Origin of the sequence: Amycolatopsis acididurans, assembly GCF_012328925.1 — a bacterium.
In the GTDB taxonomy this organism is placed as follows: domain Bacteria; phylum Actinomycetota; class Actinomycetes; order Mycobacteriales; family Pseudonocardiaceae; genus Amycolatopsis_E; species Amycolatopsis_E acididurans.
This window is the reverse complement of record NZ_JAAXLS010000002.1, coordinates 224,542-452,680: the sequence shown is the minus strand read 5'-3', so window position 1 is coordinate 452,680 and position 228,139 is coordinate 224,542. Positions and strand designations below refer to the sequence as shown.

At 69.5% G+C, this 228,139-nt stretch carries 217 protein-coding genes and 4 pseudogenes (2 of these 221 running past the window's edge); 135 read left to right on the top strand and 86 right to left on the bottom strand.

Translation table 11 applies throughout. The annotated features are described in order from the left end of the window. Positions 1-1,256 carry the 5' portion of an MFS transporter gene (locus HFP15_RS05600; RefSeq protein WP_210716731.1) on the bottom strand. 172 nt of this gene lie to the left of the window's left edge, so only the first 1,256 of its 1,428 coding nucleotides appear in the window; it begins with the start codon at positions 1,254-1,256; its stop codon lies beyond the left edge, outside the window. Positions 1,257-1,417: 161 nt separating this feature from the next. Beyond that, the gene (locus HFP15_RS05595; protein WP_168512117.1) at positions 1,418-2,053 is read right to left on the bottom strand and encodes a GntR family transcriptional regulator; all 636 of its coding nucleotides are present in this window, start codon (positions 2,051-2,053) and stop codon (positions 1,418-1,420) included. A 295-nt stretch (positions 2,054-2,348) separates the two neighbouring features. On the opposite strand from HFP15_RS05595, the gene HFP15_RS05590 reads away from it, so the two are divergent. Continuing rightward, complete coding sequence (locus tag HFP15_RS05590; protein ID WP_168512115.1) at positions 2,349-3,398, top strand: lysylphosphatidylglycerol synthase transmembrane domain-containing protein; 1,050 nt, start codon at positions 2,349-2,351, stop codon at positions 3,396-3,398. A 77-nt stretch (positions 3,399-3,475) separates the two neighbouring features. Here HFP15_RS05590 and HFP15_RS05585 read toward each other — a convergent pair whose 3' ends face one another. Then, on the bottom strand, positions 3,476-4,996 hold the full coding sequence (locus HFP15_RS05585; RefSeq protein ID WP_168512113.1) for a CYTH and CHAD domain-containing protein: 1,521 nt from the start codon (positions 4,994-4,996) through the stop codon (positions 3,476-3,478). 171 nt (positions 4,997-5,167) lie between these two features. On the opposite strand from HFP15_RS05585, the gene HFP15_RS05580 reads away from it, so the two are divergent. From HFP15_RS05580 to HFP15_RS05550, 7 genes and pseudogenes are all read left to right on the top strand, one after another. Then, a complete protein-coding gene (locus HFP15_RS05580; protein WP_312871475.1) occupies positions 5,168-6,052 on the top strand; it encodes a three-helix bundle dimerization domain-containing protein in 885 nt (294 codons plus the stop codon). A 120-nt stretch (positions 6,053-6,172) separates the two neighbouring features. Beyond that, positions 6,173-7,933 (top strand): SulP family inorganic anion transporter, encoded by a 1,761-nt coding sequence (locus HFP15_RS05575; RefSeq protein ID WP_168512111.1) that lies wholly within the window; start codon positions 6,173-6,175, stop codon positions 7,931-7,933. A gap of 30 nt (positions 7,934-7,963) precedes the next feature. Further along, positions 7,964-8,650, top strand: a complete 687-nt coding sequence (locus tag HFP15_RS05570; protein WP_246271387.1) for a DUF6325 family protein — start codon at positions 7,964-7,966, stop codon at positions 8,648-8,650. Then, positions 8,647-8,742: an SHOCT domain-containing protein gene (locus HFP15_RS42550; protein WP_246271445.1), complete on the top strand. Its 96-nt coding sequence runs from the start codon at positions 8,647-8,649 to the stop codon at positions 8,740-8,742. Before HFP15_RS05570 ends, HFP15_RS42550 begins: the two co-directional genes overlap by 4 nt. Positions 8,743-8,763: 21 nt before the next feature. Next, complete coding sequence (locus HFP15_RS05560) at positions 8,764-9,663, top strand: polyphosphate kinase 2 family protein (RefSeq protein WP_168512107.1); 900 nt, start codon at positions 8,764-8,766, stop codon at positions 9,661-9,663. Positions 9,664-9,679: 16 nt separating this feature from the next. Beyond that, entirely contained in the window at positions 9,680-12,400 is a 2,721-nt protein-coding gene (locus tag HFP15_RS05555) for a cation-translocating P-type ATPase (RefSeq protein WP_168512105.1), read from the top strand. A gap of 168 nt (positions 12,401-12,568) precedes the next feature. Then, positions 12,569-12,680: pseudogene (locus tag HFP15_RS05550) on the top strand (IS630 family transposase); the annotation flags it as partial. Between the two features lie 72 nt (positions 12,681-12,752). On the opposite strand, the gene HFP15_RS05545 reads toward HFP15_RS05550, so the two are convergent. The 4 genes from HFP15_RS05545 to HFP15_RS05530 form a co-directional block, all read right to left on the bottom strand. Further along, a complete protein-coding gene (locus HFP15_RS05545) occupies positions 12,753-13,664 on the bottom strand; it encodes a ThiF family adenylyltransferase (protein ID WP_168512103.1) in 912 nt (303 codons plus the stop codon). Continuing rightward, positions 13,661-13,837 (bottom strand): hypothetical protein, encoded by a 177-nt coding sequence (locus HFP15_RS05540; RefSeq protein WP_168512101.1) that lies wholly within the window; start codon positions 13,835-13,837, stop codon positions 13,661-13,663. The genes HFP15_RS05545 and HFP15_RS05540 overlap by 4 nt, the downstream gene beginning before the upstream one ends. A gap of 35 nt (positions 13,838-13,872) precedes the next feature. Beyond that, entirely contained in the window at positions 13,873-14,325 is a 453-nt protein-coding gene (locus tag HFP15_RS05535; RefSeq protein WP_168512099.1) for a DUF7144 family membrane protein, read from the bottom strand. 90 nt (positions 14,326-14,415) lie between these two features. Further along, on the bottom strand, positions 14,416-14,820 hold the full coding sequence (locus tag HFP15_RS05530; protein WP_246271386.1) for a DUF7144 family membrane protein: 405 nt from the start codon (positions 14,818-14,820) through the stop codon (positions 14,416-14,418). Positions 14,821-15,006: 186 nt separating this feature from the next. Between HFP15_RS05530 and HFP15_RS05525 the strand changes: the two genes are divergently transcribed. After that, complete coding sequence (locus tag HFP15_RS05525; protein ID WP_168512095.1) at positions 15,007-15,513, top strand: DUF1269 domain-containing protein; 507 nt, start codon at positions 15,007-15,009, stop codon at positions 15,511-15,513. Here the strand turns inward: HFP15_RS05525 and HFP15_RS05520 are convergent. Beyond that, positions 15,510-16,850 (bottom strand): diacylglycerol/lipid kinase family protein, encoded by a 1,341-nt coding sequence (locus HFP15_RS05520; RefSeq protein WP_168512093.1) that lies wholly within the window; start codon positions 16,848-16,850, stop codon positions 15,510-15,512. The genes HFP15_RS05525 and HFP15_RS05520 overlap by 4 nt on opposite strands. Before the next feature lie 111 nt (positions 16,851-16,961). On the opposite strand from HFP15_RS05520, the gene HFP15_RS05515 reads away from it, so the two are divergent. Genes HFP15_RS05515 through HFP15_RS05500 form a run of 4 tightly spaced genes read left to right on the top strand, consistent with a single transcriptional unit; the run spans position 16,962 to position 19,884 of the window. Continuing rightward, positions 16,962-18,392 (top strand): DUF2252 domain-containing protein, encoded by a 1,431-nt coding sequence (locus HFP15_RS05515; protein WP_168512091.1) that lies wholly within the window; start codon positions 16,962-16,964, stop codon positions 18,390-18,392. Next, positions 18,389-18,832 carry a hypothetical protein gene (locus tag HFP15_RS05510; protein WP_168512089.1) on the top strand — a complete coding sequence of 148 codons (444 nt, stop codon included), beginning with the start codon at positions 18,389-18,391 and terminating at the stop codon, positions 18,830-18,832. Before HFP15_RS05515 ends, HFP15_RS05510 begins: the two co-directional genes overlap by 4 nt. A gap of 38 nt (positions 18,833-18,870) precedes the next feature. Next, positions 18,871-19,395: an RDD family protein gene (locus HFP15_RS05505; protein ID WP_168512088.1), complete on the top strand. Its 525-nt coding sequence runs from the start codon at positions 18,871-18,873 to the stop codon at positions 19,393-19,395. Between the two features lie 6 nt (positions 19,396-19,401). Next, positions 19,402-19,884 (top strand): hypothetical protein, encoded by a 483-nt coding sequence (locus tag HFP15_RS05500; protein ID WP_312871474.1) that lies wholly within the window; start codon positions 19,402-19,404, stop codon positions 19,882-19,884. Positions 19,885-19,890: 6 nt separating this feature from the next. Here HFP15_RS05500 and HFP15_RS05495 read toward each other — a convergent pair whose 3' ends face one another. Both HFP15_RS05495 and HFP15_RS05490 read right to left on the bottom strand, forming a co-directional pair. Next, positions 19,891-21,189 carry a hypothetical protein gene (locus HFP15_RS05495; protein ID WP_246271385.1) on the bottom strand — a complete coding sequence of 433 codons (1,299 nt, stop codon included), beginning with the start codon at positions 21,187-21,189 and terminating at the stop codon, positions 19,891-19,893. 9 nt (positions 21,190-21,198) lie between these two features. Continuing rightward, the gene (locus tag HFP15_RS05490) at positions 21,199-21,432 is read right to left on the bottom strand and encodes a DUF8691 family protein (RefSeq protein ID WP_168512084.1); all 234 of its coding nucleotides are present in this window, start codon (positions 21,430-21,432) and stop codon (positions 21,199-21,201) included. 193 nt (positions 21,433-21,625) lie between these two features. On the opposite strand from HFP15_RS05490, the gene HFP15_RS05485 reads away from it, so the two are divergent. Beyond that, positions 21,626-24,247, top strand: a complete 2,622-nt coding sequence (locus HFP15_RS05485) for a winged helix-turn-helix domain-containing protein (protein WP_312871473.1) — start codon at positions 21,626-21,628, stop codon at positions 24,245-24,247. A gap of 61 nt (positions 24,248-24,308) precedes the next feature. After that, entirely contained in the window at positions 24,309-26,927 is a 2,619-nt protein-coding gene (locus tag HFP15_RS05480) for a helix-turn-helix transcriptional regulator (RefSeq protein WP_246271384.1), read from the top strand. 3 nt (positions 26,928-26,930) lie between these two features. On the opposite strand, the gene HFP15_RS05475 is transcribed toward HFP15_RS05480, so the two are convergent. Further along, positions 26,931-27,551: an HdeD family acid-resistance protein gene (locus HFP15_RS05475; protein ID WP_168512080.1), complete on the bottom strand. Its 621-nt coding sequence runs from the start codon at positions 27,549-27,551 to the stop codon at positions 26,931-26,933. Positions 27,552-27,667: 116 nt separating this feature from the next. Between HFP15_RS05475 and HFP15_RS05470 the strand changes: the two genes are divergently transcribed. Genes HFP15_RS05470 through HFP15_RS05460 form a run of 3 tightly spaced genes read left to right on the top strand, consistent with a single transcriptional unit; the run spans position 27,668 to position 29,099 of the window. Beyond that, entirely contained in the window at positions 27,668-28,120 is a 453-nt protein-coding gene (locus tag HFP15_RS05470; RefSeq protein ID WP_210716729.1) for an archease, read from the top strand. Positions 28,121-28,144: 24 nt separating this feature from the next. Then, on the top strand, positions 28,145-28,555 hold the full coding sequence (locus tag HFP15_RS05465) for an SHOCT domain-containing protein (protein WP_168512076.1): 411 nt from the start codon (positions 28,145-28,147) through the stop codon (positions 28,553-28,555). Between the two features lie 4 nt (positions 28,556-28,559). Next, positions 28,560-29,099, top strand: a complete 540-nt coding sequence (locus HFP15_RS05460) for a potassium channel family protein (RefSeq protein ID WP_168512074.1) — start codon at positions 28,560-28,562, stop codon at positions 29,097-29,099. 7 nt (positions 29,100-29,106) lie between these two features. On the opposite strand, the gene HFP15_RS05455 is transcribed toward HFP15_RS05460, so the two are convergent. Together HFP15_RS05455 and HFP15_RS05450 are read right to left on the bottom strand one after the other, a co-directional pair. Further along, entirely contained in the window at positions 29,107-29,568 is a 462-nt protein-coding gene (locus HFP15_RS05455; RefSeq protein ID WP_168512071.1) for a hypothetical protein, read from the bottom strand. Continuing rightward, positions 29,565-29,987 (bottom strand): DUF7144 family membrane protein, encoded by a 423-nt coding sequence (locus tag HFP15_RS05450; RefSeq protein WP_168512069.1) that lies wholly within the window; start codon positions 29,985-29,987, stop codon positions 29,565-29,567. Before HFP15_RS05450 ends, HFP15_RS05455 begins: the two co-directional genes overlap by 4 nt. 149 nt (positions 29,988-30,136) lie before the next feature. Between HFP15_RS05450 and HFP15_RS05445 the strand changes: the two genes are divergently transcribed. From HFP15_RS05445 to HFP15_RS05420, 6 genes are all read left to right on the top strand, one after another. Continuing rightward, positions 30,137-31,753, top strand: coding sequence for an MFS transporter (locus HFP15_RS05445; RefSeq protein WP_168512067.1), 1,617 nt, complete (start codon positions 30,137-30,139; stop codon positions 31,751-31,753). A 35-nt stretch (positions 31,754-31,788) separates the two neighbouring features. Next, entirely contained in the window at positions 31,789-32,910 is a 1,122-nt protein-coding gene (locus HFP15_RS05440) for an AI-2E family transporter (RefSeq protein WP_376768851.1), read from the top strand. A gap of 181 nt (positions 32,911-33,091) precedes the next feature. Further along, entirely contained in the window at positions 33,092-33,265 is a 174-nt protein-coding gene (locus HFP15_RS05435) for a lipopolysaccharide assembly protein LapA domain-containing protein (protein ID WP_168512065.1), read from the top strand. A gap of 145 nt (positions 33,266-33,410) precedes the next feature. Next, entirely contained in the window at positions 33,411-33,728 is a 318-nt protein-coding gene (locus tag HFP15_RS05430) for a carboxymuconolactone decarboxylase family protein (RefSeq protein WP_168512063.1), read from the top strand. A 214-nt stretch (positions 33,729-33,942) separates the two neighbouring features. Continuing rightward, positions 33,943-34,950, top strand: coding sequence for a hypothetical protein (locus HFP15_RS05425; RefSeq protein WP_168512061.1), 1,008 nt, complete (start codon positions 33,943-33,945; stop codon positions 34,948-34,950). Beyond that, positions 34,944-37,913 (top strand): FtsW/RodA/SpoVE family cell cycle protein, encoded by a 2,970-nt coding sequence (locus tag HFP15_RS05420; RefSeq protein ID WP_210716728.1) that lies wholly within the window; start codon positions 34,944-34,946, stop codon positions 37,911-37,913. The genes HFP15_RS05425 and HFP15_RS05420 overlap by 7 nt, the downstream gene beginning before the upstream one ends. Before the next feature lie 9 nt (positions 37,914-37,922). On the opposite strand, the gene HFP15_RS05415 is transcribed toward HFP15_RS05420, so the two are convergent. The 3 genes from HFP15_RS05415 to xsc form a co-directional block, all read right to left on the bottom strand. Continuing rightward, positions 37,923-38,918, bottom strand: coding sequence for a rod shape-determining protein (locus tag HFP15_RS05415; protein WP_168512059.1), 996 nt, complete (start codon positions 38,916-38,918; stop codon positions 37,923-37,925). A 259-nt stretch (positions 38,919-39,177) separates the two neighbouring features. Next, entirely contained in the window at positions 39,178-40,170 is a 993-nt protein-coding gene (locus HFP15_RS05410; RefSeq protein ID WP_168512057.1) for a phosphotransacetylase, read from the bottom strand. Then, a complete protein-coding gene (gene xsc, locus HFP15_RS05405) occupies positions 40,167-41,900 on the bottom strand; it encodes a sulfoacetaldehyde acetyltransferase (RefSeq protein WP_210716727.1) in 1,734 nt (577 codons plus the stop codon). Before xsc ends, HFP15_RS05410 begins: the two co-directional genes overlap by 4 nt. A gap of 121 nt (positions 41,901-42,021) precedes the next feature. Between xsc and HFP15_RS05400 the strand changes: the two genes are divergently transcribed. Continuing rightward, a complete protein-coding gene (locus HFP15_RS05400) occupies positions 42,022-42,825 on the top strand; it encodes an IclR family transcriptional regulator (protein WP_168512055.1) in 804 nt (267 codons plus the stop codon). 24 nt (positions 42,826-42,849) lie between these two features. Here the strand turns inward: HFP15_RS05400 and HFP15_RS05395 are convergent, their stop codons facing one another. Next, positions 42,850-44,241: an MFS transporter gene (locus HFP15_RS05395; RefSeq protein WP_168512053.1), complete on the bottom strand. Its 1,392-nt coding sequence runs from the start codon at positions 44,239-44,241 to the stop codon at positions 42,850-42,852. A 281-nt stretch (positions 44,242-44,522) separates the two neighbouring features. On the opposite strand from HFP15_RS05395, the gene sauS reads away from it, so the two are divergent. The 12 genes from sauS (at position 44,523) to HFP15_RS05335 (ending at position 60,739) form a co-directional block, all read left to right on the top strand. Further along, positions 44,523-45,935: an acylating sulfoacetaldehyde dehydrogenase gene (gene sauS / locus HFP15_RS05390; RefSeq protein WP_168512051.1), complete on the top strand. Its 1,413-nt coding sequence runs from the start codon at positions 44,523-44,525 to the stop codon at positions 45,933-45,935. Positions 45,936-45,940: 5 nt separating this feature from the next. Beyond that, positions 45,941-47,107 carry a succinate--CoA ligase subunit beta gene (locus HFP15_RS05385; protein WP_168512049.1) on the top strand — a complete coding sequence of 389 codons (1,167 nt, stop codon included), beginning with the start codon at positions 45,941-45,943 and terminating at the stop codon, positions 47,105-47,107. Beyond that, the gene (locus HFP15_RS05380) at positions 47,107-47,991 is read left to right on the top strand and encodes a succinate--CoA ligase subunit alpha (RefSeq protein WP_168512047.1); all 885 of its coding nucleotides are present in this window, start codon (positions 47,107-47,109) and stop codon (positions 47,989-47,991) included. Before HFP15_RS05385 ends, HFP15_RS05380 begins: the two co-directional genes overlap by 1 nt. Positions 47,992-48,099: 108 nt before the next feature. Then, positions 48,100-49,599, top strand: a complete 1,500-nt coding sequence (locus tag HFP15_RS05375; protein ID WP_168512045.1) for an MFS transporter — start codon at positions 48,100-48,102, stop codon at positions 49,597-49,599. After that, complete coding sequence (locus HFP15_RS05370; RefSeq protein WP_168512043.1) at positions 49,592-50,074, top strand: acetyl-CoA carboxylase biotin carboxyl carrier protein; 483 nt, start codon at positions 49,592-49,594, stop codon at positions 50,072-50,074. Before HFP15_RS05375 ends, HFP15_RS05370 begins: the two co-directional genes overlap by 8 nt. Then, the gene (locus tag HFP15_RS05365) at positions 50,071-51,564 is read left to right on the top strand and encodes a pyruvate carboxylase subunit B (protein WP_168512041.1); all 1,494 of its coding nucleotides are present in this window, start codon (positions 50,071-50,073) and stop codon (positions 51,562-51,564) included. The genes HFP15_RS05370 and HFP15_RS05365 overlap by 4 nt, the downstream gene beginning before the upstream one ends. Then, positions 51,561-52,895 carry an acetyl-CoA carboxylase biotin carboxylase subunit gene (locus HFP15_RS05360; protein ID WP_312871472.1) on the top strand — a complete coding sequence of 445 codons (1,335 nt, stop codon included), beginning with the start codon at positions 51,561-51,563 and terminating at the stop codon, positions 52,893-52,895. The genes HFP15_RS05365 and HFP15_RS05360 overlap by 4 nt, the downstream gene beginning before the upstream one ends. Then, positions 52,892-53,734 carry a 3-oxoadipate:acetyl-CoA acetyltransferase gene (locus HFP15_RS05355; protein WP_168512039.1) on the top strand — a complete coding sequence of 281 codons (843 nt, stop codon included), beginning with the start codon at positions 52,892-52,894 and terminating at the stop codon, positions 53,732-53,734. The genes HFP15_RS05360 and HFP15_RS05355 overlap by 4 nt, the downstream gene beginning before the upstream one ends. Continuing rightward, on the top strand, positions 53,731-55,350 hold the full coding sequence (locus tag HFP15_RS05350; protein ID WP_168512037.1) for an amidase: 1,620 nt from the start codon (positions 53,731-53,733) through the stop codon (positions 55,348-55,350). The genes HFP15_RS05355 and HFP15_RS05350 overlap by 4 nt, the downstream gene beginning before the upstream one ends. Further along, on the top strand, positions 55,350-56,915 hold the full coding sequence (locus HFP15_RS05345) for a 4Fe-4S dicluster domain-containing protein (protein ID WP_210716726.1): 1,566 nt from the start codon (positions 55,350-55,352) through the stop codon (positions 56,913-56,915). Before HFP15_RS05350 ends, HFP15_RS05345 begins: the two co-directional genes overlap by 1 nt. Before the next feature lie 18 nt (positions 56,916-56,933). Beyond that, on the top strand, positions 56,934-59,849 hold the full coding sequence (locus HFP15_RS05340; protein WP_168512035.1) for a molybdopterin-dependent oxidoreductase: 2,916 nt from the start codon (positions 56,934-56,936) through the stop codon (positions 59,847-59,849). Continuing rightward, positions 59,846-60,739 carry a TorD/DmsD family molecular chaperone gene (locus HFP15_RS05335; RefSeq protein ID WP_168512033.1) on the top strand — a complete coding sequence of 298 codons (894 nt, stop codon included), beginning with the start codon at positions 59,846-59,848 and terminating at the stop codon, positions 60,737-60,739. The genes HFP15_RS05340 and HFP15_RS05335 overlap by 4 nt, the downstream gene beginning before the upstream one ends. On the opposite strand, the gene HFP15_RS05330 is transcribed toward HFP15_RS05335, so the two are convergent. Beyond that, positions 60,736-62,106, bottom strand: a complete 1,371-nt coding sequence (locus tag HFP15_RS05330) for an MFS transporter (RefSeq protein WP_168512031.1) — start codon at positions 62,104-62,106, stop codon at positions 60,736-60,738. The two genes, HFP15_RS05335 and HFP15_RS05330, sit on opposite strands and share 4 nt — an antisense overlap. Before the next feature lie 106 nt (positions 62,107-62,212). Further along, on the bottom strand, positions 62,213-63,106 hold the full coding sequence (locus HFP15_RS05325; RefSeq protein ID WP_312871471.1) for an SDR family NAD(P)-dependent oxidoreductase: 894 nt from the start codon (positions 63,104-63,106) through the stop codon (positions 62,213-62,215). On the opposite strand from HFP15_RS05325, the gene HFP15_RS05320 reads away from it, so the two are divergent. Both HFP15_RS05320 and HFP15_RS05315 read left to right on the top strand, forming a co-directional pair. Beyond that, on the top strand, positions 63,012-64,277 hold the full coding sequence (locus HFP15_RS05320; RefSeq protein WP_168512027.1) for a hydroxyacid-oxoacid transhydrogenase: 1,266 nt from the start codon (positions 63,012-63,014) through the stop codon (positions 64,275-64,277). The two genes, HFP15_RS05325 and HFP15_RS05320, sit on opposite strands and share 95 nt — an antisense overlap. Positions 64,278-64,400: 123 nt before the next feature. After that, the gene (locus HFP15_RS05315) at positions 64,401-64,751 is read left to right on the top strand and encodes a YidH family protein (protein ID WP_168512025.1); all 351 of its coding nucleotides are present in this window, start codon (positions 64,401-64,403) and stop codon (positions 64,749-64,751) included. 49 nt (positions 64,752-64,800) lie between these two features. On the opposite strand, the gene HFP15_RS05310 is transcribed toward HFP15_RS05315, so the two are convergent. The 3 genes from HFP15_RS05310 to HFP15_RS05300 all read right to left on the bottom strand — a co-directional run bounded on the left by HFP15_RS05310 (position 64,801) and on the right by HFP15_RS05300 (position 70,192). Next, positions 64,801-65,961: a hypothetical protein gene (locus HFP15_RS05310; protein WP_168512023.1), complete on the bottom strand. Its 1,161-nt coding sequence runs from the start codon at positions 65,959-65,961 to the stop codon at positions 64,801-64,803. 30 nt (positions 65,962-65,991) lie between these two features. Continuing rightward, complete coding sequence (locus HFP15_RS05305) at positions 65,992-68,265, bottom strand: hypothetical protein (RefSeq protein WP_168512021.1); 2,274 nt, start codon at positions 68,263-68,265, stop codon at positions 65,992-65,994. 409 nt (positions 68,266-68,674) lie between these two features. Next, on the bottom strand, positions 68,675-70,192 hold the full coding sequence (locus HFP15_RS05300; RefSeq protein ID WP_168512019.1) for an MDR family MFS transporter: 1,518 nt from the start codon (positions 70,190-70,192) through the stop codon (positions 68,675-68,677). A 740-nt stretch (positions 70,193-70,932) separates the two neighbouring features. On the opposite strand from HFP15_RS05300, the gene HFP15_RS05295 reads away from it, so the two are divergent. The 3 genes from HFP15_RS05295 to HFP15_RS05285 all read left to right on the top strand — a co-directional run bounded on the left by HFP15_RS05295 (position 70,933) and on the right by HFP15_RS05285 (position 73,958). After that, positions 70,933-71,280: a DoxX family protein gene (locus HFP15_RS05295; protein ID WP_246271437.1), complete on the top strand. Its 348-nt coding sequence runs from the start codon at positions 70,933-70,935 to the stop codon at positions 71,278-71,280. A gap of 645 nt (positions 71,281-71,925) precedes the next feature. Beyond that, positions 71,926-73,167, top strand: a complete 1,242-nt coding sequence (locus HFP15_RS05290) for an amidohydrolase (RefSeq protein WP_168512498.1) — start codon at positions 71,926-71,928, stop codon at positions 73,165-73,167. Positions 73,168-73,373: 206 nt separating this feature from the next. Next, positions 73,374-73,958, top strand: coding sequence for a flavin reductase family protein (locus tag HFP15_RS05285; RefSeq protein WP_168512015.1), 585 nt, complete (start codon positions 73,374-73,376; stop codon positions 73,956-73,958). Between the two features lie 8 nt (positions 73,959-73,966). On the opposite strand, the gene HFP15_RS43795 is transcribed toward HFP15_RS05285, so the two are convergent. The 4 genes from HFP15_RS43795 to HFP15_RS05265 all read right to left on the bottom strand — a co-directional run bounded on the left by HFP15_RS43795 (position 73,967) and on the right by HFP15_RS05265 (position 80,345). Next, the gene (locus HFP15_RS43795) at positions 73,967-76,966 is read right to left on the bottom strand and encodes an AfsR/SARP family transcriptional regulator (RefSeq protein ID WP_210716725.1); all 3,000 of its coding nucleotides are present in this window, start codon (positions 76,964-76,966) and stop codon (positions 73,967-73,969) included. A 154-nt stretch (positions 76,967-77,120) separates the two neighbouring features. Then, the gene (locus HFP15_RS05275; RefSeq protein WP_168512011.1) at positions 77,121-77,804 is read right to left on the bottom strand and encodes an NADPH-dependent F420 reductase; all 684 of its coding nucleotides are present in this window, start codon (positions 77,802-77,804) and stop codon (positions 77,121-77,123) included. 47 nt (positions 77,805-77,851) lie between these two features. Further along, positions 77,852-79,441, bottom strand: coding sequence for a 4-hydroxyphenylacetate 3-hydroxylase family protein (locus HFP15_RS05270; protein WP_168512009.1), 1,590 nt, complete (start codon positions 79,439-79,441; stop codon positions 77,852-77,854). A gap of 130 nt (positions 79,442-79,571) precedes the next feature. Further along, positions 79,572-80,345, bottom strand: a complete 774-nt coding sequence (locus tag HFP15_RS05265; protein ID WP_312871470.1) for an IclR family transcriptional regulator domain-containing protein — start codon at positions 80,343-80,345, stop codon at positions 79,572-79,574. Positions 80,346-80,504: 159 nt separating this feature from the next. Between HFP15_RS05265 and HFP15_RS05260 the strand changes: the two genes are divergently transcribed. The 6 genes and pseudogenes from HFP15_RS05260 to HFP15_RS05235 form a co-directional block, all read left to right on the top strand. Next, on the top strand, positions 80,505-81,059 hold the full coding sequence (locus tag HFP15_RS05260; RefSeq protein WP_168512005.1) for a flavin reductase family protein: 555 nt from the start codon (positions 80,505-80,507) through the stop codon (positions 81,057-81,059). A 56-nt stretch (positions 81,060-81,115) separates the two neighbouring features. After that, positions 81,116-82,690: a 4-hydroxyphenylacetate 3-hydroxylase family protein gene (locus HFP15_RS05255; protein WP_168512003.1), complete on the top strand. Its 1,575-nt coding sequence runs from the start codon at positions 81,116-81,118 to the stop codon at positions 82,688-82,690. 19 nt (positions 82,691-82,709) lie between these two features. Continuing rightward, positions 82,710-83,561: a catechol 1,2-dioxygenase gene (gene catA / locus HFP15_RS05250; RefSeq protein WP_168512001.1), complete on the top strand. Its 852-nt coding sequence runs from the start codon at positions 82,710-82,712 to the stop codon at positions 83,559-83,561. Positions 83,562-83,662: 101 nt separating this feature from the next. Then, a complete protein-coding gene (locus tag HFP15_RS05245; protein WP_168511999.1) occupies positions 83,663-84,784 on the top strand; it encodes a muconate/chloromuconate family cycloisomerase in 1,122 nt (373 codons plus the stop codon). A gap of 3 nt (positions 84,785-84,787) precedes the next feature. Further along, on the top strand, positions 84,788-85,624 hold the full coding sequence (locus HFP15_RS05240; protein WP_168511997.1) for an adenylyltransferase/cytidyltransferase family protein: 837 nt from the start codon (positions 84,788-84,790) through the stop codon (positions 85,622-85,624). Between the two features lie 61 nt (positions 85,625-85,685). Next, positions 85,686-85,817: pseudogene (locus HFP15_RS05235) on the top strand (acyl-CoA dehydrogenase family protein); the annotation flags it as partial. Positions 85,818-86,181: 364 nt separating this feature from the next. On the opposite strand, the gene HFP15_RS05230 reads toward HFP15_RS05235, so the two are convergent. From HFP15_RS05230 to HFP15_RS05215, 4 genes are all read right to left on the bottom strand, one after another. Further along, positions 86,182-86,688 (bottom strand): flavin reductase family protein, encoded by a 507-nt coding sequence (locus tag HFP15_RS05230; protein WP_168511995.1) that lies wholly within the window; start codon positions 86,686-86,688, stop codon positions 86,182-86,184. After that, complete coding sequence (locus tag HFP15_RS05225; protein ID WP_168511994.1) at positions 86,685-86,954, bottom strand: hypothetical protein; 270 nt, start codon at positions 86,952-86,954, stop codon at positions 86,685-86,687. The genes HFP15_RS05230 and HFP15_RS05225 overlap by 4 nt, the downstream gene beginning before the upstream one ends. Positions 86,955-87,086: 132 nt before the next feature. Next, a complete protein-coding gene (locus HFP15_RS05220) occupies positions 87,087-87,725 on the bottom strand; it encodes an MBL fold metallo-hydrolase (RefSeq protein WP_168511992.1) in 639 nt (212 codons plus the stop codon). Positions 87,726-87,735: 10 nt separating this feature from the next. Beyond that, the gene (locus tag HFP15_RS05215) at positions 87,736-88,512 is read right to left on the bottom strand and encodes a cyclase family protein (protein ID WP_168511990.1); all 777 of its coding nucleotides are present in this window, start codon (positions 88,510-88,512) and stop codon (positions 87,736-87,738) included. Between the two features lie 167 nt (positions 88,513-88,679). Here HFP15_RS05215 and HFP15_RS05210 point away from each other — a divergent pair, with 167 nt between their 5' ends. From HFP15_RS05210 to HFP15_RS05195, 4 genes are read left to right on the top strand one after another with little or no spacing between them, the layout of a single operon-like run. Then, on the top strand, positions 88,680-89,327 hold the full coding sequence (locus HFP15_RS05210; protein ID WP_168511988.1) for a TetR/AcrR family transcriptional regulator: 648 nt from the start codon (positions 88,680-88,682) through the stop codon (positions 89,325-89,327). Between the two features lie 57 nt (positions 89,328-89,384). Continuing rightward, positions 89,385-90,206: a beta-keto acid cleavage family enzyme gene (locus tag HFP15_RS05205; RefSeq protein ID WP_168511986.1), complete on the top strand. Its 822-nt coding sequence runs from the start codon at positions 89,385-89,387 to the stop codon at positions 90,204-90,206. Positions 90,207-90,218: 12 nt separating this feature from the next. Further along, on the top strand, positions 90,219-90,902 hold the full coding sequence (locus tag HFP15_RS05200; protein ID WP_168511984.1) for a cysteine hydrolase family protein: 684 nt from the start codon (positions 90,219-90,221) through the stop codon (positions 90,900-90,902). Continuing rightward, positions 90,887-92,095, top strand: a complete 1,209-nt coding sequence (locus HFP15_RS05195; protein WP_168511982.1) for a M24 family metallopeptidase — start codon at positions 90,887-90,889, stop codon at positions 92,093-92,095. The genes HFP15_RS05200 and HFP15_RS05195 overlap by 16 nt, the downstream gene beginning before the upstream one ends. Before the next feature lie 76 nt (positions 92,096-92,171). Here the strand turns inward: HFP15_RS05195 and HFP15_RS44305 are convergent. The 3 genes and pseudogenes from HFP15_RS44305 to HFP15_RS05180 form a co-directional block, all read right to left on the bottom strand. Then, positions 92,172-94,307 (bottom strand): annotated as a pseudogene (locus HFP15_RS44305) (xanthine dehydrogenase family protein molybdopterin-binding subunit); the annotation flags it as partial. A 175-nt stretch (positions 94,308-94,482) separates the two neighbouring features. Beyond that, on the bottom strand, positions 94,483-95,469 hold the full coding sequence (locus tag HFP15_RS05185; RefSeq protein WP_168511980.1) for an FAD binding domain-containing protein: 987 nt from the start codon (positions 95,467-95,469) through the stop codon (positions 94,483-94,485). Beyond that, positions 95,466-95,972, bottom strand: a complete 507-nt coding sequence (locus tag HFP15_RS05180; protein WP_168511978.1) for a 2Fe-2S iron-sulfur cluster-binding protein — start codon at positions 95,970-95,972, stop codon at positions 95,466-95,468. The genes HFP15_RS05185 and HFP15_RS05180 overlap by 4 nt, the downstream gene beginning before the upstream one ends. A 226-nt stretch (positions 95,973-96,198) precedes the next feature. On the opposite strand from HFP15_RS05180, the gene HFP15_RS05175 reads away from it, so the two are divergent. Continuing rightward, positions 96,199-96,756: a TetR/AcrR family transcriptional regulator gene (locus HFP15_RS05175; protein ID WP_168511976.1), complete on the top strand. Its 558-nt coding sequence runs from the start codon at positions 96,199-96,201 to the stop codon at positions 96,754-96,756. Here HFP15_RS05175 and HFP15_RS05170 read toward each other — a convergent pair. From HFP15_RS05170 to HFP15_RS05160, 3 genes are all read right to left on the bottom strand, one after another. Then, complete coding sequence (locus HFP15_RS05170) at positions 96,751-97,866, bottom strand: LLM class flavin-dependent oxidoreductase (RefSeq protein WP_168511974.1); 1,116 nt, start codon at positions 97,864-97,866, stop codon at positions 96,751-96,753. The genes HFP15_RS05175 and HFP15_RS05170 overlap by 6 nt on opposite strands. Positions 97,867-98,233: 367 nt before the next feature. After that, the gene (locus tag HFP15_RS05165; RefSeq protein ID WP_168511972.1) at positions 98,234-99,043 is read right to left on the bottom strand and encodes a MarR family winged helix-turn-helix transcriptional regulator; all 810 of its coding nucleotides are present in this window, start codon (positions 99,041-99,043) and stop codon (positions 98,234-98,236) included. A gap of 196 nt (positions 99,044-99,239) precedes the next feature. Continuing rightward, complete coding sequence (locus HFP15_RS05160; protein WP_168511970.1) at positions 99,240-99,962, bottom strand: class II aldolase/adducin family protein; 723 nt, start codon at positions 99,960-99,962, stop codon at positions 99,240-99,242. Between the two features lie 262 nt (positions 99,963-100,224). On the opposite strand from HFP15_RS05160, the gene HFP15_RS05155 reads away from it, so the two are divergent. Genes HFP15_RS05155 through HFP15_RS05120 form a run of 8 tightly spaced genes read left to right on the top strand, consistent with a single transcriptional unit; the run spans position 100,225 to position 108,854 of the window. Continuing rightward, positions 100,225-101,595, top strand: coding sequence for an aminomethyltransferase family protein (locus tag HFP15_RS05155; protein ID WP_210716722.1), 1,371 nt, complete (start codon positions 100,225-100,227; stop codon positions 101,593-101,595). Between the two features lie 14 nt (positions 101,596-101,609). Further along, positions 101,610-102,521, top strand: coding sequence for a formyltetrahydrofolate deformylase (purU, locus tag HFP15_RS05150; protein ID WP_168511968.1), 912 nt, complete (start codon positions 101,610-101,612; stop codon positions 102,519-102,521). Beyond that, positions 102,518-103,390: a bifunctional 5,10-methylenetetrahydrofolate dehydrogenase/5,10-methenyltetrahydrofolate cyclohydrolase gene (locus HFP15_RS05145; protein WP_168511966.1), complete on the top strand. Its 873-nt coding sequence runs from the start codon at positions 102,518-102,520 to the stop codon at positions 103,388-103,390. The genes purU and HFP15_RS05145 overlap by 4 nt, the downstream gene beginning before the upstream one ends. Before the next feature lie 6 nt (positions 103,391-103,396). After that, entirely contained in the window at positions 103,397-104,251 is an 855-nt protein-coding gene (locus HFP15_RS05140; protein WP_312871468.1) for a methylenetetrahydrofolate reductase, read from the top strand. Between the two features lie 28 nt (positions 104,252-104,279). After that, the gene (locus tag HFP15_RS05135) at positions 104,280-105,353 is read left to right on the top strand and encodes a cupin domain-containing protein (RefSeq protein WP_168511964.1); all 1,074 of its coding nucleotides are present in this window, start codon (positions 104,280-104,282) and stop codon (positions 105,351-105,353) included. Continuing rightward, positions 105,350-106,588 carry an FAD-dependent monooxygenase gene (locus HFP15_RS05130; RefSeq protein ID WP_168511962.1) on the top strand — a complete coding sequence of 413 codons (1,239 nt, stop codon included), beginning with the start codon at positions 105,350-105,352 and terminating at the stop codon, positions 106,586-106,588. The genes HFP15_RS05135 and HFP15_RS05130 overlap by 4 nt, the downstream gene beginning before the upstream one ends. Positions 106,589-106,610: 22 nt before the next feature. After that, complete coding sequence (locus HFP15_RS05125) at positions 106,611-107,525, top strand: fumarylacetoacetate hydrolase family protein (protein WP_312871467.1); 915 nt, start codon at positions 106,611-106,613, stop codon at positions 107,523-107,525. A 33-nt stretch (positions 107,526-107,558) separates the two neighbouring features. Continuing rightward, on the top strand, positions 107,559-108,854 hold the full coding sequence (locus tag HFP15_RS05120; protein WP_168511960.1) for an MFS transporter: 1,296 nt from the start codon (positions 107,559-107,561) through the stop codon (positions 108,852-108,854). Between the two features lie 31 nt (positions 108,855-108,885). Here the strand turns inward: HFP15_RS05120 and HFP15_RS05115 are convergent, their stop codons facing one another. From HFP15_RS05115 to HFP15_RS05105, 3 genes are read right to left on the bottom strand one after another with little or no spacing between them, the layout of a single operon-like run. Continuing rightward, positions 108,886-109,488 carry a response regulator transcription factor gene (locus HFP15_RS05115; RefSeq protein ID WP_168511959.1) on the bottom strand — a complete coding sequence of 201 codons (603 nt, stop codon included), beginning with the start codon at positions 109,486-109,488 and terminating at the stop codon, positions 108,886-108,888. Further along, positions 109,482-110,579 carry a GAF domain-containing sensor histidine kinase gene (locus HFP15_RS05110; protein ID WP_246271382.1) on the bottom strand — a complete coding sequence of 366 codons (1,098 nt, stop codon included), beginning with the start codon at positions 110,577-110,579 and terminating at the stop codon, positions 109,482-109,484. Before HFP15_RS05110 ends, HFP15_RS05115 begins: the two co-directional genes overlap by 7 nt. Positions 110,580-110,597: 18 nt before the next feature. Beyond that, positions 110,598-112,115 carry a class I adenylate-forming enzyme family protein gene (locus tag HFP15_RS05105; RefSeq protein WP_168511955.1) on the bottom strand — a complete coding sequence of 506 codons (1,518 nt, stop codon included), beginning with the start codon at positions 112,113-112,115 and terminating at the stop codon, positions 110,598-110,600. A 235-nt stretch (positions 112,116-112,350) separates the two neighbouring features. Between HFP15_RS05105 and HFP15_RS05100 the strand changes: the two genes are divergently transcribed. The 4 genes from HFP15_RS05100 (at position 112,351) to HFP15_RS05085 (ending at position 117,434) form a co-directional block, all read left to right on the top strand. Then, on the top strand, positions 112,351-112,767 hold the full coding sequence (locus tag HFP15_RS05100; RefSeq protein ID WP_168511953.1) for a PEP-utilizing enzyme: 417 nt from the start codon (positions 112,351-112,353) through the stop codon (positions 112,765-112,767). Positions 112,768-112,812: 45 nt separating this feature from the next. Next, positions 112,813-114,243: a hypothetical protein gene (locus HFP15_RS05095; protein WP_168511951.1), complete on the top strand. Its 1,431-nt coding sequence runs from the start codon at positions 112,813-112,815 to the stop codon at positions 114,241-114,243. Positions 114,244-114,315: 72 nt separating this feature from the next. Next, positions 114,316-114,936 carry a hypothetical protein gene (locus tag HFP15_RS05090; RefSeq protein ID WP_168511949.1) on the top strand — a complete coding sequence of 207 codons (621 nt, stop codon included), beginning with the start codon at positions 114,316-114,318 and terminating at the stop codon, positions 114,934-114,936. Then, positions 114,933-117,434 (top strand): pyruvate, phosphate dikinase, encoded by a 2,502-nt coding sequence (locus HFP15_RS05085; RefSeq protein ID WP_168511947.1) that lies wholly within the window; start codon positions 114,933-114,935, stop codon positions 117,432-117,434. Before HFP15_RS05090 ends, HFP15_RS05085 begins: the two co-directional genes overlap by 4 nt. A gap of 232 nt (positions 117,435-117,666) precedes the next feature. Here the strand turns inward: HFP15_RS05085 and HFP15_RS05080 are convergent, their stop codons facing one another. Continuing rightward, entirely contained in the window at positions 117,667-118,614 is a 948-nt protein-coding gene (locus HFP15_RS05080; RefSeq protein ID WP_168511945.1) for an HAD family hydrolase, read from the bottom strand. A 2-nt stretch (positions 118,615-118,616) separates the two neighbouring features. Beyond that, positions 118,617-119,603 (bottom strand): DUF7064 domain-containing protein, encoded by a 987-nt coding sequence (locus HFP15_RS05075; RefSeq protein ID WP_168511943.1) that lies wholly within the window; start codon positions 119,601-119,603, stop codon positions 118,617-118,619. A gap of 221 nt (positions 119,604-119,824) precedes the next feature. On the opposite strand from HFP15_RS05075, the gene HFP15_RS05070 reads away from it, so the two are divergent. From HFP15_RS05070 to HFP15_RS05035, 8 genes are read left to right on the top strand one after another with little or no spacing between them, the layout of a single operon-like run. Next, positions 119,825-120,118, top strand: coding sequence for a EutN/CcmL family microcompartment protein (locus tag HFP15_RS05070; RefSeq protein WP_168511941.1), 294 nt, complete (start codon positions 119,825-119,827; stop codon positions 120,116-120,118). A 32-nt stretch (positions 120,119-120,150) separates the two neighbouring features. Then, positions 120,151-120,477, top strand: coding sequence for a BMC domain-containing protein (locus tag HFP15_RS05065; RefSeq protein WP_168511939.1), 327 nt, complete (start codon positions 120,151-120,153; stop codon positions 120,475-120,477). A gap of 8 nt (positions 120,478-120,485) precedes the next feature. Further along, a complete protein-coding gene (locus HFP15_RS05060) occupies positions 120,486-121,874 on the top strand; it encodes an aldehyde dehydrogenase family protein (RefSeq protein ID WP_168511937.1) in 1,389 nt (462 codons plus the stop codon). After that, a complete protein-coding gene (eutJ, locus tag HFP15_RS05055) occupies positions 121,874-122,692 on the top strand; it encodes an ethanolamine utilization protein EutJ (RefSeq protein ID WP_246271381.1) in 819 nt (272 codons plus the stop codon). The genes HFP15_RS05060 and eutJ overlap by 1 nt, the downstream gene beginning before the upstream one ends. Further along, a complete protein-coding gene (locus tag HFP15_RS05050) occupies positions 122,689-123,318 on the top strand; it encodes a BMC domain-containing protein (protein WP_168511933.1) in 630 nt (209 codons plus the stop codon). The genes eutJ and HFP15_RS05050 overlap by 4 nt, the downstream gene beginning before the upstream one ends. Next, the gene (locus HFP15_RS05045) at positions 123,315-124,586 is read left to right on the top strand and encodes a malate dehydrogenase (RefSeq protein ID WP_168511931.1); all 1,272 of its coding nucleotides are present in this window, start codon (positions 123,315-123,317) and stop codon (positions 124,584-124,586) included. Before HFP15_RS05050 ends, HFP15_RS05045 begins: the two co-directional genes overlap by 4 nt. Then, a complete protein-coding gene (locus tag HFP15_RS05040; protein ID WP_168511929.1) occupies positions 124,586-125,617 on the top strand; it encodes an alcohol dehydrogenase catalytic domain-containing protein in 1,032 nt (343 codons plus the stop codon). Before HFP15_RS05045 ends, HFP15_RS05040 begins: the two co-directional genes overlap by 1 nt. Before the next feature lie 17 nt (positions 125,618-125,634). Then, a complete protein-coding gene (locus tag HFP15_RS05035) occupies positions 125,635-127,800 on the top strand; it encodes a helix-turn-helix domain-containing protein (protein WP_168511927.1) in 2,166 nt (721 codons plus the stop codon). On the opposite strand, the gene HFP15_RS05030 is transcribed toward HFP15_RS05035, so the two are convergent. Both HFP15_RS05030 and HFP15_RS05025 read right to left on the bottom strand, forming a co-directional pair. Beyond that, positions 127,797-128,102, bottom strand: a complete 306-nt coding sequence (locus HFP15_RS05030; RefSeq protein WP_168511925.1) for a BMC domain-containing protein — start codon at positions 128,100-128,102, stop codon at positions 127,797-127,799. The genes HFP15_RS05035 and HFP15_RS05030 overlap by 4 nt on opposite strands. Positions 128,103-128,290: 188 nt before the next feature. After that, the gene (locus tag HFP15_RS05025; protein WP_168511923.1) at positions 128,291-129,472 is read right to left on the bottom strand and encodes a hypothetical protein; all 1,182 of its coding nucleotides are present in this window, start codon (positions 129,470-129,472) and stop codon (positions 128,291-128,293) included. 557 nt (positions 129,473-130,029) lie between these two features. On the opposite strand from HFP15_RS05025, the gene HFP15_RS05020 reads away from it, so the two are divergent. The 11 genes from HFP15_RS05020 (at position 130,030) to fgd (ending at position 141,519) form a co-directional block, all read left to right on the top strand. Beyond that, a complete protein-coding gene (locus HFP15_RS05020) occupies positions 130,030-132,777 on the top strand; it encodes a DEAD/DEAH box helicase (protein WP_168511921.1) in 2,748 nt (915 codons plus the stop codon). A 67-nt stretch (positions 132,778-132,844) separates the two neighbouring features. After that, positions 132,845-133,495 carry a DUF4333 domain-containing protein gene (locus HFP15_RS05015; RefSeq protein ID WP_168511919.1) on the top strand — a complete coding sequence of 217 codons (651 nt, stop codon included), beginning with the start codon at positions 132,845-132,847 and terminating at the stop codon, positions 133,493-133,495. Between the two features lie 134 nt (positions 133,496-133,629). Beyond that, positions 133,630-134,829: a GNAT family N-acetyltransferase gene (locus HFP15_RS05010; RefSeq protein WP_168511917.1), complete on the top strand. Its 1,200-nt coding sequence runs from the start codon at positions 133,630-133,632 to the stop codon at positions 134,827-134,829. Between the two features lie 33 nt (positions 134,830-134,862). Then, entirely contained in the window at positions 134,863-135,231 is a 369-nt protein-coding gene (locus HFP15_RS05005; protein ID WP_168511915.1) for a DUF4333 domain-containing protein, read from the top strand. 125 nt (positions 135,232-135,356) lie between these two features. Next, complete coding sequence (locus tag HFP15_RS05000) at positions 135,357-136,154, top strand: SDR family oxidoreductase (RefSeq protein WP_168511913.1); 798 nt, start codon at positions 135,357-135,359, stop codon at positions 136,152-136,154. Between the two features lie 76 nt (positions 136,155-136,230). Beyond that, positions 136,231-137,139: an SDR family oxidoreductase gene (locus HFP15_RS04995; protein WP_168511911.1), complete on the top strand. Its 909-nt coding sequence runs from the start codon at positions 136,231-136,233 to the stop codon at positions 137,137-137,139. After that, positions 137,139-137,882 (top strand): enoyl-CoA hydratase family protein, encoded by a 744-nt coding sequence (locus HFP15_RS04990; protein WP_168511909.1) that lies wholly within the window; start codon positions 137,139-137,141, stop codon positions 137,880-137,882. The genes HFP15_RS04995 and HFP15_RS04990 overlap by 1 nt, the downstream gene beginning before the upstream one ends. Further along, positions 137,872-138,735, top strand: coding sequence for a CoA transferase subunit A (locus HFP15_RS04985; RefSeq protein ID WP_168511907.1), 864 nt, complete (start codon positions 137,872-137,874; stop codon positions 138,733-138,735). Before HFP15_RS04990 ends, HFP15_RS04985 begins: the two co-directional genes overlap by 11 nt. After that, the gene (locus HFP15_RS04980; RefSeq protein WP_168511905.1) at positions 138,732-139,454 is read left to right on the top strand and encodes a CoA-transferase subunit beta; all 723 of its coding nucleotides are present in this window, start codon (positions 138,732-138,734) and stop codon (positions 139,452-139,454) included. The genes HFP15_RS04985 and HFP15_RS04980 overlap by 4 nt, the downstream gene beginning before the upstream one ends. Before the next feature lie 2 nt (positions 139,455-139,456). Then, on the top strand, positions 139,457-140,497 hold the full coding sequence (locus HFP15_RS04975) for an NAD(P)H-dependent flavin oxidoreductase (protein WP_168512490.1): 1,041 nt from the start codon (positions 139,457-139,459) through the stop codon (positions 140,495-140,497). Between the two features lie 17 nt (positions 140,498-140,514). After that, on the top strand, positions 140,515-141,519 hold the full coding sequence (gene fgd, locus HFP15_RS04970; RefSeq protein ID WP_168511903.1) for a glucose-6-phosphate dehydrogenase (coenzyme-F420): 1,005 nt from the start codon (positions 140,515-140,517) through the stop codon (positions 141,517-141,519). A 2-nt stretch (positions 141,520-141,521) separates the two neighbouring features. Here the strand turns inward: fgd and HFP15_RS04965 are convergent, their stop codons facing one another. The 4 genes from HFP15_RS04965 to HFP15_RS04950 form a co-directional block, all read right to left on the bottom strand. After that, the gene (locus HFP15_RS04965; RefSeq protein ID WP_168511901.1) at positions 141,522-142,346 is read right to left on the bottom strand and encodes a class I SAM-dependent methyltransferase; all 825 of its coding nucleotides are present in this window, start codon (positions 142,344-142,346) and stop codon (positions 141,522-141,524) included. Between the two features lie 94 nt (positions 142,347-142,440). Beyond that, positions 142,441-143,592, bottom strand: a complete 1,152-nt coding sequence (locus HFP15_RS04960) for an acetyl-CoA C-acetyltransferase (RefSeq protein WP_168511899.1) — start codon at positions 143,590-143,592, stop codon at positions 142,441-142,443. Between the two features lie 8 nt (positions 143,593-143,600). Further along, complete coding sequence (locus tag HFP15_RS04955) at positions 143,601-144,374, bottom strand: SDR family oxidoreductase (protein ID WP_168511897.1); 774 nt, start codon at positions 144,372-144,374, stop codon at positions 143,601-143,603. After that, positions 144,371-145,516, bottom strand: a complete 1,146-nt coding sequence (locus HFP15_RS04950) for an acyl-CoA dehydrogenase family protein (RefSeq protein ID WP_168511895.1) — start codon at positions 145,514-145,516, stop codon at positions 144,371-144,373. The genes HFP15_RS04955 and HFP15_RS04950 overlap by 4 nt, the downstream gene beginning before the upstream one ends. An 87-nt stretch (positions 145,517-145,603) precedes the next feature. Here HFP15_RS04950 and HFP15_RS04945 point away from each other — a divergent pair, with 87 nt between their 5' ends. From HFP15_RS04945 to HFP15_RS04915, 7 genes are all read left to right on the top strand, one after another. Continuing rightward, positions 145,604-147,148, top strand: coding sequence for a FadD3 family acyl-CoA ligase (locus HFP15_RS04945; RefSeq protein WP_168511893.1), 1,545 nt, complete (start codon positions 145,604-145,606; stop codon positions 147,146-147,148). Then, positions 147,145-147,978: an enoyl-CoA hydratase gene (locus HFP15_RS04940; RefSeq protein WP_168511891.1), complete on the top strand. Its 834-nt coding sequence runs from the start codon at positions 147,145-147,147 to the stop codon at positions 147,976-147,978. The genes HFP15_RS04945 and HFP15_RS04940 overlap by 4 nt, the downstream gene beginning before the upstream one ends. Then, a complete protein-coding gene (locus HFP15_RS04935; protein ID WP_168511889.1) occupies positions 147,978-149,108 on the top strand; it encodes an acyl-CoA dehydrogenase family protein in 1,131 nt (376 codons plus the stop codon). Before HFP15_RS04940 ends, HFP15_RS04935 begins: the two co-directional genes overlap by 1 nt. After that, positions 149,105-150,061, top strand: a complete 957-nt coding sequence (locus tag HFP15_RS04930; RefSeq protein ID WP_168511887.1) for an acyl-CoA dehydrogenase family protein — start codon at positions 149,105-149,107, stop codon at positions 150,059-150,061. Before HFP15_RS04935 ends, HFP15_RS04930 begins: the two co-directional genes overlap by 4 nt. Continuing rightward, the gene (locus tag HFP15_RS04925) at positions 150,058-151,113 is read left to right on the top strand and encodes an acyl-CoA dehydrogenase family protein (protein ID WP_312871466.1); all 1,056 of its coding nucleotides are present in this window, start codon (positions 150,058-150,060) and stop codon (positions 151,111-151,113) included. Before HFP15_RS04930 ends, HFP15_RS04925 begins: the two co-directional genes overlap by 4 nt. 59 nt (positions 151,114-151,172) lie before the next feature. Continuing rightward, positions 151,173-151,799 carry a VOC family protein gene (locus tag HFP15_RS04920; protein WP_168511883.1) on the top strand — a complete coding sequence of 209 codons (627 nt, stop codon included), beginning with the start codon at positions 151,173-151,175 and terminating at the stop codon, positions 151,797-151,799. A 190-nt stretch (positions 151,800-151,989) separates the two neighbouring features. Next, positions 151,990-153,342 (top strand): aminotransferase class I/II-fold pyridoxal phosphate-dependent enzyme, encoded by a 1,353-nt coding sequence (locus HFP15_RS04915; RefSeq protein ID WP_168511881.1) that lies wholly within the window; start codon positions 151,990-151,992, stop codon positions 153,340-153,342. Positions 153,343-153,348: 6 nt separating this feature from the next. Here HFP15_RS04915 and HFP15_RS04910 read toward each other — a convergent pair whose 3' ends face one another. Then, entirely contained in the window at positions 153,349-154,140 is a 792-nt protein-coding gene (locus HFP15_RS04910; protein WP_168511879.1) for a DUF5131 family protein, read from the bottom strand. Between the two features lie 140 nt (positions 154,141-154,280). On the opposite strand from HFP15_RS04910, the gene HFP15_RS04905 reads away from it, so the two are divergent. Both HFP15_RS04905 and HFP15_RS04900 read left to right on the top strand, forming a co-directional pair. Further along, positions 154,281-155,720 carry an MDR family MFS transporter gene (locus tag HFP15_RS04905; protein ID WP_168511877.1) on the top strand — a complete coding sequence of 480 codons (1,440 nt, stop codon included), beginning with the start codon at positions 154,281-154,283 and terminating at the stop codon, positions 155,718-155,720. Positions 155,721-155,725: 5 nt separating this feature from the next. Next, positions 155,726-156,277: an isochorismatase family protein gene (locus tag HFP15_RS04900; RefSeq protein ID WP_168511874.1), complete on the top strand. Its 552-nt coding sequence runs from the start codon at positions 155,726-155,728 to the stop codon at positions 156,275-156,277. Here the strand turns inward: HFP15_RS04900 and HFP15_RS04895 are convergent. Together HFP15_RS04895 and HFP15_RS04890 are read right to left on the bottom strand one after the other, a co-directional pair. After that, a complete protein-coding gene (locus HFP15_RS04895; protein WP_168511872.1) occupies positions 156,270-157,124 on the bottom strand; it encodes an LLM class flavin-dependent oxidoreductase in 855 nt (284 codons plus the stop codon). The two genes, HFP15_RS04900 and HFP15_RS04895, sit on opposite strands and share 8 nt — an antisense overlap. 128 nt (positions 157,125-157,252) lie before the next feature. Continuing rightward, positions 157,253-157,852, bottom strand: a complete 600-nt coding sequence (locus tag HFP15_RS04890; RefSeq protein ID WP_168511870.1) for a TetR/AcrR family transcriptional regulator — start codon at positions 157,850-157,852, stop codon at positions 157,253-157,255. Between the two features lie 127 nt (positions 157,853-157,979). Between HFP15_RS04890 and HFP15_RS04885 the strand changes: the two genes are divergently transcribed. After that, complete coding sequence (locus HFP15_RS04885) at positions 157,980-158,738, top strand: class I SAM-dependent methyltransferase (protein ID WP_210716782.1); 759 nt, start codon at positions 157,980-157,982, stop codon at positions 158,736-158,738. Between the two features lie 170 nt (positions 158,739-158,908). Here HFP15_RS04885 and HFP15_RS04880 read toward each other — a convergent pair. Then, a pseudogene (locus HFP15_RS04880) lies at positions 158,909-159,544 on the bottom strand (aldo/keto reductase); the annotation flags it as partial. Between the two features lie 145 nt (positions 159,545-159,689). Here HFP15_RS04880 and HFP15_RS04875 point away from each other — a divergent pair. Further along, a complete protein-coding gene (locus HFP15_RS04875) occupies positions 159,690-160,247 on the top strand; it encodes a TetR/AcrR family transcriptional regulator (protein WP_168511866.1) in 558 nt (185 codons plus the stop codon). Positions 160,248-160,319: 72 nt separating this feature from the next. On the opposite strand, the gene HFP15_RS04870 is transcribed toward HFP15_RS04875, so the two are convergent. Continuing rightward, positions 160,320-160,595 (bottom strand): hypothetical protein, encoded by a 276-nt coding sequence (locus tag HFP15_RS04870; RefSeq protein ID WP_168511864.1) that lies wholly within the window; start codon positions 160,593-160,595, stop codon positions 160,320-160,322. Positions 160,596-160,951: 356 nt separating this feature from the next. On the opposite strand from HFP15_RS04870, the gene HFP15_RS04865 reads away from it, so the two are divergent. Next, positions 160,952-161,653, top strand: a complete 702-nt coding sequence (locus tag HFP15_RS04865) for an SDR family oxidoreductase (RefSeq protein WP_168511862.1) — start codon at positions 160,952-160,954, stop codon at positions 161,651-161,653. A 9-nt stretch (positions 161,654-161,662) separates the two neighbouring features. Here the strand turns inward: HFP15_RS04865 and HFP15_RS04860 are convergent, their stop codons facing one another. Together HFP15_RS04860 and HFP15_RS04855 are read right to left on the bottom strand one after the other, a co-directional pair. After that, positions 161,663-162,874, bottom strand: a complete 1,212-nt coding sequence (locus HFP15_RS04860) for an RNA polymerase sigma factor (RefSeq protein WP_168511860.1) — start codon at positions 162,872-162,874, stop codon at positions 161,663-161,665. Continuing rightward, positions 162,874-163,239 (bottom strand): YciI family protein, encoded by a 366-nt coding sequence (locus HFP15_RS04855; RefSeq protein ID WP_168511858.1) that lies wholly within the window; start codon positions 163,237-163,239, stop codon positions 162,874-162,876. The genes HFP15_RS04860 and HFP15_RS04855 overlap by 1 nt, the downstream gene beginning before the upstream one ends. Before the next feature lie 201 nt (positions 163,240-163,440). Here HFP15_RS04855 and helR point away from each other — a divergent pair, with 201 nt between their 5' ends. Next, positions 163,441-165,618 (top strand): RNA polymerase recycling motor ATPase HelR, encoded by a 2,178-nt coding sequence (gene helR / locus HFP15_RS04850; RefSeq protein ID WP_312871465.1) that lies wholly within the window; start codon positions 163,441-163,443, stop codon positions 165,616-165,618. Positions 165,619-165,663: 45 nt separating this feature from the next. Here the strand turns inward: helR and HFP15_RS04845 are convergent, their stop codons facing one another. Together HFP15_RS04845 and HFP15_RS04840 are read right to left on the bottom strand one after the other, a co-directional pair. Further along, complete coding sequence (locus HFP15_RS04845) at positions 165,664-167,178, bottom strand: FAD-dependent monooxygenase (protein ID WP_168511856.1); 1,515 nt, start codon at positions 167,176-167,178, stop codon at positions 165,664-165,666. Between the two features lie 161 nt (positions 167,179-167,339). Beyond that, the gene (locus HFP15_RS04840; RefSeq protein WP_168511854.1) at positions 167,340-168,140 is read right to left on the bottom strand and encodes a crotonase/enoyl-CoA hydratase family protein; all 801 of its coding nucleotides are present in this window, start codon (positions 168,138-168,140) and stop codon (positions 167,340-167,342) included. A 71-nt stretch (positions 168,141-168,211) separates the two neighbouring features. On the opposite strand from HFP15_RS04840, the gene HFP15_RS04835 reads away from it, so the two are divergent. The 8 genes from HFP15_RS04835 to HFP15_RS04800 all read left to right on the top strand — a co-directional run bounded on the left by HFP15_RS04835 (position 168,212) and on the right by HFP15_RS04800 (position 176,252). Then, positions 168,212-169,468 carry an acyl-CoA dehydrogenase family protein gene (locus tag HFP15_RS04835; protein ID WP_168511852.1) on the top strand — a complete coding sequence of 419 codons (1,257 nt, stop codon included), beginning with the start codon at positions 168,212-168,214 and terminating at the stop codon, positions 169,466-169,468. After that, positions 169,465-170,391: a cyclase family protein gene (locus HFP15_RS04830; protein ID WP_168511850.1), complete on the top strand. Its 927-nt coding sequence runs from the start codon at positions 169,465-169,467 to the stop codon at positions 170,389-170,391. Before HFP15_RS04835 ends, HFP15_RS04830 begins: the two co-directional genes overlap by 4 nt. Positions 170,392-170,455: 64 nt before the next feature. Continuing rightward, a complete protein-coding gene (locus HFP15_RS04825) occupies positions 170,456-171,067 on the top strand; it encodes a TetR/AcrR family transcriptional regulator (RefSeq protein ID WP_168511848.1) in 612 nt (203 codons plus the stop codon). Positions 171,068-171,077: 10 nt separating this feature from the next. Further along, positions 171,078-172,760 carry a class I adenylate-forming enzyme family protein gene (locus HFP15_RS04820; RefSeq protein WP_168511846.1) on the top strand — a complete coding sequence of 561 codons (1,683 nt, stop codon included), beginning with the start codon at positions 171,078-171,080 and terminating at the stop codon, positions 172,758-172,760. After that, entirely contained in the window at positions 172,757-173,065 is a 309-nt protein-coding gene (locus tag HFP15_RS04815; protein WP_168511827.1) for a Clp protease/crotonase-like domain-containing protein, read from the top strand. The genes HFP15_RS04820 and HFP15_RS04815 overlap by 4 nt, the downstream gene beginning before the upstream one ends. Next, a complete protein-coding gene (locus HFP15_RS04810) occupies positions 173,052-174,074 on the top strand; it encodes a phosphotransferase family protein (RefSeq protein ID WP_168511825.1) in 1,023 nt (340 codons plus the stop codon). Before HFP15_RS04815 ends, HFP15_RS04810 begins: the two co-directional genes overlap by 14 nt. Further along, on the top strand, positions 174,067-174,840 hold the full coding sequence (locus HFP15_RS04805) for an SDR family NAD(P)-dependent oxidoreductase (RefSeq protein WP_168511823.1): 774 nt from the start codon (positions 174,067-174,069) through the stop codon (positions 174,838-174,840). Before HFP15_RS04810 ends, HFP15_RS04805 begins: the two co-directional genes overlap by 8 nt. Beyond that, complete coding sequence (locus tag HFP15_RS04800; protein ID WP_168511821.1) at positions 174,840-176,252, top strand: class I adenylate-forming enzyme family protein; 1,413 nt, start codon at positions 174,840-174,842, stop codon at positions 176,250-176,252. Before HFP15_RS04805 ends, HFP15_RS04800 begins: the two co-directional genes overlap by 1 nt. Here HFP15_RS04800 and rraA read toward each other — a convergent pair. Next, positions 176,213-176,689, bottom strand: a complete 477-nt coding sequence (rraA, locus tag HFP15_RS04795) for a ribonuclease E activity regulator RraA (RefSeq protein WP_312871463.1) — start codon at positions 176,687-176,689, stop codon at positions 176,213-176,215. The genes HFP15_RS04800 and rraA overlap by 40 nt on opposite strands. A 187-nt stretch (positions 176,690-176,876) precedes the next feature. Here rraA and HFP15_RS04790 point away from each other — a divergent pair, with 187 nt between their 5' ends. Further along, on the top strand, positions 176,877-178,007 hold the full coding sequence (locus tag HFP15_RS04790; RefSeq protein ID WP_168511817.1) for a hypothetical protein: 1,131 nt from the start codon (positions 176,877-176,879) through the stop codon (positions 178,005-178,007). A gap of 81 nt (positions 178,008-178,088) precedes the next feature. Beyond that, on the top strand, positions 178,089-179,279 hold the full coding sequence (locus tag HFP15_RS04785; RefSeq protein WP_168511815.1) for a GNAT family N-acetyltransferase: 1,191 nt from the start codon (positions 178,089-178,091) through the stop codon (positions 179,277-179,279). Here HFP15_RS04785 and HFP15_RS04780 read toward each other — a convergent pair. Continuing rightward, positions 179,276-180,457 carry an ABC transporter permease gene (locus HFP15_RS04780; protein ID WP_168511813.1) on the bottom strand — a complete coding sequence of 394 codons (1,182 nt, stop codon included), beginning with the start codon at positions 180,455-180,457 and terminating at the stop codon, positions 179,276-179,278. The genes HFP15_RS04785 and HFP15_RS04780 overlap by 4 nt on opposite strands. After that, positions 180,454-181,365 (bottom strand): ABC transporter ATP-binding protein, encoded by a 912-nt coding sequence (locus HFP15_RS04775; RefSeq protein ID WP_168511811.1) that lies wholly within the window; start codon positions 181,363-181,365, stop codon positions 180,454-180,456. The genes HFP15_RS04780 and HFP15_RS04775 overlap by 4 nt, the downstream gene beginning before the upstream one ends. Positions 181,366-181,458: 93 nt before the next feature. Here HFP15_RS04775 and HFP15_RS04770 point away from each other — a divergent pair, with 93 nt between their 5' ends. From HFP15_RS04770 to HFP15_RS04760, 3 genes are read left to right on the top strand one after another with little or no spacing between them, the layout of a single operon-like run. Then, positions 181,459-182,361 (top strand): SPFH domain-containing protein, encoded by a 903-nt coding sequence (locus HFP15_RS04770; RefSeq protein ID WP_168511809.1) that lies wholly within the window; start codon positions 181,459-181,461, stop codon positions 182,359-182,361. Between the two features lie 3 nt (positions 182,362-182,364). Beyond that, entirely contained in the window at positions 182,365-182,589 is a 225-nt protein-coding gene (locus HFP15_RS04765) for a type II toxin-antitoxin system antitoxin (protein WP_168511807.1), read from the top strand. Then, a complete protein-coding gene (locus HFP15_RS04760) occupies positions 182,576-183,214 on the top strand; it encodes a GOLPH3/VPS74 family protein (protein ID WP_168511805.1) in 639 nt (212 codons plus the stop codon). The genes HFP15_RS04765 and HFP15_RS04760 overlap by 14 nt, the downstream gene beginning before the upstream one ends. On the opposite strand, the gene HFP15_RS04755 is transcribed toward HFP15_RS04760, so the two are convergent. Next, positions 183,211-184,137, bottom strand: a complete 927-nt coding sequence (locus tag HFP15_RS04755; RefSeq protein ID WP_168511804.1) for a 5'-3' exonuclease — start codon at positions 184,135-184,137, stop codon at positions 183,211-183,213. The two genes, HFP15_RS04760 and HFP15_RS04755, sit on opposite strands and share 4 nt — an antisense overlap. A 63-nt stretch (positions 184,138-184,200) precedes the next feature. Between HFP15_RS04755 and HFP15_RS04750 the strand changes: the two genes are divergently transcribed. The 6 genes from HFP15_RS04750 to HFP15_RS42525 all read left to right on the top strand — a co-directional run bounded on the left by HFP15_RS04750 (position 184,201) and on the right by HFP15_RS42525 (position 186,958). Beyond that, the gene (locus tag HFP15_RS04750) at positions 184,201-185,346 is read left to right on the top strand and encodes a M24 family metallopeptidase (protein ID WP_168511802.1); all 1,146 of its coding nucleotides are present in this window, start codon (positions 184,201-184,203) and stop codon (positions 185,344-185,346) included. Continuing rightward, the gene (locus HFP15_RS04745; protein ID WP_168511800.1) at positions 185,343-185,801 is read left to right on the top strand and encodes an Lrp/AsnC family transcriptional regulator; all 459 of its coding nucleotides are present in this window, start codon (positions 185,343-185,345) and stop codon (positions 185,799-185,801) included. Before HFP15_RS04750 ends, HFP15_RS04745 begins: the two co-directional genes overlap by 4 nt. A 19-nt stretch (positions 185,802-185,820) precedes the next feature. After that, complete coding sequence (locus tag HFP15_RS04740) at positions 185,821-186,045, top strand: hypothetical protein (protein ID WP_168511798.1); 225 nt, start codon at positions 185,821-185,823, stop codon at positions 186,043-186,045. Then, on the top strand, positions 186,032-186,331 hold the full coding sequence (locus HFP15_RS04735; protein ID WP_168511796.1) for a hypothetical protein: 300 nt from the start codon (positions 186,032-186,034) through the stop codon (positions 186,329-186,331). The genes HFP15_RS04740 and HFP15_RS04735 overlap by 14 nt, the downstream gene beginning before the upstream one ends. A gap of 88 nt (positions 186,332-186,419) precedes the next feature. Continuing rightward, on the top strand, positions 186,420-186,641 hold the full coding sequence (locus HFP15_RS42530; RefSeq protein WP_246271380.1) for a dihydrofolate reductase family protein: 222 nt from the start codon (positions 186,420-186,422) through the stop codon (positions 186,639-186,641). After that, positions 186,632-186,958 (top strand): dihydrofolate reductase family protein, encoded by a 327-nt coding sequence (locus HFP15_RS42525; RefSeq protein WP_312871488.1) that lies wholly within the window; start codon positions 186,632-186,634, stop codon positions 186,956-186,958. Before HFP15_RS42530 ends, HFP15_RS42525 begins: the two co-directional genes overlap by 10 nt. Positions 186,959-186,984: 26 nt before the next feature. On the opposite strand, the gene HFP15_RS04725 is transcribed toward HFP15_RS42525, so the two are convergent. The 3 genes from HFP15_RS04725 to HFP15_RS04715 form a co-directional block, all read right to left on the bottom strand. After that, the gene (locus tag HFP15_RS04725) at positions 186,985-188,064 is read right to left on the bottom strand and encodes a GDSL-type esterase/lipase family protein (RefSeq protein ID WP_210716720.1); all 1,080 of its coding nucleotides are present in this window, start codon (positions 188,062-188,064) and stop codon (positions 186,985-186,987) included. An 11-nt stretch (positions 188,065-188,075) separates the two neighbouring features. Further along, positions 188,076-188,297, bottom strand: a complete 222-nt coding sequence (locus tag HFP15_RS44120) for a hypothetical protein (protein ID WP_376768850.1) — start codon at positions 188,295-188,297, stop codon at positions 188,076-188,078. A gap of 121 nt (positions 188,298-188,418) precedes the next feature. Next, complete coding sequence (locus tag HFP15_RS04715; protein WP_376768849.1) at positions 188,419-188,736, bottom strand: ATP-binding cassette domain-containing protein; 318 nt, start codon at positions 188,734-188,736, stop codon at positions 188,419-188,421. A 148-nt stretch (positions 188,737-188,884) separates the two neighbouring features. Here HFP15_RS04715 and HFP15_RS04710 point away from each other — a divergent pair, with 148 nt between their 5' ends. The 3 genes from HFP15_RS04710 to HFP15_RS04700 all read left to right on the top strand — a co-directional run bounded on the left by HFP15_RS04710 (position 188,885) and on the right by HFP15_RS04700 (position 191,385). Next, positions 188,885-189,253, top strand: coding sequence for a hypothetical protein (locus tag HFP15_RS04710; protein WP_246271379.1), 369 nt, complete (start codon positions 188,885-188,887; stop codon positions 189,251-189,253). 75 nt (positions 189,254-189,328) lie between these two features. Further along, positions 189,329-190,258, top strand: coding sequence for a DMT family transporter (locus tag HFP15_RS04705; RefSeq protein WP_168511794.1), 930 nt, complete (start codon positions 189,329-189,331; stop codon positions 190,256-190,258). Beyond that, positions 190,255-191,385 (top strand): glycosyltransferase, encoded by a 1,131-nt coding sequence (locus tag HFP15_RS04700; RefSeq protein WP_168511792.1) that lies wholly within the window; start codon positions 190,255-190,257, stop codon positions 191,383-191,385. Before HFP15_RS04705 ends, HFP15_RS04700 begins: the two co-directional genes overlap by 4 nt. Here the strand turns inward: HFP15_RS04700 and HFP15_RS04695 are convergent. After that, the gene (locus HFP15_RS04695) at positions 191,348-192,802 is read right to left on the bottom strand and encodes an aldehyde dehydrogenase family protein (protein WP_168511790.1); all 1,455 of its coding nucleotides are present in this window, start codon (positions 192,800-192,802) and stop codon (positions 191,348-191,350) included. The two genes, HFP15_RS04700 and HFP15_RS04695, sit on opposite strands and share 38 nt — an antisense overlap. A 51-nt stretch (positions 192,803-192,853) precedes the next feature. On the opposite strand from HFP15_RS04695, the gene HFP15_RS04690 reads away from it, so the two are divergent. Next, positions 192,854-193,468 (top strand): endonuclease, encoded by a 615-nt coding sequence (locus HFP15_RS04690; RefSeq protein WP_168511788.1) that lies wholly within the window; start codon positions 192,854-192,856, stop codon positions 193,466-193,468. Between the two features lie 33 nt (positions 193,469-193,501). Continuing rightward, positions 193,502-195,226 (top strand): DNA polymerase/3'-5' exonuclease PolX, encoded by a 1,725-nt coding sequence (gene polX, locus HFP15_RS04685; protein WP_168511786.1) that lies wholly within the window; start codon positions 193,502-193,504, stop codon positions 195,224-195,226. Here the strand turns inward: polX and HFP15_RS04680 are convergent. Together HFP15_RS04680 and HFP15_RS04675 are read right to left on the bottom strand one after the other, a co-directional pair. Continuing rightward, complete coding sequence (locus tag HFP15_RS04680; RefSeq protein WP_210716719.1) at positions 195,171-196,307, bottom strand: FAD-dependent oxidoreductase; 1,137 nt, start codon at positions 196,305-196,307, stop codon at positions 195,171-195,173. The two genes, polX and HFP15_RS04680, sit on opposite strands and share 56 nt — an antisense overlap. Before the next feature lie 25 nt (positions 196,308-196,332). Next, positions 196,333-197,700: a KamA family radical SAM protein gene (locus HFP15_RS04675; RefSeq protein ID WP_168511784.1), complete on the bottom strand. Its 1,368-nt coding sequence runs from the start codon at positions 197,698-197,700 to the stop codon at positions 196,333-196,335. 99 nt (positions 197,701-197,799) lie between these two features. Here HFP15_RS04675 and HFP15_RS04670 point away from each other — a divergent pair, with 99 nt between their 5' ends. From HFP15_RS04670 to HFP15_RS04660, 3 genes are read left to right on the top strand one after another with little or no spacing between them, the layout of a single operon-like run. Further along, positions 197,800-199,392, top strand: a complete 1,593-nt coding sequence (locus tag HFP15_RS04670; RefSeq protein WP_312871462.1) for an amidohydrolase — start codon at positions 197,800-197,802, stop codon at positions 199,390-199,392. A gap of 9 nt (positions 199,393-199,401) precedes the next feature. Continuing rightward, positions 199,402-201,000 carry an apolipoprotein N-acyltransferase gene (gene lnt / locus HFP15_RS04665; protein WP_376768848.1) on the top strand — a complete coding sequence of 533 codons (1,599 nt, stop codon included), beginning with the start codon at positions 199,402-199,404 and terminating at the stop codon, positions 200,998-201,000. 24 nt (positions 201,001-201,024) lie between these two features. Further along, positions 201,025-201,798 carry a polyprenol monophosphomannose synthase gene (locus tag HFP15_RS04660; RefSeq protein ID WP_168511782.1) on the top strand — a complete coding sequence of 258 codons (774 nt, stop codon included), beginning with the start codon at positions 201,025-201,027 and terminating at the stop codon, positions 201,796-201,798. 71 nt (positions 201,799-201,869) lie between these two features. Here the strand turns inward: HFP15_RS04660 and HFP15_RS04655 are convergent, their stop codons facing one another. After that, a complete protein-coding gene (locus HFP15_RS04655; protein WP_168511780.1) occupies positions 201,870-202,217 on the bottom strand; it encodes an RNA polymerase-binding protein RbpA in 348 nt (115 codons plus the stop codon). A 250-nt stretch (positions 202,218-202,467) separates the two neighbouring features. Beyond that, the gene (locus HFP15_RS04650; protein WP_312871461.1) at positions 202,468-203,217 is read right to left on the bottom strand and encodes a thymidine kinase; all 750 of its coding nucleotides are present in this window, start codon (positions 203,215-203,217) and stop codon (positions 202,468-202,470) included. A gap of 223 nt (positions 203,218-203,440) precedes the next feature. Between HFP15_RS04650 and HFP15_RS04645 the strand changes: the two genes are divergently transcribed. Then, the gene (locus tag HFP15_RS04645) at positions 203,441-204,127 is read left to right on the top strand and encodes a transglycosylase family protein (RefSeq protein WP_168511778.1); all 687 of its coding nucleotides are present in this window, start codon (positions 203,441-203,443) and stop codon (positions 204,125-204,127) included. Here the strand turns inward: HFP15_RS04645 and HFP15_RS04640 are convergent. Further along, positions 204,124-204,912, bottom strand: a complete 789-nt coding sequence (locus tag HFP15_RS04640) for a glycerophosphodiester phosphodiesterase family protein (protein ID WP_312871460.1) — start codon at positions 204,910-204,912, stop codon at positions 204,124-204,126. The two genes, HFP15_RS04645 and HFP15_RS04640, sit on opposite strands and share 4 nt — an antisense overlap. Positions 204,913-204,978: 66 nt before the next feature. Here HFP15_RS04640 and HFP15_RS04635 point away from each other — a divergent pair, with 66 nt between their 5' ends. Together HFP15_RS04635 and HFP15_RS04630 are read left to right on the top strand one after the other, a co-directional pair. Further along, positions 204,979-205,362: a hypothetical protein gene (locus HFP15_RS04635; protein WP_376768847.1), complete on the top strand. Its 384-nt coding sequence runs from the start codon at positions 204,979-204,981 to the stop codon at positions 205,360-205,362. Positions 205,363-205,465: 103 nt separating this feature from the next. Further along, on the top strand, positions 205,466-206,767 hold the full coding sequence (locus HFP15_RS04630; RefSeq protein WP_168511776.1) for a flavin-dependent oxidoreductase: 1,302 nt from the start codon (positions 205,466-205,468) through the stop codon (positions 206,765-206,767). 101 nt (positions 206,768-206,868) lie between these two features. Here HFP15_RS04630 and HFP15_RS04625 read toward each other — a convergent pair whose 3' ends face one another. Genes HFP15_RS04625 through HFP15_RS04605 form a run of 4 tightly spaced genes read right to left on the bottom strand, consistent with a single transcriptional unit; the run spans position 206,869 to position 210,914 of the window. Continuing rightward, positions 206,869-207,825, bottom strand: a complete 957-nt coding sequence (locus HFP15_RS04625; RefSeq protein WP_210716717.1) for a hypothetical protein — start codon at positions 207,823-207,825, stop codon at positions 206,869-206,871. After that, entirely contained in the window at positions 207,783-209,213 is a 1,431-nt protein-coding gene (locus HFP15_RS04615; protein ID WP_168511771.1) for a bifunctional phosphatase PAP2/diacylglycerol kinase family protein, read from the bottom strand. Before HFP15_RS04615 ends, HFP15_RS04625 begins: the two co-directional genes overlap by 43 nt. A gap of 28 nt (positions 209,214-209,241) precedes the next feature. Beyond that, positions 209,242-210,522: an MFS transporter gene (locus HFP15_RS04610; protein WP_168511770.1), complete on the bottom strand. Its 1,281-nt coding sequence runs from the start codon at positions 210,520-210,522 to the stop codon at positions 209,242-209,244. 44 nt (positions 210,523-210,566) lie between these two features. Continuing rightward, on the bottom strand, positions 210,567-210,914 hold the full coding sequence (locus HFP15_RS04605; RefSeq protein WP_210716716.1) for a YybH family protein: 348 nt from the start codon (positions 210,912-210,914) through the stop codon (positions 210,567-210,569). Between the two features lie 70 nt (positions 210,915-210,984). Between HFP15_RS04605 and HFP15_RS04600 the strand changes: the two genes are divergently transcribed. Continuing rightward, entirely contained in the window at positions 210,985-211,869 is an 885-nt protein-coding gene (locus HFP15_RS04600; protein WP_168511766.1) for a LysR family transcriptional regulator, read from the top strand. Here HFP15_RS04600 and HFP15_RS44115 read toward each other — a convergent pair. Further along, positions 211,751-212,062: a glyoxalase superfamily protein gene (locus tag HFP15_RS44115; protein WP_376768852.1), complete on the bottom strand. Its 312-nt coding sequence runs from the start codon at positions 212,060-212,062 to the stop codon at positions 211,751-211,753. The genes HFP15_RS04600 and HFP15_RS44115 overlap by 119 nt on opposite strands. Before the next feature lie 54 nt (positions 212,063-212,116). Then, complete coding sequence (locus HFP15_RS04595) at positions 212,117-213,277, bottom strand: coiled-coil domain-containing protein (RefSeq protein ID WP_168511764.1); 1,161 nt, start codon at positions 213,275-213,277, stop codon at positions 212,117-212,119. 312 nt (positions 213,278-213,589) lie between these two features. Here HFP15_RS04595 and HFP15_RS43790 point away from each other — a divergent pair, with 312 nt between their 5' ends. The 3 genes from HFP15_RS43790 (at position 213,590) to HFP15_RS04580 (ending at position 216,182) form a co-directional block, all read left to right on the top strand. Then, positions 213,590-215,131, top strand: coding sequence for a tyrosine-type recombinase/integrase (locus HFP15_RS43790; protein WP_312871459.1), 1,542 nt, complete (start codon positions 213,590-213,592; stop codon positions 215,129-215,131). Between the two features lie 254 nt (positions 215,132-215,385). After that, a complete protein-coding gene (locus tag HFP15_RS04585) occupies positions 215,386-215,790 on the top strand; it encodes an STAS domain-containing protein (protein ID WP_168511762.1) in 405 nt (134 codons plus the stop codon). Then, positions 215,787-216,182, top strand: a complete 396-nt coding sequence (locus HFP15_RS04580; RefSeq protein ID WP_168511760.1) for an Hsp20/alpha crystallin family protein — start codon at positions 215,787-215,789, stop codon at positions 216,180-216,182. Before HFP15_RS04585 ends, HFP15_RS04580 begins: the two co-directional genes overlap by 4 nt. Positions 216,183-216,188: 6 nt before the next feature. On the opposite strand, the gene HFP15_RS04575 is transcribed toward HFP15_RS04580, so the two are convergent. Both HFP15_RS04575 and HFP15_RS04570 read right to left on the bottom strand, forming a co-directional pair. Beyond that, positions 216,189-217,028: a patatin-like phospholipase family protein gene (locus tag HFP15_RS04575; protein ID WP_168511758.1), complete on the bottom strand. Its 840-nt coding sequence runs from the start codon at positions 217,026-217,028 to the stop codon at positions 216,189-216,191. After that, on the bottom strand, positions 217,025-217,195 hold the full coding sequence (locus HFP15_RS04570; protein ID WP_168511756.1) for a hypothetical protein: 171 nt from the start codon (positions 217,193-217,195) through the stop codon (positions 217,025-217,027). Before HFP15_RS04570 ends, HFP15_RS04575 begins: the two co-directional genes overlap by 4 nt. 25 nt (positions 217,196-217,220) lie before the next feature. Between HFP15_RS04570 and HFP15_RS04565 the strand changes: the two genes are divergently transcribed. The 3 genes from HFP15_RS04565 to HFP15_RS04555 all read left to right on the top strand — a co-directional run bounded on the left by HFP15_RS04565 (position 217,221) and on the right by HFP15_RS04555 (position 219,954). Further along, the gene (locus tag HFP15_RS04565) at positions 217,221-217,733 is read left to right on the top strand and encodes a CGNR zinc finger domain-containing protein (protein WP_168511754.1); all 513 of its coding nucleotides are present in this window, start codon (positions 217,221-217,223) and stop codon (positions 217,731-217,733) included. 5 nt (positions 217,734-217,738) lie between these two features. Further along, positions 217,739-218,500 carry an SGNH/GDSL hydrolase family protein gene (locus HFP15_RS04560; RefSeq protein ID WP_168511752.1) on the top strand — a complete coding sequence of 254 codons (762 nt, stop codon included), beginning with the start codon at positions 217,739-217,741 and terminating at the stop codon, positions 218,498-218,500. A 104-nt stretch (positions 218,501-218,604) separates the two neighbouring features. Continuing rightward, the gene (locus tag HFP15_RS04555) at positions 218,605-219,954 is read left to right on the top strand and encodes an MFS transporter (RefSeq protein WP_168511750.1); all 1,350 of its coding nucleotides are present in this window, start codon (positions 218,605-218,607) and stop codon (positions 219,952-219,954) included. A gap of 53 nt (positions 219,955-220,007) precedes the next feature. Here HFP15_RS04555 and HFP15_RS04550 read toward each other — a convergent pair whose 3' ends face one another. From HFP15_RS04550 to HFP15_RS04535, 4 genes are all read right to left on the bottom strand, one after another. Then, entirely contained in the window at positions 220,008-221,438 is a 1,431-nt protein-coding gene (locus HFP15_RS04550; RefSeq protein ID WP_246271378.1) for an SPFH domain-containing protein, read from the bottom strand. A 28-nt stretch (positions 221,439-221,466) separates the two neighbouring features. Continuing rightward, the gene (locus HFP15_RS04545; protein ID WP_168511748.1) at positions 221,467-221,898 is read right to left on the bottom strand and encodes an NfeD family protein; all 432 of its coding nucleotides are present in this window, start codon (positions 221,896-221,898) and stop codon (positions 221,467-221,469) included. 72 nt (positions 221,899-221,970) lie between these two features. Continuing rightward, positions 221,971-222,777, bottom strand: coding sequence for a DUF3097 domain-containing protein (locus HFP15_RS04540; protein WP_168511746.1), 807 nt, complete (start codon positions 222,775-222,777; stop codon positions 221,971-221,973). Between the two features lie 95 nt (positions 222,778-222,872). Further along, positions 222,873-224,066, bottom strand: coding sequence for an MFS transporter (locus HFP15_RS04535; protein WP_168511744.1), 1,194 nt, complete (start codon positions 224,064-224,066; stop codon positions 222,873-222,875). A gap of 200 nt (positions 224,067-224,266) precedes the next feature. Here HFP15_RS04535 and HFP15_RS04530 point away from each other — a divergent pair, with 200 nt between their 5' ends. After that, complete coding sequence (locus HFP15_RS04530; protein ID WP_168511742.1) at positions 224,267-225,016, top strand: phage major capsid protein; 750 nt, start codon at positions 224,267-224,269, stop codon at positions 225,014-225,016. 211 nt (positions 225,017-225,227) lie between these two features. Here the strand turns inward: HFP15_RS04530 and HFP15_RS04525 are convergent, their stop codons facing one another. The 5 genes from HFP15_RS04525 to HFP15_RS04505 form a co-directional block, all read right to left on the bottom strand. Next, positions 225,228-225,716 carry an LppA family lipoprotein gene (locus HFP15_RS04525; RefSeq protein WP_168511740.1) on the bottom strand — a complete coding sequence of 163 codons (489 nt, stop codon included), beginning with the start codon at positions 225,714-225,716 and terminating at the stop codon, positions 225,228-225,230. A 118-nt stretch (positions 225,717-225,834) separates the two neighbouring features. Continuing rightward, positions 225,835-227,286: an alpha/beta hydrolase gene (locus HFP15_RS04520; protein WP_168511738.1), complete on the bottom strand. Its 1,452-nt coding sequence runs from the start codon at positions 227,284-227,286 to the stop codon at positions 225,835-225,837. A 139-nt stretch (positions 227,287-227,425) separates the two neighbouring features. After that, on the bottom strand, positions 227,426-227,590 hold the full coding sequence (locus HFP15_RS04515) for a hypothetical protein (RefSeq protein ID WP_168511736.1): 165 nt from the start codon (positions 227,588-227,590) through the stop codon (positions 227,426-227,428). 2 nt (positions 227,591-227,592) lie between these two features. Next, on the bottom strand, positions 227,593-227,904 hold the full coding sequence (locus tag HFP15_RS04510) for a hypothetical protein (RefSeq protein WP_168511734.1): 312 nt from the start codon (positions 227,902-227,904) through the stop codon (positions 227,593-227,595). Between the two features lie 111 nt (positions 227,905-228,015). Beyond that, positions 228,016-228,139, bottom strand: the 3' portion of a protein-coding gene (locus HFP15_RS04505) for a hypothetical protein (RefSeq protein WP_168511732.1). The gene runs 14 nt beyond the window's last position; the window shows 124 of its 138 coding nt (coding positions 15-138); its start codon lies off the right edge, out of view; the stop codon is at positions 228,016-228,018.

The following is a 228,139-nucleotide window of genomic DNA, read 5'->3' as shown; positions in this document are numbered from 1 at the left end:
ATGACCGCGCCGGCGATGTTGCCGATGCCGTTGACGATCGAGGTGCCGTTCGCGCGAATCGCGGTCGGGTAGAGCTCGGGCGACCAGACCGCGAGCGTGGTGTTGGTGATCATGGTGAATAACTGGAACGTGGCGCCGAGAACGAGGATCAGTACCGTCGAGTGCCCGAACGCCGCGAACGCGGCGGCGGTGAGGCAGCCGAGTACACCCGCGCCACCCACGGTGCCGCGACGGCCGACGCGTCCGGCCAGCCAGGCGGCGGCACAGGCGCCGAGCAGCGACCCGATGTTCATGATCATCGTGAAGAGCAAGCTGTCCGAAATGGAATAGCCGCGCTCCACGAGCAGGGTCGGCATCAGGAAGTTGAGCGTGACTTGCGCGCCGAAAGCCATCCAGGACGCGGCGCCGATCGAGAGCGTGCGGGGCAGCACGGAGCGGGCGAACACGGCTGCGGGCGAGGATTTGAGCTGCCGGTCCGGCACGTCCGCCACGGTCAGCGGACCACCGGCCAGCGTCCTGGTCGTGTGTTTGAGAGAGTGTGACGCCAGGATCGCCAGCGAGCGGTTGGCCTCGTCGACGCGTCCTTTCGTCAGCAGGAATCGCGGCGACTCCGGGAGGCGGCGCCGATAGACGACGACGAGCAGCGCGGGGACGGCGAGGAACAGGAAGGTCCAGCGCCACACCCGGTGGTCACCGCCGAGCGCGGGCGCGAGCGGGCCGAGGAGCAGGAAGAACAACCCGTAGGACAGGAAGTTGCCGACGCCGCCGGAACCGATGTTGAGCGTCGCGACCAGCGCGCCCCGATACCGGGTGGCGACCATCTCGGCGAGCATCGCGATGCCGATCGTGAACTCACCGCCCAGCCCGATACCCACGACGAAGCGGCTGGCCAGCATCATGTCGTAGTTCACGGCGACCGCGCTGAGCAGGCCACCGAGGCTGTAGATCAGGAGGTTCACCGACAGTGCGGCGCGACGGCCGTACCGGTCGGCGAACCACCCGCCGGCCAGCCTGCCGACGAGCCCGCCGATCACTGTCGCGGTGTTGATCGCGGTCAGCTGGTTGTCGGTCACGCCGAGCGAGAGTTTGAGGTTTGCTCCCATCGCGCCGACGGAGTTCTGTTCGAGGGTGTCGAAGAACATTCCGGCGAGGATCAGCATGAGCACCCAGAACTGGGCGCGGCTGAATCCGATCCGGTCAAGGTGGTGGGCGAGGGTGCCGGAGCCGGTGCGCTCCGGAGTGTGATTCGAGGTCATGGGACTGGGCTCCACATCGGCGGTGTCCCCTCGACCGAGGGGAGGGGGAGAGGCGGCCATGCAGCGAACACCAGTTTTGTATACGACCTATGTTGCCGGGACGTTTCTTGTCGTGCCGTTCACGTGAACGAGACGCTCTGGAAGATCTTTTCGTATACGAACTAAGCAGTCATGGTGGCGTGTCGCCGGTAGATCTGCTCGTCCTTGAGAATGTGCTCGCCCATGAGGTAGCCCGCCTGCACCGGGGACCCGCCGAGGATCGCGGTGGCGATCGCGGCATGATCGGCCCACGACGCGTCGATGCGGTCCTCGATCTCGAGTTCGAAGCCCCACGCGATCCGGCGGAGCAGCCCGTCGAGCATGCGGACGAGTTCGGCATTGCCGGACGCGCGAGCGACGATCTCGTGGAACTCGAGGATCAGCGAGGGGAGCTGGTCCACGGCTCCGGACTCGCCTGTCCGGCGCCCGCGCAGCACGACCGCCCGGAGATTGTCGGCCTGGTCGCCGCCGCGCGCCTCGGCGGCGAGTGTGGCGGCGAGGACTTCCAGGCCGCGCCGGATCTGCATCAGCTCGACGACATCGCGCTGTGAGCGGGCCGAGACGGTCGCGCCCTTGTATTTCTCGGTGTTGATGAAGCCTTCGCTCTCGAGCTGCAACAAGGCTTCCCGGATCGGGACGCGCGAGACGCCGAAGCGGGAGGCGATGGCCTCCTCCTTCAGCCGTGTGCCTGCGGGAATCGTGCCGTCGATGATTTCCGCACGCAGCACCTTCACGATCGAGTCCGACTTGGCGACCACGAAACGAGCATATGGGAACGTCAGAAGGTGTGACGCCGGCCCGCTGAGACCGCGGCCGATACGACGACGGTGGTGTTCACTCCTTCGGGACGTCCATTGTGGAACGGCTGGGTGAGCGTGGCATTGACTGCGTGGCGGTCCGGGCGTGGCGCGTCCCGAAATTCGGAGACGCATCCTGGGACGGCATCCAGCCGGGGCCGTCGGCGGAGCCGGCCGGGTTCGCGCGGCTGTATACACAGGATGGCCACAGGGAATCCTCAGGGGAGCGACAGCGGGGCGCGAGATCGTGTATCCCGTGTCCACCTCTCCTGTGCCCGCGGGCAAACGGCGCCTCCTTCGGATCGTGGTCGCGGCATTGCTGACTGCCGCGGTTGTGGCGTTGCTGGTGGCCGGATGGCCGACGGTCTCGCAGGTGCCGGCGACGCTCAGGTCGGTGAACCCGTTCTGGGCCGCGACGGCACTCGCGCTCGAGGCGCTCTCGTTGCTCGGGACCGCGCAGTTGCAGCGCGTGATGCTCGCCGCGGCGGGTGCTTCGCCGCCGGGGTTGCGCGACCACGTCGCGGTCACCTATGTCGGTGCGGCGATCAGTGGCGGCCTGCCAGGCGGTTCCGCCCTCGGTACGGCCTACGTCTACCGGCAGCTGCGCGCCCGCGGTGTCACTGCCGCTCGTATCGGACTCGCCCTGACGGCCGCCGGACTGTTGTCGACCGCGATGATGGCGCTGGTCAGCGTGGCGGCCCTGACGTTCGTGGGTAGCGCGGCCGGTTCAGCGGCGGCCAGTGTCGTGGAGTTGGGGGTGGTGGTCGCGCTGGTCGTGCTGGCCCGGTGGGTCGTGCGCCATCCCGGCGTTGTCGCCGCGATCGCCCGGTGGTGCGTGGCCCGGATCAACGGACTCCGGCGACGCCCGGCGAGCCTGGGCGGCGATGCGGTGAGTTCGGTGGTGAGCGGGCTGGCCGGCATCCGGCTGCCGGGTTCCCGGCAGGCCGCGGCGCTGGGCTGGTCGCTGGCCGATCGGGGTGCGGACATCGCGTGTCTGGCACTGTGCCTGGTCGCGGTCGGCACACCGATACCGTCACTGGCGGCGGTCGTCACCGCCTACGTGGCCGGGGTGGCCGCGAGTCAGGTTTCGTTGACGCCGGCGGGGCTCGGGATCACCGAAGCCGCCATGACCGCGGCACTGGTGGCCCACGGCAGCCCAGCGCAGGCCGCGCTGGCCGCGGTCCTGTTGTTCCGCCTCTTCAGCCCGGGCGTCAACGTCGGCATCGGCGCGGCGATCGGGCTCGCCCGAGCCGGCCGCACACGGATGCTGCCCAGGAGCGGGCAGGTCGCCGCTCTGGCCGCTTGAGCCGAGCGGCGGCCGCACAGGGCTGGTCCGCCGACGCGTGCGGCCGGTGACGTATTCGCGTGCCAGATCCCGCAGCCCTAGTGTCGATCGTCGGCTTTCAGCCAGCGGGTGAGCTTGGGCCTGGTGGCCCGGGCCCAGGCGTGGTCGAACTGGGCTCGGTTGGCGCGCGCGGCGGCGCGTTCGCGTTCGATGAGCCGGCCGCAGGTGAGCACCACGGCCGGGTCGTCCGGGTGCCGCTCGGCGAGCTCGGCCCAATGCCCGGCGGCGATGACGGCATCGTGATGGTCGCCGAGGACGTCCTGGACCTTGGCGATGGCGTTCGCCAGCCGGTTCGCGTCTCGGCCGATCGCGGGCGCGACGGCTTCAGCCGCGTAGCGGGCGCGTTTGGCCTGGATACGAGCCATGTGCCAGGATTCGTCGGGGTCGAGGGGCTTCAGCCGCGCGGCGGCTTGCAGGTTGTGGAAGGCTTTGGCGACCCGGCGCGGCAGCGTGCGAGTGGCGCGACGGTGTGCCCGTGCCGTGAGCCGGGGATTCCGGGCCGCGTCGATGAGGGTGTCGAGGATCTCGGCGTAGCGGCGGGTGTCCATGGCTCCGGCCAGCGCGTGCAGTGCGCGTCGGTCCCGCCCGGTCAGGTCGGTGTCCAGGACGGTGACGGCCTGCTGGTCCAGTGGGGCCAAGGGATCGGCGTCCGCAGTGCGGTGCAGCCGGGCGTGCAGCACCTCGGCATCCCGGGGGCCGCCCAGGACACGGCCCAGCCAGCGGACGCTCTCGATGATCGGAGCGGCGAACCCGGGGTCGATCAAAGGCGCGAAGACCCGCAGGTCGCTGCGCAGCCGGCGGCAACACACCCGCATCTGGTGCACGGCGTCCGGCTCGCCCCGCCGCACCCGCACGTCGTAGTCGATCAGGCGAGCCACGGTTCGGCGCAGCGCGTGTGTGACGACCTCGCCGCCGGTCGGCCGGTGGGGAAGTGGGCCGGGCGGGGTGATGTCGGGTGGCTCCAGCGCCCGTGGGCCGAGCGCCCGGACCGCCTTGGGCACGAACTCGCCGCCGGTGGCGCCGGCCTCGGTGAGCAGCGTCGCGGCTCGTCGCATGACCGTGGTGGCGGCATCACCGCCTGCCTTGCGTTCGACCTCCAGCTCGCGGAACGCCGCGACGGCCTCGCGACCGTCGCGGACCGTGACGGTGTCGTCGACCAGTTCGACCAGTGTCTCGCCGGTCCGATCGCGAACCTCCCACACCTCACGAATGGTCTGCAGGGACACCACCGGAACCAGCGCGGCGGTGCGCAGCCATCCGGTGACCAGCCGGGTCAGTTCCCGTGGGGGCACGGCGGCCGCGCCGGCCGCTGTCAGCTCGTCGCGCACGTTCGCGGTCGCGGTCGGAAGCTTCAGTTGCCAGGGCGGGCCGTCCTCGCCGGTGCGGTGGCGCAACGTCACACCGGACCGGGCCAGCCGTAAATCGGTGGAGTCGTAGTAGGTCGCCGACAACCGGCGGGTGCCCGCTCGGGTCACCGCGCCGCCGCGGGGTGTGAGCGGGGCCAGCTCAGGTAGGGCGAACTCATCGTTCACCGAGGATTTCAGTTCCTCTTCCCACACATCCGCAACCCTACGAGCGGTGGCGCCGGACGTCAGTGGCCGAACGGCCCGCTTCACGCCGGACCATGGTCCTTCCGACCGGCACAACTGCCGCCGGCCGGCGACGGAGGTCCGCCGACCTGGGTCGAACGGCCCTGTCAGTGCGGGCCGGAACGGAGGGATCCTCGAGCCGTGAATGGGGAGGTAGGTGACGAGACGATGACCGCGCACCCGGAGGATCTCGAGCGGACGCACCAGGATGCGCAGATCCGCCAGATCGAGGCTCGGCTCGCTCGCGAGCAGAATCAGCTCCCGCGTGAGCTTGTGACAGCGTGCGTCCGGCAGGCGCACTCCCGTTTCGCCGATGCCCGGGTGCAGACGTTTGTGCCGATCCTCGTGGAACGCGCTGCCCGGGCACAGCTGGCCGCCCTTCCCGGGGATCGCCCCTCGAACGGATCGGCTCGGTCCATTGTGCCGCTGGACGACGGATGTCCCACCTACAGCGCGGAAAAGTCGTTGCGCACGTGGGCATGGTTCACGGCCAAACGACTGCTCGCGGACGAGCTGCCGCGCCGCTGGGCCCACACCCAGGGCGTCGCCAGCCGTGCCGGGCCGATCGCGCGCCTACTACCCCGCGAGGACGGCGAGACCCTGATCGCCGCCGCATGGCTGCACGACATCGGTTATGCCCGAGACCTGATCGATACCGGGATACACCAGCTCGACGGCGCCCGCTACCTGCAACACCTGCACGCACCTCTCCGGCTGTGCGCTCTGGTCGCGCACCATGCCGGAGCCTCCGCCACCGCCCAGATCCGAGGATTCGTCGAGCAACTGGCCGAATTCACCGACGCCGAAGGGCCCGTTCGCGACGCACTCTGGTACTGCGACCTGACCACCAACCCGGACGGCGAGCCCGTCCAACTCGGTCAGCGGCTTGCGGAGATCCGAGCCCGGCGCGGCCCTGACGACCCCGTCGTCCGGGCGCTCGTCACCAACGGCGAGGAACACCTCGTTGCGGCGCACCGCACCGCACAGCTGCTGCACGAAGCGCGAAACCACGCCACAACGCGCTGAACCCGGTGATCGCGGTCGCGAAGCCTCGCACGATCCGGGCGAAGCGCCGGGGGGTCAGGACCGCTGAGGGTGGTCCGGCGGGCGAACGTCTTCGCCCGCCCCGGGTGGCTGGAGGAAGACATGACCGCAACGGGCAGGGTCCAACGTCTGCTGCCCGGACTTCGCCAGGTGCGGACGTACCAGCGCCGCTGGCTGGCCAGAGACCTCGTGGCCGGCGTCGTGTTGACGACCCTGCTGGTGCCGCAGGGCATGGCCTACGCCGAACTCGCGGGCCTGCCGGCCATCACCGGCCTGTACACCTCGATCCTGTGCCTGCTGGGCTACGCGGTATTCGGTCCTTCGCGGGTTCTCGTCCTTGGACCGGACTCCTCGCTCGGGCCGATGATCGCGGCGACAATCCTCCCGCTCGTGGGCTCGGGTGGAGACGCCGGACGCGCGGTGGCGCTCGCGTCGATGCTCGCGTTGATGACCGGTGCGGTCCTGATCGTCGCCGCCGCGGGGAAGCTGGGGTTCATCGCGGATCTGGTGTCCAAGCCGACGATGATCGGCTACCTCAACGGTCTCGCGCTGACCATTGTGGTCGGGCAGCTGCCCAAGCTGTTCGGCTTCAAGGTCGACGCGGACGCACTATCGGCAGAGTGCGTGGCATTCGTCCGCGGGCTGGCCGGCGGGCAGGCTGTGGGCGCCGCCGCCGCGGTCGGTCTGATCGGGGTCGCGCTCATCGTCGTGCTGCGGCGTGTGCTGCCGAAGGTGCCCGCGGTGCTCGTGATGGTCGTGCTGGCGATCGCCGGCGTATCCGTGTTCGGGCTCGGCGAGCGCGGGGTCGAGCTCGTAGGCGTGCTACCCCAGGGGTTTCCGCCCCTGACCGTCCCACATGTCGGGCTGTCCGATGTGGGGCTACTGGCCGCCGGCGCGCTGGGCATCGCGCTTGTGTCGCTGGCCGACACGATCTCGACGGCGAGCGCCTTCGCGGCCCGGACGGGGCAGGAGCTCGACGGGAACAGGGAGATGGCCGGCATCGGTGTCGCGAACCTCGCCGCCGGGCTGTTCCAAGGTTTCCCTGTCAGTACCAGTGGATCACGCACGGCAGTCGCTCACCAGTCGGGAGCGAAGTCGCAGCTCACCGGCGTGGTCGGCGCCGTACTGATCACGCTGATGATCGTGCTCCTGCCGGGGTTGTTCCGAAACCTGCCGCAGCCCGCACTGGCGGCGGTCGTGATCACCGCGGCGCTTTCGCTGGCCGACATTTCCGGCACCGTACGGCTCTGGCGGCAACGGAAAATGGAATTCCTGCTGGCGATCGCCGCTTTCCTCGGGGTCGCGTTGCTGGGTGTGCTTCCCGGGATCGCCATCGCGGTCGGTTTGTCGATCCTCAACGTCTTCCGCCGCGCGTGGCGGCCGTACCAGGCGATACTCGGCGAGGTGCCCGGGCTGCCCGGATATCACGACATCGCGTCCTACCCGGCCGCGCATCGCGTGCCCGGACTCGTTTTGTACCGGTTCGACGCGCCGCTGTTTTTCGCCAATGCCAAGACCTTTCGCGACGAGATCAGGAAGATCGCGGCCGCCGACCCGCCACCGGTGTGGATCGTCGTCGCCGCCGAGCCGATGACCGACGTCGACACCACCGCCGCCGACGTGCTCGAAGACCTCGACCGGGAACTCGACGAACGCGGGATCAGCCTGGTGTTCGCCGAGCTGAAGGACCCGGTCCGGGGCAAGCTCGACCGCTACGAGTTGACGCGCACGATCGCCTCCGGGCACTTCTTTCCGACGACCGGGGCGGCCGTCGCCGCGTTCGCGGCACATGACGGCGAAACGCGCGTCACCTCACCCGTACCGGGCGAGGACCCGGACGCGTCCCGGGGTGATGCTCGGTGACTCTCCCATCAACGGATCACGGAGGCGGCGATGAGTGCTGCTGACACGACCTCCGCCATGGCGGCGAGTACCGGGCTCGACGAGATGGGCCCGGTGGACTTCCTCGTGATCGAGTTCCCGGACGAGGGGCTGCGGGGCGAAGGGCTGCCGCTGCTGCTCGACCTGGTGGACCGCGGCATCATCCGGATCATCGATCTCGAGTTCGTCCGGATCGAAGCCGGCGGCACGCTGGTGCGGCTGGCCATCGAGGACCTCGGCGCCGACGCGCAACCCGCACTGTCGCTGTTCGTCGGTGCGAGGTCGGGGCTGCTCGGAGGCGACGACCTCGACGAGGCGGCCAAGGTGCTCGCCCCGGGGACCACGGCGGCCGTCCTTGTCTACGAGAACGTGTGGGCGGCACCGCTGGCACGCGCACTGCGCCGCACCGGCGGGCAGCTCGTCGCGGGGGGGCCGGATCCCGGTCCAGGCTCTGCTGGCCGCGCTGGACGCAGCCGAAGCCGCGGGCTGAACCGTCAATCACCCCAAGGAGAAGGCCAATGTCTGGTCTGTTGCGCGGAATCGCGCGGACCGCCATCGTCGCGGGCACCGCCAAGGGCGTCTCCAATCGTGTCTCGCGCCGACAGGGCGGGCGCTGGGCCGCCCAGGAGGAAGCTGCCACACCGGCACCGGCACCGGCACCGGCACCGGCACCGGGTCCGAGCCGGAGCGCGGCCCTGACCCAGCTGAAAGAGCTGGGCGAGCTGCGTCGGCAGGGCGTGCTCACCGAAGAGGAATTCCAAGCGGAGAAGCAGAAAATACTCGCGACCTGACAACCGGGGAGCTGATCGGAGATGGCCGACAAGCGGGCACGCCGCCTCGCGGAGTTCATCGCGCCGCTGCGCGTCAAACCGGGCACGAAGGTGACCCTGAACAAGGACTTCGACCCCTCCTACAAGGCCGATTTCCTGAACAAGCGGGACGGTGAGGAACTGCTGCGCACCGGCGTGACGATGCTCGCCGACTACCAGCGCCGGCTGGCGGCGCAGGACACCTACGGCGTGCTGATGTGCCTGCAGGCGCTGGACGCGGGCGGGAAGGACGGCACCATCCGGCACGTCATGAGCGGGGTGAACCCGCAGGGCGTGCAGGTACACGGATTCAAGGTGCCCTCGGCCGAGGAACTCGACCACGACTATCTCTGGCGCTATGCCGCGCGGCTTCCCCGGCGTGGCGACATCGCGATCTTCAACCGGTCGCACTATGAAGAGGTGCTCGTGGTACGGGTCCACCCGGAGATCCTCGACCGGCAGCAGCTGCCCCCGCAGTCGCGGAAGGGCAACGTGTTCGAGCGGCGATACCAGGAGATCAACGATTGGGAACGCTACCTCAACGACAACGGCTTCCGGATCGTCAAGCTGTTTCTCAATCTGTCCAAAGAGGAACAGCGACAGCGCTTCCTCAAACGGATCGAGGTGCCGGAGCGGAACTGGAAGTTCTCCGCCGCCGACATCCGTGAACGTGAACGGTGGGACGACTACCAGACCGCATTCTCCGAGATGCTGTCGGCGACCAGCACCACATGGGCGCCGTGGTACGTGGTTCCGGCCGATCGCAAGTGGTTCGCGCGGATCTGCGCCGCGGCCGTCCTCGTCCACACGCTCATCGAGATCGACCCCCAATACCCGGTCGTGAGCAAAGAGGACAAACGCGCGCTGACGATCGCGGGCGAGGAACTCAGGCAGCAGAGCTGACAGGCACGGAGGCGTCATGGACACCCGCCAGCAGACTGTGACGAGCGGACAGTGGTACACCCGCAGCGCCGAGGATGTCGCCCACGCCCTCGGCGTCGACCCCGAAGCAGGCCTGCCGTCTGCTACCGCCACGGAGCGATTGCGCGCCACGGGGCCGAATGCTTTGCCCCAGGAGAAACCGAAGCCGGGCTGGCTGCGATTCCTCGACGAGTACCGCAGCTACATGCAGATCATCCTGATCGCCGCGGCCGTGGTGTCGCTGGCGATCAAGCAGTGGGGCACCGCGACACTGCTGGTGCTGCTGACCTTGCTCAACGCGGTCGTCGGCCTGCGGCAGCAGGGAAAGGCCGAAAGCGCGATGAACGCGCTCAAGGCGATGATGAAGGCGACCGCCCGGGTGCGCCGCGACGGCGCCGAGGCGGTGATCCCCGCGGACCAGCTCGTCGTGGGCGACGTCGTGGTGATTTCCAGTGGTGACCGGGTGCCCGCCGACTGCCGGATCGTGCAGGCCAGTGCGCTGCAGATCGACGAATCCGCGCTGACCGGGGAGAGCACGCCCGCCGCCAAGCACGCGGGTGCGCTTGCCGGTACCGAGCTCGGACCGGGCGACCAGGCGAACATGGCGTTCATGAACTCGCCCGTGACACACGGCAGCGGGATCCTGGTCGTCACCGCGACCGGCGCGGACACCGAGCTGGGCAAGATCTCGGGCATGCTCACCGCGACCAAGCAGGAGAAGTCACCGCTGACCAAGGAGCTGAACACACTCACGCTGTGGATCGCGGCCGCGGCGGGTATCACGATGATCGTCATGTTCGTGCTCGGCCGGGGCAGGGGCCTGCCGTGGGACGCGTTGTTCGTCAGCGCCGTTTCGCTGGCGATCGCGGCGATCCCGGAGGCACTGCCCACCGTCAGCCAGGTGATTCTCTCGCTGGGCAGCGTCGGTCTCGCGAAGCGCAACGCGATCGTGAAAGACCTGCCATCGGTCGAGACACTGGGGTTCACGTCCGCGATCAACTCCGACAAGACCGGCACGCTGACCATGAACCAGATGACCGCCGTGGAGGTCATCGACCCGACCGACCGCTACACGATCACGGGCATCGGCTACGGGCTGGAGGGGCAGGTTCAGCACGCGGCGGGCAGTTCCGACACCATCGAGGCCGCGATCCTGCCCTACGTTCTCGCCAACGACTCCGGCATCGTCGACGGCAAGGTCGTCGGCGACCCCACCGAGGGCGCACTGCTGGTGCTCGGCCACAAGGCCGGGCTCGATATCGACGCGACACGGGCGAAACTGCCGAGGCTGGCCACTCTGCCGTTCGATCCCGCCTACAAGCTGATGGCCACGTTTCACGAAGCCACGGACGGCAACGGCCGTCGCGTGGTGCGATGTTTCGTCAAGGGGGCCGCGCCGGCAGTGCTGGAGCGGACCACGACCGCCTTATCGGGCGAGCGGTCGGTGCCCTGGAACGCCGACGCGGGTGAGCGGGCCCAGCAGCACATCGACCGTATGGCCGCACGGGGCAACCGGATCATGGCCGCGGCACAGCGAGACATCGATCCGGCAAAATTCGATCCCCGAGCGGATCTGCTGACGTACGTCACGGACCTGCAGACCACCAGCCTGGTCGCGATGCTCGACCCGCCGCGCGCGGAGTCGAAAGAGTCGGTAGCCAGCGCGCAGGCCGCGCACGTCCGGGTCCGCATGGTGACCGGCGATGACGTGACGACGGGCGCGGCGATCGCGAAACAGCTCGGTATCCCGGGCGAGTCGGTCCTCGGCGCGGAATTCGCACGGTGGAGCGAAAGCGAACGGCTGGAGCGGATCGACCGGATCGGAGTGATCGGCCGGGTCGCCCCCGAGCACAAGGTTCTGCTCGCCGACACGCTGAAGGCGAAGGGCGACGTCGTCGCGATGACCGGCGACGGCGTCAACGACGCGCCCGCCATCAAGGCCTCCGACATCGGCATCGCGATGGGCAGCGGCACCGATGTCGCGAAGAGCGCGGGCCGCATGATTCTCTCCGACGACAACTTCGCGACGATCGTGTTCGCGGTCGAGCAGGGCCGCAAGATCTACGACAACCTGACGAAGTACATCCGGTTCGTGCTCATCCTGCTGGTCGTGTTCGTGCTCACTTTCCTCGGGGCCAGCCTGTTCAACATCGCTGCGGGTGAGCCGTTCTCGCCGGCACAGGTGCTGTGGATCCACTTCGTCGTCAACGCACCGTTCGGCTTCGCGCTCGGGTTCGACCAGGAGACCCCGGGACTGATGGCGCGCAGACCACGGCCGCGCGGGGAGTCGGTGCTCACGGCACCCCTGCTTTTCACCGTCGGACTCGTCGGTCTCGTCGTCACGATCGGTTTGCTTCTGCTGCTCAGCCTCACACGAACCCACTACGGCAGTGCGGAGGTCGCGAACTCCATCGCGTTGACCGCCTTCGCGCTGTGCCTGATCGTGGCCGCCGTGGAATGCCGCAGCCAGACGGCGTCGGTGCTGACGCCGGCCACGTTCGACAGCGGTCAGATGAACCGGGCGCTGATCGGGGAGTTCGTGCTCGCGGTAGCGGTGGTCGAGATGGACCTGTTCCACCGGCTGCTCGGTACGGTGGACCTGACCGTGGCCCAGTTCGCACTGGCGGTCGTACCCGCCGTCGGGCTGCTCGCCCTGTGGGAACTGGGCAAGCTGATAGCCCGCAGCACGCATAGGGCCACTCCGCGCCACGTCCGTTAGGGCGGCTGTGGACCAAGGACGGCACCTGGGACAGAATTCTGTGGCTCGGATCGGACCAGGTCGGCCACGCTGCCGCCGATATCGGCGACGGCAAGCGGGTTCAGAGCCACGCGGCCAGCACCAGCGCGAGCACGAGGAGCCGGCACCTCTCGGCATCGGGGATGCGAGTTCGCGGCACTGGAGATCGCGACCGGGAAGGTCACCGACCGGTGCTACGACCGGCACGGCAAAGGCCGAGTTCCTCGACTTCCTCAAGAAGGTGGCCAAGGCCTACGCGCGACACTAGGTGTTCTGTCTCGGCACACCACACGACACTGCTTGCCTCCGCCGATATCGGCGACGGCAAGCGGGTTCAGCGCCACGCGGCCAGCACCAGCGCGAGCACGAGGAGCGCGACGCCGACGAGGACGCCGATCGTGACGCGGTGGTTGCGCCACAGGCCGCCGGAGCTTCCTCTTTGGACAGCTTCGCCGCGCTGACCACATACCCGGCAGGGGCTTTCGGAAAGACGCACCCTCGCGCTGGCACTGGACAGCCCTCCGGTGGGAAACAACGGCCGGATGCTGCGCGAGGCCGGGGTCAGGCCGTGAACGTACAGGACGGTGCGGTCGGGAGTGAGGATGGTGGCGCGACCGTCGATGCCGCCGAGGAGCGCAAGAACGACCTGAGCGGCACACAGCGCGATGAGCTGGATGTCGACGCGGGCACCGCGGGCGCCGTGCGTCTCGGGCGCCCAGCGCCGGAACGGGAACGCGCACGCGTAGCAGGGGCCGCGACGATCGGAAGGCACCCACAGGATCTCGCCGACCTCGGCGTCGCGCACGCGTGGGTCGAGCCATACCGCCGGGTATACCGCAGGTGTATTGGTCGCGACGGCCACCTCGTTCACCCGCAGCTGGCAGTGCGGCGAGTCGGTGGCCGCGACCACGACGTCGGCGGCGCCGACCAGCCGCATTTGTTCCGCGTTGGGCAGCATCAGGAAGTTCGCGTCGAGGCCCGTGGCGTGGCACGGCGGGAAATCGTGGCGAATGCGCTCCGCGAGAGCGGTGGCTTTGGGCCGTCCGATCTCGGTGGCGCCGAGCGGGTGCCGGATCAGGTTTTCGACCTCGAGAACGTCCGGGTCGATCAGCAACAGGGGATCGCAGCCCGCGCGAGCCAGTTCGTCGGCGAGGAATCCGCCGACGGCACCCGAACCGATGATGAGGACCGCGCCTGCGCGTCGCGGGTAACGCGCGTAGACGCGGTCCTCGGCGAGCTCGGTCAATCGAAGATCCGGTCGGCGACCGGCACGGGCTTTCGTGCCCGGCGCTTGCGCTTGCCCGGGGCGCCCTCCGGTTTGAGCTCGGCTACACGAGGGTCGAGCAGCCACTGCGATTCGTTGTCGTGCTGGGGCTCCGCAGTGGGCACCTCGTTGTCCAGTACTTGCGGCGTAGTCACGGAACTACTCCTCTCTTCCCGGCCCGGGAATCTGGTCAGCTCGTGCGGCGGGCCTCGTCACCGTGCACGATGACCGCCCAGATCACGAGCACGTCGAGCGCGATGACAACGGTGGCCCACACGGGGTAGGCGGACAGAAAAGCCAGCTGGGCGACGGCGTTGACCGTCGCAAGGAACACCGCGGCGATACGAGCCCAGACGGCTCCGGTGAACAGTGCGAGCCCGGAGGCGACCGCGAGTACGCCGATGATGAGGTGCACCCAGCCCCAGCCGGTGATGTCGAACACCAGCAGTCCTTGCGGTCCCACCACGTAGTACTTGTCGTTGAACAGTGCGACGAGCCCCTCGATGACATTGAAGAAACCGAGGAGGATCATCATCGCGCCGCCGAACCAGATCCATCCGACCCAGAGCGAGCGCGTTGTCGCCTGGGGCTGCGTGGTCGGTATCGGGCCAGCACCGGTATGTGGCTGCGCTTGTTGGCTCATGGTCGACTCCCGTCTTTGACAGCGGTTCGATGCTCGGGCCACGTGCGTGTTCGCTCTTCGCCCACGACGGGTGAGATGGGCCGGCAGAGCTCATTCGCTCAGTTTCATCTCACGGCCGTGCACCATGATCGCGTAGATGACGATGACGTCGACCACGATGATGATCAGCGACCAGGCCGGATAGGCGGCGATGAAGGCCAGGTGGACGATCGCGCTGAGCGCGGCGATCACCACTCCCGCCGCTTGTGCGACGCGGTTGCCGGTCAGCATCCCGATGCCGGTCAGGACGGCCAGCACCCCCAGCCCGAAATGCAGCCAGCCCCAAGCCGCGTAGCTCACGTTGACCACCAGTCCCGAAGGTGCGACGAGGTAGTAGCTCTTGTCGAAGACCGCCACCAGACCTTCGACGGCGTGGAACAGTCCGAGTAGCACGAGCATGATCCCGCCGAAGGCGATCCAGCCGGTCCAGCCCGTGGCGCCTTCCGAGTCGCGCATGGTTTGAGTGTGTGACATCGCGTCCTCCCAACGAACCTCGCCGTGAGCGTGGAACGAGATCGTGAGCGGGACCTCATCCTTTGAAGACGAAAGCGGTCGTCTCATGCGTGACGGGTGATGGCGCGTGGCGGGACGGCGGCGGACGGTGCCGGAAGGGAAACCGTCTAGCGAGAAGGAGGCCGCGTGATGGGCACGTTGTCGGTGTGGAAGTTCGATTCGGCCGCGGGAGCGGAGAACGCGCTGGCGTTACTGTCGAGGCTGCAGAAGGAACAGCTGATCACGGTCACCGACGCCGCGTTCGTGTCCTGGCCCGAGGACAGGAAACGGCCCCGCACCAAGGAACTCGGCAAGCTGACCGGTACCGGGGCGCTCGGCGGCGGCTTCTGGGGCTTTTTGTTCGGGCTCATTTTCTTCGTGCCGTTCCTCGGGATGGCGGTGGGAGCCGCCGTCGGCGCGCTCGCCGGCTCCCTGACACACGTCGGTATCGACGAGGATTTCATCCGGGAGATCCGCCGGCAGGTCGTGCCCGGTACCTCGGCGCTGTTCGTGGTGACCGGTGATGTCGTCGTCGACCGGGTGCTGGAGCCGTTCAAGGAGACCGGTGCCTCGCTGATCACCACGAACCTCTCCACCGAACAGGAGGAGAAGCTGCGCGAGGCGTTCGCGGAAACCCAGGAACCGCAGCAGGTTTAGCGCGCCGGCTCGCCGGAGAGCACCAGGAGCAGCGCCAGCAGGGCCTGGCGCGCCCCCCGCGGCGCCACCGACGCCGGGGGCGCGCCGGGCGCCGTCACGGGGAGACGCACCCGCAGCGCGGCGGGGCGGATTCCGAACACGAGGGGCGGGGGCAGCCGCAGCGCTTCGCCGTCGACGCCCACATCCAGCAGCGGTCGTGCCGAACGGACGACGAACTGCGGCGTGGTCCACGAACGGTAGCCGCGGAATCGCGAGAGCTGCCCGGTCATTTCCGCCGAGACCAGAGCGGGTATGTCGGTGGCCCGGTCCACGGTGAGGGTGACGACGCCGAGCACGCCCTCGTCGAGGTGTTCGCGGGAGCCGAAGGCGGACAGGTGGTCCAGCCGGTAGCGGCCGTTGGAAACGAGCACGATGTCCGCGCTCGTCTGCTCCGTCCCGTCGGGACGGGTGAAGCGCAGGTCGGGGCGCTTCGCGTCGGGCCCGAGTAGTTCGGGCAGCTGCCGGGCCACGGTCGTGACCTTGGCGTCGCGGTAGCCCGCCGACTGCACCACGGTGGCGTAGACGCCGAGCGAGGCGTTGTTGACGAACACGCGGTCGCCGAGCGTGGCCAGGTCCACGCGGCGCTCGACGGCGGCGCCGAACGCGTCGAGCGCGGCGGCGACATCCGCACGGTCGAGTCCGAGATCGAGCGCGAAGTGGTTGCGGGTACCGGCAGGCACACAGACGAACGCCACTCCGTGCCTGCTGGCCACATCCGCGACCACCGCCTGAGAACCGTCGCCGCCGGCCATCCCGAGTACATCGGCGCCGTCCGCGACGGCCTTCTCGGCCAGGGCACGCAAATCGTCGCCAGGACCCAACAGGACCGGTTCGACATCCGCGCGGCGAGCTCGCTCCTCGAGGCCGAATGTGGCGACCTTGCCGCCGCCCGACCGCGGATTCATCAGGAGCACACCCCTGCGCGCCGGCGGCACTTCGACCGCGATCGGCCCGACGGACAGGTCCTGTCCGACCGCGACGCGCGTCGCGGCGGCGGAGACCACGACGAGCCCGATCACGAGCGACAGCACCGCGAACGTGCGCAGGTCGGGCAGCGCCGCGGTCGCACCAAGGGCCGCTACGGCGAGAGCCGCGGCGAACCAGCGCCGGTACCCGCGCCGCACGAGGGCGTCCCAACCCGCGGCAACGGCGATCGCGATCAGCAGTACCGCGCTCACGACTTCCAGGGGATTCCGCACCACCGCGCCGATCCCGATCGCGAGCGCACCGCATGCCGCGGCGAGGGCGGCCGCGGCGCATATCCGCCGACGTGGCGAAGGGCGTTGCATACCAGGCATCACGGCAGCGTCGCCTCAGGCCGGTCGCGCGTCGTCACCCGTCCCGGATGAGGTGCCGCTTCACCCGAGACGGGGGATGGCCGCCCCGCGCCGGGCCCGCAGGATTCGGTGATGGCGGTATCCACGATCGACAGCGCGCCGGTGGAGGGCGCCGGATTGACGCGCGACGAACGAGCGGCTCGCGGGAAGGCCGCCCGCACCGCGGTACCGAGATCGTCGCACGCCGATTTCGAGCGCCCCGCCGGGTGTCCCGCGCCGCTGGACCTGCTGGCACAGCAGGACTCCGCGCGCGTGCCCGAACTCGTGCCGCTGCGTTACGGGCGGATGGCCGTCTCCGCGTTCACCTATTTCCGCGGCGCCGCATTGCCGATGACCGCCGACCTGGCGAACACCCCGCGCACAGGGTTCACCGGTCAGATCTGCGGCGACGCGCACCTGCTCAACTTCGGCCTGTTCTCCTCGCCCGAGCGGCGGCTGGTCTTCGACATCAACGACTTCGACGAGACGCTGCCCGGACCGTGGGAGTGGGACGTGAAACGGCTCGGTGCGAGCGTCGAGATCGCAGGCCGCGACAACGGCTTCACCCCACGGCAGCGCCGCGACACCGTCCTCGCCGCGATCGGTGAGTACCGTCGCGCGATGCGCGTGTTCGCGCGGTCGACAGCCCTGGAAGTCTGGTACACCCACGCCGACGCCGAAAGCGTGCGCGCGGTCTACACGCAGACGCTCGACGCGGCGCGCCGCCGGAAACTCGACCGGACGCTGGCGAAGGCGCGTGCCAGGGACAATCTCGGCGCGCTCAACCGATTCACCGAGATGGTCGACGGGCGGCCACGTATCGCCTCCGATCCACCGCGCATCGTGCGGATCGCCGAGCTCGCCGAGATCGGGCAGCCCCCGGATGAGGTCCTCGGCCGGCTCCAGGTCATCCTGCGCGCCTACCGGGACATGCTCGAGCCGGAACGCCGCGCGCTGCTCGATCGCTACTCCGTCGCCGACATCGCCCGCAAGGTCGTCGGCGTGGGCAGCGTCGGTACCCGGTGCTGGATGGTGCTGTTGCTCGGCAATGACGACCGGGACCCGCTGTTCCTGCAGGCGAAGGAAGCGAATTCCTCCGTGCTGGAGGGGTTCGCGGGGCCGAGCAGGTACGGCAACGCCGGGCGCCGCGTCGTGGTGGGGCAGCGGCTGATGCAGACCGTCAGTGATGTGTTCCTCGGCTGGGTGCGGGTCCAGGGATTCGACGGGCGCCCCCGGGATTTCTACCTACGGCAGCTGCGCGATGGGAAGGGATCGGCCGCGGTCGAGACGATGGACGTCACCGCGATGCTCGCGTACGGCCGGTTGTGCGGATGGACCCTCGCCCGCGCGCACGCGCGTACCGCCGACCCGATCGCCCTCGCCGCCTACCTCGGTGCGGGAGCGGTGTTCGAGGAGGCGATCGCCGATTTCGCCGTTGCCTACGCGGATCAGAACGAGCGCGACTACGGTGACCTGCTCGCCGCGATCGCGGCCGGCCGCGTCGTGGCGGGAGCGGACCGGTGACCGAGCCCGGCAAGCGAGCATCACTGCTGGACGTGGCCTTCGGAGCCGCGGTGATCACGACCTCGATCGGCGTCCGGACGTGCGGTGCGCTCCTGCGTGGATTGCCACAGCCCAGGACGTGGCCGTGGCCGCTGCGGACGTTCGGCGAAATCGGCTACCACCAGCGGCTCGCGCTGCGCGCCGAGGCGGAGCGCCGGTACCGCGACGTCGTGCCCGCACTCGTGACCGTCGTGCTCGACGAACTCGATCTGCCCCGCATCGTAAACGGTGTGATAGACGAGATCGACCTTCCCGAGATCATCCGGACCTCGACCGGCTCGGTGGCCGGTGGAACCGTGCGCGATGTCCGGGTACAGGTCATGGCGGCCGACGACACCGTCTCGCGCTGGACCCGGTGGCTGGTCACCGCGGGGCGCGATGGCAGGCGTTCACAACGGTGAGGAGCGCGCCGGCATGGTTCAGCGCGTTGCCTCCCGAGGTGAAGGCGTATCAGGGACGCCCGGCGGGAATCGTCAGCCGGACCGTCGCGAACGTCGTGGACGCGGGCGTGGTCGCGGTCGTGCTGGGTGTCCTGTACCTCGCGGTGCTGGCTGTGCTGTTCGCGCTCGATCCGGTGCGTTTTCATCCTCCCGTTCTGGGGAGTGGCAAGATCGTGCCGGCCGGGATCGGGGTCGCCGTGCTGTATCTGACAGTGGCCTGGTGCGGTACCGGGCGCACTCTGGGTGACCAGCTGCTCGGCCTTCGCGTGATCGACCGGCACGGGCGTCCACCTCGAGTCGCGGTCGCACTGGTCCGTGCCGTGACGTGCGTACTGTTCGCGCTCGGCCTGCTGTGGGTGCTGGCCGGCGCGCGACGGCGTTCCGTTCAAGATGTGCTGCTGCGCACTTCCGTCATCTACGACTGGAATCCCCACGCACGGCCGGAGACTTCACCCGTGCGACACGAGGTCGGCCCAGAACGCCGTTCTCAGGCTGAGGGAACACGCAAGTTCCGACGGAGGTGAGCGATCGTGACCGAGTTGCGCCGCCACAGGAGTTTCGCCGTCGCGGCGGTCGCGGCGGCGGCGGTCGTCGCCGGATGCCAGGGCAGCGGGGGAAGCGGTTCCACCGTGTCCGCCACACCGCCGCCGGCCACCAATGCTCCCGCGACGACCACGACGGGCGGGTCGGTCTGCTCGGATCTCGTGGTCAGTGGGCAGGCACTGGTCACGGTGGTCACGCAGTTCGTCAGCGGGCAGGCAACCGGCGATCAGGTCCGGGCTTCGGCGTCGCAGCTGTCGGCTTCGATCGACGCGGCTCGGACCACCATCGGCGGCCAGACGAGCGCGCGGCTCGACGATGCGAAGGCGGCGCTGCAACGACTGCAGGCCGCGGCCACCGCGCAGCCGGTAGACGTCGCCGGCATGCGCGCGGCCGCGGGCGACACGCTGGCGGCTCTGCGCGACGCGGCAGCCGTCTGCCAGTCCGGTACCCCGGCGCCGACGAGCGGCTGAGCGTCCTCAGCCGCTGCCGGCCCGGCCGGCGCCCTGCCGCGGCTGGTCGAGGAACTGCACCACAGCCAGCAGGAACAGGAGCACGAGGGCGATGACGAGCACGTCGAGCCCACTCGGTTGATCGATCAGCACGAACACCAGGACGGCGATCGCCACCAGGGCTGCCCGCAGGGCAGTCCGGTGCGCGTGCACCCACGGCCCGACGGGACCGGTGCGCAGACCCGCGCGCGCACCGCCTCGGCGCAGCCAGTCGATGCTCGTGGTGACGCCCTTGCGGATGCCCACCGCCGTTGCCGACGGGCCCGCGAGGAACGCTCCCAGCGCGACGACGATGCCGACCGCGAACACGGTGCGCAGCCCCGCGCGTAGGAATCGCACGACGAGGTCGTAGCTCACGCCGGTGGCGATCGTCGATCGCGGCGGCACCGCTCCGGTGAGCGCGCCCCGGGTGATGACGAGGGCCGCGGCGATCACCAGCATCCCGAACGCGACCCCCAACCCCGCCCCGATCAGGGCACGCCGGTGATTGCGGGCGACATACACGCCCAGTGCGAGGATGACCAGCGCGACCCAGGGCAGCCAGGTGGCGACCTTGTCGAGCAGCGAGTACGCGCCCTTGGCCCGTTCCAAGGTGGTGGCGTCGGTGACGGCTATGGTCGGATGCACGTCGGGGATGCGGCCTGCCACGGTGAACCCCGCGCCGACCAGCTGCTGCTTGGCCGCCGTGATGAACGGGGCCAGGTCGAGCCGCACCTCGCCGCCGGACACCACCACCGCGTTGCTGTTCCCGGAGAGCACTTCGTTCATCTGCTCGTGTGCGACTCGGATCGTCTGGTCCCACAACTGCGCGACGCCCGGGCTGGCGACGACCTCACCGACCCGGTCGTGCACGAAGTTGCGCACACTCGACGCCAGCGGGCCGGTGAGCCCTTGCAGGGGATCGGTGATCTGCGGGGGCACTCCCTGCGTGGCCAGCGCGTTGACCGCGTTGGTGGCCAGAGCCTGTACGTCGACGTAGTTGAACACCGTGTCGGTCACGCGATCGGTGACCGCCGCCTGTACCGCGGGTTCCCGGATGAGGGGGCTCATCGTGGCGACGAAACGGTCCGTATTGGCGACCTGGTTGTGTACCCACACGGTCATCAGCGACAGGGGCGCGAGCGCGCAGCCCAGTACGAGCAGGATTCCGGCGGCGAGCGACTTCCACGAGAAGCGCCGCCGCCGCGGCGGCTGGGCGCGCAACTGCTCGACCTCGGCGCGTAGCTGTTCGAGTTCGGCGCGTTCGTCCGTGCTCAATGGTGTCATGGACATCATTCACCGCCGATCGACGGGCATTGCGGGTATCTCATGCACGGACACGATGTGCAAGCCGAGATTTTCCAGTAATACGAGCAATCCGTGCAGATGCGACTGATCGTCGATCGTCCCGTAGATGAGGGTTTCCGGCTCGGCGGCGACGATCCGGACGTCGCTGAACTCCCCGACGGCCTCACGGACCGGATCCGAGAGGCGCCCGCAGACCCGGAACTCGTATTTGCGCCCGGTCACGGGACCACCTCCTCAGCCTGGCATGACGAGTCCGCCGGTCCCCAGAGGACGCGGCCCGGGACCCGATCGCCTCATCCGCGCTGGGTGATATGCGCGCGAGGACGCGACTCGGCGTGTGGTTTCCCGTAAGAATGGCGGGGAATGCAGCGGGGACGTGATGCCGGACAACGAAACTCCACGGGAACGAGTGCGTGTGCCACGGGTGAAGGTCGTGGTGCCGGACCTGCCTGTGCATCTGGTTTCGCGCCCTCGCCTGCTTTCGGTGCTCGACCGGGCCCGCGAGGCGGCCGTCACGGCGGTGTGCGCGCCCGCGGGCTTCGGCAAGACGCTGCTACTGGCGGAATGGGCGCAGCGCGCCGGTGACGGCACGATTTCCTGGATATCACTCGATTCCGACGACAACGACGACCGTCGGTTCTGGTCGGTTCTGCTCAGCGCACTCGCGACGAACCCTGGTCTGCGGGAGGACAGTCCAGTCCGGACGCTGGAAATCCCGGACAACCCCAGCTCCGATCCGGCTTTCCTCGCCGAGGTGGTGGACGCGCTCGACGAGCTTCCCCAACCGGTTTCGCTGGTTCTGGACGACCTCGACCAGCTTCGTGACCCGCGTCCGCTGCACGGGCTGCGCACACTGCTGCGGCACCGGCCTTCCGGGCTACGCGTGGTCCTGTCGAGCCGGGCTGCGCCGCCGTTACCGCTGGGACGCCTGCGGTTGTCCGACGACCTCGCCGAGATCGGCGCCAAAGAGCTCAACTTCACGTTCACGGAGGCACGGGCGCTGTTCACGGTCACCGGCGCCGAAGTCACCCCGGCAGCGCTGAGCAGGCTCGTCGAGGAGACCGAAGGCTGGGCGGTGGGGTTACGGCTCGCGGCCGCTTCGGTGGCGTGCGAAGGCGGCCTCGACGGGTTCCTCGCCGGGCATGACCGCGCCCTGCGGGAATATCTGGAAGACGAGCTCCTCCAGCAGCTTCCTGGCGACGTGCGGGAGTTTCTGCGCGCGATCAGTATCCGCGCGACGGTGACGCCGGCGCTCGCGGCGGCCCTGTCCGGCCGGCCGGACGCGGAGGGCCTGCTGCATGAGTTGTCCGCGCAGACCATGATGGTGGTGCGCGAGGACCGGGCAGGCAACCAGTACGCGATGCCCGCACTGCTGCGGTCGTATTTGCTCGCCGAACTCAGCCGCCGCGAGCCGGATCGGCTGGCCGCATTGCACGCACTCGCCGCGGACTGGGCGAAATCGGTGGGTCACCCCGCCGAGGCGCTCGCACACGCGGCACAGGCCATGGACACCGCCCAGACGCAGGAGCTCCTGCGGCGCCACGCGATCGAGCTGTTCCTCTCCGGTGCGCACAGCGTGCTGCGCCGGGCCTTCGGTGTTCTCGACGACCGGACGGTCGCGGCCGATCCGCTTCTGGCCTTGGTGGTGGCCAACCTGTATCTCGAAGCGGGCGAGGTCGGCACCGCGGACCTCCACCTCGCGGAGGCGCAGGCGAGCATGCCGCCGGAGCGGCCCGCCGAGGTGCGTGTGCTGTGGCAGCTGACCCGATCACGCCGTGCTCAGGTGCAGGGGGATCTCGCCGCCATCCTCCGGACCGCCGCGGAGGTCGATCCGGCCATCGCGAACGGAACGGGCCTGGCCGATCTCGCGGCACTCCAGCACGAGATCCCGGCGCTCGTCGGTGGCGACCCTGGGGGTGCACGTGACCGGGTCGAGGCGGTCCTCGCCCGTGCCGAGAACTCGGGGCAGGACCACGTCGTGATCCGGTGCCACACGATGCTCGCCGCGCTGGCAGCCGCCGAGGGTGATCTGCGCGCCATGACCCGCTTCGCGCGGGCGGCGGAAGAGCGGCGCGGCTCACGCGGACAGCAGGGCGTGGTGGAAGGCGTCGCGGTAGCGGTCTTGCTGGGTTTCGGTGAGCTGTTGCGCGGTGAGCCAGGTGCGTGCGTCGATGCCACGGCGCGGATTGCCCGGATCCTTCCCTCATCCAGCCCGAAGATCGTCGAAAACCTTCAGTTGGCCGCCGAGACGTTGCGGGGCGCGGCCGCATTCGAACTCGGTGACTGGCGTGAGGGGCTCCAGCGCATGCGCGCGACACGGCGGGCGGCAGAACGCGGTGCGACGATGTCGGCCGAGTACGCCGCGCTGTGCGCCGTGCTGGAGCACCGCGCCGCACTCCAGCTCGGCGCGGGGGAGCAGGCCAGGGAAGTGCTGCACTGGAGTCAGGAGGTGCTCGGTGCGCCGGGGGAGATAGCGCTGATGCGGGCCAGGACGCAGCTGTCGCTGGGCAGACATGCCTCGGCAGCCAACGTACTGCGGCCGCTACTGGAGGGCGCGTCTCCTGCCGTGCTGAAGTGGAGCGAGATCGAGGGCCTCGTCGTCGGGACGCAGATCGCGACGCGGACCGGCACACCCGCAACCGCGCGTCGGCTGCTGGGAAAGGCGTTGACGCTCGCCGAGTCGGCTGACATCTGGCATCCGCTGGTTTTCGCGGAACAAGACGTGATCACGACTCTCACCGGTCTGCTGGGCAAGCTCGGTACGGGGGAGCGGTTTGCCGCGCAGGTGCTCGCGCGCCGCACACGGCTAGGGTGCCCACCGGTGCCGGTCCCTCTGACGGAGCGCGAGCGCAGCGTGCTGCGACTGCTGCCGACGATGCGATCGATCGATGAGATCGCCGAGGATCTCACGGTGTCGCCGAACACCGTGAAAACGCACGTCCGCGGCATTTACACCAAACTGAACGTGCGCAGACGGCGCGACGCGGTCGCGGTCGCCGTCGCGCAGGGACTTCTCGACGCCGATCTCATCGAATGACGGCTGTCGTTGAGCCGTTCGGCCCTAGTGCCCCCATTCGACGCTTCTTACCGTCACAGAAATGGGAGAGGGCAGGGGCTTCGGTCACGGTGAGCAACGATGGTGCGTTCCGCATGCGAAGCTGGTGCCGCCTCGTGTGCCCGCTCGCTTCGTCGAGCGGGAGGAACTGCGCGAAGAACTGGCCCACGGTGTGGCTGCCAGGGACGTGACGTTGCTGTGCGCTCCGGCGGGTTACGGCAAGACACTCCTGCTCGCCGACTGGATCGAACGGACGGGCAAGGCGGACAAGGCGTGGGTGTTCCTCGACGGCGAAGACGACAGTCCCGAACGGCTACTTGCCGCGATCCTGTGCGCGATCCGGGACTGCGAAGTCGTGCCGGTCGACAGCTCGCTTCGCGGGCTGGCACCCCCACGTGACGGCGACGTCGCCAGCAGGCTGGCAGACCTTGTCGACGGCATCGACGCGCTGCCGCACCGGTTGCACTTGGTCGTGGACGACATCCACGAGGTGATCGCCGGCCCCGCCCTGCACGTGCTGGACACGCTCGTGCGCCACAAGCCGAGAAACCTCCGCCTCGTGCTGGCCTCCCGCGCGGACCCGGCCCTGCCCTTGGCGCGCTGGCGCGTGGAGGGCAGGCTCAGCGAACTGCGCGCCGAGCGGCTGCGTTTCTCGCTGGAGGAGGCCGCCGAGCTCATGCGCAAGGCCGGCATCGATCTCAGGGAGGATCAGGTGTGCCGGCTCGTCGATCAGACCGACGGCTGGGCGGCCGGCCTGCGGCTGGCCGCGCGTTCGCTGTCCGAAACCGACGACGCGGATTCCTTTCTCACCGACTGCGCGAGCAATGACCGGGCCATCGCCGACTTCTTCGCCGGGGAGGTGCTCGTCCGGCTCGCCCCGGACAACAGGAGACTCCTGCGTATGCTCAGCGTCTGCGAGGACGTGACTCCGCGCCTGGCATCGTGGCTGTCCGGTCAGGACGACGCGGGCCGGGTGCTCGCCGGGCTCGAACGCGAGAGCTCGCTCGTCGCCGCGTTCGGGGAGGACCGGCAGTGTTTTCGCATCCACCCTCTTCTGCGGGCGTATCTGCGGGCCGACCTGAGCAGGCACGAGCCGGGGCTCGCGGACGTGCTGCACCGCAGGGCCGCGTCCTGGTACACGGCTGAGGGCATGCCGATGAGGGCGCTCCAGCACGCCGAGCACACAGGCGATGAGCAGACGGTGGTCGCATTGCTGCACGACGCGGCCGCGGAGATCCTAGTGCGGGGCGAGCCGGAGCTGGTGCGCCGTGGGCTCGCCGCGGTGGCGGGCCGCGTGATCGCGGAGGACCCACGGTTGCTGTTGTTCTCGGCACTGGCGCACCTGGAGTCCGGTGAGCTCGCGGTCGCCGAATCCACTATCGCACGCGTTGAGGCGATATGGCCGGGTGAACCGGACGGCGAACTCGTCGCTCTGCGGCAACTGACTATCTCGGCACACGCGTTGGCGTGTGGACGTGCCGCCGTTCGTGCGGGACGACCGATGACCGCACCGGGGCGAACGGTGGGCTGCGAGACGTGGCTACGACTGGACCGGGGCATCAGGCTCGGGGCGCTGGGCGAGATCGAGGCCGCGCGCGGGCAGCTACTCGCCACCGAGCAGGTGTGCCGCGAGAACGGTCTCGAGTACCTGCTCATGCATTGCCGGGTCGCGCAGGCTTGGACGGCCGCGCTGGCCGGTGACTGTGCGGGGATGGAGACCGCGTCGGAGGAGGCGTTGACAATCGCGCGCGGAGGAGGCTGGGAGCGTTCTCCGTGGCTGGCTTGCGCCGAGGGGTTGATCGGGCTGGCCCGCCTTGTGCGCCTCGACACGGCGGGCGCGGTCGCCGCCGTGGAGGCGATCGCCGGCGCGGAACCGCCGGCCATCCGCTTCATTGCCGGGATCGTCGGCGGAATCGCGCGGTTCGACAAGGGTGACCTGATTGAGGGGATACGGCTCCTGCAGGCCAACCGGCGTGAGCTGTCCGACCGGACGGTGCCGGTCGAGCTCGCCGCGGTGGCCGCACTCGCCGAGCACGAGTGCGGTCTGCGAGCGCACCATCCCGGGGTGGCGCGCGAAGCCGCGGAATGGGGCCGGGCCCGGATCGGCAGGTCGGCCGAATGGCATCTCATGGAAGCCAGGACGGCTTTCGCGCGCGGCGATTTGGTCGGGAGCGCGGCAGCCCTGCGTCAAACCTGCGCACGCGGCACGAGGACCCTCGTGCCGATGACCCAGGTCGAGAGCCGGCTGCTGGAAGCGGCGATCGCGTTGCGTGGCGGCCGCCGCACCCAGGCCCGCGCGGCTCTGGCCGCGGCACTGTCCCTCGGCAGCGCGGTGGGCATCGTCCGGCCGTTCGGCCACGCCGACGCCGGGGTACGGCGGCTCCTCCTCGACCAGATCGGCGGGTTCGGTGCCGTCGACGCCTTCGCGAGGCGGGTGCGGGATGTGCTCACGGGCAGCGGTGCGAACGGCGGCGTTCTGACCGGCCGCGAGCGGGCCGTGCTGGCCCGGCTCACCTTGCCGCTCCCGCTCGACGAAGTCGCCTCGGAGCTGCGGGTCTCGGTCAACACGGTGAAGACCCACGTCCGCGCGATTTACGCGAAACTCGGCGTCAACAACAGGCGGGCCGCCGTCGTGGCCGCGCGGGAACGCGGGCTGGGCTGACCCTCACGCGTGCCGAGCCCGAGGGTGCGGGGCGCCGACACGCGCATCGGAACGCAGCTCGCGCCTGGCGGCGACACCCCAGCCGACCACTCCCGCTCCCGATATCAGCAGTTCGAGCCCGAGCAGCCAGACGAGCACCGTCAGCGAGACCGACGGGTAGGCCAGCAGCACGACACCCGCGATCGCGGTGACGGCCCCGGCCCCGGCGGCCCAGGCGCGTCCGGGCATGCTGCGCGACGCGAGCGCGTGGACGAGCCCGATCACGCCGCCGATGACCCAGAACAGGCCGAGCAGCACCGTCAGCACGGTCATGGTCTGGAACGGATGGCGCAGCACGAGAATGCCTACCCCGAGTGACAACACGCCGCTGAACGCGAGCAGCACCCGGGTACCGCTCGTCCTCTCGTCGCCCGCGATCGCGGACACCAGCCCGTACACGCCGTTGATCAACGCGAAGATGCCGAAAACCACCGCGATCACCTTCACCGTGGCGTGGGGCCACACGAGGATCGCGACTCCGGCGATGAGGGCGAGCACACCCATCGTCAGCACACTTCCCGGTGAGCGGGTCAGCCGGCCCGCGACGTCGGACGGGTCACGCCCGTCGGTCCTGCTCTCCATCATGATCGCGACCTCCATTCGGTCTTGCCGTCGCTGTGGAGGCTCCCGTGTTCGCGGTGCGCAGAACTCACCCGGTTCGGGTGGTGCCGCACGATCGCCGCCACACGCACGCTCGCACCGTGAATGCACGCACCAGCGCCGTAGCCGCCCCGGGCCGCCCTGCGCCGCGGCCTCCGCGAGCCGTGCATGCCGGGGACCTGCGTCTGGAGGCGTGGGCGCACACACGCGAGGCCTGCATCGCGGAGGCCGCGAGCGCACTCGCCGGCAGCTTCGCCGGGCCCGGACCGCTCATGCCGGAGGGCGTCACCAGCTTCGAGGTATCGGCCGTGACGGACGAGGAGTTGCTCAGGGCCGTCCTGCTGCGAGTGATCGAGGGCATCCTGGTCGGGGGTCGGGTGCCGGTGTGGATCGAGGCGACGGCGACTCACACAGGGCTGCGGATGCGGTGTGGGACTGCGGAAACGGCGCAGATCGTGCGCGTGGGCGCAGTCCCACGAAGCGTGGCACCACAGGGAATCCGCTGTGAGCGCACGCCCGTCGGGTGGCGCTGCCGCGCACGAATAGATGTCTGAACGGCAGGATGGACTGGAGGAGTCATGGTCCTGGCACAGGGAAACTACCCATTCCTTGATCTCATGTGGACGATGCTGGTGTTCTTCGCGTGGGTGATCTGGTTCTGGCTGCTCATCATGATCTTCGGCGACCTGTTCCGGCGCGACATCTCGGGCTGGGCCAAGGCGGGGTGGACGGTGTTGGTGATCGTGCTCCCGTTCATCGGTGTGCTGGTCTATCTGATCACCCAGGGCAAGCACATGGCCGAGCGCAGGCAGGCCGAGGCTCGTGCGACGCAGAGCCAGTTCGACGACTATGTCCGCTCGGTGGCGACCACGAGCGACGGCGGCGGAGCCTCGGACCAGATCGAGAAGGCCAAGCGGCTGCTCGACGAGGGAGCGATCAACGACGAGGAATACCACTCGCTCAAGAAAAAGGCACTGGCATCCCGATGAGGGCATGACTTCGGGCCCGTCGCAGGAACTCCGCCCGCGCCGTCGGCGCGTGCGGTTTCTCCTGCTGGGCGTGGTGCGTCCGCTGCTGACCGTCGCGCTGCTCGTCGCCGCCTACTACGTGCTTCCGGTGGGGCAACGGCTCGACGGCGGCGGTATGGCGTTGCTGATCGGCGGTCTCGCACTGGTGGCGTTGCTGGTGGTGTGGGAGGTCCGGAACATCTTGCGGTCGACGTACCCGTTGTTGCAGGGGGTGCAGGCGCTCGCGCTGGTGGTTCCGTTGTTCCTGCTGGTTTTCGCGGACGTGTACCACGTTCTGGCGGTCACCCAGCCCGGCAGTTTCACGGCGGTGCTGACCAAGACCGACGCGCTGTACTTCGTCGTGACCGTGTTCGCCACGGTCGGTTTCGGCGATATCGCGGCGGTCACGGCCACCGCGCGGATCCTGGTCACCCTGCAGATGGTCGGCGATCTCATCGTGGTCGGACTGGTCCTGCGGGTCATCGTGACCGCGGTGCAACGGAGAAGAGACCAAGGACGATCCTGACCTGTGATCACGCGACCGTCAGGGCGGTGACTCCCCTGGCCAGCGCGAGGATCCCGGTCCACAGGGCCAAGGCGCTCGCGGCATGCGCCGGTGTCTCCCCGGCCCAGGAACCGACCTCGACCTCGATCAGACCACCGAGGACGAACAACCCCCACATCCGATCCCATCTGGCGCGCGTCGGTGCCAGCGCGATATCGGCACATCCCTTCGCGACCAGCAACCACGGAACGGCCAGGGACAACCAGAGGAAGGCCAGGCCGGGCAAGGTCAGCGCGACCAGGCCGCCGGCCATCGCGCAGGCGGCCACGAGCACGTGCGCGGGGCCACGTTGCCGGAGGGAAAGATGATCGAATGCGACCGCGCAGAGCAGGGCGGCGGCGGTGAGTGTCACCAGCTGCACCGACGGGAACTGGATCGCCAGCATTCCGCCGGCGAGCCAGCACGCCCCGAGCAGGCCCTGCCGCCTCATGCCGGGCCTGGTTCGCGGCTGTGCACCACGACCGACCAGATGATCAGGACGTCGAGTGCGATGACGATCGTGGACCACAGTGGATAGGCGGACAGGAACACCAGCTGCCCGAGTGCGTTGAATCCCGCCAGAAGGACGATCACGATGCGGGCCCACGTCGCGCCGAGGAAAAGCGCCACGCCGGCGAGCAGGACGAGCGTGCCGATGATGACGTGCACCCAGCCCCAACCGGTCAGGTCGAGGACCAAAGGACCGTCCGGCCCCACCAAGTAGAAGGTGCTTTCGGTGAGCGCCACGATTCCGAGCATCAGGTTGACCAGCGCCACCAACACGACGAGCGCACCACTGAACCGCAACCACGCGGCCCGTTCCGCGGCCGCGGCGTTCCCAGAGCCCTGTGCCGAGATGTCTCCGCTCATTCTCACCTGCCCGAGTTGCCTGATGACCACGTGTCCCGAGCGTGGGTGGACCGACGGTTCGGGCGCCTCGCCCGATTTTGAGGAGCCGGGCCCCTTCTCGCCCGCGCGGGGTGAGCGCGCGCGACGGATGCCGGATTAGCTTCACGGGGATGGAGACGACGGCCATGGCGGCGAAGCGGCGCGGCGGCACCGTGTTACTGACCCTGGCCGCCGGTCAGTTCCTGATGACGCTCGACACGTCGGTCATGAACGTCTCCATCGCGAGTGTCGCCCAGGACGTCGGCACCTCCGTGACCGGCATCCAGACCGCCATCACGCTCTACACGCTCGTGATGGCGATGTTCATGGTGACCGGCGGGAAGATCGGCGCGATCGTGGGCAGGCGCCGTGCCTTCGCGATCGGCTGCGTCGTCTATGGCTGCGGTTCGCTCACGACCTCGCTGTCACCGAGTCTCGGAGTGCTGATCATCGGCTGGTCGGTACTCGAGGGCTTGGGCGCGGTGCTCATCATGCCGGCGATCGTGGCACTGGTCGCCTCGAACTTCGGTCGCGCCGAGCGCCCCCGTGCGTACGGGCTGGTGGCTTCCGCCGGCGCGATGGCGGTCGCGATCGGGCCGCTCGTGGGCGGACTGGTCACGACGTACTTCTCGTGGCGATGGGTCTTCGCGGGTGAAGTCGTGCTCGTGGCCGGCATACTCGCGTTGGCCCGCCGCGTCTCGGAGACACCGGTTACCACCCGTCCGCGCGTTGACCTCGCAGGCGCGGTGCTTTCGGCCGCAGGGCTGGGCATGCTCGTGTCCGGAGTGCTCGCGTCCGGTACCTGGGGCTGGGTCCAGCCCAAACCGGAGGCACCCGCGCTGCTGGGACTTTCCCCGGTGGTGTGGCTGATCCTCGCCGGCGGCGTCGTGCTGCGCCTGTTCCTCGGATGGGAGCGGCATATGCTCGCACGCGATCGTGAGCCTCTCGTCGATCCGGGGATGCTGGGCAACCGCCAGCTGACCGGTGGGCTGACGGTGTTCTCCTTCCAGTTCCTGATCCAGGCAGGCCTGTTCTTCATCGTGCCGCTGTTCCTGTCGATCTCGCTGGGGCTGTCGACACTGGCGACCGGTGTCCGGTTGCTTCCCCTGTCCGTCACGTTGCTTCTCGCGGCGATGGGGATTCCCCGCTTCTGGCCGCACATCTCGCCTCGCCGGGTGGTCCAAGCCGGGCTGATGACCCTCTTCGTCTCGCTCGTGGTGTTCCTCGCCGCACTCGATGCCGGGGCAGGGCCGGAGGTCACGACCGTGCCCATGCTGCTGGCCGGGCTCGGCATCGGGGCGCTGGCATCGCAGCTGGGCGCGGTGACGGTGTCCGCGGTGCCCGACGAGCGGACGAGCGAGGTGGGCGGGTTGCAGAACACCGCGACCAATCTGGGAGCGTCATTCGGTACGGCTCTCGCGGGCTCGGTGCTCATCGCCGCGCTGACGACGTCGTTCCTCAACGGGGTCGTGGACAATCCCGCGGTGCCTGCGCAGGTGAGTGAGCAGTCGCAGGTCCAGCTCGCCAGCGGCGCTCCGTTCATCTCGGATGCCCAGTTGCGTGACCGGCTGGCGCAGGCGGGGCTGCCTGAGGCCACGGCACAGGCCATCGTGAGCGCGAACTCGCAGGCCCGGATCCAGGGGTTGCGCGCGAGCCTGGCGACGCTCGCGGCGGCGGCGGCCGCGGCGCTGTTCTTCACGCGCCGCATCCCCCGCACACAGCCCGCTGATCTCACCCGGCGAGGGTGATCGCTGCCGGCCTGGGCCGCCGCTAGCTTCTTCGCGTGCGAAACGACGGTCTGCCGCCCGGCGGAGCGGCGCAACCGCCGGTCGGTATGCCACGTGCGTTGGTGATGCTGCTGGGGGCAGCCGCGGGCGTGGTCGTGGCGGGCGGGGTCCGCGCCGTCGCGTGGCTCGTGGGCCCGATCTTGATGGCACTGGTCATCGTCATCGCCGTACACCCCGTGCGATCGTGGTTGCGCGGCAAGGGGTTTCCTTCGTGGCTGACGACCGTCGTTCTGGTGATACTCGTCTATGGAATCATGCTCGTGCTGACGATGGGCATCGTCGTGTCGGTCGCCCGGCTGGCAGGGTTGTTGCCGCAGTACCAGGACAGAGCGAACGAGCTGGCCGCCTCGGCGTCGAACCTTCTGTCGAGTTTCGGCGTCGGGCCGGAGCAGTTGAAGACCGTCGCCGGATCTCTCGATATCGGCAAGCTGACCGGGCTGCTGGTGAGCTTGCTGGGCGCGGTGGCGGGGCTGGTGTCCAACCTCGCGTTCCTGTTGGCACTGTTGCTGTTCTTGAGCGTCGAGTCCGGTGGGGTCGGGGAGCGCCTCGGGGTCATCGCCACGGACCGGCCCGCCCTCGCCGTCGCGCTGTCCCGGTTCGCTCACGGCACGCGGCGCTATCTCGTCGTGACGACCGTCTTCGGGCTGATCGTCGCGGTTCTCGACGCGATCGCGCTCGTGATCATCGGTGTGCCGCTGGCGTTCACGTGGGGATTGCTTTCGTTCATCACCAACTACATCCCCAACATCGGCTTCCTTATCGGGCTGGCACCGCCGGCATTGCTGGGGCTGTTCATCGGGGGGCCGCGAGAGCTTGTCCTCATCATCGTGATCTACGGAGTGCTGAATTTCGTGCTGCAGTCGCTGATCCAGCCGCGGTTCGTCGGAGACGCGGTCGGCCTGTCGGCGACGGTGACCTTCGTGGCGCTGGTTTTCTGGGCCTGGCTGCTCGGCCCCCTCGGTGCGATTCTCGCGATCCCGGTGACCGTTCTCGGCAAGGCACTACTTGTGGATATCGACCCGAAGGCGAGATGGGCGGACGCGTTGTTGCGCGCCCCGGCCTCTCCCCGCAGGGGCCTCCGGTCGGGGCGGCGAGCCACGATCAAACAGGGCCGGTGAGTCGCCGGTCTGAGCGCTCACCTCCGCAGGGCGAAGTCACGGCGGACAAGTCGGCAGATCCTGGAACCGGAACGCGTGGACGGCGACGAGAGGGGTTGTCATGAGTGCTTCCGATCCGCGAGGCGCCACGGTCACTCGCAGGCGGTTCCGGCTTGGGCCGGGCCAAATCGTCGGACTCGTTGTGGTCGTTCTGGCGATCATCTTCATCGTGCAGAACCGGACCGAGGTCAAGGTCAACTTGTTCACCGCGACCTTGACCGCCCCGTTATGGCTGCTCCTGACGATCATGACCGCTGTCGGCGTGGTGGTGGGCGTCCTCCTCCGGTGGCGTACCGGCAAGACCCGGCGGGGCTGAACGACGATCCCGCTCGGCCCACCGGGCTCGGGATCGGTCATCAACCCGGGCACGGATTCATCTTCGCCGGGCGATGCCTGCTCGGTCGCCACGTCGGACAGTTCACGGCGCCCACGCCCGCGGATACACACTCAAGGAGGTCATGATGGCCAAAGGAGACGCGCCCGTACTGGAAGCGCTCACGGATCTCAACGCGGTTTCCGTGGCGCGCACGGGACTGGACCCGGCGTCGCTCGTCCTCGTCCGGCTGGCCGCGCTGATCGCCGTGGACGCGCCGCCTGCGTCCTACCTGGCGCACGTCGGACCCGCTACCGAGAGCGGCGTGACGCTCGAGCAGGTCCAGGACGTGCTCGTCGCCGTGGCGCCGATCGTGGGCACGCCGCACACATTCTCGGCCGCGCGGAACATCGTCGAGGCTCTGGGCTTCGCGATCGAGCTCGCCGAGGCTGACGCCGGCACCTGACCGCGGCGCGGAACAGCCGGAGACGACGGCCGAACCACGCGCATTGCCCGCGTAGCAGGAGCTACGCGGGCTACTGCTGGTGTCATCAAGGGATTGTCGCCGTTGCCAATCGCCGGAACTCCATAACGATCGCACGTACGGGGCTTGTCTTGGCTCCGTTCGCGACGAAACCTGGAAGAGCGCTGAGGGCGGGACGCGGGCGGAAGTTGCGGCGATGGTTGAACTGGCAGGGATCGCGAACGCGGTCGCACGTATTCGGCTGAGCGACCTGCTCCGGATCACGAACCTGACCGCCGCCCAGGCACGCATTCTCGCCTGGCAGGTCGCCGGGGCCGCGGCCACTGACGGCTCGCGCACGGTCGACCTCGATTCGGTGTGGGTGGACCGGTACGGCGACGTCGTGATCAGCGGCCGTGAAGACCGAGCCGCGCTCGCCGCGGTCCTCGGTGCGCTGGCCACGGAAGCGGAGCGCGACGAACGGGACGACGGCTCGGTGCGCGCTGCCGCCGACGCCGCCGCGGCAGGAGCGGATCGCGGGACCATTTTGTCCATAGTGGACAAAGATCCGGAGCCGGAAAGGGTGTTGAAGGAAATCGCGGCGCTCGTCGAGGCCTCCGGTGGGCGGAGGCTTCAGCCGGCGGGGCGGCGCGGTCGTCCGACGCGAAGGCTGCGGGCACCAGCCCCGCGACCGGCCGCCCGCGCCGTGCTTCGCCCGCTATGGCGGGGCCTTGCCGCGCTGATCGTGCTGGGCGCCGCTGTGCTGCTCGAAGTCCTGTTGTTGCACGATCGTCTCGCCGGAGACCTGAAGCTGGTGTTCGGCGACCGCAACCCGCCCGCGTCCACCTCGGCACCCACCGCGCCAACGGGATTGCCCGCGGTGCCGCCGGCGCCGGCCGCGGCAGGCCAGGTCAGCCGCGTCGAACTCCGCGCCCTGCAGCCCTGCACCACCGGCGCGCCGTGTCCGGTGCGCGTTCTGGTGCAGTTGTCAGCCTCTCCGCGACCGGTCACGGTGAGCTGGGAGTTCCAGCTCGAGGATCGGTGCACGGGGGCGCGTGTCACGGCGCCCGGAAGCACCGTGACCGCCGGGGCCGGTGACACCGATCTGAGCGTGGTCGACCAGGTGCAGGTTCCCGCGGCCAAATCGGTCGCGATGTTCGGGGTGACCGGTGAACCGGCGCGCGCTTCCGCGTCGGCGCTGCAGGTGGGAGGGCCGACGTGCTGACGCTGTATCACGGCGGGCCGGGCGGTTCGTGGCGGCCGGACAGGCTCAGCCGCCGTCGCCGCCGTGCGCTCTCCTCGGGCCGGCGCAGGGGCCTGCCGCGGTGGCGTTCCTTCCGCCTGGCACCCGGCGCCTTCGATCTGCTGGCCGTGCTGGCGATGCTGGTGCTGATCGGCCTCGGCGTGCTGAACCTCTACGCCATCGGCGGGCGCTCACTGGCGGCGCACCAGCTGGCGATCGCGGCGGCGGGACTGCTAGCGCTGCTGCTGGTGTGGCGTCTGCGGGCTTCGGTTCTGGTCTATCTGGGCTGGGCGTGTTACGGCGTCGCGGTGCTGTTCCTGTGCGCGGTGCTGGTGATCGGGACCGAGGCGAACGGGGCGCAGCGATGGCTGGCTGTGGGGGCGTTCACGTTCCAGCCTTCCGAACTGGTCAAACTCGGGCTGCTCATCGTGCTGGCCTCCGTCGTCGGGTCGAGCAGGCCGGCGTGGCAGCGGTTCACGTTCGCGATCGTGCTCGCCGTGGTGCCGATCGGGCTGACGGTGCTCGAACCGGACCTTTCCACCGCCACACTCCTCGTCGCGATCACCGTCGCGATGCTGATCCTCGGCCGGGTCCCGGCCCGTTTCCTGGTGCCCTTGTTCGGCGGGGCCGCGGTAGTGGCGCCGCTGGCCATCGGCCTGCTCCGCCCGTACCAGCTGGAACGGCTCACGACATTCGTCTCGGCGAACCCGCAGAACGCCGGACCGGGATGGGCGGTGCTGCAGGCGCACATCGCGCTCGCCTCGGGCGGCTGGCTGGGGCAGCTGGGCAATCCGCAGCGGCAACTGCTCGCCCAGTACCTCCCGGACCGGGAGACCGACCTGGCCTTGTCCAGCCTGACCGAGCAGTGGGGGCTCGCCGCCGGTGCCCTGGCGGTACTGGCGGCGCTTGTCCTGGTGTGGCGGCTGGCGCTGGCCGCGCGGGTGCCGCGCAGCCGCGCCGGCGGTCTCGTCGCCGCCGGATTCGCGATGCTGCTGGGCGTGGAGGCCGTCGTGTCGCTGGGGGGCAATCTCGGCCTGCTTCCCGTCGCCGGTGTGCCCTTCCCGATGACCAGCTACGGCGGCACCGCGGTCGCCGTGCATCTGGTCGCGCTCGGGGTGGTGCTGAGTGTGCGCAGGGACGGCGCGCGACGGAGGTTGTGGTCGGCACCGGCCTGGCGATACGCGCGTCCCCGGCTCGCCCGCTTCGCCGCGCTCGGACTGACCGGGGTCCTGCTGCTGTTCACGGTCTACGCCTGGAATCTGCAGGAGAAGCAGGGGGACTCGCTGCGGCTGGCCGGCCAGGTGCAAATGACCCGCTGCCTGACGCTGCCTGCCGCGCGCGGCACCATCACCGACCGGCACGGCGCCCCGCTGGGCACCGGCGTCGACGCCGACACGGTCCTCGCCGTTCCCGCGTTGCTCCGTGCGCACTCCGACGACGTTCAGCGCGTGTCTCACCTGACCGGCGTCGCCCCGGACACGCTGCGTGCGGCACTGGACGCGGTGCCGGCCACCACCCTGTCCGTTCCGGTCGCCGACGTCGCTCGCGCCGTCGGTGACCAGATCGCAAGCGTGAACCTGCCCGGCGTCCTCGTCACACCGAAGCCCACTCGCCGCTATCCCGAGGGCGCCTCACTCGCCCCGCTGCTCGGTTTCGCCGGGATAGCGACACCGGAGGATCTGAAACGATGGCCCGGTTTGCGGGCTGACGAGATCGTCGGCCGGTCCGGGATCGAGCAGGCCTATGACGCCGTACTGCGCGGTGTCGACGGGCAGCAGTGTTTCGACGTGAATCCCGCAGGCGTACCGGTCGCGCAACGTCCGGCGCGGCCGGCCATCCCGGGTGCGAACCTGGCACTGTCACTCGACCTCGGGCTTCAGCGCCAGCTCACCGGTGCACTCGGTACCGCACTGGCCGCGGAACCGGCCGGCGGTATCGGCGGTGCGGTGATGATGGATCCCAGGACGGGTGCGGTCTTGGCGATGGCGAGCCTGCCCTCCTATGACGACAATCTCTACGGGCCGCCGGTGGACTCGACCGCGCTGCGCACTGCCGAGCAACTGCCCGGCCGGCCCATGCTCGAACACGCGACGCAGACCGCGGCACCGCCCGGCTCCACCTTCAAACTCGTGGTGGCCTCGGCCGACATGGCGCACCCCGTGCTCGGTCCCGCGACGGTGGTCCCGACCGGTGCGTCGTTCACGCTGGGCGGGCACACGTTCAACAACTGGAGCAACCTGCCGCCGCAGAATCTCGTGCAGGCCATCGCCTGGTCCAACGACGTCTACTTCTACAAACTCGCGAACTCCCTCGGCGCCGAGGCGCTGACCGGTACCGCTGCCCAGTTCGGGGTCGGCGCGCCGACCGGAATCGATCTTCCCGGCGAGAGCGGCGGATACCTGGGCACTCCGCAGACCGTCCAGCAGGTCGGGCAGACCTGGTACGCCGGCTCGACGGTGATCCTCGGTATCGGCCAGGGCTATCTGACCGTCACGCCGCTGCAGGACGCGCGCTGGACGGCCGCCGTCGCGACGGGGAAGCTGGTAACGCCGCAGCTCGGACTCGCGACCGGCACGGGTACTTACACGGCGTTGCCCGTGCAGGCTCCGGTGCCGTTGCCCTTCGCCGGCGCACTGGATCCGGTCCGGGCCGGGATGCGCGCGGCCGTCACCTCCGGTACGGCAGCCCGGCTGAACGCCCTGCCCGTTCCCGTCGGGGCGAAGACGGGGACGGCGGAGGACTCGTCGAGCGCGAACGGCGGCCTTGACGACTGGATGACCGCCGCCGCGCCGATGACCGCGCCCTCGATCGTCGCGACCGCGATGGTGCAGGGGCCGGGGGAGGGCGCCACCAGCGCCGGGCCGGTCGTGCAGCAGGTGCTGGCCTACTACTTCGCACACGAGCGGGACATCCTCGCGACGCCGCCGATCCAGCCGGGACGGTGAGAAGGTCGCTCACCAGCCGCGGAAGGACTCGAGCAGCGACTGGTTGCGCAATGCGCTCGCAGCCCCCTCGGCGACGCAGGTGAGCGGACGTTCGGCCGGTTTCACCGAGAAACCCAGGGCCTCGTCCAGCCGTTCGTGGAACCCGCGGAGCAGGGAACCGCCGCCGAAAGCCAGCAGGCCCTCGGCGAGTACGTCACCGACGCTCTGCGGCGGCAGATCGTCCATGCACGAGGCCAGGGTCTGCACGATCGCGTCGGTCACCGGGCGCACCGCTTCCTGAATTTCCTCGATCGACGCCGTGACCAGCTTCGGCCGTCCGGTGGCGGCGTCCCGGCCCGCGACGGCGATGGTCGGGCCTTCCGCCGTGCCGCACCGGATCTTGATGTCCTCCGCGTCGATCTCACCGACCAGGATGCCGTGCCGCTCGCGGAGGTGGTGGTACACCGCCAAGGTCATTTCGTCGCCCGCGATCCGGGAGGACCGGTGCGCCAGCACCTCGCCGAAACAGAACGCCGTCACCTCGGCCGTACCGCCGCCGACGTCGACGACGAGATGCGTGCGACGGTCGAGCGGGTCCACCCCGCAGCCGATCGCCCCCGCGATCGGCTCGGCCAGCAGAACGGGCCGGTGCAGGCCCGCTTCCTCGGCGGCTTCCAGCAGAGCCCGGCGTTCGAGCGGGGTCGCGCCGAGCGGCACGCCGATCACCGCGGTCGTTCTGATCCGCTGCCACCGGTGCGGTGCGAGTTTGCGCAGGACCGCGCGGATGAACGCCTGCGCCGTGTCCAGGTCGGTGATGACGCCGTCGTGCAGGGGGCGCATCGCGGTGACCTCGGCCGAGGTCCGTCCGACGAGGTCGCGCGCATCGTGCCCGATCGCGGCGACTTTCACCCGCCGCCCCCGGGAAGCGCGCAACAGCATGACCGATGGCTCTTCCAGGACCAGCTCGCTGCGCCCTGTGCAGACCACGGTGTTGGAGTTGCCGAGATCGATCCCCAACGCACCCATACCCGGCCTCCTGCCCGAATCGGATATGGCACCCAACGATCAGCCTGCTCCGATGGTAAGCCACCATGGGGTGATCTCGCGGGGAAAAGGCTTCGTGGCAACGGAAACGATACGATCGCGTCGCGGTTCGACGACCGCTCTGGACGTCCTTGGGGCGCGGACGGCCGCCGGAATCAGCCACGTGTCGAGATCCACAGTGGACGATCCTCGGCGCGGGCGGCCAGATCAGGTTCAATCCGGTGATCGCGACGTGGACAAGTCACGCTCTTCCCAGCGACTGCACCCCGCTGATCAAGGCCATCAGCTCGATGTCGCGGCTGTCGCAGCCGCGCGAGAGGTCGTTCACCGGCGCGGCCAGGCCTTGCAGGATGGGGCCCAGCGCGGTCGCGCCGCCGAGCCGTTCGGCGATCTTGTAACCGATGTTGCCGGCGTCGAGGTTGGGGAAGACGAGGACGTTCGCGCGCCCGGCCACCGGTGAGCCGGGTGCCTTCCGCTCCGCGACGGAGCCCACCAGCGCGGCGTCGAGCTGGAGTTCCCCGTCGACCGGGACGTCCGGCAGGCGGGCGCGCGCGAGCGCGGTCGCGGCGCGCACCTTGTCGACGTGCCGGTGCCGGGCGCTGGCGTGGGTGCTGAAGGACAGCATCGCGACGACGGGCTGCCGGGACGTGAGTGCCCGGTAGGTGCCCGCCGTGGCCACGGCGATGTCGGCCAGCTGTTCGGCGTCGGGGTCGGGCAACACGGCACAGTCGGCGAACCCCAGTACCCGGTCGGGCCCGATGATCAGGAACATGCTGCTCACGTGGCGCACCCCCGGCGCCGGCCCCACCACCCGGATCCCGGCGCGGAGGACGTCGGCGGTAGGCCGCGCGGCGCCGCCGACGCACGCGTGCACCAACCCGGCACGCAGTGCGGCCGCGGCGAGATGAAGCGGGTCGGACGGCGTGCCCTCGCCACGTACCGGGGACGCCAGTGCTTTCCGTACTCGCGGGTCCCTGCGGAGGCTGTCCGGATCGACCACGATCGACGCCGGTACCGCTTTCCCGCTGCCTGCTCGGCCGACCTCCTCCGGCCGGCCGAGCAGGCGCACCGCCAGTACGCCTTCCGCGTGCAGTCGAAGCGCCGCTTCGACCGCACGCGGGTCCTCACCGTCGGCGAGCAGGACGTGCGGGCAGGCGCCGGCGAGCCGGGCCCGCCACCTCTCGAGCAGGCCTGCTGTCCCGGTGGGTGCGTCGCGCAGGATCGGGTGTGTCATTCCGGCTTGGTGTTGAGGTGGGCGTACTTCGGCAGGTGGCGCCGCGCGTAGCGCATCGCGTCGCGGCGGAACGGGTCGCCCAGCTCCCGCGAGGTGTTGATCTGCACCACGCTCGGCCCTCCGGAGGCGAGTGCGTCCTTGATCGCGGGCTGCAGCTCGTCCTGTCCGGTGACGGTGCTCGCGTGGGCGCCCATCGCCCGCGCGACCTCGGCGAAGTCAGGGTTGTCCAAATTGGACCCGACATAACGGTCGCCGAACCAGATCACCTGGTTCTTCTTCTCCGCGCCCCACTGCTTGTTGTTCCAGACGATGGCGATCACCGGGATGTCCTCGCGCACGGCGGTCATCACCTCGGCCAGGCTCATGCCCCAGGCCCCGTCGCCGACGTAGGCGAACACCGGGCGTCCGGGTGCGGCGAGCTTGGCGCCCAGCGCCGTGGGGTAGGCGTAGCCACAGTTTCCGAACGTCATCGCGCCGAGGAAGCTGCGTGGCCGGTCGAAGTGCAGGTACGAGTTCGAGACCGAGCAGATGTTGCCGATGTCGGTCGAGACGATCGCGTCATCGGGCAGCACGTCGCGCAGCAGTGCGAGCGCGCGACGTGGGCGCAGTGCGTCGCCGCGCTGCACGCTCCATTCGTCCAGTTCGGCCGCCCAGGCCGCCTTCTCCTGATTGATCTCGGCCAGCCGCGCCTCGTCCGGCGCGCGTTCACCGTGCTCGCCTTCCAGCAGCCGGACCAGTTCGGCGGCGGCGGCCCTGGCGTCGCCGGCGATGCCCAGCCGCACCCGCTTGGTCAGGCCCAGCCGCCGGTGGTCGGCGTCGATCTGGATGATCTCCGCGTCTCCGGGCCAGTAGTCGAGGCCGTGCTGGGGCAGCGTGCCGAAAGGATTGAGCCTGCACCCGAGCGCCAGCACCACATCCGCTTGGGCGATCAGGCGCATCGCCGCCTTCGAGCCCTGGTAGCCCAGCGGCCCGACCGCCAGCCGGTGGTGGCTGGGGAACGAGTCGTTGTGCAGGTAGGAGTTCGCCACTGGTGCGGTGAGGTAGGTGGCGAGCCTGGCCGTCTCGTCCACGCCCTCCGCGGCCACCACGCCGCCGCCCGCCACGATCACCGGCCGGCGCGCAGTGGCCAGCAGCCGGGCGGCTTCGCGGAGTTGCTCGCCGTCGCCGGGACCGCGACGGAGGTCGCTCGACGGGTAGATGTCGTAGTCGCCCTCGCCGTAGAAGTAGTCACGCGGAATGTCGATCTGGACCGGACCTTGCTCCGCCTTGGCAAGGTAGAACGCGCGCCGCACGAGCTCGGACATCCGGTCCGGGCGGTTCACCTGAACCTGCCACTTGGTGATCTTCGAGAAGATGGCCAGTTGCTCGGTCTCCTGGAAGCCTTCCAGTCCGACGCCCGTCGATCCGGCCGACGGGGTCACCACGACCATCGGGGTGTGCGCGCCGTTCGCGGCGGCGACCGCGGTGACGAAGTTGGTGATGCCAGGTCCGTTCTGCGCGACGACCGCTGTCGGCCGTCCGGTGACCCGGGCATAGCCGTCGGCCATGTGCGCGGCGTTCTGCTCGTGCGCAACCGGGACGAACCGGATACCCGCGTCGGGGAACAGGTCGAGCGCGTCCATGAAAGCCGATCCCACGATGCCGGGGATCATGGTGACGCCCTCGGCCACGAGCTGCTCGACGAACGCTTCGCTTGCCGTCATCTTGGTGCGGCCACCATCAGTCGGCATCGTGCCCTCCAAGTAATTTCAATATGTGGCACTACATTCCATAACCGAAGCTAAGCCAGGTGGCGGACCGCTGTCAATCAACGCGCTAAACTGGTCTTCCAACATATGAAGGTGAGGTGTCATGGCAGTCGGCGAACAGGAACCGCCACAGGCGGGCATAACGGGTGCGCAGACCATTTCGCGCGCGTTCGCGGTGTTGCAGGTCTTCCGCGACCACCGCGGGGATCTCGGTGTGGGAGCGGTATCGAAGGAGCTGGGGCTCAATCTCAGCACGACGCATCGCATCGTGCGCGCGCTCGTCGCCGAGGGATATCTCGCGCAGAACACCAACAACGAGCGCTACTACCTGGGCACCGCGAGCCTTCTGCTGGGGCAGGCCGCGTATCGGAACTTCGCCCTCGACGTCGTGACGCCGGCACTGCGGCGGTTGGCGGAGCGGACCGGCGAATCGGTGAATCTGGGCGTGCTCGCCAACGGGAGCGGGGGAGCGGTGGTCGTGGAGCGCATCGAGTCGCAGAACCCGCTGCGGTTCACCCAGCCACCGGGCACCAGGGTGCCGCTGCACGCCTCCGCGATGGGCAAGGCGCTGCTGGCGTTCAACGCCGACACCGAGCGGCGGCTGCTCAAGGGAGTCAAGCGCCTGGAGCGCATCACCCCGAACACCCACGTGTCGCCGAAGGCGCTGCGTTCGGATCTGGAGCGCACGCGCGCCCGCGGCTGGAGCATCGACGACGAGGAATCGCACGCCGCGGTGCGCTGCGTCGGCGCTCCGATCTGGGACAGCGCCGGAGTGGCCAGGGCCGCCATCGCGGTGCAGGCCCCGGCCATCCGCGTCCCGGCTCACCGCTTCGACGAGCTGGGCCCCGAGGTGGCGAGCGCGGCGAAGGAGATCTCCGCCCTGCTGCCACCCGGGCACAGCTTCTGACGGGTGGCCCAGCCACCCGTCAGGTCAGGCCTTCTCGGCGTTCGCCGGCACGTCCCGCACCGGAAGCGTCCGCTCCGGCTTGAGCGCCAGTGACGTGAAGCCGCCGACGGCCAGCAGGCCGGCCGAGACCATGAAGGGCACGACCCAGTTGTGCGTCTGGTCGAGCAGCAGCCCGAATGTCACTGGGGAGACGATCCCCGCGATACCGAATCCGGTGTTCATCAATCCGCCCGCGGTGCCGGCGTGTTCGGGGGCGACATCCATCGGGATGGCCCACAGCACGGCGTTGGTCAGCTCCAGGAAGAAGAACGCCACCGCCAGGCAAATGGTCACGAGCGTCAGCCGGTGCACGAACAGCGTGGGCATGACGAACGCGAACGACCCGAACAGGCCGACCACCAGCACCGTGCGCCGGGCGAACCGCAGGTTGCCCGTCCGTCGCAGCAGCCAGTCCGACAACAGGCCGCCGGCCGAGTCGCCGACCACCCCTGCCAGCAGCACCAGTGTGGTGAACAGCGCGAATTTGCTCAGCCGCAGGTGGTAGGCGCCGGCGAAGAACGACGGGATCCAGGTCAGATACACCCAGAGCATCCAGCCGTAGGTGAAGTCGACGAACGTCACGGGCAGGATGCGGCGCAGCAGCGGCAGCCACGGCACCGGCGGCCGCTTGTCCGCCCGTTGCCGCACGGTCAGCTCGCTCAATTCGGCGTCGGTCATGCGCGGGTGGTCCGCCGGCCGGTCCCGGTAGCTCCGCAGCCACACCAGGCCCCACAGCAGGCTGACGGCGCCGAGGAACCAGAACGACACGCGCCAGTTCGACGCGGCGATGATCGCCGCGACCGCGACCGGCGCGATGGCGTTGCCGATCCGGGAGAAGGAGTGCACCACACCCTGGCCGAACCCGCGCTGGTCGGCGGGTAGCCAGCGCGACATCGCGTGGGTCGCGCCCGGGAACGCGGCACCCTCGCCGAAGCCGAGCGCCAGGCGCGCGGCGAACAGGGTCACCAGGCCGGTCGCGAAGCCGGTGCCCACCGTGGCCAGCGCCCAGACCACGCCGACGATGGTCAGCAGCTTGCGGGGTCCGAAGCGATCGGCGAGCCAGCCCCCGAATATCTGGAAGAAGGCGTACGGGATCGCGAACGCCGAGAGCACCAGACCCAGTTGCGTATTCGACAGGTGCAACTCGGAGCGGATGAACGGGGCCGCGGTGGAGATGTTCACCCGGTCCACGTAAGTCATGAAGTACATCAGGCACAGCAGGAGCAGGATCCAGCCGCGCACGCGGCCACGGTAGGCGCGCCAGAGCCCGGTGTTCGGGGCGGCGCGCGCGGACGTGCCTTGCCTGGCCGGCTCGGCCGCGCTGGCGGGCGAGGAGGGGCTGGATCTGGTGATCGGGGCTCGGTCTGACGAAGACATCGTGGGACTACACCACCTTTGCCGCTGGTCGCCCGTGCGATCGAGGGCCAGCGGGGATATTCCAATTTGTGGGAGCTGATTCCACGAACGCTAGGAGGCCGCTTCTGCTGTGTCAACAATCACAGGTCCGTCAGGCGCCCGCGGGGTGTCCGGCAAGCCTGAGACGTTGACTTCGCCGAACGGCACGCCGTACCTTCGTGAGATAAGTTGCCAATATATGGAAGGCGCCGTTCTGGAGTCCTGGGGGAAGAAGCGCTGACGTCCGGCAGGAAAGGGACGCCATGACCACCACTCTCACCGCGGGCACCACCGACACCATCACCGAGCTGGTGGAGCGGGCACGGGCCGCGCAGGAGGAGTTCTCCCACTACCCCCAGCAACGAGTCGATGACGTGGTGACAGCTGCCGCGTGGGCGATCTACAACCACGACCGGGCCCAGGCTCTGGCCGAGATCTCGGTCCGGGACACCGGCTTGGGCAACGTCGCGGACAAGGTCGGCAAGAACCAGCGCAAAACCCTTGGCACGCTGTCCGACCTCGCGGGCGCGAAGTCGGTCGGGATACTCCGCGACGACCCGGAGACCGGCATCACCGAGTACGCGAAGCCGGTGGGCGTGGTCGCCGCGGTCTGCCCGTCCACCAATCCCGCCGCCACTCCGGCGAACAACACGATGATGGCGCTCAAGGGCGCCAACGCGGTGATCATCTCACCGTCGCCCAAGGGTGCGTCGACCTGTGGACTGCTCGTCGACTACATCCATGCCGAGCTCGACGCGGTAGGCGCGCCCCGCGACCTCGTGCAGTACCTGCCGCGGCCCACGAAGGAGCTCACCAGCGAGCTGATGCGCCAGGCCGACCTCGTTGTCGTGACCGGCTCCCAGCGCAACGTGCGGCAGGCCTACTCCAGCGGCACCCCGGCCATCGGGGTGGGCGCGGGGAACGCGCCGGTCATCGTCGACGCCGACGCCGACCTCGACGACGCGGCGGCCAAGATCAAGCTGAGCAAGACCTTCGACTACGCGACGAGCTGCTCCTCGGAGAACTCCCTACACGTCCACGCGAGCGTCTACGACGACATGATGCGCGCGCTGCAGAAGCAGGGTGGCTACCTGCTCACCGCGCAGGAGAAGGCGCGGCTGCGCGATGTCATGTGGCAGCACGGCAAGCTGAACCAGGCCGTGGTCGCGCAAGCCCCGGACCGGATCGCGGCGCTGGCCGGGCTCGACTCGCGCGAGGCGCGCGCCGCGGAGTTCTTCCTGGTCGAGGACGACGAGGTCGGGCCGGACCACCCGTTCAGCGGAGAGAAGCTGTCCGTCGTGCTCACCGTGTACCGGTTCCACGATCTCGAACAGGCTCTCGAGCGGATCCAGCGTCTGCTCGACTACCAGGGCGCGGGGCACTCCTGCGGGATCCACACCCGTACCGAGGCCCACGCGCGGCTGGCCGCCGACCGCCTGCGGGTGGCCAGGGTGCTGGTCAACCAGGCGCACTGCTTCGGCACCGGGGGAGCGTTCGACAACGGACTCGGCTTCACACTCACCATGGGTGCCGGCACGTGGGCGGGCAACAGCATCAGCGACAACCTCTCCTACCGCCACTTCCTCAACATCACCCGGCTCGCACGGCCCATCCCGCCGCGGATACCGGCCGAGCGCGAGCTGTTCGGCCGCTACCTCGACACCTACGGGCGGTGACAGCTGTGAAACTGTTGGAATACCAGGGAAAGCGGCTGCTCGCGGAGGTGGGCGTGCCGGTTCCACGCGGCCGGGTGGTCACGACTCCGGACGGCGCGCGTGACGCCGCCGCCGCGCTCGTCGGCCCGGTCGCACTGAAAAGCCAGGTGCCCTCCGGCAAGCGTGGGAAGTCTGGCGGGATCCGGTTCGCGGACGACCCTCGGGGCGCGTGGCAGGAGGCGAACGATCTGCTGGGCGGAACGGTCGGCGGTGCGACCGTGACCAGTCTGCTGGTGGAAACGGGGGTGGCCATCCGGTCCGAGCTCTACGCCGCCGTGCTCAACGACCCCGCCACGAAGGGACCGCTCGTGCTGCTGTCGGCCTCCGGCGGTATGGACATCGAAGAGATCGGCGCTCGCGATCCGGACTCGATCGCGCGGATCGCGGTGGACATCCGCGCCGGCCTGACCGAGCCACAAGCCCACGCTGCGGTGGATCGCCTCGGCCTGCCCGAGCGGGCCGGCAAGCAGGTGGTCGCCACCCTGCTGGCGATGTACCGGCTGTACCGGGGCCTCGACGCGGAGCTCGTCGAGATCAATCCGCTCGCCGTCACCGCTGGGTCCGACGTGCTCGCACTGGACAGCAAGATCTCGCTCGACCCCGGCGGACTGGGCAGGCACCACGAACTGCTCGCGGAGATCCTGCGCGGCGGTATCGAAACGGGGACCGAGCTGGAGCGCCGGGGACGCGCTCTCGGCCTGGCCTACCTGGAACTGGACGGTGAGGTGGGCGTCCTCGCCAACGGGGCCGGTCTGACGATGACCACGCTGGACGCGGTGACGCACTACGGTGGTCGGCCGGCGAACTTCCTGGAGATCGGCGGGGACGCCTACACCAAGGCCACGCCCGCGCTGCGCCTGGTACTCGACAACCCGCGCGTGCGCAGCGTCGTGGTGAACTTCTGCGGTGCCTTCGCGCGCACGGACGTGATGACCGAAGGCGTGCTGGCCGCGATCGAGGAGCTGGCACCCTCGGTCCCGATCTTCTTCTCGATCCACGGCACCGGCGAGGACAAGGCCATCCGCCTGGTACACGAACGCCTCGGCGTCGCGCCGTTCGACGTGATGGACGACGCGGTCCGCGCGGCGGTGACGGCCGCCGCGGTGGACGGCACGAGGGCGGTGCGGCGCTGATGCTGATCTCCGCGAAGGACAACGTCGTCGTCCAGGGCCTGACCGGCAGGCAGGGTTCGTTCTGGGCCGCCAAGATGGCCGAATGCGGCACCCGCATCGTCGCGGGCGCCAGCCCCGGTAAGGGCGGGGCCGACGTCAACGGGATACCCGTGTACGACACCGTGTGCGAAGCCACGCGGCACCATCCGGTGGACGTCAGCGTCATGTTCGTGCCGCCACTGGGCGTCCGCTCGGCCGCCGCCGACGCGCTCGCGGCCGGCGTCGGCAAGGTCGTGCTCCTCACCGAGCACGTGCCCTACCAGGACGTCATGCGAGTGCTCGCCGACGCCCGCGACGCCGGCGCACAGGTACTCGGACCCAACACGGCGGGGCTCGTCGTGCCCGGTGTCGCCTCGGTGGGCATCATGCCGGGCTTCGCCGGCCACATCTTCCGGCCGGGTTCGATCGGGGTCATCTCGCGCAGCGGCAGTCTCGGCACGCTCGTGTCGCTCAACCTGGTGCGTGACGGGTACGGCCAGTCGGCGTTCATCGGGATCGGCGGCGACCCGATCCTGGGAACCACCGCTGTCGACGCGGTGCGCGAACTCGACCGGCATGAGGGCACCGATGCCGTCGTCCTCGTCGGCGAGATCGGCGGTTCGATGGAGGAGGAGGCGGCCGCCCACATCGCCACGATGGACAAGCCGGTGGTCGCGTTCATCGCCGGTCGCAGTGCGCCGCCGGAGCGGCGCATGGGCCACGCCGGCGCGATCGTCAGCGGTGGACGAGGCAGTGGTCGGTCCAAAGTGGATTCGCTGACCGCGGCCGGTGCGACCGTGGTCGAGTTGCCGAGCCAGATCGGCGAGGCGCTGCGCTCGCACGGCGTCGAACCAGATCGTCACTGAGTCCACAAAGGACAACGGACCGTCGGCTTGACGGTGCTCCGCTGGCCGAGCAAACTTAACACATAGTTCCATAAAATGGAATCACGGCATCCAGTGTCGGAGGCCACCATGAACAGTCAGCCCCATGCTTACGAAGACTCGTACGACCAGGTTCGTACCGACGCCAACCTGCTGACCAGATTCGATCGCCTCCCGGTCACGCGGTCGGTCGTGATCGCGATCGTGCTGCTGGCCCTGGTGTGGCTGGTGGAATCCTTCGACATCGGGATCGTGAGCACGCTCGTGCTGGTGCTCAAACCGCACTGGCATCTGGCGTCGTCGGACACCGGCCTGCTCGGCGCCTCCGCCACGATCGGGCTCGTGCTCGGCATCTTTCCCGCCGGACGACTCGCCGACCGCTTCGGCCGCAAGCGGGTGCTGATCGCCGGGGTGACCGTGTTCTCGGTGTTCACCCTGGCCTCGGCGCTCGTGACCAGCCTCTGGCCGCTGTTCGTGCTGCGGGTCATCGCGGGCTTCGGTGAGGGAGCGGTGTTCCCCCTGCCGTACACGATCCTGTCCGAGATGGTGAACAAGCGCGGCCGGGGCCACCTGATGGGCTGGACGAACGGCGTGCTCAACGCCGGCTACACGCTGCCCGCGCTCGCCGGCTTCTGGACCACGTCGGCGTTCGGCTGGAACCTCGCCTGGCGCGTGCCGCTGCTCATCGGCGGCGGATTCATCATCCTGGTGCCATTCCTGATCAAATGGCTGCCGGAGACGCCGCGGTATCTGCTCAAGCGTGCGGAGGCCGGTGGCGGTCAGGCCGACCGCGACCGTGTGCGCTCCTGGGTGCGCACACTCGAACGCGAGGCCGGCCTTCCGCACGACGAGACCATCATCGACGCCGAGGCGTATGAGGTGCTGCGCTCCACCCGCAAACGTGACGTCCGGATCCGGACCATCCTCAAACCGCCCTACCTCGGGCGCAGCGTCGTCGCCTGGTGCACCATGTGCTCGTCGTTCGTGCTCTGGTACACCTTCCTCACCTACTCGCCCACCATTCTGGGCGGGATCGGGGTGAAAGGCAGCCAGGCCCTGCTCTACACCGCCATCATGATGCTGATCTCCGGTGTCGGCACGCTGGCCCAGGGCATCGGCGGCGACCGCTGGGGCCGGCGGCCGGTGTTCGCGACCTACATCGTGCTCGGCGCACTCGGCATGGTCGGCCTGTCCTTCCGCAGCCTCATCGGGACCAGCGGCGTGATCGCCGCCGGAATCGTGATCGCGTGGTTCGGGCTCGGCAGCTTCGCCCTGTGCAAGATCTACACGGCGGAGCAGTACCCGACCCGGTTGCGCGGACTCGGGACCTCGACCGCCGAGATGATCACCCGCGCGCTCACCGGTGGCGTGCTCATCTACTTCCTGCCCGGCCTGTTCGCCCGGTGGGGCCCGCCGTCGGTGTTCACCGCCTGCGCGATCGCGATGGTGCTGCTGCTCATTCCGATCGTGTTCTTCGGGCACGAGACCCGAGGCCAGAACATGGAGGTGCTCGGCACCCCGCTCGCCGGGCGTGCCGGACCGGGACCGGAGCACGAGACGGTCACCAGGGAGGAAGCGCGGCATGAATGAGCTGTCCTTCAGCGAGGTCGGTGAGATCGTGGGCCTGATCGGGCGGCTCGACTGCGACACGTTCGAGCTCGAGCACGGCGACCTGAAGATCTCTTTGCGCCGCGATGGCGCCGAACCCGCGGTATCGCCACCGCCACCGGTCGCCGAGGCGCCGCCCCCGGCTCCGGAGAGCGCCGTCACGGAGGCACCGGCGGCGGACGACACCTCCGGCTCGTGGGTCGCGGTCACCGCACCCATGGTCGGCACCTTCTACCGGCGGCGGTCACCGGAGGAGCCACCGCTGGCCGAAATCGGCGATCGGGTCGAGGCGGGGCAGGCGGTCGGCCTGATCGAGGTGATGAAACTGTTCACCGAGCTGACCGCCGATTCGGCGGGCACGGTCGTGCGCGTCGACGCCGACGACGCGACTCTGGTCGAGTACGGCCAGGCCCTGGTGTGGCTCGACCCCGGGGCCGGTGCGGAGGCCGGGCAATGACGGGCCGCCGCATCGGATTCGTCGACGTCACCACCCGCGACGGTCACCAGTCACTGTGGGCGACACGGATGACCAACGCGATGATCCTGCCGTTCGCGTCACGCATGGACGAGATGGGTTTCGACTGGATCAACCTCGAGGGCGGCGCGGTGTTCGACGTGTGCGTCCGCTACCTGCACGAGGATCCGTGGGAACGGATGCGGCTCGTGGCCGAGCGCGTCCGGCGCACCCCGGTCGACATCATGACGCGCGGGCAGAGCCTGTTCACCTTCCGCTTCTTCGCCGACGACGTGGTCGCGCTGGCGCTGCAACGCATCCGGGCCAACGGGATGCGGCGCGTCACCATCTACGACGCGCTCAACGACATCCGCAACCTCGAACTGTCGGTGCGGACCGCCCGGCGCGAGGGGCTGTATGTCTGCGCAGGCCTCGTCTACACGGTCTCACCGGTGCACACCGACGAGTACTACACAGGCATCGCGCGCGAACTGGTGGCACAGGGCGTCGACTCGGTGTTCCTCAAGGATCCCTCCGGGCTGCTCACACCCGACCGGGTGCGCACCCTCATCCCGGCGGTGAAGTCGGTGCTGGGCGACGTGCCGCTGGAGCTGCACTCGCACTCCCTGTCCGGGCTCGCCGAGCAGTGCTACCTCGAGGCGGTCCCGCTCGGGGTCGACGTCATCCATACCGCGTCGGGACCGCTGGCCAGCGGCGCGTCGCTGCCACCCACCGAGTACTGCGTGCAACACCTCACGCGGGAGGGGTTCCGCACCGACCTGCGCCTCGACGACCTGGCCGAGATGGCCGACTACTTCCGCGGCGTGGCGTACCGGCACGGCTTTCCCCTCGGCGCGCCACGCCGGTACGACCCGGCGCTCTACCGGCATCAGGTGCCCGGCGGCATGATCTCCAACCTGCGCTCCGATCTGGCACGGATGAACATGAGCCAAGCCGAGGACGCGATCCTCGAGGAGGCCGAACAGGTCCGCGTCGATCTCGGATACCCGATCATGGTGAGCCCGTTCGCCCAGTTCGTCGTGACCCAGGCAATGCTCAACGTCACCCAGGGCGAGCGGTACCGGACGATCCCGGACGAGATCCGCAAGTACGTGCTCGGACACTACGGGCGCATCGCGGGCACGGTCCTGCCCAAGATCGTCGACCGGGTGCTCGACGAGGCGCCGCCCGGCACACAGCTCTATGGCGGACGTGCCGGGGAGATCATCCCTCCGGCGTTGCCGGCGCTGCGCGAGCAACGGGGTCCGTTCGATTCCGACGACGATCTGCTGCTCGCCGCGTTCTACAGCGATACCGAGCTTGCTCCGTTGCGCGCGGCTCGTTCCCGGCGGCTCCCGGCGGAGCTGCCGCCCTCTGCCACGAGCCCGGTCAAGGAGCTGCTGCGGGCGCTGGGCCAACGCCAGGACCTCAGCCGGATCGGCATCGAAAGGCCGGGCTTCCGGCTGCACGTCACGCGCAGGGCGCGACCGTGATCCGGCGGTTGCTGGTCGCCAACCGGGGCGAGATCGCGGTGCGGATCATCCGCGCGGCACGGGATCTCGGCATCGAGACCGTGGCCGTTTACTCGGCCGCCGATCGCGGTGCCCGGCACACCACGCTGGCCGACCGTGCGGTCTGCATCGGGCCGCCCCCGGCGCCCGCCAGCTATCTGCGCCACGATCTGCTGCTGCAGGTGGCCGAGGCCACCGGCTGCGACGCGGTCCACCCCGGCTACGGATTCCTGTCGGAGGACGCCTCGTTCGCGGCCGGCGTCGCCGACCACGGTCTCACGTTCGTCGGGCCGCCCGCACGCGCGATCGAGCAGATGGGCGACAAGGCGATCGCCCGCAAGGTCGTCGCGGGCGCCGACGTGCCGGTGGTGCCCGGATCGGACGGCGTGGTCGCCGACGTCGGTGAGGCGCTGCGGTTCGCCGCCGACGCCGGATACCCGGTGCTGCTCAAGGCGCGCTCGGGCGGCGGTGGCCGCGGCATGCGGGTGGCCAAGGATGCCGCCGAACTCGAGCGCAGTTTCCCGCTGTCGCGGCAGGAGGCCGGCGCCACGTTCGGCGACGACGGGGTCTACGTCGAGCGCTACCTGCCCCGCGTGCGGCACGTGGAGGTCCAGGTGCTCGCCGATCACCACGGCCGGGTCGGGCAGCTCGGCGAACGCGACTGCTCGCTGCAACGACGGCACCAGAAGCTGCTCGAGGAGGCGCCCTCGCCCGCCCTCGACGACCGGCAGCGCGAGGAGTTGTGCGCGGCCGCGGTCCGGGCCGCCCGCGCCGTCGGCTACGCCAGCGCGGGCACCGTGGAATTCCTGCTCGACCTCGACTCCGCCCGGTTCTTCTTCATCGAGATGAACACCCGCATCCAGGTGGAGCACCCGGTCACCGAGATGCTGACCGGGGTGGACCTGGTCGCCTGGCAGCTACGCATCGCCGCCGGCGAGCCACTGACGCTGGATCGCGTGCCCGCGCGCGGGCACGCGATCGAGTTCCGCATCAACGCCGAGGACTGGACGCAGGGCTTCCGGCCCAGCCCCGGCACGCTGTCGGCCTTCCAGCCCCCTGCCGGGCCGGGCGTCCGCGTGGACACCCACAGCTTCGCGGGGGCAACGGTGCCGCCGCACTACGACTCGCTCCTGGCGAAGCTGATCGTGCACGGCGCCGACCGGGACGAGGCGCTGCGCCGTTCGCGGCGTGCACTGGACGAGTTCCACGTCGCCGGTGTGGCCAGCACGGTCGGGTTGCACCGCTGGCTGCTCGAGCAGTCCGAGGTGGCCGACGGGACCTACACCACGAGTTATCTGACGGAGCGAACATGAGCGAGCCCGCGATCATCACCGTCGCCATCACCGGCGCCGTCCCGACCACGAAGGACAACGCGGCCGTGCCCGTGACGCCCGAGCAGCAGGTCGCCTCCGCGGTCGAGGCGTTCCGCGCCGGGGCGACCGTATGCCATGTGCACGTGCGTGACGAGCACGAACGGCCCAGCTCGGACCCGCAACGTTACGAAGCGGTCCGGGCGGGCATTCAGCGTGAGTGCCCGGAGATGGTGGTGCAGTTCTCCACCGGCGCGCGCGGCCGGTCGATCGAGGAGCGTTTCGCCTGCCTGGAGTTGCGGCCGGAGATGGCCTCGTTCGCGACCGGCTCGGTGAACTTCCCCAACCAGATCTACGAGAATCCGCCCGCCGTGGTCGAGGACATCGCCCCCCGGTTCGTGGCGCTCGGCATCCGTCCCGAGATCGAGGTGTTCGACCTGGCGATGCTGTACAAGGCCGCGGACCTGGTGCACCGCGAACAGCTCGCACCCGCGCCGCACGTACAGCTGGTGATGGGAATCAAGAACGCCCTGCCACCGCGGGAGTCGCTCGTCGAGTTCTTCGCCGCCGAGGTGGCCGAGCTCATCCCCGGCGCGACGTGGGGTTGCATGGCGACCGGCCGCTTCCAGCTCGCGGCGAACCGGTGGGCGCTCGCCCGTGGCGGGCACGTCCGCACCGGCCTCGAGGACAACCTCTACTACGACAAGGGCCGCCTGGCCGCATCCAATGCCGAGCTCGTGGCCCGCGCCGCCGGGCTGTGTGCCGAGTACGGCCGCCACCCCGCGTCGCCCGCCGAGACCCGCCGCCTGCTCCACGTCAGCACAGTCGGGGCACTGTCGTGAGTGGACGGTTGCGGGTGAACCGGCGGGTGATGGCGCAGATGGCCCCGGACGCCGATCCCGCCCTGCTGGACGCCACGGACCAGCTTGCGGCCCCGTTGCGGGCGGCGCTGGCGAAGGTGGATCTCGCCGCCCTCGACACGCACGACCCGGCGGTGGCGTTCCGCCCGGCGGCTGCGCGCCACGCCCTGCCGTCGGTCCATCCGCTCCCGCCGGCGCCGGTACCGGCCACCCCGTCGAGCCGCGACGACGTGCCGTGGCTGCCCGCGGCCGACGTGGCGGCGCTGGTGCGGACGCGGCGGCTGGACCCGGCCGAGGTCGTAGCCGCGTACGCGGACCGGATCGAACGCCTGCAGCCGATCCTCAACGCGTTCCTGACGGTCACCCTCAGCTCGCCCGGCCGCCTTCCCGCGTGCGGGCGGCTGGCCGGAGTGCCGGTGGGACTCAAGGACATGATCGACACCGCCGGCGTGCCGACGACCTGTGGCTCTCGGCTGTTCACCGGTCGCGTGCCCAGTCGCGACGCGCGGGTGTGGCAGCGGCTGCGACGAGCCGGCGCGATCCTCGGCGGAAAGCTGAACACCCAGGAGTTCGCCGCGGGAGTCACTTCCGACAACGACACGTTCGGCCCGGTGCGCAACCCGTGGGACACCTCTCGGATCGCAGGCGGATCCAGCGGCGGCTCGGCCGCGGCGGTCGCGACGGCCCTGGTGGCGGTGGGAGTGGGGACCGACACCGGGGGCTCGGTGCGGGTACCGGCCGCGTGCTGCGGCGTCGTCGGGATCAAACCGACCTTCGGCCTGCTGCCGATGACGGGCGTCTACCCGCTGTCATGGAGCCTCGATCACGTCGGGGTTCTTGCGCGCACCGTGCGCGACGCGGCGCTGACCCTGGCGACGGCCGGCGTGCCGAGATGCGAGCTCGCCGCCCGCTCGGGCGCGGTCCGCGGTCCTGGCACGCTGCGGATCGGGGTACCGCGTGCGTGGCTGGCCGGAATCGAGCCCGCGGTCGCGCGCTGTTTCGAGACCGCGCTGACCACCCTGGAGGGCGCCGGGGCGCGGCTCGTGGAGGTCGAACTGCCCGATCCGGACCTGCTGGTCGCGATCAACCGGGTGATCGCGTACGCCGAGGGTTCCGCCCAGCACGAACGGTTCCTGTGCGGCGAGGCCCCCTACGGGGCGGCCGTGCGGCCGAGGCTGGAAGCCGGACGGTACGTGCTCGCCGGTGATTATCTGACGGCGCAACGGCTTCGCGCCGCCGCGGTCGAAACGTTCACCGCGGTGTCGGCGGGCGTGGACGTCCTCGCCACGCCGTCGCTGCCGTGCACCGCACCCGCGCTCGGTGACACCGAGGTGGACCTGGGCGGCGGCCGGGAGCCCGTGGGCACGGCGCTGGTGCGTTTCACCGCGCCGTTCAACCTCACCGGCATGCCCGCCGTGTCTCTGCCGTGCGGTTATGGTGACGTGGGCCTGCCGGCCGGGCTACAATTAGTGGCTCCGGCAGGGCAGGATGCGTTGCTCTGCTTCGCAGCGGCCGCCTACGAGGCGATCGCACCGGGTACCCAGAGGCCACCGGTTTCCGCATCAGCGGCGGCGGTCCGTAGGGGGGTGTACGCGTGATGAGCGATCCCGAGCGTGGCGGCGACGCCGACCTTCTGTCCACTATGGATGGTCCGGACGGTCCCCGGCGCTGGCTCAAGGTACTCGACCAGACGAAATGCATCGGTTGTCACGCTTGCACGACCGCGTGCAAGTCGGAGAACGACGTGCCGCTGTCGGTCACCCGGACCTTCGTCAAGAGCGTCGACGTGGGCCGCTTCCCGGAGGCCCGGCGTGCCTTCCAGGTCACACGGTGCAACCAGTGCGCCGACGCACCGTGTGTCGCCGCGTGCCCGACCGCGGCGATGCACACCCGTCCGGACGGCATCGTCGACTTCGACAAGGACCTGTGCATCGGATGCAAGGCCTGCATGGCGGCCTGTCCCTACGACGCGATCTTCATCAATCCCGACGATCACGCCGCGGAGAAGTGCAACATGTGCGCGCACAGGCTGGACATCGGCCTGGAACCGGCGTGTGTCACGGTGTGCCCCACGCAGGCGATCATCGTCGGCGACGCCGAGGATCCGGAATCCGAGGCGGCCCGGATCGTCGCACGGCAACCCGTCTCGGTGCGAAGACCCGAGAAAGGCACCCGGCCCCAGGTCTTCTACCGCGGCGCCACACAGTCCACGTTGGACCCGCTGGGCGCGGACCGGCCCGCCGGTGACACCTATGCGTGGAGCGAGATTCCACGGCAGCCGGGCGAGTACGCGAGCGGCCATCCCGGCGCTTCGAACAGCAGTGCCGCCGCGTTGCTGTCCTACGACGTGGCGCACGGCGTGCCGTGGGACTGGCGGGTGGCGCTGTACACGTGGACCAAGAGCATCGCCGCGGGCGCGTACCTGACGGCGCTGTTGCTGGCCCTGCTGGGCCGGTTGTCGTGGACGGGCGTGGTGTTCGGCTGGGTCGTGCCGGTGCTCGCGGCGGTAGCGTTGGCGGCCACGGTGGTGATCCTGATCTGGGATCTGGAGCATCCGGAGCGGTTCTACTACGTGCTCACCAAACCGCAGTGGCGCAGCTGGCTGGTGCGTGGCGGTGTGATCATCACGCTGTACGCCGCCGTGCTCGCCGTGCACCTGCTCGGGAGCCTGCTCGGTTCGGCCGGGCTGAGGCAGGCGGTCGCGGTGGCCGGAGGACCGGTCGCGGTCGCGACGGCCGTCTACACGGCCTATCTCTTCGCCCAGGCCACGGCGCGGGACATGTGGCAGAACCCGTTGCTACCGCCACATCTGCTGGTGCAGGCGATGGTCGCCGGGGCGGCCGCGCTGCTGCCGATCGCGGCGTGGTGGACCGGTGGGCCGGTGGTGGCGCTGGCCTGGGTGCTGGCGGTCGCCGCGGCGGTGCACGTCCTGCTGGTGTTCGGGGAGATCACGCTGGCTCACCCGAGCGCACACGCGCGGCTGGCGATGCACGAAATGCTCACCGGCAGGTGGCGGGCCTACTTCTGGGCCGGACTCCCGTTGGTCGCCGTCGGGGTCGCGGCACCCCTGGCGGGCGCCTGGGTCGCGATACCCGCGCTGCTCGGTCTGCTCGCGCACGAACACGCCTACGTCCAGGCCGGCCAGTCGGTCCCCCTGGCCTAGAGAATTCGGGAGGCTGCGATGGCGGTCGCAGAGGGCAGGCCCGACCCGGCAGAACTGGGCGCGCGGGTCAGCGCGGCGCGGGAGGCCACACTGGCGCGCGGCGAAACCTTCTACCCCGGAGCGAGCCGGATCCACCTCGCGTCGTTTCCGCCCAAGGAACGCTGGGACGACTGGGTGGAGTTCGACTCGCGCTCCTGGCCGCGCCGGGTGGAACGGCATTCGATGCTGGTGCCCACGACGTGTTTCAACTGCGAGTCCGCCTGCGGTCTGCTGGCGTATGTGGAGCGGGACACGTTGCGGGTGCACAAGTTCGAGGGCAACCCCGCGCATCCCGGCTCGCGCGGACGCAACTGCGCGAAGGGCCCGGCGACGCTGAACCAGGTCACCGACCCGGACCGCATCCTGTATCCGCTCAAGCGGGCCGGCGCGCGGGGCGAGGGCCGCTGGGTGCAGGTCGGCTGGGACGAGGCGCTCGACGACATCGCCGCCCGCATCCGTGCCGCGATCACCGAGGGACGGCACAACGAGATCATGTACCACGTGGGCCGCCCCGGCGAGGACGGCTTCACCGAGCGGGTGCTCGCCAGCTGGGGCGTGGACGGACACAACTCGCACACCAACGTGTGCTCCAGCGGCGCGCGGGCCGGCTACCACTTCTGGAGCGGGATCGACCGGCCGAGCCCGGATCACGCCAACGCCGACGTGATCCTCCTGATCAGTTCGCACCTGGAGACCGGGCACTACTTCAACCCGCACGCGCAGCGCATCACCGACGCCAAGCAGCGCGGCGCGAAGCTGATCGTGTTCGACACGCGGCTGTCCAACACCGCCACCCACGCCGATCACTGGATCTCGCCCTATCCGGGATCCGAGGCCGCGATCCTGCTGGCCATCGCGGGGCACCTCATCACCACCGGCCGCTACGACCGGGAGTTCGTGCGGCGCTGGTGGAACTGGGAGGAGTACCTCGCGCAACGGCACACCGGCCTGCCCGGCACGTTCGAGACGTTCGAAACCGAACTCGCCCGGCTCTACGACGAGTTCACCTTCGAGTTCGCGGCACGTGAGTCCGGCGTGCCTGCCCGGAAGCTGCAGCAGGTCGCCGACATCGTCGCGGGCGCGGGCACCCGGCTCTCCACCCACAACTGGCGCTCCGCCGCCGCCGGGAACCTCGGCGGCTGGCAGGTCTCCCGGTGTCTGTTCCTGCTCAACGCGTTGCTCGGCGCCGTGGCCACACAGGGCGGCACCTACCCGAACGCCTGGCACAAGTTCGTGCCTCGCCCGATCCACCTCCCCGGCCATCCGCACACCTGGAACGAGCTGACCTGGCCGCGCGAGTACCCGCTCGCGCTCAACGAGCTGTCGTTCCTGCTGCCGCATTTCCTCAAGGACGGCCGAGGGCGGATCGAGGTGTACTTCACCCGCGTCTACAACCCGGTCTGGACCAATCCCGACGGCATGAGCTGGATGGAGATGTTCACCGACCCTGGCGCGATCGGCTTGCACGTGGCGCTCACGCCGACCTGGAGTGAGACGGCGTACTTCGCCGACTACGTGCTGCCCATGGGGCACTCCTCGGAGCGCCACGACCTGCATTCCTACGAGCAGTACGACGGCCAGTGGATCGCGTTCCGGCAGCCCGTCCTGCGCACCGCCCGGGAACGGCTGGGCGAGCGGATCACCGACACCCGGCAGGTCAACCCCGGCGAGGTGTGGGAGGAAAACGAGTTCTGGATCGAGCTGTCCTGGCGGATCGACCCGGACGGCACACTGGGCATCCGCCGCTACTACGAGTCGGCCGAGCGGCCGGGGGAGAAGCTCACCGTCGAGGAGTACTACCGCTACATTTTCGAGAACTCCGTGCCCGGCCTGCCGGAGGCGGCTGCGGCGGAGGGCCTCGACCCGCTCGACTACATGCGCCGGTACGGCGCGTTCGAGGTGCGCAGGGGCATCGGTCAGGTCTTCGCGCAGGAGGTCCCGGCCGAGGAACTGACCGACGCGATCGAACGGTCCGGACGCGTCTACGCCGTGGCGAAGGGACCCCAGGACAACCTCGTCCCGATGGCCGCGCCGCCCGCCGACGCCGAGGGTCGCAGGCCCATCGGGGTGCGGGTGGACGGAGCCGTCCGCCGGGGATTCCCCACGCCCAGCGGAAAGCTCGAGTTCTTCTCGACCACCGTCGACTCCTGGGGGTGGCCGGAGTACGCGGTGCCGACCTACATCGCCAGCCACATTCATCCCGACCGGCTCGAATCCGGCCAGCTGGTGCTGATCTCGACCTTCCGGCTGCCGACGCAGGTCCACACTCGCAGCGCGAATGCCAAGTGGCTCAACGAGCTCGCCCATACGAATCCACTGTGGATACATCCCGAGGATGCCACCAGGCTCGGGATCGGCGCGCGGGACCTGGTGCGCGTGGAAACCGAGATCGGGCACTTCGTGGTGAACGTGTGGATCACCGAAGGTATCCGGCCCGGAGTCGTGGCGTGCAGCCACCACATGGGGCGCTGGAAGCCGGCGGGCACCGGCAGCGGGGTCAACCAGATGGCCGCGGCCGTCGACCTGAACCGTGCGGACGGGCGCTGGTCGTTGTCGCGGCGGGCGGGCGCCGGCTCGTACTCCTCGACCGACCCCGACACCTCGAGGATCTGGTGGAGTCAGCTCGGCGTCCACCAGAACCTCACCTTCGGTGTGCAGCCGGACCCGATTTCCGGCCAGCATTGCTGGCACCAGGCGGTGCGGGTGCGGCGGGCCGAGCCCGGCGACAGCTACGGCGACATCGCGGTCGACACGGCCAGGGCACACGAGGTGTACCGGCGGTGGCTGGAACGCACTCGCGGTGCCGACGAGCACTCACCCGACGGCACCCGGCGCCCGAGCTGGATGATGCGCCCGCTCAAGCCGGGGCTCGACGCGTTCCGCCTGACGCCATGAGCAGCGAGCCCCAGGTGGCGTCGCGGCCGACGGCCATCGATCCCGAACTGTTCCGCGCGCTGGGCGCGCTGTGCGAGGCACCCCATCTGGCGCACGCGCGGATCGCCGCCGCACTCGGGCTGCCCCCTCTCACCGACCCGGCGTCCTACACGGAAACGTTCGTCGTCCAGCTCGTGCCCTATGCCGCGGTCTATCTCGGCGCCGAGGGCATGCTCGGCGGTGAGGCCGCGGACCGGGTCGCCGGGTTCTGGCGCGCCCTGCACCTCACCCCGCCCTCGGAACCCGATCATCTCGGGGTGCTGCTCGGGTTGTACGCCGCGCTGGCCGACGCCGAGCGCGCGGAGCCTCAGCCGGCACGCAGGGCCATCCGCCGCGAGGCACGCCGTGCCCTGTTGTGGGAGCACCTGCTCACGTGGGCGATCGCCTACACGACCGCGCTCGAGGACGCCGGCGACGGGTTCTACCGCGCGTGGGCACGGATCGTCGCGGATGCGCTGCTCACGGAGGCCGACGAGCTGCGACCGCCGAAGACCGCACCGGCCTGCCTGCGTGCCGCGCCCGATCCGGTCACCACCGACGAGGGGCTCGACCGGTTGGTGCGTGCGCTGCTCACCCCGGTCCGCAGTGGGATCCTGCTCAGCCGCCGGGACCTTGCCGAAGCGTCCGGTTCCTGCGGTCTCGCGCCGCGGGCCGGGGAACGCGCGTTCATGCTGCGGTCGATGCTGGAGCAGGCGCCGCGCGAAACCCTGGGCTGGCTGGCCGGCCATGCCGGCCGGTGGCGTGCCCGGCATCGCGCCACCGAGCCGCGGCTGGGTCCCGTCGGAGTGCACTGGCGGGCTCGCGCCGAGGGCACCCGGCGGCTCCTCGTGGCGGCGCGAGGCCGTGCCTAGCCGCGGCGCCGTCCGCTGCGGCCGAGGGCCTCCTGTTCGGCCACCACGGGTGCACTGGCCGTCGGCATGATGTCACGCCGGTAGGTCTCGGGCAGGAACACGGTGGCGACCAGACTGATCACCGCGACCACGACGAGGTACGCCCCGAACAGCCACGGACTACCGCCGCCCACCGCGATGAGCACCGAGCCGATCAGTGGCGTCAGGCCGCTCGCGTAAATGCCGGAGAACTGGTAGACCGAACCGACCCCGGTGTAGCGGTAGCGGGTGTCGAACAGTTCGGCCCAGAACGCGGCCAGCGGCGCGTAGATCGCGAAGTACCCGAAGCCGAACGGGATGATGATGCCGAGCCAGACCCACCCCACCTTGCCGGTCTGGATCGCCCAGAAGGACGGAAACGCCAACACGGCCACCGCCACGACGCCGGCGCCGTAGACGCGCTTCCGCCCGATGCGGTCGCTGAGGATGCCGTAGAGCGGGGTCACGACCATGCCGATCGCGGCGGCGATGATCACCCCCAGCAGGGCTTTGCCCTGCTGGACATGCAACCGGTTCACCACGAACGCCACCATCAGCACGGAATAGGCGTTGTAGGTCAGGCCTTCGATCCACCGGGTCAGCAGGCTCAACCCGAGTTCCTTGGGGGAGCGCCGGACCAGCTCCGCGAACGGGACCTTCGCCTGTTCCTGGCGTGCCCGCACCTCGGCGAAGGCCGGGGTCTCCAGCACCTGCAGCCGGATGTAGAGCCCGACGGCCACCAGCACCACGCTGACCAGGAAGCAGATCCGCCAGCCATACGCGATGAAGCCGCCGGGAGGCAGCCACGCGGACAGCGCGGCGAACACGCCGGAGGACAGCAGCAGGCCTGCGGGCACACCGACCTGTGGCCAGCTGCCGAAGAATCCGCGCCTGCCGGCCGGCGCGTACTCCACGGCCATCAGCACGGCGCCGCCGTACTCGCCGCCGATGCCGATGCCCTGCAACACCCGCATCAGCACCAGCAGCACCGGTGCCCAGATGCCGATCGCGCTGTAGGTGGGCAGCACGCCGATCACGAACGTGCCCAGACCCATGATCAACAAGGTCAGGATCAACATGGTCTTGCGGCCGACGCGGTCGCCGAAATGGCCGAAGATCAGACTCCCGACCGGGCGCGCGAGGTATCCGACGGCGAACGTGGCGAAGGAGGCCAGGACACCGACCGCCGGGTCGAACTTGGGGAAGAAGAGCTTGCTGAAGACCAAACCGGAGGCGGTGCCGTACAGGAAGAAGTCGTACCACTCGATGGTGGCGCCGATGGAGCTGGCGAGCGCGACTTTCGGCACCGAGACCTCGGCGCTGACCTTGCGAGCGACTGGATGACTCATGGCGCCACCTCCTGCCCGGCGCGGGCGTTTCAAGCACGTGTGGAATATCAAGTCATATTGTGGAATATCGTCGCGCGACGCCTCTCCGCTGTCAACACGGGCCGGGCTAGAGCAGGCCGCCGTTGACGTCGACGACGGCACCGGTGAGGTAGCTCGCCGCCGCCGAGGCCAGAAAGCAGGTGACCGTGGCGATCTCCTCCGGAGCGGCGAACCGTCCCATGGGGATCGACCGGGCCAGGTCGGCCTGCTCGTTCTCCGGCACGTTGCGCCGGATTATCTCGGTGCCGACCAGGCCGGGGCACACGCAATTGACCCGCACGCGCTCGGGTGCCAGCTCGTGCGCGAGCTGCCGGGTCAGTGCGATGACACCGCCCTTGGCGGCCGCATAGGCCGCGTTCGCGGTCAGGCTGCGGTGGCGGCCGGCGATCGAGCCCATGTTGGTGATGCTTCCGTCGCCGCTTGCCCGCAACTGTGGCAGCGCCTCGCGGATACAGAGAAAGACACCGGTCAGGTCGACGGCGAGGGTGCGTTCCCAGGACCGCGTTGTGAGGTCTGTGAACCGGCCTGGCGGCGCGATTCCGGCGTTGTTGACGAGAATGTCGGCCGGGCCGAGTGCGTCATCGACCTTCTCGAATGCCGCTCGCACTTCATCTTCGACGCTCACATCGCACGCGACGAACAAATCTGCCCCTGACGTCGGTTCCAGATCGAGGGCCGCGACCCGCGCGCCACGCTGCCGGGCGTGACGAACGATGGCCTCGCCGATTCCGCTGGATCCGCCGGTCACCACAGCCGTTCTGCCGGACAGTGACGCGGGATCGCGATCGGTAGCATTGTCCTGGCGCACTTTGAAATGGTATGCCACATTGTGATAGCAGGCCACGTGGGGAACGGAGGCGCGGATTATGGTTGCCGGAAACGATGGGGTGTTCACCTGGGCGGCTCCGCCGTTGAAGTTCGGTGTCGCAGCGCTCGACGAGATCGGGCTCGACGCGCGCACGTTGGGACTACGCGACGTACTGCTCGTCACCGACGCAGGAGTGCGCGAAACCGGGGTGCCCGACCGGGTGCGGGACACGGTGCAGGCGTGCGGTGTCAAGTGCGAGGTGTTCGACGGAGTGGCGGTCGAGCCCACGGATGTCAGCATCGCCGACGCGGTCTCCCGTGCCCGCGAGCGACCGTGGGACGGGCTCATCGCGGTCGGCGGGGGATCGGCCATCGACACCGCGAAGGCGGTCAACCTGCTGGCCACACACGGTGGCGACCTACTGGACTACGTGACGCCGCCGGTCGGGGCGGGCAAGGCGCCACCAGCCCCGCTGAAGCCGTTGATCGCCGTGCCCACCACCGCCGGCACCGGCTCGGAGTCCACCGCGATCGCCGTCGTCGATCTCCTCAGCGCGCGGATCAAGGCCGGCGTCAGCCACCCCTGGCTGCGCCCCGCGCTCGCGGTCGTCGACCCGCAGGTGACGGTGTCGCTGCCGCCGGAAGTCACCGCGGCGAGCGGCATGGATGTGCTCAGCCACGCACTGGAGTCCTATACCGCGATACGATTCGACACCCGTGCCGCCCCGGCCGAAGCCGGGAAGCGGCCTGCGTTCTCCGGTGCGAACCCGATCAGCGACGGGTGGTGCGAGCAGGCGTTGCGGCTCGTCGGGCGCTATCTTCGCGCGGCGGTGTTCAATGGCCGTGACCTCGAGGCGCGCTACCACATGGCGCTCGCGTCGACCTGCGCCGGCACGGGGTTCGGCAATGCGGGCACCCACCTGCCGCATGCGGCCGCCTACCCGATCGCAGGCATGGTCGATGCCTATCAGCCCGCCGGATATCCGGCCATGCCGATGGTGCCGCACGGGCAAGCGGTCGCCATCACCGCGCCCGCCGTCTTCGAGTGGACCTACCCGGCCGGCCCCGACCGGCATCTACGGGCCGCCGAACTGCTAACCGGAGAAACCTTCAGCCGCGCGGACGGCGCACAGGTGTTGCCTTCGGTGCTGCGTGAACTGATGACCGACATCGAGATGCCGACGCGCCTGCGTGCGTTCGGCTATGGCGAGGACGACGTCGAGGCGCTGATCGACGGCACCCTGCGGCAGACACGGCAGCTCGGCGTGGTTCCCCGCCCCGTCACACGCGAAGCCCTCGCCCGGATCCTGCGAGCCTGCCTGTAGCACGCCGATGCCCCCGGGGTCCGACGGTCCTGCCCTCCGGAGGAGGAGCTGTAGGATATCCAGGCGAAACACACGAACTGCTTCGGTGACAGCCCGCGGCTGCGCCGGCTCACTGGAGTCTGAATGCGGCCACGGTGGTATGAGGAGGGCGAGGAGCCGGATTACCGGTTCACCCTCGCCAACGAGCGAACCTTCCTGGCCTGGCTGCGCACGGCGCTGGCGCTCGTGGCCGGTGCGGTGGTGCTGACCCAGCTGGTGCCGCCGTTCGCCGTCGCGGGGTTGCGCACGGGGCTCGCGGTGCTGCTCGCGGTGACGGGCACGGTGCTGGCGGCGCTGTCCTACCGCCGGTGGGCGCAGGTCCAGCGGGCGATGCGGCGCGGTCGCCCGCTGCCGATGGACTGGCTGCCCGCGGTGGTCGGTGTGGTGGCGACCGTGGTGGGGGCGGTCGTGGTGTTCGTGGTGTTCGTCCGCTGAGGGAGGGTCACATCGACTGCGCCTGATGTGCGCGGAAACCCTCTGCACGTCACGGCAGATCGAGAATGGTGTCGATGATCGCCTGCGCGTAGGCCTGCAGATCACGGGACCGTTTCGCGTCGAACTTCGGGGGCCTTTCGAATTTGGCGCCCTTATGCCCGGTTGCTCGTTGCGCAGGCGTGGGTCGTCGCGTCAGTGGCTCGCCCTGCTCGGACATCACCTGAACGCCGTCGAGAAATGCCCAGCTTTCCTGGTTTCCCTTCACTTCCACGGTGAACACCGGGGCACCTCGCCGGGATCCTGGCATGCCTTTTCCAGGGCTTACGTCCACCGGTGCCCAGTCACCCAGCGAGAACGCGTTCGGCGTGGCGCCTTCCTTTGCATAGTGCACGACCGGGACCGACTCTTTGACGTGATTTCCGGGGACCAGCGAGATGTCCGAGACGGCGCCGGCCGCGCCGATGGCGAGCATGTCGTCTTCGCGGCCGTCGTCGGACCGGGCCGAGTCGCACCGCTTCTTGCCGCCGATCTTGGGAAAGGCCGGGTCGAGCGCGAGATCGAACTTGGAGTCCTCGACATCGAATCCACGGTGTTTGGGATCCAATCGGTAGCGGGGGTCGACGAAGATGCCGGGGAAGTTGACGCCCTTGACGGCCGTGCCTTCCCATTTGCTGATCTGCGCGTCGGTCATATCGATGATCTTGTGGGCGGCCGCGTTCTTGAGATCATTCTTCGTTCTCGGCCGCATGCCGTGGATGCTCACGATGCGGATGGGTTTGACGGCCTCGATGAGCCGGATGAGGTACCGGGCCTCGGCCAGCAGCGGGACACGCTCGCGGCCGATCTTGATGTCGCGGCCTTGGAGGTCCTTCAAGTACCCGTCGCGGAGGAACTCCAGCGACCGTCCTGGCGGCGGGAACTGCCTGTTCGGGTAGATCGTCTTGCGGCCCTGGACGATCTCGCGGAACGCGGCGGCGCTGCCTGTCTTCCACTCGGCGGTGCGGGCTTGCTCGCCGCGTCTCGGGAACAACTCGGGCACGATGATGGCGCCGAACCTGGTCGGCTTCTCCCGGCCGTCGAGCTTGGCGCCGATCCAGCGCGCGACCTCCACGCCGCTTTGCTCGCTGGCGTGGATGCCGGCGACCACGATCACGAACTGCGCGGACGAGCCGCTGAACTCGTGGGCGACAAGGCTCAGCATGCCGGCCACCGGCGGCTGATTCCGGCGACGCGGCGTCGGCTACAAGTGCGCGGCCGGGTCGTACTCCAGCGCCGCGACCTGTTCGGTCGGCAGGACCTCGATCCACTGGTCGAAGACTTCGTAGGGCTGCTCGGTGGCACGGAACCCTCCTTCCAGTGGGTCGAATCCCTTTTCGAAGACCTTCTCGGTGCCTAGGGTGGCCTCCAGCGTGTTGCGCTCCGCGACGTCGTCGGCGAGCGCTTCCAGCGCCTGGCGGATTGTCAGGCCCTGCAGCTCCGGCTCGTCGCCGACGTACGGCGCGTCGAGCCCGGTGACTCCCTCCACCTGTGCGAGCTGCAACCACCGCAAGGCTTCCCGTTCGCGGTGGGGCCGGATGGGCAGGACTGCCTTCACCCAGGGGGAGTTGAGGAAGGCGTTGCGGCGGGTATCGCCGTCGAGCTGGAGCAGCCAGCCGAGAGAGCTGCCCAGACGGGCGGGCTCGGATTCCTCGGTGATCAGGTAGTTGGCGCGGTTCTTGTCCCCCGCGCCACCCCAGCCGACGACCTCGTCCTCGCCCAGCACCGTCGGAGCCGGGAGGTCGACGTTCTCGACCGGGTCGTGCACCTTGCGGGTGAACTGCATCTGCGGCTGGTAGCGGCGGCGCGCGCGCCACCACTCCGGCGCGACGAAGTACAGCATCTTGTCGAGATCGAAGAGGCGGCGCAGCCATTCGACCCTGACCTGGTAGGACGCTCCGGTTCCGCCCACGGCCAGCAACTGGGAGACCAGGCGGCGGAAGACGACGATGCGTTCCTCCTCTCGGAGGTCGTCGCTCGGCCGGGCTCGGATGCCGCTGGCGAGCTTGACGCGCTCCCGGACGGCGGTCACGTACTCGTCTTTTTCCTGCCGCTGCAGTTTGGCGAGGAACTGCGCCTCCTGCGCGTCGTAGCGGGCCTGCGCCGCCTTGGTCAGGGCAGGGGCCTCCCACAGCAGGTCCAGCGCGAACATCAGCGCGGGCTGCTCCTGGAAGTTCACTTGACGGAGTCTGAGGGTGAACACGTTGGTGCTGGAAGTCTCCACGACGAATTCGGGTACGACGATCGAGGCGGGATCGTGGTCGGGGTCCACGCGCTCGACGGAGGTGACGGCGACGGCGGCGAGCTGGTAACCCGCCTCCGGCGCTTTGGCCGTGAAGGTCCGCTCCCACCGGATCCGCCGTTCGAGCAGCGGATTTCCCTTGTTGGCCACCCCGTCGGCGTAGGTCGCGTCATCCGGGTCGCGGGGCGGAAAGCCCTCGAAATCGAAGCGAACGGCGAGGGGGGACGATTTCGGCGGAGGGTCGACCGGTGTCGCCGGTGGCTGCACCTCGCCACCCGCGTCGCCGCGCTTGGCGACATGCACGAGCTCGGCGAGGCCGAGGTCGGCGCCGGGCTCGTCGACATACACCTCCCAGCACAATTGGCTCGAAACGTGTTGCACCTGCACGCCCACCTTGCGCATCTTGCGCCGCAGCTCATAGTTGACGAGCTTGTCGCTCTTGTTCTCGACGACGTACTTCCGGCTGGACGTGTCGGTGGTTTCCTCGGCCAGGTGGAAACTGGTCTTGAAATTGCGGCGGATCTCCGTGGAAAGCTTCTCGCTCTGCTCCCGCAGGTGTTTGTGCGTGCTCTCTTCGGCGGCCTTGTGGCTGGTGTCCAAGCCGAAACTGACGTTCCCCTCGGCGTGCGCGACGCCGATGTTCCAGCCGCCGCTCACCGTCACTCCGAACCGGAGGTCCTGCGAGTTCTCCTCCCGGACCGCGTCGGCGATCTCGTCCTGCTCCGTCGTCGCGACCTCGCTCTTGGTGACGGTCTCCGCCAGAGTCTCTATTGTGCGTTCGACGAGCCGCCGCCGCGTGTTGGCCTCGACCAACTCCACGGTGCCGCCGGGGCTGATCCACACGTGCCCCACGGGAGGGCCGAGGAACGTCGCGAATTCGAAGAAGTACTCACGGTAGAGATGCACAAGCCCGAGCGGCGAGAGTACCGCCAGGCTCAGGTCGGCGAGATCGGGCACCGGATCGATGAACTTCTCCAGTGTGTCCGGTGCACGCCGCCGGCCCGCGAGGAGATCCTCCGCCAGCCCGGGATGGTGTTTCCCGATCCAGACGAGCTTCCGGCAGGCTTCAGCCTCGCGCACCTGCGCGAGCTCGTCGAGCCGGCCCTCGGCCCGTACCGACGCGAAGACGTTCTCGACCTGCTCCGGCGCGAGGAGATTCCGCCACGTCTCGGCGCTGAGAGCTCCGTTGCCGTCTCCTACCGCCTCCGCAGCCTTCGCCCGCAGCGCGACCGCCATCTCTGTATCGAGCCAGTTCGCCGGTGGGACAGCGAACTGGGGCCACGGTCGCGTCACCGGCGGCCCGGGAGCGAACTGACCACGAAGCCCCGGCGACTGCCAATCCCGGGCCAGAAGCGCGACGTAGTCGGCCACGACCGCGGCTTGGAACCGCTCGACTTTCAGACGGGACTTCCAGCCGAGAAGTGGTTGGTACACCCCGAACATCTCGCTGGCGTACGGTAGGGCCCCCGCAAATTCGTCGTAGGCTGGCATACCCCACCCCTTCGAAGCCGGTGATGACCGCACGCTCGCACGGACAACGGTCTCGAAGTAGGGCAGAAAGCCCCCTCGTGTGCGGGTGCGGCGTGGTCCGGATCGTCATCGGGGGTTGGACGTGCATGTCGGTAAAGGACATGGGCGCGGTCTGTCAGGTCCGGTGCGCTGCCGTGTCCGGGGTTGGGGCGCGCGTCGGGTGCCGGGGGAGCAGGAGCGCGGGGATGATCAAAGCCGCTGTCATGGCGAACGCGACCCAGAACGCGAAACCGAACGCCTCGGCGAGGATCGGGCCGACGGTGGCTCTGGCTCGGGGCGGCAGGGACACTATCTGGTTGGCGCCGGTGCCGGTGGCCGGGATGCCGCGGCCGGTGAGCAGGTGGGTGAGTCGCTGGGTCAGGGCTGTCACGAGCAGCGCGCTGCCGAGTGACGCGCCGATCTGCTGGATGGCCGTGAGTGTGGGGGCGGCGCGGGATACGGCGCGCTGGTCGAGGCGGGCGTAGGCCGCGGCGAAGGTCGGCATCATGACGGCCCCGAGACCCATGCCGCGCACGAACAGTGCGCCGCCCAGCCAGGCGTAGGAGGTGGCGGGGCCGACGTGTGTCAGCGGCGCGGTGCCCAGTAGCGCGAGCAGGACGCCGACTGGCACGACGTAGCCTGCGCCGACCCGGTCGGTCAGTCTGCCGGCGAGCGGTATCGCCACCACGGCGCCGAGGCCTTGCGGGGCGAGCAGCAGGCCGGCTTGGAGAGCTCCTTGACCGCGCACGACCTGGTAGTAGAGCGGCAGGAGCAGCAGGCTGCCGAACAGCGCGATGGCCACGAGGAAGATCATCACGGAGCCGCTGGCGAAGTAGCGGTTGGTGAACAGCCGCACGTCGATGAGGGAGGACGGGCCTCGGCGCAGGCTGTGCCAGGTGTAGAGGGCGAGGCCGGCCACGCCGGCCACGAGCCAGGCGAGCACGCTCCAGGAGCCGAATCCGCCCTGCGAGCTGGCCTGGGAGAGGCCGTAGAGCAGCACGACAAGGCTGCCGGAGAGCAGGATGAGACCGCGCGCGTCGATCCGGCCGGAGTCCGCGGCGGCGGCCCCGCTGGGTAGCTTCCACACGGCAAGCCCGATGGCGACGGCGGCGACCGGCACGTTCACGAGGAAGATCCAGTGCCAGCTGGTGTACTCGACGAGCAGTCCGCCCAGCACCGGGCCGAAGACCGGGCCGAGCAGCATCGGGACGCCGAGGATGGCCATCGCGCGTCCGAGCCGTTGTGGTCCGGCGGCCCTGGTGATGATCGTCTGTCCGCCCGGTAGCAGCATGCCGCCACCGAGCCCTTGGATGATGCGGAAGGCGATCAGGCTCTGCATGGACCACGCGGCCGCGCACAGAGCCGAGCCCGCGGCGAAGAGCACCACGGACACGATCCAGACCGGTTTGGTGCCGAAGCGGTCCATGGCCCACCCGGTGAGCGGGACGACCAGGCCCACCGCCAGCAGGTAGCCGGTCACCACCCACTGCGCCGTCGACAGCGGCGCGTCGAGCTGGCGGGCCACCGTTTCGAGCGCGACGTTGACGATGGTTGTGTCGAGCACCACCATGATCAGGCCGCTCACCACGACGAGCCCGGTCACGATGACCTCACGATCGAGCTTGTCCACACGTGCAGTGCTGGATGTGTCCATACCCGCTCCCGCGATCGCGGTTCCCAACAGTGCAAGACCAGTTCACGCTACGCCGGGAGGTCGCGCCGTGGGGGCCGGTCTATCACTCCCTGCCGATTCCGTGGCAACAAGTGCGGCCTCGAGGTAGTACTTCCTCGGCCGGTCGAGTGAGTGAGGATGAACAACCGATCGGCGACCCGCTCCTGGCGTTGGACCTCGATGGCGGTGACGCCTTTCTCGTCGGTGCACAGGTCGGCGTAGCCGATGAGAAAGAATCATTGCGCTGGGTTGCTCACCCCGTGACGCTGAGGACAACGGCGAGGAATTAAGGGAAACCGAGTGCCAACAGCGCGGTACGGACAGGTGTTCGCGCGACGCCGGTCACTCCGCTGATCCGATCCGGCCGGGAGGCCGACCAGCACTCCTCGCGTCGTGATTCGTCCTTGTGACTTAACATCCTCCTGGTCGCGTAGGACCGGCGTATAACGATATATACAGCTTGGGTTTTATGCGAACAGATATTCACATGCTTGGTTCCGATCTCAGCCCGCTCCATTTGAAAAACACAACGACGCATGGGGTGACTGCGAGGTCTTGACGATGAACCGGGCGCAGTCTTCGGCGCCATTCCGCTTCGGTCAGGGCCGACCTGACCAGGCGCGGTTGGCGTTGATCTGTTCGTGGTTGGCCATAGCCCAGTCGGCGAGTGCCATCACCAGCGGCACCAATGTCCGGCCCAGCGAGGTCGGCTCGTCCAGGGCCTGCTCGCCCTGGTCTACCTCGCCGCGGGCGGGCTCAAGGTGGTGCGGCGGCGCGAGGAACTGGTCGCGACGGGCAATCTGGACTGGATGAAGGACTCGTCCGATGCCGGGGTCAAAGCGGTCGGCCTGGTGGAGATCCTCGGCGCGCTCGGCGTGATCCTGCCCTGGCTGACCGGGATCGCGCCGATTCTCACGCCGATCGCCGCAGCAGGCTTGGTCGTCGTGCAGATCGGCGCGCTACGGGTGCACCTGGTCCGCGACGAACGTCGACCGTTGCCGGCCAACGTGCTCCTGCTGCTGCTGGCCGCCTTCGCCGCCGTCGGCCGCTTCGTGGACTGGCGCCCCTGACCCGTTACGGCAGCATCTCGCAGATGTGGCCGGAATGCGCTTCGTAGCAGCGGCCTCTCAGCGGCCGCTGACTCCGCCTGGGCTCTGGCACGACGTGGGACGGTCGGCCGCCGGTCCGGTGCATTGACCGCTGTGGCCCGCACCGTTCCCACCGTTCGTGGGCGGGCTTGGTGAGGCAACAGCGGGCGCGACTCCACCGACGGTTGCCGCCCAGCTTGCCTACGGAATCGCCGAAAACCTTTGCCGAGGGCGGGAAACAGTGCCTGCTGCTACCTCCACGGAAAGGTCTCCACACAGGGATTTCCTCGATCGCGGAACACCTGAATTGTCCTTATGCGACAGTGCGACAGTGCGACAGGCCGTGGTGTGGTCGGCGATGACGTCGTGGAGGTTGGCGTCGCGGAGGTGTGCCCCGGTCAGCTAGCGCGGCCCTCGTCAGATCTGAGGTGGGGGATCGGCGCCTTCGGGTCGAGCCGCCGCGGCTGAAGCAGTTCGACCCGGCTACAGGTGGCGGTGACGTGGCCGAGACAGGGGCGACGAAGTCCGGATCGGACACGTCGGCGGCAGCCACACTCCCGGCTTGCCTCCGCCTGGCGTGACCGGCGGCAGCGGCGCAACCTGGGCGAGGAGAAGGGAGATTGAAGGATCGGCTCAAGTGTTGAGGGCGTCCTCGCGCCGCTGGCCGAGATTCGTCACGGAGTTGAGGAGCTGTACCGGGACCTGCATGCGCATCCCGAGCTCGGTTTGCGTGAATTCCACACGGCTGGGGTCATCGCGCGGCGGCTGCGCGAGCTCGGGTACGAGGTGACCGAAGGCGTTGGCGGAACGGGGGTGCTCGGTGTGCTGGCGAACGGGCCGGGGCCCGTGGTGATGCTGCGCGCGGACATGGACGCGTTGCCGGTACGCGAACGAACCGGGCTGCCGTACGCGTCAGAGGTGGTCGACGGCGGACAACCGGTCATGCATGCGTGCGGGCACGACGTGCACGTGGCTTGCCTGACGGGTTTCGCGGAGTTGATGGCGGGTGCCAGGGGCGCCTGGAGCGGAACCGTGGTGACACTGTTTCAGCCGTCGGAGGAGAACGGGGACGGTGCTGATGCGATGGTCGCCGGTGGGCTCACCACGATCGTTCCCAAGCCGGACGTGGTGATGGCCCAGCACGTCCTGCCCTATCCCGCGGGGTACGTCGGTATTCGCGCGGGCTCGTTCCTGTCGGCCGCGGACAGCCTGCGGGTGACGCTGTTCGGACGTGGCGCACACGGTTCTGCCCCCCAGGCCGCGATCGATCCGGTCGTCATGGCGGCGATGACGGTGGTGCGACTGCAGACCATCGTGTCCCGCGAGCTGGCGGCCACGACTCCGGCGGTGGTCACGGTGGGCAGTATCCGCTCGGGGAGCGGGCCGAACGTGATTCCTGATGAGGCGGTGCTGGAGCTGAACGTGCGCACCTACGACGAGACGACGCGAGAGCACGTGCTGGCGTCCATCGAACGCATCGTCCGTGCTGAGGCCCAGGCCGCGGGGGCGCCCCGCGCACCCGAGTTCGAACGGCTGGCCCGGTTCCCGCCGACCATCAACGACGACGCCACGACCGAGCGGGTCGCGCGAGCCTTTGCCACGCACTTCGGCGACGACGCGCACACCATCGACCTGCAGACCGCCAGCGAGGACATGAGCAGCATCCCGCGGGCCTTCGGCGTTCCGTTCACCTACTGGGGCATCGGAGGTATCGATCCCGGCCGTTACGCCGAGGCACAGCGGAACGGAACGATCGCTCAAGACATCCCGGTCAACCACAGCCCTCACTTCGCGCCGGTCCCGCAACCCACACTCGACACCGGGGTCACCGCGCTCACCGTCGCGGCGCTGGCGTGGCTCGGGCGTTAGAACGGCAACGGTCGTCAGGACGCGAGCGGGGCGACGGGAGCAGCGGACGGGTTCCAGGACCGAAGCCGGAGATCTCGGTCGCCGCGGCGCAAGACGGGCGAAACTGGTCGGGCATGCCGCGTGACGTCCCCCGCTTTTCGGCCTGGTTCACACTGATCGCCCAGTCTGGTCGTGACCACGCAGGACGGGAATCGAGGGCGGCCGGCATGATGGACAGCAACGAGTTCCGCCGAGTGGCAGGGCACTTCGCCACCGGCGTGACGGTGGTGACGGCACGGCACGAGGGCGCCGACTACGGCATCACGCTCAGCGCGATGTCCTCGCTGAGCGTGGACCCGCCAATGATGCTGATCTGCGTGAACCGGGCGGCGCCTTCGCATGAGGCGATCAAGGGCAGCGGGGTGTTCGTCGCGCATGTGCTCGGTCGTCACCAGCGGCGTCTCGCGGGGCAGTTCGCGCGGCCGTCCGCCGACAAGTTCGCCGGAGTCGAGTGCACTCGAAGCGAGGCCGGCCCGCTCGTCATCGCGCGTACGCTCGCACATTTCGTCTGCCGCGTCGCGCACACTGTGCCGGCGGGAACGCACACGGTCTTTCTCAGTGATGTGGTGTCCGCGCGAGCGGCGACGGAACTGGAGCCGTTGGTGTACTACCGCGGCGGTTTCGGACGGCTGGCGGGGGAGACGAACGTCGCACCGCCTGCGGCCTACCTGCCACCTGAACACGAGGAGGACCTGGTGGGAGCCGGCGTTGTCCCGGCGGCGTTCCGCCTCGGTTCTTTCTATCTGTCGTGAGCCCCGATTCACCGACGCAGGTTGTCCAGCAACTTCCGCGTACTGGACGCGGGCGTCGTGCCCAGCTGGCCTAATGCCCGCTCGCAGCCCCGGTAGGCCGCGATGATCCGGTCCGCGTCGCCGAAGACGTCGGCGACCCGCATTTTCAGCCGCCACATCGATTCGCGGAAGGGGTCCTCGGTCAGCACCTCTTCGACGAGTGCGTTCGCGCGAGGAAAATCGCCTGTTGTGAACGCCAGCTCCGCCGCTTCGCACCGGATGTCCACGCAGAGCACCGCCAGCTGCTCCCGGCGGTGCTCGATCCAGGACGATTCGAACTCGGGCAGGTATTCTCCGGTCGCGATCGAGAGCGCGCAGGACAGTGTGGTCAGCCTGTCCGGGCCGCGGAGTCCGGCCGCCTCGGAAACCAGGCATTGGAAGCGCCCGGAGTCGGTGCCGACCACGAGGTGCTCGTCCAGTCGGATGCGGTTGCCCTCGGCACGCACGCAGTCCTCGGGTAGTACCTCGCGCAGCTTGCGCAGGGCTTGCCGCAGATAGGCCGCGGTGGACTCGTCGTGCCGGCCGTCGAAGAGGGCGTCGAGCAGCTCTTCTTTGGTGGCTTCCCGCTGCCGCCGGGCGGCGAGGTAGGCGAGCAGTTCGTAGCTTTTCTTGATCCTCGGGCGGACTTCCCGGCCATCGACCTGGATCGCCACCCGGCCGAACTCGGTGAGCTGGATCGTCGCTGCGAACGGGGCCGTGACGGCGACACCTCGTGACCTCAGGGCGCGACCGAGTTCATGCCAGGGCGAGTCGGCCTCCGGTGCCGCGTCGAGCCGCCGCGACAACACGAGGGGAAAATCCGCGAGGGCGTCGAGCAGCAGGTGGTTCGATCCCTGCTGTGCGGCGGCGGCGAGCGCGAGGTCGGCCGCACGGTCGGATCGCTCTTCGTTCCCGCTCCGCCACTCGGCTTCGGCCAGGTAAACGGCGGCCGCGGGCAGCGAGAGGATGCGTTGTCCGCGCTGCATGCTGGAGACAGCCTGACGCAGGCAGCGCATCGCCGCCTGGTCGTCACCGTCCAGCAGTAGGGCGAATCCGAGCCAGGTCGCGGCCGATTCCGCGACGAAGGCGTATTCGCGCCCGACCTGGTGGCACCGTACCTGTTCCAGCGCCGCCCGGGCGCTGGCGGTGTCGCCGTTGAAACGCAGCTCGAGTGCGGCCTCTTCGACATAGCTGAGCAGCTCGAGCATCACCGATCCACTCGCCCGCAGGCGTTCTCTTCCCTTGAGCAGAGCGCGCCACGCCTGGTCCGGTTCCCCGAGCCGACGCAACAGTTCGACGCTGAACAGGGAGTACAGCCATACTCCCGGGTCCTGGCCGGCACAGATCGCCTGGTACGACGCGGACGCCTCGTCGACGTGACCCATCGCGAGCAGCGCGCCGAGTCGCCACGACTCGGCGGCCTTGATCGCCCACGGCGACGTCGGCGGATCGAGTAGGCGGGTGAGATTTCCGTGGTAGTAGTGCACCCGCATGGTCAGCGCGTCGAGCGGGCTGCCGCTGAGGGCACCGGCCGCCGGCCGCTCCGGCACATCGTCGAGCAGGGTCATGCAGTACTGCATCGCGTCGAGTTCCGCGCCGAAGCGGCCCACGGCAAGGACGGCTTTGATGTCGTCGAGTCGGCCGGCGTGCAGGTAGCACCACGCCATCATCGCGGCCAGCCTGCTCGAGGACGCCGCCACCTCGTGCCGCCGTTTCGCCGCGGCCAGCCGGTCCGCGATCCGGACACCGAGCCGATAGTTCTCCTCGGAGATGGCCAGCATCAGCTCCGCACCGGTCAGTCTGATGTGGTCATCGCGGCGTACCGGCGCCAGCTGTTCGAGCCAGCGTTTGGCGACGGAGAAGTCCGCACGTTCCAGCACCGTGTCCACGGCCTGCTCGGCGACCGTTACCGCCTCGTCGAGGTCGCCTGCGCGCAGGAACTCCTCGACTGCTTCCTCCAGGTGTTTCTCGCCGGCCAGCAACCGTGCGTGCGCGGCGTGCAGGGCACGCTGGGTGCCGCCGTCCAGCCGGTTCGCGCGGGCGAGGAGGTACTCGCGGAAGCGCGGGTGGCAGCGCAACGCGGGACCGTCCCATGCGGCGGGCAGGCGCTTGTGGCGCAGGTCGTGCAGCAGGGCGGCCGCGTCAGCGATGCCGAGTGCCTCCGCCCGCGGTGGTGTGACCTCGTCGAGCAACGCCGTCGAGATGAGGAAGTCCTGCTCGTCCTGTGTGAGCTGGGCGAGGATGTGCGTGGCGAGGTAGCCGTGCAACGGATCGGCCTCGCCGCCCAGACCGGTCGCGTGGCCGGCGGATCGCCACGCTTCGAAGAGCACGCCGGTGACCCAGCCGCCGGTGACCGCGACGGCCTTCTCGGGATCGAGATCGGGGGAGTCCGAACGCGACAGTGCGACCGCGGCTTCCTCGGTGGTGAAGGCGAGATCCGCCTCGCCCAGTACCGGAAGCCAGGCGACCCTGGCGATACCACCTCTGGCGAAGGTGAGTTCCTGGCGGCTGACGAGGATTATCCGAGTGTTCGACGGCGCGTATTCGAGAAACGCCCCGACGACTGCCAGGGACTCGGGTGCGGCGGCGAGACATTCCATGTTGTCCAGTACCAGTAGCAGTGCCCTGTCGCCGAGTGAGTCCGCGAGCATGCCGGCGACCTCGGTGTGCGCGAGGCCGGCGGTGAGGGCTGTCTTGACCAGGCCTTCGACGCCTGGCGCCTGAATCGCGAGTGCGGCCTCCAGGTAAGTGAGCAGCCGTCCGGTCGCGGCCTCGGTATCGTCCAGCGACAACCAGCACACGGGCAGCCCGAGCCGCCGGCTTGTCTGGGTGACGGCGGTCGTCTTCCCGGCACCGGCCGTCGCGTACACGCAGACGATCCGATTGCGCTGGATCAGCTGGGCGAGCCGGGTCTCCAGCCGGGGGCGGGCCACGGTCGAGCCAGAGATCGGCGGGGGCGTGACTTTGCGCCGGATGATCCGTGAGGTCACCGGCGATGGCGCGTCGTCCGTTTCCGTTGAGGGGGAATCGGAAAGATCTCGAGCCGCCATAGTCACCATCCAACGCGGCGGAACCGGGTCTGTGAAGTCCGTGATCGTCTCGGCTGGGCGTTCCGGATCGTGCGAAACGCCCAGCCGACGATGGTCATGCGTGCGCTGCCACCCTCGCGGGGAACGGCAGCGGCTCGGCGGGCAGAACCTTCAGCCCGGCCTGGAAGTTCAGCGCGTAGCGGCCCTGCAGTTCCACCATGAACAGCGCGTTCTGCTCGAGCACCCGGGAGTTGCGGAGTGCGCCCGCGTCGATCGGGCGCAGTCCGCTCGATTCCACGAGCTCGGCCACCGCCGCCTTGGCGTCGTCGGAGTCCGATGCGAGGAAGACATCGACGACCGTGTCGTCGAAAGCGCTGTCGGCGAGCGCCGGGGCGAACGTGGTGTTGAACGCCTTGACCACGTGGGCCCCGGGAATCCGGCGCTGGATCTCCTCGGCGGCGCTGGTGTCGTAGTCGGTGATCAGCCCGTCGAACGTCTCGTTGAACGGGTTGGCGATGTCCACCACCACCTTGCCGCGCAGCGTCTCGCTGAGCTCGACAGCGATGCGGGTCGAATCGGAGTACCAGGTGGCGAGAACGACGATGTCGCAACCCGCCGCGACCGCGTCCTTCGTCGCGGCAGCCTCGATCGTGCCCGGGCCTTGACCACCCAGCTCCAAGGCGAGGGTCTGGCCCTTCTCGTGGCCGGAGCCGGCGACGAAGACCTGGTGCCCGCCGCGGATCAGGCGCTGGGCGATGGCCCGGCCCATGTTGCCGGTCCCGATGATGCCTACCTTCATGGTCGTACCTTTCTTCCGAAGCCGTGGTAGGGAAAAACGCATGACGATCACGCGCGCGCCGCGGCGCCCTCGATGGGCTGCCATCGCGGCCAGGCGGAGCCCGTCCAGCCGTTGAGGTCGTACTCGCTCATGCACTGGTCGACCATGGCCCGCAGCCGGTCGTTGTCGCCCAGCGCTTCTCCGGTGAAGTAGGTCTCCACCCGGTTGCCCTCGTAGCTGCCCGAGAAGTTGCGCTCGTGCACCTCGGCTCGGCCGGCGAACTCGGTCGCGAACTCGTCCCAGACCAGCCGGACCAGCTTGACCCGCTCCTCGGCCGAGAGGGTGGCCGACTTCCAATAGCGGTCCAGCCAATGGCGGATCGCCGGGTTCTTGAAGTCCTCCGCGGAGGAGGGGATCTGGATGAACCCGCCGGCCATCAGGTTGTGGAACACCGTGCGGACCTTGGTGAAGATGTCGCCGTAGCAGTTGCGCCACTGCAGCGCGTACCGGATGTTCGGGTGCACGTACGGCTCGCCACTGGGCACAGGGTCCGGTTCCGCGGCCATCGCGCCCACGAGCGCCCACAACTGGTGGCGCAATCCCAGAACCTCGCCGATCGAGGCCTGCACTCCCCGGAAGCCGGAGATCTGGTTCATGTCGGTGACCTTCAGCAGCAGCCCGCACAGGAAGTCGAGTTTGACCGCCGTGCGGGTGCAGGCGTGGAAGCAGAACCGGGCGGCGAAGTCCCGGGGGAGTAACCCGTTGACGACCTCGGGGTTGCGGTAGGCGGTGACGTTCTCCCACGGGATCAGCACGTCGTCGAGGATGATCGAGTAGTCGGTCTCGTCGAACCGGCTGGACAGCGGGTAGTCGAAGGGGGTGCCGATCTTCTTGGCCAGGTACTCGTAGGAGTACCGGCCGATCAGCTTCACGCCGGGGGCGTCGAAGGGCACGAAGAACCCGAGCGCGAAGTCCTTGTCGTCAGCTCCGAGGCCGGCGGCCGGGAGGTACTGGCTGACGTAGGTCACATGGCTGAAGGCGGCGCCCGTGGAGATCATCCGTGCACCGCGCACCACGATGCCGTCGTCGCGTTCCTTGACCACGTGCATGTAGGTGTCGCGCTGCTGCGCGATCGGTTTCATCCGGTCGCCGGCGGGGTTGAGCAGACTCAGGTTGACGAACATGACGTCGTCGGTGACCTTCTCGTACCACCGGCGGACGTTGCCGGCGAATTCGCCGTAGAACTCGGCGTCGGCCGCGAGCCCGGCGACCAGGGCCGCCTTGTAGTCGGGTCCGCGGGACAGGCTGCCGTAGCTCATGCGGGCCCATTCGGCGATCGCGTCCCGCGCCTCGAACAGGTCCTGGGACGAGGTGGGGATCTTGTAGAACTTGTGGGACCGGGTGCCGCGCTCGGTCTGGAACGTCAGCACGTCCCGTTTCGCCGGATCGTGGAGCGAGTCGTACATCCGGGCGACCGAGTGGGCGGCGTTGGTGAACGCCGGGTGGGTCGTCACGTCGTCGACCCGCTTGCCGTCGAGGTAGAACACCCGCCCGTCACGCAGGCTCTCGAGGTACTCCGCCCCGGTCGGCGGCTCGGCTGCCCGGGGCGGCGGCGCGAGGTTGCGCGACACTTCCGGCCGGTCGGCGATCGCAGTCATCTGCGGCTCCTTCGCTGGTGGCGTTGCCCCGGCCGGTCCCGCGCTGAAGTGCGGAAACGGTCCCGGGGGTCGGTCCGCCCAGAGTGGGGTGGTGACGTGAACCACACCGAAACCGATGGTGACCGGCCGTTCAGGCGCCGAGTTCGTGACTGATCTCTTGCGCGATTCGCGTCAGTACCGGGACGACATGGCGTTCGATGTGCCCGGGGCTGGTGCGCCCGGTGGAGCTCGAGGAGGAGATCGCCGCGATCACCTGGTGTGTGTGGTCCCGAATGGGGGCGGACACGGCGATCAGGCCGCGCTCGCGCTCTTCGGAGACCAGTGACCAGCCCTGCTCGCGGACACGCTCGAGGGTCTCGCGGAACTGGTCGGGGTCGGTGATGGTGTGCGGGGTCAGGCGTTGCAGCCCGGGGTCGACCAGATAGCGGTCGACGAACTCGGGCGGCGCGGCCGCGAGCAGTACCCGGCCCATGGACGTCGCGTGGGCCGGAACGCGGGTGCCGGCCGTCGCGGTCACGTTGAGCACTCGCTTGGCGGGCACGCGGGCCAGATAGACCACTTCGTTGCCGTCCAAAGCGGACAGTGAGGCCGATTCCTGGGTCTGTTCGACCAATCGGCTCATGTACGGCTCAGCCACTGCGACGACCATGCTCGAAGCGGCGTAGTGCTGCCCGATCGTCAGCACCCGGGGTGTGAGCCGCCAATGGCTGCCGCCGGTCGGTTCGACGTAGCCGAGGTACTGCAGGGTGAGCAGGATCCTCCGCACGGCCGGCCGGGAAAGCCCGGTCGTCTGCGCGATTTCGATCAGGCTCGGGTTGACGCGCTCGGCGTCGAAGGCCAGCAGCACCGCGAAACCACGTTCGATGCTCTGGATCCGGTCTTTGGCCCAGTCGGGTTCGTCCACTTTCGCCACCTCGCCATTTTGGCGCACCCCTGGCGAGACCGATTCTCGGTCCGCCCAAGCCGGTCCGGGGTTGACGGCAGGGGAGCGTCCCGTCATGCTAATCGGCGTGCACGGAGAACGTGCAGAATGCACGGAGAGCGTGCACGGGAGGTGGAATCAATGGCGATCGATCCGAAGGAGCTGCGCCGCTGTCTGGGGCATTTCGCCACGGGCGTCACGGTGATCACTTGCCGTGGTGAGGACGGTGCGCCGCACGGCGCGACGGTCAACGCCTTCACGGCGGTGTCGCTCGAACCGCCGCTGGTGCTCGTGTCGCTGGACCGGCGCTCCCGGCTCTGCGCACTCGCCGGATCACGCCCGTTCACGGTCAACGTGCTCGAAGCCGGCCAGAAGGAGCTGGCCCTGCACTTCGCGGGCCGACCGAACCAGGAGGTCCGCTGGGCGCGGGGCAACGAGTGGGGGGTGCCGCGGCTGGCCGGCACCCTCGCGCACATCTCGTGTACTCCGTGGCGGTCCTACGACGGCGGTGACCACGTCCTGTTCCTGGGTGAGGTTCAGCAGTTCCGCGTTCACCCGGGCCGGCCGCTGCTGTTCCACGAAGGGCAGTTCCACCAGCTCGGTGAGGAGCACCGGCCGCTGCTGTGGGACCGCTCGGCGGACGGGCCCGACGGCGGTGTCTCGTTCTTTTCCGCCGTCACGGCTGGTCGAGTTTGAGCACGTCCCGGCTTTCCGGCCGCACTCAGCACAGTCCACACACGAAGGAGTCGACGATGACGCTTCAGCAGGAACAGGCAAGCGCGCCGACCGGCGCGAACGGCAAGGTCAGCCGGCCGATGACCGGTGACGAGTACATCGAGAGCCTGCGCGACGGCCGCGAGATCTACCTCTACGGGGAGCAGGTCGACGACGTCACCACCCACCCCGCATTCCGTAACGCGGTACGGATGACCGCGCGCCTCTACGACGCGCTGCACGACCCCGACAAGCAGGACACGCTGACCGTGCCCACCGACACCGGCAGCGGTGGCTTCACCCACCCCTTCTTCCGGGCCCCGCGTTCGGCCGAGGACATGAAAAAAGACCGCGACGCGATCGCCGCGTGGGCACGGATGACCTATGGATTCATGGGCCGCAGCCCCGACTACAAGGCTGCGTTTCTCGGCACCCTCGGCGCCAATCCCGACTTCTGGTCGCCCCATGCCGACAACGCCCGGCGCTGGTACGAGGAGTCTCAGGAGAAGGTCCTCTACTGGAACCACGCGATCATCAACCCCCCGGTCGACCGGCACCGCGCACCGGATGACGTCTCCGACGTGTTCATGCACGTCGAGGAAGAGAACGACAAGGGCCTCGTGGTGTCGGGGGCGAAGGTGGTGGCGACCGGCTCGGCGATCACCCACTTCAACTTCCTCGCCCACTACGGCCTTCCGATCAAGAAGCGCGAGTACGCGCTGGTCTGCACCATCCCGATGGGTGCTCCCGGTATGAAGCTGATCTGCCGGCCGTCCTATTCGCAGCAAGCCGCGACGATGGGCACGCCGTTCGACTATCCGCTGTCGAGCCGGCTGGACGAGAACGACACGATCTTCGTTCTCGACAAGACCCTGATTCCCTGGGAGAACGTCTTCATCTACGGGGACCCGGACAAGGCATCGAACTTCGTTCCCGGATCGGGCTTCCTGCACCGGTTCACTTTCCAGGGCGTGACGCGGCTCGCGGTCAAACTGGACTTCATCGCCGGGCTGCTGATGAAGGGCCTCGAGGTGACCGGGACCAAGGACTTCCGCGGTGTGCAGACCCGGGTCGGTGAGGTGATCGCCTGGCGGAACCTGTTCTGGGGCCTTTCGGACGCCATGTGCGCCAATCCCGAGGAATGGGTCGGTGGCACCCTGCTGCCCAAGCTCGAGTACGGCATGGCCTACCGGTGGTTCATGACGGTCGGCTACCCGCGGGTCCGGGAGATCATCATGCAGGACCTGGGATCGTCCCTGATTTATTTGCCCTCCCATGCCGCCGACTTCGCCTCCGCCAAGGTGCGGCCGTATCTGGACAAGTACGTGCGCGGCTCGAACGGCTATGACGCCGTGGACCGGGTCAAGCTGATGAAGCTGATCTGGGACTCGATCGGGTCGGAGTTCGGCGGCAGGCACGAGCTCTACGAGCGCAACTACGCCGGCAACCACGAGGGCGTGCGTGCCGAACAGCTGTTTGCCGCGGAGCAGTCCGGTGCCGCCGACGCGATGAAGGGCTTCGCCGAACAGTGCCTTGCCGAGTACGACCTGAACGGCTGGACCGTTCCCGACCTGTTCAACCCCGGCGACGTCTCGGTCATCGGACGCCGCTGACCCACGGAGAGGACCCGCTATGACCACCCCACATCCTTCGCCCACCGCCGCAGGCTCGGGCAGCTCGGCCACCGAGGCGTTCCGCGCGGGACGGTCCGCCACCGGTGGACCGGCGGTCGCGCCCGAACGGGTATCCGCGGTTGTTTCGTCTCTGCTGTCCGGGATTCACCAGACGATCAGGTCCGAGTCGGTGACCTACGACGAGTTCCAGGCGGCGAAGCAGTTCCTGATCGAGGTCGGCGAGGGCGGGGAGTGGCCCTTGCTTCTCGATGTGTTTGTCGAGCACGTCGTCGAGGACGTGGCCGCTCGCGCCCAGGAAGGAACGAAGGGCTCCATCCTCGGGCCCTACTACCTGCCCGGTCAGGTAAGGCTGGAGAGCCCCGCCACGCTGCCGCAGCGTCCGGACGAGAAGGGAACCCGGCTGGTGTTCTCCGGCGAGGTCCGCGCGACCGACGGAACTCCGCTGCCCGGAGCCGAGTTGGACATCTGGCACGCCGATGACGAGGGCTACTACTCCGGCTTCGCGCCGCACCTGCCGGAGGGCAACCTGCGTGGCGTCGTCGTCGCCGACGAGCGCGGCAGGTTCGAGATTTCGACCATCCTGCCCTCGCCGTACCAGATCCCGACCGACGGTCCGACCGGTGCCCTGATCGAGGCCGCGGGGTGGCACCCCTGGCGCCCGGCGCACCTGCACCTGCTGGTTCGTGCGGACGGGCATCGGACGATCACCACACAGCTCTACTTCGCCGGCGGCGAATGGCTGGACAGTGACGTCGCGTCGGCGACCAAGCCGGAGCTCATCCTCGAACCGGTCGATCAGGGCGACGGCACGTCCGTGGTCCGGTACGACTTCACGCTCGAACCCGCGTGATCAGCGCCGGCGCCGGGCATCCCCCGGCGCCGGCGCCCTTGCCCCCGCGCACGGGACCGGGCGCTTCTTTCCCGATGCTCACCACCGAACGGAGGACTTCGATGAGCGAGCTGCGCATCGACCGCGTCGAGACCGTGATCGTCGACATCCCGCTGCGCCGCCCCCATCGGTTCGCCCGGGCGACGATGGACGCCCAGCCCGTGCTCTACGTTTTCGTCCGCACCGCCGGTGGGGTCACCGGAGTCGGTGAAGGCGTGGTTCCGGGCGGACCATGGTGGGGCGGGGAGTCCGTCGAGACGATGCAGCTGATCGTCGAGCGGTACCTCGCGCCGGTACTCCACGGCAGGCGGGTGGACGAGCTCGCCGCCATCCTGCACGACGCTTCCGAGGTCGTGGCGGCCAACCTGTTCGCGAAGACCGCGGTCGAGGTCGCCTTGCACGACGCGTGGGCGCGTCACCTCGGGGTGCCGGTGCACACCCTGCTGGGCGGGGCCATCCGCACCAGCGTGCCGGTCACCTGGGCCCTGGGCACCGAACCCGCCGGCGCCGTGGTCGAGGAAGCACTGGCCAAACTCGACTCCGGGATGCATACGTCCTTCAAACTCAAGATGGGCGCCCTCGAACCGGCCCAGGATGTCGACCGTGTCGTGCGGATCGCCGAGAAGCTTGCCGGCACGGCCGGGGTGCGGGTCGATCTCAACGCCCGATGGGACCGTCTGACCTCGCTCACGCATCTGCCGGCGGTCGCGGCGGCCGGAATCGAAATGGTCGAGCAGCCGGTGCCCGCGCACGACGTAGAGGCCCTGGCCGCCATCAGCGCGGCCATCCCGATTCCGGTCATGGCCGACGAGAGCCTGCGCACCCCGGCCGACGCGCTGCGGCTGGTCATCACGCGCGCCGCCGCGCTCTTCGCGGTCAAGACCACCAAGTCCGGCGGGCTGCGGGCCACCCGGGCGATCGCCGAGGTCGCTGCCTCGGCCGGAATTCCGTGTTATGCCGCGACGTCGATCGAGTCCCCGGTAGGGACGGCCGCGGCGTTGCACGCCGCCTGTGCCAGTCCGGCCACCGGATGGGGGAGCGAGTTGTTCGGCCCACTGTTGCTGGCCGAGGAGATGCTTGCCGACCCGCTGGTTTACGACAACGACGGACTGCACCTCCCCGAGGGACCCGGCCTCGGGGTCGAGCTCGATCCCGCCCAGATCCGCGCGTTCCGGAGGAAGTGACCGATGTTGTTCGCCACCGAGGACGAGGCGCACGCGCTGGACCTGCAGCGGTCGGCGCGGCGGTCGGAAACGCTCTGGTACGGCCTGGAGCAGGTTCCCGCCGACCTGGGTCCGACGGCCGTGACCATCGGCGTGTTCGACGGTCTGCACCGCGGGCATCGCAAGCTGGTCGATCACGCCCGCCGCCTCGCCGATCAGCGGGGGCTGCCTCTGGTGCTGGTCACCTTCGATCCGCATCCGGCCCGCGTCCTCGGGCTGGCCAAGGACATCTGCGCGTTGAGCACGGTCGAGCACCGCGCCGAGCTCGCCGGCCTGGCCGGCGCGGACGCGGTGTGCGTCCTGCGGTTCACCCGTCAGCTGGCGAGCCTGAGTCCGGGCGAGTTCGCGCGCCGTGTCGTGGCCGGGGTGCTGCACGCGCACGCCGTTGTGGTCGGGGCCAACTTCACTTTCGGCGCCCGCGCCGCGGGCGATGTCACAACCCTTCGAGAACTCGGTGAGGGGCTCGGATTCACGGCGCATGCCGTGCCGTTGTTGCGGCCGACGGGTGCTGCTCCGTGTTCGTCGACCTACATCCGGCGCTGCGTGCGCACCGGCGACCTGAAAGCGGCGGCGCGCCTGCTGGGCCGTCCGTACCGTGTGGACGGTCACCGCCGCGGCCGCCAGATCGTGGTCGCGCCGGACACCGCACTGCCGCCGCCCGGCGCGTACGCGGCCACAGTGGACGGTTGCGTGACCGTGGTCGAGGTGACGTGCGCGGGCACCTTGCGGCCGGGCGACGAGGTCCGGGCCTCCGGCCGGGTCGCGGTCACGTTCGATCAGCCGGAGGCAGCTCGGGTGTAAGCGAACCGGAAGCACGGGTCGCCCGCATGGAGATCCGTGATCTGGATGCACGTTACTGCGGCATCAGTATCTGACGACGTTCCTGGTGGAAAAGCCCGAGGGTTATGGCGAGGTGCTGCCGGGGCTGACGATCCCGGGCAAGATCGACAAGATGGGGTACAAGGGCGTGGACACCACCGAGGCGGTGTTCGACCGACGATCACCGCCGGATCCTCACCGGCGAGGTGCCGGAAAGGCGCGCTGATAGTGCACTACGCCACGGTTCGCGCCGGTCACGGCGACCGCTCGGAGTGAGCACACGAAGACGACGACATACGAGCAGGGCAGTGCGCTCGGTCTCCACGAGACCGCGACAGTGCGGATCGTGCTGGGGATGGAGCCAGTGCGGCGGGCATTGAGACCGGAGATGTTGACGATCCTGCCCCAGCCCTGTGCGGCCATGTGGGGGAGGAGGGCGCGATACTCGACGTGATTCCGGTGACCGGCAGGCGTGCTGTGGCGTGTGCCCTGGGCGCGCCGACGGGCGCCTCGCCCTGAGCTCGGGCTCAGGGCGCGTGTTATCCCGTCAGGCAGCGGAACCGGCTCGCGTGGAACACCAGCGGAGGGGTGTCCTGTGTCGCCAGCAGACGCTGGATCCGGAGCACGACGATGATGTGGTCGCCAGCCTCCAGTTCGTCGTGCACAACGCACTCGAGCCAGGACACCGCGCCCGTGACGAACACGGCGCCGGAGTCCGATGCCTCCCAGGCGACGCCGGTGAACCGGTCGCCGGTCGTGGCCGACAGCGAGCGGCACGTGTCCTCCTGACCGGCCGCCAGGACGCTCACCCCGATGCGCGGCAGTGCGCGCAGTCGTGGCCACGTCGCGGAGGCCCGTTGCACGCAGACCGTCACCAACGCCGGCTCCAGTGACGCGGCCGTGAACGCGCTCGCCGCCATCCCGTCAGGCCCGTGCTCGCCGTGTGCGCACAACGCGGTGACGCCCGTCGGAAAGCACGCGAACGCCGACCGCAGCTCCCTGCCACCGACGTGCTCGATCGGCCGCATGTCCGTCAAGGCCGTCATGCCGCACCGCCCGCATGCGTCAATTCGAGCATGCGCCGCCACGCCATGCCGGGGTGGTCTCCGAATACGCGGCACGGCACCCGCGTGGCGGCTACCGCGGCGCTGCCTTCCCGGCACGCCAGCACCACGGTGGGACGAGCTTCGAGCGCAGCGACGAGTTGCTCCGACATCGGCGCCAGTCGCTTCACTCGAAGGCCGGCGCACGCCGCGGCCGACATCGCGACAGCGCCGTCGATTTCGTGTTCACCACACGTCACGATCAGCATGTCGCCTTCCCCGATGAGTCCCAGCTGCCGCAAGGCGGCTGTCAGCGCCCGAACTCTCTCCCTGAACCGCGGATCGTGCACAGCGACTCCCTCCGGCAGTGGCATACCCGCGCGCCGGCACCGCAATGTGCCTCAGAGGTCCTCGCCATCCTTGAGCCGCTTGAATTCCTGGCCCTCCGGCGTGAGGAACGCACCGGCCTGCATGTCGATGATCCCGGCACCGGCCTCGCTGTAGATCCGGTCGTGGATCGCGATGTTGACCGGTGCCTTGACCTCCTGCATGAAGTCGATCAGCTCGTATGCGCGGGCCCACGGCGCCGAGGTCGGCGCGAGGAGGATGTCGATGTCCCGCCCAGGCGGGGTGAACGCGTCACCCGGGTGATAGAGCACCGAGTCATCGACCTCGATGACGTAGCCGGAGTTGTGAGACACCGGCCAGTGAGGGTGCAGAACCGCGTGTTGCTCACCCACCGTGGTGACGGGCAGTCCGTCCACCCGGAACCCCTCGCCCGGGGCCACGACGGTGGTGCGTTCGGCGACGGCGGGCGCGTCCTTGCGAATCAGGTCCGCGACTGCGGAGATGGTGTAGACCGGTGCGTCGGTCAGCTTGAGATGATCGGGCAGGTAGTGGTCGGGGTGCTCGTGGGTGAGCAGCACTGCGGTCGCGCCGTCCATCGCCGCGGGGTCGGTGAAGACGCCGGGGTCGAGGACGAGGACGCCGTTGTCGTGCTCGATGCGGACGCAGGCGTGACCGAGCTTGGTCAGTCTCACTGGATTTTCCTTACTCTTCGTCGAAGATGGCGACAGCCCGGGTCCATCCCGCTGAGGCGGCGTGAATCTTGACCGGGAAACAGGCGATCTTGAAGCCGGTGGCGGGCAACGACTCGAGGTTGTGCAGCTTTTCGATGTGGCAGTACCCGATCTCGCGACCCGCTTTGTGGCCTTCCCAGATGATGGAGCCGTCCTGCTCGCGCTCGAACCTGGTGGCGGTGAAGACGAAAGGCGCATCCCAGCTCCAGGCGTCGGTTCCGGTGACCCGGACGCCCTGATCCAGCAGGTGCAGGGTGGCGTCGCGCCCGATCCCGCAGCCAGAGGAGACGTAGTCGTCCTGGCCGTAGCGGTCCCCGGCGCTGGTGTTGACGACCACGATTTCCAGCGCCTGAAGCTCGTGGCCGATGCGATCGAGTTCGTCGTCGATGTCCTGTGGCGTAACGACATATCCGTCAGGCAGGTGCCGGAAGTCGAGCTTCACGGCGGGCTGGAAGCACCACTCGAGCGGGACCTCGTCGATCGTGATCGCGCGAGCGCCGTGGTTCATCGTCGATGCGTAGTGGTACGGGGCATCGAGATGCGTGCCGCTGTGGGTGGTGATCCGCACACGCTCGATTGCCCAGCCTTCGCCGTCGGGGAGATCGTCGGCGGTCGCGCCGGGGAAGTAGGACAGGATCTCCTCGACGGTGTCCTGGTGGGAGTAGTAATCGATTTCGGGCAGGAGGGCGGGGGGATCCGACGCGATGCCGACACGCAGGTCGACCGAGATGTCGATCACTTGGGGCATGAAATCTCCGGCAGGGAGGACGGGACGACGAAGCAGACTGTACGTACGTGCAGTCTGCTGGTCAAGTGTCGTGCCCGACTCCGCTTCGGGTGCATCGCTACAGTGGTTCGAACCGTTCGCCGAGGTGAGGCCTTCGCAGGCCTCCCGATTGCCGAAGGAGCGCTCTCATGTGTCCCGCCGCCACCGCCGACTCCTCTGTCGACCGGCGCGAACAGATCCTGGTTGCGGCTGAGCGCTTGTTCGCCGAGCACGGGTACCACGGCACGACCATGCGAATGATCGCAGAGGAAGCCGGCGTGAAGCTGTCGCTGATCGTCTACCACTTCAAGGCGAAGTTGCGGTTGTATCGCGAGATCTTCCTTCGTCGCCAATACGTCAACGAACGCCGCAGGGCGCTCCTGGCAGACGTCGACCCGGATGCCGTTGATGCTCTCGACCGGATCGCTGCCGCGTTCGTGGACCCTGTGGTCGAACTCCACGACAGCCCGGACGACATCTGGTACGCCAGGCTGGTGCTTCGCGAGGCGGCGGATCCGTCCAGTCAGGATCGCGGCATCGTCCGCGAGTTGTTCGACCCGATGGCCCGGGAGTTCATCGCCGCCATCCGGCGCGCCGCAACGGGCCGTTCGGAGGATTTCTACCGCTGGGCCTACCTGTTCGCCGTGGGCGCTTTGACGCAAAGCTCGTTCGACGTGCGACTCCGCGATCTCGCCACAGACGGTCCCGACGCGGGAGAGAAGACCAGCAATCCCGTCAAGGCGGCCTACCTGCGGGCTTTCATCCGCGCGGGTTGGGCGGCCGAGATCACCGCTTGAAATTCCACCTGTACGTACGTACAGTCTCTGGGGATTCCCTCGTTCACGGAGGCTGTCATGCCTGTCGCCATCACCGTCGCGCCTACCGGGCCCATCGCCACCAAGGCCGACAACCCGTCCCTTCCGACCACGCCGGCGGAGATCGCCGACGCCGTCGCCGAGGCCTACCAGGCCGGAGCGGCCGTGGCGCACATCCATCTGCGTGACGACCAGCAGCGACCGACCGCCGACCTGCGCACCGGTCGTGAGGTCATGGACCGCATCGCCGAGCGGTGCCCGATCCTCGTTCAGCTCTCGACCGGAGTCGGCATGGACGTGCCGTTCGAGCAACGGGCCAGGCTTGTCGAACTCCGGCCGCAGATGGCCACACTCAACCCGTGCTCGATGTCGTTCGGCACCGGCCAGTTCCTGAACCCGCCCGACGGCGTGCGGCGGCTCGCTGCCAGCATGCGCGATCTCGGCATCCTGCCCGAGTTGGAGATCTACGACACGGGCCACCTGGAGGTGTGCCTGCGTCTGCGCGACGAAGGTCTGCTGCCCGAGCGGCTTCAGTTCTCGATCGTCCTGGGAGTGCGCGGTGGGATGGCCGCGACTGCCGAGAACCTGCTGACCATGGTGCGCCGGCTGCCCGAGGGGGCGATCTGGCAGGTGATCGCCATCGGTCGCAGTAATCTCGAGCTGACCGCGATCGGGCTCGCGCTCGGGGGCAATGCCCGCGCCGGCCTGGAAGACACACTTCACCTGCGCCGAGGCGTTCTCGCGGACGGAAACATCCCGTTGGTCGAGCGGACCGCCGCCCTTGCCCGTCACCTCGACCTGACGATTTCGACCTCGGAGAAATTCGCCGCCGAACTCGGGTTCGGGCTTCAAACAATCTGACGGGAGCCAGTCATGCCGGTCGAATACGACCTGTCGGCGGGGAACACCGCCCTCCTCGTCGTTGACATGCAGAACGATTTCCTGGCCGAGGGAGCTCCGCTCGAACTCCCCGCGGGACGGGACATCATCGAGAACGTCAACGCGCTCATCGAACGTTGCCACGTGCTGGGGATACCGGTGCTGTTCGTGCAGCAGGTGTTCGACCCGAGCGGTGCGGACGTGGGGCGGATGGCCGACAACGGCGCGCCCCTGCTCGACGAGCACGGACGGCCGAGGACGCTTCGCGCCGGTACGAGCGGGGTCGAGGTGTATCCACTCTTAGCGCATGCCGACTCCGACATCCGGATCGAGAAGCATCGCCAGAGCGGGTTCTTCGAGACGAACCTCGACACCGTCCTGCGCGGCCTTGCCACGGAGACCGTTCTGATCGCCGGCATCGCCAGCAACGGCTGCGCGTGGGCGACCGCGACGGACGCCATGTACCGGGGTTACCAGGTCGTGTTCCTCGGCGATGCCACCGCTTGCCGTGGGATGCCCGATGTGGGCTATGGGGCGTTCAGCGCGGAAACCCTGCACGCCGTCACCCTGACCTTGGCCACCTTCGCCGTCGGGGAGGTCGCGAGCACCGCGGACGTCCTCAGCCGGCTCGCGCCGCACGGCAACGAGGAGAACACCAAGCGATGCAAGAGAAACTGACCTCGGACGTACCGCGCTTCTCCTTGGCGGAGCGCGATCACCGGTGGCGGCGCGTACGGGCGTCCATGCGCGAGGAGCGATTGGACGCCATCTTCGTTCCCCCGAATACCGGCCTGTACGACCAGTTCCAAGCCAACGTCCGCTACCTCACCGGCATCGGCGGCAACTGCTTCCAGGCGGCGGCGGTGTTTCCACTCGACGGCGAGGTCACGGCGATCACCAGTCCCAACATGGATGTGCGCTACTGGCGGGAGCGGCAGGACTGGGTCGACGACATCCGTCCGGTCACCGTCGGCTGGGGCTACGGGGGAACGGCGATCGAGCGGCTGCGGGAGTTGAATCTCGACGGGGCCCGGATCGGGGTCACCGGGCTCGCCGGCAACACCCGGTTCCCAGAAGGTGTGACGTCCTACGGCATCGTCAACTCCCTGCGCGAGGCCTTCCCGAAGGCCGAGTTGGTCAACGCCAACCTCGTGATGGACCGCGTGCGCTTCGTGAAGAGCGAAGAGGAGCTCGCCTTCATGCGTGCGGCGGACGCGTTGGTGGAACAGGCGCTGGAGGTCATGCGCCGCGAGGCCAGGCCTGGCATGCCGGAGAACGTGGTGTACGCCCGCATGCTCGCGAGCATGGTGGAGGGCGGCGGCGAGCTGCCCACCATGATCCTCTGGTCCGCGGGCTCGCCGCAGCCTCCGTCCAACCAGAACATGCCTTCACGCCGCGCACTCCGTGCCGGCGACATGATCTGCACCGAGACGGAAGCACGCTGGGGTGGCTACATCGCCCAGTACTCGCAGCCGATGTTCGTCGGGAAGGCGCCGGACGAATACCGTCGCATGTTCTCGCTTCAGCAAGAAGCTCTCGCGGCATGCTACGAGAATCTCCGCCCTGGGCGCGTCGTGGGCGACCTGGTCGAGACCGCGGCTCGCTTCTCCAACGACGACCACGAGTGTGCCCTGATCATGCATGCCCGCGGGCTCGGCGACGATTCGCCCATGGCGGTCCTCGGTCACGTCCGGAACGAGCTGATGCGGGACTGGCCGATCGAGGAGAACTCCACCTTCATCGTCAAGCCCGTGGTCCGAACCCGCGATCGGCAGAAGTACATCTACTGGGGGGACACGGTGGTCGTCGGCCACAGCGGCGCGGTGCGGCTCGGGCAACGCGAACCGGAACTCATCGAGGCTGACGTCTGACAGACGATGTCGAACTGTCGCAATTGGACAGAAAGCCGGATGGCGTACGTCGGCGTACGCCATCCGGCTTCGGTTACAGGAGTTTGTCCAAGGTGATGGGCAGGTCACGGACGCGTTTGCCGGTGGCGTTGTAGAGGGCGTTGGCCACGGCCGCGCCGACCCCGGTGATGGCGACCTCGCCGACGCCGTGTGCGCCCATGGGGGCGTGCGGGTCGGGGATGTCGGTCCAGATCACGTCGACGTCCGGCACGTCCAGATGCACGGGTACGTGGTATTCGGACAGGTTCGGGTTCATGATCCTGCCGTTGCGTTCGTCGAACAGGGTCTCCTCGGTGAGAGCGAGCCCCAGGCCCATGATGATTCCGCCCCTCAACTGGCTCGCGGCGGTTTTGGCGTTGAGGATCCGGCCGCAGTCGAAGGAACCCAGGAAACGGCTGACTCGCACTTCTCCCGTGATGGCGTTGACGCGCGCTTCGCAGAACATGGCGCCGTAGGAGCGCATGCACCAGGCCGCCATCTCCTCCGATGGTGGCCCGGCCGCCTCCACCGACAGCTCGTCCCGGTCGGCGCGCGCCAGGATGGAGGTGTAGCTGTCGAATCGGTCGGGCTCGTCGAGGCTGCACAGCCCGCCATCGGCACAGCCGACGTCCTCGATCGTCAGCCCCGCGAGCGGGGAGTCCTGGCCCGCGAGCTTGAGCAGTTCTTCGACGACGTTGCGCTGGGCCGCGCCGATCGCCGCGCCGACCGCGGCGGTCTGCTGGGCGCCGCCGGCAATGATTTCGCCGGGTAGCGTCGAATCGCCGTACCGGACGGTCACTTGGTCCAGGTCCAGGCCGAACCGTTCGGCGGCGACCATCGCGGTGGTGGTCTCGGTGCCCATGCCCATTTCGTGGGCCGCCACGTCGACGGCCAGGCTGCCCTCCGCGGACAGCGTGACCCGCACGGCGCCGCCCGGCAGGCGGACGTAGCCGTGCGACGCGGTGGCCACTCCCATGCCGATCAGCCATTCGCCCTCACGTCGTGTTCCCGGCGTGGCGCTGCGCTCGGACCAGCCGAACCGCTCAGCGCCGGCACGGAAAGCCTCCACCAGGTGTCGGGACGAAAACGGCCTGCCCGTTGTCGGTTCGGTGTCCGGCTCGTTGCGGATCCTCAGCTCGATCGGGTCCATGCCCAGGCGCTCGGCCAGTTCGTCGACCGCGGACTCCAGCCCGAACGAACCGACGGCCTCGCCCGGCGCGCGCATGAACGTGTTGGCCATCATGTTCAGGTAAGCCGCCTGGACCTCGAGTGTGAAACTACCGGCGGCGTAGAGGGACCCGGAGGAGGAGATGAAGGTCTCGGCCATGTTGTGATGACGGCTCATGCCACAGGCGCCGGTGTGGATGATGGCGTCGAACCGGCCGTCGGACTGGGCGCCGATCGCCACCCGCTGCTCGGTGTTCGCCCGCCCCCCACCACACGGTGCACACCCTCGCGGGTGAGGGCCAGGCGCACCGGCCGTCCGGACATCTTGGCCGCCGCCGCGGCCAGAAGGTGGTATGACCCGAGACACTTACCGCCGAACCCGCCCCCGACATAGGGCGAGCTGATGTGAATCTGCTCCGGGGTCACGCCGAGCGCGACGGCCATCGACGACGCGGTATGGACGACGCCCTGGTTCGCGTCGTGAATGATCAGCTCGTCGTCCACCCAGGCCAGGGTGACCGCGTGCGGCTCTATCGCGCTGTGGTTCTGGCGCGGCGTCCGATAGATCTCATCGACCGTGACCGGTGCGGCCGCCAACGCCGCTTCCGCGTCATCGATGTGGATCTTGAGCAACCTGCCGTAGTGAAACGCGGGCTCGCAGCCGCGGGCTTTGGCTTCCTCGAACGAGGTGACGGCCGGTTCGGCCGCGTAGTCGGCGTGAATCAGCGATGCGGCGTGCTCGGCCTGCTCCAGGGTTTCCGCGAGCACCACGGCGATGATCTGGCCGTTCCAGTGCACCTGGTCGTCCTGCATGACCGGGAGGTTGTCGCCGGCCACCGACTTCCCATCGGAGAACCAGTTCGGCAGCGCCTGCATTTTCGGCGCGTTCCGGTGGGTCATCACCAGAACGACACCGTCCGCTCGCTCGGCCTCGGCGGTGTGGAGCTCGATGATTCGACCGTGGGCGATGGTGCTGAAGACCGCAGCGGCATACACCATGCCGTCGAATCGGAACTCGGCCGCGAATCGTGCCGCGCCCCGTACCTTCCGGGAGCCGTCGATCCGCGAGACCGAGGTGCCGAGCAGGCGATTCTTCGTGCGGTCACCCAACGGATCCGGAATCCCGTCCGGGCCCCAGGAGTCCGGGGCCAGTCCGACCGGCGTCCTCGGCGCAGGCTGGGTTGCTTCGTCGTGCTGCACGCTCATGATGGCTGATCTCCCGCGAGGTCCGTCAGGACCGCCGTGATGGTCCGCTTGGCGAGTTCGATCTTGAAGGCGTTATCGGACAGGGGCATCGCGTCCGCCAGCTCCTCCTCGGCGGCACGGCGGAAGCGCTCCGGGGTGGCCGGGCCGCCTCGGAGCGCAGCTTCGGCGGTGCGGGCGCGCCAGGGCTTGGGGGCGACCCCGCCGAGCGCGAGCCGTACCTCGTTCACGATTCCGTCCTCCACCGTCAGCGCCGCGGCGACCGAGAACAGGGCGAAGGCGTAGCTGGCGCGGTCCCGGACCTTGCGGTAGGTCGAGGACGTCGCGACCGGGAGGTCGGGCAGCTCGACCGCGGTGATCAGTTCGCCCGGCCTGAGCACGGTCTCCACATCGGGCCGGTCCCCGGGCAACCGGTGGAGTTCGGTGATCGGCACCGTCCGCTCACCGTCGGTGCCGCGAAGGTGGACAGTCGCGTCGAAGGCGGCCAGCGCCACGCACATGTCCGAGGGATGCACGGCGGCGCAGACCGAAGAGGCGCCGAGGATCGCGTGCATGCGGTTGAAGCCTTCGATGGCGTCGCAGCCTTGGCCCGGTTCACGTTTGTTGCACCGCGAGCCGTCCTCGTCGTAGAAGTAGGCGCAGCGGGTGCGTTGCAGGATGTTGCCGCCCACCGTGGCCATGTTGCGGATCTGCGCGGAGGCGCCGGCCACGATCGCCCTACTCAGCGCCGGATATCGCGTCCGGACCAGGCGGTGCTCGGCCACGGTGACGTTGCGCGTCGCCGCCCCGATCAGCAGGCCGCCGCCGGTCTCCTCGATGCTGCCGGACAGGCCGGTGACGTCGACCAGGGCCGTCGGTCGCTCGACCGTCTCCCGCATCAGGTCCACGAGGTTCGTCCCGCCGCCGAGGTATATGGCGCCTGCGTCGCCGGCGAGCCGGACCGCATCGGCGGCGTCGGCGGCCCGTGTGTAGGTGAAGGGCCTCATTTCGGGCCCTCGCCATAGGTCGCCGCGATGGCGCCGATGATGCCGTTGTGCGCGCCGCAGCGGCAGAGGTTGCCGCTCATCCTTTCGCGGATCTCCTCACGAGTGAGCACGACCTGTTCATCCTCGACATTTCCGGAGACGTGGCTGGGAACGCCCCGTTTCGCCTCCGCCGCCATGCCGATCGCCGAGCAGAGCTGGCCGGGTGTGCAGTAGCCGCACTGGAAGCCGTCGTGCTCGATGAACGCCCGCTGGAGCGGGTGGAGTTCGTCCCCCTCGGACAGGCCCTCGACCGTGGTGATCCGGCGCCGGTCGTACTGCACCGCGAGCGCCAGGCAGGAAGCGATGCGCTCACCGTCGGCGAGCACCGTGCAGGCGCCGCAGGCACCCTGGTTACAGCCCTTCTTCGTCCCCGTCAGTGCGACCCGCTCGCGCAGGAGGTCGAGCAGTGACACGCGCGGATCGAGCGGGAGCTCGGTCGCGACTCCGTTGATCACGATGGACATGACTGACTCCTCACGGCCGGTATTTCCGCAGCACGGCCGGACTTTGTGGACATAGGCGTTCGATGGCGGCCAGGTGAGGCAGCAACCATTGCGCGTCCTTTCTGGACAATGGCGTGCACGGTGGCGAAGATCGTCCACACGTTGCCGGACAGGCTATCCATCATCAGGTTAGCGAATACCGGATAGACTGTCCACCAACGTGGCGACGACGGACAGGAGACTCGTGATGGCTTCCGGCAAGGCCTCATTTCCCACCAGGCGCGCAGCCGCGGCGCGCAACCGCGACAAGATCCTCGACGCCGCCCGAGGCGCTTTCGCCGATCCCGCCGCCGAAGTCTCCATGGCCGAGATCGCGCGGCGCGCCGGCGTCGGCATGGCGACCCTCTACCGCAATTTCCCCGGTCGCCGCGAACTCCTCGAAGCGCTCTACGCGGATGAGGTCGACGTGCTCTGCGCGGCGGCGCGGCCGGGCCACGAACCGGCCGTCGCACTCACCACCTGGTTACGCCGGCTGTTCGACTTCCTCCCGGGCAAGCGCCTGATCGTCTCGGAACTACTCGAATTCACCGACCCGGACCGCCCTTTCGTGCAGGGCGGCCGGGCCCGGGCACTCGCCGCCGGCCGGCCGTTGCTGACGGCGGCGCAAGAGGCTCACGAGATTCGTGCCGATCTCACCATCGAGCAGATCTTCGACATGATGGCGGCCATCGCCAAGATCCACGGGGACGCGGAGTACCTCGACCCGATGTTCCAGACCATGCTCGACGGCCTGCGCTGCTCATAGGTGGGCTGCCGCCGTCTTTTTCGCCGGGAGTCTCAGGCCTTCCTGCTCCAGAAGGGGCAGGATCCGCGTCTCGAGCATGTCCAGCCCGGCATCCCACTCGGGGAAGATCAGCAGGGTGCCGTCGATGCCGGATTCGGACAGCCTCGCCAGCGATGCGGCGACGGTCTCCGGGTCGCCCGTGATCGCCGCGCTTCCGCCGAGGATCCAGGAAGCCTGGAGGTCCTTGGTGCCGACGCCGTCCAAGACTGCGGTTTCGATGCCCATCGTCCGCAACATGTTCTCGACCGCCTCGTAGTCGCCGATCTCGAGGATGGTCCGCTCGAGCGCCTTCGCTTCCGCGTTCGTCGCCGCGGGGATGACGGTCACGGAGGTCCATACGGCTACCTCGCTGCCGAAATCATCCCGCGCCATATCCTTGTACGCGGCGACTTTGCGACGGTCTGCTTCATGATCCTCGCCGTCGACGATTATGAAGACCATGTCGGCGTACTCGGCCGCGAACCGCTGGCCCCGGCCCGAGGTTCCGGCGTTCATGATCGGCGGGCGCGGGTTCTGCAGTGGCTTTGGTTTGCACAGTGCTTTCCGCATTGTGAAGAATTCGCCGTCGAAATCGAACTCCTCGTCTTCGGTCCAGAGTCGCCGCAGGATTTTGACCCATTCCTCGCCGAGTTCGTAGCGCCGGTCGTGCTCGAGCATGTCGTGTCCGAACATCTCCAGTTCGGGCCGGTACCATCCGCCGACCACGTTGACACCGGCCCGGCCGCCGGAAATATGGTCGATCGTCATGAGCTGCTTCGCAGCTACGGCCGGATGTATTGTCGGCATGTGAATGGTTGACATCACTCTGATCTGCTCGGTGGCCGCACCGAGGCCGGCGGCCCAGCAGAGCGTGTCGTAGCAGACTCCACCGTAGTCGGTAAAGCCTCCGTAGCCCTTCCAGCGGGCGACGGGAACCAAGGCCTCGAGCCCCATTCGATCGGCTTTCCGGCCCAGGCGCAGCACATTGTCCCAGGAAAGCTTCAGGCCGCCGGGAAGGTCGGCCATGGTGGCACCGTAATGCAGGTTCAGGCCGAACAGGCCCAGCTGCAGACGATTCTCCGCTGAATTCATTGGCACTACCTCTGCTTATTGTGAATGAACTGTTCGAAGCATCGAGATCTGATTGCTGATGTCCGACTGTCGCGCATTCAGCCCGGGGCTGTCTCCTGCGGTCGCGGAATAGAGCGACTGTACGTACGTGCAGTCCGACGGTCAAGCCTGTGGAAGGATGGTTCTCAGGGAAGCGGCCGGGTCCGGGACGACCTGGCTTCGCCCGAGCGGCTTGCGGAGTTGTCTGCGGGCATCGACGACCTCCGAGCGAGTGACGCCGGAGCCCTGGCCCTTTCGATCTATGTCCTGACGGCCGATTCGCAGAACGACACGGGCTGAAGAGCCGGAATCTCAGGCTGTTCCGCCCACAGCGGTATGCCCTGGGGGATCAGGTCGCGGCTTCCGGCGGATTGCCCTCGAAAGCCATCCGGGACAGATCGCGGAGGAATCCGGTCCGGGCTGCCGGGCTGAGGGGCTCGAGCAGTCGCTGCTGGACGAGCTCGATCCGGGGGTGAACGTCATCCAGCCACTGGGCCGCGGCCTTCGACAGGGAGAGGATCCGGCCCCGTCCGTCCGCGGGATCTTTATCCCGATCCAGCCAGCCCCGGCGGACGAGACGGTTGGCGATGTCGGTCGTGCTGTTCTTGTCGAGGGCCGCCAGTTCGCCGAGTCGTGTCTGGTTGATGCGCGGCCACCGCGCCGCGACGTGCAGCACTGCGTACTGAGGACCCGTGAGGCGGCCCTCCATGATCTCGGCCCAGTAGGTGGTGTGGACCTGCTGGGCACAGCGGATCAGGTGGCCCGGCGCGGCGAGTTCCACCACCGGGTACACGCTCTGCCGGCTGCCGGCGAGTTCGCTGGTCGTGCGCCGCGCGACCGCGACGAGTTCTTGGACGAAGGCCTTTCGCCGCGTTTTCGGCAATGGAGCCAGCAGAGCGTCCTGTACTGCGCTGACCTGGGGCGTGATGGACGACAGTGCGATCGACGCCGCAGGCGTCAACGACAGCGTGTAGCGGCGCGCGTCCTCCTGACTCCGTTCGCGTTGGATCCACGCTTTGCGGACGAGGCGAGCCACGACATCGGCGGCAGATGACTTGTCCAGGGACGCGAGTCTCGCGACGCGCTGTTGATCGGCGTCCGGGAAAGCCGCGAGTGTGGAAAGCACCGCGTACTGGGGCCCGGTCAAGTCGCCTGGCACCAGTGTGCTCCACAGTGCGTTGTGTACCGTCTGGCTTCGCCGGATGAGGTAGCCCGGAATCGACACCAATGGCGGGACCAAGGACTCGGTGTCCGCCGTTGAGCGGTCAAGACGGCCGACGGTCAACAAGCACTCCTCTCGGGCGACAACCGGCAGCTTACCAAAAATGTTCCGTACACATACGATCGGGCGGGACTCATGTTGCCATCGGGGCGGCTTTCGCGCGCCGTACGAGGTATTCGTAGCCGGCCTGGAGCTGGGACTCCACCCATAGGCCCGCACGTTTTGCCGCGACTTCAGCGTCACCGGACCAGCGGCGCGGGCCGCCCGCCGCCATCGCGTGGAGCTGCACCCGGCAGGCTCGGTCGAGCAGTGCCGCGTGCATCACGGCAGAGGCCAAGGACGGGCCGACGGTCACGAGTCCGTGTCCCGGGATGAGGCAACCGTTGTTGCCGCCAAGGCATGACGCGAGCTCTTCACCGAGTGCGGGCGTGGAGATCAAGTTCCCGGTCTTGGTGAACCGGGGTATGTCCGGGTCCAGGAACGGAATGGCGTCGTGGGTCAGCGGGCGCAAAGGCTCGTCCAGTGAGGCGAACGCGGCGGCGGCGATCGCATGAGTGTGCACGACGGCGCCGACATCTGCCCGCGCGGCCAGAATTTCGGTGTGGATGCAGTACTCGAGGTGTCGTCGACCTGTTCCCGCGCGCACCGAGCCCGCGCGGTCGACCACGACCAGATCCTCGGCATCTACCTCTTCGAAGCCGAGCCCGGACGCCTTCATGAGTGCGCAGCCGCCGGCGACCCCGAGGGCGACGTGCCCCCAGACGAGATCCGATTGTCCTGCCGCGGCGAGTGCCCAGTTCGCTTCGGTGACCGCACGGAGTTCCTCCGCGGTCGCGAACGCCTCGAATCCCGTCACGTCGTCACTGCTTTCTGGCCGGGCCAAGTAGTACGTGTTCGTAGGGATCGAATGTAGGAGCGTCCGCGGACGGTGTCAACGCGGCCAGGGTGGAGAAAGTCGGTACACGTACTAGCTTGCCCCGGCCGGTTAGTACGTATACGGTCTAAATCCACTGAGGCGATGCAGCTGCCGCACCCGGCCGATGCTTGCGTGGCCGCGCCACGACGCCGGTGTGTGCTGAAAGCCAAGTCCATCCCATCGATACAGGAACAGAGACACAGTGACGCCACCCGAAAGCCTTCAAGTCAAGCTGACCAGGATCGGCGACGCCGTGCGCATGCTGCGCGACTCGCCGACCAAGCGGTTCCGGTTCGACTATCCCGACATGTACACCAACTGGCAGGACGAACAGCGCGGATGGACGAGGACCGCGACTCTGTTCGACCAGTCGCACCACATGACCGACGTCTACTTCGAAGGGCCGGACGTCGACCGGCTGCTCGAGGAGACGGGCACCAACAGCTTCAAGACATGGGCTCCGGACAAGGCCAAGCACTTCGTGGCCTGCACCGAAGAAGGCAAGATGATCGGCACAGCCGTCCTTTTCGGACTTGAACCCAACCGGGTGAACGTCGTGGGCCCGACCGCCACGGCCAACTGGTTGCAGTACCGCGCTGAAAAGGCGGGCTACGACATCGAAGTTCTGCGCGACGAGCGCACGGCAGACCAGCCGCCGGGTGGTCGCCGCAGGACGTTCCGGTTCGAGATCGAGGGGCCGCACACACCGAAGATCCTCGAGAAGGTCAACGGTGGTCCGCTGGAGCAGGTCCGGTTCTTCGGGATGACCAGGTTTTCGATCGGTGGCCGCCCGGTCCGCGCACTGGCCCACACCATGGCCGGCGTGCCCGGGTCGGAGTCGATGGGCTACGAGATCTGGGGCCCGGTCGAGGACGGGAAAGCTTGCTGGCAGGCCCTGCTCGAAGCAGGCGAAGAGTTCGGCTTGGTCCTGGGGGGTGCACTGGCGTACTACACCGGTGGGATCGAGTCGGGGTACGCCGCTCAGCCCACCCCGGCGATCTACTCTTCGCCGGCGCTGAAGTCCTACCGCGAATGGCTTCCCGGCAACGGCTACGAAGGCAAGCTCTCAATCGGTGGCAGCTTCTGCTCCACCGACATCGAGGACTACTACGTGTCCCCGTACGAGTTCGGCTACGGCCACCTGGTGAAGTTCGACCACGATTTCGTCGGCCGGGACGCGCTCGAGGAACTGGCCGCGCGGCCGCGTCGCAAGAAGGTCTGGCTGCGGTGGAACGACGAGGACGTGAAATGGATCTACGGCAGCAGCCTCTTCGACGGCGAGAAGCGCGCCAAGCACCTCGAGACCCCCCTGGCCCGGTACGCGCGCGTCGAACTCGACGTGGTGCTGAGCGGCGAGCGGCAGATCGGTGTGTCGACCCTGCGCGCCTACACCGTGAACGTCGGGTGCTGGCTGTCGGTCGCGTTTCTCGATGAAGACGCGGCCGTGGACGGAGCAGAGGTGACGCTGGTCTGGGGCGAGGAAAACGGCGGAACCGCGAAGGGCAGCGTCGAACGTCACGTGCAGACCGAAGTGCGGGCCACCGTGCACACCAAGCCGTTACCGCAGCGCTGAACCCGGGAGGATTGATGAGCGCGACAGCCCAAGTGGACCGTCCCCGCCCGGACAGCGGGACGCGAGGCAACGCGAACGTGGGGCGGCTGGTGGTCGAAGGGCAGGACCGGCCGGGAATCGTCTCGGCGGTGTCGGCTGTGCTGACCGGTCAGGGTGCCAACATCCTGTCCTTGGATCAGTATTCGTCCGGAGCTTCCGCTGGATTTTTCTTCCAGCGCACGGTCTTCGACCTCCCGGACTTCGCCGCCCGTCGTCCCGCGCTCGAATCGGCGCTGGCGGCACAGATCGGTGACGAGCTCGGACTGGCGTTCCGCGTGCATCAGGTATGCAAGCCGAAGCGCGTTGCGATTTTCGCGTCGAGGGCCGACCATTGCGTCCTCGATCTCCTGTGGCGGCACCGTCGCGGTGAACTGGACATCGACGTCGTGTGCGTGATCTCGAATCACCCGGATCTGGCGGACGACGTGCGGCAGTTCTCTGTTCCCTACCTGCACGTACCGGTGGGCTCCGACAAACGCAGTGCCGAGCAGGAGCACCTCAAGCTCCTTCGCGGCAACGTGGACCTGGTTGTCCTCGCCCGGTACATGCAGATCCTGTCCGAGGAGTTCCTCGACGAGGTCGGTGTGCCGGTCATCAACATCCATCATTCCTTCCTCCCCGCCTTCATCGGCGCCGCTCCGTACAAGAAGGCCAAGGAACGCGGCGTGAAGCTGGTGGGCGCGACGGCGCATTACGTCACGAAGGACCTGGACGAGGGCCCGATCATCGAGCAGGACGTCGTCCGTGTGACCCATGCCGAAACCGCGGCCGAGCTCGCGCAGCACGGTGCCGATGTCGAGCGGCTCGTGCTGGCGCGCGCGGTGAAGTGGCACTGTGAAGACCGGGTGATCCGGCACGGTAACCAGACGGTGGTGTTCTCCAGGTGACCGCCGAGCTGATGGACGGGCGAGTCGTCGCGAAGTCCGTGCGCGCCGAGACCGCACGGCGGGCCACGGCGTTTCGCGAAAGGACCGGAACCGCGCCCGGGCTCGCGACCGTGCTGGTGGGGGAGGACCCGGCGAGCAAGGTCTACGTGGCGAACAAACGCAAAAGCGCCACGGCGGCGGGAATCGCGGACTTCCACCGGCAACTTCCGGAAACCTCGGGCGAGGAGGAGATCGCCGAGGTACTCGAAACCTTGGCCGCCGATCCCGCCGTGTCGGGCATCCTGCTCCAGCTTCCGTTGCCCGGTGGTGCGGATCCGGGTGACCTGATCGAGCTCATCCCGGCGACGAAAGACGTCGACGGCCTCACCACCGCGAGCCAAGGGCTGCTCGCCCGGAACCAACCCGGGCTGCGGCCGTGCACGCCGTCCGGGGTCGTCCGGCTCCTCCAGGAGCCGGGAATTCCCCTCACCGGTGCGGAGGCCGTCGTCGTCGGCAGGTCCGAGCTCGTCGGCCGACCGATGGCGCAACTGCTCCTGCACGAGGACGCCACGGTCACGATGGCGCATTCACGCACCCGGAACCTCGCGGATGTCACACGACGTGCGGACGTGCTGATCGCGGCGGCCGGAGTACCGGGGTTGATCGGGCCGCAGCATGTCAAGGAGGGCGCGACGGTCGTCGACGTCGGCATCCACCGCACCGCGGCGGGGCTGGTGGGCGATGTGCGAACCACGGAAGTGGCGGGACGCGCGAGCCGGCTCACTCCTGTGCCAGGCGGTGTCGGGCCGATGACGATCGCCATGCTGCTCGCGAACACCGTCACGGCCGCGGAGATGCAGTACCCCGATTCGACCGCGGAAGGGCGGTGAGGCCCGGTGGACGAACCAGGCGACGACCGGAGACGTGCGGTGGCCGCGGCCGCCGAGGACATGGGCTACGAGGTGATGCCGTTCAAGGGCACGCGTGAGAACGTGCTGCGGCACGTTCCGCGGACCGTACCGCTGACGGTGACGGCATCGCCGCAGAAAGGACTGTCGGCCACCGTGAAGCTTGCCGCCGAGCTGGCCGGGGCCGGCTACCGGGTGGCGCCGCACCTTTCCGCCCGGCTGACACGTGACAAGGCCGAGCTGCAGGATTTCCTGGGAATTCTCAGTGCCGCGGGCATCTCGAGCCTCTTCGTCGTCGGCGGCGACGGCGACGACTGCGGTGCCTACAAGACGGCACACGAACTCCTCGTCGACATCCATGAGTCCGGTTTCGTGTTCGGCGACATCGGAATCGCCGGGTACCCGGAAGGCCACCCCCTCATCGGCGAACCGGATCTCACCCGGGCACTGTCGGACAAGGCACCCTTGGCACACCACATCACGACTCAGATGTGCTTCGACATCAAGCGCATCCGGTCGTGGGCGGCCGCACTACCGGAGCGCGGGGTGCACTTGCCGGTGCGCATCGGAATTCCCGGCGCGGTGAGCCGGCAGAAGCTGATGCGCATCGCGGGAGCCATCGGCCTCGGGGATTCCGCGCGGTTCCTCCGGAAGCAGCAGCAACTGTTGTGGAGATTTTTCCTGCCTGGCGGCTACAACCCGGGCAAGATCGTCCGCTCTGTCGCCGCCGACATCGGGAGGTCACCGAACATCGCGGGATTCCACGTCTTCACCTTCAACGACCTCGGCGGAACCGAACGGTGGCGGCAGAGCCTGCTTCGGCGAGCACCGGCGACCCCCTGACCATCCAGTCGATCTCGATCGGAGTGACATGGCAACACCGAAGTTCGGCGCCGCCGACCCGGACCTGGCGGCTCTCTACGAGCGCCTGTCCGAGACGTCGCTGCAGCCACTGTGGGAACTCCGCGGGCTCCTGACGCCTGAGCCCGTCGTGCGGAGCGTCCCGCACCGATGGGCGGGTAAAGAGCTCCGGGAGCTGGGCGCCAAGGCGGGTGAGCTGATCCCCGTGGACCGGGGCGGAGACCGGCGCGTGCTCGCCTGCGCCAACCCCGGGCTCGACGGCGCGCCCTACGCGGTGTCGACCCTCTGGGCGGCGGTCCAGTACCTGCGGGGGCACGAGGTCGCCCCGGCGCACCGCCACACACCTGCGGCGTTGCGGTTCATCGTCGAAGGTGAGGGCGTATGGACGCTCGTCGACGGCGACCCCCTTCACATGGGCACGGGCGACCTCGTGCTCACTCCGAGCTGGACGTTCCACGAACACCACAATCCGGGTCCCGATCCGATGATCTGGATGGACGTCCTGGACCTGCCGGTCGTCGCGGCCCTCGACGCGGTTTTCTTCGAAGAAGGCCCGTCGGAGCAGGCAGCGCGGACGACGGCTCCGCTCTCGTCGTCCGAGGCGTGGTACGCGGGCGGAGCCGGGCTCGTTCCCGTTGGCGGGCCCGGCCTCCCCTCCCACCGGTCACCTCTGCTGGCCTACCGGTGGGCCGACACCGAGCTCGCCCTGGAGCGGCAGATGAGCGCCCGGGAAAGCGGGTACGCACGGCTCCGCTACACCGACCCGGTTCGTGGCGGCGATGTGATGCCCACGATGCGCTGCGAGGTCGAGCGGGTCCGGCCCGGCACGACTACGCCGACGACTCGCCAGACCGGCGGGCAGGTGGCGTGTGTGCTGCACGGAACCGCGCAGATCAAGCTCGGCGCCGGCGATGCGGTTCAGGTCTTCGACGTGGAGCCGGGCGACATTGTCGCGATCCCCTCGTGGACGCCTCGGGCGATTACCGCCGGTACCCAGCTCGACTTGTTCACCACCAGCGATGCGCCAGTGCTCGAAGCGCTGGGCCTGCTGCGTGTTGAAACCGCTCTGAAGGAGTCCGCATGAGCACGACGAGGTACCCGGTTCTCGTGGTCGGTGGGGGGATCGGCGGCTTGTCCGCGGCGTTGTCCGTCGCGCGGCATGGCCGGCGTGTCCACGTCCTCGAACGAGCCGAGGAGTTCGCGGAGATCGGCGCCGGCCTTCAGTTCGGCCCGAACGCCAGCCGGGCGCTGGCCGCCCTCGATGTGTTCGAGGACATCCGTGCGCTCGCGGTCGCTCCACGCCGGGCGGTGATGCGTGACGCCGTGAGCGGCGAGGTGCTGACGACGCTCGACCTCGGTCCGGGCTTCGAACGTCGCTTCGGCTACCCCTACCTGGTCCTGCACCGAAGCGACCTGCTCGACGCGCTGGCGGCCAGGTGCCGGGAGCACGAACTCGTCAGCCTGGAGAACCGGCGGACGGTAGTCGGAGCCGAGGTTCGCGCCGATGGGGCCGCCGTCGTCTGCGGCGACGGCTCGGTCTACGAGGCGGAAGCGTTGATAGCGGCGGATGGTCTGCACTCGACGCTGCGTGAGAAGGTCATCAGGGACACCGCGGTGTGCAGTGGGTACGCCGCGTACCGCTGCGCGGTGCCGATGGCGGAGGCGGGAGGTTCCCTCGCGCCGGACGAGGTCGGGCTGTGGGTCGGCCCCGGCATTCATGTCATCCAGTACCCGCTGCGGGGCGGCGAGCTGTGCAACCAGGTGGCGGTGTTCCGCAGCGATCGATTCCACAAAGGACACACTGGTCCGGGCGACTGGGGAACCGTCGACGAACTCGACGAAGCGTTCGCGAACGCCTGCGATCCGGTTCGCACTGCCGTAAGCAGGCTCGACCGCGAACGGTATTGGCCGATGTACGACCGGAGCCCGGCCGACACGTGGATCGCCGGCCGGCTGCTGCTCACCGGCGACGCGGCCCATCCTATGTTGCAGTACCTCGGCCAGGGTGCGTGCCAGGCGCTCGAGGACGCCGTCGAGCTCGGCTACCGGCTCGGGCGCCACCCCGGCGACGTCGACCGGGCGTATCGCGAATTCCAGGACGCTCGTCTGCCCCGCACGTCGCTGTGCCAGACCAGGGCCAGGCCGTGGGGCGAACTGTGGCACACCGACGACCCACTCGTCATCGGCCTGCGGAACAGGTTCTTCGCCCGCCGGGAGCCTGACGATTACAGCGACATCGACTGGCTGTACGCGGCGGCCGCGCCGGGCACAGCGGCTCCGGGGCTGGCCGCACCGTCGGATTCGGCCACCGTTTTCTGAATCGGCCCGTTAAGGAGTTCTCGTGCGTTATCTCAGTTTCCGTGACGCCGCCGGCCGTGTCCGCGCGGGCGTGCGTCGCGGGCCCGACCACAAGATCCGCGACGTCACCGGCTTGCTGCCGGCCGGCCACGGCAGCCCGATGCGGCGACTGATCGAGGCGGCCGGCTCGGGTGCCGATCTCGACCAGCTCGTACGACGCGCGCCCGAAGTGGACGTCTCGTCCGTCGTGCTGCTCCCCGCGGTGCCCGACCCCTCCAAGATCGTGGCGGCCCCCGTCAACTACCGGAACCACCAAGCGGAAATGAACGAGGCGAGCCACATCGACTCGCTCGGTGTCTTCCTCAAAGCGCCGTCGTCGGTGCTCGCCGACGGGGGTGTGGTGCGGCTGCCCTATACCGACCGGCGGTTCGACCAGGAAGGCGAGTTGGCCGCGGTGATCGGCCGTCGCGCACGCGACGTCCCCGAGGAGAAGGCGCTCGAGTGCGTGTTCGGCTACACCTGCTTGCTCGACATGACGATGCGGGGCGGCGAAGACCGCTCCGTGCGCAAGTCGTTCGACACCTTCACGCCGCTGGGACCGGCGATCGTCTCGCGGCAGGACGTGCCACCGATCGACGAACTCGAGCTTCACCTGTGGGTCAACGGAAAACTCCGCCAGCGGGCCGACCTCAAAGACCTCATCTGGGGCGTGGCCAAGCTCGTCTCGTACGTGTCCACGGTGATGACACTGAATCCGGGCGACATCGTGAGCACCGGTACGCCGGAGGGTGTCGGCGAAGTCCACGACGGCGACCGGATCGAAATGCGGGTGACCGGGCTCGACCTCCTCACCGCCTCGGTGTCCGCGACAGGTGCGACCGTCTGCCCCACCCGCGGCGCGGGTCGTGGCCCCACGCCCCCCACGGCGCTGACCGCCGTGCGCGAGCGGCAGCGTTGATTCCGGCTTTCACTCTCGGGTAAGGGGATTCGAATGAGTGCTCAGGTGACGCCGGCGTCGTCGTCCCTGCGAAACAAATCGAAGGATCGGACGCGCGCGGCGATCGTCGTGGTGCTGACCGTCGCCTTGATGATGATCAACTGGGCGGACAAGTCGGCGCTCGGACTGGTCTCCGTGCCGTTGATGAGCGAGTTCGGCATCAGCCCCGAGGGCTTCGGGCTCCTGGGCAGCGGCTACTTCTTCACCTATTCGGCCTCGGCGATCCTCTTCGGCTGGATCGCGACACGAGTCCGGGTGAACAGGATCCTGCTGGTGGTCGCTCTGATGTGGGCGATCTGCATGCTGCCCGTCGCGCTCGCCCCGGCGTTCTCGGTGGTCTTGTTCAGCCGCATCGGGCTCGGTTTCGCCGAGGCTCCCGCGACGCCGCTCGGGAACTTCGCGGTGCAGTCGTGGTTTCCCGATGAGCGCAGGACCGTCCCGGCCACACTGGTGATGATCGGTTCCCCGTTGGGAGTGCTGCTCGCCGGGCCAGGGCTGACGTTCCTCATGGTGCGGTTCGGCTGGCAATCCGTCTTCCTGGCGTTGGCCGTTATCGGGGTCGCCTGGTGCGTCCTGTGGGCGTTCGCCGGCGGCGAGGGCCCGTACTCCGGCCGTAGCGGTTCCGGTGAGTCGCTTTCCTGGCGTCGTGTGGCGAGCGGTTTCGGCAAGCTGGTGATCAACCGGTCCTGGTTGTTGTGTACGGCAGTCTGCTTCGCCGCCTACTGGACTGCCACGTTGTCCACGACCTGGATGGCCGCGTTCTTCACGAAGGCGCTCGGTTTTTCCACCGCGACGACCGGCTGGCTTCTGGCTGTGTCACCGGGGATCTCCATCGTCGTCATGCTGGCGTGGAGTGCGCTGAGCGCGTTGCTGATCCGCCGCGGTGTCGGGACCAGGTGGAGCCGGGGATTCCTGGTGGGTGCGACGTCGGTCGCCGGCGGCGCGCTCGTCGTCATCGGGGCGACAGTGAACGGGCCGGTGGCCGTCGTTGTGCTGGTCGCCATCGGAGCCGCGCTCGCACAGCCCATCTTTCCGATCGGCTTCGTGCTCGCCGCGGAGGTCGCGCCGGCGTCGTTCCGCGCGCTGTCGGTGAGCTTGTTCGCCGCGCTGTCGACCTTGGCGGGAATCATCGCCCCGGCGGTCACCGGCGCGCTCGTCGGGTCCGGCGGCGCTCACGGCTACCGGATCGCGTTCCTCGTCGCGGGGGTCGTGTCGCTGGCGGCCGGCGCACTCAGCGCAGCCGGGATCAACCCGGCACGCGACGCCGATCAACCACGCGAGCAGCGATGATCCTCACGCGCCGCCCGCCGACCCGAGTCGCTCAGAGCAGGCCGTGGGTGCGGGCGTTGGTGATGAGCTGGGCGCGGTTGCGTGCGCCGAGTTTGTGCATCACGTTGTGCAGGTAGGTCTTGACGGTGTTGAGGGACAGGCCGAGCCGTTCGCCGATTTCGGGGTTGGTGTGGCCGGCGGCGACCAGGCGCAGCACGTCGTATTCGCGCCGTGTGACCGGTGCCTGTCTGGCGGGGTTGGCGGCCGGGTAACTGCCCGTGCGCGCGACTTGGAGCAGGGCGTCGTGGATGGTGGTGCCGGAGGCGTCTTTGACGAGCAGGCCGCAGGCGCCGGCGGCGAGGGTGGGGGCGACCGAGGCGTGGTCGGGGAACGCGGTGAAGAGCAGGATCCGGCTGTGCGGGCTCGCGGCGCGGATGCCGGGTACGACGTCGGCGGCCAGTGCGTCGGGCAGGCGGAGGTCGAGCAGGACGATGTCGGGTTGCTCGCGGGCACAGCCGGTGAGCGCGTCGGCGGCGGTCGCGGCGTGCCCGAGAACGGCTATGTCGCGGTGCCGGGCGAGCTGAAGGGCCACTCCGTCGCGCACAACGGGATGGTCGTCGACGACGAACACCCCGATGCGCTGCCGGGTCAGCATGGCAGCTCGATCCGGACCATGGTGCCGCCCTGGGGATCGGACGACAGGTGCAGCGCTCCGCCGACCCGGGCGACGGCGTCGCCGGTCGTGGTGAGGCCGAGTCCGGGAGCGTGCGCGGTGGGCAGACCGGTTCCGTCGTCGGTGACCGCGACGGTGATCCCGCCCGCCTGGTGCCTGCTGATCGTGACGACGACCGCGGAGGCCTGCGCGTGCTTCTCGATGTTGAGCAGCGCTTCGCGGACCGCGGCGACCAGGACCTCGGTGCGGGAAGGGGGGAGGTCGGGCGGATCATCGAGGATGATCAGCTCGGCCGGGACGCCGGTGCGGTCACTGAACGCGGCACAGTCGCCCTGCAAGGTGACGGACAGGGCCAGCGCCGATGGTGAAGCATGCAGGGCACGCAGCGAGTCGCGGAGCGCCATGGAGGCCTGCGCGGTCTGCTGCCGCAGCCGTTCGAGTCCTGCCGCCAGTTCAGGATCTCCCTCGGCCGTCTCGGTGAGACCGGTGACGCTGGAGCCGATCGCGAACAGTAACGCTCCGACGGTGTCGTGGAGCTGGGCGGCCAGCCGGCTGCGTTCCTCGTACACCGCGACCTCCCTGGCGAGGCGGGCGCGTTCGGCCACGGCGACGGCGAGGGCGACCCGGTCGGCCACGTCGTTCGCGCGCGCCACGGCGCGGTCGCCGAAGACGCCGTCGTCGCGTGCGCCGACCGCCAGTACCCCGAGAACCTGGTCGTCCCACACGACGGGCACGGCCAGCAGCCGGGTGACGCGCTCGGCCTGGATTTGCTCGTCGAAGGTGTGGGTGATGGTGGACGCGCGGAAGTAGTCGTCGACCCAGCTGGGCAGCGCCGACTGGTGGACCTTTCCGGTGAGGCCGAGGCCCGATGGCACACGAAGATTACGGAGCTGGCCGGTGAGGTCGCCGCGCGTGTGCCGCAACATGACCGTGCCGGCTCCGTCGGGTTCGCCGATCCACGCGATCTGGCCATCGCTGGTGACCAGCTCCAACGCGTCGCGCAGGGCCGCGTCGCGGTCCAGCAGCGTGAGAAGGTCGCGGTGTTGCGCGGCCAGCCGGTGCAGGTCGTCCATCATTCCCTCGCGCGGTGGTCAGGGGGTGAACTGTTTGATCAGCTCCCTGCGCATCAGCTTCCCGGTCGAGGTCGTGGGGAGAGCATCCACGAATCTGACGAGCCGGGGGCGCTTGTAGGCGGCGAGCCGCGGTGCCGTGTAGGCGATGAGCTCCTCCTCGGTCACTGAGGCGCCCTGGGCGAGTACGACGTAGGCGCAGGCGAGTTCGCCCTTGACGTCATCGGGCACCGGGCCGACCGCGACCAGTGCGACCGCGGGGTGAGCCGCGACCACGCGCTCGATTTCGGCCGGATAGACATTGTAACCACCGGTGATGATCATGTCCTTGCGCCGATCGACGACGAAAACGTGCCCGGTCTCGTCCATCGTGGCGATGTCGCCGGTGTGCAGCCAGCCATCGGGTTCGATTGTCCTGGCGGTGGCTTCGGGGTTGTTGTGGTAGCCGAGCATGACGATCGGTCCGCGCACCATCAGCTCCCCGGGCTCACCATGCGGAGCGTCTCGGCGGACATCGTCGAGGTCGGCGATCCGGATCTCGACGCCGGGCAGGGACACTCCGATCGAGCCGGGCAGCGGCGGTGCGTGCAACGCGTGAGTCGTGCCGAGCCCGGAGATCTCGGTCATGCCCCACAGCTCGATCAGCGGGGCACCGGAGCGCTCCTGCCAGCGTTCGATCGTCGAGGTGGGAATGGTCTGGCCACCGACCGTGCAGCGGGTGAGCGAGCACAGATCGGCGGTGTCGAGTTCGGGCGCGGCCAGCAGCATGGAGTACATGGCGGGCACACCCTCGAACAGGGTGGCCCCGTGCTCGCCGATCAGCCGCAGCGCGTCGGCGGGGGCGAAGCGTTCCATGAGGACGACGGTGCCGCCGGCCAGGAACGTGCCGTTGATGGCGACGTTGCCGTAAACGTGCGGCGCCGGCAGCGCGGTCACCACGATGTCGTGCTCGGTCCGGCCATGCATGGTGGCGGTCAGCGCGCAGTTGAGCAGGACCGCACGGTGGCTCTGCACGGCCCCCTTCGGATGCCCGGTGGTGCCCGAGGTATAGCCGATCGTGCAGGGCTCCTCGGGAACCGGCGTGATCTCGGGAGCCGGGCCCGTGCTCGCCAGGAGTTCGTCGAACGCCAGTGCGCCCTCGACAGGGCCCCCGAAGGACACGACGGTGTGCAGCGCGGGCAGGTGCCGGGTCAGTTCGACCACGCGCCCGGCCTGTTCGGCGCTCGTGCACACCGCCGCCGCGCCGCAGTCCTGGAGGACGAACGCCAGCTCCTCGGCGGTGAGCATGACGTTGACCGGATTGACGACGGCGCCGGCACGCAATGCGCCGTGGTAGGCCACGATCCACTCCCACCGGTTCTGCGCGTACAACGACACCGGCTGGCCGGGCCGCACGCCTCGTCCTGCGAGCCCCGCGGCGAAGCGTTGACTGAGCTCGTCCAGCTCGGAGAACGTCAACGTCCGTGTCGCGGTGACGAGCGCGCTCTTATCCCCGAAACGGGTGGCTGCGACGCGAAGAATGTCTCCCGGACCTCTCACTGTGACCTCCTCATCGAAGTGGGCCAAGAAGAGCGCATCGCGCCCGGTTGCGGCACACCCGAATGGGCGGGGCGCGAACGCTGTCGCGCGCCTACCGTCGAGGCCGTGTACTGCTGTTTGTCCCGTGCGGACATCCGCCAGGGCGACTTTTGTCCACGTATGCCATCGGCGACGACCGCGCCGGGCGGCACTGTGACGGGGGCGACACCACCACCATCAGTTCAAGGAGGAACGAATGGGCGAGGTCCTGGCCGAGGGCTATAACGTCTTCGACACAGCGAAGTCACCGAGCGGCACGGTCAAATATCTGTCGTCGCCGGCCGACGTCATCCAGCTGATCCAGTCCGGCAAGCTCAAGGAGCACATCCTGCTCGTTCGTGGCGGCACCACGACGTTTCTCGCGCCGGCACTGAGCATGGGCGCGATCGGCGTGATCACCATGTCCGGCGCCCCCGAGTCCCATCTGGGCATCCTCTCCCGCGAGTTCCAGACGCCGTGCGTGATGACCGCGCACCTCACCGCGAGCGAGTCCCGGTACGTCGTGGGCGACACCGACGAGTCGCATTTCGAGGAGATCGCGAAGGAGCTGGACGGCCGGCGGGTGCGGCTGGACTGCACCGACCACGAGATTGGCCGCGTGGTCGCGGACTGATTCCCTCATCGAGCCAGTTTCGCCTCTTCATCGACAGGAGCATCAATGACGATCACCGGTGACAGCAAGGCCACCTACAAACAGCGTTACGAGGACCTCGATGACGGACTTCGATTCCAGGAACTGACCTATACGGGCAACTTCGTGGGAATGGAACCCGTGACCGACGGGATCCTCGGCGACAAGATGATGCGCGCCAGGGCGAAGAGCAAAGTCCTCGAGCGAGTGTCCAAAGAGGATGTGCTGCGCGAGCAGTTCACCATCGACGAGCTCAACGATCTCAACAACTACCTCGCGTGGAACATCTGGGACGTGCTGGTCATGCGCGCCACCGAGGGCGTCTCGGGCATGATTCCGCGCCAGGAATACGAAATCCTGGCGTTCATGCACGAGTTCTACCGGTGGCCGGAGATCCTGCGCATGACCACCGACGAGGTCGGCGCACAGGGGATCATGGACATCGGCGCGACCGCACGGCGTGAGATCGGGACGAAGGTCAACGCGGTACACGATTGGTGCATCGGCGCGGTGGGCTTCGGCATGGGGCGTTGTGGCCTGCTGGCCCTGGAGGCCATCAAGCCGGACGAGTACATCGAGGAATCCAACGAGATCCTCAAGTTCATGCAGCGCATCCTGTGGGGCAAGCGGCAGGACGGCTACATCCTCAACTCACAGGACCGTTACCGCTGCCGCATTCACGAGGCGGACTTCCTCGAGCAGATCACCGCACAGATCGAGCCGTTGGAAGCTGGCAGCCCCGCGCACGGAGCCTTCACCCAGTTCAATGCGGCGGCCGAGTTGCTGTCGTTCCTCGACCACTACGACTGCCGGCTGGGCCTCGGCGACACCGGGCCCTACGAGCTCCCCGACGGGCGCCTTCTCATCCTGCGGGACCTGTTCGTCAACGAGGAGATCTTCCACTGGAGCGACGTCTGCGAGGACGAGAAGCTGCCCCACTGCTACACGCTCGCCCTGACGATCGATCCGGAGAAGATGGGCCTGCAGGAGATCCGGGTCAACGACATCTCCACCACCTTCACCCGCCCGAAGAACTACATCGAGGCGATCGTGGGCGGCGCGGTGTTCGCCCGGGAGAAGTGGAACACCCCCATGGGTGAGGTCTACCCGATCAAGATCGCGGATCTCGGCGATCACATGACGCGGGTGCAGAACGCCACGCTGAAGCTCTACTCGAAAACGTCGAAGATGTGCCGCCGGGACCTGATCTGGAACGGCCAGTACGTCTACTACATCGACATGATCCTGCCCCACCTGCGGCTCGCCGGCACATACGAGAAGGCATGCCGTGACTACGACCTGTGGGAAATCGATCAGCGGGTGGCGAACTACTACTACGACATCACCAAACGCGGTTTCGCGCAGGAAACGGTGCCCAGCAAGATCTTCTCGGGTGCCGGGTACCTGCCCTTCCCCGATGGTGCCGACCGGCGCCGTTCGAAGTACCGCTGGCTGTAGCCGTTCCCGCCCCGACGAACACCGGTCCGGGCGGCACGCGTGCTGCCGCCCGGACCCAGGAGAAGGACAGTTATGACCGTGGCCACTCTCGCCAAACCCGAGTACGACGTCCTCAATGTCGTCGCGCTGAAAAAAATGGCGTCCCCGCCGGTGATCGCGCGCGTGTGCGGGTGCGACACCGCGGACGCCGACGCGGCGCTCGCCCGGCTCGCCGAAGCCGGTCTCGTATTCGTGGCCGATGGGGCGGCCCTGCCCACAGACGAAGCGGAACCCGCCCTCGCCGAAGCGGCGAGCCGGTTCTACTCCGGCGTGCGGCAGGATCCGCTCGTCGCCTCGTTGATCGACCGGTTCGAAAACGTCAACGCCCAGTTCCTCAAGGCGATGTCGTCGTGGCAGGTGATCGAGGTCGGCGGGCGCAAGATCACCAACAATCACTCCGACTCCGCCTACGACGACAAGGTGATCTTCCGGCTGGGCCGGCTTGTCCAGCAGCTGCAGCCGCTGCTGAACGCGCTGGCCGAGCACGACCGCCGGTTCGTCACCTACCAGCACCGGTTCCTGGCCACCTCGCGCGCGATCGACGGCGGGCAGCACGACCTCGTATCCTCACCGACCGCGGACTCGATCCACAACATCTGGTTCGAATTCCACGAAGACCTGCTGCGCACGCTGGGCCGGGAACGCACCGAATGAACGGCGGGAACGACAGCGTGGCGGGCAGTCTGTTCACGCTCACCTTCGACGAGGCCGACCCGGAAGCGGTCGACCAGCTCGGCGGGAAGGGCGCGGGACTGGCGCGGATGACAAGGCAGGGACTGCGCGTTCCGCCTGGGTTCATCGTGTCCACGGAAGCCTGCCGCCAGTACCTGAAGTCGGAGACGATGCCCGCCGGCCTGCTCGAGGAGATCTCGGACAGGCTGGCCGGGCTCGAGACCCGGACCGCCAAGACCTTCGGCCGGGGACCTCGTCCGCTGTTGCTCTCGGTGCGCTCGGGTGCGCCGATCTCCATGCCGGGCATGATGGACACGGTGCTGAACCTCGGGCTCAGCCGGGAGTCCGCGGTGGCGCTGGCGACCGCCGCCGGCGACACCCGGTTCATGGCCGACCTGGTGGCCCGGTTCCACTCCATGTACGGCGAGATCGTGCTCGGCGCACTCGGCGACGAACAACCGCCGGACGAGGTCCTCTCGGTCCGCCAGGACGACGATCCCGGTGCGGCTTTCGACCGCGTGTGGTCGGCGTGTGCACACCGCCTGCTCGCCGACACCGGCGAAGAGGTGCCCGAGGATCCACGTGAGCAACTGGCGGGCGCGGTGCGGGCGGTTTTCGGGTCATGGAACACCAGCCGCGCGCGAACCTACCGGGAGTTCCACAAGATCCCGCACGATCTCGGTACCGCCGTGGTCGTGCAGTCGATGGTCTTCGGCAACATCAGCGACGACTCCGGTTCGGGCGTGGTGTTCACCCGGGATCCCGCCACTGGCGAGCCCGGCCTTTTCGGCGAGTACCTCGCCCACAGCCAGGGTGAGGACGTGGTCGCCGGCACGCGCACCCCGGATCCGGTGCGCGAGGCCCTGCCCGCACCTGTGCTGGCCGAACTCGAACAGACCGCCACCGCCCTGGAGGCGAACATCGGGGACGTGCTCGACATCGAGTTCACCGTCGAGCATTCGACGCTCTACCTGCTGCAGGTCCGCGGCGCGAAACGCACCCCGGACGCCGCGGTGCGGATCGCGTCGGACTTTCTCACCGAGGGAGTCGTACCGCCACGAAAGGTCCTCGCGCACGTGGCCGTCGAACACGTGCGCCAGGTCCAGCGCCCCGGTTTCGACGAGGCAGAGGTCGAACAGGCACGGGCCGGCGGCCGTCTGCTGACCACCGGCATCGGCGCCTGCCCCGGTCAGGTCAGCGGCGAGCTGGTGCTGGACTCCGACCGGGCCAAGCAACTGGCGGAGGCCGGGCACGACGTCGTACTCGCGCGCCCGGTGACCAGCCCGGCGGACCTGCACGGGATGATCGCCGCGCAGGGCATCGTCACCGCCACCGGAGGTTCCACCAGCCACGCCGCGGTCGTGGCGCGGGCACTGGGCAAGGTCTGCGTGGTCGGTGCCTCGGCACTGAAGGTCGATCTCGCCGCGCGCACCGTGGTGGCCGGTGGGCAGACGCTCCGGGAAGGCGACCACGTTTCGGTCGACGGCTCCTCCGGTGAGGTGTTCACCGGCTCGTTCGCGACCTCGGCCCCGACCGAGACCGGAAGCGCCCTGGAGTCGCTGATGTCGGCGGCGAGCGACCTGACCGCGGACTGTGCGATCTTCGGCAAGGTCACGCTGCCCGCCGATGTGCCCCGGGCCTTGTCGGCCGGGGCGACGGGCCTGGTCACGGCGCTGGACGACGTGCTCGCCGCATCCGGGCACCTGGATCGTCTCGTGCAGGCGCTGATGGACAGCCGCGACGCCGGCGCACCACACCTGGAGCCGGTCGCCGACGCGATCGCGGCCGAGGTCGCACCGCTGCTGCGCGAAGCCGGGGAGGTCGAGTTCGGGGTCCGGGCTATCGACTTCATCTCGGACGAGTCCCGCGAGCTCATGCAACAGACCGCGCTCACCACCCGGTATCCGTCACTGGCCGTTCCGCTCGGGATACCCGAATTGATCGAGGCGCAGATCGCCGGATTACGCCGAGCGATGAAAGACGCCGGTGGCACGGCGAGCGTGCACCTCGCGGTACGCCATATCTCGGATCCGGCCGAGGCCGCGGCCTTGCATGGGCTGCGCCCGCCGGCAGGGTCGGGGCTGACCGTCGGCGCCTACCTGACCAGCCCGCGTGCGCTGGCGAACTTCCGCGGCATCGCGGACGCCAGCAACCGGATCTGGCTGGAAATGCGGGTCCTGCAAGCCGCCATGTTCGGCATTCCCGCCCGGCAGCTGCTGACCGCGGAACCGCTGGACAGCTACGTCAAGCGGGGCCTGCTCACCACCGATCCACGGTCCACTGTGGACCCCTCGCTCGAGGATGCGCTCGGCCGCTGTATGACACAGGCGGGCGATTCCCCGATCGGCATCCGCCTGTCCGGCGCGGTGTCCGAGGAACTGGTGGCGGGCTTGCACGGCAAGGGATTCCGTCGTTTCGCCGTCGACGCGGACGAAACCCGGCCGCTCGTGCTGGCGCTCGCCAAGGCCGGTCTCGCGTAGCGGGAAATCCGAGGGCCCACCGGTGCACACCAACCGGTGGGCCCTTCGTTCTGCTCGCGAAACCGCTCGGCCGGATCGGCCCACGCGCGAGCGTCTTCGTTGCCCGGAGTGCAGACGGCGGGCCTGTGATGAGCCGCCTGCCAAATCCTGGCTGCTGTAACCCCTGGACCGGACGCCGGGCGCGAAAAAGGGGCTCGACGCCGAAGCGGCGCCGAGCCCCTACGCGGGCGCGTCACCCGCACACGCGGCGAATGGCCTCCACGAGCTCTGCCGACGGATCGCGGTGGTGGTGCCTGCCAGCGGATTGCGCGCGTACGGCGGCCCGGCGCCGCTCCCTTCGCGGCGCGACGGCGGGCTTGGTGCTCGTGCCGTCGCAGCCGCAACCGCACGAGCCCGGCGCGGCCGGAGCACCGCCACAGGACCCGGCAGGACCCAGCGCCGGAGCAACGGCGCAGGTCCCGACAGGGCCGGCCGCGGCCGCGTCACCGAGAAGATAGGCGGGCAGTTCCTGGGGCCACAGCGCGACGAACTCGGCACCGGCGGCAGTGAGCTCGTCGACGCCGTGCATGCCCCAGGCCACGCCCACGACTCGGATTCCGGCGTCGAGCGCGTCTCGTACGTCGCCCGCGGTATCGGTGACCAGCACCGTGCTTTCGCGATCCGGCGTGCGGGTATGCCCGGTTTCGTCGTAGTCCGCCGCGCAACGGCGCCCGAAGCCGTTGCCGCTGTCGGCGAGGAAGGCCGCGATCGCGGTGCGTTTGTCGGGCGTCACGTCGCCGCCGAAGACGTGCGCGAAACAGTAGGCCAGACCGTTGTCCACGAGGACGCGCCGCAGTACCTGCATGGCGTTGGACGACATCACGGCCAGCGTGCAGTGCCCGGCCAGGGTTCGTACGACGTCGGCCACTCCGGGAACGAGCGCGGGAGTGTAGTCCTCGCGCAGCGACGCCAGAAACGCGTCGGACACCTCGCTCGCTTGCCGCTCGTCCTGGCACAGTTCCCGGATCGAGGCGAACACATTGCCGCGGAAGAGGTCGAAGTACTTGTCCGGGCTGTCGACACCCAGTCCGAACCGGTCGTTGATCCGGGAGAAGATCTCCCACGACGCGACGCGCGTCTGGACGAGGGTGCCGTCCAGGTCGAAGATGACCGCGCGGGCCGGGGGTTTCCGGTCGCTCATGCTCAGAACCGGTTGTAGGCGGCGCCGAGTTCGCCGAGTCCGATGAAGTCCATGATCTCGCCGTACCCGGTCTGCCCGTTACAGGACCAGCGATGCAAGCAGTTGTGGCCGACGGTACCGGGCCAGGCCTGCCAGGGGAAGGTGGTCAGGGCGGCCCCGTTGAGGTCCCATGTGACGTCGTGGGTATCGGTGACGCGCAACTCGACTCGTTCGGGGTAGAACCCGGACCGCCACGCGGTGCCGCCGCCCGCTTTGAGTCCGCGGACCGTGCCGCGCTCGAGCACGTAACCGTGTGTGAGACTGAGCGGGCTCGGCGCGTCCGGTCCGTTCTCCGTGGTGAAGTCGAACAGCCCGTGAATGGCCAAGTCGGGGGAGAAGTGCGCGTGGAGCCAGCACAGGCGTGAGGTCTGCCGCTCGGCGCGGATGCCCCAGCTGTGGTCCATAGTGGATACACAGTCGATGGCAAGCCGCTTGCCGCGCAGCGACAGTTCACCCTCGACCTGGCCGGTCAGGTCGAAATGCCCGGCGTAGGCATGGCCCCAGGTGAGATCCATGTCGCGACGGGCGGCCAGCGGATCCTGGTCCGGGTCATTGATGTCGTAGGGCTCCATCAACGCGGTGAACCGGAAGCTGAGTTCCAGCTCCGCTGCTTCGTCCACATAGTCGACGTCCCAGATCTGGTTCGGCTTCGTGCAGTCGACGCGGAGACCGTTGGCCAGGTCGTAGTGCAGTAGGTCGCCCGGCCGGGGCAGCGCGAGGTGTTCCCAGGCGTCCCAGTAGTCGGCGGCCCACGGCATGGTGACTCGTTTGCTGTTGATGGAGACGGTCGACCCGGCGACGCCGAGCGGTTCCCGGAACAGGCCGTATACGCCGATGTTCACCGGCGCGTCGGTGTCCTGTCCGGCGTAGAGACCGAAGTAGTTCGTCTCCGCCCACAGGGGGTCGTCGCTGGTCGGGGGGTGGAATTGCGCGTCTTCGGGACGGATCACCGGTGAACCCTCCTGGCCTGATCTGCTTGGGGACACTGTTGTCCAGTATCACGAGCAGCGTCGCCGATGCCCGGGCGCGCTGCCAGGGAACGCCGGGACAGCGAGCATGGGGCACGTTGTCCCCCGGGGATAGCGCCGTGGCCGCCGTGGTCTCCTACCGTCCACCTCATCGGCGGCGCGCTCGGATCGCGCCGTCACCCGACCAACGGAGGTGACCGGGCATGCAGCTCGCCACGGTGCTCGGTCAGGTCGTCTCGACCGTGAAAGCGCCCGGGCTCGAACGCCACACGCTGCTGCTGGTGCGGGATGCCGTCGACGCTGATTGCGAGCACCCGCAAGGTGCGGTCTACGTCGCGATGGACCTCATCGGTGCGGGCACCGGCGAGGTCGTGCTCGTCGCGCGAGGGAGCGCGGCGCGCGTCGCGGCGGGCACCGAGGTGCCGACCGACCGGGCCGTTGTGGGCATCGTCGATTCGGTCATCCACAAAGGACACGTCACGTACCAGAAGGCGTGACGGCAATCAACACCGAAACCAGGAGGAACAGCATGGCTACGACGACCGGTGGTGCCAATGGGGCGCCCGCGCTGCGCGGAGCGCTCGGCCTGATCGAGACCAAGGGGCTCGTCGGCGCGATCGAGGCGGCCGACGCGATGGTGAAGGCGGCCAACGTCCAGATTCTGGGCCACCGCGAGATCGGCGGCGGACTCGTCACGGTCATGGTGCGTGGTGACGTCGGCGCGGTGAAGGCCGCGACCGACGCGGGTGCGGTGGCGGCCGACAAGGCCGGCGAGGTCGTGTCGGTGCATGTGATTCCGCGGCCGCACGAGGAGACCGAGGGGATCCTGGCGGTCCTGACACGTCCCAAGGCTTGAGGTAGGTCATGACCGCGACGCTTGACGCCGACCTGGCGGGGCTGGCGGACGTCCGGGCGAAGGCCCGCGCCGCCCGGCAGGCCTTTGATCGGCTGGAAGGAACGGACCAGGAGACCCTGGACCGGTATGTCCGTGCGATGGCGCTGGCCGGCACGAAGGCGGCCGAGGAACTCGCCCGCCTCGCCGTCGACGAGACCGGATACGGCGTGTACGAGCACAAGATCCAGAAGAACCGGTACAACACGGGGTTCGTCGCGCGCTGGATGCTCGAGCGGCGCGCGGTGGGGGTGCTGTGGGTCGACGAGCAGTCGCGGGTGACCGCGGTCGGCGCGCCGATGGGCGTGATCGCCGGCATCATCCCGGTCACCAACCCCACCTCGACGACCCTGTTCAAAAGCCTGGCCGCGGTGAAGTCCGGCAACGCCGTCGTGCACGCGCCCCATCCACGTGCGGCGCGTTGCACACTGCGGGCCGCCGAGATCATGGCCGAAGCCGCCGTGTCCGCCGGCGCTCCGGAGGGTCTGGTGTCCTGTTTGGAGGCGCCCACCCTGCCGGCGACACAGGAGCTGATGAGCCGTGACGAGATCGCCGTCGTCCTCGCGACCGGCGGGCCGGGCATGGTGCGCGCCGCGTACTCCAGCGGCAAGCCCACGATCGCGGTCGGTGCCGGCAACGTCCCGGCCTACGTCGGGGCGAGTGTGGCCGACCCGGGTGAGGCCGCAGAGATGATCATCACGTCGAAATCGTTCGACAACGGCACGGCCTGCGTCGCCGAGCAGTCGGTCGTCGTGGCCGACGCCGTGGCACCGACGTTCCTACGGGAATTCGAGGCCCGTGGCGCGTACCGGATGGGCAAGGACCAGCAGGCCGCCCTCGCCCGGGTGCTGTTCGACGAGCGTGGCGGGCTGCGGCCCGCGGCTGTCGGGCAGTCCGCGACGCGGCTGGCCGAGCTGTCCGGCTTCGCCGTCCCGTCGGGGACCAGGGTGCTGGCCGCCGAGCTGGACGCCGTCGGTCCGGACGTGCTGCTGTCACGGGAAATCCTCGGCCCGGTGCTGTCGGTCTACCGCACTCGTGACGCCGTGGCGGGACGGGAGCGATGCCGGGAGATTCTGGCGCTGGGCGGGGAGGGCCACACCTGCGCGGTGCACGCGCAGGACCCCGAGGAGATCGCGCTGTTCGGCACGCTCCGGGCAGGCCGGATTGTGATCAACACGCCTGCGCTGTTCGGCGGGATGGGCTATTCCACGGACGTGGACCCGTCCTTCCAGCTGGGCACGGGCACGTGGAGCGGTTCCATCTGCTCGGACAATGTGACCCCGCTGCACCTGATCAACATCAAGCGCATCGCGCACGAGGTGCGGCCATGGCGCACCGTATACGACCCGGTGGAGCTGTGATGCCTGTGCTGACCGGGAAATCGGCCGAGCTGCTGGAGCTGGCGGCGCGGCGCGTCGGGGAGCCACCGGCGGAGATCGACACCGCGTCGCTGCGCGTCGGGGTCGATCTCGGGACGGCCAGTTGCGTGCTGGTCGTGCTGGACGGCCAGGATCGGCCGGTCTGGATCGACAGCTATCCCTCCGGCGCGCTGCGGGACGGCGTGGTGGTCGACTTCGCCCGCGCTACGAACACCGTGCGCATGCTCAAGCAGCGCGCCGAGGAGACCCTGGGTATCTCGCTGACCACCACGGCGACGGCCTACCCGCCGTGCATCCCGGTCAAGGACGCGCGCGCCTGCACCTACGTATGTGAGGCGGCGGGATTCGACGACGCGGTACTGGTGGACGAGGTCAGTGCCGCGCAGCGGACTCTCGAAGTCGTCGACGGCGTCGTGGTCGACGTCGGTGGCGGCTCCACCGGGGTAGGCGTGTTCCGGGGCGGGCGGCTGGAAGCCCTGGACGACCGCGCCGGCGGCGGGCATCACCTCGACCTGATGCTGGCGGGCGCGCTCGGGATCAGCGCCGAGCAGGCCGAGGTGTACAAGCGCGAACGGCAGGCGGAGGCGTTGCCGATCCTGGTCCCCGGCCTGCAGCGCATCGCCGAGTCGGTGCGGCGCATGACCGTGGGCGCCGACGACCTGCCGCTGCACCTCGCCGGGGGCGCCCTGATGATCGCCGGTGCGGGTGGCGTGCTGGCCAAGTACCTGGAAAGGCCCGTGATGACGTATCCGCACGCCCTGCTGATCACACCGCTGGGGATCGCGAGGTCGGCGGCATGAGCGGACCCACGCTGCGTACCTACGCCTTCGTCGACCGGATGCAGCCGCAGTGCGCGGCCCACATCGCGGCGACCAGCCCTGGCGACGTGCCGCTGGCCGGCATGGCGGAGCTCTACATCGAGATGGCGCCGGGCAACGAGGTTTTCCGCGCAGCCGACATCGCCCTGAAGGCGGCGGGCGTGCGACCCGCCCTGCAGATCATCGAACGCGAGTTCGGGCTGCTGGAGATCCACTCCGAACAGCAGGCCGAGGTGCTGGCCTCGGGACAGGCGATTCTCGAAGAGCTGGGCATGACCGAAGCCGACCGGATCAAGCCCGCCATCGCCTCGACCCAGTTCATCACCAACGTGCATCCCTATCAGGCGCAGCTGCTCAACAAGTGGCGCAAGGGCAGCATGCTGTTGCCGGGGCAGAGCCTGTTCGTCATGGAGGTCGCCCCGGCCGCCTACATCTCCATCGCGGCCAACGAGGCCGAGAAGGCCGCCGACATCACCGTCATCGAACTCCGTGCGGTCGGCCGGTTCGGGCGCATGTTCCTCGCCGGTTCCGAGAGCGAGGTCCAGACCGCCCGCGACGCCGCGGTCGCCGCGCTGGAGGACATGCATGGACGGGAGGACAAGCGATGAAGGTCTGGGCAGCCGGCGACATCGACGCCGCCGGCGACACGAAGACGCTGCTGGTCGACCCGAAAGACCTGGTCACCCCACTGGCCAGGGAACGCGCCCGGGAACTGGGCATCGACATCGTCACCGCCGGAGCGACCCCGACCCCTCCGGCGGTGACGACCCCCACCCGCGCGGCGGTGACCACCGCATCACCGGTGGCGGTACCCGGCACGCCGAAGCCGGTCCCGCGGGAAGCAGCCGGTGGACCGGTGCGCAGTATGCGGCCGCCCTCGGGGGCGCTTTACCGGCGCGGTGCCCCGCTGCCCAGCGCGATCACTTCCAGCGGGCGGGGCGGCGCGGGGCGGGTGGTCGTCATCGGGGCCGGCCACGTCGGCATGATCACGGCGCTGCGGCTGGCCGATGCCGACCTCTTCGACGAGGTGGTACTGGTCGACATCGACGAGGGCCGCGCCGCCGGTGTCGCGCTCGACCTCACCCACACCGCCGCCCTCGGCGGGTTCGCCACCCGGGTCCGGGGCACAGGTTCGGTCGAGGACGCGGGCCCCGCGGACTACGTGGTGATCACGGCGGGCCGTGCCCGCCAGCCCGGGATGAGCCGTTCCGACCTGGTCAGCACCAATGCGGCGATCGTCGGCGATCTGGCCGGGCGCGTCGCCGCCGTCTCACCGCACGCGGTGATCGTGGTCGTGACCAATCCACTGGACGAGATGACCCACCACGCGTGGCAGGCCTCGGGCTTTCCGCCAGAACGGGTGGTGGGGATGGCGGGGGTGCTCGACACCGCCCGCTTCCAGGCACTGGCCTCGCTCGCCGGAGGCGGCCGTGCGGACCGCATCGACGCGGTCGCGCTGGGCAGCCACGGCGAGGAGATGGTCATTCCGCTGTCCCAGGCGACCAGCAGCGGGCGGCCGCTGACCGAACTGATCGACAAGACCACGCTGGAGGCCGTCGTCGACCGGGCTCGGGGATCGGGCGCGGAGGTGGTCGGGCTGCTCAAGAGCGGAAGTGCGTTCATGGCGCCGGGCACGTCCGCGGCCGGCATGGTGCTGGCCATGGCACGCGACCGTGGCCAGATCATGCCCGCCGCCGTGCTGGCCGACGGCAGCTACGGTATCCGCGACGTGTACATCGGGCTGCCCGCGCGGCTCGGCCGCGGCGGTGTGCGGGAAATCGTCGAGCTGGACCTGCGGCCGGACGAACTGCGGGCCCTGCGACAGGCCGCGGACCGGATCAAGGAGCGCCTGTCCCAGCTGGCCGCGGTGTCGTGATGAAGGCCGTCGTGTTCGCGGGGGAAGGCAAGGTCCGGCTCACGGACGTGCCCGAACCCGGATTGCGGGCACCCACCGACGCGATCGTGCGTGTCGAGCGCGCCGCCATCTGCGGGACCGACCTGCATTCCGTTGCCCATCCGGCGAATCTGCCGCGGGGTTTCGTCCTGGGACACGAGTTCGCCGGGCGGATCGTCGAGCTCGGGGACGCCGTGCGAGGCCACCGCCGGGGCGATCGGGTGGTGGGCGCCGACTTCACCGCCTGCGGCATGTGCTGGTGGTGCCGGCACGGTGACCACTGGGAATGTGCGGAACGCCGGTTTTTCGGCACCGGGTCGGCGTTCGGTCCGCCCCTGCCTGGCGCCCAGGCCGAACTGGTCCTGGTGCCCTTCGCCGACACCGTCCTGCGGCCGGTACCCGCCGACGTGAGCCTCGACGCGGCCGTCTTCTTCGGCGACACGCTGGCCACCGCGCATGTGGCGATCCAGCGCGCGGAGCTACGGCCCGGCGACAGCGTGGCGATCATCGGTGGGGGACCGGTGGGCCAGCTGACGAGTCTGGTCGCCCAGGCCTGCGGCGCCGGCGTCGTGATCCTCGTCGAGCCGGTCGAATCGCGGCGGCAGGCGGCCGCGAGGGAAGGGGCCCTCACCGCGGCGCCCGAGGGCGCGCGGGACGTGGTCGACCAGGTCACGGACGGGCGCGGCGCCGATGCCGCGATCGATGCGATCGGCGGAGGGACCGGCCTGGACACCGCGTTCGGTTTGGTCCGGCGGCGCGGCACGGTGGTCTCGGCCGGGGTGCACACCGGCGCCTGGTCACTACCCGCCGACCGCGCGTTCGCGGACGAGCTGAGCCTGCGTTTCGCCATCGGCGACCTCATGCGGCACGGCGACGAACTCGTCGGGCTGGTCCGCTCCGGAGCGGTGGATCCGGCGGTGGTGGCCTCCGAAACCGTGGCGCTCGATGAGGCTCCGGAAGCATACCGGCGGATGGCCGAACGCCGTACGCTGAAGTCGTTGATCAGGCTGTAGCGCCCGGAGGAGCGGCAATGACGCCGTCACAAACCCACGCGGTCGATCGGAAGCGCTTCGAGCCCGCCGCAGGCGGCGAGCTCGAAGCGCTGCCGTCGCGCATTCCGGACACCGCCACGTGCGCGGCCAGAAGCCTGGCCGCAGCGGCGACCCGGGCGCTGGGCGCCGACGCCACAGTGCTGTCCCGCGACACCGGATCCGCGACCGTGCTGGCCGGCCCCCCGATCGCCGCGAGCACGGCCGCGAACAGTGTCTGTGTCGGCCCCATCGAGGTGCGGTGGCCGGACCGGATCGACCCGCCGGCGGCCGTATGGCGTCAGCTCCAGCAGGGCTGCTCGTGGGTGGCCATCGCCCTGGACCGCGACGACGCACGCGAGAGGGCGGAGCGGGCAGCGAAGGAAACCGAGGTTCTGCGTGACGTCGTAGCCAAACTGCTGACCGTGCGTGACCTGGACCAGGTGCTTTTGTCCATCGCCGACCGCACGCTGCACCTGCTCGACTCCGACCTCTGCGGGGTGCTGCTGGTCGAAGGCGACCAGGTCGCGATGCGTTCGTGCGTCGGCAACCGGGCGGTCGAGACCGCGCGCCTGCGCATGCGCCGAGGACAAGGCGTCGCCGGGCTGGTGTTCCTCACCGGCGAACCGGCCAAAGTGGACAACTACCTCGAAGACGAGACGATCAGCGACGACTTCATGTTCCTCGCCGAGAAGGAGGAGACCCTCTCCGCGCTCGCCGTCCCGCTGCGCCTGCACGGCGAGCTGATCGGCGTGCTCGAAGTGTGGCGCCGCCGCCCCTCGGTGTTCACCGAGCAGCACGTGCGCCGCATGGTGACGCTCGCCGATTTCGCGACCATTGCGATCGACAACGCGCGGCTGCACGATCAGCAGGCCGCGGCGGTCGCGCAAATGAAACGAACCCGTGATGCGCTGGAACAGCAGGTCGCGTTGCTCGCGCAGTCGTCGAACCTGCAGCAGAAGCTGCTGGAGACCGTGCTGGCCGGCGTCGGACTGCCCGCGATCGCGCGCACTGTCGCCACCGAACTCGGGTGCCGCATCGGGATTTATGGTCCGGAGGGGAGCCTGATCGCTTCGTGTGGTGGGCGAACGATGGCCGGGAAGCTCCCGGCTGCCATGCCGACGAGGACCCGGCCCGGCCGGCATACGGTCTCACTGACTGACGGCGACTCGGCCACCGCGTGGCTTCAGCCGATCTACGCCGACGGGGACCAGGTGGGATCTGTCGCATTGCTTCCGGAGGAACACTCCGCGGAGATGATGGACGTCGTCGCCGGCGAGGTCGCCATGGCCTGCTCGCTCACGCTGCTGCGCGAGCACGCCGCGAGCCGCGCCCGGGCCGAGGAGCTGGAACAGGTCCTGTGGGATCTGCTCCAGGGACCGGTCGAGCACCGCATCGCCGCCCGCGCCCGCGCCAAACAACTCAACGTCACGCTGCGGGGCGATCTCCGGGTGGTCTACGGACGCCTGGACAATCTCGAGGAGATCGCGGCCGAAAACGGCTGGGACACCTCGCAGACGGACCGGCTGCGGCGCGAGGTGCTCCGGGAGCTGCGTGGACTGGACGCTTACCGCGGCGTGTCGTTGTCCGCCCTGCGGGGCGACCTCGTGACCGCGGTCGTCGTCAGCGGCGACCGCGCGGCGATCAAGGACCTGGTCAGCGAGCTGTCCGCCGCGATGCGCAGGCAGTGGCCGCAGCTGCAGGTCAGCTGGGGCGTGAGCCGCGCCCACGCCGACGTGGTGGATCTGCCCAGTGCGCTCAACGAGGCCAAGACCGCGCTCTCAGCCGCGCGCCGCCTCGGCGGTGAAAACGTGTTTCTCTACGAGGAGCTGGGCATAGTCCGGCTGTTGCTCGGCTCCGGCGACGACCCGGATCTGCAGACCTTCGTCGACGAGGTGACCGGCCCCTTGGTGGCCTACGACCGGGAGAACGGCGGCGCCCTGGTGCGAACGTTGCGCGCGTTCTTCGCCGCCGACTGCTCGCAACGGATCGCCGCCGAGCGGCTGTTCATTCACTACAAGACGCTGCGCTACCGGCTCGAGCAGATCAAGCAGCTCACCGGGCTCGACCTGGCGCGCCACGAAGACCGCATGCGTGCCGACTTCGCGTTGCGGCTGCTCCAGGTGACCCGGCCCGATGAGGAGGATGCCGGCGTCGCCGGCCGCTAACCGTTCGGCGGTGTGACGGCCTGCCCGACGACGTCCTCGGTTTCGTTGTGCGGCCGCGGGATGACGTGGGAGGCATACAGTTCGCCAACCCGCGACGCGGCCGCGGTGCCCGCGTCCACGGCGGCCTTGACCGCGCCCACGTCGCCGCGCACCAGGACCGAAACCTGCCCGTTCCGCAACGTCCGGTACCCCTCGAGTTCGACGTTCGCCGCCTTGACCATCGCGTCGGCCGCTTCGATCGCGCCCACCAGACCCTTGGTCTCGACGAAACCCAACGCACCTGACCGCGCAGTGCCTGCCATAACCACTCCTTGGGACAGCCGGAAGAATCTTGTCGATACCGACCTTAGGGACGACCCGCGCGAGCGGCGTTGTCATCGCGGGACAACACCTGCGGTGGCGTTTATCCGAATCGTTGTCGCGGTTACCCGACGCGGCGGGTAGCACGGTCAGTGCCGCACCGCCCGCCGCGCCCTTCATCGACGCTCGGTTACCGGTGGCTGCCGGCGGCCCGACGGGTGGTCAGGTAGCCGCCGAAGGCGACGGAGTGCCACAGTACGATCAAGATGGTCCAGTCCATCCACAGCAGCGGGTTACCGCCGTAACTGCCCTCCGTCGCCGGAAAATGCAGCGCGGTGGTCGCGAAGAAGCGCATGAACACGAGATAGCTCGCGATGGCCGCTACCGCCACGACCACAGTCCGGACGATTCGTGCGACGACAGTCGACGTAAGCCTCGACGGGCCGAAGACCAGCCCGACGATCAAGGACCACAGGCTGAAACAGACGCCCAGTTCGGCGGTCTCCAGATCCAGCGCGAACGTCGCACCACCCTTGACGGTGCCCGGCACGATGACCTGCAGCAGCGCCCGCAACACGAGCATGAGCAGGTAGCCGCCGCCGAGGGTGACCACGAGCGCGGTGAGCGCACGAAGATGCTTGCTGGCCACCGCACCCCACGGCCAGTTGCCCCACTGCATCGCCGCGACGATGACGATGACGATGCTGGAATAGACCCAGCCGGCGGTGGTCGGCAGCCCCACCGGCGCGCTCGCGGCCAGGTGTGCGTTGAAGTTGGGGTAGACCAGAGCGACGACCCCCACCACCGTGACGAAGGCTGCCGCGAACCACTGGGCGACACTGGCCAGCGGGGCGGTGAGCGACTCGAACGGGTAGCCGCCAAGGCTGGCGGACGCGAACGCGTAGGCGTAGAACCCGATGAGCACGATGAACGCCGCCGCGAGATAGCCCGCACCGCCGGGTGCGGCCGCCGAGAAAGTCGGGTCCCAATGGCCGACCCCACTCGTGAACAGCGCGGTTCCCGCGACGCCGATGACGAGGTTGGCCACGACCTGGCAGATTCCGGCGATCGGCTGCCGGAGCTTGCTGAACGGCCAGTTCCCGAAGGTGAAGCCGGTGAAGATGTGCCCGAAGATCGTCCAGAACAGCAGACAGCTGACAATGGCGCTCTTGCGGGCCTGGTCGTCCGCGGTGCCGGCACGCGCACCGAGCACACTCCACTTCGGATCGCCGATCAGCCACCACGTCAGTACCGACACCGCGAAAATGCCGACGGTGGCGACGACCGGTGTGCCCCGACCGAAGCGCGGTACCCTGAGTTCTTCCTCGGCAGGCGGTGCGGTGATCTCGGCCCTGTCCTCTGACGTCGTCATGTTGCCTCCTCACCGGATGGAGCCGACCTGGCGTCGAGCCCGTGATCACCCGGCTCCGGCGAAGCTAAGCGGTGTGACCGGCGCCACCTATAGCTGTCGAAGACAGCTTCACGCCGCGGCGCTATCTGACCGCGACAAGCGGCGTGGTTCCGTTTCGGCGAAAGAATCCCCGGCCCAGACCTCACCGTTCAACGGAGTGGTGCCGCGCCGGTTGACGAGCCGGGTCGTGTTCCGGGGTCGGCCCCTATGCGGTTGCGGTGCCGTGGTCCATGACCTGCCGGAGGGTGTTGAGCACGTCCAGCAGGCGCGGTCCCATTCCTGAGGGCGGAATCGTCCTGTCGGTGGGGGAGGCGCGACCCTTGTGCGTCTCAACCCACCTCATGGTGCGTATCACCCGTTCGGCGTAGCGCCGGGCGAAGCGCTCGGCTGCGCCGGAAGGCACCCGAAGACGATCTTCGGCGAGCCCGGCGTGTGACCGTGCCCGGCCTGCTGTCGTCCCAGGGTGATCCGGGGACCACGGTGTGCGAGCCGGCCGGCCGATATGACACCCTGATTGAGTGGCCGCTAGCCCTTCTCGTTCCCCGGCCGAGGCCTTTCAGGCTGCTCGGCGCCGGGGGAAGTATCCCCAGCTGACCCGTTTCGCGGCCGAGGCCGCGTTCGAGTTCGACGACTTCCAGGTGCGCGGCTGCGAGGCGCTGGAGGGCGGGCACGGCGTCCTCGTGTGCGCCCCGACCGGCGCCGGCAAGACCGTCGTCGGCGAGTTCGCCGTGCACCTCGCGCTGGCCGAGGGCCGCAAGTGCTTCTACACGACCCCGATCAAGGCCCTGTCGAACCAGAAGTACAACGACCTCGTCGACCGCTACGGCACCGGCGCGGTCGGCCTGCTCACCGGCGACACCGCGATCAACGGCAACGCGCAGGTGGTCGTGATGACCACCGAGGTGCTGCGGAACATGCTGTACGCGGGTTCCTCCGCGCTGACCGACCTCGGCTACGTGGTGATGGACGAGATCCACTACCTGGCCGACCGGTTCCGCGGCGCCGTGTGGGAGGAGGTGATCCTGCACCTGCCCGAGTACGTCCGCGTCGTCGGCCTGTCCGCGACGGTCAGCAACGCCGAGGAGTTCGGCGAATGGCTCGTCGAGGTGCGGGGCGACACCACCGTCGTGGTCGACGAGCACCGCCCCGTCCCGTTGTGGCAGCACATGCTGGTCGGCAACCGGATGCTGGACCTCTTCGCCGACGAGGACGGCTCCACCCGGATGAATCCCGGCCTGCTGCGGCGGGTCGAGGAGGTCGGCAGGATGCACGCGCCCGCCGCACTGCGCGGGCAGCGGAACCGGGGCAGGCAGCAGTTTCGCGGCCCCCGGTTCCGGCCACCGTCGCGTGTGGACATCACCACCCGGCTCGACGCGGCGGGCCTGCTGCCCGCGATCGTGTTCATCTTCTCCCGGGCAGGCTGTGACGCGGCGGTCGCGCAGTGCACGCGCGCCGGTTTGCACCTCAACACGCCCGACGAAGCGGCCGAGGTACGCCGCATCATCCACGAGCACACCACCGACCTGCCCGAAGGCGATCTTGCCGTGCTGGGCTACTGGGAATGGCGTGAGGCGCTGGAAAGCGGCGTCGCGGCCCACCACGCGGGGCTGCTGCCCGCGTTCAAGGAAACGGTCGAGGAACTGTTCGTCCGCGGCCTGGTGAAGGTCGTGTTCGCGACCGAAACCCTCGCGCTGGGCATCAACATGCCCGCGCGCACGGTGGTGCTCGAGCGGCTGGTCAAGTACAACGGCGAGGCCCATGTGGACCTCACGCCGGGCGAGTACACCCAGCTGACCGGCCGTGCGGGCCGCCGCGGCATCGACATCGAGGGGCACGCGGTCGTCGTCTGGCAGCCCGGGGTGGATCCCAAGCAGGTCGCGGGCCTGGCCTCCACGCGGACCTACCCGCTGCGCTCGTCGTTCCGGCCCGGCTACAACATGGCGATCAACCTGGTCGCGCAGCTCGGCCCGGAGAAGGCGCGCGAGCTGCTGGAGCAGTCCTTCGCGCAGTTCCAGGCGGACCGTTCGGTGGTGAGCGTGTCCCGGCGGATCGAGAAGAACAAGGACGCGCTCGCCGGATACGCCGAGGCGATCACCGGGGACTTCGACGACATGCTGTCCTACGTCGAGCTGCGCAAGCAGATCTCCGACCGGGAGAAAGCGCTGTCCCGGCAGAACAGCTCGGCGCGCCGCGCGCAGACCGCGGAGTCGCTGGAGAAACTGCGCAAGGGCGACGTGATCGCGGTGCCCTCCGGGCGCCGTGCGGGCCTGGCCGTCGTGATCGACCCCGGCCTCGACCCGATCCGCGAGCCGAGGCCCATGGTGGTGACCGAGGACCGGTGGTCCGGACCACTGTCGCTGTCGGACTTTCCCGCGCCGGTCGAAGCGCTCGGCCAGATCCGGCTGCCCAAGCATGTGGAGCTGCGCTCGCCCAAAACGCGCCGGGACATCGCCTCCAGTCTGCGCAATTCGGGGATCTCGCTGCCTTCGCGGCAGAAACGGCGCTCGGGGGCCGCGGACGACGCCGAACTGCTGGCGTTGCGCAAGCAGCTGCGCGCGCATCCCTGCCACGGGCTCGCCGAGCGCGAGGCGAACCTGCGCTGGGTGGAGCGTTACCAGCGGCTGGCCGAGGAAACCCAGAAACTGGAACGGAAAGTCGCGGCCACCACCCATTCGCTGGCGCGGGCGTTCGACCGGATCCGGGACCTGCTCGACGAGCGCGGCTACCTCGGCAAGGGCGAGAACCGGGTGACCGAGCACGGCGCGATCCTGGCCCGGCTCTACAGCGAGTCGGATCTGCTGGCCGCCGAATGCATCCGGCACCGGGTGTGGGAGGGCCTGAATCCGGCGGAACTGGCCGCGGTCGTGTCCACGCTGGTGTTCGAGGCGCGGCGTGATTCGGCGGGCGAGCCGCGGCTGCCCTCGGGCGCGGTGCCGCGCGCCTGGCAGGACACCGCGCGCCTGTGGGCCGAGCTGGCCGAGGACGAGCGCCGGTTCCGGCTCGACCGCACCCGGGAGCCCGACGCCGGGTTCGCGTGGCCGGTCTACCGCTGGGCGCGGGGCGAGTCGCTGGAACAGGTGCTGACCACGGCCGAGGCCAACGGACAGGAGCTGTCCGCGGGCGATTTCGTGCGCTGGGCCCGCCAGGTGATCGATCTGCTGGACCAGATCCGCGCCGTGCTGGGCAAGGAACACCAGGTCGGTGCGGCCGCCGCGAAGGCGGTCAAGGCGTTGCGGCGTGGTGTCGTGGCGGCCGGGGCGGAGTAGCCTTTCAGGGCGCGGACGTGTGTGGTTGGATCACGCAGAGCGACCCCGGCCCGGGATTGGAGTTTGGATGAGCACGCCATACGGCGGCAACGACCCGCAGCAGCCGTGGGGCCAGCAGCCTCCGCCGGGTCCGCAGTCCGGTGGCTTCCCCGCGCAGGGATATCCGCAGCAGCAACCGGGTTACGGGCAGCAGCCGCCGTACGGCCAGCCCCAGTACGGGCAGCAGCCGCAATACGGCCAGCAACCCGGTTACCCCCAGCAGCAGCCGCCGCAGTACGGGCAACAGCCCCAGTACGGGCAGTATCCGCAGCAACAGCAGCCCTACTACGGGCAGCAGGGCCAGCAGCCCGGCCAGTACGACTACGGCCAGCCCAGCGGTTTCGGCGCGCCGCAGGCGGGAGCTCCGCAGACGGGCAAGAAGCGCGGCAAGTTGTGGGCGATCATCGGTGCCGTGGTGGTCGTGATCGCCGCGGCGGTGCTCGTCACCGGCTTGTGGGCGCCGGGCTGGTTCTACACCAACAAGGTCTTCGACAACACGGCTGTCCAGAACGCGGTGAAGGAACGGGTGGGCGCGGACAGCGTGACCTGTCCGTCCGACCAGCCGGTCAAGGCGGGTACCACCTTCACCTGCCAGGTCACCGTCAAGGGCAAGCAGCAGAACGTCGAGATCAAGGTTCAGGACGATCAAGGCAGCTACCAAATCGGCCAGCCGGGGTAGGGATTGTTCCGGAATCGGCGTGCGTAGCGGTGCGGGTGGCGGCGCAAGCTGAGCCCTCACAGCAAGCGGCTCCGCCGCTTATGGTGCGTGAAAACCGGTAGCCGTGCGCGCGGGTCGTCCGCGACGATCGTGCGGTGAACGACTACACGGTACGCACGATCCGGCCGGACGAGACCCGCGCGGCCGGTGACCTGTTCCGATCCACCCTGCACCTCGGGCCGGTCAAGGACGACGAGTGGCCCTACGCCGAGCGCATGCATCAGCCGCAGCGCGGGATCGGCGCGTTCGACGGCGAACTGATCGGCACGGTCCGCTCCTTCGACACGGAACTGACAGTGCCCGGCGGAACACGCCTGCCCTTCGCCGCCGTGACCGGCGTCGGCGTGCGACCGGACCGCACCCGGCGCGGGGTCCTGCGCGCGATGATGCGCGCCCAGCTGGACGATTTCACCACGCGCGGCGTGCCGCTGGCCGGGCTTTACGCCAGCGAAGCGGTGATCTACGGCCGGTTCGGTTACGGCGCCGCGACCGTGACCAGGGACTTCGAGATCGACCGGCGGCGGGCGGCGCTCCGGCCGGAGGTGCCCGCCGGAGGTGAGGTGTCGCTGCTGTCCGCGGACAAGGCGGTGGAGCGGTTGCCGGAGTTGTACGCGAACCTGCTCGGTGACCGGCCGGGCCGGATGACGCGATCTCCGCACTGGTGGCCGGGTTTCGAGCGGGCGCTGCGCAGGGCGGAGGCGCCCGTGACCACGGTCGTCCATCATGGACCGGGCGGGGCCGACGGGTTCGCTCAGTACACAGTGGACCGACACCACTGGTCACAACCGTCCGAAATGGACGTGTGGCACCTGGAGGCGGCGAACGATGACGCCTATGCCGGGCTGTGGCGCTACCTGCTCGGAGTCGATCTCGTCGACCGGATCAAGGTGCCCGGCCGCCCGCTGGACGAGCCGGTCGAGCTGCTGCTGACCAACCCGCGTGCGTGCGACACGGTCAGCGTGGACGACGGCCTGTGGCTGCGCCTGGTGGATGTGCCCGCCGCGCTGGCCGCCCGCGAGTACGACGGCGAGCCGGTGGTGCTGGAGGTGACCGATCCGTTCCTGCCCGCCAACTCCGGCTGCTACCGGGTCTGCCCTGACGGGGTGAGCCGCACCGACGTGCCGGGTGAACTGCGGCTGACCGTGGACGCGCTCGCGATGCTGTACCTGGGGGCGTGGCGTGCCTCGGCGCTCGCGACGGCCGGACGGATCCAGCCGGCCGAGCCGAAGGCGCTCGCCCGGGCCGACCGGCTGTTCGCCACCACGGTCGCGGCCTGGTGTGGTACACACTTCTGATCACACAGGTAGCGAACGTTTCGGGGGCAGCGGGTGGCGTGGCGTTCCGCAGCGTGGGCCGGGGCCGCGGGCTCGGCGCTGATCCTGCTCGCGGGGTGCGCTGGCGGCGGTGACGCACCGCCGCCGCCCAGCTCCGGCGGGGTCGTATCGGCCGGTTCCACCAGCAGCCTGAGTCCGGCGCCGCGCATCTTCGACGAAGCCGCGCTGGAAGACGGCGTGCGGCGCGTGCTCGTCGCGTCCTACCAGCTGACCGATGTCGGCGCCGTCCGCTGCCCGTCCGGCCAGGCCGTGCAGGCCGGGATCTCGTTCGACTGCACGGTGGTGCTCGGCGGTGTCACCAAGAGCGTGACGCTGACCGTCCGCGGCGTCGACGGCACCTACGAGGTCGCGCAACCCAGGTAGTCCCACCGGCCAGCCCCGGAAACGAGTTCCTGTTTCCGGGGTCATTGTCGTGCGCCACGCCAGTGTGGCAGGGTTGTCCACAGTGAGAACATGTTCTAGTTTTGTGGGCGGAAGGTGGTGTGCCGGTGAGGACTGATCTCGGACTGGCCGGCGCCGTGGTGCTGGTGACCGGTGGCGTTCGCGGCGTGGGCCTCGGCATCAGCCGGGTGTTCCGCGCACACGGCGCCACGGTCGTGGCGTGCGCGCGGCACGAGCCGGAGTCCCTGTCGCCGGACACCGAATTCGTGGCGTGCGACGTGCGTGACGAGAACCAGGTAGCGGCGATGGTGCGCGGGATCGCCGACCGGCACGGGCGGCTGGATGTGGTGGTCAACAACGCCGGAGGCAGCCCGTTCGCGCCTGCGGCCGAGGCCTCGCCGAGGTTCCACGACAAGATCGTCGCGCTGAACCTGCTGGCTCCGCTGCTGGTGGCGCAGCACGCCAACGCCGTGATGCAGACCCAGGACACCGGCGGCGCGATCGTCATGATCTCCAGCGTGAGCGGGACCCGCCCGTCGCCGGGCACAGCCGCCTACGGCGCGGCGAAGGCCGGGCTGGACAGCCTGACCACGAGCCTCGCGGTCGAGTGGGCGCCGAAGGTGCGGGTCAACGCGCTGGACGTGGGCATGGTGCGCACCGAGCAGGCACATCTGCACTACGGCAGCGAGGCGGCCGTGGAAGCGGTGGGCAAGACCGTGCCGCTGGGCAGGCTCGCCGACCCGGAGGAGATCGGCTCCTGCGCGGCGTTTCTGGCTTCCGGGCTGGCTTCCTACGTCTCGGGCGCCACGCTGCGGGTGCACGGCGGCGGGGAGATGCCGGCCTTCCACACCGCGACCGACGTCAATAGTCCGACCAAAAGCAGGCGAACCTCGAGCGATACGTGACCGTTGCTACGCAAGCCGGATAGCCGTGACTGTGGTCGGACTATTAACAAAGACACTGTAGTTATCGGGAGGATCAGTGAACGGGTTGTGCCAGGACCGCGTGGTCATCGTGACCGGCGCGGGACGCGGCATCGGACGGGCGCACGCGCTGGCGTTCGCGGCGGAAGGGGCGCGGGTCGTCGTCAACGACGTCGGGGTGGCCCTCGACGGTTCGGCGACGGCGGACGGCCCGGCGGCGCAGGTCGTGGCGGAGATCGAGGCGCTGGGCGGTAAGGCGGTGGCCAGCACCGACGATGTCGCGGACTTCGCGGGCGCCCGGAATCTGGTGCGCACGGCCGCGGAGCATTTCGGCGGCCTGGACGTGCTGGTGAACAACGCGGGTTTCGTGCGGGACCGGATGCTGGTCAACCTCGGCGAGGACGAGTGGGACGCGGTGATCCGCGTACATCTGAAGGGCCATTTCGCGCCGTTGCGGCACGCGGCCGAGTACTGGCGCGGTGAGGCGAAAGCCGGGCGCACCCCCGCCGCCCGGGTGATCAACACCAGTTCGGGCGCGGGCCTGCTGGGCAGCGTCGGGCAGGTCAACTACTCCGCGGCGAAGGCCGGGATCGCCGGGCTGACCGTGGTCGCGGCCGCGGAGCTGGGCCGGTACGGGGTGACGGTGAACGCGATCGCGCCCTCGGCGCGCACCAGGATGACCGAGGACGTGTTCGCGGAGATGATGGCCCGCCCCGACGACGGCTTCGACGCGATGGCGCCGGAGAACATCTCGCCGCTGGTGGTGTGGCTGGGCAGCACCGAATCGGCGGCGGTGACCGGCCGCGTGTTCGAGGTCGAGGGTGGCAAGGTCTCGCTCGCCCAGGCCTGGCGCCACGGCCCGGAGACCGACAAGGGCAGCCGCTGGGCGCCCGCCGAACTCGGCCCGGTGGTGACCGATCTGCTCGAGCGCGCGCCCGAGCCCGAACCCGTGTACGGAGCGAGCTGATGCCGATCAGGACAGAACGGGCCGAGGAACACATCGAGGTCCTGACGGTGGACTTCCCGCCGGTCAACGCGTTGCCGGTGCAGGGCTGGTTCGACCTCGCGACCGCGATCAGGCGCGCGGGCGAGGATCCCGAGGTGCACGTCGTCGTGCTGCGGGCCGAAGGCCGTGGTTTCAACGCCGGTGTGGACATCAAGGAGATCCAGCGCAGCGCCGGATACGACGCGCTCGTCGGCGCGAACCGCGGCTGCTACGCCGCGTTCGGTGCGGTCTACGACTGTGCGGTGCCGGTGGTGGCGGCGGTGCACGGGTTCTGCCTCGGTGGCGGCATCGGCCTGGTGGGCAACGCGGACGTGGTGATCGCGTCCGAGGACGCGACGTTCGGGGTGCCCGAGGTCGAACGTGGCGCGCTCGGGGCGGCGACGCATCTGGCGCGGCTGGTGCCGCAGCATCTGATGCGCACCCTGTACTTCACCGCGCGCACGATCACCGCCGCCGAACTGCACGCGCACGGCTCGGTGTACCAGGTGGTGCCGCGCGAGGGGCTGGACGAGGCGGCGCTGGCGGTGGCGCGGGACATCGCGAAGAAGGACACCCGGGTCATCCGCGCCGCGAAGGAGGCGCTCAACGGGATCGACCCGATCCAGGTGCACCGCAGTTACCGGTTCGAGCAGGGCTTCACCTTCGAGCTGAACCTGCTCGGCGCGTCGGACGAGGCCCGTGAGGAGTTCCTGAATGGCCGATAAACGCATGACCGCCGACGAGGTGGCCGCCGAGATCCGCGACGGGATGACCGTCGGCATCGGCGGGTGGGGTTCCCGCCGCAAGCCGATGGCCCTGGTGCGGGCGTTGCTGCGGACCCCGGTGAAGGACCTGACCGTGGTGTCCTACGGCGGTCCGGATGTGGGGCTGCTGTGCGCGGCGGGCAAGGTCAAGCGGGTGGTGTTCGGGTTCGTCACGCTCGACTCGGTGCCGTTCGACCCGTGGTTCGGCCGGGCCCGCGAGACCGGTGCGATCGAGGTCACCGAGTACGACGAGGGCATGTTCGGCGCCGCGCTGTCCGCCGCCGCGCAGCGGTTGCCGTTCCTGCCGTTGCGGGCCGGGCTGGGTTCGGACGTGATGCGCGTGAACCCCGGCCTGCGCACGGTGCGCTCGCCCTATGCCGACGGCGAGGAATTGGTCGCGGTGCCCGCGCGGGAACTCGATGTGGCGCTGGTGCACCTCAATCGCGGTGACGCGCGGGGTAACGCGCAGTATCTCGGCCCGGATCCCTATTTCGACGACCTGTTCTGCCTCGCGGCGAAGCGAAGGTTCGTGTCGGTGGAGAAGGTCGTGGACACCGGCGAGCTGACCAAAGAAGGCCCGGTGCAGTCGCTGCTGCTCAATCGGTCCACTGTGGATGGTGTGGTGGAGGCGCCGAGGGGTGCGCACTTCACCACGGCGGTGCCCGACTACGGGCGGGACGAACGGTTCCAGCGTCACTACGCCGCCTGCGCCAAGGACCTCGACGCGTGGCCGGGTTTCGCCGACCGGTTCCTGTCCGGGGACGAGAAGACCTATCTGTCCGAAGTGGACAAGTTCGAGGCGGAGGTGGCATGAGCGCGACCAGGGCCGAGATCGCCGTCGTGGCGGTGGCCGAGCTGTTCCGTGGCGACGGGGAGATCGTGGCCAGCCCGATGGGGCTGATCCCGTCGCTGGGCGCCAAACTCGCGCGGCGCACGTTCGAACCGGATCTGCTGCTCTCCGACGGCGAGGCCTACCTGATGACCGACGAGGGCGTCGTGGAGGGGTGGCAGCCGTTTCGCAAGATGCTCGACACGATCGTCCCGCACGGCAAGCGGCACGTCGTGATGGGCGCCAACCAGATCGACCGGTTCGGCAACCAGAACATCTCCGCCATCGGCGACCACGCCCGCCCCGCCAAGCAACTGCTCGGCGTGCGCGGCGCGCCGGGCAACACCGCCAATCACCGCACCAGCTACTGGGTGCCCCGCCACAGCAAGCGGGTGTTCGTCGACGCGGTCGACGTCGTGTCCGGCGTCGGTTACGACAACGCCGCCAAGGCCGGGCTGCGTTACCACGACGTGCACCGCGTGGTCACCAACCTCGGCGTGTTCGCGTTCGACGGGCCCGAGCACGCCATGCGCGCCGTCTCGCTGCATCCCGGCGTGACGGCCGAGGAGGTGACGGCCGTGACCTCGTTCGACGTCGACTGCGACGGGGCCGATGTGAGCCGCGAGCCCACCGATGAGGAGCTGCTGCTGATCCGCGAGATACTGGACCCGAAAAGCCTGCGGGACAAGGAAGTTCCATCGTGAGCATCCGCACGGCGCTGACCGGGCTGGTCGGAATCGAGCATCCCGTGGTGCAGACGGGCATGGGCTGGGTCGCGGGGCCCCGGCTCGTCTCCGCCACCGCCGAAGCCGGCGGGCTGGGCATCCTCGCCTCGGCCACGATGACCTACCCGCAGCTGGAGTCGGCCGTCGCGGAGGTGAAGAAGCGCACGGACAAACCGTTCGGGGTCAACCTGCGCGCCGACGCGGCGGACGCCGGGCAGCGGGTCGACCTGCTCATCCGTGAGGGGGTCAAGGTCGCCTCGTTCGCGCTCGCGCCGCGCAAGGAGATGATCGCCAAGCTCTCCGACCACGGCATCGTCGTCGTGCCCTCGATCGGCGCGGCGCGGCATGCCGAAAAGGTCGCCTCATGGGGCGCGCACGCCGTGATCGTGCAGGGCGGCGAGGGCGGCGGGCACACCGGGGGAGTGGCCACCACGCTGCTGCTGCCCTCGGTACTGGACGCGGTGGACATTCCGGTCATCGCCGCGGGCGGCTTCTTCGACGGGCGTGGGCTGGCCGCCGCGCTCGCCTACGGGGCGGCGGGTGTCGCGATGGGCACGCGGTTCCTGCTGAGTAAGGAGAGCACCGTCCCCGACGAGGTCAAAAGCCTGTACCTGGAGCAGAACCTCACCGGCACCGTGGTGACCCGCCGCGTCGACGGGCTGCCGCACCGGGTGCTGCGCACGGCACTGGTCGACCAACTCGAAAGCGCCGGCCGGGTGCGCGGCACCGCCCGGGCGGTGCGCAACGCCCTGCGGTTCCGCAAGATCACCGGGCTCTCGCTGCCGGCCATGGTGCGCGAGGGGCTGGCCATGAAACACGGCAACGACCTGAGCTGGGGTCAGCTGATCATGGCCGCCAACACGCCGATGCTGCTGCGTGCGGGCCTGGTCGAGGGGCGCACCGACGCCGGTGTGCTGGCCTCGGGCCAGGTGGTGGGCATGATCCGGGACCTGCCGACGGTGGCGGAGATCATCGAGGGCGCGGTGACCCAGGCCGAGGAGATCCTGCACCGCCTCGGCTGAGGACTAGGATCGGGATCATGGCTTTGAGGGTTGGTTACAAGGCGTCGGCCGAGCAGTTCGGGCCGCGGGATCTGGTCGAGTACGCGGTGCGGGCCGAGGAGGTCGGTCTCGACTCGGTGTGGGTGTCCGACCACTTTCTGCCGTGGCGGCATGAGGGCGGGCACGCGCCGTGGGCGCTCGCGTGGATGCCGGCGGTGGCCGAGCGCACGAAGCGCGTGCTGATCGGCACGAGCGTGCTCACCCCGACGTTCCGTTACAACCCGGCCGTGATCGCGCAGGCTTTCGCGACGATGTCGTTGCTGTCGGGTGGGCGCGTGATACTGGGCGCGGGTACCGGCGAGGCGCTCAACGAGATCGCCGTGTCGGGCCGGGAGTGGCCGGAGTTCAAGGAGCGGTTCGCGCGCCTGCGCGAGTCGGTCCGGCTCATGCGTGAGCTGTGGACCAAGGACAACGTGTCGTTCGAGGGCGACTACTACACGCTGGTCGACGCCAAGATCTACGACCGGCCGGAGCGGCCGGTCCCGGTCTACATCGCGGCCGGCGGGCCGGTGGTGGCCAAGTACGCGGGGCGCGCGGGGGACGGGTTCATCTGCACCTCGGGTAAGGGGATGGATCTCTACACCGAGAAGCTGATGCCCGCGATGCACGAGGGCGCGGCGGCCGCGGAACGCGACGCGGCGGGCATAGACCGGATGATCGAGATCAAGATGTCCTATGACCGGGACCCGGGCAAGGCCCTGGACAACACCCGGTTCTGGGCGCCGCTGTCGCTGTCGGCGGAGCAGAAGCACACCGTGTCCTCCGCGGAGGAGATGGAGCGACTGGCCGACGAGCTGCCGATCGAGCAGATCGCCAAGCGCTGGATCGTCGCCTCCGATCCGGACGAGGCGGTCGCGCAGATCAAGCCGTACCTGGACGCGGGCCTCGACCACCTGGTCTTCCACGGCCCCGGCCACGACCAGGAGCGCTTCCTGAGCCAGTTCGCCGAGGACGTGCTGCCGAGGCTGCGCGCACTGGGCTGAAGTCAGCCCGGCCGCCTGGCCCACGCGGTGACCAGCGGCGGCAGGATCGCGATCGCGTTCTCGGCGCCGGGTTCGGCGCGCAGGCGTCCGGGCAGCGCGGCCAGATCGGTGACCGTGTCGTCCAGGTCGAGGCCGAGCTGGGCGGCCACGGGCAGCAGCACACGCCACACACCCATGACGAAGGCCATGACGTCCGGATCGGACAGCGGGCCGAGGTAGCCGCCCATGATCAACCGCGGGGCCGGCAGGCCGGCGCGGCGGAAGAGCTCGTGCATCGTGGTGCCCATCTCGGTGTTCGCTCCGGCGCCGCGGAAGCTGCGCACGATGAGGTCGCGCACCCGCGTGAACAGCGGCAGTTCCGGAACGCTCGTGGCGGCGCTGACCTGGAAGTCCTGGAAGGTCACCACCCCGCCGGGCCGGACGAGGCCCGTCAGATGGCGCAGGGCCGCGACGGGATCGGGCAGGTGCATGAGCAGCAGCCGCCCGATCACCGCGTCGTACGGTTCGGCGGCCCCGAGGTCCTCGATCCGGGCGTGCCGGAACGTGATCGTGGACAGTCGCCGCTCGGCGGCCCGCAGCGCGGCGACGTCGAGGATGGCGGCCTGCGCGTCGACGGCGGTGACCGCGCCGGTCGGGCCGACCAGGTGTGCCGCGGTGATCGACACGTCCCCGGGCCCGCAGCCCACGTCGAGCACGCGCATCCCGGGTTCGAGCCCGGCCAGGCGCAGCGCCTGTTCGGTGTGGGCGCGGTAGAGCCGTCCCTGCAGCAGGAGCCGCTCGACCTCGGGATCGTCGTGGCCGAGCACGTAACCGGTTTCCGTGGGCATGCGGTCAGTCTGCCGACCGGCCGGGTGGAGCCGGGAAAACCGGTGGTTAACAACCGCCCGCCATGCTAATTGGTACGCGGTGAACCCGTTCCGTTCACAGCCGTTCGATGATCGTGACGTTCGCGGTGCCGCCGCCCTCGCACATGGTCTGCAGGCCGTAGCGGCCACCGCGGCGGTCGAGTTCGTGCAGCAACGTCGCGAGCAGCTTCGTGCCGGTGGCGCCGATGGGATGGCCGAGCGCGATGCCGCCGCCGTTGACGTTGACGTGTTCGGGGTCGGCGCCGGTTTCCTCGAGCCAGGCGAGCACGACGCTGGCGAACGCTTCGTTGACTTCGAACAGGTCGATGTCGTCCACGGTGAGGCCGGTTTTGCGCAGCGCGTGCGCGGTGGCGGGGATGGGCCCGGTGAGCATCCACACGGGGTCGGCGGCGCGGACGGAGATGTGGTGGATGCGGGCGCGCGGCGTGATTCCGGTGCGGCGCACGAAATCCTCCGACGCGAGCAGCGCGGCGCTGGCCCCGTCGGAGATCTGGCTGGCCACCGCCGCGGTCAGCCGGGAGCCGTCGCTGAGCGGCTTGAGGGACCGCATCCGTTCGAGGCTGGTGTCGCGGCGCGGGCCCTCGTCGTGCCGGAAGTCGTCCACCGCCACGGTTTCGGCGTCGAACCGGCCCGCGTCGATCGCGGCCAGGGCACGCTGGTGGCTGCGCAGCGCGTAGGTTTCCATGGCCTCGCGAGAAAGGTCCCAGTGCTCGGCGATCATGTCGGCGCTGCGGAACTGGGAGATCTCGGTGCTGCCGTAGCGGTTCTGCCAGCCCTTCGAACCGGAGAACGGGTCGTCGAAGCCGAACTCGCGCCCGGCGAGCATCGCGGCACTGATCGGGATCTGAGTCATGTTCTGCACGCCGCCGGCGAGCACGAGGTCCTGCGTGCCGGACATGACGGCCTGCGCGGCGAAATGCACGGCCTGCTGGCTCGATCCGCACTGCCGGTCGACGGTCACACCCGGCACGTGGTCGGGGAAACCGGCGGCGAGCCACGCGGTGCGCGCGATGTTGCCCGCCTGCGAGCCGAGCGTGTCGGTGCACCCGAGAATCACGTCGTCCACCAGGCCGGGATCGACTCCGGTGCGGGAGAGGGCGGCGGCGAGCACGTGCGCGGCGAGATCGGCCGAGTGCATGCCGGACAGGGCACCGCCGCGGCGGCCGATAGGTGTGCGGACGGCGTCGAGGAGAAAAGCTTCGGGCACGGGAACTCCTAGGGATGCTGGCTGGAGACGGAGACGACTTCGCCGGTCAGGTAGCTCGCGTAGTCGCTGGCGAGGAACACCATGACGTTGGCGACCTCCCACGGCTGGGCGGCGCGGCCGAACGCTTCGCGGCCTTCGAGTTCGTGCAGCAGCTCGTCGCTGGTGACCTTGGCCAGGAACGGGTGCATGGCGATGCTCGGCGCGACGGCGTTGATGCGGGTGCCGTGCTCGGCGGCGTCCAGCGCGGAGCAGCGCGTCAGCGCCATCACCCCCGCCTTGGCCGCCGCGTAGTGGGCCTGTCCGGCCTGGGCGCGCCAGCCGATCACCGATGCGTTGTTGACGATGGCGCCGCCCCCGCCCTGTGCGACGAACTGGCGCAGCGCCGCGCGGGTGCACCGGAACGTGCCGGTGAGGGTGATGTCCAGGACGCGCGACCACTGCTCGTCGGTCATCTCCAGTACGGACGCGGTGCCGCCGAGCCCGGCGTTGTTGATCATCACGTCGATCCGTCCGAAGTGACCGGCCGCGTCGTCGATCAGGCGCTGCACCTGCTCCTCGGAGGTGACGTCACAGGGGATCGCGTGCACCTTGCCGAGTTCGGCGAGTTCCGCGGCCTTCTCGCCGAGCCGCCGCTCGTGCCAGTCGCTGATGACGACCGACGCGCCTTCCTCCAGGCACCGTTTCGCGACCGCCGACCCGATGCCGGTGCCCGCCGCGGCGGTGACCACGACGGTCTTCCCGGCGAGCAGGTCGTGACCGGGCGGGTACTGCGGAATCGTCATGGGCGCGCCTCCCGTGGCAGGCCGAGCACACGCTCGGCGATGATGTTGCGCTCGATCTCGTCCGAGCCGCCGTAGATGGTGTCCGCTCGGGTGAACAGGAACAGCCGCTGCCACTGGTCCAGTTCGCCGTCGTGGACAAGGGACCGGGCGCCGCGGGCGCGCATGGCGAGTTCGCCGAGACCACGATGCCACTGCGCCCACAGCAGTTTGCCGACCGCGACCTCCGGCCCGGGTTCCTGCCCGAGCGTGCGCAGGGCGTGAGCACGCAGCACGCGCAACCCCATCCGCGCGCGGACGAGGTCGGCGCGCACCAGCGGATCGTCGTAGGCACCGGTGCGTTCGGCCTCGGCGACGATGCCGTCGAGTTCGCGGCGGAACCCGATCTGCTGGCCCAGCGTGGACACCCCGCGTTCGAAACCGAGGGTGGCCATCGCGACCTTCCACCCGTCGCCGGGTTCGCCGACCACCATTTCGGCCGGGGTCCGCGCGCCGTCGAAGAACACCTCGTTGAACTCCGACGTGCCGGTCAGCTGGTCGATCGGGCGTACCGTCACGCCGTCCTGGCGCAGCGGCACCAGCAGGTAGGACAGGCCGCGGTGCCGTCGCGAACCCTGCTCGGTGCGGGCCAGCACGAAACACCAGTCCGCCACGTGTGCCAGCGACGTCCAGATCTTCTGCCCGGTGACCACCCAGTGGCCGTCGTCAAGCCTGGCGGAGGTGGACACGCCCGCGAGATCCGAACCCGCGCCGGGCTCGGAGTAGCCCTGACACCACAGTTCCTCGACCGCGACGATCCTGGGCAGGAACCGTTCTTGCTGAGCGGGAGTGCCGAACGCGATCAAGGTCGGTCCGAGCAACTGCTCACCGAGATGGTTGACGCGCGCGGGCGCACCGGATGCCGCGTACTCCTCATGGAAGGCGACCTGCTCGTCCAGCGACAGCCCGCGGCCGCCGAACTCGCGCGGCCAGCCGACACAGGTCCAGCCCGCGGCGGCCATGTGCCGCTCCCACGCCAGCCGCGGCTCGAAGGCCTCGTGCTCGCGCCCGGGGCCGCCGAGCCCGCGTAATTCGGCGTACTCCCCGGCGAGGTTGTCCGCGAGCCAGTCCGCGACCTCGCGGCGGAACCGCGTCAGGTCGTCCACACCGCCTCCCTGATGTTCGTCTTTCGCGGCGGTAACCGCTACGCTTATGAGAACACGTTCTAGTTTGCTGGTCCAGTGGGAGGTGCGATGGGGCAACCCACCATCCCGGGCGCCCTACGTGCGGCGGCCGAGCGGTTCGGCGATGTCGAGGCGCTCGTCGACGGTCCGGTGCGGCTGGACTTCATCGCTTTGCTGAAACGTGTTCAGTCTGTCGCACGGGCGTTGGTCGCCGGCGGCGTGCGGCCCGGTGACCGGGTCGCACTGAACCTGCCGAACACGTGGCACTGGGTGCTGGCCGCGCTCGGCGCGCACTACGCGGGGGCGACGGTGGTGCCGGTCAACACACGGTTCACCGGGGTGGAGACCGTCGACCTGCTGCGCCGCAGTCGCGCCCGCGCGCTCGTCGTCGCGGGCGACTTCCTCGGTGTGGACCGCTACGCCGGCATCCGGGACGCCGCCGTGGACGGACTGCCGGACCTGGCAACGGTCGTGCGCGTCCCGCTCGACGGGCCGTTGCCGCCGGTCGAGGGAACGCTGGACTGGGACGCCTTCGAGGCGCTCGCCGACCGGGTTCCGCTCGCCGAGGTGGAGGCCACCGCGGACGCGGTGAAGCCCGACGACATCAGCGACATCCTGTTCACCTCGGGCACGACCGGGCGCAGCAAAGGGGTGCTCTCGGCGCACCGCCAGGTGATCGAGGTGGCCGCGGCGTGGGCCGACTGCGGGCAGGTGAGTGCGGCCGACCGCTACCTCGTGATCAACCCGTTCTTCCACAGTTTCGGCTACAAGGCCGGCATCGTCGTGGGCCTGCTGACCGGGGCGACCCTGGTGCCGCAGGCGGTCTTCGACGTCCGGTCCGCGCTTGATGTGATCGAGCGTGAGCGGATCTCCGTGCTGCCCGGCGCGCCGACGATCTTCCAGTCGCTGCTGCACGAGCCGAGCCGATCCGGCCGCGACCTGTCCTCGCTACGGCTCGCCGTGACCGGCGCCGCACCCGTGCCCGTGTCGCTGGTCCACCGGATGCGCGAAGAACTCGGGTTCGACACCGTGCTGACGGCCTACGGGCTGACCGAGGCCGTCGTGGTGACGATGTGCCGCCCCGGCGATGACGCGGAGGTGATCTCCCGGACCTCCGGGCGCGCCACGGCCGGTTTCGAGGTCGCGATCGACGGTGGGACCGGGGAGATCACGGTGCGGGGGCCGAACGTCATGCTCGGCTACCTCGACGATCCCGAGGCCACCGCGAAAGCCGTCGACGGCGAGGGCTGGCTGCACACCGGGGACGTCGGCGTGCTCGACGCCGAGGGCAACCTCACGATCACCGACCGGCTCAAGGACATGTACATCTGCGGCGGATTCAACGTCTACCCGGCGGAGGTCGAGCAGGCGCTCGGCGCGCTGACCGGGGTGCGCGACGTCGCGGTGGTGGGCGTACCCGACGCGCGTTTGGGCGAGGTCGGCAAGGCGTTCGTCGTCGTGGACGGCCCGCTGAACGAGGAGACCGTGCTGGAGTTCTGCCGTTCCCGCCTCGCGAACTACAAGCGGCCACGCTCGGTCGAGTTCCTCGCCGAGCTGCCCCGCAACGCGTCCGGGAAGGTTCTCAAGCGCCTGCTGAGTGAGGAGAAGGCATGACTGTTGTGCGTTACGAGCGGCGGGGTCCGGTCGCGGTGGTGACCATGAACCGGCCCGACTACCGCAACGCGCAGAACTCGGCGATGACCTACGCACTCGACGACGCCTTCTCGCGCGCGGTCGACGACGCCGAGGTCAAGGTGATCGTGCTCGCCGGAGAGGGCAAGCATTTCTCGGCGGGGCACGACATCGGCACGCCCGGACGGGATGTGGACAAGACCTTCGACCGGCGCGCGGTGATGTGGTGGGATCACACCACCCGCGAAGGCGGCGATCAGCGCTTCGCCCGCGAGTCCGAGGTGTACTTGGGGATGTGCCGCCGGTGGCGTGAGATTCCCAAACCGATGATCGCCAGTGTGCAGGGCGCGTGCATCGCGGGCGGGCTGATGCTGGCCTGGATCTGCGATCTGATCGTCGCCTCCGACGACGCGTTCTTCGCCGATCCCGTGGTGCGCATGGGAATCCCCGGTGTGGAGTACTTCGCGCATCCGTGGGTGCTCGGACCGCGTGCGGCCAAGGAGGTGCTGTTCACCGGGGACCGGTTCAGCGTCCAGCAGGCGAAGGAATGGGGCATGATCTCGCGGATCGTGCCGCGCGCGGAACTGGAGAACTCCACAATGGAGCTCGCGGAGCGGATCGCCGCGATGCCGCAGTTCGGGCTCGCGCTGGCCAAAAAGGCGGTCAACCAGGCCGAGGACCTGATGGGCATGCGGTCCGGGATGGACTCCGTGTTCGGGCTGCATCATTTCGCGCACGCCCACAACGCCGAGACCTCGACCGATTCGCTCGGTGGCCAGTCCGCGCGGTCGATGCGGGACGGTGCCCGCTGATGGATCTCGACATCGACGCCGAATCGGCGGCGTTCCGCGACGAGGTCCGGGACTGGCTCGCGGCGAACACGCCGCGCTTGCCGTCCATGGACACCGCCGAGGGATTCGCGGCGCACCGCGAATGGGAGGCCACGCTCGCCGCACAGCGGCTGTCGGTGGTGTCGTGGCCCCGCGCCTACCACGGGCGCGAGGCGTCGCTGTTGCAATGGGTGCTGTTCGAGGAGGAGTACTACGCCGCCGGGGCGCCGGGGCGGGTCGGCCAGAACGGGATCTTCATGCTCGCGCCGACCCTGTTCGCGCACGGCACACAGGAGCAGCGGGACCGCATCCTGCCGCCGATGGCGACCGGCGAGCAGGTGTGGGCGCAGGCCTGGTCCGAACCGGAGGCGGGCAGCGACATCGCGGCGCTGCGGTCCCGGGCGGTGCGCACCGACGGCGGCTGGCTGCTGTCGGGGCAGAAGACGTGGTCGTCGCGGGCGGCGTTCGCCGACCGGGCGTTCGGGCTGTTCCGCAGCGATCCCGGCCAGGAGCGGCACCGCGGCCTGACCTACTTCATGTTCGACCTGCGCGCGGAGGGCGTCACGGTCCGTCCGATCCCGCAGCTGGACGGGGAACCGGGCTTCGCGGAGATCTTCCTCGACGACGTCTTCGTTCCCGACGCCGACGTGATCGGCGAGCCGGGGCAGGGCTGGCGGGTCGCGATGACGACCGCGAACAACGAGCGCGGCCTGTCGCTGCGCAGCCCGGGCCGGTTCCTGGCCGCCGCGCAACGTCTGGTGCGGCTGTGGCGCGATCGGGGCGGTCCCGCGTCGGTCGGCGAGCGCGTCGCCGACGCCTGGATCGGTGCCCGGGCCTACCAGCTCTACACCTTCGGCACGCTGAGCCGCATCGAGGACGGCGGGGAGCTGGGGCCGGAATCGAGTGTGAACAAGCTGTTCTGGTCGCAACTGGACGTGGCCTTGCACGAGACCGCACTGGACCTGCTCGGGCCGGACGGGGAGACCGAACAGTCGTGGGTGGACGGTTACCTGTTCTCACTGGCCGGGCCGATCTACGGCGGCACCGACCAGATCCAGCGCAACACGATCGCGGAACGTCTGCTCGGACTCCCCAGGGAGGCACGCCGGTGAAATTCGCGGTATCGCGGGAACAACAGCAGTTCTCCGAGAGCCTGCACGATCTGCTCGGCGGCGCCGACACGGCCGGTGTCGCCAGGGCGTGGGCGCAGGGACGACACGAGGCCGGCCTGAAACTGTGGCGAGGCCTGGCCGATCTCGGGGTACCGGCCCTGCTGGTGTCCGAGGCCGACGGTGGACTCGAAGCGTCCTGTGTGGACATGGTCGTGGCGTTCGAGACGCTCGGCTACCACGCGGTGCCCGGCCCGATCGTGGAGACCGCGGTCGTGGCACCCACGGCCGTGTCCGGCGAATGGCCCGCGCGGCTGGCGAGCGGGGAGATCCTCGCGACCGTGCTCACCCCGCTGGCGCTGGACGCCGATGTCGCGTACCTGTGCCTGGCGCTGCGAGACGGCGGCGTTCACGAGGTGCGCAACCCGAAGCTGAAGCGGGTGTCCTCGATCGATCCGGCGCGACGGCTGTTCCATGTGGACGGTAGCCACGCCCAGGTTCCCGGCGACGGGGCGAAAGCCTTCGACCTGGGCGTGCTGGCCGTGGCGGCGCAACTGCTCGGCGCCGGCCAGTGGCTGCTGGACACGGCGACCACGTATGCGACGCAACGGCAGCAGTACGGCAAACCGATCGGGCAGTACCAGGCGATCAAGCATCTGCTCGCCGATGTGGTCACCCACCTCGAACTCGCGCGGCCCCTCGTGCACGGCGCCGCGGTCGCCGCGCAGGACGGTAGTCCCACTCTCGCACGGGACGCCTCGGCGGCGAAGGTCAAGGCGGGCGACGCCGCGTACCTGGCGGCCCGCACCGCGTTGCAGGTGCACGGCGCGATCGGCTACACCGCCGAACACGACCTCGGGCTGCGGCTGACCAAGGTCCGGGCATTGCTCGGCGCGTGGGGCACCGCGGCGTTCCACCGCGATCGCGTGCTCGGTTGTCTTGTGGAGGCACGGTGAACGTCGACCCGACCGAGACCGAGGAAGCGCGCGCGCTGCGCGAGTCCGTGCGCGCGCTGCTGGCCAAACGCTCCGATGTCCGAGCGGCGATGGAGTCACCGCTGGGCTACGACGACAAACTCTGGTCCACGCTGTGCGAGCAGATCGGCGTCGCCGCGCTCGCCGTCCCCGACGAGTACGGGGGAGTGGGGGCGAGCCTCGCGGAACTCTGCGTGGTGCAGGAGGAACTGGGCCGCACGCTGACCCCGGCCCCGATGCTCGGTTCGGCGGTGCTGGCCGCGCAGGCGTTGCTGGCCACCGGAAACGACGAGGCCTGCGCGCGGCTGCTGCCCGGCATCGCGGCCGGTACCAGCATCGCCACCCTGGCGTGGACGGGTGCGGACGGCCGCTGGTCGCCCGCGCACGTGGCCTTCACCGCCTCGAATTCCACAGTGGACGGTATCGCGCACTATGTGCTCGACGCCGGCAACGCCGACGTGGTGCTGGCACTGGCCGGAACGTCCGACGGCATCGGGCTGTACGAGGTGACCGGCGCCCACCGCTCGCTCGCACCCGCCATGGATCCCACCCGCCGCTTCGGCGTCGTCGAATGCGCCGGCGCGCCGGCGACCCGGCTCGACAAAGGCGGGTTCCCACTCGCGCGTGTCCGGGATGTGGCGGTGATCGCGCTGGCGGCCGAACAGTACGGCGCGGCGTCGCGTGCGCTGGAGCTGACCGTCGACTACACCAAGCAGCGGCACCAGTTCGGGCGGCCGATCGGCAGTTTCCAGGCCCTCAAACACCGGATGGCCGACGTGTTCGTGCACGTCGAGTCCGCCCGGTCCGCGCTGTACGCGGCGATCGTCGCGGCACTGGGCGACGCGCCCAGCCTCCCCGACGACGCCGCCACCGCCCGGGTCGTGTGCACCGAGGCGCTGGAGCACGCCGCCGCCGAGATGATCCAGCTCCACGGCGGCATCGCGATCACCTGGGAACACGACGCGCACCTGTACTTCAAGCGCGCCCACGGCACGGCCCAGCTGTTCGGCCCGGCGGCGGCGTACCTGGGCTGAGCCGGACCGGTCAGGAATCGAGAAGCGCTGGTCACCGGGTCGCGCCTAGCGTTTCCGGTATGACTTCAATCGACACCATCACCCTGGAAGTGGCCGATCCCGCGGCCGCCGAACGCTTCTACGCCACCGCCTTCGGGCTGGACACCCGGCTGCGGCTGCGCGCCGCGCAGGAACCGAGCACCGGGTTCCGCGACTTCACCCTGTCCCTGATCGTCTCCCAGCCCGCCAACGCCGACGCGCTGATCGGTGCCGCCCTCGACGCCGGGGCGAGCACGCTCAAGCCCGCCACGAAATCCCTGTGGGGCTACGGCGGAGTCGTCCAGGCGCCGGACGGGACGATCTGGAAGGTCGCGACCTCGTCCAAGAAGAACACCGGCCCTGCCACGCGCGACTTCGACGCGATCGTGCTCCTGCTGGGCGTGGCCGATGTGAGCGCCAGCAAGCGGTTCTACGTCGACCACGGCCTCACGGTCGCGAAGAGCTTCGGCCGCATGTACGCCGAGTTCGAGGCAGGCTCCGGCCCGGTCAAGCTGGGCCTGTACCGTCGCCGCGCCCTCGCCAAGGACGCCGGCGTGCCACCCGAGGGCAGCGGATCCCACCGGATCGCCGTCGGCGGGGCTGCCGGGTCGTTCACCGACCCCGACGGGTTCGCCTGGGAAGCCACCTCCCGGGCAGGGCTGCGCTGATGTGTCATCACTACCTGCAGGCCCTGGCCGCCGCGGCGGAGGAGCCCCAGGACGAACCCGAGCCCGGCCCGCGCGAAGAAAATGAGGCCACGTCCCCCGTGGGTGAGCCCGTGCCGGTGTAGCAAAGCCCGGCACGACCAGCATCTGAGACGATCTTGTCGCAAGGCCCGGCGCCAATAGTGTGCTTGTCATGACCATGACGCACGAGCCCGTCGCGCGGGTCACCACACTGTGGCTCGCGGGCCGGATCGGCGAGCGCAGCGCACGCGGCATCGCGCTGACGCTCGCCGACCTCATCCGGGACGGGGAGGTGCGGCCGGGCAGCAGGCTGCCCTCGGTGCGTGAACTGGCCGCGGGCCTGTCGGTCAGCGCCACCACGGTGGCCGAGGCGTGGTCGGCCCTACGCGCCGAAGCGCTGGTCGGGACGCAAGGCCGCCGCGGCACGATCGTGCTCGCGCCACCACCGGACACCGGGCCGCGCAGGGGTTTCCCCGCGTGGTCGGACATCGACCTGGAACAGGGCCTGCCGGATCCGGTGTTGCTCCCACCCCTGGCCGAGGCGATGGCCGCGGCACAAGGCGGAAGCGGCAGGGGCTCCATCACGCCGCGACTGCGCGCCGCGGTGCGGCCGACCTGGCCGTTCGAGCCCGAGGCGTGGACGGTCGTCGCGGGCGGGCGCCAGGGCGCGGTGCTGGGCTGTCAGGCGGTGGCGCGACCCGGCGACGTGGTGGCGATCGAGGAACCCACGTCGCCGGTTCTTCTGGACACTTTGCGGAACGCGCGCGTCCGGGTCGTGCCGGTGCCTTGCGACGACGAAGGCCCACGGCCGGAAGCCCTCGCCGCGGCGCTCGGCCGGCAGCCGGTGGCATTCGTGTACCAGCCATTCGCGGCAGTCCCGTGTGGACACTCCGGGTCAGCAGGGCGGGTCGCCCGGCTCGCCGAGGTGCTCGCGTCCTATCCGGACACGGCGGTGCTGGAAATCGACGCGCTCGGGCCGCTCGCGGCGCGCCCACCGGCCAGCGTCGGCGTGCACCTGCCGGGACGGGCGCTGCTGATCCGGTCGTACTGCACCGCCTACGGTCCCGAACTCCGCAGTTGCGTCGTGGCGGGTGCGGCGCGGCTCGTGGAGCGCGTGCGGTATCTGCACGGTCTCGAAGCGGCGTGGACCAGCCGGGTGCTGCAGGACGCGCAGGCTTTCCTCATCGCGGACCCGCAGACCGAGTCGGTGGTGCGGCGGGCGCGGGATCGCTACGCGTGGCGGCGCAGCGTGCTCGTGGACGCGCTGCGCGCGGAGGGGTTCGCGGTCCGTGCCCGCGACGGGCTGCTGTTGTGGGTACCGGTGCCGGACGAAACGCGGACACTGGTGACGCTCGCGGGCCGCGGAGTGTCCGCCGGGCCGGGCAGCGGCTGTTTCGCCACCCCACCGCGGAAGCACCACGTGCGGATCGCGACGGGCCAGCTGCCCGACGAGGGCGACCGGATCGCGGATCTGGCCGCGCTGGTGGCCGACGCCGCCGGTGCCAGCGGCGCAGCCCGGCGATGAACAGCTTCACCAGCCGCCGCGACCCGGAGCGCCCGCGGGTGGCATCTCGTCCCAGGTACGGCCGTCGAGAACGCGGCCGCCCGCGTTCCGGGTGCGCCCGCCCCACTGTTTGAACAGGAACGGAACGCCGGCGGCGACGCAGCGGTCCCGGATGTCGCGGACCCAGCCGGGCTCCATGGGCCGGTGCCCTGGACCGGACTCGCCGCCGACGTAGACCCAGTCGAGCCCGGCGAGATCGAGGTCGGGCAGCGGCCCGAGCAGGGGCTGGAGCGAGAGGAACCGGATCGCGGCGGGAGTGGCGCGCAACCGGTCCGCGCGGTGGACGTAGTCGTTGCTTTCGATCGTCGTGCCCCACCACACGTTGGAAAGCGGCCGGGGCTGAAGCCGGGCGAGCGCGGAGGCCATGCGTTGCGGCCGTTTCGTGAGCACGAAGAACGTGTGCCGCTCGGCGCGCCGCAGCACGTCGAGCACCTCGGCCAGGAAGGAGTCGGGGATCCGGGGATGGAACAGGTCGCTCATCGAGTCGACGAACACCAGGCGCGGTCGCCGCCAGCGCAGCGGCGTGTCCAGACGCTGCGGATGCAGCGTCAGCCCGAAGCCGGGGCCGCTGGTGCGCGGGTCGCCGTCGCGCCGGTAGCCGGGGTTGCCCATGGCCTGAAGCCGCCGCGCGAAGGTCAGCGCGTAGCAGTGGTCGCAGCCCGGGCTGACCCGGTCGCAGCCCGTGGTCGGATTCCAGGTGGCGGACTCGATCTGGCCGTCGCGGCGCAGATCGACGGCCCGCCGGTGGGTGGCCGCCATACCCTCATTGAACTCCGAAAATCGGATGAGAGCGCGGGAGCGATCAGGAATACTCGGGCAGGCCGATGAGTTCCGCCGGTTGCCCGGGTCTGTTTGGGTGTTCGATGTCCCGGCCGTCCCCACAGCGATGAGGTGCCACGATGTCCACAGCGATGCGAGTACGACCGGCCGCGCGAGCCGGCCGCACCCCGATGGTGGTGCGCTTGCTCGTCCTGGCCACCTTCGTGGTCATCCTCAACGAGACCATCATGATCAACGCGATTCCGCGGCTGATGGAGTCGCTGCGCATCACCGAGCAGTCCGCGCAGTGGGTGTCCACGGCGTTCATGCTCACGATGGCAGCGGTGATCCCGGTGACCGGCTGGTTCCTGCAGCGGGTCAGCACCCGGCGGGCCTTCGGCATCGCGATGGGCGTGTTCCTGACGGGCACCGTCGTCGCGGCCGCGGCGCCGGTGTTCGAGGTGCTGTTGCTCGGCCGGATCGTGCAGGCCGTCGGTACCGCGGTGATGATGCCGCTGCTCATGACCACCCTGATGACGGTGGTGCCGGAACAGGACCGGGGACGCGTGATGGGCAACGTCACGCTCGCGATGTCGGTGGCGCCCGCGCTCGGGCCGACGGTGTCCGGCCTGATCCTGCAGTTCGGTTCGTGGCGGCTGTTGTTCCTGGTCGTGCTGCCGATCGCGGCCGTGGTGACCGTGTTCGGGCTGCGCCGGGTGGACAACGTCGGTGAACCCGCGGTCAGTTCGATCGACTGGCCCAGCGTGGTCGTCGCGACGCTCGGTTTCGGCGGGCTGGTGTACGGGCTGAGCCTGTTCGGCGAGACCGGCGGATCGGTCGCGGTCGGCATCGGCATCGTCGTCGCCGGCGCGCTGGCGATCGCGGTGTTCGTGCTCCGCCAGCTCAAGCTGCAGCGCGGCGGGGCGCCGCTGCTGGACCTGCGCACCTTCCTGCACCGGACGTACACGCTCTCGCTCGTGCTGATGGCCGTCGGGTTCCTCGCGATGCTCGGTTCGATGATCCTGCTGCCGCTGTACCTGCAGAACCTGCGCGGGCTCAGCCCGCTGCAGACCGGTCTGCTGGTGATGCCGGGCGGCCTGGCGATGGGTCTGCTCGGGCCGACGGTGGGCAAGGTGTTCGACCGCTTCGGCAGCAGGCCGCTCGTGCTGCCCGGTTCGATCGGCACCGTGCTCGCGCTGGCCGGGTTCACCCAGGTGTCGGCGACCATGCCGTACTGGGAGGTGCTCGGGCTGCACGTGCTGCTGATGCTGAGCCTGGCCACGACGTTCACCCCGGTGTTCACGCTCGGCATGGGCGCGCTGCCGCCGCATCTGTACTCGCACGGCAGCTCGATGCTGGGCACCCTGCAGCAGGTCGCGGCGGCGTTCGGCACCGCACTCGTGGTGACCGTGATGTCCTCGCGCGCCACCCACCTCGCGGCCCAGGGCGTCGCCGCGGTGCCCGCGCAGATCGGCGGTATGAAGCTGGCCTTCGTCGTCGCGACGGCGCTGGCACTGGTGACGATCGTGGTCGCGGTCCGGCTCCCGAACCGCGCCCCGGCCGAGACCCAGGAGGCCTGAGCCATATGACCACATTGGACAATCGCCCGAATACCGCACTGCTGGTCATCGACGTGCAGAACGGGGTCGTGGCCGGGACCCACGCCCGCGACGAGTTCGTCGCGAACGTGGCGGCGCTGGTGGACAAGGCGCGCGGCGCACGCGTGCCGGTCGTGTGGGTGCGGCACTCCGACGAGCACATCGCCTACGGCAGCTCCGGGTGGCAGCTCGTGCCGGAGCTCTCGCCCGGCGATGGCGAGCCCCGCGTGGACAAGACCTACCCGGACTCCTTCGAGGCGACCGACCTCGAAGACGTGCTGTCCGGGCTCGGCGCGGGGCGGTTGTTCGTGACCGGCGCGCAGACCGACGAGTGCATCCGCGCGACCCTGCACACCGCGATCGTCAAGGGCTACGACGCCATCCTCGTCGGGGACGCGCACACCACCGAGGACCACTCGGCCTGGGGCGCACCGCACCCGGAGCAGGTCATCGCGCACACGAACCTGTACTGGAAATATCACCGCGCGCCGGGCCGGACCGCGGGCACCGTCGCGACCGCCGAGGTGGATTTCAGCTGATCAGCTCCTCCGCGACCCAGTGCGCCACCTTGTCCGGATACGGCGCCGACAGGGACAGCACGAGGTGGGAGAAGCCGGCGTCGACAGCTCCCGCGATCGCGTCCCGCGTACGTGACGGGTCGTCGTAGGACACGGGCAGGACCAGGGACCGCGCGATGGCGCCGGGATCGCGGCCGATCTCGGCGCAGAACCGGTCCAGCACGGCGCCGCGGCGAATCGCGGCCGAGAGGTCGTCGCCCGGGAAGTTCCACACGTCGGCGTGCTCGGCGACCACGCGCAGCGTCGCGGTGGACCGGCCACCAATGACGATCGGCGGGGCGGGCCGCTGCACCGGCTTGGGGTTGCAGAACGCGCCCTTGAGCCGGTGGTACTCGCCCTCGAAGTCGAACGGCTCGGTGTCGGTCCACAAGCGACGGATCAGCGTGCACGCCTCGGCGAGACTGCCGACGGCGTGCGCGGCGTCGTGGAAGGGAAGGCCGTGTGCCTCGTACTCGCGGCGCGCGAGCGGATGGTCCGGCCGCGAGCCGGCACCGATGCCGAACTCGAGCCGTCCGCCCGAGACGATGTCGACGGTCGCGGCGATCTTGGCCAGCATCGCCGGTGGGCGGAACCGGTTGCTGGTCACCAGCAGGCCCAGCCGCAGGCGCCCGGTTCTGGCGGCCAGCGCCGAAAGCAGGCTCCAGCCTTCGAACGTGGGGCCGCCGGGATCGCCGCCGATCGGCATGAGGTGGTCGAACAGCCACGCATGCTCGATCTCGGGGATCGCGTCCGCTTCTTCCCACACTCGCAGGATGTCGGGGTAGCTCACCTGCATCGGGGCGGTCGCGATGCCGAATCGGGGTGCCATCAGTGCCTCCTTGCTGCCCGGGCGGCCAGAGCGGCTTCGTCCGCCGACGCTGCCGGAAAAACGGAACAGTGCTCCACCTAGTATTACGGAGCAACGTTCCGTTTAGCAAGGACGGTTCCGGGAACGGGTCAGAGCAGTCGCCGCTGCACCACGTCGGCGATGACGGTGCGCACGGCCGACTCGACGAATTCGGCACTGGGCGCGTGCTCCTGATCGGCGAAGAGCAAATGGCCGGTTCCGACAAGGGAAAGCGCGAGCGTGCCCGCGTCGGTGTCGGCGGCGACGCGGCCCAGTTCGCACTCGTCGGTCAGGTAGGCGGCGATCATCGCAGTCGCCTCGGTCAGCAGCGGGATACCGTGCGGCCGTCCGGAGTGGCGCAGCCGCGCGCGCAGTTCGTCGCGGAACAGGATGAGGCTGACGATCGCCACTGCGACCGGGTCGAAGATCTCGATCAGCGCCGAGGTGAGGTTGCTCGCGAGGGTGCCGGTTCCCGCGGAGCCGCGCAGTGTCGTGCGCTGGTCTTCGAGCCGGCCGAGGCGCTCCCGTACCAGTTCGGCGAGGAAGTCGTCGAAGTCGGCGAAATGCCGGTGCAGCACGCCTTTGGAGACCTCCGCCTCCGCGGTGACCGCACGGCTGGTCAGCGCGCTCGGCCCGCCGCGGAGCAGCACCCGTTCGGCGGCGTCGAACAGTTGCTGGCGCGCATCGTGGAGGTGTACACCGGTCGGCATACACACATTCTCCTTTTCGCTCACGGCGAAGCTGTACGCTGTTCTCAAGTGGGCACGTGCCCACTAAAGTGGGCGCATGACCACTTTACCGCAACCTGAGTCCTCCGACCCGCACCGTGCGAGACGCATGGCCGAATCGTTCGGGGAGGACGCCGTACGCTACGACCGGGCCCGGCCGGGCTATCCCGACGAACTCATCGCCCGCGTCATCGACGCCGGTCCCGGGCACGACGTGCTGTCCGTCGGATGCGGCACCGGCATCGACGCTCGGCAGTTCCAGGCCGCGGGCTGCCACGTGCTCGGTGTCGATCCCGACGCGCGGATGGCCGAGTTCGCCCGGCGCAGCGGGGTCGAGGTCGAGGTGGCGAAGTTCGAGGACTGGACACCGGCCGGGCGGACGTTCGACGCCGTCGTCGCCGCGCAGGCCTGGCACTGGGTGGACCCGGTCGCCGGTGCGGCCAAAGCCGCGGAGGTGTTGCGCCCCAAGGGAATCCTTGCCGTCTTCGCGCACGTGTACATGCCTCCGGGCCCGGTCGGGGAGGCCATGACCGAGGTCGTACGACGCGTGCTGCCCGGATCGCCGCTCGGCGCGATGCCGGCGCGCGACTCCACCGCGATCTACGGCGCGATGTTCGCCAAATTCGCCGACGGGTTCCGGCAAGCGGAGGCCTTCGCGGAGCCGGAACAGTGGCGGTTCGACTGGGAGCGGTACTACACCCGTGACGAATGGCTGGAGCTGATGCCGACCACCGGTGGGCTCACGCGCGTTCCCGGCGACAAGCTGGCCGAGATTCTCGACGCGATCGGTGCGGCCGTGGACAAGCTCGGCGGCGGGTTCACCATGCCGTTCACCACGTTGGCGACTGCCGTGACGAAGGCCGGATAGCCGCGAGCCGCGTCAGGATCTCCGGCGGCAGGGCGATGTCCACGCTTGCCATGTTTTCCGCGAGGTGGCCGAGGCTGCGTGTGCCGGGGATGAGCACGGTTCCGCTCGTAGGCGTGCAGCAGCCACGCGAGACCGAGCTGAGTGGGGGTGATGTCCAGTTCCGCGGCCGCGGCGAGCACTTCGGGCACCTCGGTGACCTTTTCCCGTCCCGGGAAGTTGCCGCCGAGCGGGCAATAGGGCATCCACGCGATGCCGTGCCGCCGGCAGAGCGCGAGCACGTCCTCGCCGTCGCGGTCGATCACGTTGTGGATGTTCTGGACCGCGGCGACGTCGGCGCCGAGTGCGGATTCGAGTTGCGCGGCGATGATGTTGCTCAGTCCGATCGTCGCGATCTTGCCCTCGTCGCGCAGCTCGCCGAGTTCGGCGAGCTGGTCGTCCAGGGGTACGACCTGGTCGCCGGTGGCGATGATGCCGGGCTGGAAGTCGGCGCGGCGGATGAAGACCAGGTCGAGCCGGTCCACGCGCAGCGACGCGAGGTTGGCCTCGACCTGGGCGCGCAGTTCCTTCGGCTGCTGGGCCGGCCGGAGGCGGGTCGCTGGGTCGATGACGGCGCCGACCTTGGTGGCCAGCACGACGTCGTCGTGGCGGCCCGCGAGCGCCACGCCCAGCAGGTCGTTGAGGGCGCCGTCGCCGTAGAACTCGGCGGTGTCGATGACGGTGCGGCCGTATTCCAGCAGCGCATGGAGCACGGTGATGGCCTGGTCGGGTGTGACAGCGAGGCCACCACCGTGGTCGGCCAATTGCATCGCGCCGTAGCCCACGCGCTGCACGGTGCGGCCGGCGAGCGGAAGCTGACGGGGGAGTGGCACGGAATCCTCCGGAACGTGCGAAGATGTCACTGGAAGTAAGTGGAAGTTCTTCCGCTTCCACTCTAACCGGAAGGTATTCCGTTTGTCCACGACACCCAGGCGCCGCGCCGACGCCTTGCGCAACCGGCAGCAGATCCTGGCCGCGGCGAAACGGCTCTACGCGGCGGGCGAGGACGCCGGGCCCGAGCGCGTTGCCAGGGAGGCCGGCGTCGGTGTCGGCACGCTCTACCGGCACTTCCCGAACCGGGAGGCGCTCGCGGCCGCGGTGTACGACGACGAGCTCACCCTCGTGGCCAACGCCGCCGACGAACTGCTGGCCGGCAGTCCCCCGGCGGAGGCGCTGCGCGGCTGGATGGACCGCTTCGCCAGGCGGCTGGAAGACAAGCGCGCCATGGGCGACGCGATGCGCGCGCTGGTCGCCTCCGACATCGTCACCGCGCACGACTCGCGGGCCAGGCTCGCCGAGGCAGCCCAGCGCCTGCTGGACGCGGGCATCGCCGAGGGCGTGTTCCGCGCCGGTTCCCGCGGCGACGATCTCGTCGCGGCGTTGCTCGGCGTCCACCTCGCCTGCCCCGAGACGGAACATCGGGAGCAGGCGGGGCGGCTCATGGACCTGGTAGCCGCGGGATTTCGCGCCTGAGTGTCCACAAGCGCCGGCGCGGGCGGCAGCGGCATGAGGGCGAGTGCGCCGGAGTCTACTGTGGACGGTTGCTCAGACGAGTTCGGCGGACACGACCGCCGGCAGTTCGCGCAAGTGCGCCAGCAGGTGTTCGGTCTCGTCGGAGGGCAACAGGATGGTGCACACCATGCTGCTTTCCCGGACGCCGTCGCGAATGTCGACCGACAGTTCGTGCACGAGGTGACCGCGCTGCGCCAGTGCCCCGACGAGCGTCGGGACCGCGTCGACACCACCGACGAAGTAGGCGGCGATACGGCGCCGCAACAGCATGGCAGGGCGTGTGGCGGGGGATTCGACAGACAGGGACATGGCAGTTCTCCACGGGATGAAAGCTGGCTTGGAAACGGGCCAGGTCCCGGGAGAAGCGATCGCCGAACTGCGCGCCGGCGACCTGGGTTCAGCCGGCGCGCCGAATTACGAGTCGCTGGGACATCATGAGGCGCTGCACGGCGAGAGACTAACACGACAGTCCACACTCGCGCCACGGCCCCACCGTCGAAGGCGAAGTGACGTCACGCGGTGACGGCGTACGGGAATTTGTCCTTTTTCGGCTGGTTCCCGGAACCGCGCGGACTTCGCCGGGGGAGAATGTGTAGCGCCACGCCCGATCTTCTCGATTACACCTCGGTACGTACGGGTTTTTCCCCTGTACGAGAGGAAAACGAGTGGCGGGACACAGACCGGTCGCAGTGATCATTGGCGCGACCGGAGGCATCGGACGCGCGGTGGCAGACGGCCTCGCGGACCGCTACACACTGTGGCTGGCCGGACGCGATGAAGCGGCACTCAAAACGATGGCGGCCGCCATGCCCGACGCGTGCCACTGGACGATCGACCTGGCCGCGCCCGAAGACACCGGGGTCGTGGTCCCCGGCGAACTGACCAGCGTCGACCTGCTCGTGCACTGCGCGGGCGTGTTCGAACGCGACACCATCCACGACATGCCGGAAAGAAAGTGGCGCGAGGTGTTCGCCGTGAACCTCTTCGGTGTGGTCGAGGTGACGCGGAACCTGTTGCCGGGGCTGCGTGCCGCCCAGGGCCGGGTGATCGTCGTGAACTCCACGGTGGTCACGGGTGCACCGGCGGGACGCGCCGCCTACGCCGCGAGCAAGCAGGCGCTGCGCGTGTTCGCCGAGGCACTGCACACCGAGGAACTCGGCAACGGTGTGCGCGTCACGAGTATCTACCCCGGACGGGTCGCGACCGGAATGCAGCGCGCGGTACGCCGTACCGAGGGCGGTCCGTTCCAGCCGGACAGGTATCTGGCACCGGAGTCGGTGGCCTCGGCGGTTTTTTCCGTGCTGTCGGCGCCCCCCGATGCACATCTGACCGAATTCGTGCTGCAACCGGTGTGGCACAGGGAATGAGCCGAGAACTCACTGTGGCCCCGCCGCACGGCGGCGGAGAAACTCGCGTTCGGCCGCGTTCTGCGTCCGCGCGATCGCGGCCTCGTAAGCCTCGGCGGCCTCGGTGTCCCGGCCGAGCCTGCGCAGCAGATCCGCGCGCACCGCGTGGAAGAGGTGGTACCGGTCGAGGGCGAGTTCGCCGACCAGGGTCAGCGCCGCAGCCGGCCCGTCGACCTCGGCTACCGCGACCGCCCGGTGCAGCGCCACCACCGGGCTCGGCGTGAGCGCGAGCAATTGGTCGTACAGCCGCACGATCTGTATCCAGTCGGTGCCGGCCGCCGTCGCCGCGTCGCTGTGCACCGCGTTGATCGCGGCCTGGATCTGGTACGGGCCCGGCCTGCCGCGGCGCAGGCAGCGCCGGACCAGCGACTGCCCCTCGGCGATGAGTCCGGCGTCCCAGCGGCCGCGGTCCTGCTCGGCGAGGCGGACGAGCTCGCCGCCCGCGCCGGTACGCGCGCCGCGCCGGGACTCGATCAGCAGCATCAGCGCCAGCAGCCCGAGCACCTCGGGTTCGTCCGGCATGAGGCCGGCGAGCAGTCTGCCCAGCCGGATCGCCTCGGCGCACAGCTCGGCCCGCACGAGTGCGTCCCCGGCGGTCGCGGTGTAGCCCTCGTTGAAGATCAGATACACCACGGCGAGCACGGTGCGCAGCCGCCCCGGGAGATCCGCGTCGCCCGGCACACGGAAGGGGATGCGGGCGTCGCGGATCTTGGCCTTGGCCCGCACCAGGCGCTGCGCCATCGTCGGTTCGGGAACCAGGAACGCGTGCGCGATCTCGGTCGTGGTGAGCCCGCCGAGCAGCCGCAGGGTGAGCGCGACCTGTGCCTGTTCGGCCAGTGCCGGGTGGCAGCAGGTGAAAATGAGCCGCAGCCGGTCGTCGCGCACGGGACCGTCCTCCTCCGCCGCTTGCTCGCCGGTGGCCTGGATCAGTGCGGCCTGCGCATGCCGCTCGTCACGGGTGGCCTCCCGGCGCAGGCGATCGATGGTCCGGTTACGCGCCGTCGTGATGATCCAGCCCGCCGGGCTCGGGGGCGTGCCCGTGTCCGGCCAGCGCCGGACGGCCTCGGTGAAGGCGTCCTGGACCGCCTCTTCGGCGAGATCGATGTCGCCGAAGACGCGGACCAGGACCGAGACCGCGCGGCCGTACTCCGCGCGGAACACGCTCTCGATCTCGCCGGGCATCAATCCCGGGCCGGTTCTTCCATGCCCTGCATGGGGCGGACCTCGATGGGCAGCAACCCGATGGCCCGGGTGAGTTTGCGGCCCCAGTCGAGTGCCTCGTCGAGATCGGCCGCCCGGATGACGGTGAACCCGCCGAGATGTTCCTTGCCTTCGGTGAACGGCCCGTCGGTGATCACCACGTCGTCGCCCTTGGCGCGCAACACGGTGGCGGTGTCCGGCGCGTGCAGACCGGCGGAGAACACCCAGCGACCGGCGTCTCGCAGCTCCTGGCGAAACGCCTCGAGGCGCTTCATGACGGGATCGAGGACCTCGGGCGGCGGGGTCGGGCCGTCGGGCTGGTAGATGCCGAGCAGATACTGCTTCATCGCGACCTCCTGGTGTCGTATCGGGCTGGCACTGGTTACACGAACCGCGGCCGCCCGGATCGACAGCACCGGGAGAATTCTTTCACGCCCGACCCACCGGGGGACTTGACACGAGGCGGACAATGAAAAATCGGCGTGTCTTCCGGAAAACAAAGGAAAACCCGCCGAACCTAGTGTCAGTTTAAGCACTGTGAGGGGTCTGTGTCAACTCAGGGGTACGAAGAGGAACTGCGGTCCGAACGTGGCTACGTGGCCGGCCTCTACCGGCGGCTCGACGCCGAGCGGGCGCGGGTGAAGGGGGAGTACCGGTCGGCACTGCGCGGCGAGGGCGTGACGCCGATGGAGCGCGATGTCGCGGTGCGCACGCTGGCGAAGGAGGCGCAGCGGCTGGACGTCGCGGACAACGGGCTGTGTTTCGGCAGGCTCGACACCGTTGCCGGCGAACGGTCCTACATCGGCCGGATCGGCTTGTTCGACGAGGCCGACGACTACCGGCCGGTGTTGCTGGACTGGCGGGCTCCGGCGTCGCGGGCGTTCTACGTCGCGACCGCCGCGGCGCCGGAGAACATGCGGCGGCGCCGCCAGTTCCACACCCGCGGCCGTCAGGTGGTCGAGTTCACCGACGAGGTGCTCGGCAGGCCCGGCGGCGAGGAGCGCGGGGACGCGGCCCTGCTCGCCGCGGTCAACGCGCCGCGCGGCGAGGGAATGCGGGACATCGTCGCGACGATCCAGGCGGAGCAGGACGAGATCATCCGGCTCGATCATCCCGGCGTGCTGGTAATCGAGGGCGGTCCGGGCACGGGCAAGACCGTGGTCGCCCTGCATCGCGTCGCCTACCTGCTCTACACCCAGCGGGAACGGATGGAACGGCACGGAGTGCTGGTGGTCGGGCCCAATCCGGCCTTCCTCCATCACATCGCCCGGGTGCTGCCGTCGCTGGGCGAGTCCGACGTGGTGTTCATGACGCCCGGCGATCTCGTGCCCGGTCTGCACGTCACCGCGGAGGACACCCCGAAAGCCGCGCGGCTCAAGGGGTCGCTGACGATGCTCGACGTGCTCGCCGCCGCGATCGCCGACCGGCAGCGGCTGCCCGAGACGCCGCTGCCGATCCGGCTGCACGACGTCACGGTGCGGATCGACGCGGAGACCGCGGAGTGGGCGAGGGAGGAGGCGCGTGCGAGCGGACTGCCGCACAACGAGGCCCGCGCGGTGTTCACCGACATCGTCACGTACGTGCTGACCGAACGGGCGATCGGGCGGATCGGGCGCGGCTGGCTCAGCCGCGACGACCGGACCGAATGGGAGGAACTGCGGTCGGGCCTGCTCAAGCAACTCGAGGACGACGAGGCGTTCACCGGGGCGCTCGACCAGCTCTGGCCCGTTCTGACGCCGGAAGGGCTGCTGGCCTCGCTGTACACATCGGAGGAGCGGCTGCGGGTCGCCGGCGCCGGCCCCGAGCTGGCGCGGGCCGAAGGTGAGGCCTGGACCGTTTCGGACGTGCCGCTGCTCGACGAACTGGCCGACCTGCTCGGCCACGACAGGCCTGCCGGGCAGCCGGGCGGGCAGGCGGCCGCGGCGGAACGCCGGGCCGAGGCCGAGTACGCCGCGCGGGTGCTGGACAACCTCGTGGAGCGGCAGGACTCGATGGACGACGAGGACCATCTGTTCGCGACGGATCTGCTCTACGCCGAGGACCTCGCCGAGCGCTTCGTCGAGCGGGACACCCGTGATCTCGCGGAGCGCGCGGCGGCGGACCGGGACTGGACCTACCGGCACGTCGTGGTCGACGAGGCGCAGGAGCTGTCCGAAATGGACTGGCGGGTGCTGATGCGGCGCTGCCCGGGCCGGTCGTTCACGGTGGTGGGCGATCTCGCACAGCGCCGTTCGGCGGCGGGCGCGCGCTCGTGGGAGGCGATGCTGGAGCGATACGTGCCGGGCAGGTGGGTGTACCGGTCGCTGTCGGTGAACTACCGCACGCCGGCGGAGATCATGTCGGTCGCCGCGGCGCTGCTGGCGCAGTTCGCTCCGGAGGTCGCGCCGCCCGACTCGGTTCGCGCGTGTGGTGTTCTGCCGTGGTCCAAGCGCGTCACGGACGACCAACTGCCTGCCGCCGTCGAAGAGTTCGTCCGCGAGGAGGCGAACCGTGAAGGCACGAGTGTCGTGATCGGGCCGCCGGAGGTGCCCGGAACGGTGCCCGCGTCGGAGACGAAGGGACTCGAGTTCGACGCCGTACTCGTGGTGGACCCGGACCGGATCCTCGCCGAGGGCACGCGTGGTGCGGCCGAACTCTACGTCGCACTGACCCGCGCGACGCAGCGTCTCGGCGTCGTGCACCGCGATCCGCTGCCGGACGTCCTGAATGGACTCGCGGCGCGGTGAGCGGGGGATGTGGCCGGCTCCGGTGACGGGCCGGCCACATGCCGATCAGGACGGTGCGCCGAACCAGCCGGACAGGGCCTCGGGCAGGGTACTCGCGTCGGTGTCCTCGCCGGTGGCGCTCCACGCGATGTGGGCGTCCGGCCGGATCAGTATCGCGTCGGCGGGTGGCTGCCCGGTTTTCGCGGTGTAGATCTCGACGCGCGGTCGCCAGTCCCGTGCGGCTTCGCGGAGATCCCGGCGGCCGGCGAGGTCGAGCAGGACCGGCCGCGCGGGGCGCATGAGCCGCGCGACGCTCGTGGTGCCCTGACCGGTGTGGAGCGTGAGGTCCGGCGCGAAGGTCCCGGTCAGCGGGTGCTCGCCGGTGCCGCCGTAGCGGATGTCACTGCCCGCGAGCAGGGCGCCCATCCGGCGCAACGGCTGCTCGTCGGCGACCACTTCTTCGAACAGTTCCCGCAGCGCGTCGGCGGCCGGGTCCAGTCCGCGCCGCAGCGCCACCTGCGCCTGGGTGTGCAGGAGCGTGCGCGCGCCGGCCTGGTGGCGTTCGCGGTGGTAGGTGTCCAGCAGCCCGGGCGGCGCCCAGCCGTGGACCGTGGCGCCCAGCTTCCACGCGAGATTGACCGCGTCGAGCATGCCCGCGTTGAGTGCGACACCGGTGGCGGGAAACAGGTGTGCGGCGTCCCCGGCCAGCAAGACCCGCCCTTCGCGGTACCGCGCGGCGTGGCGCGCCTGGAAGGTGAAGCGGGACAGGCGCCTCGGTTCGCCCAGCGGCAGGTGCACGCCGAGCACGCGCGTGATGCTGTCCTGGAGCTCGGCCAACGGCATCGGCGCGTCGTCGTCGTATGCGGTGGATTCGTCCTCGCTGGTGTAGAGGAACAACGTCTCGGACGCGCGCGCCCCGAGCCCGAAGACCCCGCGCTCGGTCCGGGTGAAACCGGCCTGGATCCGTCCGCCGCCGCGAACGTCGAGATCACCGTTGTCGAGGACGGTGACCGGTTCGGGGATCGTGACCTGGCCGACCCGGTTGACCTCCGGATACGTGGTGCCGGGAAACGGAATCCCGGCCAGGTCGCGGACACGGCTTCGCGGTCCGTCGCAGCCCACGAGGTACGGCGCCGTCAGTCGGTAGCGGCCGCCCTGGCCGTGGACCTCCGCCGTGATCGCGTCGTCGTCCTGGCGCAGTCCGGTCACCTCGTGACCGCGGCGGATCTCGGCGCCGCGTTGGGTGGCGTAATCCTCCAGCAGGTGCTCCAGGCGCGGTTGCGCAAGCGGCAGCGCGGCCATCGGCGAGTCCGTGAGGTGGCTGAAGTCCAGATGTAGGCCACCGAAGGGGAACCGCGGAGCGGGAGCGGGTCTGGCGGATGCCGCTTCGAAGCGCTCCAGCATGCCCCGGTAGCGCAGCACGTCGAGGATCCGGCCACCCACGCCGCCGGCTTTCGGGATGTCGCGTCGCTGGGGGCGCCGCTCCAGTACCAGCGGGTGCAGCCCGGCCAGGCACAGTTCACCGGCCAGCATCAGGCCGACCGGCCCGGCACCCACGACGATCACGTCGGCGTCGTTCACTCGCTACTCCCATTCGCGCGGATTTCGGCGTCGGCGGGAGATTTTCCGGTACGAAGGGGGTCTTGCCGCAAGCCCCGGGGTGCGCTATACGTTGAGAGTGGGAGGGGGCGCACTGTCCGCAGTGGACGGCTCGGCGCGATGGTGAGCTAGTCCACAAAGGATCAGTCGCGGAAGACCGGAGCCCGTTTCTCGAACGCGGCCGTGACCGCTTCGACCTGGTTCGGGCTGCCGATCAGCGTGCGGATCTCGGCCTGTTCGGCGGCGAACCCGGTCGCGAGGTCGACGCGGCCCGCCTGGTCGAGCAGCCTCTTGGCGGCACGAATGCTGTGCGGGCTGCGGGCCGCGATCTCCTTGGCCAGCGCGAGCGCGGCGGCCAGCGGATCGGGGTCGGTGCGGGTGGCGAGGCCGAGCTCGACGGCCTCCTCGCCGCGGACGATGCGGCCGGTGAAGGTCAGCTCCTTCGCGACGTCCCTGCCGACCAGTTCGGGAAGCAGCTGCGTGCCCGTCATATCGGGAATCAGGCCCCATTTGACCTCCAGGACCGACAACCGCGCGTCCGGGGCGACGATGCGGATGTCCGCACCGAGAGCCACCTGCAGACCGCCGCCGAGCGCGTTGCCCCGCACCGCGGCGATGACCGGAACCGGAAGTTCCGCCCACACGTAGGCCGCGCGCTGCCCCCGGGTGCGCGCCGGGCCGCCGCCGGAGGGTGCGCCCAGTTCCGGTGCCGGGCCGCGGCCCGCCATCGCGCGGAACTCGGTGAAGTCCAGGCCGGCGCAGAAATCCGGGCCTTCGCCGGAGAGCACGACGGCACGGACGGACGGTTCGTGTTTGAGCCGTTCGCCCGTCTCGACCAGGCCGGCGAACATGGCCTGATCCAGGGCGTTGCGTTTGTCCGGCCGGGCCAGGCGGACATCGGCCACGGCGTCCTCGATCGTGACGCGCACTCGCTGCTCACCCATCGGCGGAACTGCCCCTTCCCTTGGCGCTGCTCGCGATGCCATCCTAGCTGAACGATCGTTAAGGAGGACTCGTGGACTTCGAACTTCCCGGTGAACTGGTCCAGCGACTCGCCGATCTGGACGATTTCATCGAGCGGGAGATCAAGCCGCTGCAGCAGCAGGACGACAACGAGCGGTTCTTCGATCACCGGCGCGAGTACGCCCGTACCGACTTCGAGAACGGCGGTGTACCGCGGCCGGAATGGGAGGAACTGCTGCACGAGATGTTCCGCCGCGCGGACGCGGCGGGCTGGTTGCGTTACGGCCTGCCGAAAGCGGTCGGCGGGTCCGACGGCAGCAACTTCGACATGGCGGTGATCCGCGAACACCTGGCAGCCAAGGGCCTTGGTCTGCACAACGATCTGCAGAACGAGTCCTCCGTCGTCGGGAACTTCCCGTTCGTGCACATGATGCTCGAATACGGCACGCCGGAGCAGCGCGAGGAGTTCCTCGAACCGATGCTGACCGGCGCCAAGCGGATCGGCTTCGGGCTGACCGAACCGGAGCACGGCAGCGACGCGACGTGGATGGAGACCACCGCGGTCCGCGACGGCGGCGATTGGGTCATCAACGGCGCCAAGCGGTTCAACTCCGGCCTGCATTCGGCCACGCACGACGTCGTGTTCGCGCGTACTTCCGGCGAACCCGGCGACGCCAAGGGGATCACGGCGTTCATCACGCCGACCGGCACGCCCGGGTTCTCGGTCGATTTCCATTGGTGGACCTTCAACATGCCGACCGACCACGCCGAGGTGACGCTGCGCGACGTTCGGGTGCCCGGCTCGACGGTGTTCGGCGAAGTGGGCGCGGGACTGGCCGTGGCGCAGACGTTCGTGCACGAGAACCGGATCCGGCAGGCGGCCTCCGGTGTGGGTGCGGCGCAGTACTGCATCGATCAGAGCGTCGAGTTCGCCAGGCGCCGCAAGACTTTCGGGCAGGCATTGGCCACGCGGCAGGCCATCCAGTGGCCGCTGGTGGAGCTGCAGACCGAAGCGGAGATGGTGCGCGGGCTGGTCCGCAAGACCGCGTGGGAGCTGGACCGCGTGCCGCACATGGAAATCAGCGATAAGGTCTCGATGTGCAACTACCGGGCCAACCGGCTGGTGTGCGACGCCGCCGACCGCGCGATCCAGGTGCACGGCGGCATCGGATACACGCGCCACATGCCGTTCGAGCACATCTACCGGCACCACCGCCGCTATCGCATCACCGAGGGTGCGGAAGAGGTGCAGATGCGCAAGGTCGCCGGGTACCTGTTCGGCTTCGCCGGCCCCCGCAAGCGTTCATGACCGAGGACTTCCGTGCTCTGGGCAAACGGCTCTCGAACTGGGGACGCTGGGACAGCGACGGCCGCCGCGACGAGCGGGGCACCACGAACCTGCTGACGCCCGAACGGCTCGTCGCCGCCGCGGGCCTGGTGCGCGACGGGAAGATCTTCGACCTCGGCATCCCGTTCGGTCCGGGCGGCCCGCAACCGGGGGGCGGCCGGATCAATCCGGTGCTGCTGCGCGCGGAAACCGGCGACGACCAGAACTTCCCCGGTGCCTTCCACTTCGCCGACGACTACGTGTTCATGCCGCTGCAGAGCGCATCGCAATGGGACGGGCTGGCCCACGTCTACTACGACGAGCTGCTGTACAACGGTTTCCCGGCCGCCGACGTCGGCCCGCACGGTGCGCGGCATCTGTCGATCGAGCACCAGGCGAAAGGGATCGCCGGACGCGGCGTGCTTCTCGATGTCGCACGGCATCGTGACGTGGACTGGCTCCAGGCGGGCGAGGCGATCGGGCCGGATGAACTCGACGCGGTGGCGGCGGCCCAGCACGTCGAGGTCCGCGCCGGTGACATCGTCGCGGTGCGCACGGGCTGGCGCAGGAAGTTCCTCGTCGAGCAGGACGCGCGATCGTTCATGGCCGGTGAGCCGGGGCTCGGGCTCGCGTGCTGCGAATGGCTGCGCGAGCACGATGTCGCGGCGGTGTGCTCGGACAACTGGGCGATCGAGGTTCTGCCCGGCGAGGTCGAGGGCGAGGTCATGCCGGTGCACATGGTGCTGATCCGCGACCTCGGCATGACGCTGGGCGAGATTCTCGACTTCGAGGAACTGGCCGGCGACTGCGCCGCCGACGGGCGTTACGAGTTCTTCTTCGCGGCGCCGCCGATCAAGTTCCGGCGGGGGCTCGGCTCGCCGGTCAATCCGCTGGCGATGAAGTGAGGGAGGGACCGGATGCGGGGTGGACGCTGGTTCGTCCATAGTGGACAGCAGGAGAGGTGGCCCAGTGAGTTCCGCACCAGGCGCCGGACGGCGCGCCGAGGAGGGCTCCTCCGGGGAGGAGACGATCCTGCGGGCCGCGATCGAGGTGATGGCCGAACACGGCTATCACGGCACCTCGGTACGGGACATCGCCGAGCGCGCGGGACTGAGTGCCGCGGCGCTGTACCACCACTTCCAGTCCAAACAGGACGTACTCGCCACGATCATGGAGCGGGGGATCAAGCATCTGCTGTCGTGTACCCGCACGGCGCTGGCCGAGGCGGGCGAGCAGCCCGCGGAGCAGCTGCGGGCGCTGGTGTCGGTGCAGATCCTGTTCCACCTGTCCGACCAGCGCGGCACCCTGCTCGGGACGAGCGAGCTGCGGGCGCTGCAGGAACCCCTGCGCGGCAGGCATCTGGCGAAGCGGCGGCAGCAGCAACGGCTGTTCGACCAGGTGGTGCGGCGCGGCGTCGAGCAGGGCGTGTTCACCACGGGCCTGCCGCTGGAGGCCTCCCGCGCCATCGTCGTGATGTGCACCGGCGTCGCGAGCTGGTTCTCGCCGCGCGGCGGAATCAGTCGCAAGCAGATCGTGCGGCGGTACCAGCGCCTGGCGCTGGACATGGTGGGCGCGTCGTAGGGGTGCGGCGATGACCGGCCGGCCGGAGCTGATCGCGCGGTTCACCGCTCCCGGGCAACCCTTCGAGATCGGCGAACGACTCGTCCGCGGCATCCCGATGCGGGTGTTCACCACCGGGCCGCACACCCTGCGTGAGATCGCGGTGTCGTGCGCGGCGTTCGGTGAGCGCCCGTTCCTCGTCTACCGCGACGAGCGCTGGACCTTTGCCGAGCAGGCGCGCACCATCGCGGGGCTGGCGCGGTGCCTGAGCGAGGAATACGGGCTGGGCAAGGGAGACCGGCTCGCGGTGTCGATGCGCAACTATCCGGAATGGACACCCGTGTTCTGGGCCGCCCAGCTTCTCGGGATCGTCCTGGTGCCGCTCAACGCGTGGTGGACCGCGGCCGAACTGTGCTACGCCGTCGAGGACGCGGCCGCGAAACTCGTGGTGGCCGACGTCGAGCGCGCCGCGCTCCTCGCGCCGCACCTGAGCACGCCGCTGATCGAAGTGCGCGGCGACGGAGCGGCGGGCCGGCCCTGGGACGAACTGCTCGCGTCGCTGGATCCGGAGGCGAAACCGCCGGACGTCGCGATCGAGCCGGACGACGACGCGACCATCCTGTACACCTCGGGCACCACGGGCAAACCCAAGGGTGCCGTCGGCACGCACCGCAACCACTGCACGAACCTGCTCAACACGGCACTGGGCACGTTCGTCAGCGCCGCGATGGCCAACGGTGGCGAACCGCCGCCGCCCGATCCGGCGGCGCCGCAGCCCGGCACGCTGTGCACCTTCCCGCTGTTCCACATCGCCGGTATCACCGGCCTCGCCTACACCGCGATGACCGGGGCGAAGCTCGTCACCCAGTACCGGTGGGATCCCGGCGAGGCCCGCGCGCTGATCAGGCGGGAGCGGCTGACCGCGGTGTCGGGTGTGCCGACCGTGATCCGCGGCCTGCTGGCCGACGCGGCCGGGCACGAGGAGGACTTCGCGAGCCTCGCCGGGATCGGCATGGGCGGCGCGCCGATCCCGCCGGATCTGGTGGGCGGGGTGGACCGGACCTTCGACGCGCTCGTGGCCCCCGGCAACGGATACGGGCTGACCGAGACCACCTCGGCGGTCGTGAGCAACACCGGCGCCGAGTACGTCGAGCGGCCGGACAGCGTCGGCCGGTGCCAGCCCGGCACCGACGTCCGGGTGGTGGATCCGGCCACCGGCGAGGACGTGCCCGAGGGCCAGGTCGGCGAGCTGTGGTTCCGCGGACCGAACATCGTGCGCGGGTACTGGAACAACCCGGAGGCGACCGCCGCGGCGTTCACCGACGGCTGGTTCCACACCGGCGACCTGGGCCGGGTCTCCGGCGGCTGGGTCTACGTCGTCGACCGGATGAAGGACGTCGTGATCCGGGGCGGGGAGAACATCTACTGCACCGAGGTCGAGGCCGTGCTCTTCCGGCATCCGGCGGTCGAGGACGCCGCCGTCGTCGGCGTGCCGCATCCGATACTCGGCGAGGAAGTGGTCGCGGTCGTGGTGCCGCGTGCGGAAACGACCGTCACGGCGGCAGAGATCCGGCGGCACGTGGCCGGGCACCTCGCCTCGTTCAAGGTGCCCGCGCACGTCGTGTTCCGGTCCCGCCCACTGCCGCGCACCCCGAGCGGGAAGGTGCTCAAACGCGATCTGCGGCCGGTGGTCGAGGCGGAGGTGCGGGCATGACGACGTTGCGGGACACCACCTACACCGAGCACGGCGACGTCGCGGGCCGGTCGTTCTGCTCGGGCGACGTCGCGGGCATCGCATGGCTGGCGCAGCTGGTGGGCCGGGAGCGCGCGGGGGAACTGCCGTTCACCGGTGAGGTGATCGACGCCGACCGAGCCGAGCGAATCGGCCTGGTGGGCCGGGTCGTGGACGACGACCGGATCATGCCCGCCGCGCTGGCGGAGTTGTTCGCGACCGAGGACCATCGTGCGGGCGTGCGCTCCTTCCTGCAACGGCGGGAGGCGCGGTATGCCGGCCGCTGAGGCGCTCGACGAGAAACGGGTCAGCCGCTGGCTCGCGGAGCACGGCCTGGCCGAGCCGGTCGAGTTCGAGCTGATCGCCGGTGGCCGTTCGAACCTCACGTTCCGGCTCACCGACGCCGCGGGTGCGCTCTACGCACTGCGCAGGCCACCGACCGGTGGCGTGCTCACGACCGCGCACGACATGAGCCGCGAGTGGCGTTTCGTCTCCGCGCTGTCCGGCACCGCGGTCCCGGTCGCGCGGCCCCTGGCGTACTGCGCCGACCCCGAGGTCACCGGTGCGGAGTTCTACGTCATGGGGTTCGTGGACGGCCGGGTGCTTGCGGACGAGAGCGAGGGGCGCGCGTTCCCGCCCGGCGCCCGTGCCGAAGCAGGTGAACAGCTTGTGGACGTGCTGGTGGCACTGCACGCACTCGATCCGGTCGAACTCGGGCTCGGGGATCTGGTGCGCCGCACCGGCTACGCGCAACGCCAGCTGCGCCGGTGGCGCGCCCAGGTGCACGCGACGGGCGCGCCGGAGCTCGCGCTGCTCGACGACGTGCACGACCTGCTCGCCCGGCACGTTCCTCAGCAGAGCAACGGGATCGTGCACGGCGACTACCGGCCGGGCAATGTCGCGTTCGGCCCGGACGGAGGTGTGCGCGCGGTGTTCGACTGGGAGCTGGCGACCTCCGGCGATCCACTGGCGGACCTGGGCTGGCTCGCGGCGAGCTGGCGGGAGCCGGGCGAGGAGATCCCGGCCGTGACACCGACCCCGAGCACGGTTCCGGGTTTCCCGTCGCGCGCCGAAATGGTGGCGCGCTACGCCGCCCGCTCCGGGCGGGACGTGGCGGATCTGCCGTACTGGATCGCGTTCGCGCGCTGGCGAGCGGCGTGCATCGGGGTCGGCGTGCGCGCCCGCTATCTGGGCGGGCACATGGCCGATGACGGGTACCAGGCTCAGGCGCGGGCGGAGGAAACCGTGCGGCTCGCCGAGGCCGCACGAAACGAGTTGGAGGACATGAATGACTGACCCGACGTTCGACCTGCACGGACATGTCGCGCTGATCACCGGCGGCAACTCCGGGATCGGGCTCGGCATGGCACACGGTCTCGCGCGGGCGGGCGCGGACGTGTGCGTGTGGGGCACGAACGCCGAGCGCAACGCCCAGGCGGTGCGCGAACTGGAAAAGCACGGCACGAAGGCGCACGCCGTGCGCTGCGACGTCGGCGCGGAGGCCGAGGTCGAGGCCGCGTTCGGGGAGACACTCGCGACCTTCGGCCGGGTCGACTCGTGCTTCGCCAACGCGGGCGTCAGCGGCCGGATGACGCCGTTCGTGCAGACCTCGCTCGAGGAGTTCCGCCGGGTGACACGGGTGAACCTCGACGGCGCGTTCCTCACGCTGCGTGCCGCGGCGGCGCACATGATCGACCGCCAGGGCGGCGGCGTGCTCGTCGGCACCTCCAGCGTGTCGGCGATCCACGGCGCGCCGCGCAACGAGGCCTACTCGGCGAGCAAGGCCGGGCTCGCCGCTCTGATGCGCGGGCTGGCCGTCGAACTGGCCCGGTACGACATCACCGCGCATTCGATCGTCGCGGGCTGGACCGAGACGCCGCTGGCTTCGCCGATCCTGCACAACGACAAGTTCGAGGGCAACGTGATGCCCCGGATGCCGGTGCGGCGCTGGGGCGGGCCCGACGACTTCGGGCCGCTGGCGGTGTACCTGGCCTCGCGCGCGGGAGGGGGCTTCCACACCGGCGACAGCTTCGTCGTCGACGGCGGTTACTCGATCTTCTAATGTGGACACCCGTGCGCCCGCGCAGTGTTTTCCTCACCGCCGCCCTCGCCGCGCTCGACGACGGCGGGGACGACGTGCTGTTCCACCACGACGTCCCGATGACCTACCGCGAGGCGCGCGAGGTCCTGCTCCGCCTGCACGGCGGGCTCGGCGCGGCCGATGTGGTGGCCGTCGACCTGGCGAACCGGCCGGAGACCGTGCTCGTCCAGCTCGCGGCGATGCTGCGGGGTGCGCGCGTGCTGCTCGTGCCGGCGTCCGCGCCCGCCGCGGACCAGCACGCCGCCGCCGCTGCCGCCGGCGTGACCACCGTCGTCACCGACCGGCCGGCGGCGTGGCCGCACGGGGACGTGCGCGGCGTGGCCGATCTCGACGGCGAGCCGGTCCCGCTCGATCCGCCCGCCGCGGTGGACGTGCTGTTCCCGACCGGCGGCACCACCGGTGTGCCGAAACTGATCCGCCACAGCGGCATCTACGACGGCATGGCGCACATCTTCACCAAATCGCCGGAGCCCGAGCGCACGCTCGTCGTCGCCCCGATGACGCACATGACCGGGCACGCGAGCGTGGTCGGTGCCCTGCTGCGCGGCGACAGCGTGGTGATACGCAACGGTTTTGATGCCGGAGCGGTGCTCGCCGACATCGAACGGCACCGGATCACCTCGCTGTCGCTGACGCCGCCGCGGCTGGCGGCCGTGCTCGACCATCCGGGCCGACCGGGCACCCGCCTGGACAGCGTCCGGTCCCTGTCGCTGGGCGCCGCGCCGCTGCCGCCGCACCGGCTCGCACAGGCCCTCGACGTGTTCGGGCCCGTCGTCGGACAGGGCTACGGCCTCACCGAAGCACCGATGATCGCCAGCATCTCCGCCGGCGAGCTGATCGGCCGGCCGGACCGGCTCGGCTCGGTCGGCCGGATCGTGCCGGGCATGGCGGCGCGGATCGTCGACGGCGAGGTCGAGGTGCGTGGACTGGCCATGATGGACGGTTACCTCGGCGCCCCGCCGGTGGGCGACGGCTGGCTGCCCACCGGCGACCTCGGCCGCTTCGACGACGAGGGCTACCTCTACCTGCTCGACCGCGCCGACGAGATGGTGATCGTCGGCGAACACGGCACCAAGATCGCTCCGGCCACCGTCGAGCACGCGCTGATCGCGCACCCGGCGGTGCGCGGGGCGGTCGTGTTCGGCGACGGCGGGTCGCTGCACGCCGTCGTCGTCGCCGACGGCCCGCTCAGCGCCGACGAGGTCCGGGCGCATGCTCGCGCGTCGTTCGGCCGCGAGCATTACGTCCCGGCGCGTGTGGACTTCGCCGACGCGCTGCCGATGACCGGGGCCGGGAAGATCGACAAGCGCGCGGTGCGGGCCGCGTTCGCGAGTCAGGCCGGCAGTACCGCCACGCCGTCGGGGTCGGCGTAGACGGTGTCGCCGGGAACGAACGTGACGCCGCCGAAGCCGACCGGGACGTCGAGTGCGCCCGCGCCGGTCTTCGCGCTCTTACGGGGATTCGTGCCGAGCGCCTTGACCCCGAGCGGGATCTTGGCCAGCTCCACGCTGTCGCGGACCGCGCCGTTGATGATCAGTCCCGCCCAGCCGTTGTCGGCGGCGGCGCGGGCGATGAGGTCGCCGGTGAGCGCGGAGTGCAGCGAACCGCCGCCGTCGATGACGAGCACCGCGCCGTTGCCCGGCGTGCGCAGCAGGTCGCGGAGCAGGCCGTTGTCCTCGTGGCAGGACACGGTGCGGATGGGGCCGCTGAACGTGGTGTGCCCGCCGTAGGACTGGAACTGGGTGTCGCAGACACGGAGCGCGTCGCCGTGTTCGTCGACGAGGTCCGCGGTGGTGAAGGTGTCGGTCACGGAGACGATGGTGCCTGCCGGGAGCCGGTCGGGCGTACCCGGGGGCGAACGGTGGCGGCCACAGTGGATGGTCAGGCGAGCCCGGCGACCCGTCTGGCGAGCCATAGCACAGGGCGGCCACCACGAATGGATGAACACCCGCTATGCTCGCGACCCCCACCGACGAGAACTTCACAAGGATAACGACATGGAAACCGAGCGCGACCAGCAGGCTGCTTCAACGGATGTCCTCAGCAGTGCGGCGCATGCCGCGCGGCTGGTCATGCTGGACACCATGGACGAGAAGATCCGCTACGCGTGCGAGGCACTGGTTCAGCCGTCGACATCGGACGTCCTGGCGTTCCTGGTGACCTACGGCGTCGTGACCAGCCCCAAGCGCGAGCGGGCCTACGTGTCCACTCAGGTCGAGAAATGGCGCAAGGAGCGCGGCCTCGGCGACACCGGCGATCTGCCGCGCATGTCCCTGGAGATGCTGACCGAACTGGACTCCCGCAAGAACAGCGAGGAAGCCGAGAAGACCGACACGCCGGAAGCCGAGGCGGCGGACGACACGACCACCGAGCCGCCGGTGACGACGACCGAGGAGGCTCCCGCGCCCGCCAAGCGCACCTCGCCGGAGGGCTCGCGCGGCTTCTACCTCGTGGCGTTCATGTCGCTGCTGGTGTCGGTGGACACTTCGTGGCGGTTCTTCGGTGACAAGCTCGGGATCAGCAACATCTACGAGCGGGCCGCGATGTTCGCCGTGGTCGAGGTCGCGCTGATCGCGTGCGGTTTCGCGATGCGCGCCGGTATCCGCAGCGCGCACGGCAAACCCGGCCCGGCGCGCCTGATCCTGTGGGCGCTGTGCGCCGCGTCCGGTTACATGGCCTTCGATCTCGCGGGCCCGGTGTCCGGTCTCGCGCGTGTCGCGCTGGGCCCGGTGCTCGGCGTGGTCATGCTGCACCTGGCGCTCGGGCTGGAACTACGTGCTTCGCGGACCCGCGTCGGCACGTGGGGGCGCGTGAGCCGTGAGCTCAAAGAGCGCTTCCTGTCGCGGCTCGGTCTCGGCGACGACGAGCGCGACGCGCTGGCCCGCACCCGCGACCGATCGGCCCGCCGCGCCGCCCGGCTCGCCCGCGCGCCGTGGTTCACCCCGTTCCGCAAGATCCGGCTCGCCCGCGCGCTGCGCAACGCCAACGTCGCGCACGACGACCGGATGCGCAACCGGCTGATGGCGGAGCTGGCGGCGGTGCAGCACGCCGACGAACTGCGCCGCCTCGACCTCGCTTCGCCGTGGTCGGACTCGCTGGCCAACACGCTGAAGTACTTGAGGAGCTGACGCCCGGCCGCGTGCCGACACCGGGTACGCGGCCGGAAAATCGGTGGGCGCGATCAGCCGCGCTCGGCATGATGACCGGTCATGGGCGAGTTCACCATCCGGCCACTGACCGATGCCGAGCAGCGGCCCGCGTTCGACGTGCTGGGGCGGGCGCTGCATTTCACGGGCGCGGACGAGGCGCGCGAGCAGTTCGCGAACTCGGTCACCGCCGACCGGCGGTTCGGCGCCTTCGACGGCGAGCGGGTGATCGGGACGGCCGGCTCGTTCGGCACCGAACTCTGTGTGCCGGGCGGGAAAATGGTTCCCGCGGCCGCGGTGGACGGGGTGGGGGTGCGTGCCGACCACACCCGGCGTGGCGTGGCGACCGCGTTGATGTGCGAGCAGTTGCGCGACTGCGCCCGGCGTGGGGAGATGCTGGCGCACCTGCACGCGAGCGAGGCGATGATCTACGGCCACTTCGGGTACGGCGCCGCCACCCGCGGGCTGACCCTCCGGATCGGACAGTCGGCGTTCCGGCCCGACGCGCCGGAAGGGGGCCGGGTGCGGATACTCGATCCCGGCGAAGCCCGCGCGGAGCTTCCGGCGTTGTACGCGCGCATCGGCCCGCACCGGCCCGGGATGATGACGCGCCCCGAACACTGGTGGATCACCGGCAGCGGACGGCACTCGTTCACCGGCCACACGGTCGCCGTGCATGACGACGACGGTTTCGTCGTGTACCGGCCACTGGAACCGGCGCCCGGACGGCCGCCGCACGAGGGCGCGGTGCTCGCCGTGCGCGATCTGCATGCCGCCGACGTCCGCGCGCTCGCCGGACTGTGGCGTTTCGTGCTGGGCATCGACCTCGTCGCGGAGGTCTGGACCCGGCACCGTCCCGTCGACGAGCCGGTCGGCGCGATGCTCGTCGATCCCCGCGCGGCGCAGGTGTCGGGCATGAGCGACGAGATCTGGCTGCGGCTGATCGACGTGGCCGAGGCGCTGTCCGCCCGCACCTACGGCGACGGTGATCCGGTGGTCGTCGAGATCACCGACACGATCCTGCCCGGCAATTCCGGCCGGTACCGGATTTCGCCGGAGGGCGCGCAGCGCACCGCACTGCCCGCAGCCCTGCGCCTGACCCCCGACGTGCTGGCCATGCTCTACCTCGGCGACGCGCGGCCCAGCACGCTCGCCGCGCTCGGCCGGATCGAGGTCACCGACCCGGCGGCGTTGCCGGCCGCGGACAGGTTGCTGTCCACGGCCGTTCCGCCGTGGTGCGGCACGAGTTTCTAGGCCGCCAGCGCCTCACGCAGCCGCACCCGAGCACCGCTGCGCAGCACCGCGTTGCGGTAGATCCGCGCGGACAGCCAGATCAGCGCCGGGATGAGCACCACGACCAGCAGCACGGACAGGCCCGCCTCCCACACCGGCACGCCGCCCATCGCCAGCCGCATCGGCATCAGCGTGGGAGCGAAGACCGGGATCACCGACAGCAGTTCGACCAGCGGACTGCCCGGATTGGACGGCAGCACCGAGATTCCGACGATGTATCCGGCGATCACGAACATCAGCGCGGGGGCGACCGCGCCGCCCACTTCCTCCTGCCGCGACACGAGCGCGCCGAGCCCGGCGAACACGATCGAGTACATGACGAACCCGAGCAGGTACCACACGATCAGCCAGATGACGGTTCCGGCGGCGGCCGACGCGGAGATCGTGAGCACCCCGCTGCCGAGCCCCACGGTGAGCCCGGCCGCGCCGAGTATCGCGATCTGCAGCAGACCCACCGTGCCGATGCCCAGCACCTTGCCCGCCATCAGCTGCCATGGCCTGATCGTGGCCAGCAGGAGTTCCACGACGCGGCTGGTCTTCTCCTCGACCACGCCCTGTGCGACGGTCTGGCCGTTGATCATCAGGGACAGGTAGATGAGCACCCCGGCGATGATGCCGAGCGCGAGCTGCTGACTGTTGTACTCCTTGGGTTTCTGCAGCGCCTGCACGTCGACGTGCGCGTTCGCCACGGCCGCGCCGACCTTCGCCGGATCGCCACCGAGGCCGGTGATCTGCTGGTTGAGCGCGAGCCGCCCGGCGAGCACGTTCAGCGCCGCCTGCCCCTGCTGGTCCAGTTTCTGCTTGACCACCACTCGCACCGCGGTGCCGTCACCGACGAGCACGGCGTCGAGCGATCCGTCGGCGACCTGCGCGCGGCCCGCCTGATCGTCGGGGACTTCCTTGACGTCGACGATCTTGCCGACCGCCTTCGCGCTCGCCTGCAGTGGTGCGGCGAGCGCGGCGTTGGCCGGCGTGTAGCCGACGGTGGTGGCGGACGTGCCGCTCACGAGTTTGAGGATCAGCGCGAGCGCCACGAACGCCACGATCATCACCACGGTGCTGATGATGTAGGCCTTGGACCGGAGTTTGGTCGAGATCTCCCGGCCCGCGACGAGCCGGATCGCGGACCACGAGTTCATCGGGCCACCTCCTGAGTGACGACGTTGCGGAACAGCTCGGTCAGCGACGGCCGCCGCCGGGCGAACTCGTGCACCGGCCCGGTGGCCAGTGCGGTGGTGAGCACCTTCTGGTCGTCGGCGCCGTCGCCGAGTTCCAGTTCGGTGCGGGCGCCCCGCCGGGCGAGCACCTTCACACCGGGCAGCGCGTCCGCCCAGCCGGCGGGCGCTTGCGGCGCCTCCACGACGACCCGGACGGCGCCACCCGCACGCAGCTCGTCGCCGGTGCCGCAGGCGACCATCCGTCCATTTCGGATGATGCCGACGCGGTCGCACAGCCGCTCCACCAGATCGAGCTGGTGGCTGGAGAAGACGACGGGCACCCCGGCGGCGGCCTTCTCCCGCAGGACGTCGCTCATCACGTCGACGGCCACCGGGTCGAGCCCGGAGAACGGCTCGTCCAGTACCAGTATCTGCGGGTCGTGCACGAGCGCGGCGGCGAGCTGCACACGCTGCTGGTTGCCGAGGCTGAGTTTCTGCACCTCGTCGTCGCGGCGCGAGGCCACCCCGAGCCGTTCGGTCCATTCGTCCACCGACCGGCGCGCCGCCGGTATCGACATCCCGTGCAGCCGCGCCAGGTAGGTCAGCTGTTCGCCGACCTTCATGCGCGGGTAGAGGCCACGTTCCTCCGGCATGTAGCCGATGAGCCTGCGGGTGTCGAGGGTGACCGGCTTCCCGGCCCAGCGCACGGTGCCCCCATCGGCGGCGAGCACTCCCAGCACGATGCGCATGGCCGTGGTCTTGCCGGCGCCGTTGCTGCCCACGAAGCCGAACAGCTCGCCCGCGCGGACGTCGAAGGTCAGGTTCTGCAAAGCGATCGTGGTGCCGTAGCGCTTGCTGAGATCGTCTATCTCGAGCAGGCGTTCGCTCATCTCGTGCTCCCCTCAGTGCCGAAAAATGTGATATCACTATGCTACCGTCGATGTGGGGGCGCAAGCCACCGGTAGATCTGAGGGGAACGGAAAATGACAGAGACAGCAGTGGAAATGCCCACTCCGCGCACACGTGAACGCGTCGTGCGGGCCGTGCCGGGCTTCCTGATGCTCGGGGTGCTGGTACTCGCGGTCGCGGCCGGGATCGCGCTGGTCGTCGTGGGGGCGGTGCAGGCCAGCGTCGTGCTCCTCGTGGTCGGCGGGTTGCTCGCGCTGGCCTCGGCGTTCTCGCTGCTGGGGCTGACGCCGGTCGCGCCGGGGGAGGCGCGCGTCGTGCAGCTGCTGGGCCGGTACGTGGGCACCCTGCGCAAGGACGGGTTGCAGTGGGTCAATCCGCTCACGGTGCGCACGCGGGTGTCGACCAGGATCCGCAACCACGAGACCGACGTGGCCAAGGTCAACGACGCGGACGGCAACCCGATCGAAATGGCCGCCGTGGTGGTGTGGCAGGTCTCGGACACCGCGCAGGCACTGTTCGAAGTGGACGATTTCGTGGAGTTCGTCGCGATCCAGACCGAGACGGCCGTACGCCACATCGCCAACGCCTACCCCTACGACACGCACGACAACGGCAAGCTTTCCCTGCGGGACAACGCCGACGAGATCACCGAGAAGCTGAGCGAGGAGATCGCCGCGCGGGTCGCGTCGGCGGGCGTGAAGGTCATCGAATCACGTATCACGCACCTGGCCTACGCGCCGGAGATCGCACAGGCGATGCTGCGCCGTCAGCAGGCGGGCGCGGTCGTGGCGGCGCGCCAGCGCATCGTCGAGGGCGCCGTGGGCATGGTGGAGATGGCGCTGGAGCGGCTCGCCGAGCACGACGTGGTCGATCTGGACGAGGAACGGAAGGCGGCGATGGTGAGCAACCTGATGGTCGTGCTCGTCGGTGACCGCGACACCCAGCCGGTGGTCAACACCGGGACGCTGTACGCCTAGCCCGTGGCCGAGCGCAAGAAGATCCTGCTGCGGCTCGACCCGGCCGTACACGACGCGCTGGCGCGCTGGGCGGCCGACGAGCTGCGCAGCACCAACGCGCAGATCGAGTTTCTGCTGCGCAAGGCACTGGCCGACGCGGGGCGGCTGCCCCGGGACGTAGGACGGATACGCGGGCCGGGTCGCCCGCGCAAGTCCACAACGGACGGAGACGTCGATGAAAGCGCCTGAAACCCTGCCCGCACAGATGTTCCTGCTCGCGTTCGACCCGCAGTGCGGAAAGCTCACCGCCCGCGGCGAGCTCGGCTATCTGCTGCGCGCCGCCACGCTCGCCGACCTTGTCCTCAATGGACATCTCGGCGACGAGCGCGGCAAGCCCATCGCCGGTGGTTATCCCGGGCAGCTGGATCCCGTGCTGATGGACGTGTGGGAGCTGGTCTCGCAGAGCGGGCCGAAGTCGTGGCGCCGCTGGATCTGCAAGGGCCGGCGGCAGACCTACCTCGCCGTGCGGAATCAGCTCGCCGAGGCCCACGTGGTCAAGCTGGAGCGCAAACGCGCGCTCGGGCTGATCCCGTACACGCGCATCGCCCTTCGCGAGACCGCGAGCGCGCGGCGGATCCACGAACGGGTCGGCAGGGCGGTGCGTGGTTCGGAACCGGCGTACCGGGTCGAACCGGACGTCGCGGCGCTGGCGGCGCTCGCGTCCGCCGGTCAGCTGCGGGTCGCGCTCAGTGGACGCGACCGGCGGCGCTACGGCGACCGGATCGGGAAGCTGGGGGAGCGGATCGAACCCATCGCCCGTGCGCTGCACCGGGCCATCTCCTCGCAGCGCGCCGCGGCCGCGGCCGGAGGCTAGCGGTCCAGTGCGGCGAGCAGCCGCTTGACCGAGCCGCCGAGGTTCCAGCGTTCGGACAGTTCGGCGATCCGGTCCGGGTCCGCGGGTTCGGCGGGTACCGCGTCGGAGCCCGACATCACCACCGGAGCGTCGGTGGCGACCCGGACCACCGTCGGCGCGACCGACAGGTAGTCCTCGGCGCCGGTCAGTTTGAGCCGCATCTTCAGCGGAAGGTCGCGGCTGCTGGTCCTGGCCGCCTCGACCAGTGCCTCCAGCGACCCGAACTGGGTGATCAGCTTCGCGGCCGTCTTCTCGCCGATGCCCGCCACCCCGGGAAGGCCGTCGGAGGGATCGCCGCGCAGTGCGGCCATGTCGGCGTAGGCCGGGCCCGCGCTGTCCTTGGGCACGCCGTAGCGCTCGGCCACCTCGGCGGGACCGAGCACCTCCGCCTTGGCCCAGCCCTTGCCGACGTAGATCACCGACGCCGGTGCGGGTTCGGTGCGCACCAGCTGGAACAGGTCGCGGTCCCCGGTGATCACCTCGACCGGATCGGCCTTCTCGCGCGCGGTGAGCGCGCCGATGACGTCGTCGGCCTCGTAGCCCTCGGCTTCGGCGGTGGCCAGGCCGAACGCCTCCAGCAGCTCGAGGATGATCGGCACCTGCGGGGTGAGCGTGTCGGGCACTTCCTCGACGTTCTCCCGCGGGTCCGCCACCCGATGCGCCTTGTAGCTGGGCAGCAGATCCACGCGAAACCGCGGCCGCCAGTCGGCGTCCAGGCACGCCACGAGCCGCGTCGGCCGCCGGTCGGTGATGATCCGCGCGATCGTGTCGGCGAAGCCGCGCACGGCGTTGACCGGCGTCCCGTCGGGCGCGGTCATCGACTCGGGCAGCGCGTAGAACGACCGGAAATACAGGCTCGCGGAGTCCAGCAAGGCTAGCGTCACGACGACAGCCTAGAGCCGTGGGAGCACACGGCGTGGGAAGAGCACGCCAGATAGGCTTTGGCCATGTCGAGCCGTTCACCACGAACCCCCGCGCTGGAACCCGCCACCCTGCGCGCCCGGCTGGACCGCGCCCGCGCGGCCGCCGCGGACGCCGAGACCGACGCCCTGCTCATCGCGCCGGGCTCGGATCTGCGGTACCTGATCGGCGAGGCCGGCGGCTCCTTCGAGCGGCTCACCGCGCTGGTCCTGCCCGCGGCCGACGGGGTGCCGGCGCTCGTGGTCCCCAAACTGGAGGCGCCCGGCTACACGCACGTGCCCGCCGACGAGCTCGGCATCGACGTCGTGACGTGGGTCGACGGCGATGACCCGTACCGGCTGGTGGCCGACCGGCTCGGCAAACCGGGCCGGGTCGCGGTCAGCGACAACACCGCCGCCCTGCACGTGCTGGCGTTCCGCGCCGCGCTGGGTGAGGCCGAGCAGACCCTGGCCGGCCCGGTGGTGCGTGAACTGCGGATGCGCAAGGACGCCGCGGAGATCGACGCGCTGCGGCGGGCGGGCGCGGCGATCGACCGCGTCCACGCGAGGATGGGCGAGTGGCTGCGGCCGGGGCGCACCGAGGCCGAGGTAGGCGCCGACATCACCGCGGCGATCGTCGAGGAGGGGCATGCGCACGCGGACTTCGTGATCGTCGGGTCCGGCCCCAACGGCGCGAGCCCGCACCACGACGTGTCCGACCGGGTCATCGAGTCCGGTGACGTGGTGGTGATCGACATCGGCGGCCCGATCCCCGAGGGCTACAACTCCGACTCCACCCGCACCTACGCGGTCGGCGAGCCACGCGACGCCGACGTCGCCGGGACCTACGCGGTGCTCCAGCGGGCGCAGCGCGCGGCGGTCGAGGCGGTGCGGCCGGGTGCGACCGCGCAGGAGATCGACGAGGCGGCGCGCGCGATCATCGCCGACGCCGGGTACGGCGAGTACTTCATCCACCGCACCGGGCACGGCATCGGGCTCGACGTGCACGAGGAGCCCTACATCGTCGACGGGAACGATCTCGTGCTGGAGGCGGGGATGGCGTTCAGCGTCGAGCCGGGCATCTACCAGCCGGGCCGGTGGGGCGCGCGAATCGAGGACATCGTGGTGGTCACCGCGGACGGCGCCGAGGCGCTCAACAACCGGCCGCACGAGCTGGTCGTGCTCGGCTCATGACGGACGCGGGCGCATTGGAAGCACTGGACCAGGCCATCGCGCGCGAGCTGGCGTCCGATGGGCGGTGCAGTTTCACCGACCTGGCCGAACGGGTCGGGCTGTCGGTGTCGGCCGTGCACCAGCGGGTGCGGCGGCTGGAGCAGCGGGGCGTGATCCGCGGGTACGCCGCGCAGCTGGATGGTGAGCTGATCGGGCTGCCGCTGACCGCACTGATCTCGCTGACGCCGAACGATCCCGCGGCGCCGGACGATTACCCGCAGCGGCTGGAGCACATCCGGGAGATCGAGTCGTGCTATTCGGTTGCCGGGGACGAGTCCTACATCCTGCTGGTGCGGGTCGCCTCGCCGCGGGCGCTGGAGGATCTGCTGCGGCGGATCCGGGAATCGGCGAAGGTCTCGACCCGTACCACGGTCGTGCTGTCCACGCCGTTCGAAGGCCGTTCTCCTGAGCTGTAGCTGGGGTACGATAAAAGGTATGGCAACACGTAAGGTCACGCTGTCCCTGGACACGGCGGCCATCGAGTACGCCGAACGCGCCGCGAAGGCGCACGGGGTGTCGCTGTCGTCGTGGTTGTCGAAGGCCGCCCGCCGCGAGGCGGTGCGCACCGGGTACCACGCGCGCCCGGTGCCGGTCGCGGACGCCACCGCGGACGAGGCCGAACTCGCCGCCGCGGAGAAGGAGCTGCGTGCGGAGGGGTGAGGTCTGGGCCTACCGGCCCCCGGTACAGCCCGCCCGCGAGCGCACGGTGCTGTTGCTGTCCTCGGACGGTGTGAACGAGTCGGAACGTCCGTGGCTGCTGGGAACCGAACTGCTGGACGACGATCCCCGCGACATTCTCGGCGTGCCGCTGGATTCCCGGTACTGGATCTCGACGCTCTACCTGACCCGGCTCTACCGCGCCTGGCTGGTCGAACGCGTAGCGGAGGTCGACCAGGAGACCCTGGAACAGGTGGACGTGGCCCTGCGCGCGGCGCTGGACCTTTAGCCGGTCGCCCGCCGCCGCTTCGCGATGAGTTCCGGCCCACCTCGGAGTCTGCACTGATCGACAGACGCACCGAGGAGAGGAACCACCGATGGGCACGCTGATCGTCACCGAGTTCATGACCCTGGACGGGGTGGGGCAGTCGCCCGGACAGCCCGACGAGGACCGCGACGGCGGCTTCAGCCACGGCGGCTGGCACGCGCCGTTCCTGGACCCCGAGGCGGGCAAAGCCGGGTTCGAGGCGGCCAGGTCGATGGACGCCCTGCTGCTCGGCCGCCGGACCTACGACGTGTTCGCCGGCTTCTGGCCCTGACCGCGCCGCCGTCCTGGCAGGGCTCGGCACTGCTGGCTCAGCCCATCGAGGAGAGTGTCGCCGCGCTGAAGGATCGCCACCGGGAGGTGCACGTCATCGGCAGCCTCAACCTGGTGCAGTCGCTGCTGCGCTTCGGCCTTGTCGACCGGCTGGACCTGTGGGTCGACCCGGTCGTGCTCGGCACCGGGAAGAAGGTGTTCGGGGACGGGATGCCGCCCACCGCGCTACGCCTGATCGAATCGACCGGCTACTCCAACGGCACGCTCCACCTGGCCTACGACACCGCCGGTGAACCGGCCTACGGCACCATCGGATAAGGGCGAAGTCCTCCTCGCAGGCCCGCTTACCGGGGCGCGGCCAGCGACGCCGCGGGATGCAGCTTCCCGTCGGAACCGGACAGGCACGCCGCGGACACGGTGGCGCTCGCGAGGAACTCGGTAAGACACCGGCCGATCTCGGCTTGCCCGTTCGCGTTGGGGTGGAACGATTCCTGTAGTGCGTGCGAGGCGCGCTGGGCGTCGGCGAGGTCGTTGAGCTGGAGCGTCAGCCTGCTGAACCATTCCTTGCCCGGGTCGGCGCCGCCGGTGCACGCCTCGTGCCCGAGCCCGGCGCGCGAGAGATCCAGGAAGCGTGCCCCGGTCTGGGCGGCGGCCCGTGCCATGCCGGCGGACAGCGCGGGCACTCCCTGGTCGCGCATCCACCGCAGGTCCTCTGTCCGAAAAGGACACCCGTTGAGGTTCTGCAGGTTCGCCGGGATGTCCGGGCTGATCGGGGAGGCGTAGGACTGCAGCACCAGCTGGTAGTCCTCGGGCAGGTAACCGGCCTGCGCCAGCACCTTCTTCACATCGGTGACGGCCGCGACCACCTTCGGCACCATCGCGTCGACACGCGACTGCCACGTGGTTTTGATCGCCGTGTTGCACGGCACGTTCCCGGAGACGAACCACGACTGGAAACAGTCCGAGACGAGTTCGGAGAAATGCGGATCGTCGTTGGCGCCCACCGCGATCACCACCGCGGCCACCCGGTGATTGCGGACGAGCGCGGCGAGTTGCCCCGCCTGGGACGGTTCGCCGTACTGCTTGACGTCGCCGAGCGCGACCTGTTCGGCGTTGGCTCCCGAACACGCCAGATTCACCTTCGCCGCGATACCGGGCACGTCGGTTTCGAACACCGCGGCGTTGGGTGAGCGGTGGCACCAGTCGCCGTTGGTGCCGTTGGTGTCGGCGGTGTAGTCGCCCGCGCCCTCGCCGGAAAGGGTGCTGTCCCCGACGGTGACGATCGTGAGCGGGCCGGTGCCCGGCGGACCTGGCCGCCGCGGCGGCGCGGGTGGGTTTCCGGGCCCGGAGAAGACGAAGACGGCCACCAGCCCCATCACGAGCAGCAGCGCACCGCCGCCGATCCACCACCGATATCTTCGCATCCCCACAGAGTTTACGGATTCGGCGCGGCAACCAAGATCACGCCGCCGAGTTGTTGCGGCCCGAAGGACACCTCGCCCGGATACCGGCCGGAAAGCCCGCCCACGCCAAAGATTTCCAGCAGTTCCGCGACGCGCTCGCCGATATCGTCGCGGGAACCGCCGAGCCGCAGCGGCAGCGCGACGTTCTCCGCGACGGTCAGGTCCGGGGCGAGGCCCAGCGCCTGGGGGAGCACCGCGCACGCCTCCCACGGCGGCGCGTCGTCGAGCAGAGCTCCAGCCCGCGCAACACCTGCACGTCACCGCTGGGATGCGCGAAACGACGCCGCAGCTGGTGCGCGGACAACGCGGCGGTAATCATCCGATCCCCTCCACTCGCCCGTCGCGCAGCCACGCGACGCGGGTGCTGAGTTCGATCAGCCGGTCGTCGTGGGACGCGACGAGCACGGCGAACTCCCGCTCCGCGAGCCGGCGCAGTGTCTCCAGCACGAGATCGGCCGAGGCGGTCGAGAGTTCCCCAGGCACGCAGGTGCGGCGCGCGGACTGCGCGGCGGCACGCAGGTTGTCCGCGACGGTGAGGTCGTCCAGCAGGTTCTCCGACGGGTTCTGGAACACCAGGCCCAGCCGCTCGCGCCGCAGTGCACGCCGCCCGGAATGGCGCAGCCCGCCGGTCACGAGCCGGACGTTACCCCGATCGTGTGCGATACAGGCGGAACGTGCCGAATTGTTGCGCAGCGTCGGGATTCGCGCTGGTTTCGACCAGCCGGCGGGGTGGAATCCGGGGACCGGGAGTGCGATCGTGGAGCGGGGAAGGGACGCGCGGATGATGAGTGAACAGATCAACGGAAAAGGCGCGCTTTGCCGGTTCTGCGGACGCCCACCGCGGCCAGGTCAACACCGGGCGCCGGGCCCACAGGGACCCATCTGCACCGACTGTCTGGAGGCGGGCCTGGTCCTGGTGCGCGACGGCCGGGAACGGCGCAGCCTCGGCGGAACCGGGCTGGCCAGGCTGACCGCCGTCAGCGACGACGCATGCGAGTTCTGTGGTCGCCGCGAACGCCGTTCCTTCCTCGGTTTCCACCGCAGGCTGGCCAGGATGAGCTGCCCGCAGGCGCAGGCCGTGATCTGCGCCGACTGCCTCAACCGGGGCGGCGAGCTGATCAACAAGTTCCTGCGGCAACGCGCACACTGAGTGTTCACCCGCAGGTATTCCGACGCGAGTAAGGTCTCGGCCGGACACGCCGCGTGAGGAGAAGGTGGAGGGCACATGGCGTCGGCCGGCACCTCGTTGTTGCTGGCGGTACCGGCGGCTGTCGCGGGCGCGGCGAGCATGGGGCTCGCCAGCGCCGCCCAGGCGCGTGCCACCAAGGAGGTCGAGGTCAGCCGCATCCTCGACCCGGGGCTGCTGCGCGGCCTGGCACACCGGCCGCTGTGGCTGATCGGCATGGTCGCCACCGGCGCCGGGCTCGCGCTGCAGCTGGTGGCGCTGGCCTACGCGCCGCTGCTGGTGGTGCAGCCGCTGCTGATCACCTCGCTGATCTTCGCCGGCGCGTTCTCCGCGCGGCTGGAACGCCGCAGCCTCGACGGGGTCATGGTCGTGGGCTCGCTGATCTGCATCGCGGGCCTGAGCGTGTTCCTGATGCTCGCGCGCCCGAGCGGCAACGCGGACGACTTCGCCGAGGGCACCAAACCGCTGCCGCTGGTGATCGTGCTCGGCCTGCTCGCGCTGATCGCGCTGGTGGTGTCCACGCTCAGCCACGGTTCGGCACGGGTGCTGGGCCTGGCCGTGGCCACCGGGGTGCTCTACGGCGTCACGGCGGGCCTGATGAAGATCGTCGCCGGGCAGGCCAGAAGCGGCCTGGGTGAACCCTTCCAGAGCTGGACACTGTACGTGGTGTGCGTCGTCGGGCCGATGGGTTTCCTGTTGTCGCAGAACACGTTCCAGCAGGGCCGGTTCCTGACCCCGGCGCTCGCCGTGATCACCGCGCTCGATCCGCTCGTCGGGGTCGCGATCGGCGTCTGGTGGATGGGGGAGACCGCCAACACCGCGCCACTCGCGCTCGCCGGTGAGGGCATGGCGGGCGCACTGATCATCGTGGGCATCGTGCTGCTGTCCAGCCGGGCGTCGCATCTGGCCCGCGCCCAGTCCACATCGGACGAGCTGCTCGACGGGAATGCTTCGGAAAGGGCGGTATGAAAAGGGTGCTGATCGTCTCGGCGGCGATGGGTGAAGGCCACAACGCGACCGGGAGGGCACTGCAGGACGCGGTGCGCCGCCTCTGGCCGGAGGCGACGGTCGGGTGGCTGGATGCGCTCGACGTGATGGGCGCGGGGGTGGGCCCGCTGTTCCGCTGGATCTACGTCTCCAACGTGCGGCGCACGCCGTGGCTCTACGAGTTCTTCTACCGGTCGCTGTGGCGGATGCGCTGGTTCGCCGAAGCGTCGAAACGGTTCGTCGGCGTGTGGTGCGGGATCCGGCTGAATCGCAAGATCCGCGCTTTCCAGCCGGACCTGGTGCTGTCCACCTATCCGCTCGGCACGGCGGGGCTGGACTGGCTGCGCCGCCACGGCAGGCTCGACATGCCCGTCGGCGCATGGATCTCGGACTTCGCGCCGCACCCGTTCTGGGTCTACGGCGCCATCGACCTCAACCTCGTGATGCACGAGTGCGCCGTGCCGCCCGCGCTGAAATGCGTGCCCGGCGCGAACGTCGCGGTGTCCGCGCCGCCGGTGCGCGAGACGTTCCGGCCCGGCGACCGCGACACCGCGCGGCAGAAACTGGGGCTGCCGCCGGACGCGTTCATCGCGCTGGTGTCCTGCGGTTCGCTCGGCTTCGGCGATGTGGAGGACGCCGCGCGCGAACTGCTCGACGCGCATCCGGACGTCGTGCCCGTCGTGGTGTGCGGTCGCAACACGCGACTGCTGGAGCGGCTGCGGCCGCTGGCCGAGCGGGATCCGCGGCTGCGCCCGCTGGGGTGGACCGACGAGATGCCCGCCTACACGGTGGCGGCGGACGTGGTGGTCACCAACGCCGGCGGCGCGACCGGGCTGGAAGCACTCGCCTGCGGCCGCCCCGTGCTGATGCACCGTCCGATCGCGGCGCACGGCCGCGCCAACGCCGCGCTCATGCAGGACGCGGGTCTGGCCATGGTGTGCGAACGGGACGGCGAACTCGCCTCGGCGGTGCGGGCGCTGATCGCGCAGCCGAGCCGGTGGAAGGAGATGGCGGAGGCCGCGACCCGGCACTGCGAGGCGACCGGGGAGCTGACCGACGGGCTGCTGGCGCTCATATCGGCAGCTCGCGAGCGGAGTGCTGCACGCTGACCCAGCGGTCGGTGGTGAACTCCTCGATCGCCCAGTCCCCGCCGAACCGGCCGATGCCCGAGGCCTTCTGCCCGCCGAACGCGGTGTTGGGCTCGTCGTTGATGGTCGTGTCGTTGACGTGGGTCATGCCGGCGACCACCTCGAGCGCGAACCGCACACCCCGTTCGGCATCCGCCGTGAACACCGCGCTGGACAGGCCGTACTCGGTCGCGTTGGCCAGTTCCAGCGCATGCCGCTCGTCGCGGGCGCGCAGCACGGTCGCGACGGGCCCGAACACCTCTTCGGCGGCCACGGGCACGTCGGCTTCGGCGGTCAGCACGTGCGCGGGCAGCACCTGCCCCGACGGTTCACCGGACACCAGCAGGTTCGCCCCGGCCTCGACCGAGCGCGTGATCTTGTCGCGCACGCCGTCCAGCTGTTTCGGGTTGATGATCGGCCCGATCCCGGTGTCGGCGTCCCGCGGGTCACCGGCCTGGAGATCGCGCGCACGCTTGACGATCCGCTCGACCAGGTCGTCGTGCACCTGCTCGTCGGCGATGATCCGGTTGGTGGCCATGCACACCTGGCCCTGATGGAAGAACGAACCGAACATGGCCGCATCGGCCGCGCGGTCGAGGTCGGCGTCCTCGAGCACGACCAGCGGCCCGTTGCCGCCCAGTTCCAGCGACAGCTTCTTCAATGCCGCCGTCCGCGCGATGTGCTCGCCGACCGCGGTCGATCCGGTGAACGACACGACCCGCGCGTCCGGATGCGACACCAGCGGATCGCCGACCGTGCCGCTGCTGCCGACGACGACGTTGAGCAGCCCGGGCGGCAGCCCGGCCTCCTCGTAGATCTTCGCCAGCAGCAGCCCACCGGTGACCGGCGTGTCGCCCGCCGGTTTGAGCACCACGGCGTTACCGACCGCGAGCGCGGGCGCGACCGACCGGTTGGACAGCTGCATCGGGAAGTTCCACGGGCTGATGACCGCGACCGTGCCCACCGGCTGCCGGTACACCCGGTTCTCCTTGCCGCCGATCAGGGCCGAGGGCAGGATGCTGCCGCTCATCCGGGCCGGGTAGGACGCCGCATCGAGCATGACGGCCCGCACCGCCAGCCACTCCCATTCGGCGCGCGGCCGGATCGCCCCGGCCTCGGCGATCAGCCAGTCGATGATCTCCTCACGCCGGTCCTCCATGACCCGGGCGGCGCGGTGGAACACCTCGGCCCGTTCGAAAGCGGGCAGTGCCGCCCACGCCGGTTGCGCGGCCTTCGCGGCGGCGTAAGCGTCCTCGACGTCGCCCGCGGACGCGAGCGGGATCTCGGTCAGCGTGCCGCCGGTGTAGGGGTCGGTGTCGGTGGCGGTCTTCCCCGCGCGCCCCGGCCGCCAGTCGCGGCCGATGGGCATGCGGTCGAGACCGGTGTAAACGCTAGACATGACTATCGGCTACCCGGTGTCGCCGGGGGCGAATCGGGGTAGTCCCGGCCCATGGCTGACGTGAAACGGCTGCTCAAGGAGGCCGGCCAGACCTACGCGGCCGAGGCGGGCATCAAACTGGCCGACACGCCGTCGCAGCTGTACCGGCTGCTGGTGCTGTCGGTGCTGCTGTCCGCGCCGATCCAGGCGAAGGTCGCCGTCGCGGCCGCGCGTGAGCTGAACAACGCGGGCATGGGCACGCCGAAACGCATGGCCGAGGCGAGCTGGCAGGACCGGGTCGACGCGCTGGGCCGGGGACATTACGTGCGTTACGACGAAAGCACCGCCACCGCACTCGGCGACGGCGCGCGATTGCTGCTGGACAAGTACTCCGGCGACCTGCGCAAGCTGCGCGAGCAGGCCGCGGACGTCAAGGCGCTCAAGGAAAAGCTGCGGGAAGTGCCGCGGCTGGGCCCGGTCGGGGTGGACATCTTCTGCCGCGAGGCCCAGCAGGTGTGGCCCGAGCTGCGGCCCTACTTCGACGGCAAGGCACGCAAGGGCGCCGAGAAACTCGGCCTCAGCGCGCAGGACCTGCCCACCCTGGTCGGCGAGAACGACTACGCGCGCCTGTCCGCGGCGCTCGTGCGCGCGGGCCGGGACAAGAAGCTGGCCGCCCTCGTCAGCTGACCCAGCTCGCCGGCGCGTCCTAAGCTGAGGGCCATGGCCCGCTCGAACGACGAGGTCGCGGCGTTGCTCCAGGAGTACGCCGACCTGCTCGCGATCACCGGCGGCGACCGGTTCAAGGCGCGCGCCTATGAGAAGGCCGTCCGCGCCGTCGCGGGGTATCACGGCGACATCGCCGGGCTCGACATCAAGCAGCTGCGTGCGATCCCCGGCGTCGGCAAGTCCATCGCCGACAAGATCGGGGAGTACTTCGAGCACGGCAGCGTGCAGGCCATCGAGGAGGTCCGTGCCCGGATCCCGGCCGGGGTGCGGCAGCTGATGGCGATCCCGACCCTCGGCCCGAAGAAAGCCGCGCAGCTGCACCACGATCTCGGGATCTCCTCCATCGAGGAACTGGTCGACGCGATCCACCACGAGCGGCTGCGTGACGTGAAGGGATTCGGGCCCAAAACCGAGCAGAACATCCTGCACGGCGTCGAGCTGATGCAGCAGGCCGGGGATCGCGTGCTCATCAACGTGGCGATGGACCTGGCGGAGGAGATCGTGACCGGGCTGGCCGCGGTCACCGGCTGCAGCCGCTGCACCTACGCCGGCTCGCTGCGGCGTTTCCGCGAAACCATCGGCGATATCGACATCCTGGCCGCAGCCGAGAATCCCGGTCCGGTGATGAAGGCGTTCCGCGACCTGGACCTGGTCGGCGAGGTGATCGCGGGCGGCGAGAAGAAGACCTCGATCCGCACCACCAAGGGCCTGCAGGTCGATCTGCGCGTCGTGCCGCCGCAGGCGTGGGGCGCGGCGCTGCAGTACTTCACCGGCTCCAAAGGCCACAACATCCGCACCCGCGAGATGGCCGTGCACGCAGGCCTCAAGCTCTCCGAGTACGGCATCTTCGACGTCGAAACCGGCGACCTCATCGTGTCGGAGACCGAGGAGGAGGTCTACCGGCGACTCGGCCTGCCCTGGATCCCGCCGACGCTGCGCGAGGACCGCGGCGAGATCGAGGCCGCGCAGCGCGACGAGCTGCCGGAACTGGTGACCGAGCGGGACATCCGCGGCGATCTGCACACCCACACCGATCTCACCGACGGCGTGTCGTCGCTGGAGGACATGGTCGCAACCGCCGCGGCCCGCGGCTACGCCTACTACGCGGTCACCGACCACGCGCCGAACCTGGTCATGCAGCGCATGTCCGACGACAAGATGCTGGCGCAGCGCGAGCAGGTGCGCGAACTGGCCGCGCGGTATCCGAAACTGACCCTGCTGCACGGCACCGAGCTCAATATCGACGCCGACGGCGAGGTCGACTGGGGCCCGGACTTCCTCGCCGGGTTCGACCTGTGCGTGGCGTCGGTGCATTCGTCGTTCACGCAGCCGCGCGAGCAGATGACGCGGCGGCTGGTGCGGGCGTGCGAGAACCCCTACGTCAACATCATCGGCCACCCCACCGCGCGCCTGATCGGCCGCCGCCCGCCGGTCGACGCCGATCTGGACGAGCTGTTCCGCGCGTGCGCCCGCACCGGCACCGCCCTGGAGATCAACTCGTTTCCCGACCGCCTCGACCTGCGCGACGAGCACATCCTGTGGGCCAAGCAGCACGGCGTGAAGTTCGCGATCAACAGCGATTCGCATTCGACGACGCACCTGGCGGCGATCCGCTACGGTGTGGGCACCGCCCAGCGGGGCTGGCTCACCAAGGACGACGTGATCAACACCTGGCCGTTGTCCCGGCTGAAGAAGTTCCTCCGCAAGGGCCGCGCCTGACTTCGCCCGCCAGCGGGGTGTCCCAGTCCAGCTGTGCGGCGAGTTCGTCCTCGCTGACCGGCTCCCGCCGGCGCGGCACCGTGCTTGTCGCACCTGCCGTCATGCGGGCACTGTTCGCGATGTTGTGCTCGACGCGCGGCCGCCGCGCCCGCTCGTAGGTCTCGAACGGTGACGCCGAATCCCGCAGTGCCTTCGCCAGTACGACCGCGTCCTCGAGCGCCATCGACGCGCCCTGGCCGGTCGCGGGGGAGGCGGCGTGCGCGGCGTCGCCGACCAGCAGCGTCCGGCGGGTGGACCAGCGCGCGACGGAGGGCACGTCGCGTGCGTCCGTCGCGAGCACCGGACCGCTGGTGGCGGCGACGATGTCCGCTGCGGGTGTGGCGTCCGGGCGCAGCAGGTCGAGCAGCCGGTGCCGGTCGACGGCGCTGTTCTCCTCGGCGTGCACCCGGCCGAACCACGACGTCTCACCGCCGGGGGAGACGGCATACCCGAAGGCCACGGCGCTGCCGCGCACCATCACGATCCGCTCCTGCTCGTGCGGTGGCGTCCCGGCTTCGGTGTAGCCGTAGAACACGCGCTGACCGGCGTACCGCGGCGCGGCAGCCGGGGCCACAAAGGACCGTACGGCGGAGTTGAGCCCGTCCGCGCCGATCAGCAGCTCGCCGCTCGCCGTGCTGCCGTCGCCGAAGCGCACCGTCACGTCCACATCGGACTCCACGACGGCTTCGACGCGTTTGCCGTGGTGCAGCGGGATTCCCCGGCGGACCGTCTCGGCCTGCAGCAAGCCGCACAGCTCGGCCCGGCGCAGGCACCGGTAGCCCGGCAGGGGCGCGGTCGCGGCGGTCTCGCCGTCGCTGGTGAGCACCTGCATGCTCGTCAGCGGAAAACCCGCGCCGGCGACGAGGTCGTCCGCGTCGAACTGCGCGAGTGCGGTGATGCCGTTGCGCGCCAGCGTCAGGAACGCGCCGGCGTCCTCGCCGGTGTCGGCGTGGCCCTCGAACACGGTGGCCTGGAAACCCGCCTTGTGCAGCGCGAGTGCGACGGCGGGGCCCGCGATACCGCCCCCAGCGATCAGGATCACGAGCCCCGACCCTAACGCATCCGGCTCAGCCGGCCTCGCCTTTCCACCACAGCCTGCCTTCCGCGGGCAGCGTGGAGATCGGGTCGTAGTAGGGGTAGTGGCGCCGCAGCGCGTCAGGGTCCTCGTGCTCGATGCCCGTGCGGTAGTTCTTCGTCCAGTAGGAGATCCCGCGCACCCGGTCGTACTCGGCCAGCTGGTGCACCCACCGTTTGCCGACGTAGGGCACGTCGCACACGATGCGCGGCGTCGCGTAGCCGGGCAGGTAACCCATGATCGCGTGCTGCAGCTCCTGCGCCTCCCAGACGGCCACCCGCCAGTGCTCGGCGTTGGGGATCATGTCGCACAGGTAGAAGTAGTACGGCAGGATCCCCGCCTCGCCCTGCAGCGCGAAGCACAGGTCCAGCAGCGCGTTCGGGGTCGCGTTCACGCCCCGCATCAGCACGCCCTGGTTGCGCACGTCGCGCACGCCGACGTCGACCGCGGTCCGCGCGGCCTCGGCGACCAGCGGGGTGACCGAGCGGGCGTGGTTGACGTGCGTGTGGATCGCCAGGTTCACGCCTCGCCGCTGGGCGGTGCGGGCGACGCGTTCCAGGCCCTCGACCACCTTGGGCTGCAGCCAGTGCTGCGGCATCCCCGCCAGTGCCTTGGTCGCGAGCCGGATGTCGCGCACGGTCTCGATGGCCAGCAGCCGCATCAGGAACGCCTCGAGCTGATGCCACGGCACGTTCGCCACATCGCCGCCGGAGACCACCACGTCCCGCACCCCCGGCGTGGCGCGCAGATAGCCGATCATGGCGTCCTGCCGGTCTGCCGGTTTGAGCGTGAGCCGGTGCTTCTCGACCTGCTCGGTGGAATTGCCGACGAGATCCATCCGTGTGCAGTGCCCGCAGTACTGCGGACAGGTGGACAGCAGTTCGGCGAGCACCTTGGTGGGATAGCGGTGGGTCAGGCCTTCCACGACCCACATCTCGGCCTCGTGCAGCGAGTCGCGCTCCGAATGCGGATGACTCGGCCACTCCGGGTCGCGGTCGCCGCGCACGGGCAGCATGTAGCGGCGGACGGGATCGGCGTAGAACGCCTCCGTGGAGCCGGCATCCATCGTGTTGAGCATCTGCGGCGGCAGCAACATCGACATCGTGGCGCGTTCGCGCTGGTCATCGGCCAGATCCTGGAAGAACCGCTCATCGACGAGGTCCCCGAGCACGGCCCGCAGCTGCCGGATGTCGCGCAGGCAGTGGACGCGCTGCCACTGCGCGTCGCGCCACTGGGCCTCGGTCACCGCCCGCCAGCCCGGGAAGCGCCGCCAGTCCGGTTCGACCAGCTCCTTCCGGGTGTACACGTAGGGCTGGTCGAGGGTGTCGGTGGATGAGCCAGCTTCCTGGATCGCAGTCATCTTGACTCCTTGGCGGCCGATCTGCGTAAGAATCTCCCGTCTATGCGACAATACGATGTAAATATTCCTGTCGCATAGCGATCGTGCAGACTCGACACCGTGAACGACACGACGCTGCTGCTCGGCGGGCGGATCCACTCGCCGAGCTCGCCCGACGCCACCGCGATGGCGGTCACCGGCGACACCGTGGTCTGGGTCGGACAGGACGGCCCCGGCCGGGCCCTGCATCCCGAAGCGGAGGTCGTGGATCTCGACGGTGCCTTCGTCGCCCCCGCCTTCGTCGACGCCCACGTGCACGCGACCGCCACCGGCCTGCACCTGTCCGGACTCGACCTGACCGGCGTCCGCGACGCCGGCGGCCTCCTCGCCGCCGTACGGTCGGCCGTCCGCCCCGGCGAGGTGCTGATCGCGCATGGCTGGGACGAGACGACCTGGACCAGCCCCCGCCTGCCCAGCCGCGCCGAACTGAACGAGGCCGCGGGTGGCGCCGCCGTCTACCTGAGCCGGGTCGACGTGCACTCCGCGCTCGCCTCCAGCGCGCTCGCGGACGCCGCCTCCGGCGCCGAGGGCTGGTCGCAGGACGGCCCGCTCACCCGCGAGGCCCACCATCACATCCGTGCGGCCGTCCGTGCCGGGATTTCCGCCGAACAGCGCCGCCGCGCCCAGGACGCCTTCCTCACCCGCGCCGCTGAACGCGGGATCGTCAGCGTCCACGAATGCGCCGGGCCTGACATCTCGGGCGAGGACGACCTCGCCGCTCTCCTGGCGCTCGCCGCCGAACCCGGACGGCCGGAGGTGGTGGCCTACTGGGGCGAACGCGACGCGCTCACCCTCGCCGAGCGCCACGGCCTGCGCGGCCTGGCCGGTGACTTCTTCGTCGACGGCGCCCTCGGCTCGCGCACCGCCGCGCTGCACGAGCCCTACACCGACCAGCCCGGCACCACCGGCAGCCGCTACCTCGACGCCGAGGCCATCGCCGAGCACCTCGTCACCTGCACCGAAGCCGGACTGCAAGCCGGCTTCCATGTCATCGGCGACGCCGGCGTGACCGAGGTCGTGCGCGGTTTCCAGCTCGCCGAGAAGGCCGTCGGCCAGCGGGCCCTCGCCGCCCGTGGGCACCGACTGGAACACCTGGAGATGGTGGACGCCGACCAGGCCGCGCTGCTCGCCGGCTGGGGCGTCGCGGCCTCCATGCAGCCGCAGTTCGACGCGCTCTGGGGCGGTACGGACGGCATGTACGCGGCCAGGCTCGGCGTTCGCGCGGCCGGGCTCAACCCCTTCTCGACGCTCGCCGCGAAGGGTGTCGTGCTGGCCTTCGGCTCGGACAGCCCGGTCACCACGCTCGAACCGTGGGCGGCCGTCCGCGCCGCCGTGCACCACCGGACAGCCGGCTTCGGCCTGTCCGCACGCGCCGCGTTCAACGCGCACACCAGGGGAGGCCATCGCGCCGCGGGCGTCAACGACGGCCTCACCGGCAGCCTCGTGCCCGGCGCGCCCGCCCACTACGCGATCTGGGAGGCCGCCGATCTCGTCATCGCCACCCCGGACTCACGGGTGCAGCGCTGGTCCACCGACCCGCGTTCCCGGGTGCCCGCGCTGCCTCCGCTCGATCCCGGCGCACCGCTTCCCACGTGCCTGCGCACCGCCCGCGCGGGACGGGTTCTCTACGACGTGCTCACACCGGCCGCCTAGAGTTGAGCGGTGGCCATAACCGCCCCGGAGACCCAGGCGAGGAAAACCCCGAAGCGCGTGCGAGCGTGGCGGCCGTGGCTGCTGCGCCTGGTGGCGGCCGCCGCGTCGGGCGGCGTGTTCTACCTGAGCTTCGCGCCGCGTCCACTGTGGTGGCTCGCGCCGCTCGGGTTCGCCGGCTTCGGTTTCGTGTTGCGGGGACGCCGCTTCTGGGGCGGTCTCGGTTACGGGTTCGTCTTCGGACTCGGCATGTACGTGCCGTTGCTGTTCTGGGTCCAGGACTTTCTCGGCCGGGATTTCGGCCCGGCGCCCTGGCTCGCGTTGTCCGCGGCGCTCGCCCTGTACCTCGGCATCGGCGGGGCGCTGTGCACCGTCGTGGCGCGGCTGCGCGGCGCGCCGGTCTGGATGGCGCTGGTGATCATGGCGACCGAGACGCCGCGCTCCTGGTTCCCGCTCGGCGGCTTTCCGTGGGGCCGCGTCGCGTTCAGCCAGCCCGACGGCGCGTTCGTGCCGCTGGCCTCCATCGGCGGCGCCCCGCTGGTGGGCTTCGTGGTCGTGCTCACCGGGTTCTCGCTCACCGCGCTGCTGGTCCGGCTGCGGCAGCGGGCCTGGCGGCCGCTGATCGCCCCCGCCGCCGCGATCGTCGTGCCGGTCGTCGCGGGGCTGGCGCTGTGGCCGACGATCGGCACCTCCGCCCAGACCGGCAGCCTGACCGTCGGCACCGTCCAGGGCAACGCGCCCGACATCGGGATCAGGCTGATGCAGCAGTCGGCGGAGATCGCGGCCAATCACCTCGCCCAGAATGCCCGCCTCGCCGAGCAGATCCGCACCGGCGCCGTGCCGAAACCCGATCTGGTGGTCTGGCCGGAAAGCGCCATGGAGCTGACCGACGGCGGCGACCCCAGGATCGGCCAGGCGGTCGCCCAGATCGGCGTGCCCGCCCTCATCGGCGCGCTGAGGTGGAGTGGCGCGGACAGCCACCCGCAGAACACCGAGACGGTGTGGGACCCGAAGACCGGCCCGGGGCAGCGGTACGCGAAACAGCAGCTGGTGCCCTTCGGCGAGTTCATCCCGGCCCGCGCGATCGCCACCTGGTTCACCCCGTTCGTCAGCGACACCTACGACATGCGGCCCGGCAACTCACCCGCCGTGCTCGACGTCGCCGGCACCCGGGTGACCACGCCGATCTGCTACGAGATCGCCTACGACTACGTCAGCCGCGAAGGCATCGACGACGGCGCCCAGCTGATCGTGCTGCCGACCAACAACGCCTGGTTCGGCCACGGCGAGATGACCTACCAGCAGCTGGCCATGGCCCGGTTCCGCGCGGTCGAGCACAGCCGCGCCGTGGTCGTGTCGGCCACCAGCGGGGTGAGCGCGCTCGTGGCGCCCGACGGCACGATCATGCAGTCGACCAGCCAATACACCGCCGCATCCCTGGTCGGGCGCGTGCCGTTACGGCAGACGACTACGCTGTCGGATCGACTCGGTGCGTGGACCGAGTACGGCCTGGTCGGGGCGGCGCTCGTCGCGGTGCTGATCGGGTACGTGCGGATAGGGCGCACCCGGCGCACGAGCGCCAAATACGAGGCAGAGACCGTGGCGGGATGAGGACTCCCGCCGAGGGAGGAACGGATGGCGCAGGCGCCGCGGGCAGCACGACCGATTGAGCCGGTCCTGGTGGTGATCCCGACCTACAACGAACGCGAGAACCTCGCGCCCATCCTGCGCAGACTGCACGAGGCGCTGCCGAACGTCCACGCGCTCGTGGTCGACGACGGCAGCCCCGACGGCACCGGAGAGCTCGCGGACAAGCTCGCGGCCGACGACAAGCGGATCCAGGTCATGCACCGCACCGAGAAGGCCGGCCTCGGCGCGGCCTACGTCGCGGGTTTCCGGTGGGGCCTGGAGCGTGACTACGCGACGATCGTCGAGATGGACGCGGACGGCTCGCACGCGCCGGAGGACCTGCCACGCATGCTCGAGGCGCTCACCGACGCCGACCTGGTGCTCGGCTCCCGCTACGTACCGGGCGGCAGCGTCGTGAACTGGCCGCTGCGCCGCGAGATCCTCTCGCGCGTGGCCAACATCTACTCGCGGCTGGCGCTGGGCTGGAAGATCAACGAGTACACCGCCGGGTTCCGCGCCTACCGCCGTGAGGTGCTGGAGAAGCTGCCGCTGGACGAGATCGCCTCGCGCGGTTACTGCTTCCAGATCGACCTCGCCTGGCGCACGCTGCAGTCCGGGTTCGAGGTCGTCCAGGTGCCGATCACCTTTACCGAACGCGAGCTGGGTGAGTCGAAGATGAGCGGCGCGGTCATCCGCGAGGCGATGCTGCGCGTCGGCATCTGGGGCACCAAGCACCGGCTCCAGCAGGTGCGGAACCTGGTGCTGCGGCGCGGCAGGTAACCGCAGACAGCAGAAGGCCCCCGCGGCGGGAGGACGCGGGGGCCTACTGTTTCGTGGCGGGAAAGCGTCAGCTACGCCGACCGGGTCGTTCGCCGGCCCTTCAGCTCGGCGAGACGCTCGTTCAGCAGGTCTTCCAGCTCTGGGATGGAACGCCGCTCCAGCAGCATGTCCCAGTGCGTGCGCGGTGGCTTGACCTTCTTCTGCTCGGGCTGGGCGCCATCCACGATCTCGGACTCGCTGCCGTGCAGCCGGCACTCCCACACCGCGGGGATCTCGGCGTCGTCGGAGAACGGCACCTCGAACTCGTGGTTCTTGGGGCACGCGTATCGCACCGTACGGCGCGGCGCGAGGTCGTGGTTTCGGTCGGTCTCGTAGCTGACCGCTCCCAGCCGGCTTCCACGGAGTACACGGTCGGCCATGATGACGTCCTTTCAGTCGGCTCTGGGGTTGAGAGCCAGGGTGATGCTCACCCTATGCAACGACGGTCGGTGCCCGGTGATTCCCGGACGAACATGTCGTCGCTCACGATGAGCGCACTCACCCCTCGGGCAACAGCTTCCACCACAGGGACACGGCAAACGTCTCTTAGTGACGCCGTTTTGCCCTTCTTCTTGGGATAATCCCCCAGTCGGGCTATCGGATGACGGTATTTCGCCCCGCTAACGACGTTCAACCGAGACGTAGTTGGCCGTGGGGTACGGCCACCGGCCCAAGATCGCCGAGCCGGAAATGGCGGCGGCACAATACTTGATAACGCAAAGTAGTGATTTCGGGATCCGGCTGTAACGAGGTTGCATCTTCAACAACGCTGGGAGAGGTGTCCGCCACAACGACCGTATCCCCCTCGCGGAGGACCTCGCCGTCGAGCACGCGGGCGTTGAACCGGCCCGGGGCCCCGCACCAGCACAGCACCTCGACCTGAACCGGCTGCAGCTCGTCGGCGAGTTCGAACAGCCGCCGCGCCCCGGGAAACAGCTCGCCGCGGAAGTCGGTGGCGATGCCGAAGCAGTACACGTCGATCCCGACCTCGTCGGCCAGTTCCGCGAGTTGCTCGGCCTGCTGCGGGGACAGGAACTGTGCCTCGTCGACGATCAGGTAGTCCACCTGCTCGCCGGCCACCCAGTACTCACGGATCAGCTGCCGGAGATCGGCCTCGGCGCCGACCTCCACCGCCTGGCGCGCGATGCCGATCCGGCTCGTGATCCGCGGCGCGCCGGAACGGTCGTGCCGGACCAGCAGCAGGCCGCGGCGGCCCTGTCTGGCGTGGTTGTGGTTGATCTGCAGAGCCAGCGTCGACTTCCCGCAGTCCATCGGGCCGTAGCGGAAACGGAGCATCCCGCGGACCGGGGCGCGGCGTGCGGCGGGAACGGAGGACAGGGCATCGCCCGGATCGGGACTGTCGGCGGAAAGCGAGGTCACGACGCCCGAGCCTAGCTCTCCCTTGATCGGGTGAATTGGCAGGAGATCGACTTCGGACGTGCCGATGACTGGGGAGTGCCGCCGGGGGAGCGGGCCGGTGGGCCTACCGGCAGTTTTTCGGGCAATCGGCGTGTCGTTTCCAGGAGTGAAGCATGATCCATGTGATTCTGTTGAGTTTGATGTGACTCTTGTGGTTGATGGGTCACATCCTTACTGTGCTCGCATGATCCACAACCGGCTAAGACCCGTGGCCAGAGCCGCCGTCAGACTCGTGCTGGTCGCGGCCGTCGCGTTGGGAGCCCAGGTGATCACGAGCACGACCGCCTCGGCGGACCCCAGTGCGACGACCTGGCTCAAGCTGCGGATGTGTGAATCCAGCAACCGCTACACCGTCAACACCGGCACCGGTTACTACGGCGCATACCAGTTCGACCTGCCCACGTGGCGCAGCGTCGGCGGCCAGGGCAGGCCGGACCAGGCCAGCCCGGCGGAACAGGACTTCCGCGCCCTCTACCTCTACCGCATGCGTGGCTGGCAGCCCTGGGAGTGCGGCGGCATGCTCGGCCTGCGCGACGACGGGGACGCGCGCAGCAAGCGCGCCCCCAGCTACGCCGAATCGGCCTACATCGGCGGTGGCTCCGCGCCCGCACCCGCTCCGGCACCCGCACCACCACCGGTCATGGCACCGTGGCCCGGCGTCGTCTACGCCTACGGCGATTGCGCGCCCGCGCTGCGGACCTGGCAGCTGCGGATGAACGCCTACGGCTACGGCTTCGAGGGAACCGGCTGCTACTACGGCAAGACCCAGCAGGCGGTGCTCGATCTGCAGCGCGCCAACGGGATCAACGACTCCGGACGGCTCGGCCCCAAGACGTGGAAGGCCGCGTGGCAGGGGACCGCTCCGCGCTAGGCGGCCCAGGCGCCGCGCTCGATGAGCACTTCGCGAAGCAGGTCCGGGCGGTCGGTGACGACGCCGTGCACGCCGAGGTCGAGCAGGGTGCGCATCTGGTCCTGATCGTCGATGGTCCAGGTGTGCACCTCGACGCCGGCGCGCGCGGCGGTGCGCAGGAACGAGCGATCGACCACGGTCAGCCCGCCCTGTTTGACCGGTACCTGCGCCATGGCGCCGCGGCACAGGAAGCCCAGCCGCAGCCAGGGTGCCCAGCCGTTGGCCCACAGCACGGCGGCCGATCGAGGTCCCATCGAGGTGATCAGCTTGGGTCCGGCGAGCTTGCGGATCCTGGCCAGGCGCGCGTCGGAGAACGCGGCCGCCGCGACGCGCTCGTAGGCGCCCATGCGTTCGATCGTGCGCAGAAAGGGTGCGACGGCCCGATCGGACTTGACGTCGATGTTGAACCGCGCCTCGGGCAGTTCCTCGAGCAGGTCCTCCAGCCGTGCGACGGGTTCACGCCCGCTGACCTTCGCCCGCCGCACCGCCGACCACGTCTGTGTCGCGATTGGACCGTGCGCATCGGTGGTGCGATCGAGAGCGGCGTCGTGGTGCACGACGACGACGCCGTCGGAGGTGGCGTGCACGTCGGTTTCGAGGTACTGGAACCCCTCGGCGACGGCGCGGCGGAAGGCTGACAGGGAGTTCTCCATGCCCTCGAGGGCGTCCAGATGCCACCCGCGGTGGACGAACGCCCGGGGGAAGGCGCCGGCGAGGTACGGGTGGTTGCTTTGCGCGGTCTGCACCCGACCAGTGTGCGGTATCGGCGTGGCCACGTCATGAGCGCGCGGTTGCCGGTTAGGGTCGTGCCCGTGAGCGAAGCGGTCGAGACACTGAAAGCGTCACGTGACGTTTTGGAGGGGATACCGCGGAACGTCGCGCCGCAGCACTGCGGCTGGTGCGGGCGACGTCTTGAACAGGCCGTCGCCAAGGGGAGGAGGCGACGGTACTGCGGGCAGTCGTGCCGTCAGCGTGCCTACGAGCGCCGTGCCGCCGTGCAGCGCAGCGGCCTGCCCGAGGACGCCGTGGTGCTGTCCGACGCCGAGCTCACCGCGCTGCAGGACAGGTTGTTCCAGCTTCGCTGTGCCGCCGAGGACGTCGTGACAGCCGCCGACGACGGCGCGGAGACGGCGGAGTTGCGGAGGATGGCACAGGAGCTGGCCGCCACGGCGCAGGACCTGGAACGGCTCCGCTGAACGCGCCCGACGCTCGGGAACAGCAGCGCGGGAGAAGTAACGCGTTCCTTGATCGGGGCGACCTCGATGCGAGGTGTCTGCTCGCCGCACGAAGGGACGCACCATGAAGGTCGTGATCGTCGGGGGCGGCATTGGTGGCCTGAGCCTGGGCCTGTCGCTGTGCGCGGCCGGCCTCGAGGACATCGACATCTACGAGTCGGCGCCGGTTGTTCGCGAACTGGGTGTGGGAATCAACGTCCTGCCCCACGCGGTCAGGGAACTCACGGAGCTCGGACTTCAGGACGAACTCTCCCAGATCGGCGTGGCGACCGCGGACTTCACCTACTATTCGAGGCTCGGGCAGCGGATTTGGCACGAGCCACTGGGGATCGCGGCCGGTTATCGCTGGCCACAGCTTTCGATTCATCGAGGCGAACTGCTTGGCGTTCTGCACCGAGCTGTACTCAAGCGCCTTGGCCCGGACCGAATCCACACGAACCACCATTTCTCCCGTTTCGGCTACCGGGAGGACGGCGGTGTCTGGGCCGAATTCGTCGGGCGGGATGCCGAGCGAGTCGTCGCGCGCGCCGAGTCCGACCTTCTGGTGGGCTGCGACGGTATTCACTCCAGCGTTCGAAACGCGCTCTACCCGGAGGGCGATCCTCTTCGCTGGAGCGGCGTGATCATGTGGAGAGGCGTGAGCCAGGGGAGGCCGTTTCTTTCCGGGCGCTCGATGGTGAACATCGGTTCGAGCAAACGGCGCACTGTGGTCTATCCGATCTCTCGGTCCCAGGATGAGCGAAGCTCGTCAGTGATCAACTGGGTCGCGACCTGCAAGGTGTCGGCATCGGAGATGCCGCCGCAGGACTGGACATATGTCGCGCAGCGAGAAGAAGTCCTCAAGACCTTCGCTGACTTCACGTTCGACTTTCTGGACGTCGTCCGACTCATTCGTGATGCCGAGGCGATCTACCAGTATCCCATGGTGGACAAGGACCCACTTCCATCCTGGGACTTCGGACGCGTGACCCTGCTGGGCGATGCCGCCCATCCGATGCATCCGGTCGGCGGCAACGGCGCATCCCAAGCGATCCTCGACGCGCGCGTTCTCGCCCGCGAACTCGCGCTGCGGCAGACGATTGAAGCCGGTGTCTCCGCCTACGACAGCCAACGCCGGCCGGCAACGGCCGCGGTCGTCCGGTCGAACCGGAAGGCGGGCCCGCACCGCTGTCAGGACCTCGTGGAGGCGCGCGCACCCGAGGGATTCAAGGACATTCTCGACGTCATGACGCGCCAGGAGCTCGAAGCAATCGCCGACGACTACAAGCTCGTCACCGGATCAGAGGTCGAGCGCCTGAACAGCCGGGAGTCGTTGTCCGTCACAGCGCTGGCCGCATCCGAATCCGACGTGTCCGGCGCACGCTGATCGGATGACCACCGGCTGCCGCGCGCGTGCGATCGAGGCCCGCCCCTCTCCTGCTGACAGCCTCCCCCGAGTGCCGATAATGTACATTATGTTAAGTAACGTCAATCCGTCATCAACCTGTTGGCGGACGCCACCAGCAGCTCGGCCCTGCTCCGGATGAACGATGAGAAGTCATCATGAAACAGACTGGACGGGCATATCGCGTGCTCGAGGATGCGGTCAACCTCTGACTCGGGCATCTTGGCCCGGTAGATACTCGGAGCCACGCCGCCCAAGATCTTGTTGTCTCCGGCGGAGATCATGGCGAAATTTGCGAGGACGCTCGCGGCCCCGCCGTCGATCTCGCGTTTCGCCAAGAATGCTTGCGGCATCAGATGGTGGAACTCGGACCGGTTGAAGGCCGAGAGCACGTCCGACAGCGAGACTTGCTCCCCTGACACAAAGCTCAAAGGCGCCGCGTTCACTAGCAGGAGCACGAAAGTCTTGGTGTCGACAGCGGACACGGAGAATTTCTTCTCAAGGAAGAAGTCGCCCTCCAGGTTGACAGAAACGTCCGCAAGCGCGGAGGGTTTGCCTTCGCGCAGCTTAAGCGCTTCCTCGATGTCCCGTTTCAGATTTCGGAGGACGCCTGCACTGAACCGACGCGAAAAGAATGAGCGCCACAGCCACCTCATCAGAACGTTGCGCTGCGCATCCGTTACGTTTCTGGTTTTTCCGTTCTTATGCGCGAAGAAGACGCAGAGCGGTACCAGTGCGGAGGGATACGGAAGGTTGGTCAGCTTCTCCACACGCAAGTTGTTGCGGACGAAACGGCTGCCCGAGATCAAGGCCCCGACACTCGTCATCCGCGGCCGCCGGGACCCGTTCTTCCCGGTCGGCAACGGCGAGGCCATCGCGCGCGAGATCCCTGGGGCACGGCTGCTCGTCCTCGAGGAAGCCGCCACTGCGATCCCCGATGCGGCAGCCTGCGAGATCGCCGAGGTGATGCGGTCGTCGGGTAGAGCACGACGCTCGGTCAGCCCGGCCGGTACACCGTCAGCGCGCGCGGCAGTTTGCACACCGTCACCTCCGGTGCCACGCGCGCGAACTCGCCGTCCACGGTCAGCCGGAGGTCGCCTTCCGGTGCACTGATCTCCACTGTCGAGGCGAACGTGTTCTCGTACGGGCTGCACCAGCGCAGTGTCCCGGTGACCATCGCCAGCACCACCCGGGTGCGGCAGAACGGCCGCTCGGCGTCGATGATCCGCACGTCCAGCCGACCGTCGTCCAGCCGGGGCCGGTTCGCCGGGGCGAAACCCGTTGGCAGATAACCGCCGTTGCCCGCGAACACCATCCACACGCGACGGTGGCGGCCGTCGATGACGAGGTGCTGCGGCTGCGCGCGCCGCAGCAGGTGCACGAGACCGATGACCATGGCGGGCCACTTCCCCACCCGCCGCTCCCACTTCTCCCGGTAGCGCACGAGGTCGGTGTACAGACCGGTGCTGCACGTGTTCACGAACACCTGCTCGCCCGCGCAGCCCACGTCCACGGCGACCGCGGTCCCCGCCCGCAGCGCGTCCACGGCCTCTTCGGCGGTTTCGACTCCCAGGTCCCGGGCGAAGTGGTTGAGCGTGCCCGCCGGAATCGCCAGCAACGGCAGCCCGTACTCGATCGCGGTCTTGGCCGCGACGTTGATCGTGCCGTCTCCCCCGGCCGCGCCGAGCACCCGCGCCCGGCGCGCGGCTTCGGCCAGGACCTTCGCGAGATCCGTTTCGTCGGGCGGGCGGACGATCTCGGCGTCGGGCAGCCGCTCGGCCAGCACCTGCCGCACGTCCTCCCCCGCGCTTCCGGCACCCGAGTTGACCACGATCACCACGCCCTCCCCGGTAGGCGAGGCGACGGCGTCGGCGGCTCCTGCGGCGGCGGGCCCGGGCAACGTGGTCGGCCACCACCACGTGGTCAGCACGCCGGCGCCCAGCCCGAGCGCGGCACCGGCGACCACGTCGGAGGGATAGTGCACGCCGGCCGCGACACGTGAGGCGGCCACCCCGGCGGCGAGCAGCCCGATCGGCGCCGCCAGTGCGGGCCATTCGAGCCCCACCCCCGTCGCGAAGGCCGCCGCCGAGGCGGAGTGCCCGGACGGGAAGGACGTCGTGACCGGCATGCGGCGATGACGCGGCACGACCGGCATCAGGTGCGCCGGCGGGCGCGGGCGGCGCACCGCCTTCTTGCTGACGACGTTGGCGCCGAAGCTGGCGACGCCGACTGCGATCATGCCCCGCAGCGCCGCGCGCCGCGCCCGGCGTTCGCCCGACGCGGCGAGCAGGCCCGCGATGCCCCACCACAGTCCCGCGTAGTTCGCGCTGTGCCCCAGGGCGGGCAGCACCCGCGTGACCAGCGGCGATTCGTGCGTGGCGGCCTTGCGGAGGATCCGATGGTCGGCCTTGCGCAGTTTTCGCCTCATATCGCGGCAGCCTACGGAAAAGCCGGCCTCACAGCGCGAACGCCACGACGACGAGCGCGCCCAGAACCGCGGCGCTGGCAAGGAAAGCCGACTGCGGGGCGGCGGCCGCCAGCGCGGCGAGCCCGACGGCGCCACCGACCTGGCGCGCCGCGTTGAGCAGTCCCGACGCCAGGCCGGCGTCGTCGCTGGCCGCTGAGGACGTGACCGTCGCGGTAACCGGAGTCATGAGCAGCCCGAGTCCGCCGCACATCAGGATCGCCGGACCGAAGACGGTGGCCAGGTAGCCACCGGGAGGGGTGAGTCCCTGCCACACGAAGCCCGCGGCACCGATGACCGCACCCGCCACGACGAGCGTGCGAGTGCCGAGTCGGCGGCGCAGCCACGGTGCCGACCGCGAGCCCACGATGATCGCGAGCGTGTGCGGGAGGAAGCCAGCCCCGGTTTCCAGCGCGTTGTAGTGCAGCGTGTTCTGCATGTACAGCGACAGGAAGTACCACATGGTGATGAATGCGGCACCCATCAGCAGCATCGCGAACGTTCCGGCGGAGATGCCGCGCACCCGGAACAACCGCAGCGGCATCAGCGGTGCCGGCGACCGCGCTTCGACGACCAGGAACAGGGCCAGCAGGGCGAGCCCGATCACCAGCCACGGCCACGGATGCTCGATCCCATAGACCAGTGCCGTTCCGCCGACGGTGACCAGGACCGCGCCCGGCACGTCGAGCCGCCGTCGTTCCGCGATCGGGCGGCTCTCGGTGAGCACCGGTGCGGCGAGCGCGATCGCGACCGCGCCGATCGGGACGTTGACGAGCAGGATCGAGCGCCACGACAGGTACTGGGTGAGCACGCCGCCGACAAGTGCTCCCGCCGCCCCGCCCGCCGCGCCGACGGCCGTCCAGATGCTCAGTGCCCGGGCACGGTCGTCGGGATCGGTAAAGGTGGTGCTGACGATGGTGAGGGTCGCCGGGGCCAGCACCGCCGCACCCAGTCCTTGCACCGCGCGGGCCGCGATGAGCAGTCCGGCGGTGCCGGCCAGTCCCCCGGCGAGGCTCGCGGCGGAGAACACCCCGAGCCCCAGCAGGAAGATCCGCTTGCGGCCGTAGAGGTCGGCGATGCGGCCGCCGAGCAGCAGGAACCCGCCGAACGCGAGGGCGTAGGCGTTGACCACCCACTGCAGCCCCGGCGCGCTGAAGCCGAGACTCGCCCGGATCGACGGAAGTGCGACGTTCACGACCGAGACGTCGAGGATGACCATGAACTGGCCGGCACAGGTGAGGAAGAGGACGAGATTGCCCGGTTTTCTAGACATGCCGCCATACTTCGATCGTGGCGTCGCCACCTTAGCAGCCGTGCTCAGCTCCGGATCTCGGGGCGGTCGATGATGCGCAGCCAGGTGCCGTCGGGTTGACGCCGCGCGACCTGGACGCGGCCGCCGGTGTTGTCGGACGGGACGGTCGAGGTGAGCGCGAGGTCGCCATGGCGGATGGTCGGCATCGGCTCCTCGACCTGGAATCGTGGCGCCTGCGCGAGCATCTGCTCGAACACGGCGAGGATCGCGGCACGGCCGACGGTCTGCGATCCCGGTGGGAAGGCCAGCACCGCGTCGGGTTCGTACAGTTCGGAAAGCCCTTTCGCATCGCCGGCGTTGGCGAGTTCCACGAACAGTCGGGCCAGGTCTTCGGGTTCGGTTGCCTTTGTCATGTCTCCAGCCTGTGCCATGTTCAGCTAGAAGTCCAAGAGCTGGTTCTGCTCGCAGCTAGAATGATTGGTTATGGAACTGCGGCAGCTCGAGTACTTCGTGACCGTGGCCGGGGAAGGCAATTTCACCAGGGCTGCCGAGAAGCTGCACGTGGCGCAGCCCGGGGTCAGCGCGCAGATCCGGCGGCTGGAGCGGGAGGTCGGGCAGGATCTGCTGGACCGCTCGGGCCGGTCGGTGCGCCTGACCGCGGTCGGCGCGGCGGTGCTCCCCTATGCCCGCGCCGCCCTGGCCGCCGTCGACGGCGTGCGCCTCGCGGTGGACGAGCTGACCGGACTCGTGCGCGGGCGCGTCGCGGTGGGCATGGTGACCTCGCACAACGTCGATCTGCCCGGCCTGCTGGCCGATTTCCACGCCGACCATCCCGAGGTCGAGATCACCCTGATCGAGGCGGACACCGCGCGGCTCGTGGACGCCCTGCGGGACGGGCGCCTGGACGCGGCGATCATCGCGCTGTCGGCCACGGCGCCGGACGGTCTGCGGTTGCACGTGGTCACCTCGCAGCTGATCACGGCCGCTGTGAGCAGGGACGATCGCCTGGCCGGGCGGGACGCGGTCACGCTCGCCACGCTGCGGGAGCGGGCGCTGATCTGCCTTCCGCGTGGCACGGGAATCCGCTCGCATCTCGACGCGGCATGCGCGGAGGCAGGGTTCGAGCCGCGGATCGCGTTCGAGGCCAGTGATCCGACGATGCTGGCGCAACTGGCCGCGCGTGGGCTCGGGGTGGCGATCCTGCCCGATTCGGTGGCGCGCTCGCGGGCGGACCTGCACCCGCTGGAGATCACGCGGCCGGCGCTGCGGGGCGGGTTGGCGTTCGCGTGGCGCGCCGAAGGCCCGGTCTCTCCCGCCGCGCGGGTGCTGATCGACCGCGCGCGGCGGATGTTCCCCGCCCCGAGCTGATCCGGTGTCGACCGCGCGCCCCGGCGGAGGTCTGAATCCGGACCGCGGAGCCCGGAGTGGCGTCCCCGTGATGCTCGCTCAGGTGCAGCTGCAGTTTCGCCAGAGCGCCGCGCCTCGTGGCCGGGGAAGGTCTGCTGAATCGGGACCGTGACCGGAGCTTAGGCTGCGGTCGCCGGGCTGCGCGGCCACCAATGCGAGGGCCTGGCTGTGGATGCTCTGGGTGCCGTCCGCGGGGGTGGCAGCGTCCTTACCGGTAGCCCGCGTCGTCGGTCGCCGCGGGCAGGCTCATCAGTTCGGCCAGCAGCCCGGCCCGGAGATCGTCGCCGTCGCGCTGATCCAGGACGATGGCCTGCACGTTGGTGAGCTTCTGCCGCAGGTGATCACGTTGTTCGGCGCGCCGCTCGGATCGGGCGAGCTTGTCGGCGAGGTCGCGGACGCGGGCGGTGTGATCGGCTTTGGCGCGCTCGAGCTGGGCTTCGAGACGCTGTTCGGCCTCGGCAGCTTGCGTACGGGCGGCGGCGAATGCTTCGCGGGCGGCGTCGCGCTCGGCTGTGCGGACGGATAGCTGCTCGGCGCGTTCGGACAGCGTGGCCTGCAGGCTGTCCGCACGGCGTCGCTCGTGGCGGGCTTCCTGCGCGGCGTCCGCGGCTCGTTCCTCGGCGGCGGCGCGGGCGGCTTCGGCGCGGGCCTGGTCGAGTTCGGCCTCCTTCTGCGCGGCCACGGCCTGGTCGGCCCGTTCCTCCGCCAGCTCGCGGGCCAGGGTTTCCTCGCGGGCGCGGCGTATCTCCTGGTCGCGGGTGTCGTGGGCCTGGCGTATCCGGTCGGCGGCCTCGGCGCGGGCCTGCCGCACGTCCTGCTCGGCCTGCTCCCGGGCGAGGCCGATCTGGTGTTCTGCTTGCTCCGCTGCCTGGCGGATCTGCTGTTCGGCCTCCTCATGCGCCTGGCGGATTTGGCCGTCGGCGTGTTCGCGGGCCTCGCGGACTTGGTGCTCGGCCTCCTCGGCGCGGGCCTCGGCGCGCTGACGGAGCCCCTCGGCCTCGGCGGCGCGCGCCTCGGCTTCTTCGGCGCGTGCGGCGATGTCGGTGACCTCGTCGCCCACGCGCGACGTCACGGTCTTGAGCGCTCCGCGCACCGCGTCGAGGGGCTGCCCCAACGAGGCGGCCGCGCGGAGGAATTCGTCCACGGTCGCGCGCAGTTCGGCGGTGGAGATCGACTCCCCCATCGCGTCTCGCAGCGCCTGATCGGCTGCCGCGAGCTGCTTACAGCTCCGGCCGCCCGGCCACTCCCGATCCGGGCAGAACTCGAACGGCCGCCCCCCACGCGGCCCCGGCGGCGGCAATGGCGCCTGGCATCCCCGGAACCCACACAGCCCCGCCGTCTCCGCCCGCTGCCCGCCGTCGTTTTTCATGTCGTTGATCATAGGTTAGAAGTTGTGTAACTCCAACCAGTGGTTATAGATATCGCAACGCATCGCAAGTTAGCTACAGAAATAATCTTTTGTAGCTAAGATAGGAGGAGAATTAGCCGGTCAACTTAGGGTGAGGCTGTAGTGACTCAGCGTGGTAGTGCTGGCTCGTATGAGGGGGGTCGGAAAACTGGGGAGGTCGACTCCGGTGGTGGGGATGGCGCTGGAAGTGGTTGGGCCGGTGCCGGGAGTAGCTGCGCCGGCGACGGAAGTAGCTCGGCTGGCGATCGAAGTTCTGAGTCCGCCGCCGACCCGGTGGCCGAGTCCGTCCCCGTCGACGGAGCCGAGGCGACGGCCGCCGGCGTAGCCGAGCCCGCCGCGGTCGGGGCCGCCAAATCCGCCGGGCACGCGACCAAATCCACCGAGCCCCTCGAGTCCATCGAGCCCGCCACGACTGGACAGGCTGAGCCCGCTGCCGCCGCGATCGGGGCAGCTGAGCCGACGGCCGCTGCCAGCCGCACGATCGAATCCGCCGAGCTCGCCACGACCGGGCAGGCTGAGCCCGCTGCCGCCGCATCCACCGCCTCCGGAGGCAGCCGCAGCCCCGCCACTCCCGTCCCCCGGCTCCGAATCGGGGGACGAAGTGAGCCCGCCGCCGGCCACCGTGAGCCGCCCGGCGATGCCGTCGGGCAGCCCGACCTGTGGCCCGGTGTCCCGGACCCCGCGGTGCTGCTCACGGCGCTCGCCGACTGGCTGTCCGGCTACGGCAACCGCGGGACGCGGCGAACGTACGCCGAAGGGCTGGGGCTCCCGGTCACCGCCAACGACCTCGGCGCGTGGCTCAAACTCGAAGATCCACCGGCGGGCTGGGTGGACGCCCTCGCGCGGTACATCGCGGCTCTCGGGATCTCCCACGTCACCCCCTCCACACACCGGCCACCGCCCGCCGCGCGGGGGCGGCTACGCGAGCTGCACTGGCTCCGGTGGTGCGCCAGCCACGGCCAGAACCCCCTGACCGCACGCTCCCACCACGTCAAAACCTGGCTCGACGCCCTCGCCGACGCCGGCGCGGCCACCGCCACCCGCGACCGGCTGCTGGCCACCGTCAAAGCCTGCTACACCCACCTCGCCGACACCGGCCTCATCGACGCCAACCCGGCCGCCCTCAACCGCCGCCGGCTCGGTCTCGTGGTATCCGCCGCCAGCACCAGCACCACCATCACCCTGACCACCGCCCAGGTCGCGCGGCTCTGCGAGGCCGCAGGCACGCCCCGTCGCGGCGCCAGCCCGACCGACGTCGCCCGCGCCCGCGCCGTCGTCACGCTGCTCACCCTCGGGCTGCGCGTCAGCGAACTCTGCGGCCTCGACCGCGCCGACCTGCACGTCACCCGCGGCCGCCGCGCGCTGCGCGTGCACGGCAAGGGCGGCAAGACCCGCATCGTCTACCTGCACGAACTCGCCGACCGGGCCCTCGCCGACTACCTCCGCCTCACCCAGGACACAGCCGTCGCGCGCCGAGGAACCACCGCAGCGCCGACGCCACTGCTGGTCACCCGGGCCGGCCACCGCTTCCAGCGGCAGGCGATCTGGCAGCTCCTGCGCCGGCTGGCCGTCTCGGCCGGCGAGCCGTTGCGCGACGTGGCCGACGCCCTGCACCCCCACGCCCTCCGCCACTTCTACGTCACCACCGCCGTCGAAGCCGGCGCCCAGCTCGTGCACGTCCAGGCCGACGTCGGGCACACCAGCATCGACACCACCGAGGGCGTCTACAACAGCGCCGCCCGCGATCCCGGCCGCAGCGCCGTCGACCTCATCGCGGCCGCGCTGGCCGAGAACGAGCCGGACGAGGGCCGGTGAAAAACAGCCCCATCCTGCCCGCTCATGGAACAAAACCGTTGTGGCTCAACGAAACGGCCGCTTCAGATCGGGGCCTTGCCGGAAATGACCGGGTTGCTATTGCTACCGCTACGGGTGTGATTTCGTTTACACTGCTCTCAGCGGTTCAGCCGGTAGCCGTGGCAACCAATCGCCCCACCACGAGGCCACAGCGGCGTCCGCAAAAAGCGGGAATCCCCCTCGCCCCACCGCCTCGTCGGTGCGAGGGAGGCTGTATGACCGCGACAGAACCGTTCTCCTGGGCGGGCCCGGCCCTCGGCATGTCATTGCCGCCGCCCGAACCCGCGCCGGTACCGCATCTGCGGCTCCGCGTGACGAGACCGACCCTCGACACGGCCGTGATCTCCGCGCACGGCGAGCTCGACGCCACCACCGCGCCACGGCTGTCGGAGCTGCTGATGAGCAGGCTCCGCGGCAACCTGCGCACCGTGGTCGTTGATCTGTCCACTGTGGAATTCCTCGCGGCCGCCGGGATCTCCGTGCTCGTGCGGGCGAACCTGCTGGCCCGCAGCCGGGGGATCGCGCTGCGCATTCATACCGGGCGCAACCGGTTCGTCACGAGGCCGTTGACGCTGACCGGGCTCACCGAACACCTCGACCTGAGCGAGGAGGAAGGATGAGCGAACCCGTACCAGTGCTGCTGGTGGAACCGCCCCGGCACGACGACCACGCCACCGCGCCCGAGCGGCTCGCCGCGCTCAAGGCCATCACCGACCGGATGCGCCCCATATTCGACCACGGCTGGGGTATGGAAGGCGCCCGGAAACCACGCGTCGAGGTCGAGGAAACCGACCGGGACTACGTGTTCGCCGCGACGCTGCCCGGCGCCCGGCGGGATGACGTGCTCGTCGTCATCCGCGATCAGGACCTGTGCATCAGCGGCAAACTACGCCCGCGGAACCGGTTCGCCTACCGCAGCACCTTGCCGTTCGGGTTCGACTACAGCCGGATCGAGGCGAAACTGGACCGGGGCGTACTGACCGTGCGCGTCGGCAAGCTGGCCTACCTGTAGCCGGGGTCAGCCCCACAACGCGGCGAGTGCGGCTGCCGCGCGCACCCCCTGCTCGTGTCCGGCCTTCGCGGCGGGCTCGCGGACCGCGGGATCGAGCAGGTTCGGTCCCATCGCCTCCAGCGACGCCTCATCGGGACGCACGATCTCGACCTCGGCGCCCTCCGCGCGGAGCGCGCTCACCTGGTCGTCGAGATCGGTGTTGCCCGGAATCTCCATGACCTGCAGCACCAGCACATGAGTGCAGCCGGCGGCGAGGTCGGCGTTCTCGGCGGACCGGATGCCGCCGTCGATGTAGCGGGACTCCCCGATCGTCAGCGGCGGCCAGGTGCCCGGTACCGCACAGCTCGCCGCGACCGCATCCACCAGGGCGATGCCGGAGTCCTTGTCGAAGACCCGCTCCTGGCCGCTGTACGCGTCCACGGCGACGACCCTCAGGTCGCGGCCGGGCCACGTGTGCGACGGCAGCCGGGCGGCGATCACCGCGCGCCGTTCCGCCTCGGTGACGGTCGGCGCCTCGAGTGCGAGCGCCCCGATCCGGCGGCGCAGCTCCCCTGCGTCGCTCGCCTGCTCACCGGCGTTGCCGAACAACTCCAACAGGGCGTCCCCATCCAGGACCGCGGCCAGTTCGGGCGCCTGCGCGGCCGGATCGACCTGGCGTCGGAACAGCTCGTCGAGCGGCAGCCCGCTGGTGATCTGCGCGGCGACGGTCGACCCGGCGGAGGTACCCACGATCAGATCAGCCCTCAGCAGGTCCACCCCCGCCTGGGCGAGACCGGCGATGATCCCGGTCTCCCACGCGATTCCGGCGACACCGCCGCCGCCCAGCACGAGTCCGCGTCGAGTCATGCGCTCCTCAATCCGGCCGTGCCGACCAGCGAGCCGTTGATCTCCACGAGCCATTTCCCGCACACGCACCGCCGGTAGGCGACGCGCCCGTCGGACACTACATGGCTGGATTCGGCGAGCAATTCCGCGAGCGGGCAGCCGCAGGAGGGGCATTCGTGGTCAGGCATGTGAGCAGCGTGCTGTAATGACTCAGTGCATTTCAACCCTTACGGTGGTCTGGCCGCGCAGGTGGCCGTCGGGCTGGTCAACCTCGGCACCGCTCCGGCCGCGGCGGTGACCGCGAGGGCGCGCGCGGCCGGCATGCTCATCGATGACCTGTCCGAGCGCGACGCCACCGGCGTCGCCGACTGGACACGGAGGCTGCGCGCGGTGTTCGCGGCGTCCGATGTGGACATACGGGTGGATCTGGTCAACGAGCTGCTGGCCGATTCCGCGTGCCAGCCACATATTTCCCGGCACGACGGCAAGGCGCCGCATCTGCACTACGCGGAGGAGCGCGCGGACACCGCCGCACGGCTGCGTGCCTACACCGCCGGTGGCCTCGCCCATCTGCTGTGCGAGGACCCGGCCAGGATGGGCGTGTGCGGGCGCGACGGATGCGACGTCGTCTACGTCGACACCTCGCGCAACGGCAGGCGCAGGTTCTGCTCCACCCGGTGCGCCACGAGGGTGCACGTGGCCGATCACCGGGCACGCCTAAAGTAGTTAGCATGAGCAAGCGGTTTGTGGCCCTGGGCGATTCCTTCACCGAGGGCGTGGGCGACGACGATCCGGCACGCCCGAACGGGGTCCGCGGCTGGGCCGACCGCGTCGCCGAGCAGCTCGCCGTGCGCGAGCCGGAACTGCGGTACGCCAACCTCGCGATCCGGGGCAGGTTGCTCGGACCGGTGCTCGCCGAGCAGCTGGAACCCGCACTGGCCATGGATCCCGACCTGGTCACGATCTACGCGGGCGGCAACGACCTGATGCGCCCGAAGGTGGACATCGACTCCCTCGTCGCCGCCTACGACGCAGCCGTGGCCCGGCTGGCCGGAACCGGCGCGACGATCGTGCTGTTCACCGGTGTCGACGGCGTCGAGGACCCGGTGTTCCGCACGATGCGGGGACGGACCGCGATCTACAACGAGCACATCCGGCTCATCGCCGCCCGGCACGGCGCGCGCCTGGTGGACATGTGGGCCATGCGGCAGTTGCGTGACCGGCGGCTGTGGTCGGCCGACCGGCTGCACCTCAATCCGCGCGGCCACACCGAGGTCGCGGTCGCGGTGCTCGACGCGCTGGGGGTGGGGCACGAACTCTCGCCGGCCGAACTGGGGCCACGCCCGGCAACACCGCCGAGACAGCGGCGCGCCGAGGACCTGCGCTGGGCCCGTGAGCACGCCCTTCCCTGGATCGGCCGTCGTCTGCGTGGCGAGTCCTCCGGTGACGCCATCAGCGCGAAACGTCCCGAACTGGCACCAGTCCAGCGCTGACGCCGCTCTTGTACGGAAAGTAATTGCCTCCCCGGCTGGACATCACTCGATACGTGAACGAAAGTTGAAGATTGAGTGGGCCCCGTCACAGGAGGCATGTGGTCATGGTTCTGGGTCGCAACGAAGCGAACAAGGTCATCGACTCCCAGCACACCGAGAAACGCACCCAAGTCCGCAGAGCCGCGTTCGCGAGCTCTATCGGCACCACGATCGAGTGGTACGACTTCTTCCTCTACAACACGGCAGCGGCACTGATCTTTCCTCATCTGTTCTTCCCGTCCTCGAGTGCCTATGCCGGAGCACTGCAGTCCTTCGCGACCTACGCCGTCGGGTTCGCGGCCCGGCCCGTGGGCGCCGCGATCTTCGGCTACTGGGGCGACCGCCTCGGCCGCAAGGTCACGCTCGTCATCACCCTGCTGCTCATGGGCATCGCGTCCGGCGCGGTCGGCCTGTTGCCCGGCGCGGCGACGATCGGCGTCGCGGCACCGCTGATCCTCGTCGGGCTGCGGCTCATCCAGGGCATCGCGATCGGTGGTGAGTGGAGCGGTTCGGTGCTGCTCGCCATGGAATGGGGCGATCAGCGCAAACGCGGACTGCTCGGCAGTTTCGCGCAGATCGGGGTGCCGGTCGGGCTCGTGCTCGGCACGGGCGGCATGACGCTGTTGTCGGCGCTGCTGCCCGACCAGGCGTTCTCGTCCTGGGGCTGGCGGATCCCGTTCCTGGCCAGCCTCATCCTGGTCGGCGTCGGGTTGCTGATCCGGCTGCGGATCATGGAAACCCCCATGTTCGCCAAGATCGTGGCCAGGCAGCGCACCTCGCAGAAGCCGGTGAGCGACGCCATCAAGCATCACTGGCGCGAGATCCTGCTGTCGGCGGGCCTGCGGTTCAGCGAGCAGATGCCGTTCTACCTGTTCACCAGCTACGTCCTGGTGTACGTGGTCGCCCAGCACCACTACTCCAAGACGTTCGTGCTCGTCGCGGTGCTGGTCGCGGCGACGCTGGAGCTCGGGCTGATCCCCTACTTCTCGCACCTGTCCGACCGCGTCGGCCGGAAACGGGTCTACCTGACCGGCGCCGTGCTGACCGGCGTGCTGGCGTTCCCGTATTTCGCCGTGCTCAAGAACGGCGGGTACGTCCCGATCTTCGTGGTGGTGATCCTCTCGCTGGTCGTGCACGCGATGCAGTACGGGCCGCAGGCCGCGCTGATCGGCGAGAGTTTCCCGACGCACCTCCGTTACGGCGGCGCGGGTCTTGGCTACCAGCTGGCGTCGGTGTTCGCGGGTGGTCCGGCGCCGCTGCTGGCGACGTGGCTGCTGCACGTGACCGGCACGCCGTACTCGATCTCGATCTACATCGTGCTCGCCGCCGTCGTCACCGTGGTGTGTGTCGCGCTCATCGCCGATCGGTCACGCTCGGACATCAGCGACGACAGCATCTACGTGCGCCGCGCCTGACATGACGATGGGGGCCGGTTCACGCGGGTGAACCGGCCCCCATCGCTGGATTCCTACTGCTGCGGCGGGTAGAACGGGCCACCCGGCGGCGGCTGCGGCGGCTGCGGTCCCGACGGCGGCTGCTGTCCGGGCCGCTGCTGCCCGCCGGTGGGCGGCGTGCCGTAGTGCTGGCCCGGCTGCCGGGTCGGCAGCCCGGCCTGCGGCGGCGCGGCGGGCGGCGGCGTCTTCTCCGTCGACGGCTCCGACGGCGCGACGGAGGCCTGCGGCGCGGCCGGAGGCTCCTGCGCCTCGTCCGGCTCCGGGGCCCGGGGCGCCGCCTGCGGTGCGGGCGGGGCCGGCGGTGCCGGCGGAATGGACGGGGCCGGTGCCGTGGCGTTCAGCGGGCCCGGAACCTCCTGGCGGGCGACCTTCTCCGCCTCGCGCACCGCTTCCGCGATACGCGGGTCGGTGGAGGTGTCGAACCAGCTGGCCACGTCGTCGTCATCGAAGGTGGGCGGCTCGGCACCGTCCGCACTGGACGGTTCGTAACGGAACACGCCCTCTTCGTCCTGCTTGGCGAACGCCCGCGCGAACTGCTGCAGCGCGTTGCCGTAGTCGCTGGGCACAAGCCACACCTTGTTCGCGTCGCCCTGCGCCATCTGCGGCAGCGTCTGCAGGTACTGGTAGGCCAGCACCTCCGGAGTCGGCCTGCCCGCCTTGACCGCGGCGAACACCTTCTCGATGGCCTTCGCCTGGCCCTGTGCCTGCAGGTAGCGGGCCGCGCGTTCACCCTGTGCGCGCAGGATGCGGGACTGCCGGTCCGCCTCCGCGGCCATGATCGTGGCCTGCTTCTGGCCCTCGGCGGCCAGGATCTGCGACTGCTTCTGGCCCTCCGCCGACTTGATCGCGGACTCCCGCTGACCTTCGGCGTTGAGGATCATCGCGCGCTTCTCCCGGTCGGCGCGCATCTGCTTCTCCATCGAGTCCTGGATGGAGGGCGGCGGGTCGATCGCCTTCAGTTCCACTCGCGCGACCCGGATGCCCCAGCGCCCGGTCGCCTCGTCGAGCACGCCGCGCAGCTGGCTGTTGATCTGGTCGCGCGAGGTCAGCGCCTGTTCCAGCGTCATGCCACCGACCACGTTCCGCAGCGTGGTGGTGGTCAGCTGCTCCACACCGACGATGTAGTTCGAGATCTCGTACACCGCGGCACGCGAGTCGGTGACCTGGAAGTAGACGACGGTGTCGATCGAGACCGTCAGGTTGTCCTCGGTGATCACCGGCTGCGGCGGGAACGACACGACCTGCTCGCGCAGGTCGATACGGGCGCGCACCTTGTCGAGGAAGGGCACCAGGAAGTTCAGGCCCGGCGAGGCCACCGTACGGAATCTACCGAGCCGCTCGATCACCGCCGATTGTGCCTGCGGGACCACCATGATCGCCTTCGCGATCGTGATGATCACGAACAGGGCGATGACCGCGACAACAATGATCGCTGCGGTTCCCAAGATCTCTCCCGTTGTGCAGATTGTTGTGTTATGGCTCCGGCGATACCACGGCCGTGGCGCCGGATATCTCTACCACGGTCACCTTCGTGCCGGGTTCGATCCGCTCACCGTCGACGTGGCTGCGCGCGGACCAGATGTCACCGGCGAGCTTGATCCGGCCCCCGTCGCCGTCCACAGTAGACACCGTGACGCCGCGGGCGCCGATCAGGGACTCGATACCGGTCTTGATGTTGGGGCCGTGCAGAAAGCGCTTTTTCAGCGCCGGCCGCGCCAGCCAGATCAGGCCGGCCGAGGCCACCGCGAACACGATCACGTCGATGATCGCGTTACCGCTGATCGCCGCCGACCCCGCGCCGAACAGCGCGCCGATCCCGAGCATCACCAGGACGAAGTCGCCGGAGACCACTTCGGCCATTATCAGCACGATGCCCGCGATCAGCCAGATCAGCGCCGGTGTCATGCGGCTATCGTGGCAGATCGTGACCGTGCACAGCCAGCGAACCACGCGACGTGACCTTCGCGTGACCTACGCTCACCCGGCCGGGACGGTGACGAAGTCGATCAGCTGCTCGACGGCCCCGATCAGCGGTGTTTCCAGATCGCGGAAACTGCTCACCGCGCCGAGCACGCGCTGCCAGCCCTCATAGGTCTCGCCCCAGCCCAGCGCCGCGCAGATGCCTTCCTTCCACGGCGTTCCGCGCGGCACGGCCGGCCACTGCCGGATGCCGACGGCGGCGGGCTTGACCGCCTGCCAGATGTCCACGTACGGATGGCCCGTCACCAGGACGTGGTCGTCACGGATGGCGTCCACGAGCCGGGACTCCTTGCTCCCCGTGACGAGGTGGTCGACCAGGACGCCGAGTCTGCGCTCGGGTCCGGTGCCGAACTCCTCGATGCGCTCGGCGAGCACGTCGACCCCGTCCAGCGGTTCCACCACCACGCCTTCCACGCGCAGGTCATGGCCCCACACGCGTTCCACCAGTTCGGCGTCGTGCTTGCCTTCCACCCAGATGCGCGAGTCGCGTGCGGTGCGCGCCCGCAGGCCCTGGACCTTCACCGAGCCGGACGCCGAGATCGTGCGAGCCTGCTTCGGCGCGGCTTTGGGTGCGACGAGCGTGACGGGTTTGCCGTCCAGCAGGAAACCCGCCGGGCTCAACGGGAACACGCGGTGCTTGCCGTGGCGGTCCTCGAGTACGACGTTGCCGCACTCCAGCCGGACCACCGCGCCGCAGAACCCGCTGCCCGGCTCCTCGACCACCAGTCCGGCTTCGGCCGCGACCTCCGGGATCTTCCGCTTGCGCGGCCCGGCGAGAACGTCGTCATAGGAATGGGATCGCACGATCGGGGAAGGTAGCGCCGGACGCGGTGCCGCGTCGCGCCGCCACGCCGGGTGCCGGCCGGAAAGCGCTTCCAGCCGGAACCGCGGGAGGACGGTCAGCGGCGGGCAGGCCGCAGCGTGGCCGCGGCCAGCACGGCGCTCGCCGCGACGAGTCCCGCGCCGATCCAGAACGCCAGGTGGTAACCCGCCGTGAGCGCCTCCGCCTGCGCGACACCCCGCGCGGCGAGGCCCTCGGAGCGGGTAGCGGCCAGCACGCCCAGCACGGACAGGCCGAGTGCGCCCGCGACCTGCTGTGTGGTGTTGAACAACCCCGAGGCGAGTCCGGTGTCCTCGGGTCGTGCGTCGCGCATGCCCAGCGACATGAGCGCGGGCATCGCCAGGCCGAACCCGATCCCCATCAGGGCCAACGCGGGCAGCACATCCGCCACGTACCGGCCGTCGGACGGGGCGCGGGCCAGCAGCATGAGGCCGACGGTGATCAGGCCGAGCCCGGCGAGCAGCACGGCGCGTTCGCCGAATCGGCCGGTCACCCGAGCCGACGCACCGAGCGAGATCGCCGCGATCAGGACAGCCACCGGGACCATCGCGAAGCCGGTCTGCTCGACCGAGAATCCGAGCACCTGCCGCAGGTACAGCACGATCAGGAACTGGAACCCGAACATCGCCGCGATCAGCAACGCCTGCACCGCGTTTCCCGCCGACAGCGAACGAGAGGTGAAAACACGCAGTGGCAGCAAGGGTGTCGCGGCCCTGGCCTGCCGGAGCAGGAACGCCACCAGCAGAGCGACCGCCACGGCGCCGAGGCCCAGCGTGTGCGGCGAGCCCCAGCCGTGTCCGTCCACCTCGACGATCGTGTACACGCCGAGCATCAGTGCGGCCGTGACCAGCGCCGCACCGGGCACGTCGGCACCCGCGCGCAGGCCGATGCCCTGGTCGCGGTCCAGCACGCGCGTCGCGAGCACGGCCACGACGAGGCCGATCGGCACGTTGATCAGGAAGATCCAGTGCCAGCTCGCGGCCGCGGTCAGAACGCCGCCGGTGAGGCTGCCGATGGATCCGCCCGCGGCCTGCACGAAGCTGAACGCGCCGATCGCCTTGGCGCGCGCCGCCGGTTCGGGGAACAGGGCCACGATCATGCCGAGCACGACCGCGGACGAGGCCGCGCCGCCGATGCCCTGCCGGAAGCGAGCGGCGACCAGCACCTGCGGGCTCCAGGCCGCGCCGCACAGCACGGACGCGGCGGTGAACACGACGATCCCGGCGAGGAACACACGGCGACGGCCGATCACCGCCGTCGATCACGTCCCTGGCGGAGGCAGACCTGCGGCAGCTCCACGAACACGCGACGAGCAAACGGTCCATCGCCGTCGAGGCGAAGACCCAGCCGCGCGGCACCAAAACGGACCCCACACCGGACGTCATCGCCGGAACGCCACCGGCCACGTGGGCTCAACGGATCTTGCCGCCCGTCCCGTTCGCGCGGGAACCGGTGCGGATTCTGGACCTGATCCCGATCATGACCGGCCCGGCCTATATTCAGTATTACCGCACGAATGGCAGCACGTCGGCCGCAGCCACGGCGGAAGCCGAGCCGAAGCCGCAGTCGATGATTTCCTACGACAAAATCGACGCGCACGCCACCAAGATCGCGCATTACGTCGAAACGTCGGACGAGTCCATTCTGGACTTCCCGAATTTCCTCAATTTGGTGACGAGCGATTTGCAGGGCGGGCTCGTTGACGCTGAGAATCGGGAACTGCTCGCCGCGTCCGCTGGCGGTGAACACGGCTGGGACGGGCTGCTCCACGTCAGCGGCACCCTGGGGCGGGTGCGGGGTACGGAAACGCCGCTCGACACGCTGGAAATGGCCGTCAACGATTTGCGGGTCGGTCCGGCGTTCGCCAGCCCGGACGCGGTTGTTTTGAACCCGACAGACTGGTCCGCTATTCGCCGCGCGAAGGACGCGCAAAACCGTTATTTGGCCGTCAATCCGCTGGACGGTTCGGCGAATACATTGTGGGGCATCCGGGTCGTGCAAACGTCGCAGATCCCTGCCGGCACAGCGGTCGTGGCCAATTTTATGCAAGGCACCCTGGTGTATTCGGTCAACACCATGCGAATCGACGTTGATCGCGGCGGCGACGCGTTTATCAAAAACGTGACGCGGGTGAGGTGCGAGGAGCGGTTGATCTTCTGTGTGACACGACCGAGCGCGGTAGTAGTCGTGACCGGTCTGTAGGTCGAGGTTTCGTCGCCTGGCGGGGTTTCAGTGGTTACCCGTCGCGGTGACGGTTGCCGCGCTGGCCGTTCCTTCCGGCGCGCGGCACGCGGGCACCCCGTGCACGCTCGGGATTTTGGCCTTTCCATCGAGCGTGCCGGGGTGCTCGTTCGTGTTGCAACGCCTGTACGACAAGTCGCTATCCCTTGCCGTGGGTGGACACAGGAGGCCATCACTGCCTGGGGGTCGAGGTCCGTGTGGTACCGCGTGTCTTCGCGTCCGGAGTCAGGTGGCAGCCCGTGGTCACTGAAATGACTGTCTGCTGTTCCGTTCCCACAAACAACTCAGCGCCGTATTGATCAAGAACCGTTAGGTAGTGTGATGGGGGTTTATCCACGCGCGGACCTGTACGGGTAAAGCCATAGCTGTTAGCGAGGTTTGAAATCACTTCCACGGCCTTAGCCCACTGTTCCGAGCTAAGAGTCTGGCGACTGGACAGCCGATCCAGGTTACGACGGACGACATCGTAACGGTCGACATTCGGGAACTCATTTGCACACCCCGACTCTCGACCGTCATGAAGATTTTGCCAGCTACCTATCCCGAATTCGGTCGTCAGTTGCTGGGCCAACTTTTCTCGCATGTCCGTGTAACTAGCGACGACCTGGTTGATGTCCGGTCGGCTCATTAGCTCGTTGAGCTGTTGCTGTTGGCTGTTCATGGTTGTTGTGGGGGTGTCCGTCCCAATACGTCCGCTACATCCGGTAACGGCAAGAGCGATAACGACGAGCACGGCGAGGACCGCGCTGGTGCGAAGCTGAATGACCGTAACTCCCTTCCTAGCGAGCCGGAATCGTGAGGTCCGGCTGTCCTGCAACGACGGCCGCGATGTTGTACTTGCTCGTCGTGTCGATGCCGTTGATCGACGTGGTGTACTGGCTGTGTCCCTGCGATGCGGCGAGTGGTCCGTCAGGACTGATGGCAGCATCGGTAGAGAGTTGGGTGACACCGGCAAGGGTTTGCGGGGCGTCGCCGTAGCGTCCCAGTATGGGTACGTCGTTGGCGATGGGGTCGCCGTTGGCGGCAAGGTCGTAGGTGTGACCGGTGGGGACCTGGAGGTGCTGCACCGGGTTGCCGCTCCCCGGCAACCAGCTCGGGGTGTCGGTAATGCCGGGTGATCCGAAGAACACCGCGTCGTGCACCCCGGTGTTCTGCTGCAAGGCGATGCCGGTGGTCAGCGAGCCATAGGAATGCCCGAGCGCGGTCATATGGGGCTCGTTCGTCCGCGAGGCGTTGATCCCCTGATCGAACTGGGCCAGCTTGTTCGCACCGTCAACGGCCGCGTCGCCACCCACCAGGTCGTTGATGCTCTTACCCGCCTCGAAGATCTTGCCGTCAACCGGGACAGCTGGCGGCTCGTAACCCAACCACGTCACGGTGGCGACCGAACCGCCACCCTTCAGACGGAGATCGTTCTCTGCGGCTGTCCGGATCCCGTCCATATCGTCCACGTAGCCAGACATATTTTCGTTGACGGCGGAGTTCATGCCGGGGGTGAAGACGGCGACGTGCTGGGCGGTATCGACGTCCCCGTTAGCGATGGCGGCCTTCGCGGCGTGACCGCTGACATCCAACGTCAGCAGTTGCTTGTCGGGGTTCACCTCACCAGTCGATAGGTGCATGATCTTGTCCACGGCGTCGAGCGAGTCGAGCTTGTGCTTGATGTTCTCCAGTTCCAGGATCGCCGGAAGCGCTTCCGCGCCCTTCCCGCTGGCCTGGGCGGCGAGGGTGTCGTACCGCTGCTGCAACTGGGCCCGCAGCTTGGGGACCATCGCCAGGTTGGCCTGGCTGCGTGCGGAGGCTTCCACGCCGTCGCGGTTGCCGACGAGTTCTGGGTGGTCGTGGATGAGCACGTTCTTCTGGTTCTGGGACAGGGTGGCCCACCAGGCGGCATTGTCTGCCGGGGTCGCGCCCGCCGGGGGTGGGGCGGGGATGCTCAGCGCGCCGAGCGCGGCACCGGAGTTGCCCGCAGCGGAGAGGTCCGTGCGACCGTTGCCGGAGTCGATCTCGTGGTTGGACAGGATGCGATCGAGCACGGCGCAGAAGTCGTTGTCCACATCCTCGGCGGAGCGCAGCACCTCCTGGATGCGGTCCTGCAGCTCGACCGCGATCCGCTGCCGGTCGCGTGCCGCCTGCGCGCCATCGGGATCTTGCTCGGTGCTCACCGGGGGCGGCGCGTGGCTGGTGATGCTGCCGTCCTCCCCGATGGAGAACTCGTGTGCGGCGGCCATGCTCTGGACTTCCTTCACCCCGTGCAACACCCCGGTGATGGCGTCCGATACGTCCCCGGCCGCGCGCCGCAGGCTCGCGCCTTCGGCGGCCAGTTCCTCGGCCGCGTCGGCGAGCTTGGTGGCGCGGGTCGCCGCCGCCTCAGCACTGGGCCCGGACCAGCCCCTCCGGCATCGCGGTCGCCCGCAACTCGTCCGCGCCCCCGAGCAGCTGGTTATAGCGGTTGTTGAGCACCCCGACCAGGTCGGCCAGCGGCTCCGGACTCCACCGTGTCACATCGCCCCAGGACATCCCCCAGAAACTCACGCTCAGCTCATCCCTTTCGGCAGCTGGAACTGCCGTAGATCATGCTGGGCGGCGTCCTCGTAAGTGCGATAGAACTCGGCCGCGCTCGTCATATCGTTCGCGTAGTCGGTGAACCCGGTTGCGATCGGCTTCACCTTGCCCGCCCAGCTCTGCTTCACCGACGCCAGCTTCCCGATCGCCCGGGCTCCGGGCATCCCAGCGTCCCCGTCCGGGATCGCTCCCGCGAAGTCGAGAGGCCCGATCACGTCCGCGACCCGTTGCGCCGCCTTCCCGGCGGCCGCGATCTTGTCGATGATGACCTCGTACCCGGCCATGCGCGCCCGCTCCCCCTCGCCCGGACCATGTCCATGCGCCCTGTGTTCGGGTCGTGACACTACGGGAGCAGCCCAAGCAGGCTCAACCGGTTAGGGCAAACTTGAGTAGCACTACTCACCGCCCGCGCGGACGCGACTGAAGGTGTATAGACGAATTGTTACATCGAGGATGATCATCAGCGTCTGCGCGCACAGCACGGCCAGCGCGAGCCCGCGTGCGGTGCCGCGGCTGGAC

Bases quoted from the DNA above. Each gene is read 5' to 3' on its own strand.
- HFP15_RS05575 (WP_168512111.1), top strand. From the start codon at position 6,173: ATGACCGCAACGGGCAGGGTCCAACGTCTGCTGCCCGGACTTCGCCAG.
- HFP15_RS05570 (WP_246271387.1), top strand. From the start codon at position 7,964: ATGAGTGCTGCTGACACGACCTCCGCCATGGCGGCGAGTACCGGGCTC.
- HFP15_RS05560 (WP_168512107.1), top strand. From the start codon at position 8,764: ATGGCCGACAAGCGGGCACGCCGCCTCGCGGAGTTCATCGCGCCGCTG.
- HFP15_RS05555 (WP_168512105.1), top strand. From the start codon at position 9,680: ATGGACACCCGCCAGCAGACTGTGACGAGCGGACAGTGGTACACCCGC.
- HFP15_RS05535 (WP_168512099.1), bottom strand. From the start codon at position 14,325: ATGAGCCAACAAGCGCAGCCACATACCGGTGCTGGCCCGATACCGACC.
- HFP15_RS05530 (WP_246271386.1), bottom strand. From the start codon at position 14,820: ATGCGCGACTCGGAAGGCGCCACGGGCTGGACCGGCTGGATCGCCTTC.
- HFP15_RS05525 (WP_168512095.1), top strand. From the start codon at position 15,007: ATGGGCACGTTGTCGGTGTGGAAGTTCGATTCGGCCGCGGGAGCGGAG.
- HFP15_RS05520 (WP_168512093.1), bottom strand. From the start codon at position 16,850: ATGCCTGGTATGCAACGCCCTTCGCCACGTCGGCGGATATGCGCCGCG.
- HFP15_RS05515 (WP_168512091.1), top strand. From the start codon at position 16,962: ATGGCGGTATCCACGATCGACAGCGCGCCGGTGGAGGGCGCCGGATTG.
- HFP15_RS05495 (WP_246271385.1), bottom strand. From the start codon at position 21,189: ATGACACCATTGAGCACGGACGAACGCGCCGAACTCGAACAGCTACGC.
- HFP15_RS05480 (WP_246271384.1), top strand. From the start codon at position 24,309: ATGGGAGAGGGCAGGGGCTTCGGTCACGGTGAGCAACGATGGTGCGTT.
- HFP15_RS05475 (WP_168512080.1), bottom strand. From the start codon at position 27,551: ATGATGGAGAGCAGGACCGACGGGCGTGACCCGTCCGACGTCGCGGGC.
- HFP15_RS05465 (WP_168512076.1), top strand. From the start codon at position 28,145: ATGGTCCTGGCACAGGGAAACTACCCATTCCTTGATCTCATGTGGACG.
- HFP15_RS05460 (WP_168512074.1), top strand. From the start codon at position 28,560: ATGACTTCGGGCCCGTCGCAGGAACTCCGCCCGCGCCGTCGGCGCGTG.
- HFP15_RS05455 (WP_168512071.1), bottom strand. From the start codon at position 29,568: ATGAGGCGGCAGGGCCTGCTCGGGGCGTGCTGGCTCGCCGGCGGAATG.
- HFP15_RS05450 (WP_168512069.1), bottom strand. From the start codon at position 29,987: ATGAGCGGAGACATCTCGGCACAGGGCTCTGGGAACGCCGCGGCCGCG.
- HFP15_RS05445 (WP_168512067.1), top strand. From the start codon at position 30,137: ATGGAGACGACGGCCATGGCGGCGAAGCGGCGCGGCGGCACCGTGTTA.
- HFP15_RS05430 (WP_168512063.1), top strand. From the start codon at position 33,411: ATGGCCAAAGGAGACGCGCCCGTACTGGAAGCGCTCACGGATCTCAAC.
- HFP15_RS05425 (WP_168512061.1), top strand. From the start codon at position 33,943: ATGGTTGAACTGGCAGGGATCGCGAACGCGGTCGCACGTATTCGGCTG.
- HFP15_RS05415 (WP_168512059.1), bottom strand. From the start codon at position 38,918: ATGGGTGCGTTGGGGATCGATCTCGGCAACTCCAACACCGTGGTCTGC.
- HFP15_RS05410 (WP_168512057.1), bottom strand. From the start codon at position 40,170: ATGACACACCCGATCCTGCGCGACGCACCCACCGGGACAGCAGGCCTG.
- xsc (WP_210716727.1), bottom strand. From the start codon at position 41,900: ATGCCGACTGATGGTGGCCGCACCAAGATGACGGCAAGCGAAGCGTTC.
- HFP15_RS05400 (WP_168512055.1), top strand. From the start codon at position 42,022: ATGGCAGTCGGCGAACAGGAACCGCCACAGGCGGGCATAACGGGTGCG.
- HFP15_RS05395 (WP_168512053.1), bottom strand. From the start codon at position 44,241: ATGTCTTCGTCAGACCGAGCCCCGATCACCAGATCCAGCCCCTCCTCG.
- sauS (WP_168512051.1), top strand. From the start codon at position 44,523: ATGACCACCACTCTCACCGCGGGCACCACCGACACCATCACCGAGCTG.
- HFP15_RS05380 (WP_168512047.1), top strand. From the start codon at position 47,107: ATGCTGATCTCCGCGAAGGACAACGTCGTCGTCCAGGGCCTGACCGGC.
- HFP15_RS05375 (WP_168512045.1), top strand. From the start codon at position 48,100: ATGAACAGTCAGCCCCATGCTTACGAAGACTCGTACGACCAGGTTCGT.
- HFP15_RS05370 (WP_168512043.1), top strand. From the start codon at position 49,592: ATGAATGAGCTGTCCTTCAGCGAGGTCGGTGAGATCGTGGGCCTGATC.
- HFP15_RS05365 (WP_168512041.1), top strand. From the start codon at position 50,071: ATGACGGGCCGCCGCATCGGATTCGTCGACGTCACCACCCGCGACGGT.
- HFP15_RS05355 (WP_168512039.1), top strand. From the start codon at position 52,892: ATGAGCGAGCCCGCGATCATCACCGTCGCCATCACCGGCGCCGTCCCG.
- HFP15_RS05345 (WP_210716726.1), top strand. From the start codon at position 55,350: ATGAGCGATCCCGAGCGTGGCGGCGACGCCGACCTTCTGTCCACTATG.
- HFP15_RS05340 (WP_168512035.1), top strand. From the start codon at position 56,934: ATGGCGGTCGCAGAGGGCAGGCCCGACCCGGCAGAACTGGGCGCGCGG.
- HFP15_RS05335 (WP_168512033.1), top strand. From the start codon at position 59,846: ATGAGCAGCGAGCCCCAGGTGGCGTCGCGGCCGACGGCCATCGATCCC.
- HFP15_RS05330 (WP_168512031.1), bottom strand. From the start codon at position 62,106: ATGAGTCATCCAGTCGCTCGCAAGGTCAGCGCCGAGGTCTCGGTGCCG.
- HFP15_RS05320 (WP_168512027.1), top strand. From the start codon at position 63,012: ATGGTTGCCGGAAACGATGGGGTGTTCACCTGGGCGGCTCCGCCGTTG.
- HFP15_RS05315 (WP_168512025.1), top strand. From the start codon at position 64,401: ATGCGGCCACGGTGGTATGAGGAGGGCGAGGAGCCGGATTACCGGTTC.
- HFP15_RS05305 (WP_168512021.1), bottom strand. From the start codon at position 68,265: ATGGCGGTCGCGCTGCGGGCGAAGGCTGCGGAGGCGGTAGGAGACGGC.
- HFP15_RS05300 (WP_168512019.1), bottom strand. From the start codon at position 70,192: ATGGACACATCCAGCACTGCACGTGTGGACAAGCTCGATCGTGAGGTC.
- HFP15_RS05285 (WP_168512015.1), top strand. From the start codon at position 73,374: ATGATGGACAGCAACGAGTTCCGCCGAGTGGCAGGGCACTTCGCCACC.
- HFP15_RS05275 (WP_168512011.1), bottom strand. From the start codon at position 77,804: ATGAAGGTAGGCATCATCGGGACCGGCAACATGGGCCGGGCCATCGCC.
- HFP15_RS05270 (WP_168512009.1), bottom strand. From the start codon at position 79,441: ATGACTGCGATCGCCGACCGGCCGGAAGTGTCGCGCAACCTCGCGCCG.
- HFP15_RS05260 (WP_168512005.1), top strand. From the start codon at position 80,505: ATGGCGATCGATCCGAAGGAGCTGCGCCGCTGTCTGGGGCATTTCGCC.
- HFP15_RS05255 (WP_168512003.1), top strand. From the start codon at position 81,116: ATGACGCTTCAGCAGGAACAGGCAAGCGCGCCGACCGGCGCGAACGGC.
- catA (WP_168512001.1), top strand. From the start codon at position 82,710: ATGACCACCCCACATCCTTCGCCCACCGCCGCAGGCTCGGGCAGCTCG.
- HFP15_RS05245 (WP_168511999.1), top strand. From the start codon at position 83,663: ATGAGCGAGCTGCGCATCGACCGCGTCGAGACCGTGATCGTCGACATC.
- HFP15_RS05240 (WP_168511997.1), top strand. From the start codon at position 84,788: ATGTTGTTCGCCACCGAGGACGAGGCGCACGCGCTGGACCTGCAGCGG.
- HFP15_RS05230 (WP_168511995.1), bottom strand. From the start codon at position 86,688: ATGACGGCCTTGACGGACATGCGGCCGATCGAGCACGTCGGTGGCAGG.
- HFP15_RS05225 (WP_168511994.1), bottom strand. From the start codon at position 86,954: ATGCTGATCGTGACGTGTGGTGAACACGAAATCGACGGCGCTGTCGCG.
- HFP15_RS05215 (WP_168511990.1), bottom strand. From the start codon at position 88,512: ATGCCCCAAGTGATCGACATCTCGGTCGACCTGCGTGTCGGCATCGCG.
- HFP15_RS05210 (WP_168511988.1), top strand. From the start codon at position 88,680: ATGTGTCCCGCCGCCACCGCCGACTCCTCTGTCGACCGGCGCGAACAG.
- HFP15_RS05205 (WP_168511986.1), top strand. From the start codon at position 89,385: ATGCCTGTCGCCATCACCGTCGCGCCTACCGGGCCCATCGCCACCAAG.
- HFP15_RS05200 (WP_168511984.1), top strand. From the start codon at position 90,219: ATGCCGGTCGAATACGACCTGTCGGCGGGGAACACCGCCCTCCTCGTC.
- HFP15_RS05195 (WP_168511982.1), top strand. From the start codon at position 90,887: ATGCAAGAGAAACTGACCTCGGACGTACCGCGCTTCTCCTTGGCGGAG.
- HFP15_RS05185 (WP_168511980.1), bottom strand. From the start codon at position 95,469: ATGAGGCCCTTCACCTACACACGGGCCGCCGACGCCGCCGATGCGGTC.
- HFP15_RS05180 (WP_168511978.1), bottom strand. From the start codon at position 95,972: ATGTCCATCGTGATCAACGGAGTCGCGACCGAGCTCCCGCTCGATCCG.
- HFP15_RS05175 (WP_168511976.1), top strand. From the start codon at position 96,199: ATGGCTTCCGGCAAGGCCTCATTTCCCACCAGGCGCGCAGCCGCGGCG.
- HFP15_RS05170 (WP_168511974.1), bottom strand. From the start codon at position 97,866: ATGAATTCAGCGGAGAATCGTCTGCAGCTGGGCCTGTTCGGCCTGAAC.
- purU (WP_168511968.1), top strand. From the start codon at position 101,610: ATGAGCGCGACAGCCCAAGTGGACCGTCCCCGCCCGGACAGCGGGACG.
- HFP15_RS05135 (WP_168511964.1), top strand. From the start codon at position 104,280: ATGGCAACACCGAAGTTCGGCGCCGCCGACCCGGACCTGGCGGCTCTC.
- HFP15_RS05130 (WP_168511962.1), top strand. From the start codon at position 105,350: ATGAGCACGACGAGGTACCCGGTTCTCGTGGTCGGTGGGGGGATCGGC.
- HFP15_RS05120 (WP_168511960.1), top strand. From the start codon at position 107,559: ATGAGTGCTCAGGTGACGCCGGCGTCGTCGTCCCTGCGAAACAAATCG.
- HFP15_RS05115 (WP_168511959.1), bottom strand. From the start codon at position 109,488: ATGCTGACCCGGCAGCGCATCGGGGTGTTCGTCGTCGACGACCATCCC.
- HFP15_RS05110 (WP_246271382.1), bottom strand. From the start codon at position 110,579: ATGGACGACCTGCACCGGCTGGCCGCGCAACACCGCGACCTTCTCACG.
- HFP15_RS05100 (WP_168511953.1), top strand. From the start codon at position 112,351: ATGGGCGAGGTCCTGGCCGAGGGCTATAACGTCTTCGACACAGCGAAG.
- HFP15_RS05095 (WP_168511951.1), top strand. From the start codon at position 112,813: ATGACGATCACCGGTGACAGCAAGGCCACCTACAAACAGCGTTACGAG.
- HFP15_RS05090 (WP_168511949.1), top strand. From the start codon at position 114,316: ATGACCGTGGCCACTCTCGCCAAACCCGAGTACGACGTCCTCAATGTC.
- HFP15_RS05085 (WP_168511947.1), top strand. From the start codon at position 114,933: ATGAACGGCGGGAACGACAGCGTGGCGGGCAGTCTGTTCACGCTCACC.
- HFP15_RS05080 (WP_168511945.1), bottom strand. From the start codon at position 118,614: ATGAGCGACCGGAAACCCCCGGCCCGCGCGGTCATCTTCGACCTGGAC.
- HFP15_RS05070 (WP_168511941.1), top strand. From the start codon at position 119,825: ATGCAGCTCGCCACGGTGCTCGGTCAGGTCGTCTCGACCGTGAAAGCG.
- HFP15_RS05065 (WP_168511939.1), top strand. From the start codon at position 120,151: ATGGCTACGACGACCGGTGGTGCCAATGGGGCGCCCGCGCTGCGCGGA.
- HFP15_RS05060 (WP_168511937.1), top strand. From the start codon at position 120,486: ATGACCGCGACGCTTGACGCCGACCTGGCGGGGCTGGCGGACGTCCGG.
- eutJ (WP_246271381.1), top strand. From the start codon at position 121,874: ATGCCTGTGCTGACCGGGAAATCGGCCGAGCTGCTGGAGCTGGCGGCG.
- HFP15_RS05050 (WP_168511933.1), top strand. From the start codon at position 122,689: ATGAGCGGACCCACGCTGCGTACCTACGCCTTCGTCGACCGGATGCAG.
- HFP15_RS05045 (WP_168511931.1), top strand. From the start codon at position 123,315: ATGAAGGTCTGGGCAGCCGGCGACATCGACGCCGCCGGCGACACGAAG.
- HFP15_RS05040 (WP_168511929.1), top strand. From the start codon at position 124,586: ATGAAGGCCGTCGTGTTCGCGGGGGAAGGCAAGGTCCGGCTCACGGAC.
- HFP15_RS05035 (WP_168511927.1), top strand. From the start codon at position 125,635: ATGACGCCGTCACAAACCCACGCGGTCGATCGGAAGCGCTTCGAGCCC.
- HFP15_RS05030 (WP_168511925.1), bottom strand. From the start codon at position 128,102: ATGGCAGGCACTGCGCGGTCAGGTGCGTTGGGTTTCGTCGAGACCAAG.
- HFP15_RS05025 (WP_168511923.1), bottom strand. From the start codon at position 129,472: ATGACGACGTCAGAGGACAGGGCCGAGATCACCGCACCGCCTGCCGAG.
- HFP15_RS05015 (WP_168511919.1), top strand. From the start codon at position 132,845: ATGAGCACGCCATACGGCGGCAACGACCCGCAGCAGCCGTGGGGCCAG.
- HFP15_RS04990 (WP_168511909.1), top strand. From the start codon at position 137,139: ATGCCGATCAGGACAGAACGGGCCGAGGAACACATCGAGGTCCTGACG.
- HFP15_RS04985 (WP_168511907.1), top strand. From the start codon at position 137,872: ATGGCCGATAAACGCATGACCGCCGACGAGGTGGCCGCCGAGATCCGC.
- HFP15_RS04980 (WP_168511905.1), top strand. From the start codon at position 138,732: ATGAGCGCGACCAGGGCCGAGATCGCCGTCGTGGCGGTGGCCGAGCTG.
- fgd (WP_168511903.1), top strand. From the start codon at position 140,515: ATGGCTTTGAGGGTTGGTTACAAGGCGTCGGCCGAGCAGTTCGGGCCG.
- HFP15_RS04965 (WP_168511901.1), bottom strand. From the start codon at position 142,346: ATGCCCACGGAAACCGGTTACGTGCTCGGCCACGACGATCCCGAGGTC.
- HFP15_RS04955 (WP_168511897.1), bottom strand. From the start codon at position 144,374: ATGACGATTCCGCAGTACCCGCCCGGTCACGACCTGCTCGCCGGGAAG.
- HFP15_RS04945 (WP_168511893.1), top strand. From the start codon at position 145,604: ATGGGGCAACCCACCATCCCGGGCGCCCTACGTGCGGCGGCCGAGCGG.
- HFP15_RS04940 (WP_168511891.1), top strand. From the start codon at position 147,145: ATGACTGTTGTGCGTTACGAGCGGCGGGGTCCGGTCGCGGTGGTGACC.
- HFP15_RS04935 (WP_168511889.1), top strand. From the start codon at position 147,978: ATGGATCTCGACATCGACGCCGAATCGGCGGCGTTCCGCGACGAGGTC.
- HFP15_RS04920 (WP_168511883.1), top strand. From the start codon at position 151,173: ATGACTTCAATCGACACCATCACCCTGGAAGTGGCCGATCCCGCGGCC.
- HFP15_RS04915 (WP_168511881.1), top strand. From the start codon at position 151,990: ATGACCATGACGCACGAGCCCGTCGCGCGGGTCACCACACTGTGGCTC.
- HFP15_RS04910 (WP_168511879.1), bottom strand. From the start codon at position 154,140: ATGGCGGCCACCCACCGGCGGGCCGTCGATCTGCGCCGCGACGGCCAG.
- HFP15_RS04905 (WP_168511877.1), top strand. From the start codon at position 154,281: ATGTCCACAGCGATGCGAGTACGACCGGCCGCGCGAGCCGGCCGCACC.
- HFP15_RS04900 (WP_168511874.1), top strand. From the start codon at position 155,726: ATGACCACATTGGACAATCGCCCGAATACCGCACTGCTGGTCATCGAC.
- HFP15_RS04895 (WP_168511872.1), bottom strand. From the start codon at position 157,124: ATGGCACCCCGATTCGGCATCGCGACCGCCCCGATGCAGGTGAGCTAC.
- HFP15_RS04890 (WP_168511870.1), bottom strand. From the start codon at position 157,852: ATGCCGACCGGTGTACACCTCCACGATGCGCGCCAGCAACTGTTCGAC.
- HFP15_RS04885 (WP_210716782.1), top strand. From the start codon at position 157,980: ATGGCCGAATCGTTCGGGGAGGACGCCGTACGCTACGACCGGGCCCGG.
- HFP15_RS04870 (WP_168511864.1), bottom strand. From the start codon at position 160,595: ATGTCCCTGTCTGTCGAATCCCCCGCCACACGCCCTGCCATGCTGTTG.
- HFP15_RS04860 (WP_168511860.1), bottom strand. From the start codon at position 162,874: ATGCCCGGCGAGATCGAGAGCGTGTTCCGCGCGGAGTACGGCCGCGCG.
- HFP15_RS04855 (WP_168511858.1), bottom strand. From the start codon at position 163,239: ATGAAGCAGTATCTGCTCGGCATCTACCAGCCCGACGGCCCGACCCCG.
- HFP15_RS04840 (WP_168511854.1), bottom strand. From the start codon at position 168,140: ATGGGTGAGCAGCGAGTGCGCGTCACGATCGAGGACGCCGTGGCCGAT.
- HFP15_RS04830 (WP_168511850.1), top strand. From the start codon at position 169,465: ATGACCGAGGACTTCCGTGCTCTGGGCAAACGGCTCTCGAACTGGGGA.
- HFP15_RS04820 (WP_168511846.1), top strand. From the start codon at position 171,078: ATGACCGGCCGGCCGGAGCTGATCGCGCGGTTCACCGCTCCCGGGCAA.
- HFP15_RS04815 (WP_168511827.1), top strand. From the start codon at position 172,757: ATGACGACGTTGCGGGACACCACCTACACCGAGCACGGCGACGTCGCG.
- HFP15_RS04810 (WP_168511825.1), top strand. From the start codon at position 173,052: ATGCCGGCCGCTGAGGCGCTCGACGAGAAACGGGTCAGCCGCTGGCTC.
- HFP15_RS04805 (WP_168511823.1), top strand. From the start codon at position 174,067: ATGACTGACCCGACGTTCGACCTGCACGGACATGTCGCGCTGATCACC.
- HFP15_RS04800 (WP_168511821.1), top strand. From the start codon at position 174,840: ATGTGGACACCCGTGCGCCCGCGCAGTGTTTTCCTCACCGCCGCCCTC.
- HFP15_RS04790 (WP_168511817.1), top strand. From the start codon at position 176,877: ATGGAAACCGAGCGCGACCAGCAGGCTGCTTCAACGGATGTCCTCAGC.
- HFP15_RS04785 (WP_168511815.1), top strand. From the start codon at position 178,089: ATGGGCGAGTTCACCATCCGGCCACTGACCGATGCCGAGCAGCGGCCC.
- HFP15_RS04780 (WP_168511813.1), bottom strand. From the start codon at position 180,457: ATGAACTCGTGGTCCGCGATCCGGCTCGTCGCGGGCCGGGAGATCTCG.
- HFP15_RS04775 (WP_168511811.1), bottom strand. From the start codon at position 181,365: ATGAGCGAACGCCTGCTCGAGATAGACGATCTCAGCAAGCGCTACGGC.
- HFP15_RS04770 (WP_168511809.1), top strand. From the start codon at position 181,459: ATGACAGAGACAGCAGTGGAAATGCCCACTCCGCGCACACGTGAACGC.
- HFP15_RS04760 (WP_168511805.1), top strand. From the start codon at position 182,576: ATGAAAGCGCCTGAAACCCTGCCCGCACAGATGTTCCTGCTCGCGTTC.
- HFP15_RS04750 (WP_168511802.1), top strand. From the start codon at position 184,201: ATGTCGAGCCGTTCACCACGAACCCCCGCGCTGGAACCCGCCACCCTG.
- HFP15_RS04745 (WP_168511800.1), top strand. From the start codon at position 185,343: ATGACGGACGCGGGCGCATTGGAAGCACTGGACCAGGCCATCGCGCGC.
- HFP15_RS04740 (WP_168511798.1), top strand. From the start codon at position 185,821: ATGGCAACACGTAAGGTCACGCTGTCCCTGGACACGGCGGCCATCGAG.
- HFP15_RS42530 (WP_246271380.1), top strand. From the start codon at position 186,420: ATGGGCACGCTGATCGTCACCGAGTTCATGACCCTGGACGGGGTGGGG.
- HFP15_RS04725 (WP_210716720.1), bottom strand. From the start codon at position 188,064: ATGCGAAGATATCGGTGGTGGATCGGCGGCGGTGCGCTGCTGCTCGTG.
- HFP15_RS04710 (WP_246271379.1), top strand. From the start codon at position 188,885: ATGATGAGTGAACAGATCAACGGAAAAGGCGCGCTTTGCCGGTTCTGC.
- HFP15_RS04705 (WP_168511794.1), top strand. From the start codon at position 189,329: ATGGCGTCGGCCGGCACCTCGTTGTTGCTGGCGGTACCGGCGGCTGTC.
- HFP15_RS04700 (WP_168511792.1), top strand. From the start codon at position 190,255: ATGAAAAGGGTGCTGATCGTCTCGGCGGCGATGGGTGAAGGCCACAAC.
- HFP15_RS04695 (WP_168511790.1), bottom strand. From the start codon at position 192,802: ATGTCTAGCGTTTACACCGGTCTCGACCGCATGCCCATCGGCCGCGAC.
- HFP15_RS04690 (WP_168511788.1), top strand. From the start codon at position 192,854: ATGGCTGACGTGAAACGGCTGCTCAAGGAGGCCGGCCAGACCTACGCG.
- polX (WP_168511786.1), top strand. From the start codon at position 193,502: ATGGCCCGCTCGAACGACGAGGTCGCGGCGTTGCTCCAGGAGTACGCC.
- HFP15_RS04675 (WP_168511784.1), bottom strand. From the start codon at position 197,700: ATGACTGCGATCCAGGAAGCTGGCTCATCCACCGACACCCTCGACCAG.
- HFP15_RS04660 (WP_168511782.1), top strand. From the start codon at position 201,025: ATGGCGCAGGCGCCGCGGGCAGCACGACCGATTGAGCCGGTCCTGGTG.
- HFP15_RS04655 (WP_168511780.1), bottom strand. From the start codon at position 202,217: ATGGCCGACCGTGTACTCCGTGGAAGCCGGCTGGGAGCGGTCAGCTAC.
- HFP15_RS04645 (WP_168511778.1), top strand. From the start codon at position 203,441: ATGATCCACAACCGGCTAAGACCCGTGGCCAGAGCCGCCGTCAGACTC.
- HFP15_RS04630 (WP_168511776.1), top strand. From the start codon at position 205,466: ATGAAGGTCGTGATCGTCGGGGGCGGCATTGGTGGCCTGAGCCTGGGC.
- HFP15_RS04615 (WP_168511771.1), bottom strand. From the start codon at position 209,213: ATGAGGCGAAAACTGCGCAAGGCCGACCATCGGATCCTCCGCAAGGCC.
- HFP15_RS04610 (WP_168511770.1), bottom strand. From the start codon at position 210,522: ATGTCTAGAAAACCGGGCAATCTCGTCCTCTTCCTCACCTGTGCCGGC.
- HFP15_RS04605 (WP_210716716.1), bottom strand. From the start codon at position 210,914: ATGACAAAGGCAACCGAACCCGAAGACCTGGCCCGACTGTTCGTGGAA.
- HFP15_RS04600 (WP_168511766.1), top strand. From the start codon at position 210,985: ATGGAACTGCGGCAGCTCGAGTACTTCGTGACCGTGGCCGGGGAAGGC.
- HFP15_RS04595 (WP_168511764.1), bottom strand. From the start codon at position 213,277: ATGAAAAACGACGGCGGGCAGCGGGCGGAGACGGCGGGGCTGTGTGGG.
- HFP15_RS04585 (WP_168511762.1), top strand. From the start codon at position 215,386: ATGACCGCGACAGAACCGTTCTCCTGGGCGGGCCCGGCCCTCGGCATG.
- HFP15_RS04580 (WP_168511760.1), top strand. From the start codon at position 215,787: ATGAGCGAACCCGTACCAGTGCTGCTGGTGGAACCGCCCCGGCACGAC.
- HFP15_RS04575 (WP_168511758.1), bottom strand. From the start codon at position 217,028: ATGACTCGACGCGGACTCGTGCTGGGCGGCGGCGGTGTCGCCGGAATC.
- HFP15_RS04570 (WP_168511756.1), bottom strand. From the start codon at position 217,195: ATGCCTGACCACGAATGCCCCTCCTGCGGCTGCCCGCTCGCGGAATTG.
- HFP15_RS04560 (WP_168511752.1), top strand. From the start codon at position 217,739: ATGAGCAAGCGGTTTGTGGCCCTGGGCGATTCCTTCACCGAGGGCGTG.
- HFP15_RS04555 (WP_168511750.1), top strand. From the start codon at position 218,605: ATGGTTCTGGGTCGCAACGAAGCGAACAAGGTCATCGACTCCCAGCAC.
- HFP15_RS04545 (WP_168511748.1), bottom strand. From the start codon at position 221,898: ATGACACCGGCGCTGATCTGGCTGATCGCGGGCATCGTGCTGATAATG.
- HFP15_RS04525 (WP_168511740.1), bottom strand. From the start codon at position 225,716: ATGAACAGCCAACAGCAACAGCTCAACGAGCTAATGAGCCGACCGGAC.
- HFP15_RS04520 (WP_168511738.1), bottom strand. From the start codon at position 227,286: ATGGCCGCCGCACACGAGTTCTCCATCGGGGAGGACGGCAGCATCACC.
- HFP15_RS04510 (WP_168511734.1), bottom strand. From the start codon at position 227,904: ATGGCCGGGTACGAGGTCATCATCGACAAGATCGCGGCCGCCGGGAAG.